The organism is Brevibacillus sp. NRS-1366, assembly GCF_050467985.1.
On the sequence record NZ_JBITPN010000022.1, the window covers coordinates 1 to 230,686 of the forward strand.

At 45.8% G+C, this 230,686-nt stretch carries 217 protein-coding genes, 1 tRNA gene, 14 pseudogenes, 5 riboswitches and 1 other annotated feature (1 of these 238 cut by a window edge); of the genes and pseudogenes, 91 read left to right on the forward strand and 141 right to left on the reverse strand.

The features are described 5' to 3' along the window. Positions 1–302: 302 nt before the first annotated feature. Positions 303–1,937, reverse strand: a complete 1,635-nt coding sequence (locus ACIFQN_RS16605; RefSeq protein ID WP_429834151.1) for a peptide ABC transporter substrate-binding protein — start codon at positions 1,935–1,937, stop codon at positions 303–305. Positions 1,938–2,576: 639 nt separating this feature from the next. On the opposite strand from ACIFQN_RS16605, the pseudogene ACIFQN_RS16610 reads away from it, so the two are divergent. Next, positions 2,577–3,988 (forward strand): annotated as a pseudogene (locus ACIFQN_RS16610) (IS1182 family transposase). 18 nt (positions 3,989–4,006) lie between these two features. Here the strand turns inward: ACIFQN_RS16610 and ACIFQN_RS16615 are convergent. Further along, a complete protein-coding gene (locus ACIFQN_RS16615) occupies positions 4,007–4,195 on the reverse strand; it encodes an IS3 family transposase (RefSeq protein WP_429834152.1) in 189 nt (62 codons plus the stop codon). Between the two features lie 495 nt (positions 4,196–4,690). Between ACIFQN_RS16615 and ACIFQN_RS16620 the strand changes: the two are divergent. The 5 genes and pseudogenes from ACIFQN_RS16620 to ACIFQN_RS16640 all read left to right on the forward strand — a co-directional run bounded on the left by ACIFQN_RS16620 (position 4,691) and on the right by ACIFQN_RS16640 (position 10,857). Continuing rightward, positions 4,691–5,440 (forward strand): annotated as a pseudogene (locus ACIFQN_RS16620) (M20/M25/M40 family metallo-hydrolase). A 1,765-nt stretch (positions 5,441–7,205) separates the two neighbouring features. After that, positions 7,206–8,441 (forward strand): hypothetical protein, encoded by a 1,236-nt coding sequence (locus tag ACIFQN_RS16625; protein WP_429834153.1) that lies wholly within the window; start codon positions 7,206–7,208, stop codon positions 8,439–8,441. A 291-nt stretch (positions 8,442–8,732) separates the two neighbouring features. Further along, a complete protein-coding gene (locus ACIFQN_RS16630; RefSeq protein ID WP_429834154.1) occupies positions 8,733–9,176 on the forward strand; it encodes a hypothetical protein in 444 nt (147 codons plus the stop codon). A 222-nt stretch (positions 9,177–9,398) separates the two neighbouring features. Beyond that, positions 9,399–10,355 carry a sigma-70 family RNA polymerase sigma factor gene (locus tag ACIFQN_RS16635; protein ID WP_429834155.1) on the forward strand — a complete coding sequence of 319 codons (957 nt, stop codon included), beginning with the start codon at positions 9,399–9,401 and terminating at the stop codon, positions 10,353–10,355. Positions 10,356–10,431: 76 nt separating this feature from the next. After that, complete coding sequence (locus tag ACIFQN_RS16640) at positions 10,432–10,857, forward strand: SRPBCC family protein (protein ID WP_429834156.1); 426 nt, start codon at positions 10,432–10,434, stop codon at positions 10,855–10,857. 79 nt (positions 10,858–10,936) lie between these two features. On the opposite strand, the gene ACIFQN_RS16645 is transcribed toward ACIFQN_RS16640, so the two are convergent. Beyond that, the gene (locus tag ACIFQN_RS16645) at positions 10,937–11,353 is read right to left on the reverse strand and encodes a VOC family protein (RefSeq protein ID WP_429834157.1); all 417 of its coding nucleotides are present in this window, start codon (positions 11,351–11,353) and stop codon (positions 10,937–10,939) included. A 445-nt stretch (positions 11,354–11,798) separates the two neighbouring features. Between ACIFQN_RS16645 and ACIFQN_RS16650 the strand changes: the two genes are divergently transcribed. The 4 genes from ACIFQN_RS16650 (at position 11,799) to ACIFQN_RS16665 (ending at position 14,461) form a co-directional block, all read left to right on the forward strand. After that, positions 11,799–12,626 carry a hypothetical protein gene (locus ACIFQN_RS16650; RefSeq protein WP_429834158.1) on the forward strand — a complete coding sequence of 276 codons (828 nt, stop codon included), beginning with the start codon at positions 11,799–11,801 and terminating at the stop codon, positions 12,624–12,626. A gap of 381 nt (positions 12,627–13,007) precedes the next feature. Further along, positions 13,008–13,601, forward strand: a complete 594-nt coding sequence (locus ACIFQN_RS16655; RefSeq protein ID WP_429834159.1) for a pyridoxal-dependent decarboxylase — start codon at positions 13,008–13,010, stop codon at positions 13,599–13,601. Then, a complete protein-coding gene (locus tag ACIFQN_RS16660; RefSeq protein ID WP_429834160.1) occupies positions 13,598–13,813 on the forward strand; it encodes a hypothetical protein in 216 nt (71 codons plus the stop codon). Before ACIFQN_RS16655 ends, ACIFQN_RS16660 begins: the two co-directional genes overlap by 4 nt. Before the next feature lie 435 nt (positions 13,814–14,248). Beyond that, positions 14,249–14,461 carry a hypothetical protein gene (locus ACIFQN_RS16665; protein WP_429834161.1) on the forward strand — a complete coding sequence of 71 codons (213 nt, stop codon included), beginning with the start codon at positions 14,249–14,251 and terminating at the stop codon, positions 14,459–14,461. Positions 14,462–15,297: 836 nt separating this feature from the next. Here ACIFQN_RS16665 and asd read toward each other — a convergent pair. Beyond that, positions 15,298–16,122: an archaetidylserine decarboxylase gene (gene asd / locus ACIFQN_RS16670; RefSeq protein WP_429834162.1), complete on the reverse strand. Its 825-nt coding sequence runs from the start codon at positions 16,120–16,122 to the stop codon at positions 15,298–15,300. Positions 16,123–16,428: 306 nt separating this feature from the next. Here asd and pdxT point away from each other — a divergent pair. The 4 genes and pseudogenes from pdxT to ACIFQN_RS16690 all read left to right on the forward strand — a co-directional run bounded on the left by pdxT (position 16,429) and on the right by ACIFQN_RS16690 (position 19,701). Then, positions 16,429–16,972: pseudogene (gene pdxT, locus ACIFQN_RS16675) on the forward strand (pyridoxal 5'-phosphate synthase glutaminase subunit PdxT). Between the two features lie 303 nt (positions 16,973–17,275). Then, entirely contained in the window at positions 17,276–18,376 is a 1,101-nt protein-coding gene (hisC, locus tag ACIFQN_RS16680; RefSeq protein WP_429834163.1) for a histidinol-phosphate transaminase, read from the forward strand. 43 nt (positions 18,377–18,419) lie between these two features. After that, the gene (locus ACIFQN_RS16685) at positions 18,420–18,824 is read left to right on the forward strand and encodes a GNAT family N-acetyltransferase (protein WP_429834164.1); all 405 of its coding nucleotides are present in this window, start codon (positions 18,420–18,422) and stop codon (positions 18,822–18,824) included. A 316-nt stretch (positions 18,825–19,140) separates the two neighbouring features. Beyond that, the gene (locus tag ACIFQN_RS16690) at positions 19,141–19,701 is read left to right on the forward strand and encodes a peroxiredoxin (RefSeq protein ID WP_429834165.1); all 561 of its coding nucleotides are present in this window, start codon (positions 19,141–19,143) and stop codon (positions 19,699–19,701) included. Positions 19,702–19,743: 42 nt separating this feature from the next. Here ACIFQN_RS16690 and ACIFQN_RS16695 read toward each other — a convergent pair whose 3' ends face one another. Beyond that, a complete protein-coding gene (locus ACIFQN_RS16695) occupies positions 19,744–21,162 on the reverse strand; it encodes a PLP-dependent aminotransferase family protein (RefSeq protein ID WP_429834166.1) in 1,419 nt (472 codons plus the stop codon). A gap of 259 nt (positions 21,163–21,421) precedes the next feature. On the opposite strand from ACIFQN_RS16695, the pseudogene folB reads away from it, so the two are divergent. The 8 genes and pseudogenes from folB (at position 21,422) to ACIFQN_RS16735 (ending at position 29,818) form a co-directional block, all read left to right on the forward strand. Then, a pseudogene (gene folB, locus ACIFQN_RS16700) lies at positions 21,422–21,790 on the forward strand (dihydroneopterin aldolase). Positions 21,791–21,838: 48 nt separating this feature from the next. Further along, entirely contained in the window at positions 21,839–22,522 is a 684-nt protein-coding gene (locus tag ACIFQN_RS16705; RefSeq protein WP_429834167.1) for an MOSC domain-containing protein, read from the forward strand. A 46-nt stretch (positions 22,523–22,568) separates the two neighbouring features. Continuing rightward, the gene (locus ACIFQN_RS16710) at positions 22,569–23,882 is read left to right on the forward strand and encodes a glutamate-1-semialdehyde 2,1-aminomutase (RefSeq protein WP_429834168.1); all 1,314 of its coding nucleotides are present in this window, start codon (positions 22,569–22,571) and stop codon (positions 23,880–23,882) included. Positions 23,883–23,919: 37 nt separating this feature from the next. Continuing rightward, complete coding sequence (locus tag ACIFQN_RS16715; RefSeq protein WP_429834169.1) at positions 23,920–24,624, forward strand: YggS family pyridoxal phosphate-dependent enzyme; 705 nt, start codon at positions 23,920–23,922, stop codon at positions 24,622–24,624. Positions 24,625–24,670: 46 nt separating this feature from the next. Continuing rightward, positions 24,671–25,828, forward strand: a complete 1,158-nt coding sequence (locus tag ACIFQN_RS16720) for a PLP-dependent transferase (RefSeq protein ID WP_429834900.1) — start codon at positions 24,671–24,673, stop codon at positions 25,826–25,828. 399 nt (positions 25,829–26,227) lie between these two features. Further along, entirely contained in the window at positions 26,228–27,850 is a 1,623-nt protein-coding gene (gene serA, locus ACIFQN_RS16725; protein WP_429834170.1) for a phosphoglycerate dehydrogenase, read from the forward strand. Continuing rightward, positions 27,847–28,571 (forward strand): annotated as a pseudogene (locus tag ACIFQN_RS16730) (YggS family pyridoxal phosphate-dependent enzyme). Before serA ends, ACIFQN_RS16730 begins: the two are co-directional and overlap by 4 nt. 20 nt (positions 28,572–28,591) lie before the next feature. Beyond that, a complete protein-coding gene (locus ACIFQN_RS16735) occupies positions 28,592–29,818 on the forward strand; it encodes a benzoate/H(+) symporter BenE family transporter (RefSeq protein WP_429834901.1) in 1,227 nt (408 codons plus the stop codon). A 230-nt stretch (positions 29,819–30,048) separates the two neighbouring features. On the opposite strand, the gene ACIFQN_RS16740 is transcribed toward ACIFQN_RS16735, so the two are convergent. Then, complete coding sequence (locus tag ACIFQN_RS16740) at positions 30,049–31,485, reverse strand: PLP-dependent aminotransferase family protein (protein ID WP_429834171.1); 1,437 nt, start codon at positions 31,483–31,485, stop codon at positions 30,049–30,051. Between the two features lie 142 nt (positions 31,486–31,627). Here ACIFQN_RS16740 and glyA point away from each other — a divergent pair, with 142 nt between their 5' ends. The 9 genes from glyA (at position 31,628) to ACIFQN_RS16785 (ending at position 40,344) form a co-directional block, all read left to right on the forward strand. Beyond that, positions 31,628–32,875: a serine hydroxymethyltransferase gene (glyA, locus tag ACIFQN_RS16745; RefSeq protein WP_429834172.1), complete on the forward strand. Its 1,248-nt coding sequence runs from the start codon at positions 31,628–31,630 to the stop codon at positions 32,873–32,875. A 5-nt stretch (positions 32,876–32,880) separates the two neighbouring features. Further along, entirely contained in the window at positions 32,881–33,966 is a 1,086-nt protein-coding gene (serC, locus tag ACIFQN_RS16750; protein ID WP_429834173.1) for a 3-phosphoserine/phosphohydroxythreonine transaminase, read from the forward strand. A 118-nt stretch (positions 33,967–34,084) separates the two neighbouring features. Then, on the forward strand, positions 34,085–34,321 hold the full coding sequence (locus ACIFQN_RS16755) for a thioredoxin family protein (protein WP_429834175.1): 237 nt from the start codon (positions 34,085–34,087) through the stop codon (positions 34,319–34,321). A 129-nt stretch (positions 34,322–34,450) separates the two neighbouring features. After that, positions 34,451–35,065: a MarR family winged helix-turn-helix transcriptional regulator gene (locus ACIFQN_RS16760; protein WP_429834176.1), complete on the forward strand. Its 615-nt coding sequence runs from the start codon at positions 34,451–34,453 to the stop codon at positions 35,063–35,065. A 173-nt stretch (positions 35,066–35,238) separates the two neighbouring features. Next, complete coding sequence (locus ACIFQN_RS16765; RefSeq protein ID WP_429834177.1) at positions 35,239–36,708, forward strand: aminotransferase class I/II-fold pyridoxal phosphate-dependent enzyme; 1,470 nt, start codon at positions 35,239–35,241, stop codon at positions 36,706–36,708. A 21-nt stretch (positions 36,709–36,729) separates the two neighbouring features. Next, positions 36,730–38,043 carry a glutamate-1-semialdehyde 2,1-aminomutase gene (hemL, locus tag ACIFQN_RS16770; protein ID WP_429834178.1) on the forward strand — a complete coding sequence of 438 codons (1,314 nt, stop codon included), beginning with the start codon at positions 36,730–36,732 and terminating at the stop codon, positions 38,041–38,043. Positions 38,044–38,048: 5 nt separating this feature from the next. Beyond that, complete coding sequence (locus tag ACIFQN_RS16775) at positions 38,049–39,272, forward strand: cysteine desulfurase (RefSeq protein ID WP_429834179.1); 1,224 nt, start codon at positions 38,049–38,051, stop codon at positions 39,270–39,272. Between the two features lie 689 nt (positions 39,273–39,961). After that, entirely contained in the window at positions 39,962–40,087 is a 126-nt protein-coding gene (locus tag ACIFQN_RS16780; protein ID WP_429834180.1) for a hypothetical protein, read from the forward strand. A gap of 20 nt (positions 40,088–40,107) precedes the next feature. Further along, positions 40,108–40,344 carry a redoxin family protein gene (locus ACIFQN_RS16785; protein ID WP_429834181.1) on the forward strand — a complete coding sequence of 79 codons (237 nt, stop codon included), beginning with the start codon at positions 40,108–40,110 and terminating at the stop codon, positions 40,342–40,344. A gap of 50 nt (positions 40,345–40,394) precedes the next feature. Here ACIFQN_RS16785 and ACIFQN_RS16790 read toward each other — a convergent pair whose 3' ends face one another. Beyond that, positions 40,395–41,288, reverse strand: coding sequence for a LysR family transcriptional regulator (locus ACIFQN_RS16790; RefSeq protein ID WP_429834182.1), 894 nt, complete (start codon positions 41,286–41,288; stop codon positions 40,395–40,397). Positions 41,289–41,412: 124 nt separating this feature from the next. On the opposite strand from ACIFQN_RS16790, the gene ACIFQN_RS16795 reads away from it, so the two are divergent. From ACIFQN_RS16795 to ACIFQN_RS16825, 7 genes and pseudogenes are all read left to right on the forward strand, one after another. Continuing rightward, complete coding sequence (locus ACIFQN_RS16795; protein WP_429834183.1) at positions 41,413–42,039, forward strand: HAD family hydrolase; 627 nt, start codon at positions 41,413–41,415, stop codon at positions 42,037–42,039. 227 nt (positions 42,040–42,266) lie between these two features. Then, positions 42,267–42,479: a ThiF family adenylyltransferase gene (locus ACIFQN_RS16800; protein WP_429834184.1), complete on the forward strand. Its 213-nt coding sequence runs from the start codon at positions 42,267–42,269 to the stop codon at positions 42,477–42,479. Positions 42,480–42,662: 183 nt separating this feature from the next. Beyond that, positions 42,663–42,735: transfer RNA gene (locus ACIFQN_RS16805), tRNA-Cys, on the forward strand. Positions 42,736–42,771: 36 nt separating this feature from the next. Beyond that, positions 42,772–43,677, forward strand: coding sequence for a heme o synthase (gene cyoE / locus ACIFQN_RS16810; RefSeq protein WP_429834185.1), 906 nt, complete (start codon positions 42,772–42,774; stop codon positions 43,675–43,677). 77 nt (positions 43,678–43,754) lie between these two features. Further along, positions 43,755–43,839, forward strand: a riboswitch (cyclic di-GMP riboswitch). A 143-nt stretch (positions 43,840–43,982) separates the two neighbouring features. Next, entirely contained in the window at positions 43,983–44,294 is a 312-nt protein-coding gene (locus ACIFQN_RS16815) for a hypothetical protein (protein ID WP_429834186.1), read from the forward strand. 70 nt (positions 44,295–44,364) lie between these two features. After that, complete coding sequence (locus tag ACIFQN_RS16820) at positions 44,365–45,078, forward strand: hypothetical protein (protein WP_429834187.1); 714 nt, start codon at positions 44,365–44,367, stop codon at positions 45,076–45,078. A 196-nt stretch (positions 45,079–45,274) separates the two neighbouring features. Next, positions 45,275–45,703, forward strand: a pseudogene (locus ACIFQN_RS16825) (tyrosine-type recombinase/integrase); the annotation flags it as partial. 299 nt (positions 45,704–46,002) lie between these two features. Here ACIFQN_RS16825 and ACIFQN_RS16830 read toward each other — a convergent pair. The 10 genes from ACIFQN_RS16830 to ACIFQN_RS16875 all read right to left on the reverse strand — a co-directional run bounded on the left by ACIFQN_RS16830 (position 46,003) and on the right by ACIFQN_RS16875 (position 54,919). After that, complete coding sequence (locus ACIFQN_RS16830) at positions 46,003–46,917, reverse strand: tyrosine-type recombinase/integrase (RefSeq protein WP_429834188.1); 915 nt, start codon at positions 46,915–46,917, stop codon at positions 46,003–46,005. 878 nt (positions 46,918–47,795) lie between these two features. Continuing rightward, positions 47,796–48,494 (reverse strand): DUF4241 domain-containing protein, encoded by a 699-nt coding sequence (locus tag ACIFQN_RS16835; protein WP_429834189.1) that lies wholly within the window; start codon positions 48,492–48,494, stop codon positions 47,796–47,798. 72 nt (positions 48,495–48,566) lie between these two features. Beyond that, positions 48,567–49,274 (reverse strand): purine-nucleoside phosphorylase, encoded by a 708-nt coding sequence (gene deoD / locus ACIFQN_RS16840; RefSeq protein WP_429834190.1) that lies wholly within the window; start codon positions 49,272–49,274, stop codon positions 48,567–48,569. Positions 49,275–49,401: 127 nt separating this feature from the next. Then, entirely contained in the window at positions 49,402–50,190 is a 789-nt protein-coding gene (locus ACIFQN_RS16845) for a glycosyltransferase family 2 protein (protein ID WP_429834191.1), read from the reverse strand. Further along, on the reverse strand, positions 50,114–51,001 hold the full coding sequence (locus ACIFQN_RS16850) for a glycosyltransferase family 2 protein (RefSeq protein ID WP_429834192.1): 888 nt from the start codon (positions 50,999–51,001) through the stop codon (positions 50,114–50,116). Before ACIFQN_RS16850 ends, ACIFQN_RS16845 begins: the two co-directional genes overlap by 77 nt. Before the next feature lie 168 nt (positions 51,002–51,169). Next, positions 51,170–52,387: a D-alanyl-D-alanine carboxypeptidase family protein gene (locus tag ACIFQN_RS16855; RefSeq protein ID WP_429834193.1), complete on the reverse strand. Its 1,218-nt coding sequence runs from the start codon at positions 52,385–52,387 to the stop codon at positions 51,170–51,172. Between the two features lie 73 nt (positions 52,388–52,460). Further along, positions 52,461–53,237 (reverse strand): GTP pyrophosphokinase, encoded by a 777-nt coding sequence (locus ACIFQN_RS16860; RefSeq protein WP_429834902.1) that lies wholly within the window; start codon positions 53,235–53,237, stop codon positions 52,461–52,463. Between the two features lie 55 nt (positions 53,238–53,292). Beyond that, on the reverse strand, positions 53,293–54,168 hold the full coding sequence (locus tag ACIFQN_RS16865) for a M23 family metallopeptidase (RefSeq protein WP_429834194.1): 876 nt from the start codon (positions 54,166–54,168) through the stop codon (positions 53,293–53,295). Positions 54,169–54,268: 100 nt separating this feature from the next. Beyond that, the gene (locus ACIFQN_RS16870) at positions 54,269–54,526 is read right to left on the reverse strand and encodes a hypothetical protein (RefSeq protein ID WP_429834195.1); all 258 of its coding nucleotides are present in this window, start codon (positions 54,524–54,526) and stop codon (positions 54,269–54,271) included. Positions 54,527–54,718: 192 nt separating this feature from the next. After that, a complete protein-coding gene (locus tag ACIFQN_RS16875; protein WP_429834196.1) occupies positions 54,719–54,919 on the reverse strand; it encodes a small, acid-soluble spore protein, alpha/beta type in 201 nt (66 codons plus the stop codon). A 240-nt stretch (positions 54,920–55,159) separates the two neighbouring features. Between ACIFQN_RS16875 and ACIFQN_RS16880 the strand changes: the two genes are divergently transcribed. Continuing rightward, entirely contained in the window at positions 55,160–56,038 is an 879-nt protein-coding gene (locus ACIFQN_RS16880) for a 5'-3' exonuclease (RefSeq protein WP_429834197.1), read from the forward strand. Positions 56,039–56,256: 218 nt separating this feature from the next. Here ACIFQN_RS16880 and ACIFQN_RS16885 read toward each other — a convergent pair whose 3' ends face one another. Then, the gene (locus ACIFQN_RS16885; protein WP_429834198.1) at positions 56,257–57,978 is read right to left on the reverse strand and encodes a hypothetical protein; all 1,722 of its coding nucleotides are present in this window, start codon (positions 57,976–57,978) and stop codon (positions 56,257–56,259) included. Between the two features lie 12 nt (positions 57,979–57,990). Next, positions 57,991–59,260 (reverse strand): annotated as a pseudogene (locus ACIFQN_RS16890) (AAA family ATPase). A gap of 273 nt (positions 59,261–59,533) precedes the next feature. On the opposite strand from ACIFQN_RS16890, the gene ACIFQN_RS16895 reads away from it, so the two are divergent. The 3 genes from ACIFQN_RS16895 to ACIFQN_RS16905 all read left to right on the forward strand — a co-directional run bounded on the left by ACIFQN_RS16895 (position 59,534) and on the right by ACIFQN_RS16905 (position 63,466). Continuing rightward, positions 59,534–60,931, forward strand: a complete 1,398-nt coding sequence (locus tag ACIFQN_RS16895) for a hypothetical protein (protein ID WP_429834199.1) — start codon at positions 59,534–59,536, stop codon at positions 60,929–60,931. A 124-nt stretch (positions 60,932–61,055) separates the two neighbouring features. After that, entirely contained in the window at positions 61,056–62,090 is a 1,035-nt protein-coding gene (locus tag ACIFQN_RS16900; RefSeq protein WP_429834200.1) for a YkvI family membrane protein, read from the forward strand. Between the two features lie 50 nt (positions 62,091–62,140). Next, positions 62,141–63,466 carry an FAD-binding oxidoreductase gene (locus ACIFQN_RS16905; protein ID WP_429834201.1) on the forward strand — a complete coding sequence of 442 codons (1,326 nt, stop codon included), beginning with the start codon at positions 62,141–62,143 and terminating at the stop codon, positions 63,464–63,466. Between the two features lie 36 nt (positions 63,467–63,502). Here ACIFQN_RS16905 and ACIFQN_RS16910 read toward each other — a convergent pair whose 3' ends face one another. From ACIFQN_RS16910 to ACIFQN_RS16920, 3 genes are all read right to left on the reverse strand, one after another. After that, complete coding sequence (locus tag ACIFQN_RS16910; protein WP_429834202.1) at positions 63,503–64,735, reverse strand: MFS transporter; 1,233 nt, start codon at positions 64,733–64,735, stop codon at positions 63,503–63,505. Between the two features lie 200 nt (positions 64,736–64,935). Beyond that, on the reverse strand, positions 64,936–65,868 hold the full coding sequence (locus ACIFQN_RS16915; RefSeq protein WP_429834203.1) for a response regulator: 933 nt from the start codon (positions 65,866–65,868) through the stop codon (positions 64,936–64,938). 4 nt (positions 65,869–65,872) lie between these two features. Continuing rightward, entirely contained in the window at positions 65,873–67,174 is a 1,302-nt protein-coding gene (locus ACIFQN_RS16920; RefSeq protein ID WP_429834204.1) for an ATP-binding protein, read from the reverse strand. A gap of 288 nt (positions 67,175–67,462) precedes the next feature. Between ACIFQN_RS16920 and ACIFQN_RS16925 the strand changes: the two genes are divergently transcribed. Together ACIFQN_RS16925 and ACIFQN_RS16930 are read left to right on the forward strand one after the other, a co-directional pair. Continuing rightward, positions 67,463–68,413 (forward strand): glutaminase, encoded by a 951-nt coding sequence (locus tag ACIFQN_RS16925; protein ID WP_429834903.1) that lies wholly within the window; start codon positions 67,463–67,465, stop codon positions 68,411–68,413. A gap of 42 nt (positions 68,414–68,455) precedes the next feature. After that, complete coding sequence (locus ACIFQN_RS16930; protein ID WP_429834205.1) at positions 68,456–69,883, forward strand: alanine/glycine:cation symporter family protein; 1,428 nt, start codon at positions 68,456–68,458, stop codon at positions 69,881–69,883. Between the two features lie 79 nt (positions 69,884–69,962). Here the strand turns inward: ACIFQN_RS16930 and ACIFQN_RS16935 are convergent, their stop codons facing one another. The 9 genes from ACIFQN_RS16935 to ACIFQN_RS16975 form a co-directional block, all read right to left on the reverse strand. After that, entirely contained in the window at positions 69,963–71,039 is a 1,077-nt protein-coding gene (locus tag ACIFQN_RS16935; protein ID WP_429834206.1) for a M42 family metallopeptidase, read from the reverse strand. 24 nt (positions 71,040–71,063) lie between these two features. Next, positions 71,064–72,032, reverse strand: coding sequence for an ABC transporter ATP-binding protein (locus tag ACIFQN_RS16940; protein WP_429834207.1), 969 nt, complete (start codon positions 72,030–72,032; stop codon positions 71,064–71,066). Beyond that, on the reverse strand, positions 72,010–73,023 hold the full coding sequence (locus ACIFQN_RS16945) for an ABC transporter ATP-binding protein (RefSeq protein ID WP_429834208.1): 1,014 nt from the start codon (positions 73,021–73,023) through the stop codon (positions 72,010–72,012). The genes ACIFQN_RS16940 and ACIFQN_RS16945 overlap by 23 nt, the downstream gene beginning before the upstream one ends. Beyond that, the gene (locus tag ACIFQN_RS16950; RefSeq protein ID WP_429834209.1) at positions 72,998–74,266 is read right to left on the reverse strand and encodes a hypothetical protein; all 1,269 of its coding nucleotides are present in this window, start codon (positions 74,264–74,266) and stop codon (positions 72,998–73,000) included. The genes ACIFQN_RS16945 and ACIFQN_RS16950 overlap by 26 nt, the downstream gene beginning before the upstream one ends. Positions 74,267–74,271: 5 nt before the next feature. Further along, a complete protein-coding gene (locus tag ACIFQN_RS16955) occupies positions 74,272–75,363 on the reverse strand; it encodes a response regulator transcription factor (RefSeq protein ID WP_429834210.1) in 1,092 nt (363 codons plus the stop codon). Further along, a complete protein-coding gene (locus ACIFQN_RS16960) occupies positions 75,360–76,148 on the reverse strand; it encodes a sensor histidine kinase (RefSeq protein WP_429834211.1) in 789 nt (262 codons plus the stop codon). Before ACIFQN_RS16960 ends, ACIFQN_RS16955 begins: the two co-directional genes overlap by 4 nt. Positions 76,149–76,172: 24 nt before the next feature. After that, positions 76,173–77,063: an ABC transporter permease gene (locus ACIFQN_RS16965; RefSeq protein WP_429834212.1), complete on the reverse strand. Its 891-nt coding sequence runs from the start codon at positions 77,061–77,063 to the stop codon at positions 76,173–76,175. A gap of 16 nt (positions 77,064–77,079) precedes the next feature. Then, a complete protein-coding gene (locus ACIFQN_RS16970; protein ID WP_429834213.1) occupies positions 77,080–78,006 on the reverse strand; it encodes an ABC transporter permease in 927 nt (308 codons plus the stop codon). A gap of 76 nt (positions 78,007–78,082) precedes the next feature. After that, positions 78,083–79,732 carry an ABC transporter substrate-binding protein gene (locus ACIFQN_RS16975; RefSeq protein WP_429834214.1) on the reverse strand — a complete coding sequence of 550 codons (1,650 nt, stop codon included), beginning with the start codon at positions 79,730–79,732 and terminating at the stop codon, positions 78,083–78,085. A 572-nt stretch (positions 79,733–80,304) separates the two neighbouring features. Here ACIFQN_RS16975 and ACIFQN_RS16980 point away from each other — a divergent pair. Further along, positions 80,305–80,951, forward strand: a pseudogene (locus ACIFQN_RS16980) (LysR family transcriptional regulator substrate-binding protein). A 154-nt stretch (positions 80,952–81,105) separates the two neighbouring features. On the opposite strand, the gene ACIFQN_RS16985 reads toward ACIFQN_RS16980, so the two are convergent. Beyond that, a complete protein-coding gene (locus tag ACIFQN_RS16985; RefSeq protein WP_429834215.1) occupies positions 81,106–82,797 on the reverse strand; it encodes a DUF6138 family protein in 1,692 nt (563 codons plus the stop codon). A 543-nt stretch (positions 82,798–83,340) separates the two neighbouring features. On the opposite strand from ACIFQN_RS16985, the gene ACIFQN_RS16990 reads away from it, so the two are divergent. Next, the gene (locus ACIFQN_RS16990; protein ID WP_429834216.1) at positions 83,341–84,603 is read left to right on the forward strand and encodes a serine hydrolase; all 1,263 of its coding nucleotides are present in this window, start codon (positions 83,341–83,343) and stop codon (positions 84,601–84,603) included. A gap of 160 nt (positions 84,604–84,763) precedes the next feature. Here ACIFQN_RS16990 and ACIFQN_RS16995 read toward each other — a convergent pair whose 3' ends face one another. Continuing rightward, complete coding sequence (locus tag ACIFQN_RS16995) at positions 84,764–85,345, reverse strand: TetR/AcrR family transcriptional regulator (RefSeq protein ID WP_429834217.1); 582 nt, start codon at positions 85,343–85,345, stop codon at positions 84,764–84,766. 337 nt (positions 85,346–85,682) lie between these two features. On the opposite strand from ACIFQN_RS16995, the gene ACIFQN_RS17000 reads away from it, so the two are divergent. After that, a complete protein-coding gene (locus ACIFQN_RS17000; RefSeq protein ID WP_429834218.1) occupies positions 85,683–86,900 on the forward strand; it encodes an MFS transporter in 1,218 nt (405 codons plus the stop codon). Between the two features lie 257 nt (positions 86,901–87,157). Here ACIFQN_RS17000 and ACIFQN_RS17005 read toward each other — a convergent pair whose 3' ends face one another. The 4 genes and pseudogenes from ACIFQN_RS17005 to ACIFQN_RS17020 form a co-directional block, all read right to left on the reverse strand. Next, the gene (locus ACIFQN_RS17005; RefSeq protein WP_429834219.1) at positions 87,158–87,796 is read right to left on the reverse strand and encodes an RNA ligase family protein; all 639 of its coding nucleotides are present in this window, start codon (positions 87,794–87,796) and stop codon (positions 87,158–87,160) included. A 14-nt stretch (positions 87,797–87,810) separates the two neighbouring features. Then, positions 87,811–88,773, reverse strand: coding sequence for an AAA family ATPase (locus ACIFQN_RS17010; protein ID WP_429834220.1), 963 nt, complete (start codon positions 88,771–88,773; stop codon positions 87,811–87,813). Between the two features lie 166 nt (positions 88,774–88,939). Beyond that, positions 88,940–89,005: pseudogene (locus tag ACIFQN_RS17015) on the reverse strand (spore protein); the annotation flags it as partial. A gap of 34 nt (positions 89,006–89,039) precedes the next feature. Beyond that, positions 89,040–89,474, reverse strand: coding sequence for an SRPBCC family protein (locus ACIFQN_RS17020; RefSeq protein WP_429834221.1), 435 nt, complete (start codon positions 89,472–89,474; stop codon positions 89,040–89,042). Between the two features lie 190 nt (positions 89,475–89,664). Here ACIFQN_RS17020 and ACIFQN_RS17025 point away from each other — a divergent pair. Beyond that, positions 89,665–90,095, forward strand: a pseudogene (locus tag ACIFQN_RS17025) (VOC family protein). A 61-nt stretch (positions 90,096–90,156) separates the two neighbouring features. Here the strand turns inward: ACIFQN_RS17025 and fahA are convergent. The 7 genes from fahA to pdhA form a co-directional block, all read right to left on the reverse strand. Continuing rightward, a complete protein-coding gene (fahA, locus tag ACIFQN_RS17030; protein ID WP_429834222.1) occupies positions 90,157–91,419 on the reverse strand; it encodes a fumarylacetoacetase in 1,263 nt (420 codons plus the stop codon). A 29-nt stretch (positions 91,420–91,448) separates the two neighbouring features. Beyond that, positions 91,449–92,396 carry a hypothetical protein gene (locus tag ACIFQN_RS17035; RefSeq protein WP_429834223.1) on the reverse strand — a complete coding sequence of 316 codons (948 nt, stop codon included), beginning with the start codon at positions 92,394–92,396 and terminating at the stop codon, positions 91,449–91,451. Between the two features lie 62 nt (positions 92,397–92,458). Continuing rightward, a complete protein-coding gene (locus ACIFQN_RS17040) occupies positions 92,459–92,683 on the reverse strand; it encodes a DUF1450 domain-containing protein (protein ID WP_429834224.1) in 225 nt (74 codons plus the stop codon). A 227-nt stretch (positions 92,684–92,910) separates the two neighbouring features. Beyond that, positions 92,911–94,341, reverse strand: coding sequence for a dihydrolipoyl dehydrogenase (gene lpdA, locus ACIFQN_RS17045; protein ID WP_429834225.1), 1,431 nt, complete (start codon positions 94,339–94,341; stop codon positions 92,911–92,913). Beyond that, entirely contained in the window at positions 94,342–95,610 is a 1,269-nt protein-coding gene (locus ACIFQN_RS17050; RefSeq protein ID WP_429834226.1) for a dihydrolipoamide acetyltransferase family protein, read from the reverse strand. Between the two features lie 16 nt (positions 95,611–95,626). Continuing rightward, positions 95,627–96,610 (reverse strand): alpha-ketoacid dehydrogenase subunit beta, encoded by a 984-nt coding sequence (locus tag ACIFQN_RS17055; RefSeq protein ID WP_429834227.1) that lies wholly within the window; start codon positions 96,608–96,610, stop codon positions 95,627–95,629. After that, complete coding sequence (gene pdhA, locus ACIFQN_RS17060; RefSeq protein WP_429834228.1) at positions 96,607–97,683, reverse strand: pyruvate dehydrogenase (acetyl-transferring) E1 component subunit alpha; 1,077 nt, start codon at positions 97,681–97,683, stop codon at positions 96,607–96,609. Before pdhA ends, ACIFQN_RS17055 begins: the two co-directional genes overlap by 4 nt. A gap of 257 nt (positions 97,684–97,940) precedes the next feature. Between pdhA and ACIFQN_RS17065 the strand changes: the two genes are divergently transcribed. After that, a complete protein-coding gene (locus ACIFQN_RS17065; protein WP_429834229.1) occupies positions 97,941–99,350 on the forward strand; it encodes a sigma-54 interaction domain-containing protein in 1,410 nt (469 codons plus the stop codon). Between the two features lie 84 nt (positions 99,351–99,434). On the opposite strand, the gene ACIFQN_RS17070 is transcribed toward ACIFQN_RS17065, so the two are convergent. The 4 genes from ACIFQN_RS17070 to ACIFQN_RS17085 all read right to left on the reverse strand — a co-directional run bounded on the left by ACIFQN_RS17070 (position 99,435) and on the right by ACIFQN_RS17085 (position 104,363). Continuing rightward, positions 99,435–100,373, reverse strand: coding sequence for a glycosyl hydrolase family 18 protein (locus ACIFQN_RS17070; RefSeq protein WP_429834230.1), 939 nt, complete (start codon positions 100,371–100,373; stop codon positions 99,435–99,437). Positions 100,374–100,801: 428 nt separating this feature from the next. Next, positions 100,802–101,257 carry a GreA/GreB family elongation factor gene (locus tag ACIFQN_RS17075; RefSeq protein WP_429834231.1) on the reverse strand — a complete coding sequence of 152 codons (456 nt, stop codon included), beginning with the start codon at positions 101,255–101,257 and terminating at the stop codon, positions 100,802–100,804. A gap of 138 nt (positions 101,258–101,395) precedes the next feature. After that, positions 101,396–103,525 (reverse strand): regulator, encoded by a 2,130-nt coding sequence (locus tag ACIFQN_RS17080; protein ID WP_429834232.1) that lies wholly within the window; start codon positions 103,523–103,525, stop codon positions 101,396–101,398. A 91-nt stretch (positions 103,526–103,616) separates the two neighbouring features. Next, positions 103,617–104,363 (reverse strand): 2-phosphosulfolactate phosphatase, encoded by a 747-nt coding sequence (locus ACIFQN_RS17085; RefSeq protein WP_429834233.1) that lies wholly within the window; start codon positions 104,361–104,363, stop codon positions 103,617–103,619. Positions 104,364–104,489: 126 nt separating this feature from the next. Here ACIFQN_RS17085 and ACIFQN_RS17090 point away from each other — a divergent pair, with 126 nt between their 5' ends. Further along, positions 104,490–104,933 (forward strand): hypothetical protein, encoded by a 444-nt coding sequence (locus ACIFQN_RS17090; protein ID WP_429834234.1) that lies wholly within the window; start codon positions 104,490–104,492, stop codon positions 104,931–104,933. Positions 104,934–104,985: 52 nt separating this feature from the next. On the opposite strand, the gene ACIFQN_RS17095 is transcribed toward ACIFQN_RS17090, so the two are convergent. Further along, complete coding sequence (locus ACIFQN_RS17095) at positions 104,986–105,918, reverse strand: phosphotransferase family protein (protein WP_429834235.1); 933 nt, start codon at positions 105,916–105,918, stop codon at positions 104,986–104,988. A gap of 228 nt (positions 105,919–106,146) precedes the next feature. Continuing rightward, the gene (locus ACIFQN_RS17100; protein ID WP_429834236.1) at positions 106,147–106,908 is read right to left on the reverse strand and encodes an SDR family NAD(P)-dependent oxidoreductase; all 762 of its coding nucleotides are present in this window, start codon (positions 106,906–106,908) and stop codon (positions 106,147–106,149) included. Position 106,909: 1 nt separating this feature from the next. Between ACIFQN_RS17100 and ACIFQN_RS17105 the strand changes: the two genes are divergently transcribed. After that, positions 106,910–107,125, forward strand: coding sequence for a TetR-like C-terminal domain-containing protein (locus ACIFQN_RS17105; RefSeq protein WP_429834237.1), 216 nt, complete (start codon positions 106,910–106,912; stop codon positions 107,123–107,125). 134 nt (positions 107,126–107,259) lie between these two features. Here ACIFQN_RS17105 and ACIFQN_RS17110 read toward each other — a convergent pair whose 3' ends face one another. Then, positions 107,260–107,463 carry a cold-shock protein gene (locus tag ACIFQN_RS17110; protein WP_023556900.1) on the reverse strand — a complete coding sequence of 68 codons (204 nt, stop codon included), beginning with the start codon at positions 107,461–107,463 and terminating at the stop codon, positions 107,260–107,262. Between the two features lie 424 nt (positions 107,464–107,887). Between ACIFQN_RS17110 and ACIFQN_RS17115 the strand changes: the two genes are divergently transcribed. Continuing rightward, entirely contained in the window at positions 107,888–108,229 is a 342-nt protein-coding gene (locus ACIFQN_RS17115; protein WP_429834904.1) for a rhodanese-like domain-containing protein, read from the forward strand. Between the two features lie 59 nt (positions 108,230–108,288). Next, positions 108,289–108,438: riboswitch (cyclic di-AMP (ydaO/yuaA leader) on the forward strand. A gap of 7 nt (positions 108,439–108,445) precedes the next feature. Beyond that, positions 108,446–109,210 (forward strand): CAP domain-containing protein, encoded by a 765-nt coding sequence (locus ACIFQN_RS17120; protein WP_429834238.1) that lies wholly within the window; start codon positions 108,446–108,448, stop codon positions 109,208–109,210. Between the two features lie 62 nt (positions 109,211–109,272). Here the strand turns inward: ACIFQN_RS17120 and ACIFQN_RS17125 are convergent, their stop codons facing one another. The 3 genes from ACIFQN_RS17125 to def all read right to left on the reverse strand — a co-directional run bounded on the left by ACIFQN_RS17125 (position 109,273) and on the right by def (position 111,128). Continuing rightward, a complete protein-coding gene (locus ACIFQN_RS17125; protein WP_429834239.1) occupies positions 109,273–109,449 on the reverse strand; it encodes a hypothetical protein in 177 nt (58 codons plus the stop codon). Between the two features lie 118 nt (positions 109,450–109,567). Further along, positions 109,568–110,578, reverse strand: a complete 1,011-nt coding sequence (locus ACIFQN_RS17130; RefSeq protein WP_429834240.1) for a homoserine dehydrogenase — start codon at positions 110,576–110,578, stop codon at positions 109,568–109,570. 25 nt (positions 110,579–110,603) lie between these two features. Next, positions 110,604–111,128, reverse strand: a complete 525-nt coding sequence (def, locus tag ACIFQN_RS17135) for a peptide deformylase (protein WP_429834241.1) — start codon at positions 111,126–111,128, stop codon at positions 110,604–110,606. Positions 111,129–111,310: 182 nt separating this feature from the next. Here def and ACIFQN_RS17140 point away from each other — a divergent pair, with 182 nt between their 5' ends. Continuing rightward, entirely contained in the window at positions 111,311–112,618 is a 1,308-nt protein-coding gene (locus ACIFQN_RS17140) for an aminotransferase class I/II-fold pyridoxal phosphate-dependent enzyme (RefSeq protein WP_429834242.1), read from the forward strand. Between the two features lie 384 nt (positions 112,619–113,002). Here the strand turns inward: ACIFQN_RS17140 and ACIFQN_RS17145 are convergent, their stop codons facing one another. From ACIFQN_RS17145 to dacB, 17 genes are all read right to left on the reverse strand, one after another. Next, positions 113,003–114,178: an acyltransferase gene (locus ACIFQN_RS17145; protein WP_429834243.1), complete on the reverse strand. Its 1,176-nt coding sequence runs from the start codon at positions 114,176–114,178 to the stop codon at positions 113,003–113,005. 136 nt (positions 114,179–114,314) lie between these two features. After that, on the reverse strand, positions 114,315–115,439 hold the full coding sequence (locus tag ACIFQN_RS17150; protein ID WP_429834244.1) for a GerAB/ArcD/ProY family transporter: 1,125 nt from the start codon (positions 115,437–115,439) through the stop codon (positions 114,315–114,317). Positions 115,440–115,458: 19 nt separating this feature from the next. Beyond that, complete coding sequence (locus ACIFQN_RS17155; RefSeq protein WP_429834245.1) at positions 115,459–115,689, reverse strand: hypothetical protein; 231 nt, start codon at positions 115,687–115,689, stop codon at positions 115,459–115,461. Then, complete coding sequence (locus ACIFQN_RS17160; RefSeq protein WP_429834246.1) at positions 115,686–116,861, reverse strand: Ger(x)C family spore germination protein; 1,176 nt, start codon at positions 116,859–116,861, stop codon at positions 115,686–115,688. The genes ACIFQN_RS17155 and ACIFQN_RS17160 overlap by 4 nt, the downstream gene beginning before the upstream one ends. A 21-nt stretch (positions 116,862–116,882) precedes the next feature. Further along, positions 116,883–117,632 carry a YqjF family protein gene (locus tag ACIFQN_RS17165; protein WP_429834247.1) on the reverse strand — a complete coding sequence of 250 codons (750 nt, stop codon included), beginning with the start codon at positions 117,630–117,632 and terminating at the stop codon, positions 116,883–116,885. Positions 117,633–117,650: 18 nt separating this feature from the next. Beyond that, entirely contained in the window at positions 117,651–119,075 is a 1,425-nt protein-coding gene (locus tag ACIFQN_RS17170) for an FMN-binding glutamate synthase family protein (protein WP_429834248.1), read from the reverse strand. Between the two features lie 64 nt (positions 119,076–119,139). After that, positions 119,140–120,324, reverse strand: a complete 1,185-nt coding sequence (locus ACIFQN_RS17175; protein ID WP_429834249.1) for a Ger(x)C family spore germination protein — start codon at positions 120,322–120,324, stop codon at positions 119,140–119,142. Beyond that, entirely contained in the window at positions 120,321–121,427 is a 1,107-nt protein-coding gene (locus ACIFQN_RS17180; RefSeq protein ID WP_429834250.1) for a GerAB/ArcD/ProY family transporter, read from the reverse strand. The genes ACIFQN_RS17175 and ACIFQN_RS17180 overlap by 4 nt, the downstream gene beginning before the upstream one ends. 20 nt (positions 121,428–121,447) lie before the next feature. Next, entirely contained in the window at positions 121,448–122,575 is a 1,128-nt protein-coding gene (locus ACIFQN_RS17185) for a GerAB/ArcD/ProY family transporter (RefSeq protein ID WP_429834251.1), read from the reverse strand. A 22-nt stretch (positions 122,576–122,597) separates the two neighbouring features. After that, positions 122,598–122,816, reverse strand: a complete 219-nt coding sequence (locus ACIFQN_RS17190) for a hypothetical protein (RefSeq protein WP_429834252.1) — start codon at positions 122,814–122,816, stop codon at positions 122,598–122,600. Further along, positions 122,813–124,375, reverse strand: a complete 1,563-nt coding sequence (locus ACIFQN_RS17195; RefSeq protein WP_429834253.1) for a spore germination protein — start codon at positions 124,373–124,375, stop codon at positions 122,813–122,815. Before ACIFQN_RS17195 ends, ACIFQN_RS17190 begins: the two co-directional genes overlap by 4 nt. Positions 124,376–124,598: 223 nt before the next feature. Next, positions 124,599–125,807, reverse strand: coding sequence for a DUF418 domain-containing protein (locus ACIFQN_RS17200; protein WP_429834254.1), 1,209 nt, complete (start codon positions 125,805–125,807; stop codon positions 124,599–124,601). Positions 125,808–125,915: 108 nt separating this feature from the next. Continuing rightward, positions 125,916–127,235 (reverse strand): branched-chain amino acid transport system II carrier protein, encoded by a 1,320-nt coding sequence (brnQ, locus tag ACIFQN_RS17205; protein ID WP_429834255.1) that lies wholly within the window; start codon positions 127,233–127,235, stop codon positions 125,916–125,918. Between the two features lie 163 nt (positions 127,236–127,398). Then, positions 127,399–128,133 carry a YheC/YheD family protein gene (locus tag ACIFQN_RS17210; protein ID WP_429834905.1) on the reverse strand — a complete coding sequence of 245 codons (735 nt, stop codon included), beginning with the start codon at positions 128,131–128,133 and terminating at the stop codon, positions 127,399–127,401. Continuing rightward, positions 128,115–128,522 carry an aspartate 1-decarboxylase gene (panD, locus tag ACIFQN_RS17215; protein ID WP_429834256.1) on the reverse strand — a complete coding sequence of 136 codons (408 nt, stop codon included), beginning with the start codon at positions 128,520–128,522 and terminating at the stop codon, positions 128,115–128,117. The genes ACIFQN_RS17210 and panD overlap by 19 nt, the downstream gene beginning before the upstream one ends. Before the next feature lie 85 nt (positions 128,523–128,607). Next, positions 128,608–129,669 carry an Ldh family oxidoreductase gene (locus ACIFQN_RS17220; protein WP_429834257.1) on the reverse strand — a complete coding sequence of 354 codons (1,062 nt, stop codon included), beginning with the start codon at positions 129,667–129,669 and terminating at the stop codon, positions 128,608–128,610. A 150-nt stretch (positions 129,670–129,819) separates the two neighbouring features. Beyond that, positions 129,820–132,714: a D-alanyl-D-alanine carboxypeptidase/D-alanyl-D-alanine endopeptidase gene (dacB, locus tag ACIFQN_RS17225; RefSeq protein WP_429834258.1), complete on the reverse strand. Its 2,895-nt coding sequence runs from the start codon at positions 132,712–132,714 to the stop codon at positions 129,820–129,822. A gap of 177 nt (positions 132,715–132,891) precedes the next feature. Here dacB and ACIFQN_RS17230 point away from each other — a divergent pair, with 177 nt between their 5' ends. Further along, complete coding sequence (locus ACIFQN_RS17230; protein WP_429834259.1) at positions 132,892–133,437, forward strand: hypothetical protein; 546 nt, start codon at positions 132,892–132,894, stop codon at positions 133,435–133,437. 324 nt (positions 133,438–133,761) lie between these two features. Here ACIFQN_RS17230 and ACIFQN_RS17235 read toward each other — a convergent pair whose 3' ends face one another. The 9 genes from ACIFQN_RS17235 to ACIFQN_RS17275 form a co-directional block, all read right to left on the reverse strand. Beyond that, positions 133,762–134,787 (reverse strand): ABC transporter substrate-binding protein, encoded by a 1,026-nt coding sequence (locus ACIFQN_RS17235; RefSeq protein ID WP_429834260.1) that lies wholly within the window; start codon positions 134,785–134,787, stop codon positions 133,762–133,764. A gap of 11 nt (positions 134,788–134,798) precedes the next feature. Beyond that, positions 134,799–135,575: an ABC transporter permease gene (locus tag ACIFQN_RS17240; protein WP_429834261.1), complete on the reverse strand. Its 777-nt coding sequence runs from the start codon at positions 135,573–135,575 to the stop codon at positions 134,799–134,801. Continuing rightward, positions 135,575–136,351: an ABC transporter ATP-binding protein gene (locus ACIFQN_RS17245; RefSeq protein WP_429834262.1), complete on the reverse strand. Its 777-nt coding sequence runs from the start codon at positions 136,349–136,351 to the stop codon at positions 135,575–135,577. Before ACIFQN_RS17245 ends, ACIFQN_RS17240 begins: the two co-directional genes overlap by 1 nt. Next, positions 136,336–137,016, reverse strand: coding sequence for a thiaminase II (tenA, locus tag ACIFQN_RS17250; protein WP_429834263.1), 681 nt, complete (start codon positions 137,014–137,016; stop codon positions 136,336–136,338). Before tenA ends, ACIFQN_RS17245 begins: the two co-directional genes overlap by 16 nt. A 2-nt stretch (positions 137,017–137,018) precedes the next feature. After that, a complete protein-coding gene (locus tag ACIFQN_RS17255; RefSeq protein WP_429834264.1) occupies positions 137,019–138,320 on the reverse strand; it encodes an acetylornithine deacetylase in 1,302 nt (433 codons plus the stop codon). Continuing rightward, complete coding sequence (locus ACIFQN_RS17260; RefSeq protein WP_429834265.1) at positions 138,313–139,083, reverse strand: thiazole synthase; 771 nt, start codon at positions 139,081–139,083, stop codon at positions 138,313–138,315. Before ACIFQN_RS17260 ends, ACIFQN_RS17255 begins: the two co-directional genes overlap by 8 nt. A gap of 5 nt (positions 139,084–139,088) precedes the next feature. Next, positions 139,089–139,292, reverse strand: coding sequence for a sulfur carrier protein ThiS (gene thiS, locus ACIFQN_RS17265; RefSeq protein ID WP_429834266.1), 204 nt, complete (start codon positions 139,290–139,292; stop codon positions 139,089–139,091). Positions 139,293–139,530: 238 nt separating this feature from the next. Next, positions 139,531–139,641, reverse strand: a riboswitch (TPP riboswitch). Between the two features lie 41 nt (positions 139,642–139,682). Beyond that, positions 139,683–140,069, reverse strand: a complete 387-nt coding sequence (locus tag ACIFQN_RS17270; RefSeq protein WP_429834267.1) for a kinase-associated lipoprotein B — start codon at positions 140,067–140,069, stop codon at positions 139,683–139,685. A gap of 32 nt (positions 140,070–140,101) precedes the next feature. Next, positions 140,102–141,322: an alanyl-tRNA editing protein gene (locus ACIFQN_RS17275; protein WP_429834268.1), complete on the reverse strand. Its 1,221-nt coding sequence runs from the start codon at positions 141,320–141,322 to the stop codon at positions 140,102–140,104. A 94-nt stretch (positions 141,323–141,416) separates the two neighbouring features. Between ACIFQN_RS17275 and ACIFQN_RS17280 the strand changes: the two genes are divergently transcribed. Continuing rightward, positions 141,417–141,812, forward strand: a complete 396-nt coding sequence (locus tag ACIFQN_RS17280) for a DUF2203 domain-containing protein (protein WP_429834269.1) — start codon at positions 141,417–141,419, stop codon at positions 141,810–141,812. A gap of 32 nt (positions 141,813–141,844) precedes the next feature. Here ACIFQN_RS17280 and ACIFQN_RS17285 read toward each other — a convergent pair whose 3' ends face one another. The 5 genes from ACIFQN_RS17285 to ACIFQN_RS17305 form a co-directional block, all read right to left on the reverse strand. After that, on the reverse strand, positions 141,845–142,072 hold the full coding sequence (locus ACIFQN_RS17285; protein WP_429834270.1) for a hypothetical protein: 228 nt from the start codon (positions 142,070–142,072) through the stop codon (positions 141,845–141,847). Between the two features lie 102 nt (positions 142,073–142,174). Continuing rightward, positions 142,175–143,455, reverse strand: coding sequence for a LysM peptidoglycan-binding domain-containing protein (locus tag ACIFQN_RS17290; RefSeq protein ID WP_429834271.1), 1,281 nt, complete (start codon positions 143,453–143,455; stop codon positions 142,175–142,177). A 65-nt stretch (positions 143,456–143,520) separates the two neighbouring features. Then, positions 143,521–143,829 carry a thioredoxin family protein gene (locus ACIFQN_RS17295; RefSeq protein WP_429834272.1) on the reverse strand — a complete coding sequence of 103 codons (309 nt, stop codon included), beginning with the start codon at positions 143,827–143,829 and terminating at the stop codon, positions 143,521–143,523. A 209-nt stretch (positions 143,830–144,038) separates the two neighbouring features. Further along, on the reverse strand, positions 144,039–144,929 hold the full coding sequence (locus ACIFQN_RS17300) for an NAD(P)-dependent oxidoreductase (protein ID WP_429834273.1): 891 nt from the start codon (positions 144,927–144,929) through the stop codon (positions 144,039–144,041). 26 nt (positions 144,930–144,955) lie between these two features. Next, positions 144,956–146,407, reverse strand: a complete 1,452-nt coding sequence (locus ACIFQN_RS17305) for an aldehyde dehydrogenase family protein (RefSeq protein ID WP_429834274.1) — start codon at positions 146,405–146,407, stop codon at positions 144,956–144,958. Between the two features lie 124 nt (positions 146,408–146,531). Here ACIFQN_RS17305 and ACIFQN_RS17310 point away from each other — a divergent pair, with 124 nt between their 5' ends. Then, a complete protein-coding gene (locus ACIFQN_RS17310; RefSeq protein ID WP_429834275.1) occupies positions 146,532–148,664 on the forward strand; it encodes a helix-turn-helix domain-containing protein in 2,133 nt (710 codons plus the stop codon). 112 nt (positions 148,665–148,776) lie between these two features. Here ACIFQN_RS17310 and ACIFQN_RS17315 read toward each other — a convergent pair whose 3' ends face one another. The 4 genes from ACIFQN_RS17315 to ACIFQN_RS17330 form a co-directional block, all read right to left on the reverse strand. Continuing rightward, on the reverse strand, positions 148,777–150,273 hold the full coding sequence (locus ACIFQN_RS17315) for a long-chain-fatty-acid--CoA ligase (protein WP_429834906.1): 1,497 nt from the start codon (positions 150,271–150,273) through the stop codon (positions 148,777–148,779). A gap of 93 nt (positions 150,274–150,366) precedes the next feature. After that, positions 150,367–151,626 (reverse strand): MFS transporter, encoded by a 1,260-nt coding sequence (locus tag ACIFQN_RS17320; protein ID WP_429834276.1) that lies wholly within the window; start codon positions 151,624–151,626, stop codon positions 150,367–150,369. A 63-nt stretch (positions 151,627–151,689) separates the two neighbouring features. Beyond that, entirely contained in the window at positions 151,690–152,988 is a 1,299-nt protein-coding gene (locus ACIFQN_RS17325; protein WP_429834277.1) for a CapA family protein, read from the reverse strand. A gap of 39 nt (positions 152,989–153,027) precedes the next feature. After that, positions 153,028–153,915, reverse strand: a complete 888-nt coding sequence (locus tag ACIFQN_RS17330) for a MurR/RpiR family transcriptional regulator (protein ID WP_429834278.1) — start codon at positions 153,913–153,915, stop codon at positions 153,028–153,030. A gap of 113 nt (positions 153,916–154,028) precedes the next feature. Here ACIFQN_RS17330 and ACIFQN_RS17335 point away from each other — a divergent pair, with 113 nt between their 5' ends. Beyond that, positions 154,029–154,253: a hypothetical protein gene (locus tag ACIFQN_RS17335; protein WP_429834279.1), complete on the forward strand. Its 225-nt coding sequence runs from the start codon at positions 154,029–154,031 to the stop codon at positions 154,251–154,253. Positions 154,254–154,349: 96 nt separating this feature from the next. On the opposite strand, the gene ACIFQN_RS17340 is transcribed toward ACIFQN_RS17335, so the two are convergent. Together ACIFQN_RS17340 and ACIFQN_RS17345 are read right to left on the reverse strand one after the other, a co-directional pair. Further along, complete coding sequence (locus ACIFQN_RS17340; protein ID WP_429834280.1) at positions 154,350–155,522, reverse strand: GNAT family N-acetyltransferase; 1,173 nt, start codon at positions 155,520–155,522, stop codon at positions 154,350–154,352. A 230-nt stretch (positions 155,523–155,752) separates the two neighbouring features. Next, on the reverse strand, positions 155,753–156,316 hold the full coding sequence (locus ACIFQN_RS17345) for a putative glycolipid-binding domain-containing protein (protein ID WP_429834281.1): 564 nt from the start codon (positions 156,314–156,316) through the stop codon (positions 155,753–155,755). 579 nt (positions 156,317–156,895) lie between these two features. On the opposite strand from ACIFQN_RS17345, the gene ACIFQN_RS17350 reads away from it, so the two are divergent. Continuing rightward, the gene (locus tag ACIFQN_RS17350; protein WP_429834282.1) at positions 156,896–157,102 is read left to right on the forward strand and encodes a CDGSH iron-sulfur domain-containing protein; all 207 of its coding nucleotides are present in this window, start codon (positions 156,896–156,898) and stop codon (positions 157,100–157,102) included. A gap of 468 nt (positions 157,103–157,570) precedes the next feature. Continuing rightward, the gene (locus ACIFQN_RS17355; protein ID WP_429834283.1) at positions 157,571–158,071 is read left to right on the forward strand and encodes a DinB family protein; all 501 of its coding nucleotides are present in this window, start codon (positions 157,571–157,573) and stop codon (positions 158,069–158,071) included. Positions 158,072–159,261: 1,190 nt separating this feature from the next. Here ACIFQN_RS17355 and ACIFQN_RS17360 read toward each other — a convergent pair. Continuing rightward, positions 159,262–159,483, reverse strand: a pseudogene (locus ACIFQN_RS17360) (IS110 family transposase); the annotation flags it as partial. 152 nt (positions 159,484–159,635) lie between these two features. Here ACIFQN_RS17360 and ACIFQN_RS17365 point away from each other — a divergent pair. The 3 genes from ACIFQN_RS17365 (at position 159,636) to ACIFQN_RS17375 (ending at position 161,341) form a co-directional block, all read left to right on the forward strand. Then, positions 159,636–160,217, forward strand: coding sequence for a dihydrofolate reductase family protein (locus ACIFQN_RS17365; RefSeq protein ID WP_429834284.1), 582 nt, complete (start codon positions 159,636–159,638; stop codon positions 160,215–160,217). Between the two features lie 638 nt (positions 160,218–160,855). Then, the gene (locus ACIFQN_RS17370; protein ID WP_429834285.1) at positions 160,856–161,011 is read left to right on the forward strand and encodes a hypothetical protein; all 156 of its coding nucleotides are present in this window, start codon (positions 160,856–160,858) and stop codon (positions 161,009–161,011) included. A 75-nt stretch (positions 161,012–161,086) separates the two neighbouring features. Beyond that, positions 161,087–161,341 carry a hypothetical protein gene (locus ACIFQN_RS17375; RefSeq protein WP_429834286.1) on the forward strand — a complete coding sequence of 85 codons (255 nt, stop codon included), beginning with the start codon at positions 161,087–161,089 and terminating at the stop codon, positions 161,339–161,341. A gap of 468 nt (positions 161,342–161,809) precedes the next feature. On the opposite strand, the gene ant(6) is transcribed toward ACIFQN_RS17375, so the two are convergent. Then, positions 161,810–162,664, reverse strand: coding sequence for an aminoglycoside 6-adenylyltransferase (gene ant(6), locus ACIFQN_RS17380; RefSeq protein WP_429834287.1), 855 nt, complete (start codon positions 162,662–162,664; stop codon positions 161,810–161,812). A 180-nt stretch (positions 162,665–162,844) separates the two neighbouring features. Here ant(6) and ACIFQN_RS17385 point away from each other — a divergent pair, with 180 nt between their 5' ends. Continuing rightward, positions 162,845–163,321, forward strand: coding sequence for an SgcJ/EcaC family oxidoreductase (locus tag ACIFQN_RS17385; protein WP_429834288.1), 477 nt, complete (start codon positions 162,845–162,847; stop codon positions 163,319–163,321). An 87-nt stretch (positions 163,322–163,408) separates the two neighbouring features. Here the strand turns inward: ACIFQN_RS17385 and cydS are convergent, their stop codons facing one another. From cydS to tlp, 17 genes and pseudogenes are all read right to left on the reverse strand, one after another. Then, entirely contained in the window at positions 163,409–163,519 is a 111-nt protein-coding gene (gene cydS, locus ACIFQN_RS17390) for a cytochrome bd oxidase small subunit CydS (RefSeq protein WP_429834289.1), read from the reverse strand. A gap of 14 nt (positions 163,520–163,533) precedes the next feature. Further along, positions 163,534–164,559: a cytochrome d ubiquinol oxidase subunit II gene (locus tag ACIFQN_RS17395; RefSeq protein WP_429834290.1), complete on the reverse strand. Its 1,026-nt coding sequence runs from the start codon at positions 164,557–164,559 to the stop codon at positions 163,534–163,536. Beyond that, positions 164,556–165,902, reverse strand: a complete 1,347-nt coding sequence (locus ACIFQN_RS17400; protein WP_429834291.1) for a cytochrome ubiquinol oxidase subunit I — start codon at positions 165,900–165,902, stop codon at positions 164,556–164,558. Before ACIFQN_RS17400 ends, ACIFQN_RS17395 begins: the two co-directional genes overlap by 4 nt. A gap of 187 nt (positions 165,903–166,089) precedes the next feature. Then, positions 166,090–166,704: a DUF2306 domain-containing protein gene (locus ACIFQN_RS17405; protein ID WP_429834292.1), complete on the reverse strand. Its 615-nt coding sequence runs from the start codon at positions 166,702–166,704 to the stop codon at positions 166,090–166,092. 151 nt (positions 166,705–166,855) lie between these two features. Further along, positions 166,856–167,458: a TetR/AcrR family transcriptional regulator gene (locus ACIFQN_RS17410; protein ID WP_429834293.1), complete on the reverse strand. Its 603-nt coding sequence runs from the start codon at positions 167,456–167,458 to the stop codon at positions 166,856–166,858. 495 nt (positions 167,459–167,953) lie between these two features. Beyond that, a pseudogene (locus ACIFQN_RS17415) lies at positions 167,954–168,446 on the reverse strand (acyl-CoA thioesterase). Between the two features lie 23 nt (positions 168,447–168,469). After that, positions 168,470–169,647: pseudogene (locus ACIFQN_RS17420) on the reverse strand (5-methyltetrahydropteroyltriglutamate--homocysteine S-methyltransferase); the annotation flags it as partial. Between the two features lie 108 nt (positions 169,648–169,755). After that, positions 169,756–169,954: riboswitch (cobalamin riboswitch) on the reverse strand. A 98-nt stretch (positions 169,955–170,052) separates the two neighbouring features. Continuing rightward, a complete protein-coding gene (gene nrdF, locus ACIFQN_RS17425) occupies positions 170,053–171,012 on the reverse strand; it encodes a class 1b ribonucleoside-diphosphate reductase subunit beta (protein ID WP_429834294.1) in 960 nt (319 codons plus the stop codon). A gap of 16 nt (positions 171,013–171,028) precedes the next feature. Beyond that, on the reverse strand, positions 171,029–172,060 hold the full coding sequence (locus ACIFQN_RS17430) for a serine hydrolase domain-containing protein (RefSeq protein ID WP_429834295.1): 1,032 nt from the start codon (positions 172,058–172,060) through the stop codon (positions 171,029–171,031). 72 nt (positions 172,061–172,132) lie between these two features. Further along, positions 172,133–174,217 carry a class 1b ribonucleoside-diphosphate reductase subunit alpha gene (gene nrdE / locus ACIFQN_RS17435; RefSeq protein ID WP_429834296.1) on the reverse strand — a complete coding sequence of 695 codons (2,085 nt, stop codon included), beginning with the start codon at positions 174,215–174,217 and terminating at the stop codon, positions 172,133–172,135. Then, a complete protein-coding gene (gene nrdI / locus ACIFQN_RS17440; RefSeq protein WP_429834297.1) occupies positions 174,204–174,563 on the reverse strand; it encodes a class Ib ribonucleoside-diphosphate reductase assembly flavoprotein NrdI in 360 nt (119 codons plus the stop codon). Before nrdI ends, nrdE begins: the two co-directional genes overlap by 14 nt. Positions 174,564–174,718: 155 nt before the next feature. Continuing rightward, a riboswitch (cobalamin riboswitch) is annotated at positions 174,719–174,917 on the reverse strand. A 61-nt stretch (positions 174,918–174,978) separates the two neighbouring features. Then, positions 174,979–175,323, reverse strand: a complete 345-nt coding sequence (locus tag ACIFQN_RS17445) for a DUF2085 domain-containing protein (RefSeq protein WP_429834298.1) — start codon at positions 175,321–175,323, stop codon at positions 174,979–174,981. Beyond that, positions 175,320–175,553: a hypothetical protein gene (locus ACIFQN_RS17450; RefSeq protein ID WP_429834299.1), complete on the reverse strand. Its 234-nt coding sequence runs from the start codon at positions 175,551–175,553 to the stop codon at positions 175,320–175,322. The genes ACIFQN_RS17445 and ACIFQN_RS17450 overlap by 4 nt, the downstream gene beginning before the upstream one ends. A gap of 126 nt (positions 175,554–175,679) precedes the next feature. Then, a complete protein-coding gene (locus ACIFQN_RS17455; RefSeq protein WP_429834300.1) occupies positions 175,680–176,192 on the reverse strand; it encodes an ACT domain-containing protein in 513 nt (170 codons plus the stop codon). Between the two features lie 20 nt (positions 176,193–176,212). Continuing rightward, positions 176,213–176,542 (reverse strand): hypothetical protein, encoded by a 330-nt coding sequence (locus ACIFQN_RS17460; RefSeq protein WP_429834301.1) that lies wholly within the window; start codon positions 176,540–176,542, stop codon positions 176,213–176,215. 21 nt (positions 176,543–176,563) lie between these two features. After that, the gene (gene mnmA, locus ACIFQN_RS17465; protein WP_429834302.1) at positions 176,564–177,676 is read right to left on the reverse strand and encodes a tRNA 2-thiouridine(34) synthase MnmA; all 1,113 of its coding nucleotides are present in this window, start codon (positions 177,674–177,676) and stop codon (positions 176,564–176,566) included. A gap of 164 nt (positions 177,677–177,840) precedes the next feature. Next, complete coding sequence (tlp, locus tag ACIFQN_RS17470) at positions 177,841–178,059, reverse strand: small acid-soluble spore protein Tlp (protein ID WP_429834303.1); 219 nt, start codon at positions 178,057–178,059, stop codon at positions 177,841–177,843. A gap of 131 nt (positions 178,060–178,190) precedes the next feature. Between tlp and ACIFQN_RS17475 the strand changes: the two genes are divergently transcribed. Next, complete coding sequence (locus ACIFQN_RS17475; RefSeq protein ID WP_429834304.1) at positions 178,191–178,406, forward strand: hypothetical protein; 216 nt, start codon at positions 178,191–178,193, stop codon at positions 178,404–178,406. On the opposite strand, the gene ACIFQN_RS17480 is transcribed toward ACIFQN_RS17475, so the two are convergent. Further along, positions 178,396–178,746: a DUF952 domain-containing protein gene (locus ACIFQN_RS17480; RefSeq protein WP_429834305.1), complete on the reverse strand. Its 351-nt coding sequence runs from the start codon at positions 178,744–178,746 to the stop codon at positions 178,396–178,398. The two genes, ACIFQN_RS17475 and ACIFQN_RS17480, sit on opposite strands and share 11 nt — an antisense overlap. Positions 178,747–178,767: 21 nt before the next feature. After that, positions 178,768–179,013, reverse strand: a complete 246-nt coding sequence (locus ACIFQN_RS17485) for a hypothetical protein (protein WP_429834306.1) — start codon at positions 179,011–179,013, stop codon at positions 178,768–178,770. A 194-nt stretch (positions 179,014–179,207) separates the two neighbouring features. On the opposite strand from ACIFQN_RS17485, the gene ACIFQN_RS17490 reads away from it, so the two are divergent. Beyond that, on the forward strand, positions 179,208–180,206 hold the full coding sequence (locus ACIFQN_RS17490) for a glycerophosphodiester phosphodiesterase family protein (RefSeq protein WP_429834307.1): 999 nt from the start codon (positions 179,208–179,210) through the stop codon (positions 180,204–180,206). Positions 180,207–180,280: 74 nt separating this feature from the next. Next, entirely contained in the window at positions 180,281–180,475 is a 195-nt protein-coding gene (locus ACIFQN_RS17495) for a hypothetical protein (protein WP_429834308.1), read from the forward strand. Positions 180,476–180,611: 136 nt separating this feature from the next. Here the strand turns inward: ACIFQN_RS17495 and ACIFQN_RS17500 are convergent, their stop codons facing one another. Continuing rightward, positions 180,612–182,303: a glycerol-3-phosphate dehydrogenase/oxidase gene (locus tag ACIFQN_RS17500; RefSeq protein ID WP_429834309.1), complete on the reverse strand. Its 1,692-nt coding sequence runs from the start codon at positions 182,301–182,303 to the stop codon at positions 180,612–180,614. 124 nt (positions 182,304–182,427) lie between these two features. Between ACIFQN_RS17500 and ACIFQN_RS17505 the strand changes: the two genes are divergently transcribed. Further along, complete coding sequence (locus ACIFQN_RS17505; protein WP_429834310.1) at positions 182,428–182,652, forward strand: hypothetical protein; 225 nt, start codon at positions 182,428–182,430, stop codon at positions 182,650–182,652. Between the two features lie 272 nt (positions 182,653–182,924). On the opposite strand, the gene ACIFQN_RS17510 is transcribed toward ACIFQN_RS17505, so the two are convergent. From ACIFQN_RS17510 to ACIFQN_RS17520, 3 genes are all read right to left on the reverse strand, one after another. Next, on the reverse strand, positions 182,925–183,191 hold the full coding sequence (locus ACIFQN_RS17510; protein ID WP_429834311.1) for a YolD-like family protein: 267 nt from the start codon (positions 183,189–183,191) through the stop codon (positions 182,925–182,927). Continuing rightward, entirely contained in the window at positions 183,175–183,372 is a 198-nt protein-coding gene (locus tag ACIFQN_RS17515) for a hypothetical protein (RefSeq protein ID WP_429834312.1), read from the reverse strand. The genes ACIFQN_RS17510 and ACIFQN_RS17515 overlap by 17 nt, the downstream gene beginning before the upstream one ends. A 110-nt stretch (positions 183,373–183,482) precedes the next feature. After that, entirely contained in the window at positions 183,483–184,469 is a 987-nt protein-coding gene (locus ACIFQN_RS17520) for a bile acid:sodium symporter family protein (protein WP_429834313.1), read from the reverse strand. A 217-nt stretch (positions 184,470–184,686) separates the two neighbouring features. On the opposite strand from ACIFQN_RS17520, the gene ACIFQN_RS17525 reads away from it, so the two are divergent. Further along, entirely contained in the window at positions 184,687–184,953 is a 267-nt protein-coding gene (locus tag ACIFQN_RS17525) for a hypothetical protein (protein WP_429834314.1), read from the forward strand. Between the two features lie 158 nt (positions 184,954–185,111). Here the strand turns inward: ACIFQN_RS17525 and ACIFQN_RS17530 are convergent, their stop codons facing one another. Next, on the reverse strand, positions 185,112–185,561 hold the full coding sequence (locus ACIFQN_RS17530) for a YhcN/YlaJ family sporulation lipoprotein (RefSeq protein ID WP_429834315.1): 450 nt from the start codon (positions 185,559–185,561) through the stop codon (positions 185,112–185,114). Between the two features lie 526 nt (positions 185,562–186,087). Here ACIFQN_RS17530 and ACIFQN_RS17535 point away from each other — a divergent pair. Then, entirely contained in the window at positions 186,088–186,312 is a 225-nt protein-coding gene (locus ACIFQN_RS17535) for a hypothetical protein (protein WP_429834316.1), read from the forward strand. A gap of 409 nt (positions 186,313–186,721) precedes the next feature. Beyond that, positions 186,722–186,980: a binding site (T-box leader), on the forward strand. Between the two features lie 68 nt (positions 186,981–187,048). Further along, on the forward strand, positions 187,049–190,132 hold the full coding sequence (gene ileS, locus ACIFQN_RS17540) for an isoleucine--tRNA ligase (protein WP_429834317.1): 3,084 nt from the start codon (positions 187,049–187,051) through the stop codon (positions 190,130–190,132). 134 nt (positions 190,133–190,266) lie between these two features. Here ileS and ACIFQN_RS17545 read toward each other — a convergent pair whose 3' ends face one another. From ACIFQN_RS17545 to ACIFQN_RS17565, 5 genes are all read right to left on the reverse strand, one after another. After that, positions 190,267–190,941 carry an SOS response-associated peptidase gene (locus ACIFQN_RS17545; RefSeq protein ID WP_429834318.1) on the reverse strand — a complete coding sequence of 225 codons (675 nt, stop codon included), beginning with the start codon at positions 190,939–190,941 and terminating at the stop codon, positions 190,267–190,269. Between the two features lie 240 nt (positions 190,942–191,181). Then, positions 191,182–191,397: a WYL domain-containing protein gene (locus tag ACIFQN_RS17550; protein ID WP_429834319.1), complete on the reverse strand. Its 216-nt coding sequence runs from the start codon at positions 191,395–191,397 to the stop codon at positions 191,182–191,184. Positions 191,398–191,567: 170 nt separating this feature from the next. After that, positions 191,568–191,738, reverse strand: coding sequence for a tryptophan RNA-binding attenuation protein (locus ACIFQN_RS17555; protein ID WP_429834320.1), 171 nt, complete (start codon positions 191,736–191,738; stop codon positions 191,568–191,570). 185 nt (positions 191,739–191,923) lie between these two features. Next, positions 191,924–193,042 carry an alkene reductase gene (locus ACIFQN_RS17560; protein WP_429834321.1) on the reverse strand — a complete coding sequence of 373 codons (1,119 nt, stop codon included), beginning with the start codon at positions 193,040–193,042 and terminating at the stop codon, positions 191,924–191,926. Between the two features lie 77 nt (positions 193,043–193,119). Further along, on the reverse strand, positions 193,120–193,389 hold the full coding sequence (locus ACIFQN_RS17565; RefSeq protein ID WP_429834322.1) for an ArsR/SmtB family transcription factor: 270 nt from the start codon (positions 193,387–193,389) through the stop codon (positions 193,120–193,122). 386 nt (positions 193,390–193,775) lie between these two features. On the opposite strand from ACIFQN_RS17565, the gene ACIFQN_RS17570 reads away from it, so the two are divergent. The 4 genes from ACIFQN_RS17570 to ACIFQN_RS17585 all read left to right on the forward strand — a co-directional run bounded on the left by ACIFQN_RS17570 (position 193,776) and on the right by ACIFQN_RS17585 (position 195,792). After that, positions 193,776–194,141 carry an HsmA family protein gene (locus ACIFQN_RS17570; protein ID WP_429834323.1) on the forward strand — a complete coding sequence of 122 codons (366 nt, stop codon included), beginning with the start codon at positions 193,776–193,778 and terminating at the stop codon, positions 194,139–194,141. A gap of 115 nt (positions 194,142–194,256) precedes the next feature. Beyond that, positions 194,257–194,646, forward strand: a complete 390-nt coding sequence (locus tag ACIFQN_RS17575; RefSeq protein WP_429834324.1) for a RidA family protein — start codon at positions 194,257–194,259, stop codon at positions 194,644–194,646. Positions 194,647–194,932: 286 nt separating this feature from the next. After that, positions 194,933–195,277 (forward strand): YkgJ family cysteine cluster protein, encoded by a 345-nt coding sequence (locus tag ACIFQN_RS17580; protein ID WP_429834325.1) that lies wholly within the window; start codon positions 194,933–194,935, stop codon positions 195,275–195,277. A 44-nt stretch (positions 195,278–195,321) separates the two neighbouring features. Then, positions 195,322–195,792, forward strand: coding sequence for an NUDIX hydrolase (locus ACIFQN_RS17585; protein ID WP_429834907.1), 471 nt, complete (start codon positions 195,322–195,324; stop codon positions 195,790–195,792). Positions 195,793–196,002: 210 nt separating this feature from the next. Here the strand turns inward: ACIFQN_RS17585 and ACIFQN_RS17590 are convergent, their stop codons facing one another. The 3 genes from ACIFQN_RS17590 to ACIFQN_RS17600 form a co-directional block, all read right to left on the reverse strand. After that, complete coding sequence (locus ACIFQN_RS17590; protein WP_429834326.1) at positions 196,003–196,875, reverse strand: pentapeptide repeat-containing protein; 873 nt, start codon at positions 196,873–196,875, stop codon at positions 196,003–196,005. 63 nt (positions 196,876–196,938) lie between these two features. Beyond that, the gene (locus ACIFQN_RS17595) at positions 196,939–197,679 is read right to left on the reverse strand and encodes an APC family permease (protein WP_429834327.1); all 741 of its coding nucleotides are present in this window, start codon (positions 197,677–197,679) and stop codon (positions 196,939–196,941) included. Further along, on the reverse strand, positions 197,618–198,115 hold the full coding sequence (locus ACIFQN_RS17600; RefSeq protein WP_429834328.1) for an amino acid permease: 498 nt from the start codon (positions 198,113–198,115) through the stop codon (positions 197,618–197,620). Before ACIFQN_RS17600 ends, ACIFQN_RS17595 begins: the two co-directional genes overlap by 62 nt. Positions 198,116–198,435: 320 nt before the next feature. Here ACIFQN_RS17600 and ACIFQN_RS17605 point away from each other — a divergent pair, with 320 nt between their 5' ends. After that, complete coding sequence (locus tag ACIFQN_RS17605; RefSeq protein WP_429834329.1) at positions 198,436–198,663, forward strand: DUF7660 family protein; 228 nt, start codon at positions 198,436–198,438, stop codon at positions 198,661–198,663. Between the two features lie 121 nt (positions 198,664–198,784). On the opposite strand, the gene ACIFQN_RS17610 is transcribed toward ACIFQN_RS17605, so the two are convergent. The 7 genes from ACIFQN_RS17610 to ACIFQN_RS17640 all read right to left on the reverse strand — a co-directional run bounded on the left by ACIFQN_RS17610 (position 198,785) and on the right by ACIFQN_RS17640 (position 207,574). Continuing rightward, on the reverse strand, positions 198,785–199,924 hold the full coding sequence (locus ACIFQN_RS17610; protein WP_429834330.1) for a M20 peptidase aminoacylase family protein: 1,140 nt from the start codon (positions 199,922–199,924) through the stop codon (positions 198,785–198,787). Positions 199,925–199,957: 33 nt separating this feature from the next. Continuing rightward, positions 199,958–200,767 carry a GNAT family N-acetyltransferase gene (locus ACIFQN_RS17615; protein WP_429834331.1) on the reverse strand — a complete coding sequence of 270 codons (810 nt, stop codon included), beginning with the start codon at positions 200,765–200,767 and terminating at the stop codon, positions 199,958–199,960. Between the two features lie 11 nt (positions 200,768–200,778). Beyond that, entirely contained in the window at positions 200,779–201,915 is a 1,137-nt protein-coding gene (menC, locus tag ACIFQN_RS17620; RefSeq protein ID WP_429834332.1) for an o-succinylbenzoate synthase, read from the reverse strand. An 84-nt stretch (positions 201,916–201,999) separates the two neighbouring features. Beyond that, entirely contained in the window at positions 202,000–202,875 is an 876-nt protein-coding gene (locus ACIFQN_RS17625) for a serine hydrolase (RefSeq protein WP_429834333.1), read from the reverse strand. A 41-nt stretch (positions 202,876–202,916) separates the two neighbouring features. Further along, positions 202,917–204,998: a S9 family peptidase gene (locus ACIFQN_RS17630; protein ID WP_429834334.1), complete on the reverse strand. Its 2,082-nt coding sequence runs from the start codon at positions 204,996–204,998 to the stop codon at positions 202,917–202,919. Positions 204,999–205,049: 51 nt separating this feature from the next. Further along, positions 205,050–206,486 carry a serine hydrolase domain-containing protein gene (locus tag ACIFQN_RS17635; protein ID WP_429834335.1) on the reverse strand — a complete coding sequence of 479 codons (1,437 nt, stop codon included), beginning with the start codon at positions 206,484–206,486 and terminating at the stop codon, positions 205,050–205,052. Positions 206,487–206,530: 44 nt separating this feature from the next. Next, on the reverse strand, positions 206,531–207,574 hold the full coding sequence (locus ACIFQN_RS17640; protein WP_429834336.1) for a dipeptidase: 1,044 nt from the start codon (positions 207,572–207,574) through the stop codon (positions 206,531–206,533). A 280-nt stretch (positions 207,575–207,854) separates the two neighbouring features. On the opposite strand from ACIFQN_RS17640, the gene ACIFQN_RS17645 reads away from it, so the two are divergent. Further along, positions 207,855–209,075 (forward strand): GNAT family N-acetyltransferase, encoded by a 1,221-nt coding sequence (locus tag ACIFQN_RS17645; protein WP_429834337.1) that lies wholly within the window; start codon positions 207,855–207,857, stop codon positions 209,073–209,075. Between the two features lie 297 nt (positions 209,076–209,372). Here the strand turns inward: ACIFQN_RS17645 and ACIFQN_RS17650 are convergent, their stop codons facing one another. From ACIFQN_RS17650 to ACIFQN_RS17665, 4 genes are all read right to left on the reverse strand, one after another. After that, entirely contained in the window at positions 209,373–209,936 is a 564-nt protein-coding gene (locus tag ACIFQN_RS17650; protein WP_429834338.1) for an NADAR family protein, read from the reverse strand. Positions 209,937–210,145: 209 nt separating this feature from the next. After that, positions 210,146–210,544 (reverse strand): RidA family protein, encoded by a 399-nt coding sequence (locus ACIFQN_RS17655; RefSeq protein WP_429834339.1) that lies wholly within the window; start codon positions 210,542–210,544, stop codon positions 210,146–210,148. 260 nt (positions 210,545–210,804) lie between these two features. Next, the gene (locus ACIFQN_RS17660; RefSeq protein WP_429834340.1) at positions 210,805–211,995 is read right to left on the reverse strand and encodes a hypothetical protein; all 1,191 of its coding nucleotides are present in this window, start codon (positions 211,993–211,995) and stop codon (positions 210,805–210,807) included. A gap of 145 nt (positions 211,996–212,140) precedes the next feature. Beyond that, positions 212,141–213,319, reverse strand: a complete 1,179-nt coding sequence (locus ACIFQN_RS17665; RefSeq protein WP_429834341.1) for a M20 family metallopeptidase — start codon at positions 213,317–213,319, stop codon at positions 212,141–212,143. A 175-nt stretch (positions 213,320–213,494) separates the two neighbouring features. On the opposite strand from ACIFQN_RS17665, the gene ACIFQN_RS17670 reads away from it, so the two are divergent. After that, a complete protein-coding gene (locus tag ACIFQN_RS17670) occupies positions 213,495–215,594 on the forward strand; it encodes a helix-turn-helix domain-containing protein (RefSeq protein WP_429834342.1) in 2,100 nt (699 codons plus the stop codon). A gap of 98 nt (positions 215,595–215,692) precedes the next feature. On the opposite strand, the gene ACIFQN_RS17675 is transcribed toward ACIFQN_RS17670, so the two are convergent. From ACIFQN_RS17675 to ACIFQN_RS17690, 4 genes are all read right to left on the reverse strand, one after another. Further along, positions 215,693–216,193, reverse strand: a complete 501-nt coding sequence (locus ACIFQN_RS17675; RefSeq protein ID WP_429834343.1) for a GrpB family protein — start codon at positions 216,191–216,193, stop codon at positions 215,693–215,695. Positions 216,194–216,312: 119 nt separating this feature from the next. Beyond that, positions 216,313–217,485, reverse strand: a complete 1,173-nt coding sequence (locus tag ACIFQN_RS17680; protein ID WP_429834344.1) for an ABC transporter permease — start codon at positions 217,483–217,485, stop codon at positions 216,313–216,315. Next, positions 217,466–218,650, reverse strand: coding sequence for an HlyD family secretion protein (locus tag ACIFQN_RS17685; RefSeq protein ID WP_429834345.1), 1,185 nt, complete (start codon positions 218,648–218,650; stop codon positions 217,466–217,468). The genes ACIFQN_RS17680 and ACIFQN_RS17685 overlap by 20 nt, the downstream gene beginning before the upstream one ends. A 97-nt stretch (positions 218,651–218,747) precedes the next feature. Beyond that, on the reverse strand, positions 218,748–219,263 hold the full coding sequence (locus ACIFQN_RS17690) for a MarR family winged helix-turn-helix transcriptional regulator (RefSeq protein WP_429834346.1): 516 nt from the start codon (positions 219,261–219,263) through the stop codon (positions 218,748–218,750). 244 nt (positions 219,264–219,507) lie between these two features. Here ACIFQN_RS17690 and ACIFQN_RS17695 point away from each other — a divergent pair, with 244 nt between their 5' ends. The 12 genes and pseudogenes from ACIFQN_RS17695 to ACIFQN_RS17750 form a co-directional block, all read left to right on the forward strand. Next, positions 219,508–220,335 (forward strand): MerR family transcriptional regulator, encoded by an 828-nt coding sequence (locus tag ACIFQN_RS17695; protein ID WP_429834347.1) that lies wholly within the window; start codon positions 219,508–219,510, stop codon positions 220,333–220,335. Beyond that, positions 220,332–221,534, forward strand: a complete 1,203-nt coding sequence (locus ACIFQN_RS17700; protein ID WP_429834348.1) for an MFS transporter — start codon at positions 220,332–220,334, stop codon at positions 221,532–221,534. Before ACIFQN_RS17695 ends, ACIFQN_RS17700 begins: the two co-directional genes overlap by 4 nt. A gap of 381 nt (positions 221,535–221,915) precedes the next feature. Beyond that, a complete protein-coding gene (locus tag ACIFQN_RS17705) occupies positions 221,916–222,092 on the forward strand; it encodes a DUF1272 domain-containing protein (protein WP_429834349.1) in 177 nt (58 codons plus the stop codon). 429 nt (positions 222,093–222,521) lie between these two features. Continuing rightward, positions 222,522–223,940: an APC family permease gene (locus ACIFQN_RS17710; protein WP_429834350.1), complete on the forward strand. Its 1,419-nt coding sequence runs from the start codon at positions 222,522–222,524 to the stop codon at positions 223,938–223,940. A 28-nt stretch (positions 223,941–223,968) separates the two neighbouring features. Continuing rightward, complete coding sequence (locus ACIFQN_RS17715; protein WP_429834351.1) at positions 223,969–224,886, forward strand: NAD-dependent epimerase/dehydratase family protein; 918 nt, start codon at positions 223,969–223,971, stop codon at positions 224,884–224,886. A gap of 58 nt (positions 224,887–224,944) precedes the next feature. Continuing rightward, complete coding sequence (locus ACIFQN_RS17720; protein ID WP_429834908.1) at positions 224,945–225,682, forward strand: creatininase; 738 nt, start codon at positions 224,945–224,947, stop codon at positions 225,680–225,682. 20 nt (positions 225,683–225,702) lie between these two features. After that, positions 225,703–226,797, forward strand: a complete 1,095-nt coding sequence (hisC, locus tag ACIFQN_RS17725; RefSeq protein WP_429834352.1) for a histidinol-phosphate transaminase — start codon at positions 225,703–225,705, stop codon at positions 226,795–226,797. A 100-nt stretch (positions 226,798–226,897) separates the two neighbouring features. Then, positions 226,898–227,695 (forward strand): IclR family transcriptional regulator, encoded by a 798-nt coding sequence (locus tag ACIFQN_RS17730; RefSeq protein WP_429834353.1) that lies wholly within the window; start codon positions 226,898–226,900, stop codon positions 227,693–227,695. A 207-nt stretch (positions 227,696–227,902) separates the two neighbouring features. Continuing rightward, positions 227,903–228,418 (forward strand): hypothetical protein, encoded by a 516-nt coding sequence (locus tag ACIFQN_RS17735; RefSeq protein ID WP_429834354.1) that lies wholly within the window; start codon positions 227,903–227,905, stop codon positions 228,416–228,418. A 248-nt stretch (positions 228,419–228,666) separates the two neighbouring features. Continuing rightward, the gene (locus ACIFQN_RS17740) at positions 228,667–229,044 is read left to right on the forward strand and encodes a DUF5412 domain-containing protein (protein WP_429834355.1); all 378 of its coding nucleotides are present in this window, start codon (positions 228,667–228,669) and stop codon (positions 229,042–229,044) included. A gap of 194 nt (positions 229,045–229,238) precedes the next feature. Continuing rightward, entirely contained in the window at positions 229,239–229,412 is a 174-nt protein-coding gene (locus tag ACIFQN_RS17745; RefSeq protein WP_429834356.1) for a hypothetical protein, read from the forward strand. 118 nt (positions 229,413–229,530) lie between these two features. Next, positions 229,531–229,827 (forward strand): annotated as a pseudogene (locus ACIFQN_RS17750) (GNAT family N-acetyltransferase); the annotation flags it as partial. Positions 229,828–229,953: 126 nt separating this feature from the next. Here the strand turns inward: ACIFQN_RS17750 and ACIFQN_RS17755 are convergent. Further along, positions 229,954–230,100 carry a hypothetical protein gene (locus ACIFQN_RS17755; RefSeq protein ID WP_429834357.1) on the reverse strand — a complete coding sequence of 49 codons (147 nt, stop codon included), beginning with the start codon at positions 230,098–230,100 and terminating at the stop codon, positions 229,954–229,956. A 176-nt stretch (positions 230,101–230,276) separates the two neighbouring features. Between ACIFQN_RS17755 and ACIFQN_RS17760 the strand changes: the two genes are divergently transcribed. After that, positions 230,277–230,686, forward strand: partial view of a lipase family protein gene (locus ACIFQN_RS17760; protein WP_429834358.1) — the start only. Its footprint extends 427 nt past the window's final position; only the first 410 of its 837 coding nucleotides appear in the window; its start codon is at positions 230,277–230,279; its stop codon lies off the right edge, out of view.

A 230,686-nucleotide genomic window follows, 5' to 3' on the forward strand; every position in this document is an offset into this window, starting at 1 on the left:
TACCCGAAAGGGAGCATATCATCGATTTGAGTAAAAGGGCTTTTTTCGATCAAAACAAATCGGACATTTCCACGTCAGGCACTTTTTTCTTTACAGCATCAAATATCAACTTCTTTGTTGATTGTGAGGGAATTAGATTATCTTCTGATAAAGTACACAATCGTGTTAGTGTACTTTTGTTTAACAGCGTATGCTCAATAATAAACGTATAGTATCTCTTCGGCTGTTCGGATTTACACACGCTACTGTATACAAAAACCCCTCCCTCATGAAAATACGAGGCAGGGGGCAGCATATTTTTGCTAACGCTCAATCGTTGTATATTTAAAGTCTTTTCCGCCAAACGAATTAATCAAAAATCCTTTTACCTTGTCATTTTGAATGTATGGCCACGCTCCGTAGAAAATCGGGGCAATCGGCATTTCATCCATAAGAATGCTTTCGGCCTCGAGCATGATCGCCTTGCGTTTTTCCGGGTCCATTTCCAGATAGCTTTGGACGATCAGCTCCCGATAACGGGCATTCTCCCAAGCGGCATCATTGGTTCCAACTGTTTTATCCTTGAACATTTCCAGGAAGTTGATCGGGTCATTGAAATCAGCAGACCAGTTTCGATACGCAAACTGGTAGTTTTTAGAACGCTTGTTTTGCAAAAACACCTTTTCTTCCAGTCCGCTGATATTGACGTCTACGCCCAGATTATGTTTCCATTGATCCTGAAGCACTACTGCCAGCTTTTTCTGACGATCGTCCCCGGAGCCATAAGTATAGTTCATCTCTGGCAAGGCAGTTAAGCCCAGTTCTTTGAGGCCTTCCGCCAGTAATTCCTTTGCTTTTACCAGATCTTCATTGAAGTAATTGTTTCCATTGAACCCCATGGATTGCGGTACCCAGGCATAGGCAGCAGGAACCTCTGTCTGCACAATTCCGTCTATCAATGGCTGGCGCTGGATCGCATACGAAAAGGCTTGTCTGATCTTTTTGTTGGTAAACGGCGGTTTCGTGGTATTAAAAGTAACAGCTACTGTGTTTGGATATGGTGAGATCACCAGCTTTCCTTCCTCCTGTAATGCCGGAATCACGTCTGCTGGAAGCGTGTATGTCGGGTAACCGCCCCAGTCCAAATCGCCTGACTCAAACAAAGCTTGCGCCGTATTCGTATCGGTAATCATGCTCCATACGATCTTGTCCAGCTTGACTGCATCCTTGTCGTGATACTTTTTGTTTTTGACAAGGACGAGCTTGTTTTTATGCTCCCAAAGTTCCATTTTGAAAGGGCCGTTTCCCACGTATTTTTCTGGAGAGGATGCCCAGCCAGGATTTGCCTCCACTGTTTTCTGATGCAGCGGAAACAGTGTCGGGAAGGCCGTCAGCTCATAAAAGAAAGGTGCCGGTGCATTGAGCTTCACTTCGAGGGTAAGGTCATCCACAGCCTTCACACCGACCTGGTCGCGGGTTGCTTTTCCTGTGTTGAACTCTTCAGCTCCTTTAATAAAATACAGCATGTAGGCGTACTCCGCTCCTGTTTCCGGGTTCAGGTTTCGCTTCCATGCATATTCAAAATCGTGCGCAGTAACCGGTTCCCCATTGTTCCAATGCATGTCTTTCTTCAGCTTGAAGGTATAGGTCAGTAAATCTGGTGAAACTGAGTAGCTTTCAGCTGCAGCGTTGGCAACTTTTCCATCGGGACCAAAGCGCGTCAAGCCTTCAAAACAGGCTGTGATAACGTCAAAGGACGTGCCGTCAGAGGCAAGTCCCGGGTCAGCCGTAGGCGGTTCCCCACCGTCTGCGTTCCAATTCAAAACCATTTCTTGCGACTTCTCATTTGTTGGTTGTGTTTCATTTTTGTCTGAAGTAGCAGGTTCATTCGTATTACAGCCAGTCAACACCTGAAAAATCAGAAAACACCCCACAAGAATACTGACTCTTTTTTTCAATCGATTATCCTCCCAACGAAATTAGTACGCATTCAGGCTGACTGATTGATAGGCACGTTGATTCACTACAATGCTAACGCAAGAAAACGAGCAAGAAATCAGACTTGTTGTCGAAAAATGATTTCATTTTTTTGGAATTTATTATACAATTTGTCTATTTTTCCTAAAATGCATCCCCTCATTGAGGCGATGCATTTTGATTAGGCGTTCTCAACGGGGGAGCGTAGCAAGAAAGGGTTTCTTTCCTAGATGAATGTATCCAATTTGTACCAGTGCGTCAATGTGAAGACAACAAGATTAATGAAATTGAATCAAACACAAATACTTAATAGTAGACATAAGAACCACCCAATGAGTAAATGACTGGGTGACCTCATTGGGGATACGAACAAAAAAAGAGGTAGAATCCTCTAAGTCAAATTTATTAATAATAGAATGTATTGCCAATGAAACTTACATCATTATAAGGTTAATACAAGATAAAAGGAGCCTGATTATATTGGAGGCCACTGAAAAAGTCCTTTTGAGTTAGTAAGATAAAGCTTTCTCATTTTTGAGGAAGCTTTACCTTTTTTCTATATAATGGAGCAGGTGAACCAAATGATTCAACAACAACAAACACTAATCGCAAGTCCATAGATAGAGCTCTATAACTTAGTCGTCCCACAGGACAACATGCTGCGCCAAATTAATGAGCTCGTAGGCTTCTCTTTTGTATACGATGAACTGAAAAATCAATACTGCTTGGACAACGGACGAAACGCCATCGACCCAATTTGGATGTTTAAATATTTGTTGTTGAAGACCATCTTCGAACTCTCAGACGTTGACATCGTTGAGCGATCCAATTACGATATGTCATTCAAGTATTTTCTTCACATGGCCCCAGAAGATTCCGTGATTGACCCAAGCTCCTTAACAAAGTTTCGGAAGCTGATGTTAAAGGACCTAAATTTGCTTGATATGCTCATCAACCAAACTGTCAAAATTGCGATAGAAAAGGAATCATCCAAAGCAAAGCGATCATTGTTGATGCAACTCATACGAAAGCTCGTTACAACCAGAAATCCCCGAGAGAAATTTTGCTGGATCGCTCTCTAAAACTGAGGAAAGCCGTCTACAAGGTTAATGAATCCTTAAAAGCGAAGTTCCTGGCAAAGAACGCCTCCGGCGTTCTGAAGGAGGAAATTGGTTACTGCCAAAAACTCATCGCCGTACTTGAAGCTGAAGGAGGCATCTGTCGGCTTCCCAAAATAAGAGAACCACTGAATCTGTTGAAAGAAACAGTCGCAGATGATCTGGAGCAGCTTCGAATCTCGGAAGATCAGGATGCAAGGGTAGGTCACAAGAGCGCGGACTCCTCATTTTTTGGATTCAAAACTCACATGGCCATGACCGAAGAACGGATTATAACGGCAGCCCTTTTCACGACGGGCGAAAAGAATGATAGCAAGCAATTGCAGACGTTGATCGAAAAAAGTAAGACAGCCGGCATAGAAGTCAAAACGGTAATTAGAGATACTACCTTCTCGGAAAGAGACAACATTACGTACAGCAGCAACAATGACATAGAATTGGTCGCCAAATTGAATCCGCTTATTACGCAAGGGACTCGTAAGAAAGAAGACGAATTCCAGTTCAATAAAGATGCAGGAATGTATGTGTGCAAAGCTGGCCATCTGGCGGTCCGGAAAGCGCGTCAAGGAAAGAAAGGAGTCGGCAACAACCAAACAGATACCTACTACTTTGATGTGCAAACATACAAGAGATGTCCCGTGAAGGAAGGTTGCTACACCGAAGGTGCAAAAAGCAAGACCTACTCGGTGAGGATAAAATCCACCGAACATATCGAACAAATGGAGTTTCAGGAAAGTGAGTACTTCAGAGAAAAAGCGAAGGAACGATACAAAATTGAAGCGAAGAACAGCGAACTCAAACACAGACACGGGTATGACGTAGCGTCATCTTCGGGTCTCGTTGGCATGGAGTTACAAGGAGCTATGGCGATCTTTACCGTAAATGTGAAAAAAATATTGAAGCTGATGAAGTAGGAAACTATTTCACCGGCCTCACTTGGGCAGCAAAAAGAAGACCATTACTCCAGGATTGGTCAAGACCCTATTTAGTAGACAGTTAAAAAAACACCTAAGCTGCAAGCTGGCGTCGGTACTGACCGGCGTCAGTTTGTTTAGTTTCCTTTGTGGTCGATCGTTATTGTAAAAATGGATGAATTCAAGAGAGTGGGACGCATGAAGCATTGATGGCTCTCAATGCCCGCTATGCGTCGTTGTATTGCGATCAACTCGAAGCGAAAGGATAGGTACTTCAAGCATAGAAAAAAGAGGGTACTTCAGCTAACATACTTGAGGTTGACACTGTGTGAAGCTTTATAATGTCGCAATAGTACCCACTACCCAACAACGGATGCAGCAGTAACGACAACAACAATTCACTCTCCATCTTGTTAGGGAGGCACGAGGAAAGAGGAGGAGTTCAACATGGGTGAACTATTCGAAAAGCAGGAAGAATCGAGGCTAGGTCTGTTGAGCACGATTGGAATCTCCTTCATATGTTTGTTGCTTATTCTCGCAACGATTTGGTTTGAGCAGCCTTTTACTTCAAAAGATGAGAATGCGTCTACCGATCAATTTTTCGCTGCACGAGCGTTAAAACATATCGAAGCCATGGCTACGCAGCCTCATCCGATCGGCTCAGCAGCAAATGCAGAAGTTCGTACATATGTGCTCAAGCAGATGGAATTGTTAGGGTTGTCACCTAGAGTCGATACTTATCATAGCTCTGGTGACGAAATTGACGGAGAGGTTACATCTTTTGACATTCACAATATAGTGGGAATACGTAAAGGCATGAAACCAGGCAAAGCACTGATGTTGACCGCTCATTATGACTCTGTCTCAGATGGTCCGGGAGCCAATGATGACGTATCTGGGGTAGCGACACTCTTGGAGACGGCTCGAATTCTACAAGCTGGACCTCCGTCGGAACGGGATATTTGGTTCGTCTTTACCGATGGAGAAGAGGCAGGAATGCTTGGAGCTAAGGAATTCTGGCAAGAAAGCAAACATCGCGATGCAATTGGCCTCGTGGTCAACTTTGAGGCGCGAGGATCTAGTGGACCATCTATTATGTTCCAAACAAGCCCAGAAAACGGCATGCTCATTTCTGAGCTTGCTTCTATTGCGAAGTACCCGGTAAGTAATTCCATGCTAGGCAATATGTAACAGAAGATGCCTAATAATACGGATTTAAATGTATCAATCGAAGCAGGTATACCTAGACTTGACTTTGCTTATATAGGTGGGTGGGACAAGTATCATGCCGCCGATGATACGCCGGAAAATGTATCCCTCGCTTCGTTGCAGCATCATGGAGAAAATGCTCTTGCGGTCGCGCAACGATTCGGCAGCATGAGCTTGGATAACCTGAATGAAACCGATCGTGTGTATTTCAATTGGTTAGGTCTTCTCGTACATTATTCATAGACCAGGAGTGTTACTCTTATATTGAGCTGCACACTGGTCTCTTAATATTCAATAATGGATGCGGGAGAGAAAATGGAGTCGAGCATCTAAAAACAACGAAATTGGCAGACCTGACCCAAATGCTAACGCAAATTTAAGGCGTAGCGCTTTACGTTTGCGGTGTATGATGAGAAGGGAGAATGCGTCAATTTTACCGTTGTGAGCGGCAATAACAAAGTAAAACTGCCGAAGAACGGAACGGTTGTATTTGCTGGCGCGCCGAACTCGGAATTTGCAATCACGTTGAAATAGCTACAATTCAAAATGGACTTCAACAAAACCAGTACGACACAGAAAAGGTGTTTTGCTGGTTTTGTTAATGCATTATCTTTACGAAGAGGCTTTCCAAACGACTCCCTGAACCAAAGCCCAGTGTTCATCTAGCTCGCAGACCATTTCACCTCACGGCTGAAAAGCGCAACTAGACTTTATTACTGAGAAAACGGGGTAAATATTAGCTCTATGTTTAGGTGGATTTGGTAATAAGCGTCAAACCGTCACCATCTTCAAACTTGATCAGAACGATGAGAGAAGAGAAGCAACCCGTGAGAAGGAGATTGTGGGTTTAATCCAGGTAGCACGATCGAGTATTCGCTGCATTTCGCGATGCAACCTTTTTTGCTTAAATGGACAACAGTTGGGGTCGAAATAGTAATTTCAATTGAAATCATGTAAATTACGCATAACAACAGTTCAGCGAATAAGGAGCTACCTATAATCATTGTTATCAGACCAAACATGATCAAATCTACTAAACTAAAAAACTGTACATCTACGCCCGATAATGTTTATTATCGAATCTTTTTGGTTTGGTTGTTGGAATCTGATTAGATCACTGTTCAATAAACATATGGACCAATAGTCCTAAGGATACCTTGATTTTAACAGTGGCAATAAAAATGAGATAGACAAAGGCTAATCTAATAATTAATCGAAAGAACGAGAAGAACGGAGAGAGAATGATTGAAAGTAAGTCAAACTAATTACCCAGGACTGTATAAATTTTTTCTGCATTTGAAATAAAAACTAAGGCACCAAATAATCTAGAATTATTTATTGTTCCTGGGAAACTATTAAAACGGGCGTGTGGTTAATTCAAAGAAAATATTCCTGACAGAATCACTTGTCGCGCTATATAATACCAAACCGCATGTTGTTCACTATATGTTGGCACATGAATTTATACATTTAATTAATAAAGAGTACGTAGAATAGAAGAATGCATTTATTAAGCTTGGTTCTTTGGTAAGTAGGCATTTAAAGGGAGTAGTTCTCTTGCAAGAAATAAGACAAGGAATAGATGGTGTTCATTTGGCAAAATTAACACATAAACAAATTCAAGACTCTCAAATATGTCTTCATACAAAAAACAATAATGACCGAAAACAATTATCCTATAAATCAGTAGGATATCCAAGTCGAGTTCAAATAATAAAATTCGCAATGAAAAATATTTTCCGCTAATAATTGCTAGGCGCATCAATGATCTGGATCTTGACTGGGGAGCACGCCTGTAGGGGCGTCCTATAGAATGCGGACCTAGTTGTATTTCTTATGTATCCTACAGGTGCTGCTTGAGAGAGACCCAAAGCGCTATTTATTTGTTCAATTCAATATTCTTTGGATTGGTACTGCTTGTAAGTTTACTTATGGATTACAGAAGATGGTTATTCATTAATATTGTTCATAATTATAAAGTTAGAAGAAAGGTTGGTATTATTAACTAATGTCAAGAATTAAATGTTTCGATTGCTATGAACTTACAAAAACAATTGATGAACTTGATATGACTCCACTAGAAAGTATTGTTGAGTACGCTGATGAACTTCAGCAGTTCTTGGTAAAGTATGATGAATTTGTTTATATGAAATGTAAAGGAAAATTAACGTGTTCAACTTGTAATAACAAAATAGCAGTTGATGACTATTATATTCCAGATACAAAAGAAATGGATTTCACTAGAAAAGTCGGCCAATTGATTGGTGAGGAAATTTCCAGATATGTTGATTATTGTTCCCATTGCGACATCATAAAAGAATTGAATCAAGTTAACGTTGTAAGTTTAAATCATTTCGGTGAAATGGTTTATTCAGAGGGGGAAGATATTACAGATTTCCTAAAACGACATTTTGTGCCATACGATTATATTGAAAATGTGATTCCTTTTATTAGTTGTAAATGTTGTGGTTTTGGATTTGATAATATAAATGAGTCGTGGTCAATAGGCCGTTTTGATCAATCAGATAAGATATTTACTTCCGAAGATATTAGTAGTTATCTAGATATTGATATGGAAGACTGGCATAATTTTGCCGAACAATATCATGTATATTTACATTCCTTTGAGTTACTCGATTTTCTTACATATTTACAAAAAACCCCGATGTTTGCAATTAAGCATTCTGTAGGTGAAAAAATATTTGAATTATTTAAATCAATGTACGACGCTGGAGATTATCGGGTTTTACATAATGTCAATTTATATAGAGGTAGAAAACGAAACATTGGAAGTAAGAAGTATGAACCTGAAGAAATGTGGAATCCTCCATTTGGGGTTTCTAGTCATGGAAGATATAATATTGTAGGAACTTCTGTCTTATACTTAACGAGTAAGAAAAAATACATACCCGACGAGGTTAATTATTCTCACGGAGAGAAATTGGATATTGCTACAGTTCGAATAAAGAATCCATTAAAGATCCTTGATTTAAGTAACTTATTAGGTGGATTTGGAAGGTTTTTATCCCAACCTGCAGATAACAGAAACATATTAAAACTTGAGTATTTACTTACAAATTATATATCTGAATGTTGTAAAATAATAGGATTCCATGGTGTTCAGTATAAGGGAGTAAAAGAAGGTAACTATGATAATTATGCGATCATTAATTTTTCTAAAAATGAAGACGCACAAATAACGTCAGTAGAAGAAGTAGAAGTTAGAATTGTATATAAGTTGTAAGTTTTAAGTTATAATCGTCCCTTAATGATAAAAACAGAAGTTTTTTATGAACCCGATAATTTTTATTATCGGGTATTTTGTCATTCCTACTAATTATTTTGAAATCCAAATCGTTTTTTCTTTGACTTTTTTCATATTCACAACATTAATCTTTCAGTAGGAAACTTGCCCTCTGTAACACTGGCACATTATAAAAATCTAATTCTTGTGTATTCCTTATGATACCGTAGGTTAATACAGAACTCTCCTTTTGGAAAAGATGGATAAGAGAATTCCAAAAGGGGCGAGGTTATGTATTATAGAATAGCAACTATATTAACACCCATCTTTGTTGAAACAATCGGCGAATATACTATAAAGTATGATGATATTTATTCTCACTCAGTATGGTACGAAGAAAATTGCTTAATAGAAAATATACCATTGGTAACTGGGAGAGATTTCTGTAGAGCAAGGCTGGATCTAGATGGTCAAATCGTTTTTGTTCATAACACATATTTTTTAAGTATTATGGGGCAGTCCTTTTCGAAGTACATACACGAAGAACGCTGGGATAGGAGATTTCATGTTCCATGGACCGGTTTTTATCCAATCCCACAAAAAGTACGTAAAGAAACACCAATGTTCAAAAATCTAATCGAAGATTTTGTTGTTGCAGAAAAAACGAAACAGATTAGAAGTGTTTATAAGCCGTTTCTCACCATAAAAGAGAGAAACAGATACAACAGGATTTGAATGTTTATAGTGCAAAGTTCCAAATCTGAGCATCAGCGTGAGGTATTGCGAATTATTTCTAAAGTATAGACAAGGGTTAATTTATTGGTTATTGAATTATTAGTACGATCAATTTTTATCCATGAGTACTAAATCCTGCCTATTTATTCGGATTGAGGCTGTCCGCTTCATTGCATATAATGAAGGTACCACCCTTCGGGGAGATCGTTAAGGGAGGCCGCGATGAACGAGACCGCATTTGACGAACCATTATTTGCAAGCTTGAAGCCGGGCTTAACCTCGTTCTGTTACCGAATGCTAGGCTCCATGGACGATGCGGACGATGCCGTTCAGGAGACGAGTATTCGGGTCTGGCAGAGCTGGAGCACATTCAGACAGGATTCCTCGTTCAAAACTTGGGTCTATCGGATTGCCTCCAACCTGTGCTTGGACAAGCTGAGACAATCCAAACGCCGCGCGCTTCCCGTTGACCTGTTCGACCCGGCCGTCGCCATCGTCGAGCCGCGCGACACGCTGCCGGACTTTGCCTGGATCTGGCCGTCTCCCGACTTTGGGGGCAATCCGGAGGATCGGCTCGTCCGCAGAGATACCCTTCAACTGTGCTTCATCGCTCTCCTGCAGACCTTGCCTCCGCGGCAGCGCGCGGTACTCATTTTGAAGGATGTATTTGAATGGTCCTCCAAGCAGATCGCGGAAACGTTGGCGATGTCGCCGGCAGCGGTGAACAGCGCCTTGCAAAGAGCCCGGGAGACGATGGACCGGGCGCAGCTTCGCTCGGATGAGCTCAGCAGCATGGACGTTCAACCGGAGCAGCAGCTGCTGTCCCGGTATGTGGAGGCCTTCGAGCAATTCGATATTGCTGCGCTCGTCGCGTTGTTCCACGAGGAAGGCTGCATGTCGATGCCGCCCTTCGAGATGTGGATCCGCGGCAAGGAAGATTTGTCCGCCTTCTATTCGCTTACTCGCTGGCATTGCGAAGGTTCGCGATTTGTGCCCATTACGGTGAATGGCGGTTATCCGGCGTTGGCCCAGTATATGCCGGGCAAAGAGGGCTCTGGCCTGGTACCCTGGGGCATCCACGTCATCGAAACCAAAGAAAATCAAATCCTGCACGTTCAAAACTTCATTCATACGCCATTATTTTCGCGATTTGGGCTGCCTGAGCGAATTGACCAATGAATTTCGTCATTGGCTTACGTCTATATCATTGAGAATAACCAAACGACGAATATCATGAGAGAGGTGTCTATTTAAAATGGAAACGAGTCAACCGCCGAAAGTAACCGTGCAAGCCGTCATTCAAGCCCCTGTCGAGAAGGTATGGTGCTATTGGACCGAGCCGGATCACATCACGAAGTGGAATCAAGCGTCCGAGGAGTGGCATGCGCCGAGAGCCGAAAACGATCTGCGGGTCGGCGGCAAGTTTCTGACACGGATGGAAGCGAAGGATGGCAGCATGGGCTTTAATTTTGGCGGCGTCTACGATGTCGTGAATCGGCATGAGGCGATCGGCTACACCATGGAAGACGGAAGAAGAGTGGATATTGCTTTCGTCGATCAAGGGAATGAGACGAAGGTCATTGAAACGTTCGACGCGGAAAGCTCCAATTCCGTCGAGTTCCAGCAAGCAGGCTGGCAAGCGATCATGGACAATTTCAAAGCCTATACCGAACAAAACTAATCATTGCGAAGAAGACGCCGGGGGAGATGCCCGGCGTCTTTCTTTTTGAACCCTAGTACGAGTGTGCTCTCCGTTAGCCTTAACCTTGTGCCGCATCCATGTTCATGTAGTTAATGGCCCACAGATGGCCGTCCAAGTCCACGAAGCCCCAATGATACATGAACCCATGATCTTCAGGTTCAGCGTGCAATTTCCCGCCCAAGGAGACCGCGGTATTCACGATTTCATCGACCTTTTCCCGGCTCTCGAAGGCCAATGCGATCGTCATCTGCGCATACTTGCTCGTATCGACGGATTCCTTCTCCGTGAGCGTATTAAAGAATACTTGATTGATCAGCATGACCTGCAGGTTGTCGCCGATCACGATGGCTACCGAATTCTCGTTCTCGGGGAATTGCGGGTTGAGCTCGAATCCGAGTCCGGTGAAGAACGCTTTCGATTGTTCTACGTTTTTTACAGGCAGGTTGAAGCTCGTGAATGCGGACGTTAATGCCATTTTCAAAACACCTCTTCGTCAAATTAGTTTGTGTTCATTTATGCCTTTGTTTATATAGACGACAGCCGATCCGGGAATTCATCGGTCTCATGGATTCGGAAGCGTAAATTTTGAAAAATAACTTGGTATTGAGTTCGGATACCCGCCATTCCCGTAAGGTTGCTTATTCTTATTATGCAGGGATAAAAATTGAACCTCTCTAAAAAGGAATTCGTCTGAATATATGACAATTAAAGGGTGGGTATCGAGTGACGGAATGAGGGAACGGTATGGAAATTAATGATAAAACCGAAGTACGAAAGAAAAAGTTCGAAACCGTCGCCATTTCAGTATTAGGTTAAATGTCTTTTTCATGCTTACATTTCTCCTGTTCTCTTCACTAATCGTACGTTTTGCTTATGTACAGTTCGTCGAGGGTCCGAGTCTCTAGGAACGCCAGACAAGCATGATCACGAAGGGCGTATCCATCCCGCCCATCCGCGGCAATATTTACGATTCGGCGGGACAGCAGATCGCATATTCGATCTCAACTCAGTCCCTTTACTTTACTTTCAAAACAGGCTTTAAGCAGGAAGCGGCGGAGGCGCTGGCTGCAAAACTCGTGCAGCTGTTTAACGAAAAAGGCGAAGCGAATTCCAAGCCGTCGACGACTGAGGAAGTTATCAAGGCTATGGACATCAAAGGCAGAACGCATCTGCCATTCCAACATCGACGGATCAAATCGGGACTGTCAAAAGAAGAGATCGCCTATCTTAGCGAGCACCGCGACGAGTATCCGGACATGGAGATCGTGGAGGAGCGCATCCGCCAGTACAGTCCCGACCGGGTCGCCGTTCAATTGGTCGGCTATATGAACAAGATGAAGGGAGCCAAGGAGAATCTGGACTTTTACAAAGAAATCAACGCAGATCAATCGGATCCCACGCTTAAGTATTTGGACTCCGAGGAGGTCGGCTACGACGGCATCGAGTTGATGTATCAGAAGGAGATGCGGGGGCTTAACGGTTATAAATCCTATCAAATCGACAGCATGAGCCGGATCGTCGGCGACATGAAGCTGACCAAGCCGGTCAAGGGGCAGAATCTGTATCTAACGATTAATCGCAAGGTGCAGCTCACCGCGCAGCAAGCCATTCTCGATCAGATCGCGACAACCCGGTTAATTACACAGCCTGCCGGCGAGATCCTGCAGGCTGTTCAGCTAACGGAGAACGATAGCTTAGCAAATACATCAGAGGCTGCTGGAGTTTATCCGGCAGCCTCGTTAAGCTAAAGGCAGTAATACGGGGGCAGTCTATTTTCTTCGGACAAAAAATCCAAGAAGTTATTATCAAGGAGCAATTACAGTTTATAAAAAGATATGTCCTTATTGACCAAGACTAAGTGAATATCGGCTTATAGACGCTTGCTCACTTTTCAACAAATTTTATGGCGGATTATTCATTTCGGCTGCCGGTCACTGGTGTGGGCTGCCCAAGCCACCCGAGTGGTAAGAGATTGTTTCAAAAAATTGCGGTTCCATTCGAAAATGCGTACACCCGAGTTCTACGAGTGTATACTCTGAATCAGCAATGAAAGTTCACTAGATGAAGGGAGATGCATTTTCCACATGATCAAGCATAATTCAATTCTTAATCTTGATACGGATGAACGCATGGACATTGGAACCTATCTGTTGGAACAAATCAATGACTATATTACGCACATACGCGGGGTTCGTGTCTCACCTGAACTCAGCGTGGATGCAGTTGCAGAACACGCACGTAGATTATCTTTTAAGCATCCCGTCAGCCCGCGCGAGGCGATTTATCATATCCTGGATGGATTAAGGCAATACCAGGTGCATACGCCACACCCGCGATATTTCGGCCTGTATAATCCGCGGCCCAACTTCATGGGAATTATGGCAGACACGATTACTGCAGCATTCAATCCGCAGCTTGCAGCTTGGAGTCATGCGCCTGTAGCCGTCGAAATGGAGAACTATGTATTGAAAGAAATAGCTTCAAAATTCGGTTACCCAGCAGACACAGCAGATGGAACTTTTACAACGGGGGGAGCGGAAGCAAATCTCACGGCCGTATTGACCGAACTAGTTCATTCTTTTCCATCTTATGCCAAAGAGGGGTTGAGGTCCCCACACATCCCGTCATGTATGCATCTGCTGAGAGCCACCATTCCCTGGCAAAGGCAGCGCGTTCCTGCGGACTGGCCCTGCAGCAAAAGAGCATTCGCCTGCAACCGATGAGAGGTCAATATACCACAAAGCCGACCGCGCGGCAAATCTTTCTTATGCTCTCGGCCATCACGGTGATGAAATGGTACGATCGCGATGACCAGAAGTGGTACCGGGACGTGCAATTGGACGACGAGATGAAAAAAGTGTTCGACCTGCTGGGTTTTCATCCGGATTCGTATATCACTCTCCCTTCGAAATCAACTTTTCGCCGTGCTCCTTAATTCTCGTACTATCACAATAATTCTTTACGCCTCATCCAAGGGTGCGGAATATGGGGTTCAATGAGTCAGTCTAAAACTTTATTATTCAGTTTAAAACCATGGATTGCTTAATTCTAACGTTGAGTATAAAACTAATTTTCAATTACCTGGTGATTTGAAGACCGGGACTCCTGGTACTACAAGGGGTTCTGGTCTAAAACTTTATTATCACTAAACAATATGAAGCAATACGGAAAAATACGGAACGATTGTTCCAATCTATTAAGCCACGGGTCTTCTGCTTAAAGCAATGATCGCCAGGTTCCCCTCTCGAAATGAGAAACAGACATAGCTCGGCGGAGGCTGTGTCTGTTTCTCATTTTTGAAGGATATGAGGTGATAATTGATGAATGCTTTGGTGTCCTATTTCGTTGAGATAGAAAAACCGATCAGCAGATGAATAAGAAGATACAGGTATTACTCGCAGAAAATGATCCCTTTTGGCGGCAGCGTCTTGTTACAATGATTGACGCTGAATCAGATATTAAAGTGTTGGGCATTGCATCTACAAAAGAAGAAGTAATTCGAGCAGGAGCGCAATTGGAGAAAGATGTATTAGTCATGGACGTTATGTTGCTTCTAAATCAGATGGATTGGAGACAGCGATAGAAATTCTTCGTCAAAAACCATTCCCGATTATTAATCTTTCAACACTGTATGATCGTGAGATGATAATTAATCTGTATTTAGAAGGAGCAATCAATTATATTACCAAAACGAACTATGTAGATATACCAAGCATCATTAGGGAAGCGGGTCAGGGGCAATCTTCCCTTCATGCGGACGCTGCGAACATTATACGTAATGAAATCGAGGTGATTAAACGCAAAGAGTTACACTGCATGCTCACACCAGTGGAGAGAGACATTCTAAAATTATTTGGCTGGGGTTATAGTCAACGGATAATCAGAGTGTTATTTAGGCACTACAATGAGTACGATGAATTCTCATGTGCGGAACAACAATCATTAATTCAATGTAACTGCACTTAGTGAGGCAGCTCGAAAAGAAGAACGAAGGGACTTCACGCCATTTCTCGTACCAGATGTTTTTAACGACGAGCGTCCCGGTTTTCGCTCCGCGACGATTATCTCGGAACGTCCGATGAAGCTTTCTCCATATACATAAAAGCAACACAGCATGGCATTGAATTCGCTATTTGCAAGCATAGTAGAGGTAGTATGGCTCTGCATCAGATCGTTCACATTTCGCGTTATTCCCATACAAAAAGCGCCATTCTTTCTGACCCGCTTCCAAAGCGCATACAGAAAGTTGGCGCTATATTCATGCACGACAATATTATGTAGAACAATGCCGATCATAAAGCAACGAGCAATTGCAAACAGCCTTGAATAGTTTTTTTCAAAGTTTTGCATTGTGCAACGGGTGCGAGACGAATTCGGCAGAGTTTATGAACGGTTCTTTTATTTAAGCGTTCTAAGTTGTTAGTTGCCCGCATCCGTTTTCTGTCCGTTCTGAAAGCCTGCTCCCCAATAACCAAGTGGTTCACCAACACGTACCTGGGTTCCTACACATAGCTCTTGGAGAAACTCGAAGGCTCCGTTCTCAACCAAAAGAACTACGGTTGACCCGAACTCAAAATAAGCAAGCTCATCCCCTTTGTTGAGATGAGTAACGAGTGAGTTCGTATACTTGATACTGCTTACGTTCATTGCACCGACTTTGACGAGAGATAAAATACCATATAGATGCCCCATATAAGTAATCAACCGCTCGTTTCGACTTAATACTTTGCTCATATGCTTTAACCCAAACTCGTTTACGGGATATGTTCTGCCTAAAATATGGATCTTCGCTAGGATCGTTCCAGTAACCGGTGAGTGAACGCGGTGATAATCAGATGGACTCAAATAAAGCACAATAAAGAATCCTTCATGATATCTGTTAAAGGTTGAACCGGAACCCAACAACTCGTCCGTAGTATAATTTTGGCCTTTAACATGGATTGTTCTTTTATCGTCTATTCGGCCTATTCCAGTAACGGTAGCATCCACAGGACTGACTAACGCGGCGCTATTTTGATTAATCGGACGAAGGCCGTCCTTCAAACGTCGAATAAAAAATTCATTTAAAGACTGATAAGCTTTCAAAGGTTTTTCAGCATCCTCGATACGAATCCCGTACGCTCTCGAATACAAGGGAAGAAGCCAGCGGCTGGCTCTTGTTTTAGTAAATGAGCCTATCAACTTTGAGGACCATTTATGAGATGTCAGTTCAGTTAACGTATGAAATAAACGTTGAATCGCCATAAATTATCGCCAACTTTTCTTTGATTATAAATGATTTGAAAAATATTATATGATAGGCTTTCAAGCCGCATCAATTATGATTTGCCTATCGTAATGATAGGCTTGCTTGAATCATAGGATAAAACTATCGTTTTTATAATATCAACGGAATAGTCTTATCGTAAATTCGATATTATACTCAATCTATGATCTTGTATCGAATTTTCCAAATTTCGAGTAAATAAATAGCATGCAGGAACGAGGGCTGTTATGGAAACGAAAATAGGCGTTTTAGCACTGCAAGGGGCAGTGGATTAGCATCTAAACATGATTCATGAAGTTGGTGCTATTGGCATCGCCATTAAACGAAAAGAACAATTAACCAGTATAGATGGCATAATTATTCCTGAAGGTGAAAGCACTGCAATAGGAATAATGATGATTATCCAAGAGATTCGATCGTTTGCGATGTCTGGAAAACCTGTATTGGTACCTGCGAAGGACTGATTGTTCTTGCAAGTGAAATAGACAGTGGAGAGGAAGCCCATCTTTCCCTCATGGATATGAGAGTGTCCCGCAATGCCTTTGGACGGCAGAAAGAAAGCTTCGAAACCGTTTTGTCGATAAAAGACATCCCTCAATCTGTTCGGGCCTATTTATTTGAGCTCCTTTAATCCAAGAGGTAGGTATTGGTGTCGAGGTTTTAGCAACCTATCATGATCGAATTGTAGCAGCAAAACAAGGACCTTTACACGCGACCTCCTTTCACCCTGAATTGACCGATGACACTTCATTACATTCCTATTTTCTGCAAATGGTTCTTGAATCAAGAGCTGAAGGCCGGTGCTGCAGCAGAGATAATGCCCTATGAGTACGTATTAATTTTTTGAATCAGCAAGTGAAGGAGGAGCAACCTTACTAAGGCTTGGATTTGTATTGTTGGAAGGTGATCTATTGTGCATCGAGAGCACGCTTTTGAAAGGGTAAAGAATTGTACTTATGGTGAATTAGTTGATTGGGAAAAACATGTATTGTTTTGTTTGAAGTGGCACAGGAAAGATAACAATGCATTTGAAATTGAAGATTGTGAATTCTTGCTTAAACAAATCAAAGATCAAATCTCTGTCTTAAGTAGAACTCCTTGACTTACAAGGCGTGAGAGGATGAGAAACAAATGAAACCGAAAGCGAATGTGCTGCATTTGCCTGTATATCAGCCGGGGAAACCGATTGAAGAAGTGAAGCGTGAATTGGGTTTGACGGAGGTGATCAAGCTAGCCTCTAACGAAAATCCATTTGGTTGCTCGCCAAGAGCGATTGCGGCAATCCGTGTAGAAATGGAAAATATCCATTACTATCCAGACGGCGAAGCTGGTGCATTGCGGCTCAAGCTGGCTGAGCTGCTCGATGTTCAGCTCAATCAGATTATTTTGGGCTCAGGGTCGGATGAGGTGATTCTGATGCTGGCTCGTGCTTATTTGGTTGCGGGGGATGAGACGATGATGTCGACGCACACTTTTCCCCAATACAAACATAATTCAGAGATAGAAAACGCAGTCTGCATTGAGGTCCCGCATAGTAAAGAGGGGAAACATGATCTCCATGGCATGCTGTCAAGAATGAACGAGCGAACTAAAATTGTCTGGATTTGCAATCCCAATAATCCGACGGGAACGATCGTTAGTCATGCAGAATTGGAGCGCTTTCTGCGCCTAGTTCCGCCGCATGTGCTCGTCGTGGTGGACGAAGCCTATTCCGATTATGTCACGCATAAAGATTATCCGGACGGGATTCGTCTATTGAAGGACTATCCTAATCTTGTTCTCCTCCGGACATTTTCGAAAATATATGGGCTGGCCTCCATGCGAATTGGATACGGAGTCGGACACCCTGATGTGATCCGTACAATCAATCAGGTCAGGGAACCGTTTAATACGAGTCGATTTGCACAAGCAGCAGCTCTGGCCGCGCTGGAAGATCAGGCGTTCGTTGAGAGATGCCGTATGCACAATCGGGAAGGGATCATTCAACTCCGTTCAGAATTTGATAATTTGGGATTACTTTATTTCGAACCACATGGCAACTTTATCTTGGTTGATGTACAGCGCCCGTCCAAAATCATGTTTGATGAGTTGCTTAAGAGAGGCGTTATCATACGGGGAGGTCATGCATTGAGTTTTCAAACCCACATCAGGGTAACGGTTGGAAGAACTGAACAGAACGACAAGTTTTTGAGAGCGCTGAGAGAAGTAATGGCTATTGTCGCTCAACGATAGAACATGATTGAAAGTAGAGTTTGTCCATGGCAGGAAGGAGTCGATGATAGTGAATATCACTTACAGGAACAACAAGGATGTGAAGCTTGAAGATGTGATTCGTGTGTTTAGAAATAGCGGGATTACACGTCCGACTGATCAACCTAAACGAATCCAGGACATGATAAGGTATTCAGATATCCTGCTCACCGCCTGGCTCGGGGATAGAATGATCGGCATTGCTCGAGCGCTAACAGATTGGAGTTTTTGTTGTTATCTGTCAGACCTGGCTGTCGACAAAGACGTTCAGAAATCCGGAATAGGAAGGGAGCTTATTGCCAGAGTACGAGAAGAAATTGGGGAAGGTGTCTCCTTGATCTTATTGGCCGCACCAAGTGCAATGGAGTATTATCCTAAAGTCGGGTTTGAGAAAATAGAGAATGGTTTTGTGATTAAACGTAAGAAATAAGGGCAGATGGAACATAGAACCTGGTCTGAAAGTAAAGCCAAATCGAGCAACGACAAACAGCCACAAGTCCAGAGACGGTGGCTATTTTGTTGATTGTTGTGTAAGTAAATGCTGTCGGCATGGTTTTGATGCACGATTTCATGACGATCGTCTATCAATGCGTTTCTTCATGATCATCCCCTATCAAGAGCTACAGTGCTTTGGGCAGGCCAGGACACTGGAATCCGTCGCAAATCCCTATTGTGCGGCGGAGCAAATATCGTAAAACCGAAACAATATTTGGGACTATGTTGTATAGAAGGGAAGAGAAGCTGCGATGGCTGAAAAAGAATTTGGGCCGGGGCATCTGGCCATGCCGGAAGATGACGGGAAGGTCGTGCATCTTAGTGGCCTACAAATCCCCAGCATCGGTCTGACTGCAACTGATGGCTCTACTGTTGACCTTTCTGAAGGCGGTTTAACAGTTGTCTACGCGTATCCGCGTACAAGCCCCGCAATCGGCGGCGCCCCGGAAGGATGGGATGCAATCCCCGGCGCACGCGGCTGCACTTCGCAATCATGCACATTTCGCTATCATTTTGCTGAGATGAAGGGGGTGGGCGTCGAGCGGCTGTTCGGTCTTTCGACGCAATCCACGGATTACCAAAAAGAAGCCGCCGAGCGGCTTCATCTGCCGTTCCCTCTGTTGGCAGACAGTTCGCTCGCCCTTTGTCGCGCTCTGGAACTCCCACTTTTTGAAGTGGAAGGAATGACGCTCATCAAAAGGCTAACCTTGATTATCGATAATGGAAGGATTGAACATGTGTTCTATCCAGTGTTTCCACCAGAGCGAAATGCCACGGATGTAATTGCGTGGCTTTCATCGCGAAAAACCTAAAATCTGTTCCATCACAGGATGATGTGCTATATCCCAGAACATTTACAAGATCGTTTCAGCAAGTCGATACATGCCTTCCACGATAAGCCTTTCGTCTACCTTAGCAAAGCCTAATACCCACCCTTTGCGTCTACTCTCCAAGCAATAGGAATGAAGTTGGTGTACCCGTATTCCGCCCTGAAGCGCTCGGAGGGTCATCAAATCCTCGTCAAACGATTCATCCGCTTCCAGTAGTACATGCAAGCCGGTTTCAATCCCTCGCAACGTGAACTTGTTTCCGAGACCACTGGCTATAATCGCCTTCTGCATGATTTCATGACGGCGTCTATAGATATTTCTGGCTCGTCGCATATGGCGCATAAAATACCCGTGCTCAATGAAATGTGCCAGTGCCACTTGTTCCATGATCGGGAGATGGCGATAGGTGAATGCTTGCACGCGAGCCAGCTGTGCAATGGCTTCGGCAGGTCCGATAATAGCGGATATGCGAATGCACGGCATGGTCAATTTCGAGAAGCTCATTAAATAGAGACAATTTTGTGGAAGTTGGCTAAATAAAGTGAGCATCGGGTCTCCGCAGTACCGGAATTCACTGTCGTAATCATCCTCGACAATCCATGCACGTTGCTGAGCGGCTCTATGCAAAAGCTGTTGCCTGCGTGGTTCTGATAACATTACACCTACGGCACACTGATGAGCAGGGGTCACAAGTATGAGCTTTGCTTCAGAGGGTACCTTCTCTACGACAAGGCCGTGCTCATCAACAGGAACCGGAGCAACCTTCATTTGCCGGTATTTCATCGTCATCCAAGCAACGGGATAGCCTGGGTCCTCGACGGTTACGGTATCACCTTTGGTCAAAAGTGTTTGTGCGATGAGGTCAATACTATGCTGAGCCCCGGATGTTAGCAAGATTTGATTCGTTTGAACATGAATCCCACGTTCTAGTGATAAATAACGTTGGATTTGTCGGCGTAACGGCTCAAAGCCATAAGCATCCCCGTAGAACCAGGAAGAAACATTGAATTGGGAAGAGGCATTCAAATACGATTTGCGCCACGCTTTTAACAACTGCGTATCCACAAAAGGTTGATAGGGACTAAAATCGATGACCGATTCCTGGTTATCCTTACTTCTAAACCATTGTTGCGACTGTTCGACCAGCAAAGGCAGTTCAGGAAGCCGTGGCGGATCAAGTGAGGGAGAGCATTTGTCAGTGATCTGAATCCAATCATTGACACGAGTCCCCCCTCGGCCTGATGTTACCGTATAACCGCGGGTTAGCAGTTCGTCATACACAATTTGGACGGTGGAACGTGACACTCCCAACTGCTGAGCAAGTTCTCGAGTTGGTGATAGAAGTTGTCCTGGCTTCCAAATGCCATTGTTAATATGATCGATGGCCTGATCAAGCAATTGCTGCCATAGGGGTCTTTTATCATCCCGGTTTACTTTCAGCAATTCGATCCCCCCTTTACATATTGAAATGAAAATAGCGCTTTTTGGATTGCTCAAATGAGTGGTTTTTGGATGTATATAACCAATCCATATGTTGTTATACTAGCATAGTGTTCGTCATCCATGCAATGCCGTACAGTCTTTGCAGAGCGGACGGTTGATGTTTAAAGTATTGGAATCGAATCTGCCAATAATTTTGGATCGCAACAATGGCAACCAGAAGAACCTTAAAAGAACGGAGGAGTGAACCATTTTGGATAAAATGATTTTATGTAAAATAGAGTTCTTTGGTCGTCATGGTTTGTTGTCTGAAGAAAACCGTTTGGGTCAAAAATATGTTGTGGATGTAGATTTATATCTTGATTTGTCTCCCGCAGGGGTGGCGGACGATTTGGAGTTGACGATAAATTATGCCGATTTGTATGAGGTGATTTAAAAAATAGTCGAGGGTCCACCGGTTGCCTTGGTAGAAGCTTTGGCCGAAAACATTGCATCTGCCCTTCTGGATTCGTATTCCAGGATCAGTGAGGTAACGATTCGTGTGACCAAGCCGAACCCTCCAGTTGCTATTTATTTTTCAGGGTTTGCTGTTGAGATTCGTCGTGAACGATTACAGAAACGTGGTATATAGTCGCGTCAGCAAACTTGTTGATCAAAATCTTAGAGCGGGGTGATCCGAATGGCATCTATTGAAATTCTTTCATTAAATGTGGGAATGCCCACACAGGTCCAGTTTCAGGAGAAAGACGTTTCTACGGGGATATTCAAAACGGCTACAGGCGAAGCTTTGTATTTATCTTATCTAAACTTTGAAGGAGATGGGCAGGGTGATCTCATTCATCATGGAGGCAGGGAGAAGGCTGTATGCGTCTATCCTTACGAGCACTACCCATTTTGGGAAAATGAGCTGAAAATACCATTAGAGTATGGCGCCTTAGGGGAAAATTTAACGATAAGAGGCTTGGTGGAAACCGATGTCTGCATTGGGGACGTTTTTGAGCTTGGCAAAGCAATCGTTCAAGTTAGTCAGCCGAGACAGCCTTGTTACAAGTTGACGATCAGGTACGGAGTACCGGATATGCTCTTGAAGGTACAACAAACGGGCTACACGGGATTTTACTTCCGCGTTCTGGCAGAGGGGGTTGTCTCTAAAGACGACGGACTATCGCTTCTTCATCGTCATCCTGAGGAAATTACAGTATCATTTGCCAATCGGATTATGCACCGAGAGAAGGATAATATCGAGGGAATCAAACAAATCCTCGAAGTGGAAGAATTGTCCTTGAATTGGAGAAATACGTTTCTAAAACGTTTGGCGGGAACCGAGACGGATTCTCGAGAAAGACTAACAGGCAACACGTAAGGCAATGAATCTGGAATTGTCCATGTAGAAAGGAATTGAATCTATAATGAATCGTTCTCGTTCTGAACAGCTTTACCAGGAAGCACTTCAGCACATCGCTGGTGGCGTCAACAGCCCTTCTCGTTCATTTAAGGCGGTAGGCGGCGGGGCGCCCGTATTTATGAAGAGGGCAAGAGGCGCTTACTTCTGGGATGAAGACGGCAACCGTTACATCGATTATTTGGCGGCCTTTGGCCCGATCATTACTGGACATGCCCATCCTCACATCACGGCGGCGATCACGCGCGTTGCAGAAAACGGCTTGCTATACGGCACGCCTACCGAACTTGAAATCGAAATGGCTCGAATGCTCAAAGAAGCCATCCCTTCCATGGAAAAGGTTCGTTTCGTCAATTCTGGTACCGAATCGGTCATGACGACGATCCGCATCGCACGCGCTTATACGGGCAGGAGTAAAATTATCAAATTTGCTGGCTGTTACCACGGCCATTCGGATCTTGTACTTGTTGCGGCAGGATCCGGGCCTTCTACACTGGGGATGCCTGACAGTGCAGGCGTGCCGCTCAGTATCGCCCAGGAGGTTATTACTGTTCCGTACAACGATTTGGATGGATTACGTAACGCGTTGGATACATGGGGCGAAAACGTCGCCGCCGTTATAGTCGAGCCGATCGTAGGGAATTTTGGCATGGTCATGCCGAAACCTGGCTTTCTTGAGGGGCTCTGCCAAATGGCGCATGATAACGGTTCGCTTGTCATTTACGACGAAATCATCACCGCTTTTCGCTTTCATTACGGCTCTACCCAAACATTTGCTGGTATTGCCAATCATGAGGTTATCAAACCAGACCTGATCGCGATCGGCAAAATCATCGGCGGCGGGCTGCCGATCGGCGCTTACGGTGGCAGCAAGGAAATCATGGAGCAGATCGCGCCGCTTGGTACGACTTATCAAGCGGGTACAATGGCCGGCAATCCGGCTTCAATCGCAGCCGGCATAGCTTGCCTGGAGGTTCTGCAGGGCGAAGGCGTTTATGAGGAAATGGATCGCCTTGCGGCCAAGCTCGAGGAAGGATTGTTGGCTTCGGCATATCGCTATGACGTGCCGTTGACGATCAACCGCATTCGAGGTTCACTGTCCACCCATTTTTGCGATCATCCGGTCACCAATTATGATGAGGCACAGGATACGGATGGCGAAGCATTTGCCGCTTTTTTTCGGCATATGCTCGATCGCAAGGTCTATCTAGCACCATCGAAATACGAAGCTTGGTTCCTGACGACGGCCCATACGGAACAGGATATCGATGACACGCTTGAGGCGGTCGAAGCCTCCTTCCGCGAAATGGGTAAAAAATAGTGACGACGCAGAAACAACACGGAAGAGGAGTGATCCAATGAATCTTCAAGATCGTCTGTCCATGGTCGAACATCACATCCGCGAAGCTTGCGGGCGATGCGGCAGAAGCGAAGAGGAGATCCAGATCATAGCTGTGACGAAATATACGACGATGAAAACAGTGGAGCAAGTATTGTCGTCTGGTATAGGCCATGTCGGCGAAAGCCGTACGCAGGAAGCTCATTCTAAATGGGAGACCTTCCATCCAAGGGGAACGTGGCATTTTATCGGTCATTTGCAAACCAATAAAGTAAAGGATGTTATCGGTAAATTCGATTATATACATTCATTAGACCGCTTATCCTTAATGAAAGAAATAGAGAAGAAGGCTACTGATTTGAATGTCGTCGTAAATTGTTTTATTCAGGTTAACGTTTCTGGGGAGGAGAGTAAACAAGGACTTTCTCCGGAAGCTTTATTTACATTTGCACAGGAAGTTTCACAGATGAAACAGATTCGAGTCGTGGGGCTGATGACGATGGCCCCGTACGAGCTTAATGCTGAAGCGACTAGACCGGTTTTTAGAGAATTGAAAAGATTACGCGATGAACTTAATGCAAGAGATATTTTTTCCTATCCCGTGAAACATCTTTCCATGGGTATGTCCAATGATTTCGAAGTTGCGATCGAAGAAGGAGCTACCTGGTTGAGGCTTGGATCGGTATTAGTTGGAAAGGAATCGATTCAGGGGAAGGAAGCATGACATGATGAAGGATTGGAATTCATCGTTAGGAGGCACATGAATCATGATGAAAATTGAAAGTCGCTTGGCCCAAATCGGATCACAGAACGATCCTCAGACCGGTGCGATAAGTTTCCCGATCTATCCGTCCACCGAAGTTCAGCACCCCCGCCTTGGACAGAGCACGGGCTTCAATTACTCCAGCTCAAAAAGCCCGACGCGCGCCGTGCTGGAAGCGGCGGCAGCCGATCTGGAAAGCGGGGACGCGGGCTTCGCGACTAGCTCGGGCATGGCCGCGCTGCAGATCGTCCTCTCCTTGTTCAGCATCGGAGATCATTTGCTCGTGTCGCTCGATCTGTACGGGGGAACCTATCGTCTGTTGGAGCAGGTGATGTCCAGGTTCGGCATGAGAGCGACCTATGTCGATACGAAAGATTTGGATGCGCTGGAATCGCACCGCAAGCCGAATACAAAAGCGGTACTTGTTGAGACGCCTACGAACCCATTGATGGTGATTACGGATATTGCCAAGGTGGCGGCTTGGGCGAAGCGTAACAACTTGCTTACGATTGTAGACAATACACTGCTGACACCGTTTTTCCAGCGACCGATCGAGCTTGGCGCGGATATCGTCGTCCACAGCGCAACCAAGTATTTGGGCGGCCATAACGACGTGCTGGCGGGTCTCATCGTGACGAAGGGCGAAAAGCTGTCCGCTGATGTGGCGTTCCTGCACAACTCGATCGGTGCGGTGCTCGCTCCCCAGGATTCCTGGCTGCTGATGCGTGGCATGAAAACGCTGGCGCTGCGGATGGAGCGACACCAGAAGAACGCGACGAAGATCGCAAAATGGCTTAAGGATCATCCTTCCGTGGAAGAGGTTTATTATCCGGCGCTACCGGATCACCCCGGACATGAGATTCAGAAGGCCCAGTCGTCCGGCAATACAGGTATTTTCTCCTTCAGAATGAAGGATGTCTGTACGATCGAGCCGATCCTGCGCCACATTAAACTGATCGCTTTTGCGGAAAGCATGGGAGGCACAGAATCCCTTATGACCTACCCGGCGGTACAGACGCACGCGGACATTCCGGAAGAAATTCGCCGTGCGGTCGGCGTAGACGACCGGCTCCTGCGGTTATGCGTCGGGCTCGAGCATGAGCACGATATTTTGGAGGATTTGCGGCAAGCGATCGAGGCTGCAGAACGGGAAATCAGCGGGTAAAACGGATCGGAGGAAAACGCTGAAATACGATTTCGACAAACGCATCGACCGGACGTGGACTGCGTGAATCTGGCATGTGCGCGTGCTTTGCTGCTGAAGGCGCTGGATAAGTTTGCCGGAGCGATTCAGGAGGAGAACGCAACCCGTTCATAATAAAAATAGACCGCAGGAATCCTGGCGATTCTTGTGGTTTTTTTCTACCTTCAAGACAGGGATGATGGGACTTGAGAATCTACATACACTGTTTTATGGATTGCTTAAATACATCGTTTTTGGATATATAGAAACAAACCATACTTTGATAAACTGACGTTGTGTTTCTCAAACACGCGTGGGTATACAGACTACAAGCCCGCATTTACTATCATACAGTCTTCGCATAGAGAGGGAGGGAAAATCATGTTTAAAGTTTTGGTGTCAGATCCAATTAGCGATTTTGGATTGCAGCAGTTGACTCGTGCTGAAGATGTGGAGGTCGCCAAAATAACGGGGCTGAGCGAAGAGGAGCTCATTTCGGTCATTCATTCCTATGATGCGCTGCTTGTCCGTTCTCAAACGACATTGACTAAGCGCATTATAGAGGCAGGCGTTCGTTTGAAAGTCATCGGTCGGGCAGGAGTTGGGGTGGACAACATTGATCTGGATGCTGCGACAAGCCGAGGGATTGTCGTGGTCAATGCACCCGACGGCAATACGGTCACTACGTGCGAGCATACCTTTGCGATGATGATGTCACTCGCCCGGCATATTCCGCAAGCTTATGCCAAAACCGTTGACGGGCAGTGGGATCGCAAATCATTCCTTGGCGTTGAATTGCGAAACAAGACGCTTGGCGTGCTTGGGCTGGGCCGTATCGGGATCGAATTAGCTAAACGCGCAGCGGCGTTTGGCATGACCGTTATCGGCTACGATCCCTTTTTATCGGAAGAAAGGGCGAGCAATCTGGGGATCAAGCTGGCGACCGTAGATACCATCATCCGTACTGCCGATTTTATAACGGTGCATACGCCGCTAACGAATGAAACGCATCATATGATTGCGAAGCCGCAATTCGATGTCATGAAGCGGGGGATGCGGATCATCAACTGCGCGCGCGGGGGAATTATTGACGAGTCGGCGCTTGTTGAAGCGCTCGATGAAGGGATTGTGGCAGGCGCTGCTTTCGATGTATTTGAGCACGAGCCTCCGTCACCGGATCACCCATTCCTAAGGCATCCGAAAATCATCGTTACTCCGCACTTGGGCGCGTCCACTGTGGAAGCGCAAGAGAATGTCGCTGTTGATGTTTCTGAACAAGTGATTCATATCCTGCGACAGGAACCGTTTAAAAATGCAGTCAATATGCCGGCCTTTCCATCCGACCTGCTCAAACAATTACACCCCTGGTTAACCTTGTGTGAACAACTGGGGAAATCGCTTGTCCAGATAACAGAAGGCGCGATACGAGAAGTTACGGTGGAATGCGCAGGCGAACTTGCAGATCTGGACACTTCGCCACTACTTCCGTATGTGCTCAAGGGGATACTTTCGCATCATCTCAGCACGGAACAGGTCAATATCGTCAATGCCATTCACCTGGCGAAGCTTCGCGACATTCATCTTACGGTACGAAAATCGTTGTTCACCGAGAGCGCGTCCAGCGAGATTACTCTTCGACTAAAGACAACCATCGAGGAGAGATGGGTGACAGGGACATCACTGCCCGGCGTTGGCGGACGTATTGTCCGAATTGGCCCCTATCCGATTGAGCTTCCACCTGAAGGACATGTTTTGTTGATTTCACAGCAGGATAAGCCCGGTATCATTGGACGGCTGGGAACATTGCTTGGAGATAGCGGCATAAATATCGCCATGATGCAAGTGGGGCGAAACGAAGTTGGCGGCTCGGCAGTCATGATCTTAAAAATCGATAAAAAAGCATCAAGGAGCATGATGGAGTCCTTACTCGCGATACCGGAAATCAAGCGCGTGCGGGAAATCTCCTTTGACGAGTGCGGTGTAACAGGAGGGGAGGAGACATGAGCAATTTAGTTGAAGAGAATCGCAGAAGCGTAAGACAGCAGATGGAATTAGCTTGCCAAGCATCGGGCGTAAAACCGAGGACGTGAAATTGTTGCTCGCGACCAAAACCGTAACGCTTGAAAAATTGCAAATAGCGATACAGGCAGGGGAGGCTCTGTTTGGGGAAAACAAAGCCCAGGAGCTTCGGGACAAATTCCCGCTTATGCAGCAATATAACCGGGTGGAATAGCATTTTATCGGGCATTTGCAGACGAATAAGGTGAAGGATGTCGTCAAATTTGTGACATTCATTCTGTGGATCGTTTGAAATTGGGCCAGGCTCTACATCAGCAGCTTGTCAAAGAGAACAAGACGATGGATATTTTGGTGCAAATCAATACGTCCTACGAGGAGAGCAAATTCGGGGCTTCTCCCGAATTCCACTGGAGTTGGTAGAACAAGCGTCCCAGTTCGAAACGTTAAACATAAAGGGTCTAATGACGATTGGGAAGCTGAATGCGACCAACGAGATTGCTTCCGACTGTTGAAATCAATTCAAGCCCAAATTCAGGAAAGGAAATTCTCGCGTGTAGAAATGGATGTTCTTTCGATGGGCATGTCCGGCGATTTCAAGGTAGCCATCGAGGAAGGAGCGACCATCATGCGAGTAGGGACAAAAGTATTCAAAGAGCGTTACTTGCCGGACAGCTATTACTGGAACGAAAATATGCGTCAGGACTAGTAAAGGAAGTGAGAATGAATATGATTACATCAACAACCGCGTTGCGTGGCCGCGATTGGATATCACCGACGATTGCTGCTTTAATCTCTGTCATTGTCAACTATGGTGGTACCTTTATTCTTGTGTTTCAGGCGGCAAAAGTCGCGAGGATAAGTCCCGAAATGACCGCTTCATGGATTTGGTCGATCTCTATTGGCGTGGGTATAACCGGGATCTGGCTAAGTTATCGTTACCGGGAACCAATCATTACAGCCTGGTCAACGCCAGGCGTAGCATTTCTCGTATCGGCTTTAGCCGTCACCCCGTATCCGGAAGCGATTGGCGCTTACATGATCTCGGCGGCAGGCTTTATTGTATTAGGTTTATCTGGCATGTTTGAACGTTTCGTCCGGCTTATTCCGCCCGGCATCACTTCTGGGCTATTGGCAGGCATTTTATTGCAGTTTGGGATTTCAGCCTTTGGAGGAGCGAAACTAGATCCGCTGCTTGTCGTTGTGCTGTTTGTCGGTTATATCGTGCTAAAGCGGTTTACTTCCCGTTACGCTATTGTGGGTATTTTAGTGATCGGTCTGCTTTATTTGCTTCTGACGGGAAAAGCAGATTTCAGCAATGTTCAATTGGCGATTGCATCACCGGTATTTGTCGCTCCCGAGTTCTCGTTACAGGCTTTATTAGGCGTTGCCTTGCCGCTATTTATGATTACGTTAACGGGACAGTATATGCCTGGCATGCTCGTATTGCGCAATGATGGGTTCAAGACAAGTGCGAATCCGATTTTGACCGTAACGGGTTTGGGCTCGCTTCTTACAGCGCCGTTTGGCTCACACGCTTTTAATTTATCTGCGATTTCGGCGGCAATTTGCACCGGAAAAGACACGCATGAAGATGCATCAAAGCGTTATATTGCCGGCATAGCTTGCGGTATTTTCTACACGATTGTCGGTATTTTTGGCGTGACATTGGCTGGGCTATTTTTAATTCTTCCTGCGACCTATATTGCCACGTTAGCAGGACTGGCATTACTTGGCACAATTGGCGGCAGTCTCGCAGGTGCATTAGCGGAGCCAAAGGGACGCGAGACAGCATTGATTACCTTTTTAGCAACAGCCGCAAATGTGACCTTGCTTGGCGTTGGCGGCGCATTTTGGGGACTTGTCGCGGGTTTGGCCTCACATCTATTGATTCATGGCAAGTTTCGCAAGAAGCCATACCAGGCGCGAGGCATACAGCAAATCGAACAAAAATAACAGGAGGCAGCCTTCTGTTATTCGCTCGGCAGGCGGAGTAGCTCGCATCGGACATTATGTAGAAGCTAAAGTGCTGTTCTAGCAGGAGGAACCCACGTCATTCGTTTTATGCCAAGCTTATACGTAACCTGCGATGAGATCGATCAAGCGATTCGCATTCTGGGCAAGGTGCTGAAAGAACGGGATGGCAGCGCAGGCGGAGCTGCCATATAGACATACGTCTGGCAGGGCTACTTGTGCAATAGGATCTCTGCCAGACGTTCAATCCCTTCTTCAATGGCGGCTTCATCCACTTTAGCGAAACCGAGTACCCAGCCTTTTCGCTTGCTTTCTAAACCATACTGGCTAAGCGGATAGATACGGATTCCTCTTTCCAGCGCCAGGTTCGTCACGGTAGCCTCGTCAAACGAGGGCTCAGCTTCAAGCAGCATATGCAGCCCTGTTTCTGCGCCGCTTAGCGTGAATCGTTCGCTCAATCCTGTCGCGACGATGGCTTTCGTCATGGCTGCGTGTCTGCGTCGGTATATATTCCGTACTTTTCTCATATGGCGCATGAAGTGACCGTGTTCAAAAAAATGAGTGAGCGTTAGTTGCTCCATAATTGGAAGATGCCGATAGGTTAATTCATGGACGCGAGCGAGCTGACGAATGGCCTCTTTGGGACCAATGAGGGCAGACATTCGAATACCGGGAGCGATCATTTTGGAAAAGCTCAACATATATAACGTGTTCTGAGGTCGCTGACTGAACAAAGTGGGAAGCGGGTCGCCGCGATAACGAAATTCGCTGTCGTAATCATCCTCAACGATCCAAAACCGCTGATCTGCAGCCAAATGTAAGAGTTGTTGCCTACGAGGCTCCGACATAATCACGCCAACCGCACACTGATGCGACGGCGTAACATACACAAGTCTGGATTCAGGGTGAATGCCGTCAACACTTAGCCCATGCTCATCGACCGGGACAGAAATAACGTTCATTTGCCGGTACTTCATCGCCATCCAGGCAGCAGGAAAGCCAGGATCTTCAACCGAAACGGTTGCTCCTTCAGGCAAAAGGGCTTGGGCGATTAAGTCGAGGCTATGTTGTGCGCCTGAGGTCAACAGAATTTGATCGACGCTCACATGAACGCCTCGTTCAAGCGACAAATAGTGTTGAATCTGTTCTCGCAGCGGTAGGAATCCATAAGGGTCACCGTAGGTCCAACTGTCCAGGTCTGTTTCTGTGGAAGCCTGCAAAAAGGATTGCCGCCAATTTTTTAGAAAGTACTCTTCTAAATACGGTTCATGGGGACTGAAATCGATCTCTGGCTTGCCGTGTTCTTTATTTCCAAACCAGCTATGCAAATGGCCGATTGCGCTGTTTAATAACGGCAATTGTGGCAGAGCGGGTCCTTGGGCTGGAACTTCGTCTGCAGAGTGGGGCTTATACGTCCATTCGCTAACTCTTGTTCCGCCGCGGCGAGAGGTTACGGTGTATCCGCGGCTGAATAGTTCCTCATACACCGCTTGTATCGTTGAACGGGAAACCCCAATCAATTGCGCAAGCTCACGGGAGGGGAGCAGCAATTCGCCAGGCGGCCATTTACCAGTCGTAATATTATGGATCGCTTGGTCAAGCAACTGCTGCCAAATGGGACGTTCATCATCTCTGTTCACTTTGAGCATCCGGCTCACCTCCAAAAGTAAGATGGAAATTATGGATTGTTCAAATACACAGTTTATGGATGGGTATTTATAATCCATTGATTGCTATACTATCATGAAAATCTTTGCGATTGCAACGCGATATATGGAAAGGATGATATTTGTGAAATTATTGGAACAACAGGACAAAACCATTGCAAACGCCATTTGGCAAGAAACTGCGCGGCAACGGAATAAAATTGAGCTAATTGCTTCGGAGAATTTTGTAAGCCGAGCTGTTATGGAAGCAACGGGTACGGTATTGACCAATAAGTATGCCGAAGGATACCCGGGAAGAAGGTACTATGGCGGATGTGAATATGTGGATCGGGTCGAGGAACTGGCTATTGAGCGTGCGAAAACCCTTTTTGGTGCAGAACATGTCAATGTACAGCCTCACTCCGGCGCTCAGGCAAATATGGCGGTTTATCTTGCTTCCGTTGAACCAGGGGATACGATTTTAGGTATGAATCTATCTCATGGCGGCCATCTGACACACGGGAGCCCAGTTAATTTTTCCGGAAGAATCTACAATTTTGTACCTTATGGTGTGGATGAAAAATCGGCACGCATTGACTTTGAACTTGTGCGAAAACTTGCGCTTAAGCACCGTCCGCGTATGATCGTTGCTGGCGCCAGCGCTTATCCGCGAACGATAGATTTTGCGCCGTTTGCTCAAATCGCTGCTGAAGTAGGGGCGCTTTTCTTTGTCGATATGGCGCATATTGCAGGAATTATCGCGGCAGGATTCCATCCTAGCCCAATGCCGCACGCTCACTTTGTTACGACGACAACGCATAAAACGCTGCGAGGTCCAAGAGGCGGTATCATTATGTGCGGCAAGTCTTGGGCGCAAGCGATTGATAAAGCGATCTTTCCCGGAGTCCAGGGAGGTCCTCTTATGCATGCCATTGCGGCAAAAGCGGTTGCGTTCGGCGAAGCGTTACAACCAGAATTCAAATCTTATATTGAAGGAGTGCTGGATAACGCAAAAGTATTGGCCGAGGCGTTATTAAATGAAGGGTTGACCGTTGTATCGGGAGGGACCGACAATCATATTCTATTGCTTGACCTGCGCCCGATCGGATTAACCGGGAAAGAAGCTGAAAGGATACTTGATGAAGTCGGGATAACAGCAAATAAAAATGCGATTCCTCATGATACAGCAAGCCCGCTTGTGACGAGCGGCATTCGCTTCGGGACTCCAGCAATGACAACAAGAGGATTGGGACCCCAAGAAATGAAAGAAATTGCTCGGCTGATTGGAATTGCACTTAAAAATCCCGAGAGTTCAGTCGCCAAGGAGCAAATACGAAGAAGTGTGCAGGAAATCACGTCTCAATTCCCTTTATATGAAGGACTACAGGAGTGATAGCTATGGCTAATACCTATAATTTTAATGCCGGTCCGGGAGCTTTGCCGGCGGAAGTATTGCAGGAAGCACGAGAAGAACTGCGAAATTATCAAGGGATTGGCGCATCCATTCTGGAAATTTCCCATCGAAGCAAAGCATACGAAGTCATCCATCATGAAGCGCAACAGTTAATTAAAGAGCTGATGGGTCTCTCTTCAGATTATGAGGTTTTATTTCTTCACGGAGGGGCAAGCCTGCAATTTTCGATGGTGCCGATCAACTTTTTGACAGAAGGAAAAATAGCGGGGTATATACACTGTGGGACATGGTCGGGAAAGGCGTGGCAAGAAGCGCAGAAAATAGGGAAGACCCTCTTGTTGGCAAGCGGGGAGAAAGCAGGCTTTAAACAAATGCCTGATCTAAGTCATTTGAATATTCCGAAGGATATGGCGTATGTCCATCTCATATCTAACGAAACGGTTGACGGCATCCAATGCCAGAGCTTCCCTGATACAGGGCATGTTCCCTTAGTAGTGGATATGTCTAGCGATATTTTTTCCCGTCCCATTGAACCATCTCAATTTTCATTAATATATGCAGGCGCTCAGAAAAATCTGGGACCTGCGGGTGTTACGATTGTCATTGTACGTCGCCCTTTGCTAGAGTGCATTCCTGAAACAATCCCCGATATATTAAGTTATCGCACACATGTCAACCATCATTCGCTCTACAATACACCGCCCGTTTTTTCTGTGTATATGGTGAACCTTGTGCTTAGGTGGATTGTGAATCAGGGCGGCGTAAAAGGGATGTCTGTCCGCAACCAGCAGAAAGCGGATCTGCTTTATCATGTGCTCGACAACAGCGGCGGATTTTATAAAGGATTGGCTTATAAGGACAGCAGATCCATGATGAACGTTACCTTCCGTACTTCCAGTCCGGAAATGGAGAATAAGTTGCTTGTTGAACTGGAGCAGGAAGGGTTCATGGGACTGAAAGGCCATCGGGATGCAGGACATTTGCGTGCTTCTATTTATAATGCGGTTCCTTATGAGCATTGCAAAGCTTTAGCGGATTTTTGGTCTGATTTCCAAAAGAGGAACGGCTGAATAACCATTACATTTACCTATGATAACGAAAGGCAATTTGAAATTGATGATGCCCATATTCACTCCTATAATTAAATTAAGTAGCAAAGCTACATTAAAAATGAAGGAGTGAATTTCAATGGTACAAGCAGTTTTTTATCATGCAGGTTGTCCAGTATGTGTAGATGCAGAGCATGTGGTGGTTGATTATCTTGACAAATTAAAGATTACTACAGAAATTGTGCATCTCGGTACAGCACAAAACCGGATCGAAGAAGCAGAGAAGGCGGGTGTTAAATCCGTTCCAGCCGTGGTGATTGACGGACGAGTGTATCATATCAATTTCGGTGCTAGTCTCGAAGATTTAAAAGGTTAAATCCCGCAAAGAAGGTGCCTATTAGGCACCTTCTTTTGTCAACACATTTCATTGAATCTGCTTTTATCCGAATTGCTTTGCATGTAATATATAAGAGAGCATCTAGCAATATGGAAGGAACGAAATGCAATGATATTTGATCCTCAGCATCGAAAGGATAATCGCTCAGCGCGCATCGGCATGGCTTTGTTCCGAATGTCCCAGGCAATCAAAAAAGTGACGCAAGCCGAGAGCGATACCTTGGGATTATCCCCTGTACAAATCCAAGCACTGCTGTTCGCTGCTCACACACGAAGTGATGTGGCTACGGTAGGCAACTTCGCCAATACAATCGGTACGACTCATGTAACAGCCGTGAAAATACTCAATGGCTTAGTAAGAAGAGGATTGATCAATAAATCACAAAAAGCCGAAGATCGTCGAGTCACCTTACTCTCTTTAACTTCAATGGGAAGGGAGGTCGTTAACAAGCTCGACAATTGGGGGCATCTGCTGGAAGAAGCGCTTCAGCCAATTTCAGAGGAATTGCTGACGCATTTCGAGACAGGGCTTGGCTCTATTATTTCTACCCTGCAAAAGAAGGGGTATCTCGTAGTTTCGGAGCCCTGTATAGGTTGCATTCATTATCTTCCGAATGCTGGCGATAAAGTAGCGCCTCATTATTGCAAGCTGATCCAAAAATATCTTACCCACGAAGCCACACTCCAAGAATGCCCCGAACATACTTCCTCATTCAAAGTCTAGAATCGCTGTGGAGAAACGTCATCCTCGCATCTGACTTTATTTCCTTCTTCTTTTTCATAGGTAAATCCTATCGTTGTTATATAATCAATTGAATTGAACAATGGTCCGGTTCAATTTAAAATCTACAATAAGTTGATCTTGCTATCTCGTTTTGAAAGGAATTGAACAACAATATGGATCATCACCGTACACCAATGTTTACTGCCTTGCTCGAGCATGCGAATCGAAACCCGATTCCATTTCATATACCAGGCCATAAAAAAGGAGAAGGGATGGAAGCCGGGTTTAAAACATTTCTGGGCGAAAATGCCCTGTCCATTGACTTGATCAATATTGCGCCATTGGATGATTTGCACCAGCCTACTGGCGTGATTGACGAAGCCCAACGCATGGCTGCCCATGCTTTTGACGCGGACTATACATTATTTTCCGTGCAAGGAACGAGTAGTGCAATTATAACGATGATTATGTCTGTGTGTGGGCCGGGCGATAAAATTATTGTGCCGCGCAACCTGCATAAGTCGATTTTATCTGCCATCATCTTTGCAGGAGCCAAACCCGTATTCGTCACACCCGAGAGAGACAGACGATGGGGGATCGATCATGGCGTTTCTGTTCGTTCAGTGAAGAAGGCGATTGAAAGACATACGGATGCCAAAGCGGTACTCGTGATCAATCCAACCTATTTCGGTGTATGTACCGATCTGAAAGCCATCGTTGATTTAGCTCATGATTACGGCATACCGGTACTTGTTGACGAGGCGCATGGGGCATTGCTCCACTTTCATAACATGCTTCCGTTATCAGCTATGCAGGCTGGAGCAGATATGGCTGCAACAAGCATGCACAAGCTTGGCGGATCGTTGACACAAAGCTCGCTGCTCCATATTAAAAAAGGGCTCATTCAGCGTGAAAAAGTACAAACCATCTTTAGCATGCTGACAACAACATCGACTTCCTATATTCTTTTGGCCTCCCTGGACGCAGCACGGAAGCATCTTGCCTTGAATGGCTCGAAAGTGGCAGCAAAAGCGATTCAACTAGCAGAATGCGCCAGAGATCAAATCAACCAAATTCCCGGTCTGGCTTCTTTCGGCAGGGAGATTCTGTGGACGGATGCCGCCTTTGATTTCGACCCTACGAAGCTTTCCATACATGTCCGAGAGTTAGGCATTACCGGTTATGCTGCGGAAGAATGGCTGCGGAAGCACTACAATATTGAAGTAGAACTGAGCGATTTGTACAACATCCTTTGCTTAATCACACCTGGTGATTCGACAGAAACGGTAGCTTGCTTGCTGTACGGTTTAGCTGAACTTGCCAAAGCTCATCAAAACTCAAAAGCGGAAGCTGGAGCCATTGATGTCAAATTACCAGAAATTCCGCTGCTTGCTTTGACGCCAAGGGATGCCTTTTATGGGGACGTCGAACTCATACCCTTTGCGCAATCTGCTGGGCGCATCATGGCAGAGTCCGTTTATGTTTATCCCCCAGGTATTCCTATTTTACTGCCTGGGGAAGTCATCGCGGAACAACATATCCGATACATTCATGAGCATCTGGAAGTCGGTTTACCTGTAAGAGGACCACAAGATTTAACTGTAAAAAAAATCAAGGTAGTTATAGAAGCCAGGGCGATTTAGTTAAAAGGGGGGCATCATTCTATGAATCTCAGCGCAAAAAGAATGGATTCCTGTTCCATAGCGGCATTCGAGCAAGCCAAAAAAGTGATACCTGGTGGGGTAAATAGCCCTGTTCGTGCATTTTCAACGGTAGACTTACCGCCTGTTTTTGCGGCAAGAGGTCAAGGGGCGCGCGTCTTCGATATCGACGGCAACGAATTTATCGATTATATCGGATCGTGGGGGCCTTTGATCCTTGGTCATGCTCATCCTGAAGTGGTAGAGGCGATCGGGGAAGCAGCGTTTTACGGAACCAGCTTTGGCTTGTCTACGGAAATTGAAATCAAAATGGCTGAATGGATATGCAGTAGTATGCCGTCTATTGAAATGGTGCGTATGGTTAACTCCGGTACGGAAGCTTCGATGAGCGCATTGCGATTGGCCAGAGGGTTTACAAAGCGGCAAAAAATCGTAAAGTTTCAAGGCGGGTACCATGGACATGCCGATGCGCTATTGATCAAGTCAGGCTCGGGCGCCGCTACCCTGGGATTGCCGGATAGTCCGGGAGTACCCGATAGCGTTGCTGCCTATACACTTACAGCGCCCTATAATAGCATGGACAGCGTCCGCTTCCTATTTGAACAATATGGAGAACAAATTGCTGCTGTTATCGTCGAGCCTGTTGCGGGCAACATGGGGGTTATCCCGCCAGCTCCCGGATTTCTCCAAGGGTTGCGCGAGATTACGAAGCAGTACGGCAGCTTGCTTATTTTTGATGAAGTGATGACGGGATATCGCGTAGGTTTTCATGGGGCGCAAGGGTTGTATGGAATCGATCCGGATCTAACCTGTCTTGGTAAGATCATCGGAGGCGGGTTGCCCGTCGGTGCTTACGGCGGTAAACGCGAGATTATGGAGCAGGTTGCTCCTGTCGGGTCAATCTATCAGGCGGGGACACTATCAGGCAATCCCCTCGCCATGGCGGCAGGATATACAACACTACGACTGCTTGAAGAGCCAGGATTGTATGAGGATTTGGACAGAAAAGCGGCTAGATTGGCAGAAGGTTTTGGACAAAATGCCAAACTGACAGGCATACCGCTTAAAATAAACAGGGTAGGCTCCATGTTTTCTGCCTTTTTTTCGGAGCAGGAGGTTGTTGACTACGATACAGCTAAAGGTTCAAATATGCAGTTATTTAAAGCATATTATGCAACTATGCTGGGGCTTGGCATTTTAACTGCCCCTACACCTTACGAGGTGAGTTTCGTTTCGGCAGCTCATTCCGGAGAGGATATCGAAAGGACGATCAGCGCTCATTATCAAGCACTGACAAAAATCAGCAATAAAGGGTGATGATTTTGGATACTTCTAACATAAGAAAACTTTTCCCTATATTGGGTCAAACAATTAACGGTTATCCGCTTGCCTACCTGGATAGCGCAGCATCAACGCAAAAACCGATTCAGGTGATAGAGACCTTGAAACACTTTTATGAACGAGATAACGCGAACGTCCATCGGGGTGTTCACACGTTAGGCTTTCGCGCAACGGAGGCTTATGAAGGGGCGCGGTCGAAAGTTGCCCGTTTTATCCATGCAGAACGGGTTGAGGAAATTATTTTTACGCGCGGGACAACTTCATCTATTAACCTTGTGGCCAGCAGCTATGCACGAGCGATATGTAAAGAGGGCGATGAGATTGTTGTCTCCGCTATGGAACACCACAGTAATCTTCTTCCTTGGCAGCAAGCAGCAAAGGCGACGGGGGCAGTATTGAAATATATTCCGCTGCAAGCTGACGGAACATTTTCAATCGAAGAAGCGGAGAACACGATTACGGATCGCACGAAAATCGTATCTGTTTCACACATTTCTAATGTACTGGGTGTTGCCAATCCAGTGAAGCAAATCGCAACAATCGCTCATAGGCATGGGGCAGTCGTCATGGTAGATGGAGCCCAGAGCGTTCCGCATATCAAGGTGGATGTTCAAGAGCTGGATTGCGACTTTTATGCCTTTTCGGGACATAAAATGTGCGGGCCAACCGGCATTGGGGTGTTGTATGGAAAAAAAGCTTATCTTGAGCAAATGGAGCCGATCGAATTCGGCGGAGAAATGATCGATTATGTAGGCCTGCATGATGCACTTTGGAAAGAGCTGCCGTGGAAGTTCGAAGGGGGTACCCCGATCATCGCAGGCGCAATTGGCTTAGGCGCGGCCATCGATTTTCTTGAGCAAATCGGATTGGATGTCATAGAGGCGCATGACAAGCAATTGACTAGCTATGCTGTAGAACGAATGAAGCAAATCGAACATTTGACAATGTACGGCCCGGAAGAAGGCCGCTTTGGATTGGTGACGTTTAATTTGGGCACGATTCATCCACATGATCTGGCTACGGTACTGGATATGTATGGCGTAGCAATTCGTGCCGGGCATCATTGCTGTCAACCATTGATGAGACATTTTGGCGCTAGTGCTACGGCGCGTGCCAGCTTCTATTTATACAATACGGAAGAGGATGTAGAGCAACTTCTTCTTGCACTGCACAAAGCGAAAGAATACTTTAAGGAAGTAGAGTAAATATGAGAATTCATTACTTGCAGCATGTTCCGTTCGAATCGCTTGAACGTATCTCGGATTGGGTTATGGAAAAGGCTATAAGCTAACCGGCACTTTATTATATGAAAGCACTCAATTTCCACTTCAGTCGGAGTTCGATATGCTCATCATTTTGGGCGGCCGATAGGGGTGTACGACGTGGAGCGTATTCCGTGGCTTGTCCGTAAGAAGGTGTTTATTAAATTTACGATTCAGCAACAGAAGCTGGTACTCGGCATATGCTTGGGGGAATGACAGCATCCAAAAGCTGATTGAACACTGTGGCGATGAAATTGAATTAGGTACGTATGCCAACTTCCGAGTCAAATGATGGATCAGACGTCTTTCCTGACTCATTCTCGTACACTTTTGATACATTTGCTCGATACCTTGGAAAACAATTATCGAACTTTTCAACAGGGACACGTTATTATTGGCGACTAAGAGAGTTTCGCCGTTAGTTTGTCGGTATAATAGTTTTTGCGATTTTCATTTATTGCAACAGGGATGGGGAAAAGTCGCGATGGCTGAAAAAGGAATTTGGGTCGGGACATCTGACCATGCGGGAAGATGATGGGAAGACCGGCATCTTAGTGACCTACAGATCCCGAGTATCGATCTAGCTGCAACTCAAGGCGCTCCTGTTGATCTTGCTGAAGGTGGCATAACCGTTGTCTACGGAAATCCGGCGTACTAGTCTCGTAATCGGCGGTACTCTGGAAGGCTGGGATATGATCCCTGGTGCACGCAGCTGCACTCCGCAATCCTGTGCATTTCGCGTTCATATCGCGAACTGAAGAGGGTGGGTGTAGAGGGATTGTTCGGTCTTTCTACTCAAGCCACGGACTACCAAAAAGAAGTCGCTGGTCTGCCGTTTCCTTTGTTGTCAGACAGTTCGCTCGCCCTTTCTCGTGTTCTGGAACTCCCACTTTTTGAAGTGGGAGGAATGACGCTCATCAAAAGGCTAACCCTAATCATCGATAATGGAAGGGTTGAGCATGTGTTTTATCCAGTGTTTCCACCGGAGCGAAATGCCTCGGATATGAAGGCGTAGCTTTCATTGCGAAGCACCTAAAATCTGTTACGTTACAGGAATAGAATCACTTATAAGTTTCTGCTTTTAACAGTTGAAACTAATTGTTCAATAAATACACGACTGGCTGCACATAAATGTTTATTTTTACGATATACGATACCAATTTGTGTAGTGAGCACCGGATTTTTAAGCGGAATCGTGCAAATACGTGGATTGTCAATATAATCCAAGTAACCTTTTGGGAGGATAGTAATACCTATTCCTTTGCCAACCATTGTTATGATTGATTCCATTGTTGTCATTTCTAGCACTGGTTGGGGCGTGAATGCCAGTGATCGGCACTGTTCATTAATCGCTTGCCGTAAGAAATAAGTATTTGGTAGTAGAACAGAGGGTGTTTCCTTTAAAATATCAAGCGTCACAAACGCTGCTTGGGCGATGGGATGATCTACAGCTACCGCAAGGGCTAGATTCTCCTTATAAAGCGGGATGGTTTCAAGATCTTCATGCTCCATTGGCAAGAAAACAATTCCCAGATCAAGCTCATTTTGCAACAGCCCGTTATAAATATCTCCGGTTCGCAGACCAAGCACAGAAAGGTTTACATTGGGGTAACTGTTATGGAATCCTATCACCGTTGGAGGAAGCAAGTAATTGACAGCGGTCAGAAGCGCGCCAATTTTCAATGTGCCTTTCTTTAAACCTTGCAGTTCGCTGATTGCTGCTCGTGCCTGTGAGAGTTCATGAAACACATTATAGCCATGATGTAGCAACTCTCGACCTGCTTCGGTAAGCATCGTTTTCTTGCCGACGCGATCAAAGAGAGGCATGCCAATCTCGTGTTCAAGCAAACGAATTTGCTGGCTAAGTGAGGGTTGGGTGATTCCGAGTTTTTCGGCAGCACGGGTAAAGTGTAATTCCTGACTTAAAGTCATGAAGTATTCCAATTGCTTCAGTTCCACTGAACTTCCTCCTTTGATGTTATTGTTATAATGATAGGAATTTTTTATTATTATACGATAAATGATATTGAATTACTAATGGATTATTAGCGGGAATTGTGAGTAAAAAAAGGAGGTTTTTAATATGATTCAAGCCGTTATATTTGATGTCGATGGGACTCTTCTTAATTCAGACCAAGCGATCATTCTGGCTTTGCAGAAAGTTTTAAGAGAAGAAAAGAAAATAGAGTACTCAAGTGAAGAATTAATTCCTGTATTGGGTATGACGAGTGAAAATAGTTTGAACTTCTTGGGGGTTTCGGATGTAAATCGCGTTGCTGAAAAGTTAACGTTTTATGTAAAACAGAATAATCACCTGATGATCCTCTATTCTGGGATTGAAGATATGCTTAAAAAATTGGTGGGAAAAGGTATTCATACGGGTGTTGTTACATCCAAAACACGCGAGGAATTCATAGATGACTTTATGCCTCATAGCATTAGCGAACTCTTCTCACATATTATTTGCGCAGACGACACATTTAGGCATAAGCCTGAACCTGACCCGCTGCTCAAGTATGTAGAACAAACCAAGATCAACCCGACGACGACGCTTTATGTCGGAGATACTGTATTTGATCAGAAATGCGCGAACGGGGCTCAAATCGATTTCGCCTTAGCGATGTGGGGGGCAAAGCAACCAGAACGCACAGTGGCAAAATACAGATTAAATCGACCTGAAGATTTGCTCCATATAGTAGGTTTAGATTGATTTACTAGGAGAATTTCTTAAATAGCAAGTGTGGGAATTCCCCAATTCTTTTCATGCCGATCTGAGCGGATTGTAGGACCGCAACAGTCGATTTCACGAGGAGTGATGAACGAACAGGATGGAGGCGACAGCTAGGTCACATGATCGGTATTGCAGACAGCAAAATTTTCGGCCAATTCGCGCAGCTAGTCAATAAGTCTTGGCGGATGCACATGTGTTGATCGTAAGTGCAGTCGCGCTCCGGTGTCGGCACGATCACGATCATCGATCGCGACTATGTGGAGTGGAGCAATCTGCAGCGGCAGTCGCTGTATGCGGAGAAGGTTGCCATCGATAAACTACCCAAAGCTGTGGCGGGTGCGGCATCCCGTATGCGGGGGGATCAAGAAATTTCCTATGACGCTTTGGCCCTTACCTATATGAAAGAGACAGAGGTATAAAAACACGGGTTTACCATGTTCAAGCTGCTGGAGCAATGCAGTGGTCAACGGACTACTACACCCATTACCAGCTTTTCTAGCACACGAAACCATTTGAAAAGGAGAATCGAAATGATCAGCACCTTTAATTAAGAAAGCTTATCGTGGACCACCTCTGGAATCATCGTTGTTATCATTTCCCATGGAGGTATAGCCAAAAGTAAGGCATGGGTCTGCAAAACCCAGATTTCTGGTTCGAATCCAGATACCTCCTCCAACATCATTTTTTCTGGAAGATATGAGGTGGAACAAAATGGAGAACAGAAGTGGAGCCTCTGGCCATTCGTTAATAGAACCCCAACCCTGGAGGGATTGGATTTCTATTACCAAGCCAGGAATTTTGGTTTCTAATTTATTTTGTGCGTTTGCTGGTTATTGTCTTGCTTCAAGATTGACGTCTGGCGATTTAACATTGATATTCATTTTGTTTGGAACAACATTAGTAGTTGCGGCTGCTTCGATGTTAAATAACTTCTTGGATCGTGTACGAGATTTAAAAATGGAACGGACTCGTGTTCGCCCGTTACCGAGCGGGCGGTTGAAACCTCGGAATGTATTGATAGTTGGGATTATAGCAGGGTTCGCTGGACTGGCTACTTTGTATATTTTCGTTAATCCATTAAGCGCAGCCTTGGGCTTCATTGGACTTTTTGTTTACGTAGTGATCTATACGGCTTGGCTTAAACCGACATCAACCTGGAGTACTTCAATTGGAGGTATTTCCGGATCTATGCCGCCAATGATCGGCTACTGCGGTTTTTCAAATAAGCTGGAACTCGGCGCTTGGCTTTTATTCTTGTTTCTTTTTTTATGGCAACCACCGCACTTTTGGGCACTCGGGATTTTAAAAAAAGAAGAATACCGAGCGGCAGGGTATCCACTACTTCCCGTTATAAAAGGTGTATATCGTACAAAGCTACAGATGCTACCGTATGTTGTGAGCTTATTTTTCGTTAATTATTTGTTATTTGCTTATAATTACGTTGGCGTAGGATATTTGATCGTTTCTGGTGCACTGTTATTAAGTTGGTTGATCTCATGCCTTCATGGGTTGTTTGCCAAAAATGAATCGAGATGGGCTTCAAACAACTTTCGACTTTCTCTTTATTTCCTGACGTTTTCTTTATTGATGATGATGATTGAGATTGCTCTATTTTAGTCAACTGATTGGCATAGGTGCAGCTTACGGCACATTTAAAATGTAAGTGAACTTGCTCTCTATGTTACATCTGCCTTGAAGGATAATGGCAAACCAGATCGAAAGACGGGACGCAAAGCCACTGGTCTTCTTCCTTAGTGCAATGACCGCCGGGTTTCCCCTCTAATCTCAATATTGAAAAATGTGGAGGAATTGAGCGATGGCAATGAGAAAGCAAAATCAATCCCAAGAGCCTCAAGTGAGTGTTGATGTAAAAAAGGTTCTAACTAAATGGGCTATTTAGGTATTGGAGGCTACCCCTGATTTTGATATTGAGGAGGGAGCTAGATTCATTACTGAAGATCACCCTGTATTATCAGCAGCTGGCTGGAGTTGAGATCGTATCTGAAGAGGACATGAACTCTATCAAAAAGCGCTGGTACGAGGAATTTGGTTGGGTAGAAAATGAAGACGATCTTCGTCCAGAACTACTTGATTACGTTGGGGCACTCGTCTTGGATGAACACTACAACGTAAATTGGAAGGAATCCAGCATTCCGAATATGGTTCTAAGTTGGAAAGAAGATGGTCTAGAGGAAACCGAACAAGCAAGAGATATACAACCCCGATCCGAGTAAACCCTTGAGTCCAGTTTATTACGTAACCGTAGATCAAGGGTGCTCTGAAAAAGAACTATACCGGGATATCATGGCTATCCATCAAAAGACGCGAAAAATCATACCTTTCTATTGGACAACCATCGGATTAAATGAGCAAGACAAAGTTACCTTCTGGAATCAGCTCACGTTTATTGTATGTAAGCCTGGCATTTACACTTACCATGACGCGGTATCTTATGTGGAGAATTATCTTGGACAACGAGAAATTCCGGTAAGAGATGAAAGGCCGAGTCAGCAGTTAATTGATAATCTCTATCTTTCCATGACTCCTTCCAGAGCAAGAGCATCTTTGCTTACAAACCCCATACCCCTATCCAATTTATTAAAACAGATTCAGAATCATACAGGCATTGATGAGAAACTATTATGGCTGGCAAGTACCGTTGTCATGAGTAGAGGTTCTGCGGTTTTTGGGCGTACTAGGCTGTCAGAAGCGATCCAGGCATGTTTGGAATATCCGGATACCTGGTTAACGATCTTTCTTGATATGTTTGAAGATAAGAGCGGGGCAGAAGTACGGGACTACCTTATACAAAAAGGGTACCATCCTTCTATCGTACCAGGAGTAATGAAAACGCATGCTGGTGTTACTGATTGGGAATTACTGTGGGGATATAAGCTAGCTAGACATGGTGAGCGAGAGACGATTTTAACTCTTATGCTATTACCTCACCTTCATAATCGTTTACCCATGTTTGTGAGAGAAAAGCTTCAGAAGAATTTAAAGAGGAATGAGGTGTAATAGCCATGGGTAATAAAAAATGGGTTTTTACAAGACTTGGAGAAGCAAAGTGGAAACAAAGTCGCTTACCTGATTATCAAGATGAGGGAAAGAGGTACCCATAACTTGCCTTAGGTATTGTGAGGTATGGGCAAAAAATGGATGGGTGAAAAGTGAGTAAATGTATCTTTTATTTGGCTAATCTGGTCAACCACTTGGTAGTAAAGCACTGAATCGTCTCGCTAACCGGATATCGCTTGATCTGGGTTGGTCGAATGATCAGCGAGTGACTCCCCACGGTTTTAGAGCGACAATTAGCACTGTCCTTAGCGAACGAGGTGTAGAACTGGCAGCCATTAAATTTCTTTTGGGCCATTCTGAACAAGATAATTTACAGTTCTATATTCGACGATACGGAAGGCACATAAGGCTGCTTCACAGGGAACTAGCACGTATAGAAGAGGAATTCTCCCAAGAATCTACTGTCTTTAAAGATTTTCCGATTCCTAACACAACAAGAGACAGTGAATACAAGAAAACGCCAGAAATAACTCGTAAGCTTCCAAAAGAATTACTATTAAAGTTGCTTGATACCGATCCAGAGCTTGCTGTTATTATGATCCAAAAAGGATTAGCACATGTATAAAAGCAAGGGAGCGGGGCAGTATCAGATTGACTTAAAAACTAAATAACAAAAAAGGGTGTAGACCTTAACTCAAGAACAAGTTTCTAATCCTGTACGTTAGAGAAGAGGGGCATTGAAAGAGGACGTTGTTAAATATAGGAAAATATTAGAATTATTTTTTCCCTCACAGATATAACAAATTGAAAATTGAATTTTTTTTCATTACTAAATTCCAGTTCATAAAATAGCAATTTCATGAACTGAAAGCAAAAAAGATAGACCTCCTCTCTACCGGACTATTAGAGGGGAGGTCTATTTCTTTAATAATCAAATCGCAGAGATTCAATCGCTTGTTTCTTTTGTTCCAGGTCAACATGTGTATAGATAGAAGTTGTCGCTAAGCTTTCATGACCAAGAAGTTCCTGCAACGTACGGATATCCACTTTGGAAGTCGCATCTTGGGAGCGTAACAACAGCGTCGCAAATGTATGCCTTAGATGATGCAGCGTAAACCGATGCGGAGGTAAACCTGCAAGTGCAAGGGTTTCTTTAAAGATACGATGCAAGCCCCGCGGATCTAATGAAACGCCAAGATAATTCGTGAAGACCGGTTCTTTTCGGTGCAACCGATAAGGTTCCACCTTCCCACGATACTTCAGGATCAAAGGCAGTACCATCGGGTGAAGAGGGAGGATTCGCTCTTTGTTACCCTTCCCATAGATCCGTAGAGCATTCCATTCCAGATCAATTTGTTCCCAAGTCAAATCAACTAATTCTTGCCGGCGCATACCAGTTGTCGCCAACAGCTTGAAAATCACGTGATTACGCAGCGCGAACTTTCGCTGGTCAGCTTCCAGAAACCGAAAAAGCTGTTGCAGTTCGACTAAATTCATATAGACTGGCAGTTTTTTATCTGTTTTCGGTGCTTGAATGCCTACCATGAACTCATTGGTGATCCAATTTTCCTTTGCACAAAAGCGACAAAAGGATTTTAAGCAAGAAATACGCCTTTGCAGCGTTCTTGGCCGCGTCTGATGCACAATGACCTGGTCTTGCACGAAACGCCGAATCGTCGAGTTATACACGTGCTGCAGCTCAATTATTCCGTGAACTTTCTGTAAGAATGCCTCAAACACGTGTAAATCATACGCGTAACTGCGTATCGTATTGACGGAAACATTCCGCTCAACCTGCATGTAACTCAAAAATTCATCAACCACTTGTCTGACCTGCAAAATGGATCGTCCTCCTGAAAAATCGATTATAAGGACGTAACCGACATTTATGAACCGTCCATGGAGCTTATTGGAACGGGTCCGAAACTTATCCAGACGTTCTTGATAATTATCAGGAACCGTTGCCAATTAGATTCCTGATAATCTACATCATCGGAACCAAGACCATTTAGTTATTGGTACGCTTGGTCTTTTTATCAGTTTACATAATATATATTATCGGACTCAATGTGTAATCGAAAGAACAAGGGAAGAACACCTACCTATTACACCGCATTAGCATCATTCAAGGGAAAACTTCAAACTGCGTTCATGATCAACTATGCAGGCACAATACAATTCATTTAACAAGCCTGCAAGTACCTTGGCTATCATACATACATAAAATCTAACTTTGGCAAATCCGTGCATCTTTCATTTTTAAACACAAACCTTGAGACCATGTTAGATGGCCATCTGTATGCTGCAGTTTAACCCGGGAACCTTGGCTTATTAATCAAATCTAGCCAGTCCATACAGACGTGCAATCAGCACGGACTCTGCATAATCGATTGCCAGTCTAATTCACAAGTAATGTGTCTATAAAAAAATTCAATAATATTAAAATTATGCATTTACAAATATTGTATTTTATCTTATATTATAATTAAGATCACTATAACTAAAATGACCGGAGGCCCTCATGACAAAACAAAACTTGAAATCGAAAACATCCCCTACTACTCCAAAGAAAAGATCTTACGAAGATACCTTAAATAATCTGGCGCTCTACCTGGAGCGAGCCAAGAAAAAATAAAACGAAAAGAGTGCCAAAGGGCGGCACTCTGCTTCGTCGTGTATGGGCCTTCATTACCAAGTAAATAAGATCTGTTTCCTCTTTAGTCCGCTTTTCCCTCGTCGCTTTCCATCCAATCGAACAAGTAAAAATCCGTTACTAAGCGAACAATTTGTCCTTCCTCATCCAACCCAATGTAGCTTGCATAGCTTCCATCTCCCCAACCGGTCGAAAACATCGCGATATTGTTTCCATCTCCGAGATCTTTTACTAGCCAGCTGCGCGTATGTTTATAGGTTTTGTCCATGTCTTTTATAAGTGATTCCAAATACATGTCGTTCTGCTCTATTTCCTGCTCGAGAAGCTGACATGCGCTAGCATCCATGAAAGAACCCGTCCCGGAATCTACTCCATATCCGAAGAATTCGTTAGCCGCTAATTGAGCCACATCCGAATTCTCCCAAACCGCCATCTTCCAGGATGTTACCGGCTTATTAGCGAAAACGATTTGCGCAAACGCGACACGTTCATCCGGCTGCTGTTCGTCTCCTACTTGTGACGCGTCTGCATTTGCTGACACTTTTGCAATGGCCAGCTGAACGGGAAAGACTCCTTTGGGAAACGACAGGGCAAACGGCTCAGTTTCAAACATCACGAGCGGATCATTCGCTACGATCCTGCCTGTTTTTACTTGCAGTTGCCCGATCTCTTGGCAATACAAGCGATATTCGTAATGATCTTGCTGAAAGGTCGTTCCATCTACAAATGCGGTTTCAAAAAGCTTTGGATAAATACTGCTCACAGGTTCATCCTCCTTGAAAAGAAACATCCCACTGATGATGATTAGCCCAGCGGGATGTCAGCTTTCTACGAATTATTTATTTAAAGCTGCTTCGAGAGCCACTTCGATCATTTCATTGAAAGTGGTTTGACGTTCTTCGGAAGATGTTTCTTCACCAGTGATGATGTGGTCACTAACAGTAAGGATTGACAAGGCATTGCGTTTATATTTCGCTGCCAGCGTGTATAGAGCCGACGATTCCATCTCTACAGCCAGCACCTGATAGGCTGCCAATTTTTTGTATAGATCCAGGCTTTCGCGATAGAAACTGTCGCTTGTAAAGATATTTCCTACTTTTACAGACAAGTTTCTTTCAGTAGCTACCTGATAAGCCTTATGTAATAGATTAAAATTAGCCGTAGGCGCGAAGTCGATCTGGTTAAACAACAGGCGGTTTACCTGAGAGTCAGAGGAAGCGCTCATAGCGATAATGACATCCCGTACTTTGATATCTTCCTGGATCGCTCCACAAGTTCCCACGCGAATCAGGTTTTGCACACCATAGGAATCCATCAGTTCGTTGACGTAAATTGAAATAGATGGCACACCCATCCCGGTTCCTTGCACGGAGACACGCTTTCCTTTATATGTACCTGTGAAGCCTAACATGCCACGAACACTGTTATAGCACTCTGCTCCCTCCAGGAATGTTTCTGCAATGTATTTGGCACGAAGCGGATCACCCGGTAACAGGATCGTTTCAGCAATTTGACCTTGCTTTGCTTCAATATGAATACTCATTTAAATCGCTCCTTTCCTTTCAAAAAATTACCTACTAGGATATCCTACTACAAAAACCGAACATTTCAAAATGAAAGTTGCGAAGCCGATGCCCTGTATAGTGACATCGGCTGTTATTACAGCTCCTCTATGGGATTTCACTCACGCATCTCTTGGCCACATACTGAATGGCTTCTATATGATCGCCAAGACTGGTCAAATCTCTCCATGCTTTTTTCCCCTTAAAAAGCCTGCCCCTATGTGCTTGGAGAGCTTCCTTGATACAGTGAGAGCGTTCTATTCGTAAACCTATATCAATGGCCATGGCGTGTGCCAAGGGCGGAATCAGCAAATGCTGAATCCCGATACGGGATGCTGCCGTACGCGTAATGGCAAAGGGTACATCGCACATAGACGACGTTCCAAGTTCATTATGCTCAAGCAAATTGTTTAAATACGTTCGTGCTAGCATTACTGTACTCCTATCAAGCACACCGGGTATCGAGGATGGCTTCGCTCTTTGCAAGGCGATATCAACACCTTTATAGCAAGCGATGGCAAAGGGTTGCAGCTCCTCTGCGTGTATGACCGTATCCGCGTCGAGAAACAACAATACATCACCTGATGCCTCACGAGCGCCAATCGAGCGCCACACATCTTCCCCCAAAGCAAAAGGATAGACATAAACCTTGAGAGTGTATGTGGTATAGGACAAGACAATATCAATCGATTCGTCCCGGCTACCATTTACCACCACGATGATTTCTTTCGGGCAGAGCTTCTCCACTTGTTTGAGCAACTTTCTTACTGTCTTCTCGCTTTGTGAAACACCAAGGATGACGCTTAATCGACTCTGATTCTCATTTTTTTCTCTGACGGTTAAACGGTCGCTCCCCTGTTTTTTTGTGGTTCGAGCGCTTCGTTTTTCGTTTGGCACCCCATCCATCCCCCTCCCTTTCATTGGGTTCCTGATAAAAGACAGAGCGCAAGTGAAGCAGACCCGGAGCCTGCAACAAGATTCTATATCGATCGCCATCGGGCAAGCCGCCACGTGTGCCTTTTTCATGCATAAGGAAGCGGATGGCTTCAGCATGGTCTTGTAAGATAACACGCGTCCTTTTTTTCATAGATGGTACTGTTCCCACATTCCACCGCAAAACAGGAACTGGCAAAATGGAAGTGATGGAAAGATTTAGTTTTACTGCGTAAGCAAGCGCGAGGGGTGGGTTACAGAGTGTATTATGTCCGATTTGTTCAATAGCCCCTCTTTTTATCGCGTAAGGTACGGTGCACATCGATCCTGCACCTAATTCTGCTTTTGCGAGAATATGGTTAAGCAAACGAGCAGCCGTTCGCTGTGCTTGTCGTTTTCGACTGGGAGAAGTAGCTGAATACGACGTTATGACAACATCCCATCCGTTTTTGGCTGTTGTGACGTACTTTTTTAACAACTCAGGAGAAGCGACGACCCTTTCGTCTAAAAATAGGAGGATTTCCCCGCTGGCATGAGTCGCACCGATCGCTCTTCCTTCGTCATACGTAAACGGTACTCCCGTATGAATGATCTTGACACCCGCAGCATGCGCTTTTCGAGGCGTATGAGGTGTCAGACCCGGACAGACCACAATCACTTCCGTAGAAGGAGTAATTTTACGGGCTGATTGAATAAGTCTGCGTATGAATAGTGAATCATCGCTCGCTGGGATGATGACGGACACTTCCGGATGATCGTAGTCTAGACTGTCCATCTCATCCCCCCTTCGCAGGAAAATACGTTCTACCCTACTTTACGCACAATAACGACATTTGGACACGGCACTTATACCCATCTGCGTTGCGGATCGCGATCATTGTCCGTTTTAGACAAAAAACAGGACGTGGATGGGATCCATCGTCCTGTGCTGAACTAGCATCAATTAATAGGCGCGACGCTGTAATGAACGCTGCTTCAATCGTCTACGTCGTTTCGTTCTTCTAAATGTGAAAAAAATCAGAAAGAGATTCAACCCAAGCCAGACAATCATAAGACCATAACGTGCCAAAGGATAGTCTTGTCCACTCGCAGGAGGTACTGCTGATGGTTGCGCCTCGACTGGCGGGGAATTGCGGTGCAGTGGATACGATATGGAGAGGGAACCTGCCTGGATTGATAACTGTCCATCACGTCTTAATTGTACCAGTGGTTCCGTGCCTTTCGGGACTGTGGCAAACAAGGAATCTGTAGTTGTATAGGTGACTACAGAATTGTTGCCGGGAACAGGTGCTTCCGTATAAGCTGTGCCAGGGTCGGCAATCTGTCTCGTCTCATAGCCAGCAAAACCATAGTCTAACATCTTTGTGACGTCTTTATAGGCATAAGGACTCGATGCGGCTTTCATGGTCACCGCAATCAATTCCGTGTCTCCGCGTTTAGCTGATCCGACTAGTGTATGCATAGCCTGATCAGTAAATCCGTTCTTAATTCCGGTTGCTCCTTCATAATCACGTAACAGCTTGTTGTGATTAACCAACTCGGATTTCCATTCTTTTCCATCCCAAAGCAGTCTGTTCGTGCCGACGATTTCGCGGAAAATAGGGTTTCTCATCGCGTACTGTGCGATTTTAGCCATATCAGAAGCAGTCGTATAGTGTTCAGGGTCATGTAAGCCATGTGCATTGGCAAAATGGGTTTCGGTTACACCTACTTTTTCTTGCAAGTAGGCATTCAGTTCTTCTGCAAAGTGTTCTGTTGTCTGACTCAAATGTTCCGCTATAGCCGTGGCTGCGTCGTTTCCGGAATGCATTAACAAACCGTACTCCAATTTTCGCAGCGAAACTCGTTCTCCTTCTGCCAGATAAACACGAGTTCCCTTTTCGTAACGCGCTTTTTTCGAAACAGTGACAATATCGTCAGGGTTGCCCTTTTCGATTGCATAGATGCCAGTAGCGATTTTCGTAATACTGGCGGGGTACAGCTTGACATGGGGGTTCTTTTCAAACAGGACTTGTCCGGTTGTGGCATCAATTAATATAGCTGACTCTCCATATAAAGCTTCTGGCGTGAGCGATGGCTTCTCCTCTGCAAAAGCCGATGGTATGTCAAAGCTCCAAAGAACTGATACTACAACGAGAAGGTACGTAAGAAGAAAACGCATGTTAGTCTATATCCTTTCCTTGCTTGTCGCTATTTTCACGCATGGCTTTTGTTTCTTATGAAGTTATCTTTCCCTACTTTAGACGCTTACCCAAGAGATCATAAATCATCTTAAATTTCGGGTTATCAGCAAATGCCTCTTCAAAACCACTTACATGTTCACGATACAGGGCGGCAGCCGACTCCAAATCCTGCTTAACGTACAAGGAAAAGATCTCTTCCAATTTTTCCTCCAATGTGGAGTCTGCTTCTGCAGGGGTGAGAATCTCTTGCCTCAAATTATTCATTAATACGTCAAGCTGGTGAGTGATAACAGATGCTTCATGCAGCTGCTGCAATACATCCGCTGGAATGTTTCCGTCGTACTTGTAACGTAGCTCGTGCTCATTTGTAGCCCAAAAGTTCATTCCCAGCGTACGGATCTGAATTTCGCAATAAAGCGTTTTCTTTTCACTCCCATGATAAACGGTATAGGAAACAATCATATGGATGCTTCGATAGCCGGAATCTTTGGGAGTGGCGATATAGTCTTTCGTATCATGAATCACGATATCTTCCCGTTCCTGCAGGAGCTGCTGTACTTCACGCACATCATCTACATAACGGCAAACGACACGTAACCCCGCGATATCAGAGACCTCTCTTGCGACTTCATCCTGCCAATCAGGGTTTTGAAAATCAATGCCTTTTTCTTTTGCCTTTTTCATCAGGCTATCTACTTTTTTCACTCGGCCAACAACAAATTCAATTGGAGAGTATCGGCCACTTTTGAGAAAACCGTATTTAATTCCTTTTAGTTTCAACTTTAATTCTTCGACTGCCTGTTCATAGGGTGCCAAAAAATGAACCATATTGTTCAAAACCTTACTCGGCACGTGTGAAGTTTTCAAGGCAGAACACCTCCCATTACTTCCAGAGGAAAGGTGATTCTTCAAAAAACGGCTGGGGGTTCACATACGTATTCCCAATGAGCATACCGTAATGAAGATGAGGACCTGTGGAAAAACCTGTGGTGCCCATTTGCCCAATCACCTGTCCCTGCTTTACTTCTTGCCCGGTTTTCACCTCGAGCTTGGACATATGAGCATAGATTGAAAATACTTGCAAACCGTGGTCGATTATGATTGTATTACCTGTTAAGTACAACGAATCCGCCAGAACTACCTTGCCGTGATTGCTAGCCCAAATGGGAGTACCTGTTTTGTTGGCAATATCAATGGCTGCATGGCGATTGGCTGGCACACCGTTCACAACTCGCTGATAACCGAACGGAGTGGTCAGCTTGCCGATAGCAGGCTGCTTAAAGGGACCTTCAAAATAAGGAGTCTTCGCAGAGGCAGACCTGGCTGCATTTATCTTTTTTTGATCAGCATCAATGCGAGCAGTATCCTGCCGCATCTGATTCATTTGCTTGCTTACCGTTATCGAATCAACTTCAAATTTTTTCGGTGAAATAGTCAGCGGAACGGAAAGCTTCCTATCAGCGGATTGCACCTGATAAGATCCCGGCTTTGCGTTAAATGGAATCGGAATAAAACGGGCATACTCTCCTTGAGTAGGCTGCAAACGATAGCTTTGCGAAAACAGCGTGACGGTTTGGGCTTGGCTGCTACGCACAAAAATAACGTCACCAGGATACGTACTGCCTGGCATCACGTCAAGCGACGGTTGCTGTTTTGCAAATTGAACCTGAGCACCCTCTACCACTTGGCCGTACGTGCTTGTCCCCGAAACGAGAGTCAATGCCGCGACCAACATGAAACTGACCATCGAATGTAACATAGCACGTTCCCTCCCATTTTCCAGTATAACAAAAGACAAACCGAAATGAAAAAGAAAAAGAAGGCTCTATTGAAAGCCTTCTCCAATTCGTATCTTGGCTTTATAGCTTTTTCGTATAGTCTGCCATCATATCCATAATCGACTGCACACCTGTCAGCATTTCACTGGCTCGCTTGGTTTTTTGAGAAATGTGATCAAAATCAAGCTTGCCTTTTTTCCGATCGTTCCACCTCTTAAACATTTCTTCGGCCATCCCAGGATTTTTGCGTACGGCCATGACACGCATAGAGTCCTCTTCCACCCACGCTTCGAATTCAGGGTGCTCTTTTAAAAGTCGTTTCACTTCTTTTCGTTTCATCCGCGAAACGTCACTCCCTTCAGATGTTAAACGTAAACATTTTCTGTACGTTACACCATATGACTAGTCCGCGGATGTGCTTGTGTGTTTGCACCAAGTAGGAAAGAAAGGGCGTGATTAGAAAACAGAAAACAGAAAGGCCCCAGTGGGACCTTTCTTTCATCCAGCTATTTACTTGTGTTAATACCAGGCTTAGCGGCCTGCCATTTGTTGCTCTGCGAAGCTTACCAGACGCTTTGTAATTTCGCCACCAACGGAACCGTTTTGACGGGAAGTAGTGTCTGGTCCGAGATGTACACCGAATTCCGATGCAATCTCATACTTCAGTTGATCCAAAGCTTGGTTCGCTTGAGGAACTAACAGGTTGTTGCTACCAGTGTTGTTGTTCGCCATGATTGATTCCTCCCGACGCGTTTTTTCTTCCGGGACGGCTAGAAACCGTCAACATGGTCGCTTCCCGTATAACGAGACCGGAAGTTGTACAAAAGGTATTTGTTTACCTCTTGTGCTACTATCATCCCACCGCATCTGCCATCCATACATCCAAAGCAAAATGTAATATCTGTCAAAGTTACACACGGGCATTATGCTATAATGATGCGTATAGTTTAGGTTGGAGAGGAGCAACATTTTGTGACGCAATCAGGAAAAGTACTGCTCATTGACGGTATGAGCTTTTTGTTTCGTGCATTTTACGGATCGGCGTGGGCTGGCGGCTACCGACAAACATCCACAGGCGTATACACCAACGCCGTCTATGGATTTACCAAAATGATGCTGGATTACGCTGAGCTGGTCCGCCCTTCTCATTTGGTTGTGGGCTGGGACGTAGCATCGCGCGAGTCTCTTGTCAGAAGCCAGTGGTTTGATGGTTACAAGTCAAATCGCCAAGCTCCTCCAGATGAATTGATTCCTCAGTTTGATTTGGTAAAAGAAGTGACCCAAGCCTTTTCTGTTCCGAATCTGGGTTGTCCCGGATTTGAAGGGGATGACATCTTAGGTACACTTAGTACCCGTCTTGCACTCGACGGGCATCAGGTTGTCATTGCAACTGGTGACTACGACAGTCTGCAATTAGTTTCCGATCAAGTGAGTGTAAAAATACTCAAAAACGGCGGGAAGCATGAACATTACGATCCTGCCAGTCTGTTAGCATTGCGAGGCATCTGTGCTGAGCAGGTCGTTGACGTAAAAGCCTTGATGGGAGATGCTTCAGACTGCATCCCTGGCTGTCCTGGTATTGGCGAAAAAACCGCAACTAAGCTGATCACTGAACACGGCAACCTAGACAGCCTCTACACGAATTTGGATAGCTGTACTCCCAAAATGCGAAGTAAGCTGGAAGAGCACCGTGATCAAGTCTACCTAAGCCAAAAGCTAGCGACGATCATCCGTGATGTTCCTGTAGAATTTTCCTTTGAAGATGCCACATGGGAGTATGATCGTACCGTGGTTCACAGCAAATTTGACGAGCTGGAATTTGGACGCAGCCTAGCAAGCAGAGTCAGCTAGAAAAAGGAACGCCAGGCAAAAGAGGACAAGCCTAATTCCACTTACACAACATACGGACCGTACGGTGGTTGTACCCGATGACCTGCAATTCGAACTGGACAAGCATCGAAACATGTTTAAATAGAATTACAAAAACCATTAATTACTTAAACAAAACCCTGTTCACCAAAAGCTATAAGTCTTTTGGTAAAATCAGGGTTTTTTTATACGCAGATCTTCTATAAAGTAGCCTGCTGAAACACGTCCAACAGAAGACCTGTATTTTGTTCTCCATCCGCTTCCCAGCTTGTAGCAAAACGTACACGGTGAGAAACACCGAGGATATCGTATTGCTGCGCGAGATGCTGACGCGCTGAGCCGACAATCAAGCTGTGCAAACGAATTTGCTTGCTTTGTCCGAGATAGGCTAGCTTTTCCTGAACGTAGGGAGAAATCCCACTCACTCCATCGGTCACCATAACAAAATCGGCCCCTCGCATTGCTTTTTCCCCCTCTGCGATTTCGATCGCTCTTTTCATAGGAGCATCGAAATGAGTCCCTCCGCCGAAAGCCATTTGAGCAAGGTTGTAGAATGATGTCCAGTCCGGCTTTCGATGAGAGAGTATATGTTCACGCAGCTCACCTTTTGCACCAAACAATAAAAGCACAAAATCCCGTTTCTCCAGCATCGCGATAGCAGCGAAGGTCATCACAAAGATTTGGGCAAGTCTAAGCTTTGATCCCCGCATGGAGTGTGAGGTATCCAGCATACAGATCACTGGACCTTTGCGAGGCTCCTCTACCCACCCTGTCGCATCGTAGGTCATGAGCTTTTGTTCCAACCATTTGAGCATGAAATAACTCTCATAATCAGGATCCGCCAAAAGCACCGCCTCTCCAGGAAGCATATGAGCGATATCGCCTGATTGACGCAAGTCGTAGTATTCCTCGGGCAACTGCTTCGAGCGAATTTCTTTTCGTCTGAGACGAAAATGGTGAACATTACGGCCCACTTCTTCCAAAAAAGCAAGTAAGTCTGGATGACGCTTCAGTTTTTCAATCCATTTTAAGTACTGCTCAAAGTTTTGCCGGCGTAGCTTGCCCAAATCATGGCCCCAGGATCGGTTGGCAAATCGTTGACTGGACGTAAACAGCTCATTTACAAATAAGCTATCTATCTCTTCTTTCGATAACGATTCCTTTAACGATTGTTCAAGCCATTGTCCCAGCTCGCTTTCAAAAGCAGCGATCGCCTCTCTTTCTTGTTTTTGCAGACGATCGAGTTGTTTTTCCCTTTGATGCAGCTCTTCTTCGAGCTTTTTTATTTTTTGCATAAGCTTGGTACGTTTTGTAAACTGTATGCTCATCTCTTCGCGCAGTTCAGCAATCCGCTCCTGCAACGCCACCACTTCCGCTTTGACCAGCGGCTTTGTGTCCAGTGCTTCCTGCTTGTCTTCTACCATCCGCTTTCCTTGCTGCAGTGTGTACCCGATGAGCTGGAGCTTCTCTCGCTGCTTTTCCGACAGGAGCTCGGTCATTTGAGCCTGGCTACTCCCTTCCTGACCGAGTTGTTCCTGCAATCCCGCAATGAGTGGGGTCAGCTTATTTTCCTTTTCTCTTTGTTTTACTTCCTTATGAAAGGTTTCGGTTAGCCATAGCAGTGCTTTGATAGCGGTTTTAAAAGCGGCGCTTTCCTGACCCATTGTCCTCGGATGAATCATTTTCGTAAAATACTGCTTCATCAACGTACGAATCATCCAATGATGAAAAGGAGTCGTTTCCTGCGTCTGATCCACTTCCGGTTTTTCTAGATAAAAAACGAGAAAAAAGTCTGCAAGCAGCTCCAGGTCAAACCACGAAGCGTGCGCACGTGCTTCTTCTACCCATTCCTGCGCGGTTCTCGAGGACAAAAGGTAGTTCTCAAAGAGATACCGATCGACGCCGCTGGCACGAATAATCATGACGCGCACCTCCTACAGCGTAAAGTCGTACTCAGTCCCGGCCATTTCCTTGTCAAAAACCGTTCGGTAGGTTCGCTGTAGCTGCTGCAGGATCCGCTCTCCTTCTACCCGCAAATACGCGTACTTGACCGTGTATTTTTCTACATTGTGAATGAGTCGGTTTTTTTCCAGCACAAAGGAATGCAAATCCACCTCACGCTTCTGCCACTGGATCAGTCGATTGCGAAGGTCTCTCGCTGTCTCCTCGACTTCCAAGCGACTTTGCTCGAGAAGCTGTCGACTGCGCTCCATTGCTTCCTTCCCTAGCTTGGCCCCTACTTCTTTTTTAAACTGGAAGGCATGCAGCTCCGATTCTTTTTCCCTCCACTTATCCGCTACCTGCTGAAAACGTCGCAGGGGTAAATCGCTTTCCATTTCTGCCTTGAGCATTTCTGTAAAATGCAGCTCAAACATTTCCTTCATGACCATTAAATCTTCCGGTACATCCCACATCATATGCGGCGTAAAGACAGTATCCCAGATCGTCACCTCGGCTCTACCATGTAAGGCAGCCGATGTTTTCCATACATGAGCGATTTTGCTCCACCGTCGATCCGACAAGACATATTCTTTTGCTTCTAAATCTTGTTTGAGTCGGTAGAGAAAGTAGATGATTGCCTCAGGAATGGTCACCTGTTTGGCCGCGGCTTGAATATCTTTCACATCGTACAAGGAAAAGATGATCGGCAGGGAAGTCGTTGGTAAAGAAAACATTCGCTCGTAGCTTGAGGCCTGCTGTAAATAGTGGACCTCATAGCGAAACAGGAAGCGGTCGTATAGTGCCGTCAGTTGCTCGCCTTCATCGGGCAATTCATTGGAGGCAGCGATTAAAAATTGAAGCGGTACGGCTTCCTTCTCGCGCCCGTTGAAATATATGCGTTCATTCAGGATCGAAAGAAGCGCGTTTAGAATCGCGCTGTTTGCCTTGAATATCTCGTCCAGAAAAGCAAACTGAGCGGCAGGCAAATAGCCATCCGTCTTTCGTACGTATTGATCCAGCTTGAGCTGTTGGAGTGAAACGGGTCAGTAAGTATTCAAACCAGTGCTCCGAGCCAAACAGCTCTGAGACCGATCTTGCCAATTGTGATTTCGCGGTACCCGGAGGACCGATCAACAGGGCATTTTCTCCGCTCATCATTCCGAGCATTAACAAGCGAATCAGTTCGCTCCGCTCCAGAAAACGACGTTCTAAGAGTTCGATTGCCTGGTCCAGTTTTCGTTGAATTGGTGTTGTCGTGTTCATAGCAGAAGGCGTCCTCACTCTCTTGTTTCACGGTAAGAGAGAACGCCGCTTCCCCCCTCTTGCTTGGAGTCCAAGTCATAATAGATCGCTTGTATGAAAAGCTTTTTTTACTTATAGGTTTTCTTATAGTGGCATAATGTGGACAAAAATGCCAGTTTTCGCTCGGGAAATCGCATGTCATGCCTTGTTTCTGTGCTCTCACCCATGACAACCATCACGCATATGGTGTGTCAAAAGGCTGGAAAGCGGAGTACAGAAAAAGGAGGGTTTCGCATGGGGATTGAACTTGCCTTGCTGCACGGTGTTTATGTCTTGTTCGTACTTGGCATTATTTTCATGATGGTTTTACGTAGGGACACCAGTCTGATCAGCATCGTCGGAATAGCAATTCTAGGACTAGTAGCGACAAGTTCGGTTACGACTGCGGTCGGAGGAATATTTGGCAGCTTTATTTACGCGATTACAGAGCTGCTGCCGACGATCCTCGTCATTTGTATTATTGTGGCAATGAGCCATGTACTCACCGATACGGGCGTGAATGAAACGATGATTCGCCCGATGACTCACCTCGTGCGGAATGCCACATTGGCGTATTGGGTTATCGGGATTGTCATGATGGTTATTTCTTGGTTTTTCTGGCCGTCTCCAGCTGTTGCACTGGTAGGAGCTGTCATGCTACCCGTTGCCTTGCGAGCTGGCTTGCCTGCGATCGGGGTAGCAGTTGCCATGAACTTGTTTGGTCACGGAATTGCGTTGTCAGGAGATTATGTCATTCAGGGAGCACCTACATTGACAGCAAAAGCAGCTGGAATCCCTGTGGGGGATGTTATTTCAGCAAGTATTCCCTTAGTTGTTGTCATGGGTCTTGTTACGACAATAACCGCGTTCTGGTATTTACGCAAAGACATGAAGATGGGTATTGTTCCCGCTGCCGGCAGGGACACGTCGGTTCCAGATTCGGTCTTTTCATCGGTTCGCGTGCCTTTACAAGCAGGCATCCGTCGCGTGTTAGCCTTACTTGTTCCCATCCTTTTTGCACTCGATGTGGTAGCAATGTTTCTATTTGATTTGCGCGGCGGCGACGCAACTGCCTTAGTCGGAGGTACAGCGTTATTGATTTTGATCATAGTCACCATGCTGGCACACAAAGAAAAAGGCTTGGAGCAAGTAACCAGTCATTTGATCCAAGGTTTTCAATTCGGATTTAAGGTGTTTGGTCCAGTTATTCCCATTGCAGCGTTCTTCTATATGGGGGACAGCGGATTTGTCAAAGTATTTGGGGAGGTTTTGCCAAGTGGCTCACACGGAATTGTTAATGACCTGGGTGTTGCCTTGGCACAGGCGATCCCGATTAGCAAAGAAGTTGCTGCCTTGACGGTGTCCGCTGTCGGCGTCATTACCGGACTCGATGGTTCTGGTTTCTCCGGAATTACACTCGCGGGATCACTAGCACAACTCTTTGCAACCGCAATGGGCTCGGGAGCGGCGACTTTAACTGCACTTGGTCAGATTTCAGCAATTTGGGTAGGTGGAGGCACCATCATTCCTTGGGCCTTAATCCCGGCAGCAGCCATCTGCGGCGTTGACCCTTTTGAGCTGGCGAGGCGCAATCTCTATCCCGTTGCCATCGGTTTGTTGGTTACTACCATCGTTGCCATGTTCCTGTTATAAGAGTAAGTGAAAAAAGGCGAATAGCCACTCGTGCCGTTCGCCTTTATTTCTGCTATTACATTCTGTTTTTGCCGGGGCCTCATACACTTGTACTAGCATCCTATTTGGAAAGGAACAGACCAGTATGAAGTTGTGGGGAAAAAGTATACAGGTCGCGGCTACATACATTGGAACCGTTGTGGGAGCAGGTTTTGCCAGTGGTCAGGAAATTCTCGCATTTTTCACTTCGTATGGACATGCCGGAACGATTGGCATCCTGATCGCCACAGCGTTTTTCGTCTGGCTGGGCTACAAAATGATGTGGCTCGCGCACACCTTGCGCACACCTTCATACGAGTCGTTTAACCAAAAGCTGTTTGGCACCATGATTGGCCGAACCATGAATGTTCTGGTCTTTCTTACGCTGTTTGGCGTAACGACTGTGATGCTGGCAGGAGCAGGTTCTGTACTTGAGGAACAGTTCCATATTCCTTATTTGGCGGGCACCATTGCAACTGCTTTTTTCGCTCTTTTGCTTCTTCGCAAGGGGCTGGATCAGCTGCTCATCGTGAATGCCATCGTCGTTCCCTCCATGTTTCTGTTTGCACTGCTGATTTTATTGGATGGAAGTGCCGACTCCCCCCTCCCTATCACCACTCCTAGCAGCTATGAGTTTTTATGGAAAACCGTCCTATACGTTTCTTTTAACTTGGCTATGGCTCAATCCGTCCTCATACCGATTGGATATGCGATTCGTGAATCAATCATCCTGCTTCGCGCCGCAGTCATTGGCGGCATCGTCCTCGGATTCATGCTTCTAGTTGTACATACAGCCATGCTTGCCAACTGGAATGATGTTCGCTTCATGGATATTCCGATCTTATTTATCACGGAGAAGTGGAACGAGTGGCTCCAGCTCTTCTTTGTCTTCGTTCTCTACTCGGAGATTTTTACCACATTAATCTCCAATGTCTTCGGGATTGGACAGCAGCTGCGTGAACTCATCAATGTTCCCGAGTCCCGCTTGTACCTTCTGCTGTTTTTATGCGCGTTCATACTCTGCTTGATCGGATACAGTCAGCTCCTTATGTTTTTATATCCCTTGTTTGGTTATTTAGGACTAACAACGCTTTGCAGGATGATCGTACCCCGCGCGCAGCTTTCCCGTCATCGCTATTAAACTGGGGGAATAAACCATGAGACTAGATGATCCTTAGAGGAGGTGTTGTCGTGCCAAGAATAGAAGGATTGACCGGGCGTGTGATCATGGAGGGTGAACCTGGTTATGAAGAAGCAAGACTCGATTTCAACACCCGCTTTTCCAAATTTCCAAAAGTAATTGTTTACTGCATGAATGAGCAGGATGTTGCTAACGCTGTAATCTGGGCACGAAAAAATAAGATGCCTTTTCGTGTGCGTGGCGGCGGTCACAGCTACGAAGCATTTTCTCTCGTTGACGGAGGTCTTGTCATCGATGTCAGCGAATTACTGCATGTAAAAATTGACAAAATCGGCGGTACGGCACACGTTGGTGCTGGGTATCGCATCCTTCCCTTATATGAAGCCCTGTGGAAACAGGGACTAACCATTCCAAGTGGGACCTGCGCGACAACGGGCGTGTCTGGGTTGACTCTAGGGGGAGGATATGGCTATCTATCACGACTTTTTGGCATGACCTGTGACAATTTACTCGAAGTTGAAATGGTAAATCCGTGGGGCAGGATTATTCAGGCCAGTGAAGAGAACCACACTGACCTGTTTTGGGCTTGCCGTGGCGCCGGTGACGGAAATTTCGGTGTCATTACAGCCTTTACCTTCCGAGTTCATCCGATCGGTGATGTCGCGCACTACAACATGACGTGGGACTTTTCCGATCTCCAAAAAGTTGTGGGTTTTTGGCAAGAATGGGCCCCGTATAGTGATGACCGCTTAACCTCCACGCTCCTGCTCCATGCACAAGATCAAGGTGCCATTCTGTCCAGCGGGATATACGTAGGCTGGGAAAAAGAACTTCGCCAGCTATTACGGCCTTTGCAGGAGGCAGTGCCGCCCAAGACGATCTCGATCCGTTCCGCATCCTGGATCACGGCAGCACGCATGTTGGCCGGAACCATGACCCGCCATGCTACGTTTAAAAATACATCTGCCTACGTGTACGAGCCTTTCTCAGACGAAGCTCTTTCCATCCTGACGCATTATTTATCCAACGCCCCCGGCCCCAGCAATTTGGTCATGTTCGACGCTTATGGCGGTGCGATTGGTCGGGTCCCCCCTGATGCAACTGCTTTTGTGCATCGTAGAGCCTTGATTATGATCCAATACCAATCTTATTGGGAGAATAATAGGGAGGAATCACCCAACACTCAATGGATCGAACAATTTCGTTCTGCCATGCTTCCCTTTACCCGGGGAGCATACCGCAACTACTGCGATTTGCTGATTTCCGATTGGCCCACCGCTTATTTTGGTGAGAACATTGCCAAGTTGAAAAAAGTCAAAAAAATGTACGATCCAGAAAATGTCTTCCACTACGAACAGAGCATTCCATTAGAATAACGACCGTTGGCGGTTTTGTTACGCCGAACAAAGAACTTAATTTTCCAATCTGTCTGCCACTACCTGTCTCATCAAAATAGGCATGGAAACGACAATCCCTAGCGCGGCTATTAATAAAAGACATGCTAATACGGGATATCCTGCAGCTGCGCCGGTTGAGTCGATCATTACAGTGAACAGAGCGAGCAGCAATAGTCGCATCAATGTGCCTACCGATCTAAAAAAACTCATTACCCTGCCCATAAAACGGTTAGGCAACAGTTCCATGTAAAGAGTCTGGCGGATAAGCCGGGTAGAAACATTGCACCAACCTAAAAAGGCAGAGAGCAATACAAAAATCCAGCCTTTTGGTATAGCGACTGTCAGTAGTAGAACCAATGCCATTAAAACGTAATTCACCACCATATATGAAAATGAGCCAAATTTCCGACTCATCCAGGTAATCAGTAATCCAGCCACTACCGCGCCTATTGAATACGTCACCTCACCGAGTGAATAGATCTTTACATCTCCACCCAAAGCTTGGCTTACAAAAAGAGGGTTCAGCAGGTTCACCAGCATAACCGCAATAAATGGCATCAGGGCAGAAACACCGAATGTGAGAAAGCCTCTTCTTTCTCTGATATAGCCCCAGCTTTGAGAAAACTGTTCAACCCAGGATATTCGAGGGGAATTTTTTACTTGCTTTTCCAGAGTACAAACATAGTTTATGCCTGACAGCATCCAAAAGGCGATAAAATAGGTCAATGCGTTAAGTAAAAGCACCACATGCAGCCCGAACTTCCCTAAAAGCAGTCCAGCGAATGCTCCGGCTAGAACCAAAGCGGTTTGGTTTTCCATTTCCAACAAAGAGTTAATTGCTTTGTAATGCTTTCTCTCAAATGTTTCCTGCACGAAGGCAGCCTGCGTTGGTTCGTGAATCTGAAACATGAATGTCGACGCTAAAAAAATGAGTACCAGCATCCACTCTTGATAAGGACCCCAAAACCCCCAAACTGCCAGGAGACCGAGAACTGTGAACCCTCCCAGCTGTTCAATCTGTAGAATCGCCTTGCGGGAAAAGCGGTCAATCAAAGTACCCGAATAGGGTCCAACCAGAAGCGTCATGATAGAAGAGATAAGCATCGTGGAGCCAAGTAAGCTGGCTGAGCCTGTTGATTCTACCAGGTACCACGATATCCCGATCATGGTCATCCCCTGACCAAATCCTGAAAACAAATTAGAAAAGAACAGTTTACGAAAATTGCGATCACCAAAAATCTCTCCCACATTCGTCACTCCTTCTGCCATTTTGGGCTTATGCGGATTTCATGTTCTATCCTTCCTTTTTAAGCCCTACTAAAAGCATAAAGGAGCCTGATTATGAATGAGGGGTTCCATCATCCATAATCAGACTCCCAGAGTCGCTGTGGGTTCTCTTTTATTTTATATAGGAAAGCTTATCACTTTTTTCGTTCGATAGCAATATCCTACCCTTCAGCCTGGATTCGTTTCGCCTCAGAATAAAGCACCTGAATAAACTTTTTCATGTTGATACGAATATCCGAGTGGGACGTTGCCGTGCTACTTTTGAGCTCCGCCATTTTTTTCCAAACGTACGTGAAATCAAAAAACTGAGACGCGTAATTCTCAAACTTCCAATTGGATAAATCGGAAAGACCAAGGGACGCCAAATGATTCAACGATTGATAGATCGCTCTACGAACACGCTGCTCAGAAGCTTTGACTGTTTTATTAATTTGCGGGTCCGCCGCTGATGCCCCAAGTCTTGTCACAGCCACATCTACAAAAATCTCCTTCAGGGCAGGAAACCCGTTTTTAAATGTATGCTTTTGCTCATATTCGTACAAGTAATCCAGTATGTCCAGTAAGTCATTACTTCCACTGTCACCGGCGATTCCTAATTCGGTTAATAGAAATTGGCCAGCTTCTCTTCGTTGCTTCACCGTAGACATCTGTTGCTGGCCAGTTGGTAGATGATCGAGTTGGAGTACGCTATTCAACGATTTATGGATATCCTGGATTGATTTTTCCAAGCGGATTTTTTCGATGACTTTCTGGATGATCGTCACCACCTCGATCCTGTTCACGGGCTTGATAATGTAGTATTCACTGCCAAGCGAGTAAGCTTGCGCGATTAACTCCTTGGACTCCACCTGTGAAATCATCACAATCTTTCCTTTGAATGTCGCTTTTAACTGGCGGATGGTTTCGATCCCGTCTCGTGTCGGCATTAACAGATCAATCAGCAAAATATCCACGTTTCGCATCGTTAACATCTGACCATCTACTAGTGAACCGTCCTCAGCCTCGCCCACTACCTCCCCAAGATTCTCGTCTTCGATAATTTCGGTTAACATCATGCGTACCGCCTCATCGTCATCTACCAAAAAAAACAGCATCGTCTCATTCCTTCTCCCTTACTTGTTCAATCGGCAATCGGATGAGAAAAGTAGTTCCTTTGGCTCCGGCCTCATCCTGCAGCATGATTTCCCCTCTCAACTCTTCCACCAGTTCTTTCACATAGGACAATCCGATGCCTGTGGAGGGGTTGCCTGAATCGTCATACTTCGTTGTAAATCCCGGCTTAAAAATCAACTTCTGGCGTCTCGGTGAAATACCAGGTCCGTCATCGTTTATCCTGATTTCCACGAAACCATCCGTCCTCTCCAAATGAATGGAAATAGTACCTGCACTCTGAATGGCTTCTACTGCATTTGCTACGATGTTGTTCATGAGTGATAGCATCGTAAATACGTGGTAATGCGGGTGTGTTCCAATAATCGTACTGTCAAATTGGATGTTTTTCTCCAATAATCTGGCGTACTTTTTGTTGGAACGCATCATGATGTCCACGAGCTGATGGATATCCATATAATCAGACATCTCCTCATCGGAAATGAGCTTTAGCAGTCCCGCAAAAATACGCTGATTATCTTTTTTTATTTCATGGACTTCCCCTGCAATGATCAGGGACTGTCTGACAAATCCCTCAACTGGAACAGTATTTTGTTCGTTTTTTAGTGTTTGCAAGCCTTGATACAGCTCAAAGGATTTCATGGTAATGCTCTCCGCATTTTGGAGTGTTTTTTTCAGATGAATTGATTCCTCATATAAATTAGAAATGAGCATCAGCATATGTTCGTTTTGTTTTCGAGTCTGCTTTTCTCTCGACTGCGCCTCGTACAGCTTGATCATGTTTAGAAAGCTGAGCACGATAAAGCTGTGAGAAAGGGCAATGATGAACATTTCTTGCAGGGCCGCCCACGTGAAAATAGTTTGAAACACCACATATTGCGAGAGGAACTCTACCAAATCAGCCAGGACTTCGATGATCATTCCCATACAGCCAATAATCAACGTCCGATTGTGAAAACGGTCCATTTTGATCAAGGAAAAAAGAACAGAATAAGAAAAATAAAAGAAAAAGCTGGAGTAATGCTCTAGTAAAGAGTACGTCCAGTCAAATTGCTCCTGACTCGTGAAATCAAACAGGATACGAAATCCTACAACCATAATCCCTGTAAAAAAACCAGGCAAGACAGACGGCATTCTCTGAAACAGGAGTAAAAAGAAGAAAAAGGTAGGCGCACCAAAGCTGATCCGAAACGTCTCATTCACCGGATAAAACTTTAACTCCCCTGCCAAAGGGACGGTAATCAGCATAAGGGCTAAAATGTAGAAATCTCTCTTGATTTGCGAATGCATGTGCCGTCCTTCCACTTTCTCTTGATTCTGTAGCTTGATACGAATTTTTCCCTTATCTATTCTTATCCAGAAAACGTATAAAGAACAAGTATAGAAAAAATATTTATAGAATCGAATGAAGTAATTTGTGGGTTTTTGTTTTTTTTTGTAGGTTGGTTTTAAAGTGTTCAATATATATCTTTCACGAGGAGTGGAAGCGCTTTCGTTTTCATTGTCAAAACAATATAGAGGGCTTGGAGGGAAGAAGGATTGGTTCACGAGGTAGTAACGGAAGAGCGTAGTCTCGGCATTGAGCGGGGAGATGAGTTAGATCAATGGGTGTCCCATTATCGGTCTAGGACAGCAGAAGGAAAATGCGCCAGCTACATTCCTGCATTGCGCAGAGCTGACCCGACACAATTGGGGATATGCATCATTGAACCTTCGGGAAAAAGGATGACGGCTGGCGACTGGGAAGTGCCCTTCACCATGCAAAGCATTTCCAAAGTAATCAGTTTTATCGCTGCCTGCTGTCACCATGGCATCTCTTATGTGCTGGATCGTGTCGATGTAGAACCGACAGGTGACGCATTCAACTCCATCATCCGCCTGGAGATGCATAAACCGGGCAAGCCTTTTAACCCGATGATTAATGCGGGAGCCATCACAATCTCCTCACTTCTTCCAGGTGATCATCCGAAACAAAAACTGGATTACTTATACGCAATTTTCCAAAAAATAACAGGGTCGCTTCCCGTTATCAATGAAGAAGTCTTCCTTTCAGAATGGATGAACTCTCACCGAAACCGGGCGTTATCCCACTATTTGAAAGACACCGGTTACCTGGCGTGTGAGGTAGAAGAAGCGTTGGAAGTTTACCTAAAGCAATGCTCGATTCAGGTACACACAGAACAAATCGCCTTGATTGGCTTGGTTCTGGCTCTCGATGGCTACCACCCTACTCGCAAGGAGCAGATTCTTCCAAAACAAATAGTCAGACTGGCAAAAGCTTTGATGCTTACGTGCGGTATGTATGATTCGTCGGGAAAATTCGCTGCTTATGTTGGGCTTCCCGCTAAAAGTGGAGTTTCCGGTGGGATCATGACATTGGTTCCGCCCAACAGCAAGAAGGAATCGCCTTTTCCAGACGGATGCGGGATTGGCATATTTGGTCCTGCGATCGACGATTGCGGAAACAGTGTTGCCGGCGTCAAGTTGTTGAAACAGATCGCACAAACATGGGATGTAAGTATTTTTTAAGGGCATATTTTCAAATCTACTATCATGACAAGAGGTGACACGATGCAACAATTCCTACTAGATGTTACGACCTCCATCAACGACTTTCTTTGGTCTAATGTTCTGATCATTATGCTCGTCGTTTTGGGCTTGTTCTTTACGTATAAAGGCAGATTTTTGCAAATCCGGATGCTGCGGGATATGATAAGTGCGATCCGCGAGGGGAAAACAGGCTCAGCAGACGGTATCTCCCCCTTCCAAGCTTTCTGTATCAGTATGGCCGCTCGTGTCGGCACAGGGAATATTACCGGAATTGCGATCGCGATTGCCTTAGGCGGTCCGGGGTCTGTTTTCTGGATGTGGCTGATCGCCATTATCGGTTCTGCATCCAGCTTCGTGGAGAGCACATTAGCCCAGATCTATAAGGTAAAAGACAAAGATGGCTTTCGCGGTGGTCCAGCCTACTATATGGAAAAAGGATTAAACAAACGGTGGATGGGTGCCCTGTTTGCGGTACTGATCACCCTCTCCTTTGGACTGGTATTCAATGCGGTTCAATCCAATACCATTACGATCGCCTTTGAAAATTCCTTCGGCACAGACCGCTTGATTCTTGGCGTGATTATGACGATTATGTTTGCCGCTATCATCTTTGGCGGAGTAAAACGCATTGCGAAAATGTCTGAATACATCGTCATCGTTTTGGCAGTTCTGTACATTGGCATGGCACTATTTATCGTCCTGATGAACATTACAAAAATGCCGGAAATCATTTCGTTGATTGTGAAAAATGCATTTGGTTTCGATCAAATTGCGGGCGGTTCGCTCGGTGCGGCTCTCATGCATGGGGTAAAACGCGGGTTGTTCTCGAACGAAGCCGGTATGGGTAGTGCCCCGAATGCTGCGGCAACGGCAACGACTAGCCACCCGGTGAAGCAAGGTCTTATTCAAGCGTTTGGAGTATTGACCGACACACTCATTATTTGTACGAGCACGGCTTTCATTATTTTGCTATCTGGCGCGTACCAGCAGTCTGGCCTAAGCGGGATTGAACTTTCCCAGGCTGCGCTTGACTTTCACATTGGTTCCTGGGCTTCGGCTGTCCTTGCCGTTATGGTTTTCCTATTCGCCTTCAGTACGTTGATCGGAAACTATTATTATGGCGAGACGAATATCGAGTTTTTAAAAACAAACAAGGCATGGCTCATGCTTTATCGGATTTTTGTGTTAGGCATGGTCTTGTTTGGAGCGGTGGCAAAGGTTCAGCTCGTCTGGGATTTAGCCGATTTGTTTATGGGCCTGATGGTAATTGTCAATCTGATTGCCATTTTCCTTCTGTCCAAAGTCGCTTTTGCCGCTTTGCATGATTACAGGCAGCAGAAAAAAGCAGGTAAAGATCCAGTGTTCTATAAAGACAGCATCGCGGGTCTCGAAAATATTGAAGCATGGGAAGCCTCTCCTTCTGTGTCTAAAGAAGAAAAGGCGGGGTAGTTCTATCTCAATCGTTCTCGCATACATTATGGACCTTATAAAAGACGACAAGCCTGAAATGGATCAGGTTTGGCCTGAATCATAGCCCCTTTTCCTGAAGTTCCAAGGTAAAGGCTACAATCAATTCAACGGCCTGCTCTAAATCACCCATATGTACGATGCCAGTCGCTGAATGAATATAGCGGGAGGGCAGGGAGATGCATCCGGTTAGGGCTCCCCTGCCTGTCAGACTGATTGCCCAAGCATCCGTTCCACCATTGAGCACGACTTCACGTTGATAGGAAATCTCATGTTTCTCTGCTGTCTGGATCAGCCTGCGTGTCAGCTTCTTGGGGACGTTGTTGCCGTGACCGTTGCTCGGGGTCCAGTCGTACATTTTGATGGCCGGACCACTTCCTAGTTCAATCGGCGAGATTTTCTCATCCATCCCCGGTGTTCCGCCCGCAAATATAACATCGATGGCCAGACCGATGTCAGGCTGGATCGCAAATGCCGCAGGACCGGCACCCCGTAGCCCGACTTCCTCCTGAACCGATGCCACTCCATACACGGTAGGTGCGATTGTTTTTTGGGAAAGCCTCTTCATCACCTCGATCAGCACAGCACAACCGGATCGATTATCGACTGCTTTGCCACTGAACACCATTGTCCCGTTTAGAAACTGACCTTCTCTGTCAAACATTATGTAGTCACCTACCTGAACGCCGAGCGCAAGTGTTTCAGCACGAGTCGACGTCCCCAGATCCAGATGCAGTTTTTCAAGCGGAATCGCCATTTTGGCTTCTTCAGCGGTAACGACGTGAGCGGGTTTGCCGCCTGTTATCCCTTTGACCTGCCCGTGTTCCGTCTGAATCGTCAATACTTGATTCATCACCATGCGGCTATCATGATAACCAACCGGGAGAAAATACACGAAGCCTTTTTCATCGATGTGACTGACGACGAAGCCGATCTCATCCATGTGAGCGGAAAGCATCAGCTTGAAATCAGGCCTGGTACCCTTTTTCACGAAGAATTGGTTTCCGAGTGGATCTGCAAAATGCTCGTCAGCATAAGGCGCGATCTGTTCCTTCATATAGGCAGCGACGCGCTCTTCATCCCCTGAAACGCCGTGAATCCTGTCCAACTCACGAAGGTACTGTGCAAGAGAACTCATGCTTCAAACAACCTCCCTATATGTTCATACGTACAAATGACAGGCGACAAAGTGGCCCTGCGTTACTTCTTTCAACACCGGAGCCTCTTCCCTGCAGGGTGTAAAGCATTGAGAGCAGCGCGAAGCAAACCGGCAGCCATTAGGCGGATCAATTGGACTTGGAATGTCCCCTTCCAGCAAGAACTCCTGTTTTTTCATCGCAGGATCGGGGACTGGGATCGCTGCCATGAGCGCCTGCGTATATGGATGGAGCGTATTTTGAAACAGCTGATCCACATCGCCCAGCTCCACAATCTGTCCGAGATACATGACGCCGACACGGTCGCTGATATGCTCTACCACACTTAAATCATGCGCGACAAACAGCATCGTCAGCCCCAGCTCCTCACGCAAGCGAGACAGCAGATTGAGGATTTGCGCCTGTACCGATACATCCAGGGCGGACACCGGTTCATCCGCAAAGATAAATCGCGGCTCGACCGAAAGCGCTCTAGCGATGCCGATGCGTTGCAGTTGTCCCCCGCTAAACTCATGCGGATAGCGATCAATTACATCCGCCGACAAACCAACCAGCTCCATCAGCTCCGAGATCCGCTCCACAGCTTCCCTGCCTTTTGCGATTTGGTGAACGGCCAAGACTTCTTCCAACGATTGACGAATGGTCATTCGCGGATTTAGGGAAGAGTACGGGTTTTGAAACACCATCTGCATGTCACGCCTGAGTGCTTGCAGTTCCTTTGATGAGCACTGCGTCACTTCCTTGCCGTCGTACATGACACTGCCCTCTGTCGGATCAGTGACGCGTAAAATGCAGCGGCCTGTTGTTGATTTCCCGCATCCACTCTCTCCGACCAGCCCAAAAACTTCTCCGCGCAAAATATCAAAAGACACATTGTCTACTGCCTTTAAAAGCTGTTGATGTTTTCCGAAGAAATTGGTTTTTCCGGCAGGATAATACTTTTTCAGGTGCTTAACCGTGAGTAGTTCTTCCATACTGGATCGCCCTCCCTTTCACTAGCTCTTCAGCATGATGGCAGGCGACATAATGAGCGGGTCGCAGTAGTTCGAGTATTGGCTTTTCCTGCTCACACCTGGCGCTTTTGTAAGGACAGCGCTTTGCAAACGCGCAACCAATAATTTCGTCCGTCAATTTCGGTGGAGATCCTTGGATTGGCAGCAGGCTGCCCTTTCGTTGTCCCAGCCGCGGAATCGACTCGATTAGTCCCCATGTATACGGATGCAGTGGTTCCTCAAACAGAGTAGCAACGTCTGTACTCTCTACGATTTCACCTGCATACATCACAGACACGCGGTCACACACCTGTGCGACTACGCCGAGATCGTGCGTGATCAACAGAATCGACATGTTGTACTGCGTCTGCAATTGCTTCATGAGGCGCAAAATCTGTGCTTGAATCGTCACATCAAGCGCCGTGGTCGGTTCATCGGCGATCAGCAGCTTGGGCTTGCAAGCAAGCGCGATGGCAATCATCAGTCTTTGCAGCATGCCCCCGCTAAACTCGTGCGGATACTGCCCGTAGCGTTTTTCGGCAGACGGAATCGCCATATCCTGCATAATTCGGATCGTCTCTGCCTTCGCTTGCTGCTTGCTGTAGTTCTTATGGTACCGAAGCACCTCAGCTATTTGTTCTCCCACCTTGATCAGCGGGTTCAGAGAGGTCATCGGGTCCTGGAAAATCATCGATATCGTATTCCCGCGGATCTTGCGCATCTGTTTCTCTGACTTTTTAACAAGATCGTCACCTTCCAGCAGGATTTGGCCGGATGTAATTTGTCCACCCTGATTTTCGACAATGCGCATGATCGAGCGTGCCGTGACGCTTTTGCCGCTTCCGCTCTCGCCGACTATACCGATGGTTTCTCCAGGCTTGAGGGAAAGGTTTACTTGTCGCACTGCATAGGAGGTTTTTTCCCCCGTCTTAAATTGTGTTGATAAATTAGTCACTTCCAACAGTTGGTTCAAGGCTTCTCCTCCGTTTCTTCCAGTTTGTCGGAATGGCAAGCAATACAGCTACTGACACAGACACCAATACATCAGCCAAGACACCAATGGTTATCCCTTTCGTTTGCGAATAAAAGAGGCCTGCTGCAAGTCCTGCGATGATAACAATTGCCGCACCTCCCTGCCCTACCTCGTTTTTGAGTAGAACAACCGGCGCCACGGCTGCCCAAATGAGTGCAAAGTAGAGCATCGTGTCCAGGATCGTCAGCTTGGGGAATAAAAACGAAATCGCTCCCGCTGCCACAATAACGGCTCCTCGCATCCACACGGCTCTCTCCTGTTCACTGATAGTGGCGTGTGGTACGGCTGTGATGAGAATGACGATCAAGGTCACAATCAACAAAACAATTCCGATCTGCCCGGCAAAGTAGCCGACGACCATTAAGCTCACTTGATCAGGCAAGGGCGGCCAGATTGCTTCCGCTTTGGAGACGAAAGCAAGGGTACCCATGGAAATCGGCAAAAACGCCCAAATCAACGGCGCCAGACAAAAGCATAAGCCGCGTTTTGACACCTTGATTTGGTGAAAAGTCATCCCCAAACGCGGATGGATCAGACTGCCAGTCATGAACCGAACCAGTAAAGCACCCGCCAAGCTCCAACTCGACGAAATATCCAGCCGAAGCATATCGGTAGCGAGGAATTTCACACCTGAATAGACCGTCGGCACACTGACTTTCAGATAGACAAGCGTCGGAAGCAGCATCGTTGCAGACATGGCGAGAATCACGATGACAAAAGACGCCTGGTACGGTTTTCCAATTTGCACCACCAGCATCAAGAGCAAAAACAGTGTCACGCAGGCTACAGACAATTGTTCATTGATACTGTAAATGAGATTCAGGATCATTTTGCCCGCCAATACTGAGATGAGAATGTCTTCCAGCGCGCACAGCAGGGGTAAAAATCGCAAGGACTGTCGCTGGTTTTTCGTTTTTCGGTTGACCAAAAAGATGAACAACAAGCCGATTATTCCAGCTACACTGTAACCCAACATGCCGATTATTCCGTATTGATAGGACGCCTCTGCTGAAGCCAGAAAACAGGGAATTCCTATCCAGAGTCCAAGCAGCTTGACGATTCCTTTTCCTAAGCCGAGCTTTTCCTCGTCCCTGGCGACCTGATTTCGCTGTGTCCAATACATGGCGAGCAAACAGGCGAGTAAGGAGATGATCGTAAACAGGTGGATGTTATAAACGTTCATAGCCGTCACGCACCTGATGTCAGCCGATACTCTCGCGGTGACTGTCCCTGAAGCTTGCGAAAGGTAACAGCGAAGTAATTCGGACTGCTGAACCCAACACAGTGCGCGATGTACTCGATGGAGAGAGCCGGATTGTCGAGGAGCTCCTTTGCCTTTTCGATCCGAAGCTTTGTTAAAAGATCGACAAACGTCATACCCAGGCGCCTCTTTAATATCCGACTCAAATGAGATGGACTGATATGCACCTCTGCCGCCAGATCATTGATTGTGAGCAAGACGTCATAATGGTTTGACAGAAAGCTGAGACACTGCCCGATGATCGCCTCTTCTTTGTTTTGCGAAGCCTTGATGGCGGAAAAAAAGGATTTACGCAAGACATCCAACGATTCGACCCGCTCTCCCACCCCATACGTCCAGGGCTGCTCGGGATACGTTTTTTCCCATTGCAGCTTGCGATAGGCAAGCTGCTCGCTGAAATGCTGTACCTGCCGATCGTCACCTGCATGGGCAACGTATACCCAGTACCCTTCAATCGGCTGCGGGGCCGCTACCGCGCCTGGAATGGCAACAGGAAGTTGTTCGTCATCTGTTTTTACTACCAGTACGAGATTGGGGGTAAACGATATTTCGGGCCTCCAGGCGGATTCCGGAACCTTCCCTCGCAACGGATGGATCCCGATCCATTGCTCGATAGCAGTTTGCAAAAGCAGTGGCCTCACATTTCGTTTTGCCGCCAGCTCCTGGAGCATTTTTTCATATAATTTGATCAGCTCGAAAGGAACGACTGGCTTTAAGATATAGCCGGAAACCCCGAGCTCCATCGCCGATTTGGCATAGTGAAATTCGCCATAGGCGGAGATCAGCGCGACCTGAACATCCGGCCAGCGTCGCTTGATTTTCTCTAATGTCTCCAGGCCGTTCCATCCTGGCATTTGAATATCCAGGAAAACAATATCAGCCACTTGCTCTTCCATCAGGGATAGTGCTTGCATTCCGTTTGCAGCCGAACGGACCAGGGCATTCCGATCATGCGAAGAGAGTATACTGTTCAGGTTCAACAGCTCCAGTGGTTCGTCGTCTACGATCAGTACCTTCATGCTTCCACCGCCTGATATTCGATCTTGATCTGACTGACTGTCCCTGACATTAGCCTACGGATCGTCAGCCCGCTTTCTCTGCCGAAATGATGCACGAGACGCGAATGAACATTTTTCAATCCGATTCGCAGCTTACCTTCGCTGCTCTGGTAGGTCTTTTTCCACCTGTCAAACTCTTCGAGAACCCGTTCACTTATCCCGGCGCCATTGTCCGTTACCTCAATTTGTAAAATCCCCTGCCAATAGGTCGCGATGAGAGCGATCGTCCCACCCGAAATCTGGGGCTCCACCCCATGAATACAGGCGTTTTCTACAAGTGGCTGAATGGTCAGGAGCGGGATCGGCAATTCCATCGCCTCTTCGTCTGCCCGAATATGCCAGGTCAAACGTGGCCCAAATCGAAGCTCCTGCAAGGTTAAGTAATGCTTGACGTATTCCAGCTCCTCCCGAACGGTCACGAGCGGTCCGGATTCCTTCAAGTGATAGCGCATCAGCGAGGCTATCGCATAAGTGGCTTGTTCAGCCTCCCGTTTTTTGTCAATACGGATGAGTGTGGAGATAATGTTCAGGGCGTTAAACAAAAAGTGTGGCCTTATTTGCGAAGACAACTGCAAAAATTTAGACTCTTTCAAGAGCACTTCCAGCTCTGCCCTTTTTTTCTCAACTTCCAAATAATCAATTTCTTTTTCGGTGATCAAAATCACCACAATCGTAGTCAGACCGATAATCCCGCCCACGATCCCTAGTACGATCACAAACGTAAAAAGATTGAGTGAAAGCAGCATAGACCCTCCCCGAATTTCTTTTGCCTACGCCCTCCGCTGCTTCGGATCGAGATAGTCTCGCAAACAGTCACCAAATAGATTGAAAGCAATGACGGTTATCATGATGGCAAAACCTGAAGCTAACGCTGCATTTACGGAAATCAGCATGTATTCGCGTCCCTCAGAGAGCATGTAGCCCCAGTCCGCTGTTGGCGGCTGCACGCCCAGCCCAAGGAAGCTGAGTGCTGCCAGATCCAGAATCGCGTACGCAAGGTCCAGCATTGCATTGACTAGAATGGCAGAATAACAGTTCGGCAGAATATGACGAAAAATGATCCGTGTGTGGGAGTACCCGAGCGTCCGGGCAGCTTCCACGTACGACTGTGACTTTTCCACCATTGCCACCGATCGTACGATTCTGGAAATCATCGGAATATACACGATCCCCAATGAAATGATGGCGTTTTCAAATCCGCGTCCAAACGTAGCGACAATGATAAATGCCAGCAATAACGACGGAAAAGCAAGCATCACATCCCAAATGCGGTTGATGATGCTGTCCACGCGGCCACCGAAGTAACCGGACACAAGCCCCAGCGGTACTCCAATCAATAGTGAAATCAACACGACGAAAACGGCTCCTAGCAGCGTGGTACGGGCACCATACAGAATTCGGCTGAAAATGTCGCGTCCCTGCTTATCTGTACCAAACCAGTGATCTGCTGACGACGACTGCATGGAGAGAGACAGATCCTGCGCGTCTGGATCATGAGGAGCCAGCAGTGGTGCGAAAAGGGCGATCAATACGATAATTAATATCAGCCCCCCGGAGATGATCGCGGTTTTATTGCGAAAAAAAGGAGAAGCAAGCACTCCTGCTCTCTTTTTGACGGGGACTGCATCTTCCGTTTTTATATGAACCGGCGCGATAGCCATATGGACTCACCCTTCCTTACTGGTAACGAATCCGCGGGTCGATCACGGCATAGAGCAGGTCGACAAGCAGGTTTAAAAGCAGAAAAATGACGACCATAAAAAGAATGGTTCCCTGAACAACAGGATAATCGCTGGTCTGAACGCCATTGATGATCAGACTACCAAGCCCTCCCAGGCCAAACGTATATTCGACCAGTACCGTCCCTACCATTAAAAATCCGATTTGCAAGCCGGTTACGGTGAGGAGAGGAATCAGGGCATTCCGCAATCCATGCTTGAGAATGATAACGGCCCGCGGCAATCCTTTCGCAATCGCCGTCTGCATATAATTCGTGCTGAGTACATCAATCATCCCTGAGCGGGTAATCCGCATGATGAGAGCAATCATATTGACAGCCAGTGCAAACGACGGGAGCAGCAGATGCGTCAGGTTGTCTACAAATCCTTTGCCTGCTCCAAAGGCTGGAAGCCAGTTGAGTTGAAAGGAAAAGAGCAGCACAAGCAAAACACCCGTAAAGAAAACAGGGGACGACATCCCAGCCAAGGCAAACAGCGAGGATAAATAGTCTACCCACGTCTGCTTTCGCATCGCTGCCAGTATCCCGAGCGGTACGGCCATCACCAGAGTCAAGATGATGCTCATAAAAACAAGCTGCAAGGTCATTGGCAGACGCTCTGCGATCATTGCGGAGACCGATTGCTTCATTTTGAAGCTCTCTCCCAAATCGCCAGTCAACGCATTTTTCAACCAGATGGTGTATTGCTCCCATACTGGCTTGTTTAAATGGTATTTTTCCCGGATATTCTCCAGCACCTCTGGCGTAGTTTGATGACCGCCTACCATGATCAGTGCCGGGTCGCCTGGAACCAGCCGCGACATGCCGAAGATAATAACCGAAACGACAAACAAGATCGGTATGAGCAGAAGAAGACGCCTAGCCACATAGTGAACCACTTGTTTCTACCGCCTTTCTAATGGATAGTTTGGCGTAAAAAGCGGGCAGGTTGAAGCCTGCCCGTCACTCTGCAAAATAAACATCCTTCATGATTGGCTGCCAGAAAACCATCGGGGAGATTTCGTACCCTGCGACGTTTTTCGAGGTGATCATAAAATGCTTCTGATGGCTGACGACAATCCATGGTGCATCTTCCGCAATGAGTTTTTCCGCCTGGATCATCATCTCGCTTCGTTTGGCGTCATCGGTCAGTCGTCCTTGTTCGATAAGCAGTTTGTCTACTTCCGGATTCTTATAGTTGGCGAAGTTCGACCCACCGTCTGCAGCATTGGCGGACAGGAACAACGGCTGCAGGCTGCCGGTCGGATCCGGGAAATCGGAGTTCCAGTTTTGAATCAGCATATCGTAATCGCGCGCCCCGCCCCATGAACGGGTGTTGAGCTCTTCCCCTGTCACTTTCTCCACTTCCAGATTAATTCCCATTGGTTTGACGGCTGCCTGCAGAGCAAGAGCGATGTTCATCCGCAAACTGTCTCCGTCGACGAGGATTTTTGCATTGAACCCGTTCGGCACGCTGGACTGCGCCAGCAGCTGTTTCGCTTTTTCCAAATCGTAGCTGTAGTCAGGAATTTCTTTGTAAGCGGCTTCCCACTTCTCATTTTCAAACAACCACAAGGCTGGCGGGACTGGCACCGATTTACCTGCAACACCTGCATCCTTGATTATCTCTTTCACAATTTTCTGCTTATCCAGTGCGTAGTTGATCGCTTGGCGGACTTTTACGTCATCAAATGGCTTGCGCTGTGTGTTCATCGCCACAAAATCGCTGAGAAAGCTGTCTGAACGACTGATTTTTACGCTGTCCATCTTTCCCACCACTTCTTGCAGGTCAATCGGCAGCGTAATCGCCATATTGATTTGGCCCGTCTTGAGTCCCGTCACTCTTGTCATCGCTTCCGGTATCACCTTATAGACAATTTTGTCCAGGTACGGACCACCAGTCTTGTCCCAGTAATTCGTATTCTTTTCCAGAACGATTTCCGACCCGGTTTGCCAATTCACATATTTGAAGGGTCCTGTCCCCATCACTCCGCCATCCGGTTTGCCAAAATTGCTTGCGTGTGCTTCATAATACGCTTTGCTGATGACGTGGCCTGCGGGTGTCGCCATGGCATATCGCCAATTGGAATCGGGCTCTTTCAGTGTCACTTTGACAGTTGAATCATCTACTTTTTCGATCTTGTCCACATTGCCATACATCCAGCCAAGATAAGAGGCCGTCTTGGGATCACGCGTGCGTTCCATGGAAAAAATGACGTCGTCTACGGTCATTGGGGTTCCATCTGAGAATGAGACCCCTTTTCGAATGTGGTAAACATACGTCTTGGAATCTGGATTTTCCCATTTTTCCGCAAGACTTGGTACGAGCTTTGAATTCTCATCAAATTTTAAAAGACCCTCGGTAATCTGATTGACGACGGTAGAGAAGTCGTACGTAAAGGCTGGGTCCAGGGAAACGATGTCCTGATAAAGCGCATACGTAAGCGTTCCACCTGATTTTGGAGCTACTGTTCCAGGTGTTCCCTGCTCCTGTTTTTCACTGCCTGTCCCCGTGCCAGGTGATGAGGATGGTGCGCTGGAACAGCCGGAGACAAGGACCGCAAAGGCCAGACCTACGGAACTTGCAACAGTAAAGATCGTCTTTCTTTTCAAGTTGACTCCCCGTTTCTAATTGTTTTTTATTAATTCAGAATTATAGGTCATGTAAAAAGAAATAGATGCGTAATTCTTGCATGCAACTTGCAAAATTTGATCATCTTCATCATCATGCTCACAGCACCATTCTTGTCCAACTAAAAAAAGACGGATGACAAGCACCCGTCCTCTGTTCCAGTTCCTTTATTTCACGATATCCGCAAGGTCGTGTCGGATGACCTTTACCAAGCTTGAGATCGTCCCGAGATGCATTCCTTCGTGTACGATAGCGAAGTTAACCACCTTCCAACTGTTTCGAATCGCAGGGGTCCCATTTCAATCGGCGATTGCAAGGGCTGTTCCAAAGCACTGGCGGAAATTTTTGTCAGGCTCTCAAGCTGAGCAGTTAAGTACTGTACAAGCTCCATTCTTTCCTCGGGGGTGCAGCAGTCCAGTCAGCCGGCTTCGTTCCCGTATGAAATATTTCCGCATAGGCTTCCGGCAGGTTGGAATGAAACGGCAAACCAATCGAGAGGAAATAATCCAGGCAAAAGACGAGTATTGAATACGCACGCACCGCTATCGATGAAATGAAAAATGCAGGAGGTGGCTCCCTTACGATCGGTGTTCTGCCCGGAGATGCGGATTTGCTATTTGACGCTTTGCTCGTTGAATTTCATCGAGTTTATCCGAAAATATCCTTATCCGTGATTGAATCCACTAAAATCATGGAACAGGTTATCCATGGCGCAATCGATATTGGAGTCACAACAACGCCTATTCCCGACGAACGAATTACGGTTATCCCATTACTTCATGAAGAATTTGCATTGGCCATTCGATCAGACCACTCACTCGCCTTTGTAGAAGTCCCTTTGCCGAGCTTCAGCATTTGAAGATGGTCATGTTTCCACCCGACCATCAAGTCAGACAGTTAATCAGCCAGTATTGCCTGCAAGAAGGCTTCCGCCTGCAACCACATATTGAAACCACTACCTTATCCTCCCTCATTTCTTTGGTAGAACAAGGAATCGGCGCATGTGTCTTGCCCCGTTTGCTTCTCGAAAACCTCAGTAGTGATCAGATCGCCATCGTTTCTCTTTTTGATCCAACACCGAGTCAGGACATATGCCTTGTATACCGCTTAGACAAATATATGGGATATGCGGCTAAAGCATTTATGGATACGTTGGAAACGTACATTCAAACAGCGATAAAGAATGCTCACAGGAAGTAAGTCCGAGCATAACAAAATCAGCTGTTCCCTCCCTTTTTGCCAAACAAAAAAACAAAGGAGGGCCACTTGGCCTCTCCTTTTACTATCTGTCAAGATTGACGGAGAGTGACAGATCATTGGTCTGTAATCGTATACGTATCTTTTATAAGCAAGATCAAACTCCTCTACGACGCTCGCACTTCACTACAATTTCAGACAACACTGCTTCCTTCTCTCCCTTTGCTTTGGCGGCAATAGCCTTGAGCTTCTCGGCTCCACCCCAAATGATAAAAACAATATGTTCCACTTCATGTGGTCGAAGATCCCTGATTCTCTCCAGCAGCAGCCGCAGATTCTCCTCGTCTTCCATCTCTTTTTTGATCTTCAGCTTCATCGAGTCTGACCCGTGTAACAAGCAACCCACAAAAGTGGGCATCGTCACTGCATTCACACCATGCTTTTCAATGAAGGCAGCAGTAAAGTAGTCTTGGACGGATTGGTGCTCTTCATCGACCACTTTCATATAATCCTCGACCAGAGGAAAATAGCACGGGTCGAGAAGGCCGAGGCCAAAGACAGCATAGGTGCCTGGCATGCAGTTCTTTTCCCCTTCGGTATCCCCATACCACTCGAATTCTTCCATCGCCTCGCGGGCATACTCCTCCAGCAGCGGGAGTAGATTCGGGTATTGCATTGCGTTCGCAAAAAAGCGATGGGTAGCAGACTTCGCCAAGCCTTTGATCGGTAAAAACTGCTTTGCACTTGATTTCAGCTTGATTTGATAGCTTTTGGGAAAGCCTTGACGCAATAAATGGCATACAAAACGAATTGCTCGTGCATAGCTCTCCTCGCTTTCCTGCTTGATGGAAATAGTCACCGTAGCAAATATATCATTCGCCTTGCATTCCACGAATTCATCGCTAGTATATACCACTTCCTGGGGGAAGGTTCCACTGCCTTCTTTCATCAAGAGAGGCGCTTTCTTGCTTCCCAGTTCAATCGCCCGCTCCAGAAAGCCAATCCCCCTGTCACTGCTATAAGCTGGCTCGTATTTTATGATGGACACGGCAGTATATAATAGAAGATCCATCGTATTTTGGTCGATGCTTTCCGGATCGACGTCGCTTTTCTTTGTATACTCCTTCTGGTTCCATTTCTTCACGTGGATGTCAAAACAACGCGGAAGAAGCTTTTCCTCTACCCAATCACGCAAAGCATTCACAATATTTGCCCGATGCTCCTTAAGCTTGTCTTTGTTCCCTTTATTCAGTTCCTGAATCTTTTCAAAAACAGTAATGATCTTCCCCGCATCCAATTCGGGAAATAACTCTTCATCCAAAAGATGCCTGGATAGAAAAAATGTCTCCAACGGTTTTGTTGGTCTTTCCTTCGTTTCAAGCTTCGTTGAGAGGTAGTCAGTGATTCGGTTGGAAAGAAATTCCTTTTTCTCTTGATCGACTTGCCTTAAAATCGGCAATTTCACTTCGCCTTCCTGTGTCCGAAACTTTCCGTCAAACGAAAATTTGTAATGGATCAACGCCTTGCTCGGCAGACTGCTCAATTTTTGTTGCATATGTAGAGCAAGCTGGGGTACCAGCTGCTCCCTGACTTGCACTTCTGATAACAACTCCTCACTTCTCGTCTTCCCTTTTGGCGAATCAAGGTCAAAGTCAAGCTCATCAAGCTCTATGTCTGTCACGGTTGCCCGCCCCTTGGCATATTCCAAAAGGGCGCTATCATGAATCCCTACCTGCAGTGAAGTCCGTTTCACAATGGTTTCGGCATCCTTGTCGCCGATATAGACAAACCACTTGTCGATCGCTTGCTTCATATCATCGAGAGTCGATTCGAGATAAGTATGAACCATTATGTTTGCCGCCTCCATACACGTTTTTGCCTGTAAAAATACAACCTTGCCTTGTCATTTCTATGAATCCATCGACTGTGAATGATTTCTATTATAGTGAATTTACGTGGTCAGTCCACCAATGATTGCCATAAAAAAAGACACTAACTTGTGTGTTAGTGTCAGAAACGCTTTGTTCGTTATTGTTTGAAAGACGTTTTTCATAGAATTTTGGTCAAAACAGATCATTCGGATTTACACGAGTGACTTATCATTTCAAAAAGTATAACCCCCGTGATTTTTTTCACTTCGAGAGAAACACATCCCAAAAACACGAATTATATACAAAAAACACAAGTTAATGTACGTGTTTTTCTTTACCATCTAGTTGCTTCTCTTCGCACCCTTTGTTATGACCAGAAGAATGCTAACTAAAGCTAATCTAATTTAGCTATTGGATCTCGCAAAGGAAGTTAACCTTGCTAAAAACAATAAAGTTCCACCTCATTAGAGTACTTCTCCAAAGATGTTATGGTAAAATATCCCTCATGGGAGGCGAAGAAAATGACTGACATTCCCGATCGACTGGAAGAATATTTAGCGGAGTATGAACGCAGCTGGCCCTTAAGCGGAACCGTATTAGTTGCTCAGCATGGAGAGGTATTGTTTAGAAAAGCATACGGTCATGCGAATATCGAGCATCGTCTATCCAACTCCATTGATACCAAATTCAGAATATGGTCCATAACAAAATCGTTTACCGCAATGGCAGTAATGATGTTGTACGAACAGAAACTACTCCATTTCGAAGATCGTTTGAACCGTTTCTTACCTGAATGGAACCATTTACAAGACATTACGCTCGCTCACTTGCTTTCCCATACATCTGGACTAACCAATTACACTTACCTTCCTGAATACAACAAACGTCTGAACAAGCTAAGGCTTTCTCAACAAGACGTTCTAAATTTATTTGTAAATAATCCCCTTGCATTTACCCCGGGCACTTCTTTTGCTTATAATAATTCCGGTTATTTTTTGCTTGGTGTGGTCATTGAAAAAATAACTGGATCGACTTTCGAGAACTATATCACGGACCATATACTTATTCCTCTTGGGATGAAGAATACTGGCATTGACAACAACCAAAAGGTCATCCATAACATGAGTTCCGCTTACAACTCTTCATGGGAGGACTTCATTCCATGTGAGTATATCGATATGAGTTCCATTTTTTCAGCCGGGTCCATGTATTCGACAGTCGATGATCTCTTCATATGGGACCAAGCCTTGTACTCTGAAAAACTGGTTTCGAAACCCACAATGGACATGGCTCTGCAAACCACCTGCTGTAACTACGGTTTTGGGTGGTTTCTTGACAACCATCATAATCGGAGAAGAATCTATCACGGCGGTGCATACCGTGGCTTCCGAAGTGAAATGCATAGATACCCTGACGACCAGGCTACCGTCATCATGTCAACGAATTATGATTTTGTTCCCATTCGCAAGCTAACTGAATCCTTGACAGCCTTACTATTTGGGGGACACGTACCAATGCAACGGCGTCCAAATGAAGTTCCACTTGAAAAAAGGGTGTATGAGACTTATATGGGAACTTATGAAGGATTCGGCTGCACGGCCACTGTAGATCGAAAAGGCGAGCAATTGTATTTTCTCTGGAATGAAGAAGCCGTCATTCCTTTTTATCCGACATCAGAAACTACCTTCCATCATACTTGGTATGATTGGGACTGCACTTTTACACGAAATGATAAAGGTGAAATTTCGTTCCTGGGTATGAAAAAGGGAAAACCGGGTGAGTAATTACTCCCCGGAAATGACTCGGAGCAAGTTTCCATGACTGCTGTGCATCGAATGAATAAAGTTACCCAAAAAGCGCGACTTCTTTCCGGGAAGAAGCGCTTTTCTAATGAAATACCCCTCCGTTATCTTTCGCAGTCTGTACTCAATCTATTAGGCTCGATTATGCAAGCAAAGAAAGAATGGTTGCGACAGTTTGATTCACAAACATTTTATCAGGACGTGATTTCATCATTACAGTCAGTCCGATCAACGACACGACCATCGTGTTTGCAATTGCTTTTGCATTGATTTCAGGCTGGAATTCTCCCGCTTTCTTTCCCCGCTCAATCGCTTCCTGAAAGATGACGGAAAGATACAACTGATGTTCACGTGTCAAAACTTCAAATCTTGGATCGTGGGGAGCCAGCTCCACCATCGTATTGATACAAAAACATCCACGGCTGAGATTATCATCATAGGCCTGTGATACTATCTCTTCAAAAAGGATGCGTATAGCGTCCTTGGCTGAGGAGGTGCTTTGTAGTCGGCCTCGGACAAAGGAGGCGTGCTCCTGTATATATTTTCGCAAGGCCCTCTCAAATAACTCTCTTTTCTCTCCAAATGCTGCATAGATGCTCGGTTTTTGAATTTCCATTCGGGATGTGAGATCACTCATAGACGTTCCTTCATACCCCTTCTCCCAAAACACCTGCATCGCCTTCTCAAGTGCCTTATCCTCCTGAAACTCGCGCGGTCTCACCATCGCTTCTCCCTCTTTTCTATTCGAACCGTTCTATCTACATACGAGGAACTTAATTAAATACCAATCGGTATAATACATAATAACAACCCCTGCCTTTGCTGTCAAATATCATTCATTTGCAAAGATACACAAATTCGCTCCCTTTCCTGAAGAGCTATTGCAATCTTCTCCAAAAACCGATGAGGAATTCACTATTGACAACAGATAAAAAACGAATGTAAAGTAGCTTCACAACAGTTATTTACCATTCGGTATGAAATGACCTACTGTTTTACCGGTCGGTATGAAATGACATGTTGAGAACCCAATCCCTATCCAGTAAGGAGTTGAGAACCATATGTTCCTGCCTCAAAACCAAGAAGGCGCAATAAACGATCCTGCCTCCTCCCCTTCACGCAAGATGGCACTGCTATTTGCAACTGCATGCGGGATGGCGGTTGCCACAATCTACTTTGCCCATCCATTGTTGGATGACATGGCAAGAACGTTTGGAATTACCCATTCCTCAGTAGGTATTGTGATTACCGTAACACAGTTATGTTATGCCTTTGGCCTCTTTCTGCTTGTACCGCTAGGAGACCTATTGAATCGACGCCGGTTAATCATTACCCACATGCTGCTCCTGGTTTTCGCTTTGATTGGTGTTGGCTATTCGCCATCTAGGATGATGCTTTTTGCGAGTTTAGCTGCTGTCGGCCTACTCGCTGTGGTAACACAAACTCTTGTCTCCTATGCTGCGTCCTTGTCCGAATCGCAGCAAAGAGGAAGTGTCGTCGGCATGGTAACGAGTGGCGTTGTCATTGGTATTTTGTTAGCTCGCTCGTTTGCTGGCATATTGACTGATCTGGCGGGCTGGCGCTCCGTTTATCTCGTTTCTGCTGTGCTCATGCTAGCTATGTCAGGAATTTTGTATCTGAAACTGCCACGTGATGAACGCAAAAAAGAGTCGTTGTCTTATGGGCAGCTCCTTCAATCGACACTCTTACTCTTTACCCAAGAACGAATCCTGCGCATCCGCGCTGTGTTAGCATTCCTAATTTTCATGGCGTTTAGTATTTTGTGGACTTCATTGGTCCTGCCACTTCGTGCAGCACCACTTTCCTTATCCCACTTCGCCATTGGAGCGTTTGGTTTTGCAGGAGTTGCTGGAGCATTGGCAGCTGCGCGGGCAGGCAAGTTAGCAGACCGAGGTCTTGGCCAAAAGACGACAGGCATTGCCCTCTTGTTGTTACTATTTTCATGGTGGCCAATCGGTATGATTGAACAATCCTTATGGGGAGTAGTCGCAGGTGTTATCCTTCTCGATCTCGCCGTGCAAGCCGTGCATGTAACGAATCAAAGCCTCATTTTTACTGTTCGACCTGAGGCGCGCAGCAGACTTACTGCCAGTTACATGATCTTCTATTCCATAGGCAGCGCTTCTGGTTCGATTGCTTCGACTAGTATGTATGCATACGCTGGCTGGTACGGTGTTTGCCTGTTGGGTGCTATTGTTAGTGCCGTAGCCCTGATCTTTTGGGGGGTAACCTATCGTGAACCGCAACAAACAGCATAGCCAGATCCATCCATCCTTACGCAGATAAAAAGCATGACGATTCGCTTTTTCCTGGCGAATAATCATGCTTTTCCCCATCATGTAAAGAGCCCTCGGGTCATACCTATCACCCGTGCTGTATACGAAGATAGCTTCTACAATTACCAAACCATTGGTTGGTTATTCTATAAAACCATCTTGTCGAGTAAATATTCGTTTCAAATGAGTCGTTTCACTAGCGAATTACATGATTCTCAATCCCTTCAAAAGTCATTATCTTAGTAGATTGGTTTTATCCCATTCGGTACAACAGGTTCAGATAGCCAGTGTTTGCTCGTTTGAACATGATTCTTCCGTACGAATTTAGCTGCTGACCACTTAAAGTCATCATAATGAAATCCATCCGTAAATCGAACCACGTATCCTTCCTGTTCCCCACCAAATACAGATTTCTTAGTGTAGCAATTCTTGATGGTCTTTTCATCCCAAATCCCTCGATACAGGACAGGGGCTACTTCTAACCCTAAGAGAGCTGCCCACTCGTTTGTTTCATCCCACGGCAGACATTCATTTTTTTCATTCCATATGGAGAAAACGTAGAAGTAACTGGTGAGGTCTTCGTAATAAATGGAATGTTTTGCGTAAACATTTTCACCGCAAATCCTCCAACCCTCTGGAATGTGAAAAGATATCATGCCTTGCAACATTTTCACCCAATGCCTTGATTCATGGTCTTTACTATCAATGGACCTCGCATGAATGTAGTCTCTGTACAACGTCGTGTTTTCCCCATCCAGTTTTTCGGTAACGACCACTTCTCTTCCCTCGAAGTGATGAACGACTCTCAAGATTTTATCATCGTCGGTACGACTTCTGGACCAGGGTAAATGAAACGTCCTTGGGTATTTATTCTTCATTTGATTTCACCTCCTTATTTTGCGTACGAATCCGCCTCCTTAAAGAAGTAAAGCTTCCATAGATTTTCATCACCCAATAAATGGTAAATATCCGATATATCTTGTTGTGTCCCGTAATTGATCTTCATGTGCATTTGAATCAAATTTACTGCTTTGAAGATGAAATCATCATCGAAGCCAAGCTCTTTCAAGAAATGGCAAGCCAATTGTGCTGAAACGTATTCATGTCCGTAGTAGGAATAATGACCTCTCAACGGTTTGTACGTTTTACAAAATGGTTTTCCTGTATCGTGGAACAAGGCCACCACTTGCATCAGAAACTTGTCTTCTTCCGTGTAAAAAGCATTCACATAATCCAAAACATGATAGGTGTGTTTGCATAGCGTATGTCGGTGATGAGGATTCTCTTGATTAAACTGATACATGTCCTTAAAGCAAGGTATTTCGTTCAATTTCTCAAACAATTCTTCATAGGCTGGCTCGTTCATTACCAATTGAACAAATTCATCTTTTTCAATGGAATAGGGCATGCGTTCATGCAGCAAATGGATGTGGTCCCAACCCTCGTTCCTAATCGGGAAATGGAAATTTTTCCTCATTTTCTTCAGGATGTATTCGTCCACCGTTCTTTTTCGAGAACGATTACGCTCCAAACACATCGAATAGGGAACATCTACGTAATAGCATTCTTTTTGCGAATCGGGAAATTTGGATAGAACTTTCGTCCGCTTCTCTCGATCAATATTGGTCGCATCCAATATGACACTCTTTCCGCTCGCAAGCTCGGCCTCTATTCTCGAATATACCTCGTAGAACACTTGGGCAGTTCTCTTTTGCCTGTCTTCATCGCCAAAGAGATTCTGTCTGATTTCATCTGTGGACACGATTGTCGCTCTTTCTTTTTTAGCGATTTCTTTTGCCCACTTACTTTTTCCGCTACCAGCTATGCCTGCCATTACAATGAGTTTGTTCTTCATTTTTCTCACCCCCTTTCAATAGGAGCAGAATACTTGTATGCTCCACGTATATTCATCATACCAAATTTTAGTGATTGTTTCCTATGCAAAAAAAAATATCCCTCCTATGAGGGACCTTCATCCGAAACATTTGCTGTTCAGCGTATTGAACCAACCGCTTTGTCATCTAACCGCCGACAGAACCATTTTCGCGTGATGTCGTGTCAGCTCCCAGATCGACACCAAATTCTGCCCCACGCAAAAACGTTGTCCACTCGTTAACGACATCAAATGAATAGAACGCTTGACTTTAGTTTTTCTGCGATCATCGTCAATGCTTGTTCCCAGCGTTGCTTCATCGCTTCTCTCATTTTCATATCTACCAGCTTTTCCTGGTGGAAACTGATCGTCGTTTTGTCTGGACCAGGAATGAGAAAGCGAACCTGCAAGGTGGACGGCTTGGCCCACTCTGCTTTATTCCATGTCATTCGCACTTGCTCGCACGGCTTCACAACCCTGACCTCTCCCGTAATCCCATCTTGGGTCGCATACGACTGTCCTTTTTGCAATGAAATATGGTCGATGTCTCCCAGCCAAAGGTGCAGGCCTTCTGGCGAAAAAAAGAACTCCCATACTCGCTCCGAATGGACGGGAATCGTTCTTCTCACACCAATCTGATAGCCTGCGGCGGCCGTTAATCCAACCGGTTTTTGCGCAGTCATTCATGATTCCTCCGATCAAGGATGGATGTAAGTTCGACTCATGTTTTACCAACCTTTTCATTCTCCACCATGAACCTAATCCCCTTTTCGAAATCACATTCCGAGGTATATTTCCCTGAAAATCGCTATTAGCTAGAGACGTAATCGCGCCCGATTTCAACAAATTCGAAAAAGAAAGGAATGAACGTGAATGGCTGTAAATGCTTACCTCAATTTTAACGGAAACTGTCGAGAAGACGTCGAGTATTACACGAAGGTTTTTGGTCAAGAAAAACCGCAAATCATGGCCTATGGAGATACGCCCCTCCGACCCTACCTGAGGAAGCAAAGCACCTCGTCATGCACACCCGCCTGATGATCAATGGAAGCCCTTTGATGTTCTCCGATGTCTTTCCCGGAACGCTATTCGTGGCGGGCAACAACTTCAGCCTGGCTATCGTCAGTCCGGATCGGGAAGAAATCGAATCCTACTTCCACCAGTTAAAAGATGGCGGACAAGTAAGGATGGAGCTGCAAGAGACATTCTGGAGCAAATGCTACGGCAGTGTCATCGACAAATTCGACATCGAGTGGCAGTTTAATTACGAGCCCGGCGAATGCGGTACGAAAGACATAACCTGAAGAAGAGGGCATCCCTTTGCGGATACCCTCTTTTCTCTATCTGCTGATTCCGCTCAGGCTGCTATTCAAAAGCAGGCAGCACATGGCCAGTCACTTCTCCAAAACCGATCCGGTAGCCATCCCCCTGGCACCAGCCAGTCAATGTAAGCTGGTCGCCATCCTCTAGCCACACTCTTTTCTCACCATTTCCGAGCTCGATCGGCTCGGTTCCGCGCCACGCCAGCTCTAGCAAACATCCACGGCTTTCTTTTTCGGGACCACTGATCGTTCCCGAAGCCAAGAGGTCACCCGGCCGTAAATTGCATCCGGCCACAGTATGATGAGCAATTTGCTGTGCCATGCTCCAATAAAGATGTTGGAAATTACTCGTAGCGATGCGCTGTGGCTCTGCCATACCCGCTCCTTGCAAGTGCACCTCTAGTCGAATATCAAATGAAGATTTGCCTTGTGCCCGCAGGTAAGGAAGCGGCTCAGGCTCTTGATTGGGGCAAGCCACACGAAATGGCTCCAATGCCTCCAGCGGAACGACCCAAGGCGAGATCGAGGTAGCGAAATTTTTCGCCAAAAACGGTCCAAGCGGTTGGTATTCCCACGACTGAATATCACGAGCACTCCAGTCGTTTACAAGAACGAGACCAAAAATTTGATCCTCGGCATTTTCAACTGCGATCGCTTCCTCTCTATGATTGCCGGGGCCGATGAACCACCCCATTTCTAATTCAAAATCTAATTGCCGACATGCCCCAAAATGGGGTGCGGCCGCATCCGGAGACTTCATTTGCCCTTTTGGCCGACGTACGTCTGTTCCGCTTAGCACGACAGAACTCGCACGTCCGTGATACCCGACAGGCAAATGCAGCCAGTTCGGCATCAAGGCATTTTCTTTGCCCCGGAACATGATCCCAACGTTTGTTGCATGTTCTTTGGACGCGTAAAAGTCGGTGTAGTCACCAATCTGAGCCGGTAACAGCATCTGGACGTCCGATTGTCGCAGCAACGCAGTATTACGCAGGACAGTATGATCGCGCAAGGTTGGTTCGTCAGCCCGGAGCAATCGTTGGACCTGACTGCGTACCTCCCCCCAGGCCTCTTTCCCGAGAGCCATAAACGCATTTAAGGACGACTGATGAAATAGCCTTTTTCCACCAACCGACGTATCAACAAAAAGCCCAGCTTCATCTACCACAGATAAATCAAGAACGTATTCACCAATAGCAACACCGACCCTGCCCTCGCCGCCACTTTTTGGACGAAAGACACCGTACGGAAGATTCTGAATAGGAAAATGGGATTCAGGACTGATCTCTATAAAAGAACGTATCACTATGACTCCTCCTTGTATGCACTTCTTGATTATAAAAGGCCTAATGCCTGTAAATCCTCGCGCGGTTCGTCGAAGCTGCAACTCCCGTATGAGAACAGCATGGATTCGCGGAATTGTTGAATCCGTTCCAGAGAGAGACTGTATTCACGCCACGCCAGCCCTTCTGACGTAAAAGCAAAGCTACGAGCTTCTTCATCTGAGAGGATTTCTGTGATTGTCCCTAGATTTAGAAAATGAGCATGAGCAAGCAACCCTGCAAAAAAGACATTGAGAAACCCGTGCATTTTTGTACCCACTTCCCCGCGGAACATCCGTACAGGATGATGGAGCCCTGCAGTGAACTTCATCGGGATGCCTCGATCTCGGCAGCTTGCGAGGACAGTAGCTACTTGTCCTGGTGTTGGAAAAGCCTCGGGCAGTACACCCCCTGTTCGCAATTTAAGACCGAGAACAGCTTTATTGGAAAGATTGTGTGCAGAAAGCATCTCAAGCGTTCCTAGCATTAGGCGTTCCCAGTCGTTTCCGAGGGGAATCGTCACTTCACAAAAGGCACGGAGGTTATGCTGCACAGCCCCATCCGCAATAGCTGCTAGCAATTCTGCCGTAGGGAGAGCAGACGGTAATGGCAGCTCGAGCACCCCCACTTTTACAAGCCCTGCGTGACGTTCCCGAAACGCTGCGATCTCTTTTAAGTCGGCACGCAATGCTTCCAGGCATTCATCTGCACAAGTACTCTTCCGTCCGATTGCGGATATAACAAGCGGCCTCTCCTTGGAAAATAAGGGGAGATGAGGATCAAGTTCTGTAAGTTTTGTAGCGGGAATCACAAAGCTTCCTAACATCCAGGCATCTTCACCAACCTGGTATGCAGCATGCTGGCGGATGGCTGTTTCGAGAGGCAAGCTCGCGGGCGGAAAAAGTCCAGCATAATCAATCAGGTTCGTCATGAATGGGATAATCCCTGTGTTCATCATCATGTCCACCTATCTTCCACTTGTTAATTTCCATTTTCCCCTCTGATCTTCCTGTTAGAAAAGAATCATTCTCCCAGGTAGTGGCAAATGTTGTTCATCAGTTCATAATCCGTATACCCCTTAATATTCTTTCCGTTCACCAATGCAAAGGGCTCCACCAGACATTGACCACAATAGTTCAAGCACCGATGGTCTTCCACTTCTGTATTTGGCATTTTTCTCAGTTTCTCTTTCATCTCTGACTCACGAGTAAGTTGATTGCAAGGACAAAAACGAATTTTGTTCCCCATTTCGTTCACTCCTGAAAGTGTTATCTTTATTGGAATAATCTGATAGTACTATCCCCGTTTCTTCTGTGCAAATGCATACGGTGACGCGTTTGTCCTTTGATTCGGTTATCCTTTGATTCGTTCATTCTGTACATGACTAAAGTCTACAAAGGAATAGAAAAGAACCCCAGTCGCATCTGCTCGCTTTTTCAAAGATCAAGCCGATACGCTGGGATTTCTACTCTCATTTACTTCTTGTTCACCACGTGAATCGCATGTCCGAGTACGCTCGCCGCAGCCTCCATCCACACTTCGCTTAGCGTAGGATGAGGATGCATGGTCATTGACAAATCTTCCGCGCGAGCTGCCATTTCCAGTGCGAGCACCCCTTCTCCAATCAGATTGGATGCGTCAGAACCGACAATGTGCATGCCCAATAGCAAATGGCTTTCTGCATCTACGATCACCTCTGCGAAGCCATTGCCCTCATCTGTTGCCAACGCTCTGCCGTTCGCTCCGTACGGAAAGGTAGCCGATTTAATGTTGTACCCCTGCTGCATGGCTTCTTCTTTGGTGAGCCCTACACCCGCTACTTGTGGTTCGGTAAAGATCACATAGGGAATCAGTGTGGAATCGTTGGCACTAGACAGTCCAGCGATTACTTCGGCAGCAACTACGCCTTGCTTGGCGGCACGGTGAGCCAATGCCGTACCGGGAGTCACATCCCCAATGGCAAATATATGCGCTTGATTGGTTCGGCACGACTGATCGACGGGAATATAGCCTCGCTCATCTACGATCACCTTCGCTTGCGCCAGCCCAATGGCGTCTGTATTGGGGATTCGCCCGATCGTCACCAGAACCTTGTCGTGGACGAATCGCTCTTCCCCTTGCTTTTCTGAGTAGACACAGAGCTCGACTTGTCCATTTTCTGTAACGGTTGCCGTTTCTACTTTCGTAGACGTTTTAAGCACCATCCCCAGTTTTTTCGCCTCTTTTTGGACTTCCTGAGCGTGATGGACAGCGATCTGCGGCAATACACGATCAGCTGCCTCGATAACGGTAACCTTGGTACCCAGCTTGGAAAATGCCATCCCCATTTCCATCCCGATATAGCCGCCGCCAATGATCGCCAGACTGTCCGGCACTTCTTCCATTTGCAGGATATCCGTAGAGTCGAGTATGTACGTCCCATCTCGTTCCAGAAAGCCTGGGACAAATGGTCTCGACCCGCTAGCTACAATCGCATTTTCGAACTTGAAGGTCTCAAAGTCCCCGCCCGTTTCAACACCAATTCGATCACTCGACAAAAAGGTAGCAGTCCCTCTGACGACCGTTACACCGCTTGCCTCGCATAGATAATGCACTCCCTTGTTCAACTGGGCAATGAGAGACGATTTCCACTTTTGCCATTCGGGCATATGAAACGTCGCCTCCTCCAGCGGTAACCGAATCCCCATTTTGGCAATTCGTGGCAGCTTGTGGAACTCACCTGCCGCATGGATCAAAGCTTTGGATGGGATACATCCTTTGTTCAGACATACCCCGCCCAATTCTTCTTTCTCAATGAGGACAACCGATTTGCCCAGTTGCCCGAGACGAATGGCTGCCGCATATCCTCCTGGTCCGCCACCGATTACGATTACATCTGTTTCTACCGCTACCTCACCAACTACCATCTATATCATCTCCGCAAACAACAGATTCGGATCCTCGATCAGTTCTTTGACCCGGTTTGTAAACTTGACAGCAGTCACCCCGTCGATCAACCGATGATCAAAAGAGAGTGACGTATTCATCATCCAACGTATGACGCCTTCGTCTTCCCGTACGACCCAGCGCTTTTCCATTTTGTGCAGGCTCAGAATAGCAACCTCTGGATGATTGATGATAGGGGTCGCTTGTAATCCGCCAATCGAACCGACGTTGCTGATCGTAAAGGTACCGCTAGTAATCTGCTCCATCGAGAGCTTGCCTTCACGTGCCAATTGTGCCAAGCAGCTGATTTCCTGTGCCAATTCAAAAATGGACTTCCTGTCAACATCCCGAATGACTGGTACAATCAATCCGTTTGGAGTATCGGTGGCAATGCCGATATTGTAGTAATGCTTGAGTACGATTTCATTTGTCTGCTCATCGAGGGATGCATTCAACGTCGGGAATTCTTTCAAGGCAATGACCAGCGCTTTGATGAAAAATGGCAGGAACGTCAGCTTTACGCCCTTTTTCTCTGCACGCTGCCTCAGACGCTCTCGAACCGCTCTTATCTCATCCATTTCAAACTCGTCAACCGAGGTGACATGCGGAATCGTGGAGACTGATTTCATCATGTGCTCAGCGATTTTCTTGCGAATCCCTTTTAGCATGATGCGCTCTTCTCTTTGGTGGCTTGCATCCGAAGTAGCCATCGGCGAGACCGTATTTTTCCGACTCGGCGAAGCAACGGGTTGTTCCGTTACCACGACTTCTTGGATCGGTCTATCTCTTTGTACGAAGCGGCGCAGATCTTCTTCCGTCACCCTGCCGATGGGACCGGTTCCCTGCACTTGTTCGATATCTATTTTCATCTCTCGAGCCATTTGCCGCACAAACGGAGTAGCAAGTACACGCCTCGACCCCTGCGGAAGCGGAGCAGGAACAGCTTCCTTCTCTGTTTTTGCCTCTGATACTTGTGAATCTTCTGCCCAGGGCTGCGTTGATTCTTCCGTTTTGGAACCGTTGTCAATAACCAGAAGGGTGGTACCTACATGAACCGTATCTCCTTCTCCGAAAAAAATCTCCGTAACAACACCTGAAGCCGGAGCAGACAGCTCTGCATTGACCTTATCCGTCTGTACCTCCACAATCGGTTGATCCTGTTGGACGAACTCACCCGCTTTTACCAGTACCCGCAGGATCTCGCCCTCGTGCATGCCCTCTCCAACATCCGGTAGCTTAAACTCCACCATATGACAAGCTCCTCCTCTAGAATTGAATCGTTTCGACGATCCCTTGTTTGATCCGGTCACTCGTCGGCAAATAATCGTCCTCGATCGAAAATTGTGGTACAGGAACGTCAAATCCGGCTATCCGTTTGACCGGGGCTTTCATATAGATCAGCGCCTCTTCGTTGATGATCGAAACAATTTCAGCGCCCATGCCTGCTGTTTTATGTGCCTCATGAACGACGAGCGCTCTGCCCGTCTTTTTCACCGATTTCACGATCGCTTCCCGATCCAATGGATAGATGGTACGCAAATCCACGACCTCGCAAGACCAGCCACGCTCGCGTTTCATTTGCTTCGCCGTTTCCTGTGCGACACGAACCATGGCACCCCATGCAAAGATAGACAAATCGCTGCCTTCCTGTATGACTTTTGCTTCGCCAATAGGTACGCGGTAGATATCTTCCGGCACCTCCTCTTTAAACGCACGATAGATTTTCGTCGGTTCCAAAAAGACTACAGGATCAGGGTCCTCCATTGCAGATATCAATAATCCTTTGGCATCATAAGGCGTACTAGGAACAACAACCTTCAAACCAGGAACGTGTGCAAAAAAAGTTTCGACACTCTCTGAATGCAGCTCAGGTCCGCGGATACCAGCCCCGTACGGTGTGCGAATCACCATCGGCACATGATATTGACCACGCGTACGATATCTCATGCGAGCTGCATGCGAGACGATTTGCTCAAACCCGGGGTAAATAAAGGCGAGAAACTGGATCTCTACGACCGGAATCATTCCATTCATTGCGAGTCCGATTGCGGAGCCGATAATGCCGGCTTCAGCCAATGGTGTATCTACCACACGATTCGGTCCATATTTCGCTAGCAAGCCTTCTGTTGCGCGAAACACTCCACCATTTATCCCAATGTCCTCACCGAGCAACATTACGCGCTGATCTTCGGACATCTTTTGATCCATCGCTTCTGTAATCGCTTGGATGATCGTCAGTTTTCTACTCATGCTGTTTCCCCCCTCTCTCTTTTTGACTGTTGCAGCTCTTGCTCCTGTTCATTGATCATCCACGTCGGCTCAGCGTACACATGCCGAAACATGTCAGTGGGTTTGGACTTCGGATAGCTCTCTGCTTGAATGAGGGCTGCCTCTATTTGCTCCGCCACTTGCTTATTCAGTGCTGCCTCCTTCATTTCGTTCCAAAGACCGCGCTTTTCCAGAAATGTGCGCAGTCGTTCTATGGGATCGCGCTTGGTTCTCCACTCTTCTGTCAACAGCTCCTGTTCGCGATATTTCGTTGGATCGTCAGCAGTTGTGTGTGCTCCATAACGGTAGGTCACCGCCTCGATCAGTGTCGGTCCATGCCCTGCCAATCCACGTTCAATCGCTGCTTTTACTGTCAAATAGACTGCAAATACATCGTTACCATCTACGCACACACCCGGAATGTCATAAGCAGCTCCACGCTGTGAAATCGTTTTCGATGAAGTTTGCTGCGAAAACGGAACACTGATAGCAAAGCCGTTATTTTGACATAAAAAGATGGTCGGTGCCTTAAAAACACCGGCGAAGTTCAATGCTTCATGAAAGTCCCCTTCCGAACTCGCTCCATCCCCAAAATAAGCGAGACTCACATGGTTCTCCTGCTTCAGCCTGCTCGCCCAAGCTGTACCGACCGCATGGACCATCTGCGTGGCAATCGGAACGCAAGGGGGCATGATGTTTTTCCCCTCTGGGCTGATGCTGCCTTCCATGTGGCCCATCCAGTATAAGAAGACGCGTGCCATCGACTGACCATGCACGATCGCTGCTGCATGATCACGGTAAGTCGGAAACAGCCAGTCTCCGGCAGACAGTGCTAAAGCGCTTCCAACTTGTGAAGCTTCTTGCCCTTCAAAAGGAGCATACGTCCCCATTCGCCCTTGGCGCTGTAAATGGATAGACTTGCGGTCAAAGGCACGCACCAGAACCATGTTCTCATACATCTTTACCATCGTTGCTTCCTCAAGCTTGCCACTTACATCTTCAATCAGCTCTCCAGCAGGAGTCAGCACTTGGTACATATTTGTCAAATTACTCATCTCATTCCCTCGCTTTCACATCAATGAAAACCGTATGATAATTGGTTATGATCGTATAAAATGAAAAGAGCAAAAAGTATGCCAATTCCCATTTTGCTGATTACAAAGCAAAATAAGGAGATTACACAATACAGATCGCAATTGTGCATATGCAAAAATGCGCATGGATGCTTAGTTTTGACTACCATATATGTACGCGCTATTTGCCTTTTTTGTGTAATGGATGTAAACTGCGGCTAAATAGGGGGGAGACCATTTTGTACAAAACCCAATACTTCCAAACCAACGAAAAAGACGATCTGCTAGGTCTCATTACCACCATTTTCAATACCTCTCATGACGGCTTAGCGATTTGTGACCGGAATGGGTACGTGCTCTTATACAATCAGGCTTACTTGCATCTCACAGGCATTCCGGCTGATGTCCTGAACAACTACAGCTTTATTCAACAATTGGATATGGAAATCGTCTCGGATTCATCTGCGGTCAAAGCCATTGAGACAAAAAAAATCTATAGCACCGCCATTGATTACGGCAGTGGGCGAAAAACGATGAACACGGCGACTCCTGTACTAGACGAGAACCAGGAATTGTTGTTTGTCGTTGGCAATGTCAGGGATATCACCGAGCTGAATCAGCTGCAACAAGAGCTCGAAGAAACCCGTCAAATCAATTCCCAATTTCAAAAGGCATTGGAGCAGATCCAAAACGACAGTGAATCAAATGAACAGCTTGTGTATCGTAGTGGAGTGATGCATCGGATCGTGGGGCTTGCACAACGCTTTGCCAAGAATGACTCGCCCTTGCTGCTTTTAGGTGAATCGGGCGTTGGAAAGGACGTACTCGCGAATTACATCCACATACAGAGCAGTGTAGATGGTGAATTGATCAAAATAAACTGCGGTGCCATTCCAGATCATTTGCTGGAATCAGAATTGTTTGGATACGAGAAGGGGGCGTTTACCGGGGCTAACAGGTCCAAAGAGGGTTTATTCGAGCTAGCGGACGGAGGAACCATTTTTCTCGATGAAATTGGCGACCTCCCCTATCCGCTTCAAGTAAAGCTGCTGAACGTTCTCCAGGATGGAAAAATCAGAAGACTTGGCGGTAAAAACGTGCGGCGCGTCAATATGCGGATCATTGCTGCCACCAACAGCGATCTGGAACAGATGGTTGAGCAAAAGCGCTTCCGACAAGATCTGTACTATCGGCTGAACGTTCTGTCCATTACGATTCCACCGCTCCGTGAACGACGTGAGGATATTCCCGCTCTGGTCTTCTACTACTTGAAAAAAATGGAGCAGAAATACAATGAGGAAAAACGGATTGACCCAGAGGCCATGGAGACATTGACGAACTACGATTGGCCTGGAAACATTCGCGAATTAAAAAACGTAGTGGAACGGACATACCATATGTGTGAAAACGGCAAAATGATGGTTGACCAGCTTCCCTCGTCGATCCAGGGAACAAAAAAAGCCCCGCTTCCCTTGACCATGGAGAATCCAGATAAACCTTTATCTCTAAAGGAAGCGGTACAGCAATTTGAGACAGAGTATATAAATCGCATGCTCACCCAAACAAAGACGATGCAAGAGTGCGCTGATAAATTGAAAGTGAACATCTCAACCCTCGTGCGAAAAAAACGTAGTACAAAGCGTAATTAATCCCGCTTCAAGAATTCCCATCCCGAAGAGTATCGCCCTTTCCCTAGCATTTTCACTAGGTGTGGCGATACTCTTCGTCGAATATTATGGCCTCGCATGAAAAACTGGCCAAATATCTGGTGTTTCCTGCCCGATAAACCAAGCGGCTGTACCTCTTAACTTGTATTTCGAAACGATGTCTAACCGTTCCTGTAACGACTTTTCATCTTCAATCCAGATCTGATGCTTTTCATCATTTTCTACAAACTCGACATAGTTTTGCCTGGCCTTATCATCCCATTTTTTATGTAACCCTTTGTTTTTCAAGATTTCTTCCACTTCGATCATTGTTCGATCATTACGTGTGGCCTCTTTGGTTTTTAGATTGGTCACCCATTCGCGAGTGTAGAAGGGGACGGCAAGAATGATTTTCGAAGATGGTACGTCTTTCATGAGTAACTGAATTCCTTCTTCAACCCATGACAAGGAAGCTACAGAACCGACTTTCTCTCCTACACCTAAATCCTCGTCGTACCCCATCATAATGACGTAATCCGCAATGTTGCCGAGCTCGGCCCGATCGTAGCTGCCAGACCAAAAAGGATCTGGGTTTTCGCGTGTAACATCAACCGATACAATGATCCCATGCGGAGATAACACTTTTTTCAGTTCACGAACAAATGAAACGAAATCCTGTTTGTTTTCCATTTTCATGTTTTCAAAATCAATATTGATACCGTCCACTTTGTTTTTCACAAGCTTCGTTTCCAGTAAACGCGCGATTTTTTCATGGTTTTTTTTCTCATGTAAAACCTGATCAGTCAATTCCGGATCAAATTTATTTCCAAAAAATGCCCATACCTGTTTTCCCGTATCGTGAGCCCATTCCACATAACGAGGATCCACTTCTCCTGTCACGAATTGTTGCGGTTGTAAGGAAAACCATCGAGGGCAAACCACGTTAAGATTGGGGAACGCACTGTTTTGTTCGATATAGGTATCGGTTGTTCCAAAAGCATTCCAGCCCATCACGATGCGATCCAAGCTTTTCTCCCTTACCGTGGTGGGATCCGGCTGCATTCTATTCTCTGGCTGAATTTGTCTGTACAGTCCCCAGGAAAGGAATATCAATGCGAACAACACGATCCATTTCCTATATTTTTGCATCCTATCCGATCCTTTCACACTGCTGTTATCTTTCTATAGTCTTGCCAGAAATACAGGATTATCATTTCCCTTTCCAACAATTAAAAAAACCTCTTTCGAGGAATTTTCAAGGACGAGCGACCGCGTTTTAGTGGAAGGTTTTACCGAAGAAATGCTGGTTGCGGACGCTGAGGCACTTTGTTATGCGCTCCAGAAAGTTTAAGCAAGATTGCTGTAACACGGTGAAGCACTTAAACTTTCTTACACGTTCAAAAAGACACTAACAAAGTGTTAGCGTCTCCTTGATTGCTTATTCGTTTTTCTTGTTACGCTGTGAAATCGCTCATATATGAAAATCTTATCTCCCTGATTTGGACATTGTTCGTACCGACAGGACTTTCCAAAATAATTGAATCTTCAGGCCCAGCTAGCAGCAGTTGTCTTCCTATAGGGGATAAGAATGAAATTCGATTGTTGTCCGGATCAATATCTGTAGGATAAACCACAGTAAATGATTCCTCAAAACCATCCTCTTCAAAAAGAACTTTTACACTGCTTCCGAGCAAGGTAATCTCTTGCAAGGACTTGAATAATACCTCGTCTTCACAAGATAGAAGCTTTTCCAGCGTCTCTTTGTACCGCTTAACCAAGCCGTCGACGATTTGTTTATCTTTTCCGTAATCACGGACATATTGATCATAAAAGATGGAATATTGCTCATCAAAAAAAACAAGCTGTCTAATCAAATGATTGCGTGTGCCGCTCATAATACTATGGTTCATAATAAATGTCACCTCCCAGTTGCTTTTCATAAACGAGTTTGATCATCGTCTTATCTTTCATGTGAAAGTCCTCCTTAGTAAAATAGCCCCCGCAGGGGCTTTCCATTTATTCTATCAGGAAATCACAGATGATTCCATTCACCTTGGGAAATCTTGGCGAAGAGAACTGACCTTTCCCGGAATCGGTGAACTTTGACCGAATGGGTTATATCCGATGAAAATCAGCTTATTGTTCTTTGTGACCAGCAAATGATAATGCGACCCAGGCCCCTCAATTGCATACTTATAGCTTGAGGATACGAGTCTGACTGGCTCCGGAATTTGTTCCTTCGAGAATGGGCTCCAATCCTGCTCGAAAATCTGACCGTCTTTTGTGATCCGCAATCTGCCACTGATGCGAGCCATTCCCTCTTCTACATTCTGATGCAGCTCAAGGCGTGTCGACGAAAGAGAGGAGCGCTCAAACCCAGGATGGATCAAGATTTCTGAAACACGTCCGTCACGGTCCAATGCCCAAACGGAAGCCGGATCGTGGGTATAGCGAATATAATACTGGGGTGCCAGTTCTTGGATACCCGCAAGGCCAGCGACCTTCGTAAAGCGAAACGGTACCTCCTTTGTACGATCGGTGTGAAACACTTCGCCATTTTTCGTCAGTACCAAGAACGAATAGTGGCTCGCATACAAGTTGGTAACCTGTGACGCTATCGCTGGATCCGCTTCTACCATCTCCATTTTTTCAGGAACAATGCTTCTATCTTCGGATCCACGATAGGGAAAATCAAAACGAATGACTGCAAAGCGGTCGTCTTCGCTTCGAACCAACAGCTCTCCTTCCCCGCTGGACATGTCCTTCGTAGCGAAGGGAAGTTGCAAGGTCTGGCAGCCAGTAAAGTCCTTTGTCCAAAGCTGTACTTGACCTGCTCTATTGAGGGTAACAGGAAACTCATACAGATTGTCTAGTTTTTGAATGTCCACGGGTCCTTTTATTTCATAAGCTGTTCGATCTTCATGCATGCTCCATACGGAACCGTCTTTTCGCACGAAGTAGGGCTTCTCCAATTTGGTTACTACCTGCTCGATTTCTGTGAATTGTCCGAGTTCTGTCCAATGGTCAAAAACAAGCGGAACCCTTCCCAGTTGTCCCGTCATATTGCTGCCCCATGAATACACATTTCCTCTTTTGTCCAGAGCGAGTGCATGATCTGTCCCCGCTTGTACGTCGATGATGTCGGACAAGCCTTGAATCGGTACGGGTTTTTCCACATTTTCCGGCTGATTTTGTCCCAGCATGGAGTCGGTGTTTTTCCCCCAACCCCAGACAGACCCATCCGTCTTAACGATTAAATACGTCTCCTCGCCACCTACAGCCATCCGCACGGCTCCATCTGCCAACGGCATTCGTTTTACTTGTTTTTCATCCCTGGAAAAAAGATAGACTTCCCCTGATTCGAGTTGAATAAGCGCCTGATCTTCATAACCGACTGTAAACTGCTTTACTTTACCCGAGAGCTTTATTGGCTGGATGTTCTCGCTTTTGATCTCTCCCCTGTTACCATCTATATAGCTGAGCTTGCCGGAGTAATCAATAAGAAAAAGGGAAAAGGAGGACGCGTACAGCCGTCGAATATTGGCAATGCCCGAAAGAGGTTCAGGCTTCCCAGCTTCATCTTCCCATTTCCAAACCGTACCGTCTCGTTTGAGCACGTACAAAGTATCAAACATCTCATCCAAATGCTGAATAGAAGCGATGCTTTCAAGACTTTTTCTCTTTTCGGGCAACTCCCCATTCTCTAGCTTCCAAACTTGGCCGTCACTCGTCAGGGCATAGTCACCGGAAATTTGCTGAACGTTTTTTAGCCCTTTCATTTCAATCGGAAAGTCTACACTTCGCTGATCATATCCCCACTTCCAAACTGCACCGTCTTTTGTAAACCCGTACGATATACCCGGTTTCCAGCCATAACCAGCTCCGTCAAAAATATGTCCCGCGGAAATAGCCGTTATCTCTTCCAAAGGTAGTTCCGGCTGAAGGGGACGCCATTTTTTTGCGAATGTTTCTCCGGGTGGATTCGCTTGCTTGCTATCAGAACGGCATGCAGTGAACTGCAGCGGTATGGACGTTTGCCCAGTCGCAGACATGAAGGCTGAGTGTTCTGTATTTGGAGGGGAATCTACTGTATCGTTTGAAGGTACACAACCTGGCACCGCCACACCTATTGCCAACGAACACGTAATGATAAAGAACAAGCTTCTCGTTTTCTTCATTCGCCCATCCTCACAATCGTCTATGGTTATTCTCTGTAAGACGTTCACCGAGCCCTTCTTGTTACAAATATTTGGAAAATAAGAGAAGGCATCAGGCGCCATTCACCACAACAGCTTCATAGGCACATTCATCATTCAATATGGGAACATTCTGACTTACATTGTATTGAGCAGCTATGTAAACATCTTCAGGGTAACCCTTTCGGATCAGTTCTTGACCCGATCCAGACTGCTCCAAGATTGAGGATAGCTCCCTTTTCGCTGAAAGGAACGCAGCTACAGCAATCTGAGCTTCTACAGAAAGCCGATGTCCCTTTAGCTCATGCAGAATCGCTCCAGCAGCTACCATATCCTCAATTGCGGGCCGTAATGCCCCGTTTGACCACCGCTCACCGCAGGCTATTATCGTTACCGTTCCTTTTTGTTGACGAATAAAGCTGGCTACAGCAGAGGCATTGCGAAGACAAGCAGCGATTACCATTGCGTCACATTCCTTTGCCAAAACCGTGCATGTAGAACCGTTAGGCGATGGCAAAACGATCCTGCTGTTTTGAGGAATGGTACGTAAGCAAGCGGGTGATAAAGAGATAGGCTCCCCTCGTTTTCCAGCGAGAATTGCCTTTTTTTCCTCGGCAAAGATACCTGCTGACTCATCTTTCATACGATAAGGAAATACGATTCCACCTCGTCCAACCACCACATCCACGCATGTACTAAAAGAGAGCACATCAATGATTACGACGATAGAAGAGCCTGGTCCAACATGCTGGACGCCTTCATAGCCCCACTCAAATCGTGCAGTATAATCACCCTGGTTGAAAAAATTAGCTTTTGTCAACAAATTCCACGCCTTCCTACTTGAAATGGTTACTTGTCCCCATGCATTCGCCGTTACAAAAAGAGACAAGACGAAATAATGTATTATGTCCCAACAATTAAAAAATCATGAATGGAGTGATCTTGAATGGGAGATGGAAACAAACAAAGTGTAAGAACGACCGGTATTTTGCAAAACAATTTCACCACACAAATCACCGCGCATCTTGAATTGCTCAATTTGAACTCCAATCAGAACAACAACAACAACAACAATAATAACAACCAAACCGACGTCCGTATTCAGGTATTAAACTGGGGAACAGATGTAACACAAACGAATCCTGTAAGCACAATTCTTGACATTACCCAAAGAATTGCGCCGAATACCCGTATGAGCTTCAATGCTCCGATTCCTGCTGCAAACCACTACGAAGTACGTCTGACAGTAGGATGCAATAATAACAACAAAAACGATGAAAGTGTCCTTCTCAACACCTATGCTCGTTCCACAGTCGGCGGAGGAATTTTGAACGGACTTACTGTACTTGATAGCCAATTTCAATCAGTTACGATTGTAAGTTGTTTCTAATCAGCACGATACCCGACAGGAACTATGAGCTTTTGTCATAGTTCCTTTTTTATTACACTGATTCCCCGGGACAAAACCAGTCCGGTATTAGCTGTTCAAATGCCTTGTGCTCCTCTATGATTCGTTCCACACGCTTCAACATATCTATTAATAAGTCCGGGACGACTCGCCCTGTCCAGACGATGGAGGAAAAAATCGCCATCCCCGTGTAAATGCCATACAGGATCCAAAAGGTATCCGGCTCCTTGTTTCGCCCAAAATACCCGGATAGTTGACCGTGGCTAAAGGGAACACTGATTTCCTTGCTGAAAAACGCCAACTTGGTAAACTCATGAAAAGGGTCTCCCCAGTCATATCGGTTGAAATCGATGACCCCGGCATACTGTTGATCATGGACAATCAAGTTGCCAACGTGAAAATCGTCATGCAGGAAGCGATTGGGCCGGCTTTTCACATAATCCAGATGTTCTTCAATGAACGCTATGATGCTGTCGGCATGCGGGATGCGATGCTTCGATGCATGATAAGCCTCGATGTATCTTCGATGCTTTTGGACGCATCGGTCAAACCAAGGTGTGATGATGGAGGGAGCTTCCAGTTGATGCATCTTGGCCAGATCCTGACCGGCTCGGTACCCGATATCGAACTGTAGGTTTTGCGGCAAACCCGGCAGCATATCACGAGCATCCTCCCCCTCCAAATAGGAGAGAACCATGAAACAAAGCCCGCGATCTTCCCACACCCCGAATTCAATTGGTAAAGACGCATTTACTCCATAAGACTCTATGGTCTGCAAGATCTCAAATTCAGCTTTCTTTTGCTCCCGCTGCTCCAGGCTGGAGACGCGAAGCAGGCGTTTTTCTCCATTAACCATGTCGATCCGATACTTCTCATCTGTAGAAAAGCCTTTCAGAATCTTCTCGATCCGCACCGCGTTTTGAAGAGATCGCACTTCCTTTTGCAACTGTTCTAACCAATCCAGCATGATGTCCCCCTCGTATGCAGCATCCAACAGACTGATTATACTAACACCTTACAATAATTGGAATCCGTGAACTCAAACATTTTTTAGAAAACTTGGCTGCGCCAAGCCTCTGGCGCAGGCGAAGCCTTAGTTGCCCTTATACTATTTTCATTAACATTTCTATACTTTCCGATAGTACAAGCAAAAAAAGCGTCGGGATTATCAATCCCAACGCCTTTCCTTCCTATTTCATCGAGCTGTCCATCCACCATCAATGACCATCTCGGTACCAGTCACAAAGCTTGATTCATCAGATGCAAGGAAAAGGACTCCATAAGCAATATCTTCTGGTTTCCCCAACCGCGGCAGTGGTGTTCCCATCTCAAACATTTGCTGAGCACCTTGGTCCAATGCTTCTTGAATCATTGGGGTAACAATAATACCAGGGTGAACAGAATTCACACGGATGTTGTCCGGTGCCAGTTCAACAGCTGAAGCTTTGGCCAGAGCGCGCAAAGCCCCTTTCGAAGCAGTATATGCATTCGTATAGTTTAAAGCCACCAGACCAGCAATAGAAGAAATATGAATGATCGAGCCGCCACCTACTTTTTTCATTTCAGGTACCACATATTTCATTCCCATGATACAACCAGTCAAGTTGATGTTCAGTACTTTGTTCCAATGGTCCACATCGAACTGCTCCAATTTCTTGTCTGTGCTTACTCCTGCATTATTAACCAATACATCTATTTTACCAAAAGCATGAACCGCTTTTTTAACAACATTTTGCCAGTCCGTTTCAGAAGCAACATCATGTTTGACAGTTATAGCCTTGCCGCCAGCATTCGTAATTTCCGAAACAACCTCTTGCAGCTTTGTTTCTTGCATATCAGTGGCTACCACACTCGCGCCTTCCTGCGCAAACATTTTTGCCTCAGCAGCTCCTTGTCCCATCGCTGCTCCGGTAATAATGACCACTTTTCCCCACTTTATTACGAAGTTACAGGACATCTTGAGTGAATTTGTTCAAAATGGATTGTCTAACGTATTAGCAAACGATCATCAGCTGACCGTCCCCAAAGAAATAGTCATCCGCTATACCACATCAGCTTTTTTGGGTGTATTGATCTGGTGGCTGGAAAACGACATGAACTATTCACCCAAATACATGGCCAGCAACTTACTTCTGATCGCAACCAAAGGGCCTTATGTAAACAATCCATTTTAACTAAGTCACCATCAATAAAAAGAAAAAACCAACTAAAGCTTTGTCAAACAAAGCCTTGGTTGGTTTTGGTAAGCATTTATTTGTTATAAGTAAAAAAACTGCCCGTTAACGAACAGTTTTTTTTAAAAGGAGACTTACAGTTTTACTACGTTCTCAGCTTGTGGGCCACGGTTGCCTTGAACGATGTTGAATTGAACGCGTTGACCTTCATCCAAAGTTTTGAAACCGTCGCCTTGGATTGCGCTGAAGTGTACGAATACATCGTCTCCACCTTCTACTTGAATGAAACCGAAACCTTTTTCTGCGTTAAACCATTTTACTGTTCCGTTCGTTTGCATTTAAAAAAACCTCCAAAAAGTCAATTTGAATATGCTAGTCATATTTACCGAAGCAAATAAAGCTCACATATCATGAAGAAATACCCCTTAGTGGTGAAGCGATATTCCTTCATAATATGTGAAAAATACCTACTCCCATAATATGCGATTGTCGTAAGACGGAACTGCAATGTTATAGCTTTTTGAAAACCTAAAACAACGAAAGCCCTTCCTCTCTTCCATCCTTGCGGCTCCGATGACCGCGCCAGTGTGAATCGGGGATTCAAAAACGTAATCCATGAGCATACACCTCGATGAATTTAGGGCTCGATTTTTTCAAGTAGCAACTTTATTCTACCATGGTTGTCCAATTAAATCAATATCTGTCTACCCTCCGGAAGCTATCGTACGTCTGGTACAATAGGTGTAGGAGGGATTAAAATTGATGACCGAAACGCTCAATTGTAAAGCATTAAAACAGATGTTAGACAACGACTTTCCCCTAATTTTACTAGATGTTCGTGACAACGACAAGTTCCTGATGGGCAGTATTCACAGTGAAAAAGCGCCTACTAAGAATGTCCCCTATCTTTCTATGAAGGAACAGGACTATCTATTTGATGAGGAAACTGCAAGACAATTGGAAAATGTGCAGATTGTAACGATTTGCACAACTGGAAACAAAGCACAAAAGGCTGCCGCTCTGCTACGGGAAAAAGGGTATAAAGCCACGGCGCTACTGGGCGGAGTCACTGCCTGGAACGAAGATAGCAGCAGCAAAGTATAACGAGCTACCAAATATTACTCCTTTATTTCGGGTGGGATAGTCTGATATTCTGGGTCATGCCAAATAAAACGCCGAAACTTCCAGTCGCATGGAAGTGCGGGGGACTTTTTTTGCGGATACATCCGCATGGGGTGAATCGCCATTGGCGACGGGTTGTTTCCTCAATCCGAATCCGACAACTAACCTCGTAGGCCAAAAAAAGGAGACGATGTGAAGATGAAACGCATTGGTACCATTACTATGGCCATGACTCTAGGATTGGGCTTGGCCCTAACAGGCTTTTCCACCTCTGCTTCTGCTGCTTCTACGAATTGCCCGGTTCAATCGAACTTTCAATATCAAATGATTCCTTTTATGCAGCAGATGCAAATGCAAAAACAACCATATCAAGCTTCTATGCCGCTGTTTTCGCAATTTGCTGGTCAACAAAAACAGCAATTGAATCCGATTAATTGCGTACAGTTCGCACCGAAGCAAGCTTTTGCCCAACCTGTTCAACAAGCGCCTGTTCAACAAGCACCTGTTCAACAAGCACCCACTAAGGCACAAGCACCTGTAAATAACCAGGCGCAACCAGCACCGGCACCTGCTGAGCAAAACACTCAGGCAAAAGCATCTGATTTTGCTAAACAAGTAGCGGATCTGGTGAATCAAGAACGTGCAAAAGCGGGTCTCAAGCCAGTTCAAATGGACGCTGCATTGTCCAAAGTAGCACTTGCCAAAGCTGCCGATATGTCGAACAATAACTATTTTGACCATACGAGCCCTACCTACGGTTCTCCGTTTGACATGATGAAGCAGTTTGGAATCTCCTTTATGACTGCAGGTGAAAACATCGCAATGGGCCAACGCAGCCCAGAAGAAGTTATGAACCAGTGGATGAATAGTGAAGGCCACCGCCAAAACATTATGAATCCTGCATTCACAAAAATCGGAGTCGGTATCACAAACGGCTACTGGGTACAAGAGTTTATCGGGTAAAACAAAAATGACGAAAGCCGAGCTTCTCTATCATAGAGAGCCCGGCTTTCTTTTTGTTTCCATTACTTTTGTTGTGCTTTGGAAGCCTCATTTTTCTGTGGAGTGCAGCAGCTTGACTGCGGTGTGCAGCAATCATCCTGTTCATCCAGGAGTGCTACCTCTTCCTGACCCACTTCTTGTTTGGTAGGGTAAGCAGATACCTGCTGCATCTCAGCGTTGAAATCAGAATGCTTATTCATTCCGTTCGGCCTCCTCGCACTCGTTTTAACCTTTGTTGCCTTTTTAGTATGGGCGAAAGCAAAACACACATCCACGAAAAACGATGGAAGCTGATCCGAAACGCTCATGAATGAAGCCTTATTTGCAAATAATATGCTCAAAGTCTTTGAGTGCAGCGGCTGCGGCTGCAACCGGGTCTGATTTTCCTCCAATAACCAATAAATCTCCCATTACATCTGTTTCGACGCGGATGGCTTTGGTCGATCCCTTGACATTTGCAAAAGGATGGGAGGAACCTACTGCTTGCAAGATGACCGATGCAACGATTTCATCGCCAATCTTGCGAATGCTTCCAATCAGTTTCGGAATCTTGCCTTCTTTTTTCCACGTACTTATTTGTTCCAAAGTCACATCTTTGACGCTCATCCTCGGGATATCTGTCAATTGCAATTGGGCCCCAAACGCTGCATTAGCGAGAATGGTCACTTTGCATGCCGTATCCCAACCATCTATATCATAGGAAGGATCGGGCTCGGCAATCCCCATTTGCTGCGCCATTTTTATAGCTTCTTCTTGGGAAATCCCTTGCTCTATCATGCTGGTTAGAACAAAATTCGTTGTGCCTGTAAAAATACCCTCGACCGCTTTTATTTCGCACCCTGCCAGGTTGTAGTTTATTAAATCAATGGTAGGTAGGGCAGCAGCCGTAGCTCCACTGATTTTGAGTGACACACCCTGTTTTTTAGCAAGTGCAGATAAGCCTGCATAATCAACGACCAATGCTCCTTTGGATATCGTAATGGCATGCATTCTTTTTTCCAAAGCCTGCTGTATGTAGAGAAGTCCTGGTCCCCCTGTCTGTATGTCAGTAGGACCTGCTTCAATCAGAACATCGGCTTCACATGAGGCAAGAAAGGCTGGGCCATCAAACCATATGTCCTTTTCTTGCTTTTTCTGACAAAATGCTTGCCATTGATCTTCCACCAATCCTTCAGGATGATAACAACCAGAGGTCGACCGAGTAAAACCTACGAGTCTGACGTCTGCCTGATACTTTTCCCGATAATCATTTTGTCGTTGTTCGATGAGACGTGCAACTTGCCTACCTACAGTCCCAAAACCAGTAATCACAATGTTCCATCTTTTCATCTATTTCACCCCGATGCAAGCCCGCCTAGCGAACTACTCTCCTGCGATGTAGCAGAATTGGATTCGCGTCTTGCGGTTTCAGTTTTTTCCCCGATTTTGCTGAATAAAGCTCATCAACATAATCAATAAATAAAATGCCCTCTAAATGATCTAGCTCGTGCTGAATGCAGCGTGCTAGTAAATCATCAGCCTCGATGGTGACAGTTTCCCCCATGCGGTTTAACGTTTCCACCTTTACATACGCTGCCCGCCTCACCATACCTACTACACCTGGAATGGAAAGGCACGCTTCGGGACCCACCTGTTCTCCTGACTTTTCCACGATCTGTGGATTGATCAGCTCGATCAGGCCGCTTCCACAATCCATCACAATCAATCGTTTGGGAATGCCAATCTGAATGGCTGACAATCCAGCCCGACCTTTATCCGCATAAATCGTTTGCGCCATATCCTCTAAAATCTTTTCCGTATGTGCAGTTATGGCGGGGACATTCTTCGATACTTCACGCAATACCGGATCACCCAAGCGGACAATTATTCGTTCTGCCATTACTCTTCCCTCCCGAGTATTGTGCATCGTCGCTTTCAAAGTAGCAAAGCCACAACACGATTGTCAAAGGAAATCCGTTCAAAAATCCGAAAAATCATCCCACGCGAGGGTGACAAATGCACGTAGATACGCTATCTTTATTGGTAAACATACAGATGTTCTAAATGAAGAGGGAGGCTACCATGCATTCACTAGCTTCACAGCTGAACGAGACAATTCAGCGGGAAAATCCACACGTTTTTGACATGCTGTCCAATATCGGAAAAAAGATTTACTTCCCAAAAGAGGGCATTCTCAGCCAATCGGCGGAGGCCAAAGCAAAGGCAAAAAAATACAACGCAACGATCGGGATTGCTCTTGAAAACGGGCAGCCCATGCATCTGAAGGTTATTCAGGATAACCTGTCTGCTTTCCAACCCAAAGATTTGTATGAGTATGCTCCCCCTGCTGGAAAGCCTGAGCTGCGTGCTGCCTGGCGTAAAAAGATGATTGAGGAACAGCCTTCCCTGGCTACTCAATCATTCAGCAACCCTATCGTGACCAATGCTTTGACTCACGGCTTGAGCGTAGTTGCTGACCTGTTTGCTGACAATGGCGACAGCGTGATTATTCCCGATAAAAACTGGGAAAACTATGAACTCACTTTTTCCATCCGACGTGGAGCTGAAATCGTAAACTATCCATTGTATAACGATGAGATGAAGTTCAATGCTGCTGGATTGAAAGAAGCCATTCTTGCCCAAAGGGAAAAAGGAAAAGCAATCGTTGTTCTCAACTTTCCAAATAACCCAACAGGCTATACACCTGGAGCAGAAGAAGGTCGCCAAATCGTAGCTGCACTCAAAGAAGGTGCAGAAGCAGGTATCAACCTCGTAGTCGTGACAGATGATGCCTACTTTGGCTTATTCTTCGAAGATTCGATGCAGGAGTCGCTGTTCGCTAATCTGTGCAATCTGCATCCTCGCGTCCTCCCTGTTAAAGTAGACGGTGCGACGAAGGAAGAATACGTTTGGGGATTCCGCGTCGGATTCGTTACCTATGCTGCTCCATCCAGCGATCTACTCAATGCTCTGGAGCAAAAAACATTGGGTATAATCCGTGCGACCATTTCCAGTGGATCTCACCCATCCCAAACCTTTGTTCTTCACGCTCTTACTTCTCCAGAATTCCATGCCCAAAAGCAAGAGAAGTACGAGATCATGAAGGGGCGCGCTAATCGCGTGAAGCAACTGCTGGATAGCGGTAAATTCGATGACGCCTGGGGTTACTACCCATTCAACTCCGGTTATTTCATGTGCCTCAAGCTGAAAACCGTTGATGCAGAAACACTGCGTAATCACTTGCTCGATCAATACGGTGTCGGGACGATTGCTCTGGGTCAAACGGATCTGCGTATCGCCTTCTCTTGCATCGAGGAAGAGGGTATCGACGAATTGTTCGACCTCATTTACAATGGTGTGAAAGATTTGGAGAATGTACACGTAAAGTAATGAACAGTAGAAAAAAGCGTTTTGGCCAATAAGCCAGAACGCTTTTTTATCTATCTTTGCACGGTGATATCCTTCTGCCGCCTACGCAGAGTTCCAGCGATAATAGATACCAGAACGAATGACATGCCATCACATGCATTCATGTGAACCTAACATGCATAAACAAGATGGCGACGAGCGCTGCACTGATTGTCATCATCCCTGTAAACAATCCAGCCCTGGACGCTTCTACTTTGGCGACCCCTTTTTACCAGAGGAAAAAGGAAAGGACGCTTGCTGTAATCGCATAATACAGGATGAATCCCCAAATGCCAACGGGTACACTCCCCCAATTGAACTGGAAACTTCTCCTACTATTTTCCATACGTTGTCAAATTCTTTTCTTTACCCTACGTTTTGCATCGCCTTTTCAGCTTGACGTGCTGGCACGCGTTTCTTCTCAGTGGCACCTACCAACAGGGAACCAAAGGGAACTTTCCCCAATCCATACGAAATTCCAAAAGAAATAAGCGAGCACAAGATGAATGCGACAAAACTTCCAAGGAGCCCCGTGTTGAATAACCCCAAAAATCTTAACGACTTCATCAGATACGTCAATACCAATGCGTGAATTAAAAACGAGCCATAAGAATACTTGCCAAAAAGAGTAAACCAGTGGATCCATTTTGTTTTCCTTTTGCCGATCCAAAGGGCTACGCCGTAGACACCCAGCAAAGAAGCCACTGTATAGAGAACCATAGACGGTTTCAAGGATGTAGCCACATTCAAGTTAATAACACCTTTACCCGAATCCCGGAACAGCTCATACCAGATATACGCATACATGACGAGAAACAAGGCGACGATCCACAGCCAGTGTCGCTTGATAGACGCACGAAAAGCGGGCAGAGCAACAGCAGCCAGCCCCCCGAAAAGAAAGTAATAAAAGTAATAGAACGCATTGCGATCTCGATACTTGATGAAATACGTATCCAGCAAGGGTATATCAAACCGAAAGCCATGCGCGGGAAGATAACGTGCGGAAAACCACATCAACAGACCGTAAAGAAAACCAAAGACACCGATGGCCATAGCTAAACGGAAGTGGTTTGTCACAAGCCTTTGAATAGAACGAAATATCCACTGCCAAAAAGGATACAAGAGATAAAACTGAAAGATCATAACCACAAACCAGAGATGGTATGATGAACTGCCCGTCAGCAACTTCTTAAGGATATGCCAAATCATTTGTCCATCGCTGCCCAATGACTTCGAGGATAAACTAAGGTACACGGCTGACCATAAAGTGTAAGGTATCAGTATCTCTGTCACTCTTTTGCGTATGAAGGTCGCGTAGTTCACTTTTTCGTAATAGTTGTAAAACAATACCAGTCCAGTAATGAAGATAAAAGCGGGTACGGCAAATTTGAGCAAATGAAACAGCATCCCGTAAACAATCGCAGTTTGCTCATCAACTCCGGGTTTTCTCATATACACCCCGATGACGTGCTGATAGACTACTGCGAGAAACGCAAAGGAACGAACTAGATCTAGTTCGGCGATTCGTTCTTTTCGAGCCATTGTAAAAATACCAAACCTTCCCAGTTATATCAAAAAACACTACCTCCCTATATTACCCGTCACCATGCATCACAGCAACCCTTGAAACAAGAAAGACTGATACTCTTTTATAAGCATCAGTCCCGCTGTCCAAAATCTATTCATTCGAAGGAGAGGATAAGGCTTTCTCGATTCTTGATTTATACTTCGATCTTAGCAGAGCGATAATGAAGAGCAGCAAGGGAATGCCGCTAGATATCCCTGAACTTTGAAAACCGACCATTTTTCCAATGTTGCTGGATAGAGTTGACATGTCGGGAGCTGTCCAAAAACTAAACAAGACGAGCAAAAAACCGATAGGAAAAACAATGGGTCTATAATCGTCTAATCCTAACCACTGAGCTGTCCCTAGTGACAACGCAAAATAAAACATAGTAATTTTGACGAAGGCACCTGCTACCCATATCGCGATGACAATCGCATCGACGTTTTCAAAGAAATCAGCATAACTGATCATTTGAATCGCAGTATAAAAAGGGTACGTCATCGTAGCAACCTCTGGACCTAGTATCAATAAGGCGGACAAGTTTAAGAAAAACAGAGCAAACATCGCACATAGTACCGTAGCCATGCCCGTGCGCATTCCTTTTTGATAGTCCGATACATAGGGCACCAGAAACGAAAAAAGAATCACCTCACTGTACCATCCTTGGGGAGTAAGGGCTCCACGTAGAGCAGGCGTGAAACCGTGTGCCAGCATCGGGAACATATTTTCTACTTTCATAAATGGGATCATCAGACAGAGGATACCCATATAAAAAAACACAATGACGGGCACTAAAACTTGCGCCGTTCTGGCAATCACCTCCACCCCCGTTCGGACCGTTAATGCACAGAGCAGCGTAATGCTTCCAATGACGACTAACAAAGGTGTTTCGGATAAAAAGGAGCCAACAATGAACTCCCCGTACAGTCTCAAAATGTTTCCGTTACTGTAGAGAAAATTGTACAAAATGAGAAAAGCCATTATTTTACCCGGGATGACTCCAACGATATGAGAACTGTATTGGATGATACTTTGTCTAGGGTAAAGAGCATGCAGGCGAAAAATAAGAAAGACAGTCAGTACACCCATCAATGATGCTAGCACTGGTGACAGCCACATGTCTCGCTCCGCATACTTGGTCGTGATGGCCGGAACGATCAGATCCGCCGTCGCCACAATGACCGGGAACAACAGGAAACCCATTTGCATCTCGGAAATATTCGTCTTTTCGGACATATCCTTCACCCTGCTGTTGTTAATTTAGACCGAACATGTTGGTCAGTGGTTTAAAAATAACTAACCACACTTCCGATGGACCTGGCATTGCGGGAAAATGAATGAGAAGGAGCCCTATCACCCATCCTGTAAACGTCAGAACATAAAAGGTCATTCTCGTCCTGCGCGTGCCTTCTTTCAATCTCGAACGATCATAGATCACCATGAACGCTACTACTAGTGAGAGTGCGAGAATTGCGCCCCACTTCACTTTGATTTCACCTCGGATTCAGGAATGCCTCCAGGAATGTTAGTCAAGCCTGGGCGACGAATGTAGGCTTTTACTCTTGTCTCCACCTCAATCCTGGAGAATACTTGCTCCCATCGATCTTTGACAGCCGCAAACTCCCTGGGGTACTTTCGATGAAAATGCTTGGCAAAATGAAAGATATCTGTCTTCAGCTCTTTTTGAGCTAAATGGACAGTACCGTTGATTCTCGTTTCTATGTCTTGGCGTAAAGCCTTTTCCATCACTTTCATCAGTTTGGGCACAGAGAGGTCCAGATTGGTGCCGTTTTGAATCAAATCACCCTCCGTCTCCACTTCAATCAACATTTTCCATTTGCCTTTTTTAATTGTGGGCTTTAGCTTTGTTACTTCCCTGATCGGATTTAACGACACAAATCCACGCACATTTTTCGCTTTTACCGTAACTGTTGTGGCAGAAATCTCGTTTCGTACCCACATCGCTCCTCTTGTATATCGTTCATTTAAATTTCCGATCATCTTTCCTGATTTAAACACGGCCGTTCCGATCAGATATGGATTCGTTTTCAATGGCTGAGAGGGCTCCTCTGGCTTCATAATGGAAATCATCGGGATGACTGCCGCATTCGAGCTGCCATCCAGCATCTTCTGTAGATTCAAGAGAGTCACTTCTATGCCAACATCTAATCCTGTCAATTTCCGCATGACTTCAGCCGAATTTCTTTCTATTCGTGGCATTAATTTCAGTATTTCCTTTGCTTTTCCCTTACTTACATACATGAAGGCTCGATTTCGCGGCTCTGGATGACGTGATAAAAAATCAACAAATTCAATAATCCCGTGCTTAGCCAAATCTTCCCCATAAATGTATATCTTGCAATGTCCCCAGAAGATCGTACGTGGGATATTTGACTGCATTTTAGACATCGCGTCTGCGATATTCACTCCTTTTGACGTTCGCATAATCGTCGTCGGGGCACTTCCTCCCCCCGAAGAGGTACTTCCTCCACTTGACGAGCGTGGATTGAAGACTTGGGCTGAGAGCTCGACTTCTTTTTCTTTTGTCATATCGATTGCTACAGCCGTGATAATGGCAAGATCGTTGATTTCAGTTCGATCCCAGCAGCCGCTTAGAATAAGAATGCATACTGGAATAAGAAAAAGCTTCTTTTTCATCTCCTTATCCCTGCCTCCACCTTACCCCAGTATTGTAATCGGCCATACATAGCTTTGCACGCCACGCGCATAGAAAGATAAGTCTGGCTGCTCGCCGAGCGGGATCGACAACCTCTGTGTCATCGTATTTTCCCTGATTTGTGCTTTTGTTTGTTGCAAAACCCACGGTTCATGATAGACATCCGCATAAAAAATTTGATTTGATCTACCACATTGACAAAAAAGGGTATAGCGCTCCGTCAACCAATGTTCAAGTGTACCTTTCTTTACATGGATTGGCAGTCCTATCGGTTCATAGCTGCCTGAGAAAACGACTGATTGTCCGTTGCCCCGTAGTCGACGTGACTCAAACTCAATCCTGTTCATGGTAGTGGCAAACTGCATGTCCGCAAGAAAATACGGCAAGCGGTACCATCGTTTCGCAATCGACGTTATTAACGGATTGGAAGCATCCAGAGAAAGGAAGTATATCCCAGACTTTTGTTTCGTTTTTACATACGTTCTCACATTGATTTCGGGAAAAGCGGAAGTATAGGGAACAGTGGGCATTCGCCGGATACGCACTCCACTCAATAGAAAGGGAAGGATACCGATCCAAGCCTTACCATCGTATGTATCTATCTCAAGCTCATTCGGAATCAAGCCTCGCAGTGCTTCTGGGGAAACCGCCCAGTGGATAAACAGCAAATGCTCCCAGGTCTGGGTCATAATCCACCCAGGTTTTTGGAATGGCTGTTTTATCCGGATGATCACTTCGCTGATATGAGTCACTCCCTTTCCCCCTCTTCTTTATCCCCCTCCTACGTTTCCAGAGGGTGACTGATACGCGAGCGGTACTCCTGTCACATTACTGGTCGTTTCATCCAAAGCAGCAAGGTCTTTTGCAGAAACCTGTTGTAATGAGGTCTTTCCCATCGCTAGAATAGCAATTTCTATTTCGTCTACAAAAGAAAGAAAAAAGTTAGTCAAATAGTGGGCAGCTTCATCCGTATTAAATTTTTCTTTCAATGTTCCTGGATAATTCGTCAACATCGTTGGTGGCTCCCAAGGAATCGCCTTGGTCACCTGATCATGCGTCATAGCCCACAATATCGCTGTCCCCATAAAAATTCCGTCTGCTCCTAAAGCGATTGCTTTCAAACACTCTCCTGGTGTGTTATACCCACCCCCCGATAAAAGCGTGATCTTTTCTTTCACTCCCCGTTCCTTTAAATAGCGAACAGCACGGGTCAACGCGTAAATGGTAGGCAACCCAAAATCATCTTCGAGAATAGGCGGACCTCCTTTGGTCCCTGCTTGTCCTCCGTCGATGCTGATAAAGTCTACACCTGCCTGAATGGCGATTTCCAAGTCTGCCTCTAAAATGGCACTCGCACATATTTTCACGCCAATCGGCACGCCATCGGTGATGGTCCTTAGCTTTTCCACGAGCTTCAATAAGTCTTCTTGGTTGTTGACCTCTGGCTGTCTGGAAGGAATGACGACCATCTCTTGGCCTTCTACCCCCATTAGTTTGCTAGCTTTCCCTTTAATATACTCGGCCGGGATAAAGCTTGCTGCAGCTGCAGTCGCGCCTTGCCCAAAATGAATTTCAATAGCATCCGCCTGCTTTAATGTTTCCGGTTCTTTCGACCACGTACCGGAGTTATATTGAATCACCAGATACTTGGCAAATTGTCTTTCTTCCGGCAGAAGCGGACCCTCTCCGGTATTTGTTAACGTCCCTACTGCCGCCGTCCCTTTCGCAATCGCGGTTTTCACCCTTTCACTAACGCCGATTCCAAAACCCATAGCCCCTGCCATTATCGGTATATCTAGCTTTAACGGCTTTTTTGCCATTGGTCCAATCGTAATGCTCATGTCTACCTCCTCATCCTCATGAGCAGGCATTACCGCCAATTGTGCAGGTGAAAAGATCAGGCCATCAAAGTTAAGAAATTTCCGTGGACTGCCAAATGGACGTTCTATAGCCTCACCGAAAGTAGCTCGAAGACTATTCTCCAGTACAATCCGTGGACTGACCTTTGTCATGGCGGATACCATTTCAAATATGTTCTCCGGGTAACGATCCGACATCAACCGCTTCATGAAACGACCTAACATCGCCTGACTGAGCGGTCGAAAAAACAGGAAAACAAACAGGCTTAGGCACACTCCTGCCACTACCGAGCCCACGAAGGAACCTATTACAAAGGAAATCCACTTGCCATCCACGTTATTTCACCCCTCTTCATTCCGACTCCCTTCCTTTTTCGTCTGCAATAGCATATAGATAAGATCACTTATTGATGACCTCATCTTGCGGAATCCCTGCAGGCGCTGAGATCAATCCAGGGCGGCGAATCTTTACATTGATTTGGGTTTTGACCTCGATATTCGGGTACATTTTTTCCCAGCGATTCTTCGCTCGCTCCCACTCCTTTGGATATTTCCGATGAAAAGCTCCCGCAAAATTGGCAACATCCACCTTTAATTCTTTCTGAATCGTATGAAGGGAGAATTTGATGCGTGCTTGTATGTCATCGCGAACCGCTTTTTGCACAATAGCGATGAAATCCGGGTTCATCAGGTTTAGCAATGTACCATTTTCAACAACGTCCCCTTCCGTATCAACCTTGACCGTTATTGTCCACTTTCCGTTCCGAATCACGGGTATCAATGTGACTTTTGATCGACTTGGAATGACAGAGACATCCCCTTTTACATGGGGTGGCCGTACCGTAATTGCAGCATGAGTGACCTCATCACGCAGCCACATGATCCCTCTCGTAACCTTTGGGGAAACATGAGCAATCATTTTGTCCTTCTTAAATAAAGCTGAACCGATTAATATGGGTGTGGTTTGTATGGCAGTAGGTGATTGCAATTTCCCTCCCTCTTGAATCATGGGAACGGTAATGACTTCAGATTCACTTTTGAGCATGTTACGAAAATCAACAAGTGTGACGGCCATTCCAATATGCATGCTAGCTAATTCTCTCAACCCTTCAGCGGAGGATCGCTCCAGTACCGTTTTAATGGCAAGCCCTTCTTTTGCCTGGCCTTTGGTTACATACAGATACGCCCGATTTCGCGGTCCAGGATGTCGGATTAGAAAATCAATATGCTCAGCCATTCCTCCTCTCGCGGCTGCTTCCCCAAACAGAAATACTTTGCAATGCCCCCAAAAAATTATACGGGGTAGCTTGGCTTGTACTTTTGACATGGCATCAGATATATTTACTCCTGTCCCTGAATAAACGGCAGTCAATTCACCTCCACCACCCACCGTCCCCCCTTGGCCACTACTAAGCTGCCTTGGATTAAACACTTGAATGCTCAATCTGATTTCATGCTTTTCATCGTCTTCCTCTTTGTCTATGGCTGCAGCCGTAATAATGGCCAAATCATTGATTTCCGTCCGATCCCAGCAACCACCTAACACCAAGCCGCAAAAGACAAGAACGACATACCCGGCCCTCATCCAGATCGCACTCCTTTAGACGCTGAGCTGCTTTTTTTCTTAGTCGAAATAAGCAACAACACAGCGGGGACCAGACAAAAAAACACCACGAGTGACATGGGAATAACAAAAAGGGACAAGTCACCTACTGCAGCAAAGGTAGGTAATCCCCAGAAGCTGAATAGGACGGTTAGAAATCCAACAGGAATAACTAAAGGGCGATAACTGGAGAGATTAAGCGATTGAGCAGCTCCAAGAACGGTGGCGTAATAGAACAAAGAAACTTTGACAAATGCCCCGATGACCCATATGGCCATTACCCCCGACTCCAGGTTTTCAAAGAAATCGGCGATACTGACGTACCTTGCTGTGTCCATGACGGGAAAAAGGATTCGACTTGTCGCATCACCCATCAAAAAATAAATGACGAGATTCACTACTATCATCGTGATCATTACTAGACCAACCGTTATCATACCGGCTCTTCTTCCCTTATTTTTGTCAACAAGAAATGGCAGCAAGTAGGAAATAAGAAAAACTTCACTGAACCACCCTTGAGGGGTAATCGATCCTTTCAACGAAGGCCACACACCATTTCCTAAAATAGGAAAGATATTTTGGGGCTCCATGTCAGGGAAGACAAGCACAATCATGAGTAACAAAGGGATCAGGAAAAATGGAAAAAAAAACTGTGCGGATCTTACTACAACCTCTATCCCCCCGCCTACCGCCAATGCGCAAACAAGGACGAGGACGGCGGAAATTACGCTGAGTGGAGTGTTAACCAAAAAAATAGCAATAAAATCGGCATATTCACGAACAATATATCCATTTATTTGCAACAGGAACCAAAAGTAGAAGAAACCAATCAATTTGCCGATTGTTTTTCCGAGTATGAGTTCACTCTGTTCTATGATGGTTTTTTGGGGAAATCGCTCATGTAATCGGTGCACAATGTATACCGAAAGAAATCCGATCAGCGATGCCCAAATCGGCGAGAGCCACAGGTCGTTACTCGCTTGCTTTGCCATGATACTCGGACCAAAAAGCATCGCAGTCGACATCAGTACAGGATAGACGGCCATTCCCATTTGCAAGGATGATATTTTTCCTGTCTCCACCATGTATCTCTATCCTTCCTTGATTAGGAGTCAGTTCCATTTGTCGATGTGGTAGTCCAAGCTTTCTTCTGCCTCCCTCTTTTTTGCCAAATGGCAAAAGTCAAAAGCGAAAGCGGAAAAAGAGTTTGGACAAGCGGTCCGTAATAAGGAAACGCGAGAACATCAAAACCGCTAGCCTTAAGCTGATTAGGAACAGACCAAAAACCCATAACCATGATCAAAATTCCAAATGGCAGTACGAGCGGTCGATAGTCTTTCAAGCCAAGCCATTGGCTGGTACCGATTACACTCGCGTAATAAAAAACACTTATTTTTTGGAACATCCCGATTATCCATATTCCCATTACCACGGAATCCAGATTTTGAAAAAAATCTGCAACACTGATGTAGCGAAAAGCAATCATCACTGGATATAGGAAGTCACTTGCCTGTCTCCCAAGAACAAAGAGAATAAAGAAGTTTATAGTCGTAAGCAGAATCATGATACCGAATACACTAACCATTCCTGAACGCAAACTTTTTTCCCGATTGGATACAAAGGGAAGAAAAAACGCCATTAAAAAAAACTCACTGAACCAGGCCTGCGGGACGAGTGATCCCAATAATGACGGTGTCAGCCCATGCTCAAACATCGGGAACAGGTACTGAAGCTTCATATCTTGAAACAACAATGGCATTAATGTAACAGGCAACAAGAATATGAGAAAAAACAGCTGGGATGTTCGCCCAATGACTTCGACACCTCCTTTGACAGCCATTGCATTGACCATAACCATGCTGATCATCACCACGCTGATCGGCGTTCGTGTAAGAAAATTGCCGACCACAAATTCGGCATAGCCTCTTACAACCAGACCAGTAAGATGCAGATAGAATAAAATCAAGAGTAAACCAACGAGTTTACCAGGGAACCACCCCAGTATGGTTTGACTATATTGGATGACCGATTGATTTGGATAAAGTTTGTTTAAGGAGAACGCGATATAAACCGTCAAATAGCCGATGATGGATGCCCAAATCGGTGAGAGCCAAAGGTCATTTTGCGCATATTTTCCCGTAATTCCAGGGACGTTCGTTACAGCTGAAGCCGCAACGGCAAAAAACATCATCAAACCCAGTTGGCCAGCGGATATTTTCTCTTGTCGTAGCATCTTCCCACCCTTTTTGTCATCGTTACTCCAACATTTTCGAAAGCGGCTTAAACATCGTTTCTAGCACGGAGGTGGGCCCTGGAAGATTGGGAAGATCGAACATGGAAAGGAACCATCCAATAAACAATAGCGTGAAAAAGCTCACTTTATCTTTCTGGGGAAGAGGCTTTAATTTGGGCCATTCCAACAGAATGATCAACCCAACTAATGCGCTCATTCCTAAGAAAAGCCCCCACTTCATGTTGTATCTCCTCCTTTGGATGGGTCGGGCTTTAACCCCGGTGACTGCCTGTATAGGTTCGATTCTCCAGTCAGGCGAGGACGGGTATTTAACATCCACCATGGTGAACGGACGAGCGTATCTTTAAATTCTTTACTTTTCAGAGGTCCGAATGGAGCCAGATAAGGAACACCGACCGAACGAATGGTGCATAAATGAACCACTGTTGCAATGATCCCTAGCATGATCCCCAATAGACCTAATGTTCCCGCTAGAAACATCATGGGAAAGCGCAAAAGTCTAATCGCAATACCCGCTATGTAATGGGGAATCATGAAGGATGCAATCCCGGTAATCGCCACAACGATAACCATCGGTGCAGAAACCAAGCCAGCCTGAACTGCCGCCTGTCCAATTACCAAAGCCCCTACGATACTGACAGCAGCCCCCACTTGTTTGGGAAGTCGAACACCGGCCTCACGCAATGCTTCAAAAGTAACCTCCATCATCAGCGCTTCCACCAATGCAGGAAAAGGTACCGCTTCACGGGAAGAAGCCATACTGATTAATAAGGAGGTAGGTACCATCTCGTGGTGAAATGTGATTAATGCTACATAAAGGGAGGGCAACAAAAAGGACATGGCGGTAAATAAATAACGTAGTAAACGGATAGCCGTACTGGCGAAAGAGCGTTGGTAATAATCTTCACTGGATTGAAGCAGTGCTAACAAGGTTGTCGGGGCGACCAAGATAAAAGGAGTACCATCCACCAATATCACGATACGGCCCTCTAACAAATTCCCGCAGGCGACGTCCGGTCGTTCGGTACTTAGAATTTGCGGGAAAGGAGACGCTGGATGATCTTCAATCAATTCTTCGATATATCCACTTTCCAGGATCCCATCAATGTCGATTCGGCTTAAACGTGCCTTCACCTCTGTAACCAGGGTCGGGTCGACGATCCCATCAATATAGGCAAGCACGACTTTTGTCTTTGTGTACCCCCCAATTTGCATAAGCTCCATTTTCAACGCTGGACTTTTGATAAGACGCCGCAGCATGGCCGTATTTACATTAATGGACTCGGTAAATCCCTCTCGCGGACCTCGAACGACGCCTTCTGCAACCGGCTCTTCAATCGCACGCTTCTCCCATTTCTCCAATCCAACCGAGACGGCAGTCTCTTGCTGATCAATCAGAAGCACTGGGCAACCGTTCGCAATAGACTCCAAACACGCTTCCAGCGTTTGTAATTCTCGCCATTTTGAAACAGAGATCGTCTTTTCCAACAATTTGCGGGCATTCGTTTCTTTTGAGGTCTTTCCGTGCATCAGAGACGACAAGACACTTCTGTCAAGCTCTTCATTGTTAGAGAGTCCATCAATGTAAATCACGAGCGCTTTAATCGAGCCCCCGATGAAAAAGGAACGATAAACAACATCGGAACAATTGGAGTACAGGTCGCGCAAGGCTGCCTCGTTTTTTTCAAGCTCCTTGTACAGTTGCGTGCTTGATTGAGGTGTCTGCTGGTTCAGCTTATTTTTGTTCATCCTCCACCATTTGCGCGCATTCCGATTCATCTATCTATCCCTCCGCTCTTTACCTATGGACTTAAGATAGGGAAATTTTGCCCATTTGATACCACTTTTATCCTGTAATTTCGGCGGGTTCTGAAATCAATCTTTCCCCCCAACCAGTATAAAAAAACGCCCAGTTCAACTAGACGTTTTCGACCGTATCCATTTCCATAAAAAGCAATAACAGGACGTCAGAATAAGAACGACCATAATCGTCAAAATCGTATCAAATCTCATAATTACCTTCCTTTCTTTTCATTGGGATATATCTCGCATACGTCATACAGCGCCAAAACCATTCCACTGGACCAAATTGATAACGCGTCAACCACCATCTGCTCGCAACTATTTGCAGCGGGAATATCAATAAACATAAGAAAAGCCCCGACGACAGATGCAGGGCACCATACAGTCCAAGCACCCAAACGATGACAACCGTGATGACGGTTTGCGCTAAATAATTAGTCAATGCCATTCTGCCTACTGGTTCCAAATGCTGTAGCCAATTGCGCCAACGTTGGTTGTTGTACAGCAGTAAAAACGAGCAAATATAAAAAGCACACAATGTCAAACCACTCCACCCTACGAATACAAGCATGGCCACATCTTTTGGTGCCGGGAATTGTACAAGGCCGGTTTGTACGAGAGGGATCATGGTAACAAAGACTAGGCTCAAGAGAAGAGTGCTCCACCAAACTCGTTTAATGGCCGGACGGTTAGTGTCCCCAGAGACAAATACACCTCGCTTGGCAGCTGAAAATCCGAATAAAAAGAGGGGGAATACCGAAAAAACAGCTAAAAATTCATTGGCTCCCACGATAGGGAGTTCATAGGCAATTCGAAACTGAAGCCATTCCATCCAGCTGCCTTGTGTATAGACCTCTACCGCTTTGCTTGCGATAGCTTGTGAACTACTGTCTATCGTAGACGGATCGGAAGGTATGAAGAGAACAAGGCCGTACAACAGTTGCAAAACGAGTAGCAACGACCATGCCCATTTGCGAATTGTTTGTTCTTCTCGTTTATAAAATAACAAGAGCATGATTCCCGACAGTGCATATGTGTGCAGGATGTCCCCGTACCAGAGAAAAATGAGATGGACCATTCCCATCAAAAACAAGACGGTTATTCTGCGCAGATACATGGGTTTCACGGGCAAGTTCTTTTTCTCTGCACGGCTCATGAAAAGATGAAATCCGGCTCCAAACAAAAACGAAAAGATCGTATAAAACTTGGTCTGCACAAACATATGAAAGAGGATCCGTATCCATTCATCCAAAATCGAATGATTATAGGGCAGCCCATCTACGGGGAGAAACAGCATGGGATGCAAAAAAGTGGGCATGTTGACTAGAAAAATCCCAAACAAAGCAAAGCCTCGGATCGCATCCAGCTGATGGATTCGCTCTGCGTCTGACACTGGAACAGCTCTCACTGGGCCTCTTCCTCTCTAACGGTCATTTTCAGTACACTGTAAGGACGGTTGTCCCCCGAAAAAGTAACAGAAAAGGGAGCTTCTCTTTCAAGAAAGTCCCTTTTCCCCTTAGCGTATCGAATGAACACGATTTCTGAAATCAAGTACCACGCCTGCACATCCTGCCAGTAAAGCAGGCATCACCCATCCAGCTCCCTCTTTATAAAAAGGGAATTCAAGCATCCACTTGTCCCAATGGTGAGCGAGGAGCGTTATATTAACCAGATCAACGATTCCAAACAAAGCGACGACAACTATTGTTGTTACGTAGGCCAGTGAATGGGAAGGAATTATCCTTTCTACGAGTGCCAAGAGAATAAGAACAATAGCCATTGGATAGATCATCCCTAGAATCGGTACAGATACACCTAGTATTTGCGTTAATCCCATGTTGGCGACTCCCATACTCAAGACGCATAGTATCGTAACCCACCAGGTATAGGACAGTCTGCCGAAAAGTTGATGGAAATACTGACTGCACGAAGTAACCAGACCGATAGAAACACATAAGCAAGCAACCGTAAAGACGATCCCCAAGATGAGGGTACCACTCTCGCCAAAAAGCTTGCTCATGATCATCGTCAAGATCTGCGCTCCATTTTCTGCTTTTTCTGTAGTACTGTTTGATGAACCAAGGACCCCCAGAATCACATAAATGATAGTCAACAACGCTCCTGCGCCAACTCCGGCAATCACCATGTAGGTGGACAAGCTTTTCTTTGTCTCAATCCCCTTGCTTCGAAGAGCGTTGGCAACCACAATGCCAAATACAAGAGCTGCCAATGCATCCATCGTTAAATACCCATCCAGAAACCCTTGAATGGCTGGATGAACGGCATAGTTACCAGTAGGCGCAGAGTAAGTCCCCAACGGAGTTATCCAGCTTTTTACATAAATCAATACGAGTAAGGCTAACAAAATTGGCGTTAGCATTTTTCCGAATCGATCCACTAATTTGGAGGGAGATAAGCTGAACCACCAAACCACAGCGAAAAAAAGAAAGGTGTACAACAAAAGACTAGATCGTGACGCGACCCACTGTTCCGGCAAAAAGGGAGCCATTCCCATTTCAAAGGCGAGACTGCCCGCACGTGGAATAGCTAGAGCAGGTCCAATAGAAACGTAAATCAAAAACGGAAAAATAATAGCAAAAATAGGATGAACCCTGCTAGCCAACACTTGAAAACTCCCTGCTTTTGCGATGGCTACCACCCCGAGAATGGGCAGCCCAACGGCAGATAAAATAAATCCGATTAAAGACAACCACACTTGCTCACCTGCTGATTGCCCTAAAAAAGGGGGAAAAATCAAGTTGCCAGCACCAAAGAACATGGAGAAAAGCATGAAACTCACAAAGATGATTTCTTTTATTGACAGCGCTGTTCTCAAGAAGCATACATCCTCCCATCATAATGAGAGGCATTCTATCAACTTTTTTCATCAATAGCTAGTGGTTCACCTTTAGTCGAAATTGTAAGTTGATTGAAAATAAAAGAAGGGACGCTTCCCATTCAGGCGGCTCCCTTCTCGTTAACTTCCAGCGGATTCTCCCTCACCGTGTCCTCATTGACTTTATCCGCCGATAAAAGGTCTGGTCCTGCAACTGGCGGAAGAGCGACAGTGCTGGCCAAAAGTTGGCCTCGATGATCCAAGGTTTACCATGGATGTCGATCCCTACGTCCAGACCAATCTCTCGAAGTGTCGGATACGCTTTTCCCAAACAATTTGCAGCGGCTAACGATACTTGGCGCATTTCCTGGAGTAAATACGGCGTTGGGGTGATATTAGAGCGGCGGATCGCCGTACGAATCGGTAATACTTTCCCTCTACTCCTCGCTACGTTGGTAACGACAAATCCGCGTCCGGCTCTCTTCGCTACCCACCCAGTAATCGTCCAAGGCGATCGTTTGTTCTTCCGCTGGACCATCACTCTTACGTCAAATGGCTTCCCGTCTATTCTGCCCAAGGGAATCCACGGTTGGAGCAAGTAAGGCTTTGGACGGAAAAGGGACTTTACGTAAAGAACCGTCCTTTCTTTTCCCTCCACGACACGCTTCTCCTTACCTGTGTGTACCAGGTAATGGTCATCACCTTTACTCGAAACCTGGATGATTCCGGCTCCGCCGCCTCCCCCTGAGGGCTTCAGCATCACGCGCTTATATGTCTCTGCATACTCCCACAAACCTTCTGGTGTAAACAGTTGGGTTCTTGGCAGATGATCCAGCAGGAACTCATCTTTTATTAAATGCTGATGTTTGCCCCATTTCCCTATGTTTGGCGCTTTAATGTCGTTGTCTCCCCATTCGTAATGAGATGATGCTCCTCTATTTTTGTTATTTGGTTTTTCTCATCGACAAAAACGACTTTGGGTACCAGTTTTTCTGCTTCACTTTCTTCGTACATGCCCATGCTGAGGATAATCACGAAATCTCCTGGAGAAAAGAGATGCGCAGGTGGCCCATTTAGGCAAATTTTCCCGGTTCCTTCTGGTGCCGGCAAAGCATATGTCTTCCATCGCGTCGCATTCCGCAAGCTCGTAATTTGAACGATCTCATATGGCTTGATATCTGCCGCTTCCATGAGAAGAGCATCAATTGTAATACTCCCCACATAATCCAATTCAGCCTGTGTTACCGTCGCCCGATGAATTTTACCTTTACACATATGTCGCTGCACTGCATTTCACTCCTTTCCAAACCACTGACACCAGTCTATGTGGAAAAGGATGTCCGTGAAACCATACTGAGCAATAGACGCAAGGTCACGTAATACGTGCCTCGTTAAAATCAAGGCGATAGATGGAGCATAACTGTGTCAATTCCTCTACGACATTTGCTGAAAATGGGATGCCAGCAGCCAAACGTTCACTCCTTTTTCTGCTCTCGATCTCGCCTGGAATCAAAATCTCGGATGTCCCTTCCTTTTTGGGACCGCTCTTTACCTGACGGATGTACTCGTCCATGTTTTTCTGGAAAACGGGCAATGGTAAAAAATGCTGAATATCAATGACTAAAAAAATATGTCCTACGTTTTGCGGATGTTCCCAATTATCATACAGGCTTTTAACGCCAGGTCCAAAGGCAGCACCTGTCAAAAGACCACACAACAAATCAATAAACATCGCCAGACCGTATCCTTTGGCTCCTCCAATCGGGAGAAGCGAACCTGATAGCGCTTGTTCCGGTTTTGTTGTAGGATTGCCATTTTTATCAATCGCCCAATCTTCAGGAATGGCTTCCCCCTTTTTGGCCGCCAGCACAATTTTGCCACGGGCAGTTACACTAGTAGCCATATCCAGTAAAAAGGATGGTTCATTCCCAGCCGGAATTCCTACTGCAATCGGATTGGTTCCCAAGAAAGGGCGGATTCCTCCTGACGGGGCCATCGCTTCTGGAGCATTTGTGAGCACGAGTAAAATAAGTCCTTCTGAAATGGCACGTTCTGCGTAAAACGAGCACGTTCCAAAATGGTTGGAGTGACGAACTCCCACAAAGCCGATACCTGTTTGGCGAGAAAGCTTCATCGCCTGTTCTAATGCCGTCAGGCCGACCACGGCTCCTAATTGATTTTTGCCATCAATGAGCGCGGTTGCCCCTTCCTCCATGACAAGCTGTGGCTCCTCTTGCCGCTCAATTAAACCCGCTTCAATTCTTTTGACATAAATCGGCATACGAGACAATCCATGCGATTCAATCCCCCTCAGATCGGCGTGCACAAGAGATTGGGCAACGACCTTGGCTTGTGCGTGGGAGATTCCTGTTCGCGTAAACACTTCCGCAGCGATTTCCTCCAACTTTTTCGGGCAAAATCGTGTTGGATTCACCTTCTTTGTCCCCTCCCTTTTTATCATACATGCCTGCCGTCTCCGTCCTGATCTGAATATAGATATGTTCGCGTCCATAGCACCGACACAGTCATTGACCTAAAAAAGGAACACCCCTTATCGGAGCATTCCTTTTCAAATGAAAAACCTTTATTCAAATGACGCGAGAATCGTAACAATCTGATCCTGAATTTCAGTGAAGAGATCATCATCTTCAGCGTATCCATTGAGGATAATAGAGACAACCAGCTTTTCTCCACTTTTGGTTGTGATATAACCTGATAAACTATTGACCCCAGTCATTGATCCTGTCTTTGCGTGGAGGTTGCCAGCCGCAGCCGTATCCTTCAAACGATTCTTTATGGTTCCATCAACTCCTGCTATCGGCAGGGACTCATCAAATACGCTGAATGTCGCGTGCTTGGTCATCCCTTCCAAAACAAAGAGAATGTGCCGGGCGGAGATGAGATTGTAGCGAGTCAGGCCAGAACCGTCAATCATATCGAAATTAGTGGTTCCGCCCAGTGCAGCCACTGTTTCCATTACTGCTTGTGCTCCCGCTGTTGCGCTTCCTTCCCCTTTCTTCACCGCTCCTACTGTTTTCAGCAGCATTTCCGCGTAAAAGTTATCGCTTTTTTTGTTTAAGTAGGTGACGATTTCCCGGAGAGGCAGGGAATGAAATTCGTTCCACTTTACAGCAGTCGCAGGGGTCGGCTGAACCAAAATTGTACTGTTTCCGCTAAAGCTGACGCCCTGTTTGTGTAATGCTTCCTTGAGCACTGTTCCAACATACTTGGCGGGCTCCTCGACCGGTACCCGTTCATAATCACTGGAATGGTTAACTGGCAAATTTCCGGTCACACGAATGGTATTTGTACCACGATCTCGCAGGATGGCAAATGTATTTTCCTGGCCTTCTTCGACCGTAATGGCTTCATTGATCACCTTGACATAAGAGGTCTTCGGCAACAGATTTATTTGAACGGGCTCGTTCACTTTCCCCGCTGGCTCATATTCGACCATCACAGTCCCTCTGTTCAAGGCAAGTGCACCGAGTGTCGGATTGTAATAGTAACTCTCGTCATCCCAAGCCCAGCCTAAACCTAAGCGCTGCTGATCGAAATAGGTTTCATCCAAGATCAGATGACCATTGATTCGCTTAATCCCTGTTTCTTTGACCCATTTCGCAATCTGTTCAATCGACACCCCATCCTGCACCTTCAAGGCATCCTCTGTATGCAGAGTAGGGTCTCCAAACCCTTTTACATACAAATTGCCTTGTTGAACACCGTTGGTCGCCACAGGGGTATCCCCGTACAATTCGGATTTAAACGTATATTCTGGACCTAATTGACTGAGTGCAGCAGCGGTAGTCAACAGTTTGAGATTGGATGCAGGTGTGAGCAGAGAATCGGCGTCCCGTTCATACCAGACTGCATTTTCCCCTGACGATTCCAAGGATTTGACCAAGACACCTGCAGTTACTCCTGCCGCCCGTGGTTGATCCAGAATCGGATCGATGAGCGCAGAGAGCTTGTAGGCCTTCTCAGGTTCCGCTACATATCCCTCCGGTGCTTTTATGTCTGGATACGTAGACAAAAGCACAGCGACGTAGTCTTGCAGATCTCTTGCGTATTTCGACTTATAGATGCCATTGATCAAAATCGAAAAGGCGAGCTTGTTTCCGTTCTTCGCAGTCACATAGCCCGACATGCTGTTTACTCCACCCATGGAACCAGTCTTGGCAATTACATTTTTCTCTGCTGACGTCCCGATTAAGCGGCTCTGTAAGGTACCGTCTACACCCGCTATAGGCAGCGATCTCTCAAGGGCATCCCGGTATTCCTGCTCCTGGAGGAATGTCAGGAGAGTGACCATTTGCTCGGCGGTGATCAGATCGAACCTGGATAGACCCGACCCATCCACTTGCGTAAATGCTGTCTGGATTCCGGCACGCTGCATCACCTCCGCCACTACTGCACTTCCTCGTTCAAAGCTCCCCTCCCCTTTTTGCGTCACTCCTAACGTTTTCAAAAGCATTTCGGCGTAAAAGTTATCGCTTTCCTTGTTCAGCTCGACCAGAACCTCGCTTAGCGGTTTGGAAAGATGCGTGTGCATCGGAACCCCGCTTGTTACTACCGTCTTTTTCAGCTCTGCTTTCGGGTTGATTTTTATCCCTTGGGCAGCCAACTGCTGCTTCCATACCTCCCCTACAAAAAGAGCCGGGTCTTCCACCGACACATCCTCCTGGTATGGTTTGGCTTTGTTGCCGATCGTTCCGGTTATGATGATTTCGTTCTTACCGCGTGGACGCTCCACCGTTATGTCGCGTTTGTCGCCATCAACGGTTTTCAGTTGGTTATTAAGCTTCACATATGTAGTCGCTGGCTCCATCACTATAATCGAAGGAGTATTCACGGATTTTGCGGGAGTCATGGTCATCGTGATAAAGTTTTTATGTACCGCTAGCGCACTTACTTGAGCGCTATACCCGTACGGTTCATCGTCCCACATCCAGCTTACCCCTAGACGCGTATCGTCGAAGTAGCTTTCATCGAGCAATAGATTTCCGTTGACTTGTTTGATTCCCTTTTCCTTCAATGCAGCTGCTAGCGCTTGTAAATCAGCTGGGGTCAGACTTGGATCACCGTAACCTTTCAAGACCAGATCTCCCTGGAGTACACCTGCTACGGATACTTTTCCATCCACATATACTTCTGTCTTCCATTGATAATCAGGACCCAATTTGTCCAAGCCTGCAATCGTCGTAAACAGCTTCATGTTGGACGCTGGTATATAATTGCGGCCAGAGTTGTGCTGATACAAATAGGCTTTTTCGGTCAGATCATACACGGCGATACCTGCGTACATGCCCATGCTATTTTCGTCCTTTTTTAAATCGGAGAGGTATTTCTCAATACTCGCGGATAGCGGATTTGCTGCTAGTGTCTTGCTTTCGGCAAAGGCAGGCACGACTGTCATGTGGAGGATGAGCGCAAGCATGAGAAGCCATGTACAGATACGTCTGACATTTAGGTGATTCATAAAGACCTCCTTGTCCTATTGTTTTCATTTGAAGAAAAATAAGCAGCACGCCCCCATGATAGCATGTAATTTATATTTTCGAAATATTACCATAATACCAAATGCAAAATCTGATTAATAATCTTTCCTCTGTCCATACTAATTTTCATGTCTATCCAAAAGAGAGGGGAAGCATCCATGTTTTACCGAGTAGTACTCATCCTTTTCCTTCTGACCGGTACCGTTTTATTTCCAGTATCTGCTGCACCAGCTATAGGCGATCTTGAGATAGATGCTACAACAACCACCAACTGGCAGGAACTGGTGAAACGAAGCGAATTGATCGTAGTCGCGTGGGCAGACTCGGCCCAGCACTCTTATCTAACCAGGCATACCATTGACGAGGCAAAACTAGTAAACTACACCCAAACCCTGCAAGTAAAAAAAGTACTGAAGGGATCTCCTCCACGGCTCCTAAATGTGGTAAGCACCGGTGTAGAACCTATGCCCGACGCCTCAAGCCCGCTCAATTACAAATATCCGGGTCCTCTCGGTGAAGGGAATTACGTGCTGTTTCTCCAACCTGTGAAAGGCACCTCCTACTACAGTATTACGGGCCTGTGGCAAGGCGTTTATCCCCTGTATCAAGGGCGAACAATAGCACTTGAGGGTGTCGGTTTTCCGGAATTAAACCAACTGTCATTATCAGAGCTGGAACAAAAGATACAGAGTGTCCGTCCATAGGAACTCCGGTTTTCTTCCAGCAAAAAAGCCGCGTCAGGTTGCTCTGAGCGGCTTTTTTGCGTACACAGCTATGTGTATTCATTTGGACATTGCATACATGAAAATCACCATGGAAACGGCACAAGCAACGATGACACCAACAAAACCAAGAATAACCAGTTTGTTGTTGTTTTTGTTGTTCGGATTCTCGCTCATAGAAACTACTCCTCGTACAAGCATTCACCTCTTATTATAAAGGGAACGACTGCGAAAGGGAAACGAAGGTTGTGAATAAAGGAAGAATCTTCTTAAAAAACTTCTCCAAAAGAATACGCCTGGTCCAATTTACTTTACAAGATCGCGCATAACCTGCTCGGCTTTTACATCGCTCGAAATCAGCTTTTCCTTTTTCATCCAGTCAATCAGGGTCTGCCACGATTCAGCCGTCTGGTAGCCAAATGGCTTGTCAGCCGCATCCATAAGCGGGATCAGGATATCCAGGCTTTTTGTCTCGATGTCTTTTTCCAACGGGAACTCTCCTGACTGTTTTGCCAGCAGCAGATCAAGAGCTTTTTCCTTATTGTTCTTCACATATTCTTGTCCTTTAGCAATGGCACGCATGAACGCTTCAATCGCTGCCTGCTTTTTGCCCAGCGTGTCATCACTCGAGGTCAGAACCAGCTCATAGTAGTCTGGAACGCCAAATTCAAACGGTTTGAAAGCATGAACGGCCACACCATTTTTTTCGAGAATCAGCTGCTCGTGGTTGATGTATCCACCTACTACGGCATCTACTTTCTTACCAGTCAACGCTGGCACGATGTCAAAACCAATGTCCGTGAAGGCTAGAGCTGAATCGTCTCCACCTGCGTGCTTCACCACTGTGCGAACAATGGATTCATCAAGCGGAATGGATGGGTAGCCTATGTTCTTTCCTGCCAGCTTTTGAGGAGTATCTATCCCGCTTTCCTGACGAGTCATGATGACATTAAGCGGGTGGCGAACGAGTGCTCCAACAGAGACGACGGGAATTCCTTCTGAACGTGCTTGAACGACCTGCGGCTGGTAGCTGATTGCCAGATCTACTTTACCAGCGGCTGCCATTTTCAATGGATCGTTGCTATCTGAAGGCATCTGCAGATTCACTTTAAGGTTTTCCGCTTTAAAAAACCCTTGATCTTCCGCTGCATAGAGGAAGGAATGTACCGCATTCGGGTACCAGTCCAGCGCAATCGTCAGCTCCGTAGGTTCTCCTCCCTTCGTTTCCGGTGCCGGTTGAGTAGTGCTGCCCGATTGATTCCCACACGCGGCTAGACCTGTAGCAAGTGCCAAAGCGATGAGTGTCTTGGTCCATTTATGAATCTGTTTCATTGGTGTTCCTCCTAGTTTTTCACCTTGATGCTTTTTTTCCCTTTCCCATGTGGAGTAAAATACCGCTCGATTCTTCCTACCACCCAAAAGAGCAGCATCCCGAGTACCGACAAAAGCAGAACGGATGCAAAGAGCGCGGGGGCTTGGAAATTACCTGATGCGCGCCGCCCGAAATACCCCAGACCTTCACTGGCACCTAGCCACTCCCCGATGGTTGCTCCCGCTACACTATATGTAGCTGCTACCTTCAATCCGCTGAAAAAGTGCGGCAGACTTGATGGCAGCTGCAGCTTCGTAAAGATTTGCGCTCTTGTCGCGCCCATCGTTTTCAGCAAATTCAATGTCTCTTTGTCTGTGGAGCGCAGCCCATCATACGTATTTACCACGATCGGGAAAAAGGTAAACAAAATGGTGACGGCAATTTTCCCTGACAAATCATAGCCAAACCACAAAATGAATAAGGGTGATAATGCTATAATTGGGATTGTTTGGGAAATGACGATATATGGATAGACCAATCGTTCGACTACGCGACTCATGTTCATCGCAAAGGCGAGCGAAATCCCAAATAAAATAGAAATAGAAAGTCCCATCAAAACTTCTTTCAACGTCGCCCACAAATGCAGACCCAGAAGCGACTCACGCAGCTCCCACAGCGAAATAGCTACTGCACTTGGTGGAGGCAGAATGAACGGCGGGATCGCCAGCAACCGGCAAGCAGCTTCCCACGCGATCAAGAACAGCGCGATCGAAATTCCAAACCATACACCTCTCTGCCAATTGCCCATCAAGCCTCCCTCCCCAGCGGCTGCTTGCTGCGCTGTTTGCGCAAAAGGTCCCAAATTTCTTCACGCAAGGCTAAAAATCCAGGCTGATTGCGACTGATAAGGGTGCGCGGACGATTGATCGATACCCGCAATTCTATCGGTTTGGTAATCGGTTTCCCAGTCAAGACGATGACGCGATCCGCCAGCAAAATGGCCTCATCTATATCGTGCGTTATCATCAGCATCGTGCTATTCGTCTCCTGCCATTTGGCCATCAGCCATTCCTGCATATCCATTCTCGTAATCCCATCTAGTGAGCTGAATGGTTCATCCAAGAGCATCATGTCGGAACCGGAAAGCAATGCTCGCAAGAAGGAGACACGCTGGCGCATGCCGCCAGATAGCTGCGAAGGGTAAGCATCTGCCCATTCCTCCAAGCCATACCGTGGCAGCTCTGCTCTCACTTTCGCCTGAGCAGCTTTTTTGGAAAGACCCTGGATCTCGAGAGGCAGCGCTGCGTTTTCGACAATCGTTCGCCATGGCATCAGCAAATCGCGCTGGGGCATATAGCCGACCTGCCCCAGTCGATCTGCCATAGGTTCGCCGCCTAGCAGAATCTCTCCCTGCTCGGGCTGCAAAAGCCCTGCTACCAGTTGAAACAGCGTGCTTTTACCAATCCCGCTAGGTCCGATAAGACTGACGAACTCCCCTTTTGCCACGTTCAAATCAAAGTTGTCGAGAATCGGCTGATCGCCATAGGCAAACCGGACACCGGCGAAGGCTAGTTGATTTCGCACGGCCACATTTCCTTTCTGTATGCCATCTCCCAGAACAAATACTCCATTTTGGACGTGTACAGGAAATGCTCTTCGAGTCTCGCTAGCTCTTGCTCGTTTTTTCCATCAGCCAACTGGTTCATCACATCAATCAGCCATATCGCAAGCTGACCGAATTCATCCGAACTATAGGTGCGCACCCATTCGCCGTACAGCTCATGTTCGAGAGCACCCTCCACTTTGGCGAGCCGCTTGCCGATTTCCCAATAGCTCCACGTGCAAGGCAAGATCGCGCTGACCACTTCAGCCAGCGACCCCTGGTGAGCCACTCGCAGCATATAGCTCGTATAGGCGAGCATGGCAAAGGAAGGCTCTGTCGCTTCTAGCTCTGCGCGGGAAATTCCGAATCGCTCTGCGTATTGACGATGCAGGGCCATTTCGCTAGTGAGCGTTGATTCCTGCAATCCGGCAAACTTGGCGCTGGTGGTCAAATCGTACGCTTTGGCGCTGGCGATCGCGAACATTTTGGCGTAATCGATTAAATAAATATAATCTTGCTTCATGTAAAACTTGAACGAATCAACGGGCAAGTTGCCATCACCCATTCCTGTAACGAACGGATGCTGATGAATACGCTCCCAAAGCGGAGCTACGCTATTTAACAAACGGTCGGTAAATGTTGCCATGATCATCGTCTCTCCTTCGCATTTTTTGCCGTATTGCACCATTCGGCGATAAAGCGCGCCATGATCTGGGCAAATTGGACGAGCTGTTCGGGATGGATGGATTCATCGACGGTGTGAGCATGTTTCAGCTCTCCCGGCCCAAATAGAACAGCGGGTATTCCCGCATGGGCAAACCAGCCCACGTCGGTCACACTCGGAGACATATCTACCATCGGCTCTTGCATGAGCTGCTCTTCATAAGCGGATCGCAGCATCGCGAGCCCGGGATGCTCCAGGTCCAATTCGAGTGACGGGAAGATTTCTCCCCGTTCTTCGATCATCGAGCGGCCACCCCAGCGAAATGTGGGCGGATTATCTCGCAGCCACAGGTCAGCGGCGGCAGCTCGATGGATATGGTCTTCGACTTCTCGAATAATCTCTTCGTAGGTTTCGTTCGGGTAGAAGTGAACCGTAATCCACAATGCGCAACGATCCGCGATGAATGCCGCGTGGCGACCGCCTTCAATCACTGCAGGATTGATTGTATTGCTTCCAGCAGAGAAGCCGGGGTACGACTTCATCACTGCCCAGTCGCGCTCTAAATCCTGCAGGGAAGCGATGATTTTCATCATTTTTTCGATCGCAGAGGCACCACGTACCCCTCCACCCGCATGAATCGTTTTGGACCGCATGCCGTCATGCAGCGTAGTCGGGCTCTCAATCGTAATCCATCCGGTAATGACCCCGCCCTGTCCCTGCATGTGCAAATCGCTGGAATCCACAACCACTGCATAATCGGCCGTGTAGCCGCGTTCTATCGCAACCAGCGTGCCTGCCTCCCCCGCTTCCTCTCCGATGACGGATTGGAAGAGCAAGTCGCCTTTCAGCTCGATCCCGTGTTCCCGAAGCATTTTAATCGCGAATAGAGACGCTGCGAGGGCACCTTTCATATCCGATACACCACGACCGTAGAGTCGACCGTTTGCGCCTTTCGTCAAAGCAAAAGGCGGGTAGGTCCAACCACTGTCATCGCCTACCTCAGCCACGTCCATATGCCCATTGATGATAAGGCTGTTGGCCGCGTTTGATGCGGTGCCCGGAAGACGGCCTACTACATTGTCGTCCCCAGGGTAAACTTCCCAGCGGTCTAACTGAAAGCCCATGGCCTGCAATTCATTTGCCAGAAACGTTTGTGCGCCGTTACTATTACGTGCTGGCGGACTTACGGTTGGGTAAGCGATCAGCTCTTGCAATAACGCGAACATCTCTTCTTTCCGGTTGTCAATGGAGTCAATCGCTTCTTGCAGACGGTCCACGTTACTCAATCATCCCTTCGGTAGGACTGCTTGCTGATGCATAACGTTTTTTAGCAATTCTGCCGGCGAGGAAGCCTTTGCGTCCGGCTTCAACTCCTAGCTTCATCGCTTCGGCCATCAGTACAGGATTTTCTGCGAGAGCGACTGCTGTATTCAGCAAGACCCCGTCAGCGCCCAGTTCCATTGCTTTGGCACAATCAGCAGGGGCACCGATGCCCGCATCGACGATGATTGGGACTTTGGCTTCTTCCATGATGAAGCGCAGGTTGTTTTCATTCACAATTCCTTGTCCAGAACCAATTGGAGAGGCGCCTGGCATAACAGCGTGGACCCCTACTTCCTGAAGACGTCTCGCTAAAATAGGATCATCATTGGTGTAAGTCAGTACAATAAAGCCCTCTTCCACGAGGATCTTCGAAGCTTCCAATGTGCCGATCGGGTCAGGCAACAATGTTTTCGGATCGCCGATCACTTCGACCTTGATCATGTCACACAATCCAGATGCTTTTGCCAGGCGAGCGATGCGCACCGCTTCTTCTGCGGTATAAGCGCCTGCTGTATTGGGCAGCAAGGTAAATTTTTTCAGATCGAGCTGTTCCAAAAAGTTAGGCTCTTGCGGATTTTCCAAATTGAGCCTGCGAATGGCAAAGGTGAGAATTTCCGCTTCTGAGACCTCTACTGCTTTTCCTTGTGTTTCCAAATCAGAAAATTTACCGGTCCCGAGCAGCAAGCGCGACCGAAACTCATAAGGTCCAATTTTTAAAGTATCCATGAAATTTATCCTCCTCCGACAAAATGAACGATTTCTATCCGATCTCCATCTGCAATCGGCGTCGTCTCGTACAGGGAACGGTCGATGATCTCACCATTCTGTTCTACTACGACAATTTTCTCTTGCAGTTGATAAGAAGCCAGCAGCGCACGTAGCGTGGTGATTTCTGCTGCCAGCTCTACTTTCTTTCCATTCAGCTGAACAACCATACTATTCCTCCTTCTGAAGACTCGTTGGGGACTGTTTACCTTCGCCTTTCGGACACGAAAAAACGGCTTCCCCTGCCAGATGGAGTCAATCCAGTCAGACAGAAGAAGCCGAATAACGGTACACCCAAGGACGAATGGCAAGAAAAAAACCATCCGCCTTGGATGGTTGGGGTTCGATCCTCTCAGGAGAAGTCTTGGCTTGAGCTTTTCCCACTCAAATAGAATTCTTCCTGTGATAACGATTCGCTATACCTCTTCCTCCGCTGGCATGACCCAGGTCAGGTTCAACGGTCAGTAACACACTCGTTACAATCTCAGCCAACGCTGCTCGGCTCCCGTTTGGTAGTAAACCTTTTCAATTGTCGTTCGTTCGAGTTCTACAGTACCACTCTATTTTGAGTTTGTAAAGGTTTCCTTGTGCATAGCTTCCAATTCAACGAGACAACGCTGTGCCCAGAGCGACATTTTTTTCAATTTGTCCATTTCACGCTCCATCGCCACACGGACCGATTCCTTGTAATCTGGAATGGCCCCATTATAACGGATTGGACCGCTCGCAGGCGTCATGAACTTTTCTTGATAGGAGAGTGCAGGTCTTTGATGAAACATTGGAACGTCTACTTCAAAGGACGTGTGCAAATCTCCCTGTGTAGGAAATTTGGTTACAGCCAGCACCTTTACCAACAGCTTGCTATCATGGGTTTCCAGCACTTCGGTAATGTATTCTCCGGTCTTTTGCGTTACACGTACGATATCTCCCGGGTTCCAGATCATCATGATCCCCTCCTCAAACATGTTAAACTGATTTTTTAGTTGGTTTTCTGCTGCAACGCTGTTTCTACTAGCTTGCGGGCGTGAGCAAGAACTTCTTCGACAGCGATAACCGGTTGTCCGCCACCTTGGGCCATCGCTGGATTTCCGCCGCCTTTCCCCTGAATGAGCGGCAGTGTTTCTTTTAGCAACTGATTGACAGCTACATCGACTGCTTGCCCGCGTGCAAATACGAGCTGCATTTTTTCACCTGACGTTGCGAGCAGGCACACTGCGTCTGGTGCTTCACTGGTCATCAATTGAGCCAATTGCTGGAGTTCTTGAATGGTACGGTCTGCAGTGGAAAGTTGAATCAAGCGTGCATTTCCGATTGTGACAGCATTCGCAAGCTGCTCGCGAATCTCTACCTCTAGCAGCAGTTTTTCTTTTTCTGCCAGGCTTTGTTTTAATGCCTCTCGTTCCGCTATTATTCTCTCTGCTTGCGAAACCAGCTCAGCCTCGCTCGTAATAAGCTGACGAGCCAGCTCACGAACCGTCGCTTGCTTGCGGGTGTAATCACGCATGGCGCGCCACCCGCAAATAAACTCCAGGCGAATGTTGCCGCGGTGACGTTCCCAACCCAAGATTTTAATCATGCCGACTTCCCCTGTACGTGCAGGGTGTGTCCCTCCACATGGATTGTAGTCAAAATCGGGAATCATCACGACGCGAATGTTTTGGGTAACCGTGGGCTGTTTTTTCAATGGCAATGTTGCCAGCTCTGCTTCCTCTACAAACCGGGCGATGATGGGGTGATTTTCGAGGACCACCTGATTGGCGCTCTGCTCTACCTTCGCCCATAAGTCCTCGTTCAGCTCTTCGAGAACGACGTCAATCGTGACGCGCTCCTTGCCTAAATGAAAGGCAACCGTTTCCGCCTGTGCCACTTCGAGAAAGGCAGCAGAGAGGATATGCTGTCCCGCATGCTGCTGCATGTGATCAAAGCGTCGTTCCCAATCAATCTGACCGGTGACCTTTGTCCAATCTTCTGGCAGTGGGGATTCGAGTCGATGACGTACTTCCCCGTCCACCTCTTCTACATCCATTACTCGAATATCACCTAATACACCATGGTCACAAGGCTGTCCGCCACCTGTTGGGTAAAAAGCCGTCTCCGCAAGTACGGCATAAGGAGTGCCGTCCTCCTCCGTCCCGCGTTTCGTTACTTGGGACGTAAATGATTGAATATAAGCATCTTGGTAATACAATCTATCGTTCATCGTTACTCCTTGCTGCATGGAACAGTTCCGACACTCGTCATGTGCTCCAGCCATTTTCTCCCGGTAGGGGTTGCTAGTATAATAGAGTCAGGAGGTGTTTTCTTTGACCAAAAAGCTGTTTACTCTAGAAGAAGCCAACGAATTATTGCCTTATGTTCGCGAAGAGCTCTCCTTTTTACAGGAGTTCAAATGCTCTTTTTATAACCTTTATCAACAACGTGAGCAGGTAAAAAAACAACAGCCTACAGACGATGAAGAACTGTTTTCACTGGAATGCCGTCTCGAATTTATGGAAATGGAAGCTCAAACGCGTATTACCCGACTGATCTCAAAAGGGATACAGGTCAAAGATGTAGACATTGGCTTGTTCGACTTTCCAGCAATCATGAACGGCGAGGAAGTGTTGTTGTGCTGGCGTGCTGGCGAGACTGCCATTACCCACTATCATGGAATTCACGACGGCTTTGCTGGACGCAAGCGCATCGACTGATGATGGCTCGCAACCTTTACAAATCCCACTGATTAACCTAGCAGCAGATCCATCTGTGTTTCACGATTCAAGCGCTCCTCAGGGCTGGCCAAATCATACTTTTTCAGCAGATGGAACCATGCATTGAGGCTCTCCTGGGACAATTCTGTCTGTAATAATGCTTGCAATTGTGTCACACGTTCACTGGACAGGAATGGCGCTTGTTCTGCCAACTTGTTTTGTACATCCTCTACGCTGTGATCCAGCTTGCATTCACCCATGTACTTTCGTCCTCCCTCATTATGATAGGCTTTTAGCCATCATACCATGATTCTCCTGACGAAAAAAAGGCGTACAAACCTCTGGGATTGTACGCCTCATGCTTATGCTCTTTTGCGAACACGAAAGTTTTCATCAATGAGCAGCCAATTTTGCGGAAATGGCAAACCCAGCTTCCAGTAGCTCACGCCCCGCAATCCAAGCTGTTTAACCAAATTAAACTTCGCTTGGATCGACCGAGCGTCTTCGAACCAAACCTGATGCTTCTTGTCATCCTCTGTGTATTCAAAAAACGGTGCCTGCGCTCGGTAGTCATACCGGATCGGCACATTTTGCCGTGCTGCCAGGGCAATCGCTGCCTGCGGACTAAGTGCCTTTGCGGTTGTACCCGGCTGATAAGGCAGTGTCCAGTCGTACCCATACAAATTTTGCCCCATCATGATTTTCTCAGCCGGCATTTCAGTCAGCGCATACTGCAACACTCTTCGCACCGGACCAATCGGAGATACAGCCATCGGTGGCCCACCACTATATCCCCATTCATAGGTCATGATGACGACGAAATCTGCCAATTCCCCTATTGCCTTGTAATCGTGGGCAGCGTACCATTTTCCAGGCTGCTCCGCACTCGTCTTTGGCGCTACGGCGACAGACATCATTAGTCCCGCTGCATGTGCCCGGTCACGCGCTTTTCGCAGGAAACGGATATAGGCCTCGCGATCTTCTGCCGGGAGTGCCTCCATGTCAAAATGGATATCCCCCATCCCAAGTTCTTGTGCCGTACTGATCATCGTATCCAGCAGCTTGTTTTGCAGTTCTTCGTTATTCAAAATGAGACCGCCCAGCTCCGAGCTGAACTGGTCCTTTTCCAAATTAGTCACTACGAGCATAAGTACGACTTGGTTGTTTTTGGCGATGGATTGGAAATCATTAAGAGCTGGGCGTGCCAGCGTGCCATCCCGTTTGATGCGAAAGCTAAAAGGAGCCAAGTAAGTGAGATGGGGTGCAGCCTGACGCACGTCGGCTTCCAGATCGGGTGAAACAGTTCGCCTCGGTTCTGCATACGCATTGAAGTCGGCTGCACGTCTTGGTCGAGGCGGGATATAGAGCCGCTGTCCGATTTCGAGCGGACGATACTGGGAAATTCCATTGACCCGTGCAAGCTCTGCCGCACTTATCTGATACCGTTGCCCAATTGTATAAAGGGTATCTCCCTGCTTGACCCAATAATAGCTGCCAACAATTGGGATTACCATCGCCTGCCCGATAACAAGATTCTCTGGGTTAGGCAAATCATTTGCCTGTTCTATCGCCGCTGGGGTCGAATCGTACGTTTCGGCGATGCTGGACAAGGTTTGTCCCGTTTCCACCACATGAATTTGCACACGCCTCCTCCTTCACAATACTTCTCTTTTCTTTGTTATTCATTGCGAAGGGATTAGGTGTATGTCTAGACGAATGGTTTTAGTACGTCATACAAAAAAGCGACAGATTGAATGGCATAATGCTGCGCTACGAGCTCTCCTTTTTCAAACAGCAAGAGCGCTGGGACACTGGTAACCTGGCAATGCTCTACGAACGCATGCGCCGTATTGATGTTGAGCTGATAAATGGAGACCGTTGGCAGCGCTTCACTGGTTACATTAAGCATCCGTTCTGCCAGCTTGCATGTGCCGCACATAGGTGTATAAACAAACAGAGCGAATGACTTCTGGTCTTTCAATAACTGATTAAGTATCATCTCGTTTACTTCTTGCAAAATTCGCCTCTCCTTCCTCCCCCAAATAACATGATGCTTAATGCTAGAACCAAGCGCTTATCCTGTCAACCTTTCCATGAAAATGAATGTATCCAAAGCGCCATAACAACAAAAAGTCGATGGCACCTGTGAACAGGAACCGTCGACTTTTTCCCCTTGCTTTGTTCTTCTTTTCCGTTGATCATGATACTGCTGAGAACGTTCGCCGATTAACGAGCGATGGTGGTGTTGGCAAGCTCTTCCGTCACCGTGCAAACAGCGGAAGAATCCCAGCTTCCTTTGCCTTGCGCCTTCGCAGCCTCATACATTTGGGCAACGGTGGCTCCGACGAGAACAGGTACTTGCTGCTCACGGGCCGTTGCAGAGTAGAGTTGTAGATCTTTATGCATGTGATCGAGCGAAAAGATGGACTTTTGGTAGGTGCCGTACAAGATATTGGGACCAAATACAGATAGGACCCGGTTGTGAGCTGAACCCTTATCGATGACTGCCGCTAATTTATGTGGATCTACGCCTGCCTTTGCACCTACTGTTAAGGCTTCACCCAAGGCAGTCGTAATGACCGCCACCACGGAATTGTGGCAAAGCTTGGCTACCTGGCCTGCTCCTGATTCTCCCAGGTAGAAAACCTCTTTTCCGATCGCCTTTAGGTAGGGCATGATCTCCCCGAGTTTGGACTCGTCGCCGCCAACCATGATGGTCAAGGTCCCTGCCGCAGATCCTGCTGGTCCTCCGCTCACCGGACAATCAAAGTAGTAGATTTGTTTTTCAAGCGCCTTTTGGTTTAGTCGCTTGGCAGTAGCCGGATCAATGGTGCTCGTATCGAACACGTAGCTGCCCTCAGTCAGAGATTGATAGAGTCCATCCTCGCCAAGCATCACCTGCTCGACAATCGCAGGTCCCGGCAAAGAAGCAAATACTACGGAAGTGACTGAGCCCACAGCCTGCGGTGACGCGACCACATGAGCCCCTTGCTCCGTTGCCCACTGCTGAGCCGCCGGATTTGGGTCGTATGAATATACCTGATACCCTTTTTTGAGCAAGCTGCTAATCATTCCCTTGCCCATAGCCCCAATGCCAATGACACCTATCGCTTCCATCCCTCTTCCCCCTACTCTCTTACGACTTATGCTCGAATATAGACGGTTTTGGTCTCGACATAAAAATCGAGTGCCGACTCCCCTTGCTCTCTTGGACCCAGACCTGATATCTTTTTGCCGCCAAACGGGAACTGTGATTCAAAGTGCGTAGAAGGCATATTCACATGCGTGACACCAGATTGAATGCCTTTTACGAATTGGAATGCTTTTTGCAAATCATTGGTGAATATCGTAGACGACAAGCCAAATTCCACTTGGTTGGCGATTTCCATGGCATGTTCAAATGATTCCACATCAATGACTGCGATGACGGGAGCAAAGATTTCTTCTTTCGCAATCGTCATCTCTTGTGTGATCCCCGTAAAGACTGTCGGAGCCACAAAGTATCCGTTTGCCAAGTCGCCTTCCACGAGTCGCTTGCCGCCGCATTCGAGCACGCCTCCCTCCTCGATTCCCTTTTGTACATAATGGAGGTATAGGTTTAGCTGATGCTCGTCCACCACAGGACCATTATTGCTCATCGGATCGAAGCCGTCCCCTACTTTCATGCTCTTGGCACGCTCGATCAGCTTTGCTTTTACCTGCTCGGCTACCTCAGGGACAACCAATACACGGCTCGTCCCGGTACAACGCTGTCCGTTGTCAAAAAATCCACTGGTCACGATGCAATCTATCGCCAGATCAATGTCCGCATCTGCCAAAATGATGGCTGGGTTTTTGCCGCCCATCTCCGCCTGAATTTTGCCGCCACGCACTCCTACAGCCTGTCCCAAGGCCATGCCCACATCAGACGAACCTGTAAAGGAAATTCCTTTGACCAGCGGGTTATTCGCAAGCTCGTCCCCAATAACAGATCCCGGCCCTGTCACTAGATTGACGACTCCTGCAGGAACACCGCTTTCGATCAGCAGTTCTACGAGCTTGACACTGATCAATGAGGTGTTGCTGGCTGGCTTAAAGACAACCGTATTTCCTGCGATAATGGCCGGGACGATTTTCCACAAGCCAATTCCCAGAGGAAAGTTCCACGGAGCAATAATCGCAAAGACTCCGATTGGTTCACGCACGGTATAGCCAATGACCCGCTCATCAAAGGATGGAACGGTTTGACCTGTCAATCGTGTCGCCTCTCCCGCCAATTGTTTCATCGAAGTGATCGTCTTGTTCACTTCACCCCGTGCTTCACGAAGCGTTTTCCCCACTTCACGCGTGATCGTTTCCGCTAATTCTTCTTTATGCTTTTCTAGCAGATTGATTAACGAGAACAGGAATTCTCCGCGAACAGGCGCCGGCGTTTTGGACCACTTTCCAAACGCTTCGGCAGCAGCCTCGATTGCCACACGAGCATCCGCTCCATTCGATTTTTGAAAATATCCGAGAACCTCTGCTGTTTGTGCAGGGTTGGTGCTGGCAAATACTTGACCGGTGTGGCTAGTGACCCACTCTCCGTTGATGTAGTTCTGGTAAGTCGCTGTCATTTTATCCCCGCCTAACGTTTTGTCTTGTAAGAGTATTGTATAAATTCGAAATAATACTTACAATGTGTGTACACACATATTTTATTCTATTTAAATGTGTATATCTCCATAAGGAGGCGAAGGGATGGCTGCATTTGCCTATCTGTTGTCCCGAATACATCAATACTATGGTGATACTCCCTTTACGATCTGGTTGAAAGGCTCTCGTGACCGCCATCTCCATCTCTATTATTCAAGCGAATCCAAACAAAAAGCCCCGTTCTCCATAGATAGCAAGCCGAGCGAAGCCTCTTTTGTGGCGGGCGAAGACCGTTATCGCTATGAAGAACAACTAGACTGCTGCTATCTCCGCTTCTTTTTTGCGGAAGAGGGACAAGCCCTCGTCATGATGGAAACAAAAGCTACGTCCTCTCCTCCCCTCACTTCTGAACAGTGGGAGATTCTATGGCTCGGCTTTCAATTATTTATGGCGGAGGAAACCATTCAAACCAAGAACCAAGAATGGGCCAAGCTTTTACAAGGGATTCACTCGATTTCGGCCACCTTGGATGTGGAGGACATCATCCGCGATATTATCGGAAATGCATTGGCTGTTATCCCGGCAGCGGACGCCGGGCTGCTTCACCTTTACGATGCAGACATAGATCGGCTGGTTCCAAAGGCTACGGTCGGTTTTCATGATACGGTCTATCGCAACTTTAAACTGCGTGTCGGCGAATCGATTGCCGGCAAGGTATTTCAGGACGGACAACCACGCATGTACCGCTCCCATCCAGAAACATCCCTAGCGATGATGGACTTGTCCCCTGACAATTTTGACTCGCTGAATGACGCAAAAGCACTGCGTGATTTGACTGGCCTGTTGTGTGTGCCCATCTCGTTGGAGCAAAAACGCATCGGAGTCCTTGTCTTGCATCAGTTTCATCAGGAAAATGTGTTTTCTGCCTACGATCTCGCACTGCTCCAAGGATTTGCTGACCAGACTTCGATCGCCCTGCAAAACGCGCAATTGTATGCAGAAGCTCGTCAGGCCTATCAAAATATGGCCGCGATCAGCGAGCAGCTACGGGTAAAGCATGACGATCTGGTCAAACGAAATAAAATTCACGAGTCCATCAAGCAGCTTTCTCTGCAAAATAAAGGGACTGAAACCATCGTAAAAGCGCTTGGCAGGATGACCACCAAACAGGTATATTTCGCAGATTGGCTCGAACAGCGATACTACCCTGAGGAAAGCCCTATCCTGTTTAGCTGGGATGAACTCTCCTCACTGTTAGCCGGGAAGCGACAGCCCGTTTCTATCCAGTTATTTTCTGACCAAAAGCAAAATGATCAGCTTTGTTATCTCTATCCCCTGTCAAATGGCAGTGTTTTTCTAGGATGTCTTCTGATTCTGATCAAAGAACGCCATCTGTCCGAATTGGAAAGAGTCACGATCGAGCAAGGTAGCGCCGTCCTCACCCTCGATCTGGTGAAAAAACAATCGCTTAGCTCTGTTTTGTACAAGCGTACCCACGACATATTTCAAGAATTGATCACCAGTAAAGGTAGTGAACTCCTCGATCGCGCCAGAGAGTTCGGATTGCAGCCGCAGGGAGACTTTTTAGTCATCTACGCTTTTTTAAGCCGCTGTCATGACTTGTCCTTGCTCGAAGCTAATATCCATAGGCTGGTGACCAGATGGAAATGGGAGTTCTCCAGTTGTCAGGTTCTGACGTATGGGTTTCACAACCACGTCACGATACTGCTTCAGCTCGCAAGCACCCACGAGGTGCAGGAAGTGATCGAACGACTGTCTGATGCGGTAGATGAATGGGAGTTGGCTAAAGAAGTATCGCTTTCGATTGGGGCTGGCAGTGTGGTCTCTGGCGTGGAGCAGATCGGAAAAAGCTTCGAGGAGGCGAAAAAGGCAGCGCATTATTTGACGAATCGAGGTCGCTCGGGCGTCGTGCGCTATGGAGATTTGGGTGTCAACCGCTTGATGCTGAACCAATCCCAGGAAGATATTGATGCCTTTATCCACGATGTCTTTGCACCATTATGGGAAGGACACGAAAAGTATCAGGAGCTGGAACATACGTTGCTCACCTACATGAAATGCAGCCAGTCTCCACAGCAGGCAGCACGTGATCTACACATTCACGTCAATACGTTGTATCAGCGATTGAAGCGTATAGAAGAGCTGCTCCAGATTGATTTGCGACGTCCGGAAGATTTGCTCAAGGTGCAGCTGGCCTGTCATTTGCGCCAAGAATAACGATTTTGTGGTAATGATGGGGAATTTTCCAAACGAAAAAACCAGTTTAAAACGTTCGCGTTGTTTTAAACTGGTTTTATGAAAAAAATCGTAGTTGGATAAACGACAGATACTAGGTTCTCAAGGTGCGACGCAGGATTTTACCTGTGCTGTTTTTAGGCAGCTCTGCTACAATCTCCACCTGTCTGGGTACCTTGTATTTCGCGAGTTTTTCTTTACAAAACGCAACGATCTCTTCTTGTGACACCGCAACTTCCTTTAACGCGACGAATGCTTTGACGGCTTCCCCATGCACCTCATCCGGTATACCGATCACGGCTGCTTCAATGATAGCTGGATGCTGGTAAAGTACCTCCTCAACTTCACGCGGGTACACATTATAGCCATCGACTAGAATCATATCTTTCTTCCGGTCGACGATGTAGACGTAGCCCTCTTCGTCCATGCGAGCTAAATCTCCTGTATAAAGCCAGTCATCTTTGAGCGCTGCACGGGTATCCTCTGGCAAACCGAGGTAGCCTAGCATCACGTTCGGTCCTTTTACGACCAGTTCCCCGACTTCCCCGCGGGGCAATTCGTTACCCTCGGGATCAAAAATTTTGTTGGTCACCCCCGGAATGTCAATTCCAACCGAACCAGGCTTGCGTGTTCCCCGCAGTGGGTTGAATGCCGTAGCTGGCGCGGCTTCAGAGAGACCGTATCCTTCGAGAATTTTCAATTCATACTTGGCTTCAAATTTATGGAGCAGTTCTACTGGCATCGAGGCACCACCCGAGCAGCAGAGACGGATAGAGGAGAAATCATCTTTTGTCGCGTTCGGTAGCTGGAGCATGTAGTTATACATCGTTGGCACACCCGCAAAGCAGGTACCTTGTTGCTCGCGAATGGTATTGACCACTTCAACCGGATGGAATCTCGGCACAATCAACATAGTCGCGCCGTACCGTACCGGGCCATTCAAGCATACAGTCATGCAGAAGACGTGAAACATCGGCAATACCGCGACAACCCGATCTTGTGGCGTGAGCTCGAAAAGAATGCCCATCGCTTCTGCATTCGAAGCCATATTGCGGTGAGAGAGCATGGCACCTTTTGGCTGACCAGTCGTACCTGAGGTGTACAAGATGACAGCCAAATCGTCCTCGCTCATTTCAGGAGATTCAAACCCTGTCTCAGCCTCCGCGATCAGTTGGTCAATCGCAGGTTCACTGCCTACTGGTTCCGTGTAGATGAAAAGCTCCAAATCAGGCAATTGCTCCTTGACCTCTGCCATGACTGGCGCAAGTGCTGCCAAAGCGATTACTGCTTTTGCCTTGCTGTTTGACAAAATAAAGCTGATTTCCCTAGGTGTGTAGATGGGATTCATCGGTACGACTGCCGCTCCTACCCGTAAGATTGCGTAGTAAGCGCTTACAAAATGTGGGCGGTTATCCATCAGTAAAGCAACAGAGTCCCCTTTTCCAATCCCGCGCTTGGCAAGTCCTGCAGCTAAGTAATCTACCTGCAGGTTTAGTTCTGCATAGGTTGTCGATTCCCCCAAAAATATGTAGGCGGGATGGTCTGGGAAGTTTTGAGCGCTTTGCTTCAGATTCTCGTTTAATAGATACATCACACATCTACCCCCTTTGGAAAATTGTAACATTCGAAATAATTCGGTTAAAGCTTTTCTTTTGTATAAAAATGTGGAAATAATAAGTCCCTTTTAAGAAACATTCGTAATCGGGGGGGCAGCCTCATTTTTTTGCTCATTTCGCTTTGCAAAAAGCAGGAATAAGATCCCAAATATAACAAAGATCAGAGCATTGACGATCATGGCATTACTAAAACCTGTACCGACATCACCTGCTGCCTGGACGATCGATCCGGTAACGAGCGGAGATATAATTCCTGCCAGCGTAACAAGGCTGGACAACACTCCTACGAGCAAGCCGGTACGCTCTGGCAAAAGGCTGCTGACAATAACCGACGCAGCTGTTCCGACAGAGAAAGCAAATCCTTTTCCTAGACATAGTGCAATTAATACGAATGCTGTTGATTGCAGGAAGGAAACCGAGTAGAAGCACAGCCCTCCCAAAATAATCGAAGTACCACCGATGAATACATAAGATTTGCGATAGCTGCGATGCTTTTTGTACAAACGATCACCCATCCAGGAAATCAGGATCGTCATCAACCCAGCCAGAAGCCCAGTCCCCGCGATGGCATAAGCCATTTGTTGATTCGTTAATTCCATGACTTTGACCAGATAGACTGGCTCCCAAACCGCCGCAAACGTCGTCCCCCAAATCTGTGCGAAATAGACGAGAAAACAGAGGATAAAAGTAGATGAAAGCAGGACCCCAGAGATGTCCGACCATTTCGCTTTTGGTAGAGTTGGCGTTTCTATTCTAGCAGAAGTCACACTTATTTGCGGTCTTTCCTTGCCGATCCATAGCCATATGAGCAGCCAGATCAGACTGAGCGCCCCCATAAAAGCCCAGGCGAAGCGCCAGCCGTTTGAATCAATTAACGAGACGAGCAACGGCGCTGAGGCTACCGCTCCGACGAATGCACCAAAGTTCACTGTTGAATAGACGAGACCGCGTTTTTCTTCGGGGAACCACTTGTTCAGATGGCTGACAATCGTAGCCCAAAATGGCCCTTCTCCAATACCTAATAGCACCCTCGCCAAAACCAACATCGGCAGTCCTGCGATCGCATAGGCGCCAAACTGGATTACCGTCCAGGAAATAGCCATGATAGCCAGCATCTTCTTGGTGCCGATACGGTCAGATAACGCCGCCCCTAAGATGCCCGCTATCGAAAAGAACCAGAAGAAGCTGCTTCCTACCAGCCCCCATTCCTTTTGTGACAAGGAAAACTCCTCCATGATCGGAACGGCGGAATATCCCGCGATGGTTTTGTCTGCATAGTTAATCATATAAAGCACAAACAGCATCACCATTGTAATTCTCGCCATCATACGTATCACTCCATTGTAATAAGGTAGAAATCAGATTTGGGTAAACATGATAGGGGCAAAGTCTTAGCTGAGTCTGATCCGACCAATCCCTCCTTCGATTTCGATTTCAGTGCCATAAGGGGCACTCAAAGCTTGCAGCTTTTCTAAAATATGTGTAGCTGCGCTTAATCTTGGCCAGCCCATCCGGTGAACAGGGAGCTCGTAACCAAGCTCGATAGGGTGCAGCTCCACCTCCAGCAATTCCCCATCCTGCATTTTCCAGATAGGAATGACCGATTCCCATACTTCCCTGTGCACGCAAAGCCCCCGCGTGTAGTTCGCACTCATGGCGCTTAAGGCATCAGCGACATTGTGGGTATGATCCAAGCCATAGTGTTCGTAAAAATCGGCGGGCTGACTAGTTACGGCTTCTGTTTGGAAAATAAAATCTCCAAGGCTGTAAAAGATCGGCCGATTGTCATAGATTTCGATTCCGCGCAAGAGATGCGGACCGTGTCCAACTACAGCGTGTGCCCCAGCATCAATGCAAGCTTTTGCAAAGGCAGGCAAGAAGTCAGCCGCTACTTCCTTTGCGTCTCCCTTCATCTCATGGGCGTGAATGCTGATAATCACGTAATCCGCTCGTCGCTTGGCTTCTTCGATCGTTTTTACCATTCGCTGCAGATCGCGCGGATGCGGCTGAGTGGTCGTACCCTCTTCCTCCCCCACCTTGAAACGCGCATTTCCGAAGAGGAAAACATCTTTCCCCGGATCATTCATGAAGCCTTCCTCGATCAACAATTTATTGAATGCATTGATATCTGTCGATTCAGCAATCTCCTGCAGCTGCCCAAGCTTCTCTTCCTTTATGTAGTGGGTCATGATGTAGCGCATCGGATTGATCCCGGGGCGACCGATGCTGTCAGAGCGTTGGTCTCCTGCCGCCCACCAAGGGTGGAATGTCGACGTAGCAGCAATCAAAGCCACTCGGGCTGATTCGCATTCGAGGTAACGGGGGGCACTTGCCTCTGCCAGATTCTTGCCTGCTCCCGCGTGAATAAAGCCGTACTCGTTCAAATGGCGCTCGGTAGCTTCTAAGCCACCGTACAAATAGTCCAACGTATGGTTATTGGCCCAGCCAATCAGATTAAAGCCGTAATCCTTCATCACCTGTAGGACAGATGGCGGTGACATCGCCCAGGTTCCGCCACTTTGGGCACTTGGGTAGCCTTCATTGTTGTGAACCGTCGTTTCCAGATTCGCGATTCGCACATCTGCCAGGTGCAATAACCGTGACACCTCTTGGAAAGCTTGATCCTTGTACGAAAGATTTCGAGTGATGAAGCTGTCTCCTGTTGCGGCAAAGAGAATTGGTCTTGTCATGATAACGTTCCTCCTTATAATCCGGTATCGTTTGTTCCTTCAAAAGATCGAAAAATCGTCATCGTCATCGCCGACAAATGAATACAGCTTTGAGCTGATTTCATCATAATGCTGCAGTCGTTTTTGCACATTTTCCGAGTCGTTTACCATCACCCCTTTGATCAGAACATTCAGCAAGGAGAACAGCATAGGCATCCCGCTCGTCGCTACAGGCTGGGGGGTCGTGATTTTTAATAAGAGATCGGCTGCCTGGCTAATGGGCGACAGCTCTCCCTCCGTAATGGCCAAGACCTTTGCTCCCAACGCTTTTGCCGAATGGACCATCGCTACCGTCTCGCTTGGGTGCCTCGGAAACGAAATGGCGATGACGAGCCACTCTTGTTCCCGCTCTGTAAGGAAGTAATCGGCGTTATCAACCGCCCCCGTATATAAATGAGTATTTCCCTTGATCGCATTCAGCGAGGAGAACAGCCATTTGGCGGGGATATGACACCAGCGGAATCCGACGACCACGATGCGGCTTGCCCGGATAATGCTGTCCACCGCCTGTTGCAAGAGATGGTAGTCGATTTGCTGCAAGCTCTGCTGTAAATAGGCAATATCCGTTTCAATGACCTGATGTGCATAATTGTCGCGGCTCAGTGTATCCTCGGTGTCCCGATATTTCTGGAAGGGTCCCTTTTTTTGGTCTCCGATCAAGAGGGATTTCTTGATCTCATCCTGAAGCTCTGTATAGCCGGAATAGCCTAATGCATAGCAAAAACGGATGACGGTTGCTTCACTGGTATTGGTCAGCTCAGCGATCTTTTTGGCCGTATGGATCGCAAGTAAACCTGGTTTTTCTATCGCGATCTTGGAAATGATTTTTTGGCTTGCCGTCAATTGACCATACTGCTTGCGAATTCGTTCCTTCACTTGCTGCTCCATACTGGATGCTCCTTTGCCATCGTTTTATCAAGCAATTTTGAGAATAGTATATCTTTTGAAGTAAAACACTTCAATACATCTCAAAAAATGTAGTTTACACTTCATTTTGGTGTATGTATTATCCTCTGCTCATTCTGCTCGTTGCACTTCCTGCAATACTCGCCTTTATCACTTCATTCGTACGAGTACCCGTCATTTTAATCGCTTTTGTCTGGACGCTGCCGTTTAGCTTGTATCTGTGGGCAGCATCCGGGGTTTACTGGCTGGCTATCGCTTGCTTCGGCTATTTTCTTTCCGCGTACTTGAAATTCCATGGGGTCCAAGGCCGCATTGGTTAATAGCTCATTCAAGCATGTACAAAAAAAGCCGCCCATAGTAGGGCGGCAGGAAAAGCTCATGCTATGGTAACATAACCTTGATGTGAACAAGGCGAACTAGATCGGGCTATCTTCCTGTGAGTCACTAAGAATACGTGCAATCTGCTCGCTGTCTGCTTCTCTGTAAACAAAGTCATGATAATGCGGTTGGTGGATGTCGATCCAGCCCTTTTCTACAGCCTTTTGGTAGTAATCCTTCGCACGCTTTGGCTCGCCGATCAAGTAAAACATGCAGGCTGCGTTCCAATACAGCGCCACATCTCCGTTCCAGTCCCAGCCATTACTCAGTGCTTGATCATAAGACCACGCTGCACGGGCGTAGTCTTTTTCGACCCCAACCTTTCGATCACCATGCATGTAATAGTTCCCGTTGACCAAGAGGTTGTTTAACGGGCGATTCCACCCGAACAGTACTGAATAATCTGCCAGCAGTCTAAAACCTACAGACAAGGCTGTCTTTTGTGACCCTACATTGCTGGACCAGCATTGCCATCCAACTCTTTTCATTCCACGCTGTTTTGCGAGTGAAAGCGCACCCAATGCTGTTTTTCGTGCCCACCCTTTTCCACGGTAGCCTTCTTCGGTTGCAATGCCGAATTCACACTCATCATCAACGACCCAATCGGTCAAGCACCAGCTAATAATGGTTGGGCCCGTGTTTGTGTCTTGAATTGCCGCACACCCAAAGCCTTTTTCTGCGAAGGCGTCTACTGAGGACCAACCTTGATGAATTTCATCTAGCAAATCATCGAGTCCCATTACATCTTGACGATTCAAAAAATCGCCATTCACCGCAACAATACCTTCTTCCATGTATATATCTATTTCATGCAGATCGTGCGTAAACGTCATTCGTCCACTTTTCATTGGTAATAGCGGTTGCAATACTACTTCGAGTGTAGATTCCCATATCCCATCTGAAGGGTAAAAAAGGATGTAATCCAGCTTTCTCTCAGACGCAAGCTTCGGTAACAACTCTTCCTTGAACAGCAATGCCGTCTCTTCCAGAAACAGCTTGTTTTCTGTACTGCCTCCCAGAAAAATGCCTTGTGGACTCGTTAGCAGAGCTGCTGTTCCATCGTTTGCCAGAAACACTCTACCCTGCAGAGACCCCGTTATCACACCTTTGATGGAGATATGATGTGTCAAAGATTCAAAAAGATTGGAAGCTCTATGAAAGCTTTCGCTCGTCAGTTCCTTGCCGTGAACCATGTTCTTTGCAAAAATCATGTCTTTTCCTCCCAAAAGCTATGAGAGGCTGTCCTCCGTTATGAAAACTGGCCCCTCATATGCTTCGCGATTTGTTTGTTCGTGTCCAAAACATCATCACTCCTTTCGTCATTAAAGGGGATTGAATAGCTCAAAGGTGCTAGGATCTTGTTGTGCTTATTTCATTATGGATAAAAAATACTGATTTAACAATCTTTTTAAGCACCTTATGAGTTCAAAATTGAGTGGCCTCAAAGAATCTCCCGATAGAATAGATTTGGATAAACCGATACGATACCGTTTGAGTCAACATTGATGTTCTCCAAAAAATCGCCGCTTTGATATCGAAATACGGATGAATCATTCCCACTTTCAAGCAAGGTATATTTCTGATTAACCTGTTTATAGTTCAAATCAGCAGCAGAGATATAAACCACTTTAATCTCATGCTGTTGCAAAGGATCATAGGACAATCGTTTTATCGGAAGCGTATTCGTAAATGGAGTGCATGAAATATCAATATCCATGCAACCGGACAGTTCCGGAATTACTTGTCCCTTTTCATCTTTCCAAATCCCATTACCGTCGGATGAGAGACACAAACATTGATTTTCTCCCAAGTAGCAAATTTTCACTTCTCTAGTGACCCAACTTTTATCGAGCACGATATCATATTTTATTCGAAATATACGATTGTCATTTAGACTTCCAACGACAATACTATCTACTTGAATCTGATATTTTTCTTCTGTTACTTTAAGGTGTTCATAACCGATCCCTGTGCTTGGCCTCCAAAAGATATCCGTAGGTAACATGTAAAATCCTCCCATCCTTTATTTACAAAAGGAAGTTTACCACGTATTTCATTTAGAACATATCCTTTTGAAGCTCGATATCTGGCTCTATCAGCTTCTTCAAATCAGCTACGGTCTTTCACCATATCCGGCGTTCCCTTTTGTCCGAGCTCGTTGTCGCCCTGCAAGATTCTTGTCCCCTCCAAAAGATATTCTTCTAATAAATGTTCTTCATCCCTATTATTTATTTCTTTGTTGTAGTAAAAATATTGCTAAACCGAAACGGGAGCTTTTTTTATGGCTTTATTCGTAATGGTAAATATTGTATAATCCTTTTTGAAGGGTCAGGTGATGTTAATGAAATATCAACGTTTCGCTGAAGGTTTTTATATAGCTACAGAAATGTTAACCTGGTCGATTTATATACTCACTTTGACTACATATTGTGCTTTCGTGATTAAACTGATTTTCTAACCTTACTCGCTCCCAAACGGGGCTTTCTTTTTTTACTTCCGAAATATTTTGTTAACGAGATTGTTTTCTAATACCCTTCTGGACCTAATAGTATTAGGTAATGATGTTAATAAGGAGGGATTAGTTGTGGAACAAGAAAAAGTAACAATCAAAATTAACGACAACGGTTCGATTCGTGTTAACGGTGAAGTTGAATTGGTGGATGGAGTAGGTGACAAGTATCAAGTTGGGTCAACTTTTTCGCTTTGTCGCTGTGGTCAATCTGAGAAGAAACCCTTCTGTGATGGAACCCATAAAAAAATCAATTTTGAAAGTGCACCACGTGCAAAATGATTAGATTAGAGAGCGTAACTGCTCTCTTTTTCTCTTTTGTTAGATGCCCTGAAGGTTGATACTTCCTTCCCAAACGGAAAAGTTAATGGTTACTTTGAATCACATTTGATGAAGATATTCTGCACCTTAAAAACGAGGTTCGAAATCGCATCTTAGATCTCGGTTGGTATCGTTCCTTTAATCCTAAAGGCAAATACTGTTTATTACTCATAGAGTTGTTTGACGATCCTGACGAACAAACTGAATTTGGGGAGGAAACCCTTAGTACTGTTTGAATCAAGAAATATCGAGGAAATCCAGCGGGTCTGTCAATATTTTTGTGTAAACGCGTTTACTTGCTGAAGCGGGCCTTGCTCGACCGTTACACTATACTTTTACAAACGCATTGTCTTTGATTAAGCTTGTACCGTGGATATATACTGGCGGTGCAGGGCAAGACGACTTGCTCGCACGAGGAGGGACAAGCCGATGTTGAACAAAGCATTGCTGGTCGGGGATGTCATGCACGAGTGGGCGGGGACGCGCCGACTGTTGGCAAGTTTGCCGGACGAGCATCTCGGTTGGAAGCCGCACGCGAAGTCGCACACGCTTGGGGAATTGGCGACGCACGTCGTCAACCTATTGAATTGGCAACTGGGCATTCTTCGTGATCCAGGTATTGACCTGGCGACCACATCTTCTCGGAGGACAGCGTTAACGAGCCGCCAGGCGTTGCTGGACGAATTCGACGCGAACATCCGGGAGCTGGAGCGGACGCTGGACGCCATCGATGAAGCGGCGTTGGTTTCGGACTGGACGCTCCGTCGCGGCGATACGATCATGGCCGTTCAGCCGAAGGCGATTGCGTTCCGTACGATGGGCATGAGCCACATGATTCACCACCGCGCGCAGCTCGGCGTGTACTTACGTCTGCTCGACCAGCCGGTCCCGGGCGTTTACGGCCCGACCGCCGACGAACTCGGCAAGTAGTGCTCCGGATAACCAGGCCCGTCGGACTTGTCCCGCGGGCTTGCAGTTCTCATTCGCCGGTCCCCGATGCGGGGGCTTTTCTTTTGGAACCCGTTCGCCTCAATCGTCCATGAATTTGCCGCGGTAGAAGCTGTGCTTGTACTTCAGCGGCGACGTGCCGACGAAAGACTGGAACACGCGGTTGTTGACCACTTAACAATTGAACATATTTTAAATCAGGTAACCGAGGGGCTTTTATGAGCCCCATTTAACAAATCGTGTGGTTTGTAAAATCGTCGTAACCAATATTCTCCATTTGCGTATTAAAACGTGAAGGAGTGAATTTCGCGTGATCGACTTCGCAACAATAATATTGATAACATTACCCCTCCTAGGTTGGGGTTTTATCGTAAGCTCAAAGTCACCTCGTAAAAAATGGATATATGTGCTGATCACATTCATCATTTGTTGGGGGGTTATCGAATTAATAGACTACCTTGACCCTCAACTCCCTCACTATGAGTAACCAATTAATACGAAGCTATCGTACCCACAATGACCGATTTGTGATTTCAACCACACTTACAACTGCGATGCAAGCAGATATACAAAAGACGATGCCGATTACCATAATCACGAACGGGGAAGATAATTTTGGCAACAGGGGATCTTATTTTCTATATTCTTATGATGGTTCTAACAGGTTTTATTTTTCTGAAGCCGCACGCTCTTTGGGATCGAAATTATGAGCCCTCAGAATTTCGCATCGATATGGCTCGGATAGTTTCCGCTGTGTTGTTTTTCGTTATGATAATCGGGTTTATGATTAATCTCTTATCTTAATTACCGACGTGTAAAGTTCATTCAATTAAAGTATTTGCTATAATCAACGCAAAAAGGAATTTATTGATGATGCTAATGAAAAATCGACCTCTTTGGTTTAAAATCATTTCGATAATTGGCATTGTGATTGCAATAACGAACCTTTGGACACATGCTCCTTTCTTAAGAATATTAACTATGCTGGTCTTAGCTGTTGTCATGTCTTCTTTAGGAACATTTGAGCTGAACAAAAACCGTAAGATGGCCTTTATTCTGTTTGGTGTGGCCGCTTTACAATTTTTTATACGAAAATGAATATCCGGAAAAAGGCACGACAAAGAACCTCTCCTTCTTCGAGAGGATATAATCCAATAATTGGAATAAGTTCTATTCCATACCGGTTTCCAGTATACTCCCGTACTTTCCATAGCGACATCCGTGCAGTTGTATTCTGCTAGCCAGTCTTGCAGTTGCAGAAGTTCTTTTGTTGTTGTACCAAATGTCCGGATTTCCTTTTTGGCCCTTTTATCTAACGATCCAAACATTACACAAGCTACAATGGTTTCCTGATGCACATCCAAACCGGCACAGCGTTCCAAAAAAATCGGAATGGGCAGAATACTTCCATTATGTGTTAATATAAAAATTGATGTTTCCTTGTTCAAATTTTGCTCAATAAACGAATCGTTCATCACCATCTGAATCGGCAGAACAAGCAGGCCTTGGTCACGTTGGAAACTGAAAATTGGAGGGCGTTATTGAAATGGCTAAACTGATCTACCCTATTAACGTATCTTTGGACGGTTACATGGAGGACGAGCGCGGCAATATCGAGTGGACGATCTCAGATGACGAGGTGTTTGCGTTCTGGACTGACTTCCAGCGGCCGATTGGCATCTACCTATACGGGCGTCGAATGTACGAGTCGATGGTGTACTGGGAAACGGCGAGCCCACAGACACCAATCAACTTTGCCAGCGGTGATCAACCGGAGGTAATGCGGGAATTCGCGCAGATCTGGCGAGCTGCTGAGAAGATCGTGTATTCCCGGACGCTTCAGGCGGTTTCAAGCGCCAGGACTAGGATTGAGCGCGAATTCGATCCTGATGCGATCCGGAGACTGAAAGAGTCTTCAGGAGTCGACATTACGATTGGCGGCCCCGAGCTTGCTGGGCAGGCGATGAGCGCGGGACTGATCGACGAGTGTCATCTGCTTCTTAATCCGATCGTCTTGGGTGGAGGTAAGCGAGCATTGCCGGACAACCTCCGCATGCGGCTCGAGCTGCTTGGTGAGCGCCGATTCCGAAGCGGCGTTGTTCATCTTCACTACCGCGTGATCGTCTGACCCGACGCTAGACGCCAACCAACCAAGGGGCGCTGTGAGGCAGCCACAACAAGCTATTGCTGGGCAGATATATAGGCATGGGAGGCCCCCTCCACCCGTCAAGATAAATGAATCAACTGAAACCCTTCTCTATGATTTCGTATCTTACAATAACCATCCTCTACCAAATACTGCATTACAGCTGTTCTGATGACTTCGGTAGAATCTTCCCTCTTTACCAACCTCCCTTGATAATTACTGGACGTTGAAAGCCAATCAAAAAAAGGAAGAAGAGAGTAGAGATAGGATCATGCAGTGCTTTTACTGACCCTCTTAACTTCCTCTAGATAAAACACTGTCAGCGGGCGGAAAGGCTGATCTAATGAATCGAACACAAGTAGAGGAATTTGATTTACTAATCCATGAGGTATTGTCTTAGGTCGAAACGCAAACCAAAATTTCTTCATAAATCCCCCAAAAAGAACTCCTTAAATTCAATTAATTCTACCTCATTTTATATAATGTTGTACATTATACAAAAAAGCTTATTTTAACTGACTTAATAGCAGGTTTGATGAATTTAATTATTCTATTCAATTTGTATATTTACATATTCTGTAATACAATTCTTCCTAACGTTCTAACAAAGGATGATCGTGTTGAAAAAAACATCGTTTAAAAAAATAGGTGCAATTGTATACTGCATGATTGCCTCTTATTTTTTGATAGCAGGACCCGGTCGTTTAGGCGGTGCGATCATGTTGGTTGCTGGAATTTTTGGTACTATCCAGATCTTTGGTGAAAGCAAAGAGTGATTTATCATATTACCGACGTGTTAAGTTCATTCAATTAAAGCATTTGCTACAATCAACGCAAAAAGGAATTTATTGATGATGCTAATGAAAAATCGACCTCTTTGGTTTAAAATCATTTCGATAATTGGCATTGTGATTGCAATAGCGAACCTTTTGACAAATGCTCCTTTCTTTAAAATACTAACGATGCTAGGGCTAGCCGGTGTTTTGGCTTCATATGGAACATTTGAATTGAAGAAAAATCATGCAATGGTTTTTATATTTTTTGGTTTGGCGGTTTTTCAAGTTCTCGTGTTGATAGAGACGCTGTATGCCGCCACAACAAAATAACTACTAAGTAAAGTTGTCAAAGACTTGAAATTTGTGGAAAATTTCGCTATCATTAGCCAAAATCTGTTCAAGCTTAAGGTTGGTGAAGCTCCGTGTCTAGTGTTGGTTATCCTGGTTTAATTTTGATAGCGACTGTCGCTTTTATCGTTGTTGTCGCTGCCTATTTCGTGATTAGAATTTCATCACGCAAACGTTAATTAAATAGTTGATCAATCGAAACCAGTCTTAACGGCTGGTTTTCTAATTACACAATACTGTAATTCTTTCATTCATTTTGCATCACGATTAAGAGACTACATGCTACGCCCTATACCCTACACTTGGGAGTAACGCAGCAGGTGAATATCTTCGAATAGTTATGTTTGTCTGAATGGATACTGATGGCTTTCACATCATAAAATGATGATCTTTTTATAGATTTTGGTCCAATAGAAACCGCCTTAAATAAAGGCAGTCAATTCCTATTATTCACATCAACGAGCCATAAATTTTTTCCGTATACTTGGTGATTGCTTCATCGTAATCTGGATACGTATAGCCGAGACCTTCCGCTACAGCTTTCGAGTATTTTCGAAATAACTCATAACAAGTAAATAAAGACTGCCACATGTTTGGATAGCCATTCTCTGAATACGTTGATAGCAATGCATCCCAATCTTCCTTTGGCAGATACCGATTGATAAATTTGAAGTTTTTCCCCACACTAAACGAATACCCCTGCTCGAATCCAAATTGCCAAGCCATCATTCGAAGCAAATTAGGCCGTGCAATCTCGTTTAAATGGTCAATGGCAAACAGGATTTCTTTTCTAGCTAATCCTTTTACGACATACGTGGAAACATTCCAGAATTCATTACAGCAATCATCAAATTCTCTTGCTGTTGGCTTTTTAATCCAATAATGATGGTCACTTGCAATCACTTCAAAATTGATAAGCGTATCCTTATCGAGCAATACTTCAACTAAACCGTCGCTGTTGGCAAAATAATCTTCGACTTCGTTCACTGGAATAAGTGTCAGGTCTAATTTATTGCCATCCTCAAAAAGAATGATGTAGGAAAACCAGTTTCCTAATTCGGACGGAAATAGCTCCATATCTTCGGGTTTTTGCATTATCACCCGTTTCCCGAAAATAGTAAGCCATTGATCATTTTCCTTGAAAGAATCTATATCGGTCACAAAATAAGAAATATCAAAATCTTGGAAAGGATCCGGGGGAATATGTTTGTTTGTACGTGACCCTTCCAAAGTCACCAATCGGATTCTCTCATCATCCTTGGCAAAATTTACGAGCAGATTCATCATTTCTTGTTCACTTCTCAAGTGATTGTCCCCCATTGATTCCTTTTCTCCATTGATTCCTTTTCTCCATTGTAACCAATATAACCATCTACACGTAATCTGTTTAGGGTGTAGCGACCAAAGCTCTCATCTCTATCGAGTTCACCTGATGATTTATGGTATCCTAGAATGAATACTGATCATAACTTGGGGGATAAAACGATGAAATCCTTTTCTTTTCCATCTCAACACGCATCCTCGGATGAAAGTGCGGTTCTCGCTCTGTACCAGCAAGTAATCGAGGGCTGGAACTTGCGTGATGCGGAGTTTATGACTGCCACGTTCGCTCTTGACGGGGAAATCATCGGCTTTGATGGCACCCAAATCGTAGGGAAATCCGAGATTGCCTCCCATTTACAGGAGATTTTTGCCCATCATCTCACACCTCCCTACTATACCAAGGTAAGGTCTGTGCGGATGCTCGGTCCCGATTTTGGACTTTTGCGTGCTGTAGCTGGCATGATCCCTTCCGGACAAACCGAACTGAAGCCGGAGTTGCATACACATCAAACATTGGTGGCAACGAAAAAAGGCGAGACATGGCAAGTCACACTCTTTCAAAATACGCCTGCTCAATATCATGGCAGACCAGAATTAGTCGAACAACTTACGCAAGAGCTGAAAGAAGCGTTGAACTGATCTTTTTTGCAGCTCCCCTACTTGAGAATCATTAACTTCACATAAGAAAACATCCAAGAGCCTGTCATTAGCCCTTGGATGTTCATTTTATTGTTCATATTTTTTGACAGGTCCATCTTTCAACCCTACATAAAAGGCTGCTGCAATGGAGACCCCTACAACGATGAAAGGCGCATAGAAAATGAGAAAACTCTGCATCCCGATCCTCCCCCTCACACATGGTGATCTTCATTCCCGCGAACATAATCCTTATCAAATAGAAATAGTTTCATCACTAAATAGATGGACGGGATTAACAGGCAAAGTCCTGCTATAAAGGCAATGACTAATGCCACAGCCATCGCTTCGTTTGTAAATGAATCATACAGAGTCAAGTGCGGATACAGTAAGTATGGATAGTGTGACACTCCGTAAGCGTAGAATGCGAACATGAATTGTCCAACTAATAATGCGAGTGCCATCCCATAATTTCTGCGTCTCCAAATCAGCCAAACAGTTGCTGCGAACATCAGAGCGGAGAGGGCAAACAAGTACCAGACATCAATCATGCGGGTATAATGCTCCGGATTATGCCTTTGTGTCTCAACCATAATGCCTATTACCGTAAGTGCTAATGGCCCCGCCCAAATTAAAGCGTATTTTCTAAGCAGTTTCGTCGCTTCCCCATCCTTTGCTTTGTCGGCATACCAGGTTAAGAAGACAGCGGAAATGTACAGGACACCCGCGATTGCCAGGACGACAATGCTCCAGGTTAATGGACTGGTAAACAAACCTAGATAATCCAATACAGGCTCACCGTTTTCTAGGGAGACAAAGCCGCCTTCAGAGATTGTCAATACAACGGACAAGGATGCGGGAATCAGCAAACCTGCTGCCCCATACATAAAAGAATACCCTTTATGTCCGCGTGAACCATACGATTCAAACGCATAATAACTCCCTCGAACAGCCAGCAAAATAATCGAAATACTTGCTGGTACCAGCAGTATGGTACCGTAGTAAAAAGCGGTCTTCGGAAAGAATCCAACCATTCCGACGAAGAAGAATACTAGAAACACATTCGTAATTTCCCATACGGGTGATAAATACCGTTGGATGATGTGTGTCAAAATGTGCTGACGGCCTGTCAGTACACTATACGCATTAAAGAATCCTGCACCAAAGTCAATCGATCCGATCATGACATAACCGAATAGAAAAAACCAGAGTACGGATATCCCGAGAATTTCCAGATTCATGACCAATCCCCTCCCCGTTCAGCTTGACGATCTGCGATTTCTCGCTCGATCGGGTTGCGATGAAACATGCGACGGAGGACGATGACACTTCCAATCCCAAGCACGATATAAACCGCACAGAAGAGGATGAGCATGAGACCGACATGATCGCTTGTTGTTGCGGCTTCCGATACCTTCATATATTTGTACAAAATCCACGGTTGGCGGCCTACTTCTGCAAACCACCACCCTGCTTCCAGCGCGATAAATGATAGCGGTCCACCAGCAACGATAACGGACCGAAACCATCTTGAAGAGATGAATTTCCAGCGCTTGCTTTTGCCGATTACGTACACCGCCGATAGAAGAATCAGGAAGGTACCAATCGTGACCATGATGTCAAAGAGATAGTGGATATACAGCGGCGGTGTTTCATCCTTGGGGAACTCGTTTAACCCTGTTACTTCTGCAAACGGATTGCTATGCGCCAAAATACTTAATGCGTAAGGAACTTTGATCGCGTATTTCACTTCCTTGCCATCCGTCACACCGAATAGTACCAGTGATGCCCCTTTTTCCGTTTCAAAGTGCCATTCAGCAGCAGCCAATTTTTCTGGTTGATATTCTACTAAATATTTTGCGGAGAAATCTCCAATGAGTAAGGTGGCTATTGAGAATAGCAATCCCAATTTCATAAAAAGGTACATGGATTTTTTATGATAAACATGATGGGAGCCTTTCAATCTGCGATATGCCGCTATTGCCGCCAAAACAAAAGCAGATGTCATATAAGCAGATACAAGCACGTGCCCCACTTTTGTTGGCATTGCGGGATTTAGCATGGCGAGTACCGGTTGTATATTGACCAGCTGACCATCAACAACATCAAAGCCTCGTGGCGCGTTCATAAACGCATTCACGATTGTAATGAAAACAGCTGACATGGATGCACCGATTGCGACCGGGATCAGCAAGAGCAGATGCTTTTTCTGATCTTTAAAGCGATCCCATGTATATAAATAGATGCCTAAGAAAATCGCTTCAAAGAAAAACGCGAAGGTCTCCATAAAAAGGGGCAGCGCAATCACATTCCCCGCTAATTGCATAAAGTTTGGCCATAATAACGTCAGCTGCAAACCAATTGCCGTCCCGGTCACAACGCCTACGGCAACAGTAATGACAAAACCCCGGGCAAGTCGCCTGGCAAGCAGAATATAATGCTCGTCGTTCTTCTTAATCCCTACCCACTGTGCGATCATGATCATCAGCGGAACGCCGACGCCAATGGTAGCATAGATGATGTGGAACGTTAATGTAAGTTCTGTTAAAACACGGCTATAAAATACAGAACCCCCGACCTCCATGGCTTTCCCCTCCTCAGCCTCTGAATATACGTCCAATAAGTGACAGGAGCATAATGCCCGCAACGATAAAGCTGATCCATATCAGTTTCTTTTCGTGCGTTCGATACATAACACCACCTCCGTTAACCAGCATGGCACCTCGTGTTCGTCATTCGTTTTCATGAACAAATGTAATGACGCAGATCGTTTATAAGAGTGCTTTTTTTCTAATCACTGCTTCAGCTACAAGCAGGTTCAGCATCCAACATAACCATACCGCTATCGTGTAGGCTGTTCCATAGGAAAAATTGAATCCTTTGTGAGTAATAGCCACAATGATATAAATCGTCATATTCGCAAAGGAAAGAAAGAAGCTCCGGATCATCCACTCACTATGTAAAATCATGTTTCGTTTTTTGATATACCAATAACCGAGTATCGTTGTCCCGAGCCATAGCGTTTCCAGGATGAAAAACCCTGCAGTACTCAGCCATCCACCGGTTGCAAACAACGAGACGTAAATTCCTGGAATGAAATTTAGAATAATCGACAAGACATACAGTCGGCCATTCCACCGGTGAAATGATAATGATTTGACCCGGAATCTCTTTATGGCTCCTAAAGGACCAGTGAGAAGCGAAACAATAGCGAGAGCAATATGAGCACGAATCATAAACACCCATAACGATTGATTTGCCAGAATCTGATCCTTTTTCGAGAGAAATGACTGGAAAGTAGGATCAACCAAAAAATTTTTTGAAAATGTATGCAATACCCACATGATCGAGATGATGAAAAGGGTTATCCCGATGATTTTTTTCATCTTACCTATCCTCCCATTGATTGTTTTGATTTGGACCGAATCGGACCGGACCGTCCGGTTCAATGAATCTATCATATATTCTTGTGAAAGGGATTTCTATGGACAAGTTCTTAAATTCTTGTGACGAAAAAAAGAACCAAAGGAGGGAAGTTTACCTCTGGTTCTCTTCTGAGTAATGCTGCAACAGTGCTTTTACATGCGTAATGCTATGATGGATATGTTCATTATTCAAAGACAAGCGACTCGCCATCACTGCACCTTCCATCGTCGAAAACAAAAAGGAGGCTAATGAATAAGAATCGATGTCCTGTTTCAATTCTTTAGACTTTATACCCTCTTCAATAATCGCTTGAATAAAAAGCAAGGTTTGCTTATAGGCTTCGGCGGCTTTATCATGAAGCTCTGGAAAACCAAAATCGGTTTCGATCGCCGTATTAAGGAGAGGACATCCCCCATCCACAGGAGGATTATGAACAGCATCTTGATAAACATAAAACATCGCGATTATTTTATCTGTCGCTGTCACCTTAGATTTCGTTGCTTCTAAGAAGAATCTCCAAATAATATTCCCCGCATATTCAAATGAGGCAATAGCGATTTCATTCTTATTTTCAAATCGTCGATAGATTGCACCTTTTGGTAGTCCTGTAGCTTCCATAATATCTTGGATAGAAGTTTGACTATAGCCCTTTGTATTAAATAAGGCTAATGAAGTTTGAATAATAAGATCACGCGTCTCGTCTACCTTATTCATTAATTTTCTCCCCCGTATGAGTCATGTACCGTCTATTATAACTAAAAAGATAATCACTTTACATTGCGAATAAAGCTTCGAAACATCTATCAACAAAAGAGTGCTTGAGTTGCACTTGCTTGCATTGGTTAGAATGCCTCATCGTTAAACTGATACTTCCATCCGCTTGATAAGTTTGTAATTGTCCTCTTGGCCGGCTCGACTGTCTACCAATTGTTGGGGTAGGCTGGGAATGACTCTCGGCAGTCTCCCCGTCATGCTGATCGTGCTGTATTTCACCGCGAAAAGATGGAAAGATTCCAGGTTTACAAGAAAAGTTCTTCATCCCCTCGACACTCTTTGTATGTGCTCTTTGTTCGTCATGGGTGTCGTGCTCTTGCTTCGTTCCCTTTGACGTGTTTGGATAGCGACCACCGATCATTTCAATACAGCATCCTCAGGAAACAAAAAAATCGCCTCTGCCCTGTTTTTACACCAGGCATGGCGATCTTTTTTTTACGCTTCCACTTTACGCTTCTTCCTCAGCTCATACCGTTCCTTGGCCTTCTCGTGTTGAAGCTGTTCCTCCTCGGTTTCGGCGATAACGGCCGGGACGAGGGCTGGCTTCCCGTCTTCGTCGAGGGCAATCATCGTCAGGTAAGCTCGTGCAGTCATGCGTTTGGTACCCGTCAACAGATTCTCCGATTCGACCTTGACGAATATTTCCATCGAGGTACGATGTGTCCAGGTCACATAGGCTTCCAGATTGATCGCCTCGCCTGTTTTGATCGGAGCCAGGAAGTCAAATGAATCGCTAGACACTGTTACGACGGGCTTGCGGCAATGCCGCATCGCTGCAATGCCGCATCGCTGCAATGCACGCAATTTTGTCAACATAGGCCATCACTTTTCCACCAAAAATCGTATTGTGATGGTTTGTATCTGGCGGGAATACGAGATCAGTCAAAAAGGTTTGGGACTGCTGAACCGGGCAAGATTGCACAGGCATCTGGTCAACTCCTCTTGCTGTTATCATGATTGCGCAGCCAATCGGTCGCGCACTGCCTGTGTTGCTTTCACCATATTTTTCAAGGAAGCAATCGTTTCCCGATTCCCTCTCGTCTTTAATCCACAATCAGGATTGATCCAAAATTGCGAGGGTGGCAGCACTTGGAGGGCACTCGTCACCATCTTTTCCATTTCTTCGATGGTAGGAACACGAGGACTGTGAATGTCGTACACACCAAGTCCAATCCCTTTGTCGTATGTGCATGTCTCAAATACAGAGACCAGTTCTCCGTGACTGCGCGATGTCTCAATCGAGATCACATCAGCATCCAGTTCGCTGATGACATCCATGAAGTCATGGAATTCGCAATAGCACATATGCGTATGAATTTGTGTTGTCGGCTCGACGCTGGATGTCGCCAGGCGGAATGCCCTGACCGCCCAATCCAGGTAAGCTCTTCTGTCCTTTTGCTTGAGAGGCAGTCCTTCACGCAAAGCTGGCTCATCGACTTGAATCATGTGTATTCCTGCCCGTAAATTACAGGCGGTTTTACACAACGGGAGCCGTACGACTGGACCCAGCCGTTTTTCGTAAAAAGGAATCCTCCCAGCTTTTCCCCAAAAAATTCCACCATGTCGGTTCGTTCAAACTCGCCATGCACAAGCACATCGAGCCCAATCTCTTCTTGAATGCCGATCCATTCCTTAATCTGCTCCTGGATGAAAGTCGCATATTGCTCGGATGACCATTCGCCTTTTTTAAACTGTTGTCTGGCCTGGCGCACTTCTGCCGTCTGCGGGAAGCTGCCGATGGTGGTCGTAGGGAGCAGGGGAAGTTTCCACTTTTCTTGCTGGATTTGCTGCCGTTCCTGAAACGGAACCTGGCGCATAGGTGACTCTGATTCCAACTCTTTGAGCGCTTGCTTTAACTCGGAACGATTTCTTGCTGGTGACAGCTGCAAACGCAGGAGCGCTGTTTCCCCCAATTTTTCGTCTGCAAAGGCCAATGTCTGTTTGATTTCCTCATCCAAATCGCTTTCGCAAAGCGTCGTAACCGGTACGTGCAGCAAACTGCTCGACGCTTGCAGCCACAACCGCTCCTGTGGCACTAGCTCTATGATTTGCTTGACCAGCTCCCATTTTTCTTCGAGAGAGCAGCGCCAAATGTTCCGTCCGTCAATGATGCCCGCTGCCAATACCTTCCTACCTATACAAAAAAGGCATCTCCAACGATCAAAAAGAACGTTAGAAATGCCAAATAAGCACTGAGATCACAGCATCCTAACACCTCCCTATCTCCCGTAGGTTAAGCAGTGTCGTCGAAACAGGCAGGTCTCCTGACTTGAGGATCATCATCAGCAAACGCCTTCCCAATCCATACGGATCAGTGGCTTCTCGTTGTGCCGACTCCCCTCTTACAGTGGCGGGACCGTGTCGGATTCTCACCGACTTCCCTTTTCATCCTTAGTCGTGATTCATTACCAAGGAACCTGTTCCCACTCCTATGAAGTTAAAATTATGAGTGAGGTTGTACCAGTAGACTAGCTGGCAACATCCTTTTCATACAGTAACATGCAAACCATTTTTTGTCATGTCAAACTTTTTCTTCACAAGGATGAAAATTGAAAATCATCATCCGTAAGCGGCTCGACATTCAATGTCCGAACGTAGCCATTGCCTTTTTTCGAGAAGAAATCATGCTGTTTGGTTTGCGTGCGGATACCGTTTAGCACAATCGGATTGACTTCTTCCTCGGGGAAAAAGGGATCGAATCCCAAATTCATCAAAGCCTTGTTCGCATTGTAACGAACGTAAGCCAGAACATCCTCGGCGAGACCAATTTCGGTATACAGAGCTTTTGTATACGCTTCTTCATTCTGATGCAATTCTTGTAGAAGTGCATACAGCTCCTCTTTTACCGCGGTTTGCTCGACTACGCTCAGGCGTTGGTACACTTCCTGGGCAAGAACGCCTACATAGAGTCCGTGAATGCTCTCATCACGTACAATCAGGTCAATAATCTCTCCGCTGCTCGTCATCTTGCCTTGGCCAGCCAAAAAGAGCGGGTAGAAAAAGCCGCTGTAGAACAGATAACTTTCCAAAAAGACAGAAGCCACCATCGCCATGTACAGATCCTTCTCCGAATGGATCTCCTGGTAACGACTTGAAATAAGGCTTGCTTTTGTTTGCAGGTAAGGATTTTGTTCAACCCACGTGAAAATATCATCGATTTCCTCAGTAGCAGCCAAAGTAGTAAAGATACTGCTGTATGATTTGGCGTGGATTTGCTCCATCATTCCCATGAAGGCAAGGACGGCTTTTCTTTGCAGCCCATCTACATGCTCCATGATTTTGGGCATACCTACTCCACCTTGTACCGTATCCAGCAAGGTAAGTCCCCCGAGTACCTTTTTGTATGTATCCCGTTCTGCCGGACCGAGCTCCATCCAGGACATTTTGTCATCTGAGAGCGGGATTTCATCGTCAGTCCAGAACTGCATAATGTTCTGATTCCAAAACGTCATCGTAAAGTCGTCGTCCGGCCTGTTCCAATTGACAGCTTTCATGTGTCGTACCTCTTCTCTATTTGCTTGTTGCGTCCTCTAAACAATGCATGATCCGATCTCCAAAGCCTCGGACATCTGTTAGATAATCGTATCCCGGAGGCGAACCAAAGCTATTAAACATGCGAACGGCCACGAGATCGTGCTTGGGAATAACTAAGAGCGTCACCCCTGTATACCCAAGAATTTGATACGACCCTTTTGGCACTCGATCACCGATCTCTGTTTGTTTCGCAGGCAAATCTTTGACAAACCACAAGAAACCGTTTTGCGGCAAGTCTTTATCGTTTAACGCAGGACTTTGAAGCGATGTTGCTAGGTCTATGATTTCTTTTTCTACTACTTGTTTTCCGGCAATCATCCCCCGCTTCAGGTGAAGATAGCCCCAGTACGCCAATTCCCTTGTTGAAACGTACATGTTCATCTGGTCACCAGCCGTACTTTCACTGGTGCGCCAGCTTGTATCTGTGGACAGTCGGATCACATCAACCAATTTCTCATTCATGTTTCCATACCATCCCGACTGCGTAAAGCCAAGTGGCTGGAAAACTTGCTCAAACAGAATTTGTGCGATGGTTTTGCCAGTCGTCTTTTCCACGATCCGGGCCAGCATCTCAATGCCGACACCACGATAGGACCAGCTGGTTCCAGGCGCGAATTCACGGTAAATCCGATCTTCCCTCATGTGAAGTCCATGTGTATGCGTCAGCAAATGCCGGATGGTGGTGCCGTTCATCAGCAAAGAATCTAGCATGGGCAAATACTTTGTCACTGGGTCGTCAATCGAATCAATATGACCGTGATAGACAGCATAAGCGACTGCAAACCCGATATAGCTTTTTCGAACCGATGCTACATGGAACTGCGTGTCAGGTTGAACGACTCTCGCATTCGCATCGGCTCCCTGCCTGCCCCAATATTGCTCACAGACAATAGCATTGTTCTGGATGACCAGAAAAGCAGCACCTGTGCCTACAACGGTGTGGAATGTTTCGGTTACATGATTGACTGCTGTTTGAAATTGCTTCGACTCTTGCCGTACGAGCTGCATTATACACACCCTACTCCCTACGTTTTTCCATCATTTTACCATTAGATAAAGCCGTAGGGTGTGTTAAAAAGCTTAGACCGCGCAGCTAATGCACTCTTCCACCGTCAAATGCTTGGTACGGGTATAATAAAGCGACTTCAATCCTTTTTTCGCCGCGTAGATATAGTAGCGGGCAAGCTCGCGAGTTGAAATGTTGCTGTTTACATGCAGAACCGTCGAAATGCCTTGGTCGACATGCTCCTGAATCTCGGCAATCAGGTCGATGACTTTGAACTGATCGATGGCATACGCCGATTTATAGTAAAAGTAGTTCTCCCCAGACAAATACGGCATCGGATAGTACGTCGTTGAATTCGCGTAGGTTCTCGTTTCGATGTGTTCCACGATAGGCATCACACTCGAAGTAGCATTTTGAATGTAGGAAATGCTCTGTGTAGGCGCAATCGCCAGACGGTACGCATGGTAGAGACCGTATGTTTGAACTTTTTGCTTAAGGTCAACCCAATCCTCGGTTGTCGGGATATGCATGCCGTCAAAAAGTCGTTTTCCTTTTTCCGTAAGCGGCTGATAATCGTTTGTCACGTATTTTGTGAAATATGTCCCTTTGGCATATTCCGATTGCTCAAAGCCGAGGAAAGTCGTTCCTTTCTCCTTGGCAATCATCATGCTCATCTCTAGCGAATAATAGTTCATCATCATGAAGAACGTCCGGACAAAATCTTTGGCTTCTTCGCTCTCATAGGCTATTTTGTTCTTGGCCAAATAGCCGTTCAGGTTCATCGCACCCAGTCCAACTGAATGCAGCTCGCGATTTGCCTTTTGCACACCTGGAGCATTCTCTACCTTCGTCATGTCGCTGACGGCTGTGATTGCTTCGATCCCTTCGTGGACGGACTCTTTTATCATTTTTCGTTCCATCACGTTAGCAATGTTAAGAGAGGCCAGATTGCAGCTAATGTCACGACGAATGATATCCATTTCACCGTAATTCGCAATCGAGGAAGTTTCCTGCAACTGAAAAATTTCTGTGCACAGGTTGGACATTTTCACAGCCCCAATATCCTTCAGTGCATGATCACGATTCGCATTTGTTTTATTCATAATGTATGGGTAGCCGGATTCCATCTGGATCATCGCGATCTTGGTCAGCATGTCACGCGCACTCATCACCGTCTTTTTCTTGATCCGTTCATTGGCAACCAGCTCGTCGTACATCTCATCCAGATCCAAGTCATCCAGATGCACCCCGTATTCCTTGTACACGGAGTATGGAGCAAACACAGTCAGTGGCTTGTTTTCCTCCGCCAGCTTGTAAAAGACGTTCGGTACAATCAAACCTATGGAAAGGGTCTTAATCCGCGCTTTTTCGTCCGCATTGATTTTTTTGCAATCGAGGAACTCGTTAATATCCCATCCAAAAATGTTGTAATAGGCCGCTCCCGATCCTTTACGTTGTCCCATTTGATCCGCGTAAGAGAATGCATCCTCCAACAGCTTGAGCACGGGCATGACGCCTTTTGCTGCACCCTCGACACCTTTGATCGGCTCTCCGCGACCGCGCAGCTTGGACAGATTGACGGCAACACCTCCACCGATTTTAGAAAGCTGCATGCAGGTTCCCAAGATGTAGTTGATGGAATTTAGGGAATCGTCCATTTCGAGCAGGAAGCAGGAAACCATTTCACCACGGCGGCTTTTGCCTGCATTCAAAAACGTAGGCGTTGCAGGCTGTAGTCGTTGATCCATCATAGAAATGGTCAAGCGTTTGACCAGTTCAAAATTCCCCTGTCCGAGCGAGAGCGCTACAATCGCTACCCGATCGGAATACTGCTCCAGATACATCGATTTATCATTGGTTTTAAGTGCGTAATCTTTATAAAATTTGGAGATAGCCATATACGAAGCAAATTGAAAGGAAGCGTCTTTTGCCAGACGGAAGACTTCTTCCACTTGCTCACTTGTGTAGGTATCATACACGTTTTCGTAATAGTCATTTTCGATCAAGTAGTCCATGCGCTCTTTGACACTTTTAAAGGTCAAGGTCTTGGCCTCTACTTCTTTCATGAAGTCAGCGACGGCCTCTCGATCCTTGTCTAGTTGATAAAATCCGTCTTCTCCACGTTGCATCAGTTGGTTGTTCAATTCAATGTGCCGCAATTGCTGCCACCCCACTCGTAAAATGTTCCACATCCCGGCCGGTACCGGATAGTTCAAATTTGGAAATGACTGGAACGCCGTATGTACTTGCAATGGTATCCGCACTTTTGGCAAAGCTCGAGCCCCAGTTGCGATTACCGCTTGCCGATACACCTCGCAGCAAAGAATGATTTCGTTTCAGGAAAGCTGACACTTTGTCAGGTACTTGTCCAAATCCAGTCGTATACGTAATCAGGATGAACGGTTCATCCATAACCAGATCTGGATCAATTTCAACATGCGGCAGATCAATTTTATGGACGAATCTGCGCACGTTTCCTGTTTTTGAATCATAGGCAATTAGCATGTTTCCCCATCCTTTACTGCGTATGTAGCTTTTCCATCCAAAGGAAAAGCGCATCCGACAATCAAAATGTCGAATGCGCGTAATGATACCTGATCATATCAAGTCGCGAGTAGCGAACCTGAGCGCTCGAACACTTCCCTATCTACCGTAGGTACCACAGTGTCAACGGCTAGGCAGGTCTCCTGGCTTTGGATCAAACGTTCCATTCCGCCTCCCAACCGTCACTTCGATCAGTGGCATAACCTCAAAATGGAACTCTCTCATTACAGTGGCGGGACCGCGTCGGAATCTCACCGACTTCCCTATTAAGTCTGCCAAATCTAGTTGGCAAACACCTCTCCGTATCAATATGTAGTTGGTAAAACTTACTTTACCTCAATATGTCGTAGCAGTCAAGCGAAATGAGCGGGAATCTCTACGAAAGCGAATCTATCAGGAAAGCAACAGCAGAGACAATCACAATACTTTGCCCCACCCCGCCGAGCAGCCCTGTAATGACGCGCAGCAGATTGCTAGACTCTCGCCACTTCGCATACTGCGTCAGACCATCTATAAGCATTGGCAATTGAAAGAGCAAGCCAACAAACAACGGAAACGGAACTGATAACCAAAAGAGTACGGGCAATGAACCATACCCAAGCAAAATAGCCGTACAACGTGCGCAGAGCGGGAGCTGCTTGCCTTTTACATGCAGGGAACGTTCTGGCAGACGGTGACAAGGAATGTAGGACAAAAACGCGAACCATCCTCTCATTCTCATGAATGTCCTCCGCAATCCAGGCAATCAGGGGAATCACATTCCAGGCAAGGAATATCCGGCATGCAGTCACAGCTATTTCGAACCCTGGATCGATATCTTTTGTACATAAACCAAAACAATGCGATACCGGCGAGGATCAAAGCAATACCCCAGATGATCCTTCCACCTGCGAGCAAAATGATTCCGGCAATGATACAAATCAGGATGGCCATAAGCAGAAGATAAAACAAAACAGATCCCCCTTCCGCCATTGCTTTCTTTAGCTTATCCCCCTCGACGTCTTACTACTGTTCGATCGCACAAAAAAACCGCCCACTGGCTTGCGGGCGGTACCCCATTTGTCCATTCAACCCGACTTACTTCAGGGAAACCACTTTATTAATTTGGGGCAATTCTTCGATGGCAGATACGACAACCGGAGTGATTTCCTCATCCGTCACAGAAATAAGCAACGCATTTCTGCCTTTTTGTTCACGGGATACGTTCAGCTTCGAGATATTGATTTCATGATCGGCCAATTTTCTCGAGACATCATAAATAACCCCTGGGTAATCTGTATGATGGACCAAAAGCCCATGCGCTCCTGGAGGAATGCGGCAGAAACAGTAATTGATCTCGCTTATATAAACCTCTCGCCAGTCTTGTGCAATCGTGTACTTATTTCCTCCTGCTTGCAGCACAGCGAGATGGTTGGCGTACTCTCCAGCACTATTTTGTACAGGAATGCGAACTCCCAACCCTTCCAATAACTGAGAAGCAATTTCCTCTCTGTTTTCATGAGCCAGAATACTCAGGGAAGCTCCCGCCATTTCAGGCTCTAATCGTCGAATCAACTCTGCAAGCTCACGCAGTCCAGCAAATTGGGTCATGTCGATAACCTCCCTCTCCCTTATGGAAGAATCCACTCTTCCGGTTCTTTTTTTATTGAGGAATGGTTTTCAGAGCGAAACCATGCCGTCAGATTTTGCCCATCTTTGGTATAGAAGATACGGTAAATGGTATTGCCTTTTCCGCTCTTTTCAAATGGACTTTCATCCACCGGGACAATTGTAATGCCTTTATCCGCAACAACCCCGCCTTTTTCCTTGATCACTTGCTGAATGATCGTGATATGCTCCGTGTTGGTTGAAGACATGCCCAAGAATGCTACAGCCGCCAACAATACAGCTCCCGCTAAAAAAGAAACGATAATGATTTTCGATTTTTTTGTTGCATCCACCACCGAATTCCCCCGTCACATCTATTTCTCTTTATCAATCAGGCGCACCTTGTCAATCGTCGCTCCACCCAGGCAAACTTCCCCATCATAAAAGACGACAGCTTGGCCCGGCGTTACCGCTTTTTGAGGTTGATCGAATATGACTTCTACCTGCCCGTCCTCTAGAATATGAACCGTAACGCCTTGATCAGGCTGGCGGTAGCGGAATTTGGCTGTACAAGTAAAAGTAGCGGCAGGTTGTTTATCGCTCACCCATTTAACATCTGTTCCGAGCAGACTCTTTGAATAGAGGCGAGGGTGATTTGAGCCCTCACCTACAATCAGAGCATTGCGCTCCAAATCTTTATCAACGACAAACCAAGGTTGACCACTGGTTCCATGTCCACCACCAATGCCCAGCCCTTGGCGTTGTCCAAGCGTATAGTACATCAATCCATCATGTTGTCCGATCACTGTCCCGTCAACTGTTTCGATATTACCCGGCTTGGCAGGGAGATAACTTTGCAAAAAGTCACGGAAGTTCCGTTCGCCAATAAAGCAAATACCGGTACTGTCTTTTTTCTTTGCTGTATAAAGACCTGCCTTTTCAGCGATTTCTCTCACTTGTGGTTTCGGCAAATGACCGATTGGAAACATCGTTTTGGACAACTGTTCTTGCCCGAGCACGTTGAGAAAATAGGTCTGATCCTTGTTGCTATCCACGCCGCGAATCAACTTGTACTCCCCGTCCATGTACTTCACTTGGGCATAGTGACCTGTCGCTATATAATCAGCGCCCAGATCCATTACCTTTGAGAGCAGTTCACCGAACTTGATCTCTCGGTTGCACATGACGTCCGGATTAGGTGTACGACCCCTTTTATATTCATCCAAAAAATACTGGAATACTTTATCCATATATTCTTTTTCAAAGTTTACTGTGTAATACGGAATGCCGATTTGTTCACAGACGCGCCGGACATCCTGGAAATCTTCTTCCGCCGTGCAGTGGCCGAATTCATCGGTATCATCCCAGTTTTTCATGAAGATGCCGATGACGTCATATCCCTGCTCCTTGAGCAGGTAAGCCGTCACGGAGGAGTCGACGCCGCCAGACATGCCGACTACGACGCGAGTATCTTCTGGTCGTTTCATGGTCTTTCTCCTCTTTTTTCAAATTGTACCACTAACAGATTACCATGTTTCGCAAAACAAATCATGTATTGTTGCACTTTCCTCTCATCCATCGTGTTTTTCTCCTTTTCGCTTGTAAAAAAAGCGTCTGTCGCTTTTGACGGCAACAGACGCTAGTCACACTTTTAACCTTCCGCGGTTTCGTCCTGAATTTCCGAACGAAATCCTTCGATACTCTCTTCACGGCGTTGATTCTTCGCTTCGATGTTCGCTTTTTCCTCAGCAGACATCTCATTGCCATGAGCAGCGATGTAATCTTCGGACTCGCGAATGCTCTCTTCTGTATTTTGCAGCATCTCTTGCAGCTTTTCTGCGTTATCTGAGCGGTCATCTGGTTTTGGCATGTTGAATACACTCCCTCGCGTCATGATATCTGGTTAACACAAATACCATTGTGCGCTAATCCTGGATGATTTATGTAAGAAGCTGTTATAATGCATGTACACAGAATCAAGATGCAAAGAAGGTATTCTACATGGCTTCCTTAGATTTACTGGAGCGCAAGCTGCTTCGGATTATTTCCGAGACGGAACCCGTCAGATTAAAGCGCCAGTGGATGAGCAGTGAAAAACAGAACGAGTCTGAAGAAGAGCAGCGTGTTCGAATTGGACTGCTTTTGCGAAGACTCGATAAGCTCCCCGCGTCGAAACGCCAAGAAGTGCTAGAGTTATTAAAATGGTTTAACTATTAATGGACGGGCCAATGCTCCAGCTCTCTTCTTTTCGTTGCATCCTTTTTACATCGACAATCGCTTCACGATTCAACGGGCCGTAGATGTGTGGATAAAGAAGTCCATCCTTCGCCTCTTCGTATTTTATCGGCGAGGACGACTTCTTCTCGTCTACAACCAGCACCAGCAATTCTCCTTCGAACGATGCATAGACACGGTTAGCTACTTTCCCCAGCAGCTCGTCTCCCTTGGTTGCGTGAATGAAGCCTTCTTGTTCATAATCACGCGGTAGGTAATGCTCTCGATCCGCCCATCGCTCCCAGTACGTTTTTGGCACTAAACAATAAATCGTATTTTCCATGCTCGCCTCTCCTTTTGTCTCCTACCGTCTCGGCATAGATTTATTAATATGGCGCATCGCTTTGTCATAAAACATTTTATCAAAACGCCCCTGATCATATCGCCATTGAATAAAATTACTCAGGGAGTGCAGATCTACCCAAGCATCCTTGGCTTGCGGATTTTGGTCTGGTACTTCTCCGGTAATTTCCCCTTCAAACACAAGCCTAGCCATTTCTGTAGGATGCATCCCGATCTGATAGGCGATTTGATGTAACGCTATTTTCATGGAACCTCCCAGATTTTCGTCCTCATCATCTGTTATCACGTATATTTTGCCAGTCTTTTGGGACAATGCCAAGACCCGAACCGGCAAAAGCTTTTCCTTTTCGCACTTATTTCTGGTAGAATCACCAAACAAGCTTATGAGATACCTTGCACATTTTGCACGGTTTTAAACCCTTTGTTTGGAGGTTCCTTTCCATGTCAACACGCGAACGCAAACCGAGAAAAGCATGGTTCAAGCGAAAATTCTTTTGGTTTTTCCTTGTTTTTATCCTGTTTCTATTTATCAATAACAGTTCTTATCTGGCAAAAGAAGGCACTGGTGCACCTTCCCTTCTCGCGCATCGAGGATTGGCCCAAACTTTTCATATGGAAGGCATCACCGACGAAACCTGTACAGCAGAACGGATTTACTCACCCGAGCACCCCTATTTAGAAAATACGATTGCTTCTATGCATGCCGCTTTTGATGCAGGTGCCGATGTCGTCGAGCTGGATGTTCAGCCAACAAAAGACGGACAGTTCGTCATTTTTCATGACTGGACGCTCGGCTGCAGAACGAATGGGGAAGGTGTCACCCGCGACTTTTCTCTCGCAGAGCTGCAAAAGCTGGATATTGGCTACAATTACACGGCAGATGGAGGGAAAACGTATCCTTTCCGCGGGAAGGGCATTGGCATGATGCCTTCTCTGCCGGAAGTGCTGCAAACTTTTCCTGATCGCTCCTTGTTGATTCACATAAAAAGCAATGATCCAACCGAAGGCGAACAACTGGCAAATTACCTGTCCACCCTTCCGAAAGAACGCTTGGCAACCCTCACTGTTTATGGTGGGGACAAGCCAATCGAATCCTTGCACCAAATTATGCCAGAGATGCGAGTGATGTCTAAAGCAACATTGAAAAGCTGTCTGATCCCCTATATTGCCGTAGGCTGGTCCGGTTATGTCCCGCAAGCATGTGAAAAGACGCAGCTTCACATTCCAGACCAAATTGCTCCGTGGCTGTGGGGTTGGCCTAATCGCTTTATGGAAAGAATGGAGCAGAATCATACAAACGTGATTCTCGTGGCTGGCAGCGGAGATGTCTCCAGCGGTTTTGACAGTGTAGACGATCTTTCGCGCATCCCTCCTGGCTTTTCCGGGTGGATATGGACAAACAGGATTGATCGGATCGGACCTGTCATACAATCTAAATAGAAAAAGGAAAAATGTGAAACTGTCGCCAAACATATTCGTATATACGAATACACATACGTCAAGGAGTGATTGTAATGTTAAAAAAGCTATTGGGAAATCTACTGGGTAATCACTCATCTACATCCAGCAAGTACCGAAAGTTCAGCAGCAGCGACTACAAACACCGAAAAGGCCATGATCCAAATTACGGACATGGGCAAGGGCATTCTTACTACGGAAGCTCCCATTACAAGAAAAAGCGCTCCAGTCGTAGCTTTTTCAGCAGTTAAACGATCGTTTAAAAATATACTTATCCCGTCTCCAAAGACCGTGACGTTTGGCAAAGCTTTCTCCTATTACGACAAAAAGCACCTTATCAGGGTGCTTTTTTTTGCGTTGCGGATTTCCATGCGAACAGTGATCCACTCAATCAATTGGGTTCTCCAGTTCATTGTCGCTGCGTGGAAGGTGATAAATCGTACCCAGCAGCCGAGCTACCTCCGCTCGCTGTTGTTCCAGCACGGCCTTGCTCCATCCGAGCTTTTCCCCCATCAGGCAAATGACTTTTCCAGCGTTCTCTTCCGCCTTTTTCACCTGAAAATACGTCCACCCTGTTCGAAGTCGAAGAAAATCAACAGCGGTAGCTGTCATCTCCTCCTCCACCGCATACGAGATTTGCGCTTGCAGCAGTTGCTCCCCTGTCAATCCCTCGCCTTTCTTTTTCACTGCACCTAAATGGTTGTAGACGCGAAGTGTATTGGTCCCGAATAAATCTACCCATTCCGAGGCCGTATCCCCATCCACACCACGCGAAATCCCTTGCTTCCAAATGGCTTTTTTGCATGCCTCATAATTATTGTGACCCATGCGTTCTCCACCGCTAATAACGACTCGATCCGTCGTACAAGCTCTGTAATCCATTCCCGTCAGCTGCTTCAATTGACTCGTGACCAGGTTCACCACTTTTTCAGCCATTTTGCGAAAGCCGGTCAGTTTGCCCCCCGCTATCGTAATCAGACCCGAGGGAGAAATAATGATCTCATCCTTGCGTGACAGCTCAGATGGTCCCTTCCCTTCCTGATAAAGGAGAGGTCGCACACCTGCCCAGTGAGAACAAACATCTTGGACCCGCAGGCCCACTCCTGGAAACATGGCATTTACGGCTCGCAGCAAGTAATCTCGATCTTCCTCGGTCGTTCGAAGTTGATCCATTTTCAATTGGTACGCAGTGTCAGTCGTTCCTATGTATGTGACATTCCCACGCGGAATGACAAAAATCATCCGTCCGTCAGGGGTATCGAAATACGCAGATTGGCGAATGGGCAGTCTATCTTTTGCCACAACCAGATGCACCCCTTTGGTTAAAAAAAGGCGCTTTCCCAAAAGAGATCCATCTACTTTTCGTACCTCATCAACCCACGGTCCTGCTGCATTGACAATTTGCTTTGCGTATAAATCAAAGCTTTCATTTGTAATCCGATCGACAACATGGACACCTGCTACTCGCTTTTCCTTGTAAATAAAGCCCGTCAACTGTGCGTAATTTACGATGCTTGCCCCGTGCTGCCACGCTGTTTTCATGATATCTATGGTCGACCTGGCGTCATCGGTACGGTACTCATAGTAATAGCCCGCGCCTTTTAATCCTTCCGACTTTAACAACGGCTCCAATTGGAGGGCTTCCCGTTTATTCATCATTTTACGTCTTTCCGGACGTTCCACCCCAGCCAGCCAATCATAGAGGTACAAGCCAACGGAAGAAGCGAAGTACCCGTATGTTCCCCCGCGATAAATAGGTAAGAGCATGGGGGAAGCCACAACAAGATGCGGTGCGTTTTTATACAAGATCGCTCGTTCACGCCCTACCTCTTGGACTAGTTTCACATCACCTTGCTTGAGATATCGCAAGCCGCCATGGATTAGTTTTGTCGAACGGCTGCTCGTCCCTGAGCCGAAGTCGTTTTGTTCGATCAGGCCAATCCGTAAGCCGCGTAGAGCTGCATCCAGTGCAATCCCAGCCCCTGAAATGCCCCCCCCGATGACTAATAAGTCCAATTCATGCATATCCATCTTTTTGAGGAGCGCCGTCCGATTTGCAGCCGAAAAACGTGTAAGCATTGCTTTCTCCCTCCAAGCAGAAAACCGTTCTCTCGATTAGGTAAAATCCTACATCCTTGCAAACAACTGTTTTTCGAAGAAATGATTTTGTTATGCTACAATATGGGAAAAGGAGTGTGAGCGTATGAATCCTTCGAAATCATTTTATTACACAGTGGACCATACCATGGTAGATGAATATAAAAAGATGCTCGACCTGATGAAAATTCCGTATTCCTTAGAAGCTCCTGTTGCTTTGCTCAAAGATGGAGCCGATCAGTATTCCTTCGTTTTCCCCAACATGCCTGCGCGCCTCTATGCAATGGTTAGCAAGCTGTTTAAAGGTGACGGCAAACCCTACCCCCAATGATCAGTCCATTTTACCAGCTATCGGAAAAAAATCCTATTTACCCTAAAAAGGGAGGTGATTGGGCAAAAAAAGTGACCCATAAAGAGCCAAAGTTAGGAAGTGGAGAGAATGCAAGCTATGTCATATATGCAAACATATAAAAATCGTACGTCTACCGTTTTTTGATCTTTCCAAATATTCGCGTCACATTTCCTGACACCATGACGGGGGAACTACAAAATAATTCATGGATGACGTGGAAAATATCGTTTATGAACATGATCGAAATATCGCTATCCTTGTACGTAAAAGATATTTTCCATGTCGATCCACGTACTTTTCGTTTGGTTGACGAGCTTGATTTTCCGCGATTTCGGATCCAACCATTTTACAACTCCCCACATAGTACATGTATTACCCTTTTCCCCCTCCAGGGACACCCACCAGCTCACCGTTACAGCATAATCCTCCCTCCCCGAATCGCGAAGTATGTAGTAAAAGGATTCTCTCTCCTGCGGTGTTAACACCTTTTCTTCTGCACTCTTAATGCCTGCTGCCACGCGAATTCACCCACCCTAATCTACATAAGTCATTGACCGCTCGTCTCATTTGGCGATCTGCAACAATGGCAACTATTTCTGCACCATTATCCAGCATTCTGAAAACTCGCAAATGCATTTTCGTCAATACAGGAACACGCTTCATTTTCTTGTTTACGGGAACCATTATCGTTTCGATCATGACTTGCCCCCTTGATCTCGAACGTTTGTTTGTATTATATACGAACACGATACGAACGCGCAATAAAAATTGACATCAAAACCCTTTTTCGAGTAAACAAAAAAAGCAGGCTATCCTGCTTTCTGGCTGAGCTGTGCTGTTGAATTGTGAACAGGTCTTTTTTCCACGATCGCAAGGAACTTGCCAAATGTAGAAGCTAGAGTTTGTTGAAAAAGCATGCCCAGTACAACCGGAAGCGCGACGGAAGCCGGGAAATATGAGATCGCCATAACGGCACCTGCACTGATATTTCGCATCCCGCTGTTAAAAGTGAGAGTCACGATCGTTCCTCTGTCCCAGCCGCAGCATTTGGCGATGAACCAACCGACAAGATAACCCGTGACAGCAAGCATCAGAACTACTCCTGCCATGCCGATAAGCCTTCCATCCAACTTAGACAGATACGGAGCAATTACGGAGCTATTAATTGCGACCACCACGCCCATCCCGATCTTGGAGAAAGGAGCCAAGCGTGGAGCCAATGTAGTCTTTACTTTTCCATCAGTCAACTGATTGAGCAGCATACCGATTAATGAAGGCAATACGATCATGAAAAACAGACCTTGCATCATGAGAGCCATGTCCATCTCTACTTTTGCCCCTAAAAACAGCGACATGCCCAATGGAACAACAAAAGGAGAGAGCATCGTATCAATTAAAATAATCGAGAGCGTCAGAGCAATATTTCCCATGTAAATAGACGACCACAAAAAGCTGGAAATACCCGTCGGAATTAATGCTGCCAATACAAACCCTGTGACCAGATGCCTATCATCTGGATAAAACAGGCTTGCCGTTCCCCAAGCGATAAGCGGCATGAGTCCGTGCAGAATCAAAAGATTGGCAATTAACGGCAATGGGCGCGTAAGTACTTTGGCGAATTCTTTGAACCCGGATCCGAGACTCCCGGCAAAAGTCATAAAGGCAAAGATCCAAGGAGACAAATAAGTATATGGTTGCAAATAATTGCTCGCCAATACGCCAATGAAGACACTGCTTGGCGTTAGAATCGGCATTATTTTTTCAAGCATCTTGTTTATTTTGGCTAATGTGTCCATACATCCACCTCAGAAGTCACTTAAGTAAGTGCGTGTTGCTCATAAAAGACCGCAGAATGGCCGCTCTGTGAACAACTGACGTGACGTATGTTATCATGAACCCTTTTCTTTAACAAGACTAACGTTCATTTTTATACTATGTAAATTCATTTCATCCCCCCGTCCTTGCATACTTTCCCAATGGCGTGTAAAGCCTAAAGTGGAAAGGAGGTATTTTATGAACGGAATGGATTGGGTTGAATTTATCCGAAAAACCGAAGATAAGATGTATCACCTCCATCGAGCGATAGATGGAATCATTAATGAACCCGACTATAAGGAGTCCGTCTCTGCCCTTACTGAGGTGGTGAGAGATTATCAAGTGCTCGTTGAAAAAGCAAAAGATGAGCTTCGCACTGTAGACCTGCACCGCCGTCGTCGTGACAACCATGATCTTCATGATCTTCATGTTCATCGTGACCATCGTGACTTCGATCATCACTGACTGACTAAAAAGCACATCAACCTACTGAAAAATACACAAAAGACTCCTACTGAAGGAGTCTTTTTTCATACAGACAAAGAGCTTCGTGAGCAAAAGCAATGAAAAAGGTAACAACTCAAGCCCGCATTCGAATAAGGCAAGGTCATTACCAAGCTGTTTTACCCCTTCATTTGTTTCTCTATCTGTTGGAATTTTTTCTTTTGCTTGCACGCTTCTTTAACGTCTGTCGGCCATGGCTTCTCGCTAATTTTCTGCAGCTCACGGTTTAGTTTTTTGTCTGAAGTGACATGAATGTCCGATTTAGGAAAAGCCGCTTTTAATTGCTCGGCGACCTGTTTTTTAATCGATTCCAATCGAAATCGATTGAAGTTACTCACTTTGACGGCTACATCCAACTCATTATCAATCTGAACAGCAACTGCGCTATCAACGCCTTTGACTTGGCCTGCAATGGATTTCGCTTGTTCCTCCCACTGCATGTAGCGGACTGGTGCAGGAGAACACAACGGTTCTTGTTCCTTCGACTGGATCCCGGCTTTGGAATTCGACTGTGAAGAGCAGCCCGTGATCAATAACGTGAATGCTAAAACTACGAGTGTACTGCGCAAGCAAAAACCTCCCAACCAAAGTCATTCTATCTTTAGAATGACCGCAAATAGCAATAGTATGTGGGTGTGATTATTCCAAAGAAAAACCCGCCTCGGTGCTTGCCAGAGACGGGTCGGGATATGCGAAATAAAAAAACGGTGACTCATCTGCATTATTGAGTCACCGCAGACCCCAAGAACTTTTCGAGTCCTTATATAGGATATATCAAATGATATACAAGCGCGATAGGAGAAAACTGGATCGTTTTCATTTCCACATTTTTTTGAAAAAAAACCCAACCAGTTAAATATGGTTGGGGGCGGACGGGGTAGTACGCTAAGTCATACGTGAATAAGGTAAGCATATCGGTTGGGTGGAGTGCTAACAACAAGTATATATAGGTATAAATACCTATTCTTAGATTGTTGTCTTTTGGTTCTATACGAAAAATATGGAAATTCACCTGTACTTTCAGGTAATGTGATAATAAATAAAGAATAATAAAAAGTGAATGCTGAAGATGGGATCTAGCCTAGGAGGTTTTTTATGGAATCCATAATCATTCTTTTATCGCTTGGAATGGCTGCCCTTGTTTTATACCGCGTCTTCAAGTATAAGTTCACGAAATATAATCGGGAAAATATCGGGTTGTCGATTGCTGGAATTATCGTAGGAAATGAGGTGACTCACCGCCCTTTATCTCAGTTTTTTATTTTATTATTTATTTTACTCCTCACCTTTTTAATAGTAATTTCTATTTTCAGAAAATAACGCTCCTTAATGCGGATAGTTTCCACTATGCTACACTCATATAGGGTGATTAGTAATGACAAGATTTTTTTCTTTTCTATCAGAAATCATTAGAATTTTACTATTGTGGTTTCTTTTCATGTATGCAGTTCATTTTCTAGTCCATGAATTGTTTACGTTTCCACTCTCGGACACCTCTGATTTATTGCTGACTTTCTCTATGTACTTGGCTTTTTTTATCTTATACCGCAACAAGCTGCAATTCGCAGGGTGGTATAAAAGCACGAGGAATACACCTCTGCCTCGGTACGTAACTATTTCGATCACTGCCACTTCAATTTTGTCCTTTTTACTCGCTCTTTGGATTTCTTATATTGATTTGACATTTGCTTGATTCTGTTGTAAAAAAAGAGGTAACCAAATGATCTGAAGAAATTCATTGACGAGAAAGAGTAAGCTAAACCCCTTGTTCCCCAGAGAGTTGGCCTTGTGCTGAAAGCCAACGTTCAAGACTTAGCCGAAAATCCTCTCCGAGAAGGAAGGCTGAAAGCAGTTCAGTAAGCTAACCCGGGATCCCGCCGTTACAAGGGACGCGTATGATGGTACGTAGTATGAGGTGCCGAAAGATCATGTTTAATTGGTCATTTCGGAACAAGGGTGGTATCGCGAGATGGAATCTCGTCCCTTAGGGGGCGGGATTTTTTTGTTTTTCTTGAGTTATACACTCAATTATTTGAATGGCGAAAGGATGAAAAACATGAGAAAAGTGGATGTGAAAGAAAAAGCGAGAACCCGTGAGTTGCGCGTCTTGAATCAGTGGAGACAAAACAATACGTTCCAAAAATCAATGGATGATCGGATCGGAAAACCGAATTTCGTATTTTATGAAGGCCCTCCGACAGCGAATGGAAAGCCTCATATCGGCCACGTACTCGGACGGGTCATCAAAGATTTTATCGGTCGCTACAAAACGATGTCCGGCTATCGAGTCGTCCGCAAGGCAGGCTGGGACACGCACGGACTTCCCGTTGAGCTCGGCGTCGAGAAGCAGCTCGGAATCTCGGGAAAACAAGAGATCGAAAAATACGGGGTAGCCAAGTTTGTTGAACAGTGCAAAAGCAGTGTCTTTGAATACGAGAAGCAGTGGCGGGAACTAACCGAAGCAATCGCTTATTGGACAGACATGGCTAATCCCTACGTCACCTTGACGAATCCGTACATCGAAAGTGTCTGGCACATCTTGTCTACCATTCACAAGAAAGAACTCCTGTACAAAGGTCACCGTGTTAGCCCCTATTGTCCTGACTGCCAAACGACGTTAAGCTCCCATGAAGTGGCACAAGGCTATGAAGACGTAAAAGATTTGAGTGCTACGGTGAAATTTAGAAGCAAAGCGGGTGAGGAGATTTTTCTCGCCTGGACAACTACACCGTGGACTCTCCCCGCGAATGTCGCATTGGCGATTAACAGAGACATGGACTACGTGCGTGCAAGACAGAGGGGCGAAATATACGTCGTAGCCAAAAAGCTTGTGGAAAAAGTGTTAAAGGAAGACTACGAAATCCTATCTACTCACAAAGGTGCAGAATTCGTCGGAACTGCCTATGAGCCACCGTTTGGATACATTGGCGTGAATCGAGGTCACATCGTTGTAGATGCAGAATACGTCAGTGACACAAGCGGAACAGGTATCGTTCATACTGCACCTGCACACGGAGAAGAAGATTACCGTACGTGTCGACAGCATGAGCTTGACTTTGTAAATGTCGTGAATTTGTCTGGACAATACACCGATCAAATAACCGATTATGCCGGACGTTTCGTCAAAGATTGCGACGTCGATATCGTAAAAGACTTGGCTCATCGTGGTTTGCTGTTCTCCAAAGAGCGTTATGAGCACAGCTATCCTTTTTGCTGGCGCTGTAAAACTCCACTGCTCTATTATGCGATGGAGAGCTGGTTTATCAAAACGACCGCGATTAAAGACCAGCTAATCGAAAACAATCAAAACATCGATTGGTACCCTTCTCATTTACGCGATGGACGTTTCGGCAAATTTCTGGAAGAGCTCGTCGATTGGAATATTAGTCGTAATCGCTTTTGGGGTACTCCCCTAAACATCTGGATTTGTACGGATTGTGGAATCGAATATGCGCCAGAGAGCCATAAAGATTTACGTGAAAAATCAGTGGAAGCCATTGACGAGAGCCTCGAACTGCATAAGCCTTTTGTTGACGAGGTCAAACTGCGTTGTTCTTGCGGGGGTACCATGGAAAGAACACCTGAAGTCATTGATGTGTGGTTTGACAGCGGCTCGATGCCATTTGCCCAGTACCACTATCCTTTCAGTGATGAGAAGCTATTCCAGGAACAATATCCTGCTGATATAATCTCCGAAGGTATTGACCAGACACGAGGTTGGTTCTTCAGTTTGCTTGCGGTATCCACCCTTTATAACGAAAAATCACCCTATAAAGCGGTCATTTCAACCGGGCATGTATTGGATGAAAACGGTCTGAAAATGTCAAAGAGTAAAGGCAACGTTATTGATCCGTGGGAAATCATAGATGAATACGGTGCCGACGCATTCCGCTGGGCACTCTTGTCTGATAGCTCGCCATGGAGCAGCAAACGATTCTCGAAACAGATCGTAGCGGAAGCCAAGTATAAAGTGATTGATACGATCAACAACACGCATGCCTTCTATTCGCTGTATGCGACGATTGATCAGTATCAACCTGAAGACCATCTACAACCCGTTCAGAAGAATAAACTGGATCGTTGGATTCTTTCCCGGTTAAACACTACTCTGCAGAATGTATTAAAAGGAGTCGAGTCCTACGATTTTCTCAATCCTGCCAAGCACATCGAAACGTTCATCGACGAATTGAGCAACTGGTACATCCGCCGCTCCCGAGACCGTTATTGGAGTAGTGGAATGACGGAGGATAAGGTGGCAGCTTACCAAACACTGCATAATGTCCTGCTGACACTCGCGCGGATGATCGCGCCCTATGCACCGCTCATCGCCGATGACATCTATTGCAACCTGGATGGCAGCCAAGGAAGTGTCCATTTGACCGATTATCCAAAAGTAGACGAAGACGCTATCGACGAAGCTCTGGAGAACGACATGGAAACAGCACGTCAAATCGTTGAGCTCGCTCGCAATATTCGCAACGAAACAGGAATCAAAACACGCCAGCCATTGTCCGAGCTGATCATTTCCCTTGAGCGCGATTTTAACCTGGACCGCTTTGCAAGCATCATCAAGGATGAGATCAACGTAAAAGAGATCCGTGTGGAGCAAAGTGACAGCAGCTTCGTTCGCTACCAGTTAAAACTAAATCTAAAAGTAGCCGGCAAGAAATTTGGAAAATGGGTCGGGCCCTTGCAAAACCATTTAAAACAGTTGTCAGCATCTGAAGCAAAACAAGTCGTTACGACCGGCTCTTTGGACGTCCCTCTTTCCGGCGAACTGCTTCGTCTTGCGTTAGATGAGCTGCTGGTGGAGAAGCATGGGAAAGAAGGCTTTGCTTCCGCATCTGGCTATCAGATGAACGTCGCTTTAAATACAACGATAACAAAGGAGCTCGAAGAGGAGGGTCTCGTGCGCGAGGTCATACGCGTGATCCAGGATTACCGCAAGAAGCTGGATCTACCTCTTGATAAAAGAGTAAGACTGACACTCGATGTCGATGTTCAATTAAAAGAGGCATTGCTGCATTTTGATCATGTCCTGCGTGAAAATGTGCTCGTTGCCGATGTCACCTATGCGGAAGAAGAAGGCATGGAGACTTTTTCGATTGGAGCTAAGCATTTCCGTTTGCTAATTAAGTAGCTCCTAAAAAATGACCACATACTGATCAACGGTAATGAAAATAAAAAAGCAACGGCAGTTCCGGACAGAAATGAGTAATTTCCGTGGCTGTCGTTGTTCTTTCCTTTGTTTCCCACCCTTAAGTTAAATAGGCGTTACTTGTCCGCAGTGATCTCTCTGATACATTCAGGGACATCATTCTTTGCATTACCTACAAGCGACGAAACCGGATAAGCCCTCATCTCTTCGGCAGGAAAAGGTCGGAGCAGATCCAGCAGCGTCTTCGTATCCTGATTATCCCTGTTTAACCAGTCTGCTTCATCCGCAGGGTGCAAAATCGCAGGCATTCGATCATGGATATCTGCAACAAGTGAATTGGGCGATGTCGTAATAATCGTGCAAGTGCTCAGCTTCCTACCGTCCGGCGACATCCAGGTATCATATAACCCCGCAATGCTGAACAATTTTTGAGATCGCAACAAAATACGTGTAGGTTGCTTCCCTGCGGCTGTCTTCTTCCACTCATAAAAGCTATCCGCTGGGATCAAACACCTTTTTCGCAAGAGTGGGACTCTAAAAGCCGGTTTATGTACCAATGTTTCAGCGCGTGCATTGACCAAATTTATTTTTTCATCTTTTGCCCATGAAGGAACTAGACCCCATCTCAACCTTCCTACCCGATTCCTATCTCCGTCATGGATAACGGCTACGACCATTTGGGTGGGACTGATGTTGAATCTCGGCATGTACTCAAAAGGAATGGTGTCCTCTGCATGATAATGGTCTAATAAATTTTTTAATGAAACGGTTAATGTGAACCTACCGCACATATGCCCTCCAACAAAAAAAGTCCCTCGTATGGACGAGGGTTGAAAAAGGTTGTTAACAGTGTATGAAATTTAGTATGCCCAGACCTTATCCACATTATTCACCGAAACCTTCTTTCTACTCCCATGCTTCCCATACCATCACGATTCCGTCCTGTTTTGGTGCATAATTCTTGCACAGCAGGTGTCATGCGGCGCCTTGCGGAATAGTTCGCAATGACCCGGGGCACTTTTCGCTCGATATCAGACAGCACGGCCGTTCACCATCGGCTCAATAGCAAGTATATTGTTGATGGCAAAAACGCGTGGCCCCCGGCGTGTTAGACAGTATGCTTTTAACCGATTTCCTTCCACCTCTAATGGACGTATGACTCGAATCGTTGTCTGACCGTTGTTGCCGAGATAAATCACACGAATGAGTTGCTGTTGTTTTATTGCACGAAGCATTTCCTTTATCACTTCATTCGCCTCCGAATGGAACGTTTGTTCTGTATTATATGCGAACAACATACGAACATGCAAAGGAAATACTTTCCGAAAAATAAAGCAAAAAAAGAACGCCAGTCTCCTTTTTACAAGTGAGTATCTGACGTCCTCTCGTGATTTAATATCATGCACGCAGCAAGGTTTTATAGATGCTTTTTTATGAAGTGAAGCAAGGTCTGACCTTGGGCTGTTAGTACCGTGCCTTTGCCATCGCATTTAGAGCACGCGATTTTTTCCTTTTCCTCATTTAATAACACGCCTTGACCTTCACACTCCCAGCAAGATAGTTCTAGATCATCCATAGAAATCGACATTGATTTCCTACCCCTTTATTTATGATGATAGTTTGCTCCACAATCTGGTGATCGCTGGTTTCTTTTTTCTGAATTGATTCTATCATGACTGTGGCATGTTCTACCAGCAAGGCAACTGAAACGAACAAAAGGAAGCTCCACAATGAGCTTCCTCCCTTTTTACCTTTCTCGTTAAAGCTCTCCCATCAAACCAAGACAGCGAGATGCTTCTTAGCATCATATTCTTCCAGTTCCTCACCATTTTTCAACCGATGAACAAAGTCGGGATTAGCGATCAACGGGCGCCCGAAAGCTGCCACATCAATCGTGCCTTCTGCCAACGCTTGTTCAGCGTTTCTTGGATCGAGCGTGCCAACCCCTACAATCACGCCATCCCAGTATTTGCGGACCAACTGATGCATGGTTCTTCCGTCTGCCAGCACGCGAGTAAACTGCATGGTGGAAGGATGGATCATGGTAGCTCCGACTTCCTTGAATGCTTCTACAAACGTGCGGATGGCCATTTCCGGATCTTCCCACATGTAGCTCGGATTATCGCTTTTATGAGCAGAAAAGCGAATTAATGTTCTGTCGGTACCAATTGCATCAATAACCGCCTTCAAGACTTCTTTCATTAGTGTCAATCTTTGTGCCAGGTTTCCGCCATATCGATCTGTACGATGATTGGATACATCTGAATTGAATTGATCGATTAAATACCCATGTGCGCCGTGAATTTCCACCCCATCAAAGCCGGCTTCTATTGCGTTCCTCGCTGCCTCCGCAAATTGTCCAATTAATTCCTGAATGTCTGCGATAGTCATTTCTTCTGGAGTATCATAGGGCTTTCGGAAACGAGGAACAGCTCCTTCTGCTTGAATGGCTGAAGGTGCCTGCGGTGGCAAGTTCCCCGCCAGTTCGTGATGGGATAATCGTCCTACATGCCATATTTGCGCAATAATCGTACCGCCTTCTTTATGCACAGCATCCGTTACTTTTTTCCAGCCCTCGATTTGTTCCTGGGTATATAGGCCGGGAACTCCTTGATTGCCTTTACCCCGCTTGCTAACAACGATCCCTTCTGTAATGATCAAACCAATCCCATCTGCGGCCCGTTTCCGGTAGTACTCGACTACATTTTCTCCCACTACACCCGTCTGGTCATCTGCAAAGCAGCGAGTCATAGGAGCCATCGCTGTACGCGTTTGTAGGCTCCAGGCTCCGATCTTTACTGGCTCAAAAATTTTACTTTCTTCTCCATTATCCAGGGCCCCCCAAGCTTTCGTTTCGGTTGCTTGAAAAATTCCTTTCTTTTCTTGACTCATCGGTTGCTCTCCTCCATTTCAGTTCTTTTTTTAGTATTTATATAAATACCGAAATATATGAGAAAAAATATTCCGCTTTAATCTTCAAGCAAAGCGGGAGCATATTGTTCAAGGACTTCGCGTTGCAAGCTGTAGTATCGGTAGGTTCCCTCTTTGCGAACGGCAAGCAGTCCACAGTCAAGCAATGGCTTTAAATGATGTGTCAATGTTGAGTTTGCCGCGATGTTCAATTGATTAGCCATTTCCAGGCAGGCCAACTCCGGTTGCTTGGAGAGCATTTTCACGATTTGAAAACGCGTGGCTTCACCCAGTGCTTTGTAGACTTTTACCGCGCAATCATCAGTCACCCAAGGTAACCTCCCTTCCATGCCAACTATGTATTTCAGTAATTCTAGAAATACTGTATTTCATTAGCTATTTGTTGTCAAGTGATAGCCTATTCTCTGGTGTGTACACGTATACAGTAGGTGATAGCAATAATAAGCCCGTGACTGTCGTTACGTTCAAATCTGAGGACGTTTCCGTACATCTTTCCTTAGATGGTGAAGGATCTCTCAAGCGTTTCTTAAAAGATATTTATCCATCTGAATAATTCTTCTCGTATCTGGATGCCCGAATGCAAAGCTCGGGCATGTTTTTTTCACTTTCCTTCTTTCTTGTTCATCAGACGTTCATATTCCACCGCTACACTAACAGGTGTAAACATAAAAATTAGAAATGGAGATGAACGCAGTTGTTACCATTAGCAGTCATTTTTATCAACCTGGCCCTACTGTCCTATACGATTGGGGTATGGAGTGAAAAACGGTCTGGAGAACTAAAATTAAAGCATTTGGCTTACTTTGGCTTCGGATTATTATTCGATACGATCGGGACAACGTTTATGAAATTACTTGCGGACGGATCAGCCATCAATTTGCATGGAATAACCGGTTTAGTAGCTCTGATCCTGATGTTCTTTCACACGGCATGGGCATGCTTTGTTTTATGGAAAAAGAAGGAGCTACAGATAAAACAATTCCATAAATTTAGCCTGAGTGTGTGGGGGATCTGGCTTGTTCCTTACTTCATCGGTGTAGCACTGAGCTTCATCAACTGAGTCAGGACGACGCTACCCAACTGTTGATTTTAAGCTGTCATTTCTTTTCACAAATATTGCGATTGTTTCTTCGTGATGGTATAATCCTCCAATTAAAACATTAGGAGGTAGACTTATGAAAGTAACACGTAAAAATCATGAAAATGTAGCTCCTCCGATTGCAGCGTACACGCACCTTTCCATTTTGCCGAGAGATGCAGACTTACTTTTTTTGGCTGGGCAAATTGGAGCGGATGTAGATGGAGCTATTCCAGATAGAGTCGAAGATCAATTTCGAAATGCGTTAAACAATGTCATTCGCATTTTAGCTAGTGAAGACGTAACTTTGGACGCGATCGTTAAAATGAATTTCTGGTTTACGGAAACATTTGATCGCAGTGAATACCTAGCCATTTGGAACGAATTCCACGGTGGTAACCCACCACCAACTACTTTTGCTTATGTAAGTGCCTTGGCTCAGCCCGCTATTAAAGTTGAGGTAGAGGCTTGGGCAGCTCGTGGGTGAGGCTTTGGTGTCTCTCTCCCTATAGTGCACAAACGGAATAAAACCCACTAGAAAAATGAACTTCCTCAGTGGGTTTTATTCGTGTTTATATATCCGTTTTCCGGATCGCCCTCGCGCCATTACTCTTGTATTGCCTCTAGTTCTCATACAAATTTCAAGAAAAACTATTGACAAAAATATTTTATTGTGTTATATTAAAAATTCTGTGTATTTACAAATAACTCAAATCCTTCATAATGTTCTTTAGGAAAACGTATTCAAAGAATAGGAAGAGGGGTGTACACAGATGGATACATTACCTTGCCAAGGTTGTAAAGGCTTGTGCTGTGGTCCTGTTCCGATAACGGAGAATGAATATAAAAAAATACATAAAAAGGTTAAAGCTATGCCACGAAAAATCCGTGAAGCGTTAGAAAATCAGCCAAGATTATACGGAACCTGTATTTTTTATGATCTGAATAAAGATCATTGTGGAATTCATGCCGTTCGTCCGGAAATTTGCCGAAACTTTGGTTATCACAAAGATCTGGTCTGTTTCAGAAAACCGGAGTTGGCTACAAAGGAACAAGGAACGATTAAGGAAAAACGAATTGGTTATCTAAGTATTGATATTACTTGGAAGAATTTTTAAAAGGCGTTTACCCCTACCGCTTAGGAGGTATTTCATTGTCCCGGATGATTCGCAAGGAATTTCCCGCAGGTTTGTTTAATCATCGCATCGTTGGTGTGGCAATCCATGAAGGCCAAGTCCTGTTGCATCGAAAGGTAACAGACGATTTTTGGGCGCTCCCAGGAGGTCGGGCTGAGCTGATGGAGCCATCTGCCCAAACGATCCAGCGAGAATTCGCTGAAGAACTTGGTGTGGAGGTCAGCGTTAATCGGCTGCTCTTTGTGGTTGAAAACTTCTTCGATTTCGAAGGCGTCCCTCATCATGAATTATCGTTTTACTATCTTGTCACTATCGAAGGCACACCCTCGCTTTTCGATCAGGAAAGAGAGCACGTCGGTATTGAACAGGATGTAGCGCTGGTTTTCCGCTGGTTCCCAGTAGATTCATTGGAGGAAATTCCGCTTTATCCAACTTTCTTGCGTTCCGCGCTACGTCTACTTCCAACCGCGATCGAGCATATCGTTCATTACGATTAATCGCCCTCAGTGAACACCATTCAATCGATTTCTTGTCCAGCAACCTGATGAGCTGCTCCAGTTTTCGATTACGCTCTTGATCATTTCGAGTTTTTTGCTTGAAAAATGTCAGGATACTGGTTACTGGCTTGTTTGCTGTAATCATGAGTAAAACCCCACCCTATTGATAAAGGTGAGGCTTGCCTTCTTCTCAGATTGGAGGTTCAGGGCTCAAGCTTTAGACCAATGGGCTGGACGAGTAAGAGCCGCTGGCAATTTTGTATGCCTATCTCCTTTTGCCGCATTAATCTGGGCCTGTGTCAGGAAAAGGCTCTCACTGAGGTCAGCACCACTTATATTCGTATCTCGAAGATCCGCTCCGATGAGATCAGCCATCCGCAGATCAGCTCCCCGCAGGTCGGCGGCAATCAGATAGGCCCCTCTTAAATTGACGCCCCTCAGATCAGTACCCTTGAGTTTTGCACCAATCAGGTCTGCTCCTCGACCAAAAGTCTTTTGGGATTTCGGAGAATTTTTCTGCTGGCGAAGGGCTTCTCCTCTTACAAGCTCGCTTGTCCGCAGCAGCAATGTATTAACCTCTGCACGGTGAGACGCTACATCCACTTTTGAAAGAGAGCCCGCACTGAGAAAAGTAAGGCGTTCTGTCTCGTCTAACGCCTTTCGCAGCTCATAATGGATGGGACGGGAGGCAGGAAGCGCCAGCGCTTCACTTACATACCAGAGCAATTCGTGAAGATGCCACATAATGGGGAATACATCGAACATTTGCTTTGCGGATTGCTTGTCTTGCCGCCAATCCTTTCCTGAAAAAGTTACCTGGGAAACCTTTTGCCCTGCACCGAAGCAGTCATAAACGGTACACCCTCGGAAATTTTGTTGCCTCAGACTGTCATGAATGCTGCAACGAGAGTCCGCTCGCAAATGATGACAGGGTTGCCCCCCGTTTTTGTCGAAGGCAAAGTCCGCTGATTTAGCAAAAGGTAATGCTACACAGCATAAACCGAAGCAGTTTTCGCAGTCACCCTGGAGACTGCTGCGGCTCCTGTCTGGGCTTTGGCCTCTGTTTGTGTGGTTCTCAGACATCGCGGCCTCCTATTGGCGTGTTTTCTCGATGAAAATGAACGTTTCTTCTAATTTCTCATATTATTACCTCGGATTTTCATCGTCAATCTTTGTTTGGACCGCTTGAGATCCATTTTTCCCCCTCCAATAGACATACCCTACACAACATACTCCTACAATGATAGGGATTTGAATAAACGTGCCGACAAAAGGATAGGCTGCCAAACAAGTTAAACTTGTCATTCCGGCCATGACTTTCCCAAGCGTTGATTTCAGTAATTTGACACCTGCTAACGCTCCAATAATATAAGTGGCTATACCGAGAGAGTTCGGGATATAGACTAATGTGTTCATCCCGATTTCAAACACATACGTGAGAAGAAGACCAATGGCAGCAAAAGCGCCTACAAACATAATCGCATGGGAAGGAGTCGAATGTTTTTCATTCCTATAATCAAGCCATGAAGGAGCTAATTTCTCATGTGCGAGCGAATACCCAAGACGGCTGATACCCGCCACAAACGCATTCGTTGTTCCCAAACAAATAACAAGAGCAACAAAAGCTGTGGCATATCCGCCGTGAACACCTGTTGCTTTCGTCATGACCTGGACCAAAGACGAACTATTCATCGCTTCATCGACCCTACCAATTCCAGTAGAATAGGAGTGTGTGCCTATCACAGCAATAGCTGATCCAAGATAGACTATCCCTACTATGACAAGAGCCCCCCATGTAGCTCGAACGATATCCTTCTTTGGATTTTTAAACTCCGGGGCTAAACTTGCAATAGCTTCCCAACCAAAAAAAGACCAAAAAATAAGCATCCCTGCTGTTCCAATCAATGATACGTTTTCGCGTGAAAGAGAAGATCGCACTCAATAGGATAATCCCCGCAATGATGAAGGCAAGATCAGGGGACATTTGAAGAGCGTACACCACATACCTCCCTCCCGTTAAAGGGACGATGAATTGTCCAACTGCTGCAGCAATAAAATAGTACCAACCAATGATTGCACCTGAATATCTCCCAAACGCTTTTTCAACAAAGGTGGAGACGCCTCCCGCACTTGGGTATTCCTTTGCTAATAAAGCAAAGGTATAGGCTAATGGAACGCTCAGTAAAATCATCCCACCCCACGAGAATAGAGCATTGGCCCCCGCTACCCCTGCAGTCATTCCAGGGAGTATCAGAATTCCAGACCCTATAACAGCTCCTACATATAAAGCAATCCCTTGCCAAACAGAAATTGATTGTTGCAACAATCCGATCCCCCCAAATTCAACTTTATTCCAGTTGTACCACGAACCTGAAAACAGTACTTTCGGATTCTTGCTATCTCATATTTTGGGGACCGAATAAACATGTTGTCATCTTTTTGGCAACGAACATTTCAAATCGACGATTGATTATTCAGCTATAATTAATATAATTTAATTATATCTAGTTATATTTGGGTATAATTAGATTTTTTGTGTAACATTCACTCGACATTTTTGCTTGCTGCTTACGATATTGCCTTGGTTCGGTAAATGAATCTTGTAAACGATGCAACCTAGTTGACTGTTCTGGAGGTTTCTGTATGGACATAAGTACAAAAAAAGCGCAGACTCTGGCCAAAGAGGATCTCATCTCCTTTATCGAATCTTCAATCATAGAACTGCGGGGACAGCCTGCTGCACAGGAAAACAGAAGCCGCTACGCACTGCTGGAATCGATGGCTGCATGGCTCAAAACCTCGGAAACGACCGATTCGCCTTCTTCAGAGGCATTTGCAAAGATTTTATACGTCTCCAACTATTACAAATAGCATTGGGCAGCATTTGCGCTGCTAGAGGTTTGGGATCATTCAACGAAGGACGAGAGGCTGTGCAGCAATAAAAAAGTCAGAGAACGGACTAAAGATCCGATCACTGACTTTTTTTGCCTGTCTATTGATCTTGTAGTTTGACGACAGCAGCTGCGAGGATTGCCACGCCGCTGGCCAAGGAGGCCAGGTTAAATTTCATTTGCGGGTGGTGCAGACCGGGTGCCAAGTCTGTCCCCAAGCCTACCATCGTGGCCGCAATATGGGTCTTGCGAGTGGCATAGAAGTGAAAATCCTCCCCGCCCGGAGTGACCGGCGGCGCGATCAGGGCGTCATCGCCAAGGACATCCTTTATCGCGACTCCGACCATTTGCTCCATCGCCGGATTCGGAACAGCGGCATTCAACCGCGCTGTGACTTCAATCTCCACGTTCGCTCCGTTCGCGCTTCCCGCTGCTAAAGCTGCCCTCGTCACTTTGTCGACGAGATCGTCCATTGCTTCATTGGTTTGTGCGCGCAGATCGATGCCGAATTCTGCCTCATCGGGAATAATATTGAGATTGTCGCCACCTGCCCGCACTTTTGTCACTTTGGCAGATGTCGGAACGGTCGGATCAGGCTTGACTGCATTGACTGCAGCAATGACAGCAGAAAGTGAATCGACGACGTTAATCCCTAAATTGGGTCTAGCTGCATGAGCTTGCATTCCTGTTATCCGCCCTCTTATCATGGCGACCGCCCCGTGATGAATTCCCGCGGATGCCGTGCCAAAAGAAAGCTCTTGGATGGGTCGTACATGGATGCCGAGTAGGTAGTCAATATCATCGATGACGCCCTTGTCAATCAGTGAGAGTGCTCCTTTGCCCGTCTCCTCTGCAGGCTGAAAAATGATTTTCAGCCGCCCTTTCGGTTGAAATCCGCTTTCCTTCAAGCACCGAACCGCATCCAGAACCATTGTCATATGCGCATCGTGACCGCACGAATGGTTCGCTTTCCAGACCCCGTCGACGTTTTGCCAAAGCGCGTCAATGTCGGCCCGTACACCTATCGTAGGGCCCGCTGATTTCCCTTCCCATACAGCTACTACCCCTGTCTGATCAGCAAAAGTCTGATACCCTACACCGATATCCTCCAACTGTTTGCAGAGATATGCGGTGGTTTCCGTCTCTTTCCAACTAACTTCGGCCAGCTCGTGCAACTGACGATACGTTGCTTCAATAGCCTCTCGGTTGCTCTCTGCCCAGTGCTTGATTTGCTGTATCACGTAAGTCCATCCTCTCCGTCACATTATGTCTGGTCATTTTTCAACTACGTAATAATGAACTGGATCCTCACTGCGCAGCAAACCTGTGATCACATACCCTTTTGCCAGCGCCTCTTGCAATTGCTCCCGCAGCGTATATCGCCACTCTTTGGCCAGCTCCAGTTCGTCTTTCTTCATTTCATGAATATACCGCGGTACTGGGATGAGGTATCCGGCTTCCTCTTCTATCGCATGTCGCTGCACGGGGCGAGCATAGCTGCCTAAAGGCACCCACTCCACGAGCGACCGATAACCACTCCACACCTCACTTGTTAGCAGTGTTCCCGCAGCAGCTTGTAACGTACGGTCTGACATTGCATCCCATTCCAGGAGTAAACGATCAGTCGGCAGCCCTTTATTTACCTCGTCGGCCATCTCTCCATAGTAAGAAGGGATGTATGTTCGGACGATTCCACCTAATTTGCAAAGATTGAGGAACGCATTTCGGGTCTCCAATGGATCGAATGTCCAGGTGATTTTTTGATATCCGTAATCAATCGCCCAGAGCCGCTGCTGTTGTTTTAGCTGATACCCGATATTCAAGTCGCGATACTGCGGAAGAATGCCCATCATGTGAGAGCAGAGTGAGACACTGCCGTGCTTGTATCCGGCAAACCCGTAGCAAAAACCGACCAGTTTGTCCTGATCATACGCGCCAATCACAACACCGCCATTGTGGACGGATGCCACGAGCTGGGGGGTTGGTGATATCGTACTGTTGCCCCAGACGATTGTTTGCAGTTCCTCTACTTCCCTCATGCTAACCGCTTCAGTCACGACCGCGTAATGAATCGTTGGCTTCATAATCCCACTCCTTATTCCACGCTAGCGACTGTCTGTCTGCTGTAGTTTTCTTGGCGAACGAGAAACTTGTTGACACTTTCCGGCTTCAGATTATAACCGATTCCCGGCTCAGTCGGCACAGCCAGAATTCCTGGCTCGAGTAGAACCACTTCAGGATCGACGATGTCTTCTGTCCAGTAGCGGTCGGATGCAGAGGTATCGCCCGGTATTGTGAAGTTAGGTAGTGATGTTATCGCAATATTGTGGGCTCGCCCCACGCCGGTCTCGAACATTCCACCGCACCAGACGGGGATGTTGTGCACTTGACACAAGTCGTGGATTTTTTTCGATTCGGTCAAACCTCCTACGCGGCCAACTTTAATGTTGATAATGCCGCAACTGCCCATTTCAATCGCTTTGCGTGCATCTTCCAGCGAATGAATGCTCTCGTCAAGACAAATCGGCGTTTTCAGTTCTTTTTGCAGTTTGGCGTGGTCGATGATGTCGTCATGTGCCAACGGCTGCTCGATCATGATTAAATCGAACTGATCCAGCTCTTTCAAAATGTCGATCTGATCCATGGTATACGCGGAGTTGGCATCTGCCATCAACGGTACGTCTGACCCAAACTGCTTGCGAATCGCCCTCATCGGTTCGATATCAAAGCCAGGCTTTACTTTTACTTTGATTTTTTTGTAGCCTTGATTGATAAAGCCTTCCACTTTATGGAGAAGCAAATCGACGGTTGGTTCAATCCCGATACTTACACCGACCTCAATCGTTTGCTTCTGCCCACCCAAACCTGCTGCTAGCGAGATGCCTTGTTGCTTGCAGTACAAATCCCACACAGCACCTTCCAACGCGGCCTTTGCCATGTTGTTGCGGCGTATTGGAGCGAACAGCTCAGCCACTTCCGCTGGCGATGTAATCTTTGCCGTAAGCAGCTTGGGGATGAGAAAATGCTCAAGCATATACCATACAGTCTCCGTTGTCTCCTCGTTGTACAAGGGCAATGCCATAGATGTACTCTCTCCGTATCCCACAGTTCCGTCACTGCTATAGACGCTGACCAGCACCAAGTCTCTTTTGGCCAGTCGACCAAAACTTGCTTCAAAAGATGCCTTAAAAGGCATCTGTAATCGCTGCAACTCTACTCGTTCGATATGCATCGATACAACCCCTTCTTCATTTCAATTGAATGAATAACTGCAATCCGTGAAGTGCCCTGATCCACTTTTTATAAAATGGCCCGTCTAGCTGTTCATGAAGTGATCGTATGCAGCTCTGGACAGTCGACCAATCGTTCGCTCGCCCTCTTCCATCGTGGGGTTATCTTTTGACAGGACGGCAATGGAGAATGCCCCTTTGTTGTCCGGCATATAAACAATTCCCACATCATTGACGACACCGCCAAGCGTTCCGGTCTTATGCGCAACCTTCGCTTTGTCGGGGAGCATATAAGGCAGACGGCTGTTAAACTGCTGACGGAATAAAATATCCAGCATTCCACCACAAGCAGACTCCGAGATGACTTGTTTGGTCGCAATCATTTCCACCAGCCTAGCCATATCCGCAGGCGTGGCAGCATTGTTACGCGGATCCGCCTGAAAGACGATGCTGTCCGGATCGAATTCCCAAGCGAGTATTTGTTCTAGCGTTTCCCGCGAGTAAGCTTGTGGCACCATACCTACGCTTAGGCTGAGCAAATCCCAGCAGCTATGGTGAATATGGGTCTGCTCAAGGCCTAGTTCCCGCATGTAGGCTGCTACCCGTTCTGTCCCTACCAGCTTGAGGAGCTGATCCGTCGCCAGATTGTCACTGACAATGATCATCAGCATGGCCAAATCCTTGACGGTTACCTCCATACCCATGTGAAGCTCCTGCAGCACACCTGAACCGGGTACTTGATCTTCCTCATTGATTTTGACCCGCTGCTCAAGTGACAGTCTGCCTGCTTCCACATCCCGGTACAAGGCCGCGAGAATGGGAATTTTGAATGTACTGGCTAATTGGAACAATTGATCCTCGTTCATGCTTGCCGCTTCTCCCGTTTGCAGATGCTTCACTGAGACTCCAAACGTTCCGGATACGTCACGAACAACGTCCTCCAATTTTTGCTGCAAACTCATACACGATCTCCTCCGCTCATCACATTTTTTGTGTTCCAAGGTTAGTCTGTATGCTCAGGCAAATGAGTGTTGACGAAATCAACCATCGCTTCCAAGCGCGCCTGACGCAGTGAAGGAATTCCAATCTGTAAAAGGCCGTGACTGGAGTGAGGTATACGGAGTAGCTCTACCTCTCCTCCCTGCCGCTTGATATGAGTGTAAAACTGCTCAGCCTGCTCGACCGGGCAGCGCAGATCATCTTCTGCATGAAGCAACAGCAGTGGCGTTTTTACATTTTTCACGTAGGCGAGCGGTGAAAACTTCCAAAGCGTTTCCACATCAGTCTTGCCTAGGAATTCCATCTCCAAAAAGTCGGGGCCGACGTCGCTGGTTCCATACATGGATATCCAGTTGGAAATACACCCTTCCGAAACCGCTGCAAAAAACCGATCCGTATGCGTGACAAGCCAGTTTACCATAAAGCCGCCATAGCTAATCCCGTTTACCGCAACCCGTTTATCGTCAATAAAATCGTACCTTCGGGATGCTTCGGCCAGTCCATTCAGGATGTCCGTCATGTCCTTGCCGCCGTAATCTCCGTGCACAGCATGAGTAAACTCCGCTCCATACCCTGAGCTGCCCCGCGGGTTCGAATAGACAACAGCATATCCGTTTGCAGCAAACAACTGCATCTGATGGAAGTACGTAAATCCGAACATGGAGTGTGGCCCGCCATGAATGTCCAACAGTACCGGATATTTTTTCCCTGCCTCGTAGTTTGCCGGCTTCAGCACGAATCCTTGTATTTGCCAGCCGTCTTCTGAATCATATGAAAATGCTTCCGGTTCGACGGTAATCAACTCAGACAGCAGCTCATCATTGCAATCATCAAGGCGAACCTCACTCTCGGGAAAAAGCGCTTCACTTGAGGTTGATAACGGTTCCAAAGGTGTCCGAAGCTTTCGCTCAACCATTGCCTCCTGCGAGACCTTGACCGCTGCTACTTTTCCGGGGTGATGCACGGTAGAGTAGGCCACAGCAACCGTCTCAATTCCATCATAGGAAAAATGAAAAATCGTACGTTCGCCGCCAATCACGGTTACTGCCTGTGAATCGCTATCCGCTAGGGAAAATCGGACAATTTCGTTTTTTCCTTCACGCGTACTTAACGCATAGACGTATTGGCTGTCCTTAGACCACTGTGGGTGCGGTGTATATTTCAAAGAGCGCATATCCGTAAAAGCGAGATCCGTCAATGTATCGGGGAAATTTTTACTCAAGCAGCGTGCCTCTCCACCATCGGCAGGAATGACGAACATCTCTTTGTGGTCAATATTGCTGGCAACAAAGGCCAGCTGTTTTGCGTCCGGTGAGTACGACAAGTACGACGCTTTCAAACCGTTGTAGAGCAATTCCACATCACCGCCACTAGTCGGCACACGGTAAATTTGTCCGCCAAAGTGCTGCTGTTCGCTCTCGTTCTGATTGGCGATAAAGGCGATATGCTGTCCATCCGAAGATACCGTCGGTTCAAAGATGTCATAAAAACCATGTGTAATCTGCGAAATATCGCCTGTTTCGATATCAATGGCAACGATTTGCCGTACCAGTGCCCTTTGCAAACCAGCGCCATCCAGTTTGTAGTACTGGCGATTGTATCGTTTTGGGCGCTTGCGCCATTGCTTGCTTTCCTTTTCTGCATGCTCTTCCGCTTCTTTCGCTGTCAGACCGGGCTCAAAAACCTCAATGGTTTCCCTCTCAGCAACCGGGACAAGGCCATAAACAAATCTTCCGTCAGGTGCCCAAACGATGGAGCTGACCCCATGACGAAATCGGGTTACTTGGCGTGCTTCCCCACCGTCCAGTGAGAGTAGCCAGAGCTGGGTCCCAAAAGCGCGATTGGAGAGAAATGCGATCGTCCTCCCGTCAGGCGACCACACCGGACTCATGTTGCGTGTACCCACAGTGGTTAACACACGCCTGGAATGGCCGTGAACATCTGCCAACCACAGTTGCGTTTCATAATCATCTGTCTTTTGGCGGACAATTGTTCGCTCGTATACGACAAGCTGACCATTCGGTGAGATCGTAGGTTTGCTAGGCCACTGAAAATTATAAATATCCTGAGCGGTTACTGTTCTCATTTCTCATCGCTCCCTTTTACCCTAGGTTTGGTTGAGGAATCATTTGAAGACTTAAACAGTTTGCGGTTTTACAGCTTTAGGAATTTGGCGGAAGCCGAAGCTAATGCGGATGATTTCTCTGTTGCTGTCGCGGATGTAACGGACACAAGCCTCAGAACCTCTGCGTTTGACTAAAAAGAGGTCTTCACCGATTGGCTGCATCGGGAGCGACTGCTGATCCTCATTGACAAGCGTGAACTTTCCGTCTTCCGAGATAATAGTAAGCTTCATACCCTCATTCGAAAGGTATTCTCCGGTGTATTCTTCCACCCGATCAGCAGGAACCTCGTAGTCGATTACGTGCAAATGAGATGCGTCAACCGGTCGATTTGCAAATGCATTGCTAGCCCCTTTCATCAGTGCGGTAGCAGGTGAATCAGCTAGGTTGGTAAGTACGATGCCAGTTACCCCTTGTTCGGGAATCACGTACATTTGCGCTTGCGTTCCTTTGATGCTGCCACCATGTTCGATCAAAACCGTTCCGTGATAATCGGGGGTAATCATTAGGCCGTAGCCGTAGTAGCGGCCAGGTTCACTCTGGATATACGGCGTCACCATCTGCTTGACACTTTCTTCAGTCAGAATTCGTACGCTGCCGGCGAGACCTCCAGTACGGTAAATATCCGCGTATTTCAACATATCCTGTACAGTCGACTTGAGAAAACCGGCTGCACGCATCGCAGGCGCATCCCACCAGTTGTCAGAAAGGAAGACCTCTTTTTCGCCGTCCTTCTCTTTGGCCGCGTAAATGGAGGTAATATCCGCTGAACCCTTCAGCTCGTCGAGGAAAAACACACTGTGATTCATCCCTGCCGGCTCCAAGATATGTTCCTTGAGATATGTTTCATAAGACTTGCCGCTGACGCGTTCGATAATAACGCCAAGAAATGCATAACAATCATTGGAATAGCTGAACTGAGTACCAGGGGAACCGAACAAGTCGAAATCTAATTCAGCTATATAGTCAAACATTTCCGCATACGTATCGACCGGGGGTATTTGGGCCAATTCATTTTTCTGCTGCGGATCGTGCTCCAGTTCAGGATCAAGCTCGATGCTCCGCTTCAACGCTGCATACAAGGTCGACAGTGGCGGCATCCCAGTAGTGTGGGTCATTAAATGGTGAATGGTCATTTGTTCGACCACCTCTCCCACCTTTAATCGAAATTCAGGAAGATACGTGAGTACCGGATCATGGACGGATAGTTTTCCGGCTTCCTGGAGTTGCATAATGGCCATACATGTGAATGACTTCGTGATTGAGCCGATTCCAAAAACAGTATCCAGCGTTACTTCCAGCCGCTCTGCCACGTTGCGGTAGCCTACTCCTTTTCCGTAGACAAGCTGGCCGTCTTTCGCTAGGCCAATAGCAGCACCGGGGACTTTGCCTTCATCCATCATTTTGTTGACATATTCCTCAAAGGTAGAGATCCATTTTTCATTAGCCATGAATTGATTCCTCCATTGTCATTTTTTATAGGAAAGTGATGATATTACTTCCAGACCTCCCGATAGACACGTTCGAAATTTTTTCCCAAAATCGCTTCGATTTGCTCGTCTGTATACCCACGTTCCACTAATCCTGCCGTCAGTTGAGGAACGGAGCGATGCCCGGCTACCACATCAAACGGCTTGCGAGGCATGTGCTGTAAACTTTCCGGAGAAACGTATTTCATGAAGTCGTCGCATAAATCGAGTCCAAGACCGATGTGCTCTACCCCAACCAGTTTCGCAATATAATCAACATGATTAAGTAACGTCCCGACATTTGCCTCTTCATCTCTGTCGGCGGTAAAGAAATTATTGGCGTTCATTCCGATGACACCGTTTCGTACAGCGAGCGCTTTAATCTGCTCGTCGGTGAGATTGCGCATCGAATCCGCGAGACTGCGGCAGTTAGAATGAGAAGCAATCACAGGTTTTTTCGCAATCTCCATCACATCCCAGAAGCCTTCATCGTTGAGGTGGCTCACGTCAATGATCATCCCCATGGCTTCAGCTGCTTCAATCAGACGTACGCCAAAATCGGTAATCCCCCCCTTTTTACCCTCGCGTACGGGAGAAAAAAAGCTGCCATCCCCAACGTAATTGCGTCTGCTCCACACCAGGCCCAATAGCCGTACTCCCAGCTCATAAAAGATTCGAAGCAGACTGAGATCATTTGAAAGCGGTTCCGCACCTTCCAACGACAAAACAAAAGCGACCTTTCCTTGTTCTCTTGCGGTGTTAAGGTCGTCTAGTGTTTTACACAACATCATTTTGTCGGCAGATTCTTCTACTTCTTCATACAGGGCGCTGATCTGGTTAAGAGCTTTTCGCAGCCCCATTTCCGGTAAAAACTCGTTGTCCACAAAGATAGCCGCGACAATCGTTTTGATGCCGCCTTGGTAAAAAGCAGGGAGATAATCCGTCTCAATTACCCGTTTTCGCCCACGGGATCTTTGAATCTCCACGTCCAGCAAAAGATCGAAGTGGCCATCGATGATTTGTGCATGACTTTGTAAATGACTGACCCGTTCTGCGGTTTGTCCACTCATGCCCCTATTCCTCATTCCTTTGTAAAATTACCTCTTCAACAGTTTATGACCGGTTTTTGAAGTTTGAACTTCGAAAATAACCGTTTCAGGAAGTTTTTACTCTATTTTCGCTATTATATTTTTTTACTTCATATTTTTCAAGACGCAAGATTTATAATTTTCACAAAAAATATCTTGAACGAAAGATGTGGTTTCCTACCTTCCGCCTGTTCCACTTTTGTATTCATAAAATGGCTTCGATACATAATAGCGATAAAGACAAAATGTGGAGGAGAACGCAATGAGCCGGCAGAAGCTTCAAGACAGATTAAAGATGAAAAAGGTCGAGCCAAAGCATGGAGAGCAATTCAACGATTTGCTTCGCTATGTTTTCCAGGTGACGAATCATGATCTGCATACGTTCGGATGGGAGAACCGCGAGATTGCGCAGGCGAAGCTTCCCGTACTGAAGCAAGCCGATGTAATGGGCTGGTTCGATGATGATAAGTTGATTTCCCAGTTGGCGGTATATCCGTTCCAGGTTAATATTTTTGGGGAGATCTATGACATGGGCGGCTTGACCGGTGTCGGAACCTACCCGGAATATGCCAATCTCGGCTTGATGAGCCAATTGATGCGTCGAGCGCTCGCAAATATGCGCGAACGGGAGCAGTCGATATCTTATCTGTATCCGTATTCGATCCCGTTCTACCGCCGCAAAGGCTGGGAAATTATTTCCGACAAGATCTCTTTCGAGGTGAAGGACACGCAGTTACCGAAGCTGAAGACAGTACCCGGCAATGTAGAGCGGCTGTCGATCGATCACCCGGATATACGAGATGTGTACCGACGCTTCGCTCTGAGTCATCATGGTGCGATGCTGCGGAGCGAGTTGGCCTGGGAAGAGTATTTGCGCTGGGATCTGGATGATCTGACCGTAGCGGTCTATTATGACGAGGATCAGCAGCCACAAGGCTACTTGCTCTATTGGGTTGCCGAAGAAGTCTTCCATATGAAAGAAATGGTGTTTACCGACGGAGAGGCGCGAGCGGGGTTGTGGAATTTCATCAGCGCCCATTTCTCGATGATAACACGGGTAAAAGGCCATATCTACACGACTGAGCCTCTCGCCTTCCTGCTGGAAGACAGCGATATCAAGGAGACGATCTCGCCCTACTATATGGCACGGATCGTCGACATTCATCGTTTCGTGAAGCAGTATCCGTTCCTGCCTCAGACTACGGAATGCCAACTGACCTTCACACTTCACGATCCGATGCTGGAGTGGAATCAGGGCAAATTCACGTTAAAGGTTGATGAGCAGGGCCGCGGGCAATTGACGGAGGGTGGCGGCAATGCCGAAGCGATCTTCGATATTCAGACGCTCACAACGATGCTGATGGGTTATAAGCGTCCGGCATATTTGGCGAGGGCAGGTCGCTTCCAATCGCGACGAACGACGATTGAGCTGCTGGAGAGGCTGATAGAACGCCAGACACCCTATTTCTCCGATTATTTCTGACGTGTGAAGTGGCGACCGGGTGCGGGGGTTCTAACAGAAAGCAAAAGCAAGTGATTTCTCCACTGAGGATGATCCACTTGCTTTTCTCGTTGGGATTTTTTAAAAATCCAGTTAACCAATGACCTTTACAACGTTTCCCCTCAAAAACAACCCGGATATTAGATCCCACCAGCCTCAAACTGTTCCCCTTCCTAATACGTCCGTGCAGCAGTTTTCCGATACCAGTGTTCTTTCCGGACGAATGGATGGCTTTTCAATGTTGAGCTCGATAGGCACTTCCTCATTGTCCACCTCTCACTATAACGCTGATTGTAAGCGCAGCTCCTCTCTTACTGCCATCAATGCAAAGCCAAGCAGGTTCTCTCCACGCCAGCGTTCAGGCTGTTCTGCATGTGGGTGATCTTGGGCAAGCCCTATTCCCCATACCCGGTCATATGGACTCGCTTCGACTAATATTCGGTCTTTCGAGCTCAGGAGGAACCTCTGCAAATCTGGATGCTGACTGAATTTTAGCAGGTTTGCTCGGCGTACGATCATCGTCTTGTGCTCGTTCCACTCGCTCTCATCAAACGAACGAACCTTGCGTCCCAGTGCCTTTGCTTGTTTTGGATGCCTCATACGAAGTATTTCATCACGAATGACAGGATCATCGAACAACTCTGCCTTTTTGGCCATCATGTAATGTTCTGCGGTATGGTACGTCGTGTTTTCATCTACAAAAGGGGCTGGATACCATTGGCTGAAGCACGACTTATCAATAACATTTGGCTTTTTTTGTGTATTTCCCCAAAAGAACAAGTATTTCAATCGTGTCTGTTGCGATGCTTTGATCAGTGTTTGGACATCTTGGATCTGTTCCACTTCATTATCACCTACTCTCTACAGACTTCCCTTTGGTTTACAGACAATCCCATATATAGGTAACATTCGAAAAAAGATCACCTCAGATTTTTATCATCAGATGGAAAATATATATTTGTATTTTAACGAACCAATCTATCCATCGGCAAACTTGTTTCCTTTCAATTAAAAAAAGTGCCCGAATAGGCACTTTTTTAGGACTATATACATCAACCTGCAGCCCAAACATCCAATTCAATTTTTATTTCCGGTAAGCCTAATGCTTGAATATAGGCTATCGTCATGGAAGGGGGTGTGGAATCGAATACTTTATTCCAAACCTCATAGAAATGATCCCAATCGATTTCCTCTGTAGACCAAATGTTAATTTTAACTACATGATCCGGAGTCAAATTTTGAGAAGATAGAATATCAACAATATTATTCATTGTATTCGTTACTTGTTGATTAAAATCGGCGGGAATATGATTGTTTTGATCGATACCGATTTGACCTGAAAACACATACCATTCCGCATTTCGACTGATCTTTGTTACATGACTATAGTTTCCTACAGGCTTTGCTATGTTATCTGGATTATATCTTTTCACTACATGGTTTACGTTCATATTTGTTACGTCTCCTTTTAAATAGAAAATATAAAACCGGTGGACGTGTTATATATTTTCACTGTTTTTTCATTTCATTAATTTTAGACAGACTTATCCCGTCATCAATCATTCTAGAAAAAAACAGCAGTAGAATACCCAATTCCAAAAGACAAAAATTGAATGGATCTCTTTTTCATCAGGTACCCCTCCTCTATTTAAAAGTAAAATGACTTACAGAAAAATTTTAACACAAACGCAAGCGCGAGTCATTAACATTCTTACAAAAACCCTACGAATATTCCCGCCAAAATGACTGAAACAATGGTAACGGTAATGAAACCGCCAACGAGCATAGGCGGTAGCATGTGGCTCGTCAACATTTCTCTTTCTTTTTCATCCTCTGTCAATGACTTGATGACTTCATCGGTGATGATATAGTCAGCCGGAAATCCATATAAAGCTGTTAAGGAAACGGCAAACGCCATTTCTTTGCTCGTTTTTAATAATTTCCCTGCTACAAAGGAGAACAGATACATACCGATGACACCTAAAACAATACAACCGACTAGCGGGTACATGATTTCAATCATCATAGCCGGTGTCGCCTGTTTCAACCCGTCAAAAATGAACAGCATCAGAGCCATGAGGGCAAATCCGAAACCGTTCGCTCTTTGCAGAACCTGCTTTTCCAGAAAACCGATGCTTTTGGCGATAACCCCGAACAATAAGCAGAGAACAAACGGACTGACTGTCATGACAGGCGCCAGTAGAGTAGAAACAAGGTAGGCAAGATACGCTACTAATGCCAGTCTGAAAAATTTAAAGAAATCGGTGTTGTACTTCTTTGGCATGTTTTTAAATAACGTAGGCTCAGACCCCGCATTCTCTGATGTAGCAGCTATTTCCGAGTCCGCTGTAATCAATTGTCTGCTGCGATATTGCTGAAGAAGTCTCCTTCCTTCTTTTTTCAGCATGATGGACGTTATCGGATATCCTGCAAATCCTTGCATCACATAGATGACGATGGCAAACACGGATAGTGAGACAAGCCCTGCTTCTTTGGCTCCTTCTGACATGATGAGCGCAGAAACGACTCCCCCTACTAAAGGCGGAATGGCAACGACGACGGTTTCAAAGTCGAAAAGAATGGTTCCAATGCCAAATAAAATAGCGATAATTCCTAAAATGCCTGAAAGGGCAATAACAATGGTCTTCCATTGCCTTTTTAATTCCTGAATGGATAACAGCGTCCCCATATTGGTAATTAACAAGTACATCATCATCGTCGCAACAACCGGCGGTACTCCTGCCACCGCTACAATATCTTTGGGAAAGAACGTCCAATACCCGAAGAGGAACAGGACTGCACAGACGAAAATAGACGGCACCCAGGCTTTTGTCCGAACAGCAACCAGATCCCCGACAAATAAAATCAAAACAAGAATAACTAAAGCTAGCATTTGAGACATACGTATCCCTTTCTTTCATCATGCTGTTTTTCATTGCAGGAATAGTAAAAAGTAATGTGAATTCAACGTTTACTTTAGGTGCTTGCTCCCAGTCAATGAAGCATCTAGCTCGGGCTCAAGCACCTTTTTACATGAGAAACCCTGACTATTTGTTTTCGGCCAAATAAGTTAACGTCGCTAGCCCTAATGTTTTTGCCGCAATTAACATCCCTTGTTCATCAATATTAAATTTCGGGTGATGATGAGGATAGACCGCATTCACTTCAGGGTTCTGAGCGCCGGTAAAGAAAAAAGCCCCTTTCACGTGCTGCAAATAGTAAGCGAAGTCTTCCCCGCCCATTTGCGGCTCGCATTCATGTACAGCGGTTACGCCAGGTACTGATTTAGCGAGGTTGGCCACAAATTCCATTTCTTCTTTCGGATTGATCGTTGCCGGGTAGCCTTTTACATATTCAAAGCTGTAGTCTACATCACCCGCAATACACGTACCTTTAATAACTCGTTCGATTTCTTTCTCAACCTCTTCGCGAGTGCTCTCTTTGAAGGTTCTCACTGTGCCCGAAAGCTTGGCTGTATCAGCTATGACGTTTGGCGCATTTTTCGCTTCGAACGATCCGATGGAGAGAACGGCTGAATCTAGCGGATCGACTCTGCGCGAAACGATTTGCTGCAGATTGCTGACCAGTTGAGCTCCGATCACGACACTGTCCTTTGTCTTATGAGGCTGTGCACCGTGTCCACCACGGCCTTGAATTTTCACGTGGAAAAAATCAGCGGCTGCCAAGACAGGGCCTGGTCGATACTCTATCGTTCCAACTGGGCCCGTGGACCAGATATGCTGACCAAAGATCACGTCGACTCCATCTAAACATCCGTCTTCAATCATGGCAATTGCCCCACCCGGTAGCACTTCCTCCGCGTGCTGGTGAATGAATACAACATTGCCTTCGATATCATCTTTCATCCTGTTCAACACTTTTGCCAAAACTAAAAGAGTAGCAGTGTGACTATCATGACCGCAGGCGTGCATCACTCCGTCTACGACAGACTTATAAGGGACATCTGTCTCCTCCTGGATGGGCAGCGCATCAAAGTCGGCGCGAAGAGCGACTGTCTGGCCTGGTTTTCCGCCGCGCAACGTAGCTACGACACCGCGTCCGCCTACTCCTGTGCGGACCTCATGGCCTAATTTCTCATGGTATTTCTCGATGTATTTGGGTGTTTCCACTTCTTCAAAGGAGAGTTCTGGATGCTGGTGCAAATATCGACGCACGTCAACCATTTCACTGTATGCCTGATCCAATAATTCATAGAGCTTTTCCATTTCAAGCCATCTCCCTTTTGAGATTCAATTGCCGAGAAAAATCGCTGGTTCAACGTGAACAAAAATATTTTTCTATGCAGAATATAATAAACTATCTGATAATAACACCTCAATGTTCGATCGCACAATATATACCCTTTTTTATTGTATACTAGTCTTATGAGGGGGTGTTCTCATGAACCAAAATCAACAGCTCTACTTCTTTCTGTGTAAAAAGTTTAACGATCTCCCTTTTCAACTCTTTTTTTCCGATCATTTAAACCAAAAAATCCAGCTCCTTTATGAAAATGGCAAGATGGACACGGATGAACCGATTCCCTCTACCCAAAGCGATGAAAAATTCCGTATTCAATCAGACATAGAAAAGACACTTATTTCCTTTTTTTATTCGGGGAACAGTCAAGTTCTTCTCCTGCTTTCCAGTCCACAAGCGGCTCCCTCCGATGAGGATCTGGAGTACTTGTATGTACTATTTTCTTTCTTGGGCATGGAAAACAAAATGAAAGCAAAAGACGCTGAGCTCGCAAGCATGATCGAAAGTATTCGTTCCATTACCTCTTCGCTTGAGCCGCAAGACGTATTGAATAAAATTATAACCCAGGCTCTCAGTGTTATTCCTGCTGCCGATGCCGGCTACTTGCAGCTATACGATGAAAAAAACGAAGAACTAACGTCTCGAGCAGCGGTCGGTTTTAATTCCAAACTTCACGAGACAAAAGTCAAAAGTGGTGAATCCATTACCGGAAAAGTATTTCGAGATAGCACTCCTGTCATTTATTATTCACGCTCTGAAATCTCTGAAGCGATGGCGGATCTCTCCGAGGAAAATTTAAAGTATATTCATAGCGCGATTGATTATTCAAAATTAAAGTCATTAATTTCGGTTCCTCTTTTATTGGAGAACAAAGCGATAGGCGTAATGAACGTTCAACAATATGAAGCGGAAGGCAAATTAAGTGAGGATGATTTACACTTACTAGAGGGCTTTGCCGCGCAAGCAGCTATCGCGATCCACAATGCAAAGCTTTATCAAAAAGCGAATGAACGACTCGGGGAGATTACTGAATTAACAAGGCAGTTGGAAGAAAAAAACAGGCTTCTTTTAAGAAGAGCAGAAATACATGAAGCCTTAACACAATTTTCGCTGCAAAACAAGAGTATCGAGTTCATGATTCAGGAACTAAATCGCATGATAAACCGTGAAATTTACTTTTTCGACAATCTGGATACAGAGATATTTCCAAAGAAGACATTCGATTCCCTCTGTGTAAGCAATGATGAGTTTTCTCGTATTCTCCTGACAAAAAAGAAGCCCTTTTACATGGATCCGGTAGATCAAAACCAAACGGATTGCTATGTATACCCGATCATATCGGATCGTGTCACGTTAGGATGTTTTATTATTCCTCTCGTCGCTCCGATTTCACCGCATGATCAAATGACAATCGAACAGGCCAGTTACGTTCTGGCTCTGGAACTGACCAAGAGGAAAACGCAGGAAGAAGTCTACTATAAAAAAACACAGGAGCTATTTAATGACTTCCTGCAATATAAAGATCCGCGATTGCTGGAGGAAGCAGGAGAATCACTAGGCCTTCATCCCGATTCCTTTTTTTCTGTACTGTTACTGGAAGTCGTTTCTTATACAGATTTACAAACGTTAGAAGCCTTCATTCACCGATTAATTTCCAGAATGAAACGGCGAATACCCGAAAAAGGAACCCTTATTTTTGGCTTTCACAATAAAGTAACCATTCTTTTCTCAACGAGTGCTCCGAATGAAATCGATGAAGCCATTTGGGTGCTTCATTCACAGTTGCTGGAATGGGGTGAGCGGGAAGAGACGCCGCTCCATGCCGGTTTAAGTACCTCCTACGAAGGAATCCATTCCATTGCCAAGTGCTACGACGAAGCAAGCAAATCACTTTCTTACATGATCAGCCGCAAAAAAACAGGCATCATGAATTATAAAAAAATTGGAATCAACCGCTTATTTCTGACACAACCGTTTTCTGAGATTGAGAGTTTTGCAGATGATATTTTGTCACCCCTGCGCTCCGAAAAAGCCCTGAACAATGATTTGGAAAAAACACTCTTCACGTATATTAAATCAAACAAATCCATCATCGAAACGGCGGAGAAGCTGCATATTCATAAAAACACGCTGTATCATCGGCTTAAAAAGATTGAGGAATTGCTGCAGTTGGAACTTCATAACCCCGATGATTTTTTGCAAATTTTGTTAGCTTGCCATTTACATGAATCTGTTTTATAAATGTCTTTCCTACAGATGTTTGCGTAAAGCGGCAGTCCTGGACGCCTCTGTCCAAGCTGCCGCTGCGCTATTTTCAGCTAAGGAACTAATACCTATCGCTAGCTATTCAAATAGAAATGGCTTTCCATTCTTTCCAGTTCTTTCATAAACGCATTTTTCGCATTCGAGTATGCTTCCGTATTATTGCTGTTTTCTATCACATCTCGATCCAGCACTGTCTCTTTGAAATGTGCTTGGAGGTAGTCTCTTACAACCAAATGACGATTTATATGTTCCTTGTTATCCACTTGAAAGACATGTACTTGAAGGGTTCGCTTTTCTTTGCCTTTTCTGAAATACCTTCTACCTTTCAGACCGAGCTCACCCATACATTCATAACCAATCCCTATCATTTGTTCATTAAATGAATCAATTCTTAAAATATCTTTTACTATTGGCATGATATCAAGGATTGGTTTGGCATTTAGACCAAGAACAGACGTGCTACCAATATGATGGATAGCAATTAGCTCATCAGCAAATATGTCTTTTATTCTTTGCGCTTCTTCTCTGAACATTTGTTTCCATTTCTCGTAATTTTCTATAACCTGGGCTTCCATACAACAACCTCCATAAGCTTACTTTCCACTTTGAGGAAAAGGATATCTGCAGCACGGGTTCTCCTTCATTCAACAAAACTTTTAAGGCACAGCAGTGTGGACAAACGATAAGCTGGTGTTTACACGAGAACATTTCCAGGCAGAGTCTCCTCGTTTTTTTCGCCCTCCTGACGTAGTTTTCTCTGCTCGCGTAGCATGCAGAAAATCAATAGCACTACTAAAATCCCTGCATAGAGAAGAAGCGCACCGATTTCTTTTTGGAAATAAAACAAGTCTCCCCCACGCAAGCCCATCCCACGGATAAAAGAGAACAGCCATGTGAAAGGGATCGCTTTTCCTACAATCTGTAATACAGTAGGCAACATGGCAACAGGTGCCTGCACACCTCCCAGCAGCATCGAGGGCAAGAGAAATAGGGTCACCCGGAAGCTCGCTTTAGCTGGAGTGGGTACATTCCAGGTAATCAGCATGGGCAATAATCCCGCTACAAGAGAGTATAAGAACAGCGGTAGCAAAAACTCCAACGGATTCCCTGTAAAGCGAAAGGAACCCACTACCTTAAGGACACCTAATGAGAAAAAGATGCCAATCGTTCCGACAAGCGCATAAGGAACCACGCGGCTCATCAAGCCAATGGGATTGGCTAGTTCTTCCTGTAATCTCCCTTCCACACGGAGCCGTGGGACAATTTGTAGGCATTGAAAGGTGTAAATTGCCAGGCAGATCAGCATGACATATCCAATTACACTTGAGTTAATCGGATCAGTTGTGGGATTAAACAAGAGTCTCTGCTGCAAGGATACGCTCGAAACTGTTGCATTTACCTGCTCATCATTCATTCCCATCGCTTTCAGGCGTCCCATTGAGGAACCGATATTTTCTGTCGTTATGACTTCAGCAACTCCGTTACGTAACGTGCCAACAGCAGTGGCATTCGCATTGTCAACGAACAAGCCAATAGTGCTTTGAATACCCTTGTAACGATTTTGTTCCAATCCCTGCGGTATGTATATTACACCCATAAACTTTTCGTTATAAAGCAGCTCATCCGGTTTCACTGCGTGCAGGAAAACCGCAGCCACGTTCACGTATTGTGAAGCATCCAGTCTGTCAATCAGTTGCCTGCTATACAAGCTGTTGTCTTGATCGATGACAGCTAGATTACCCTCCGTAATCTGGTTCTTGCTGAAAATAAAACCGAATACCGCTGCGACAATCAGTGGAACCAAGATGGCAAGGGTAATGAATTTTCCTTTAAATAGATGGGAGAATTCATCTCGCAGCGATTTCATTCGCTTTCACCTCCACTGTCATGCCTGGCAATAGATCGGCCACTCGTTTTACATAGACACGAACCTGAAAGGAACTCAGGTCCGCCTGTCCCTTTTCCCTACTCATGCGTAGATTGGCAAACTGTGGTGCAGCGGTAATGAATCGCACATCCCCTGTAAGCTCCTGGTCTAGGGCGAGTACATGGCCTTTTACCTGGGCTCCGACCTTGAACTTAGGCACTTGTGTCTCCGAAACATAAATATCATAGTAGAGATTATCGGTCTCCAACAGTACGACTGTACCGCCTGTGGTCACATTTTCCCCCACTTTGGGCATAACCTTGATTACTTTGCCGTCTTGCGGTGAGGTCAACGTCAATCGCTCGCGTTGTATCTGAAGTGTTTTCAATTGAACCTGGGCAGCTTCTTTTTGCTTTTTCAAAATATCTGCATTCATCGCATTATTGACCAAATCATCGCGCGCTTGATCCACTTGCAAGAGCGCCGTTTTTGCCTTTTCCGCTGCAATACTGGCTTGCTGTCTCTCTTCGGCGGTAGCCCCTGTCTTCAGCTTTTTTAGGACCTCTTCCTGCTGAGCCACAGCATTTTGAAACGTGGACAAGGCTGTCTCCGCACTATCCAGACTTGCTTTTGCCACCGCTCCCTCGTCAAACAGCTTTTTCGTCCGATCATAGGTAAGCTGGGCATTTTCCAAAGATTTGCGCGCGTCTGCCACTACGATTTCCTGGCGACGCAGATCCTCATCCCGTGCCCCTTTATTTACCTGCTGCTGACTGGTTACGGCAGATTCGACCCCCAATTTCGCTTGAAGCTCCTGTGTAGATACTTTCTCTCCGCCATTTCGGACAGAATCCTCTATTTGTTTGATCTTGACGTCCATCTGTTCCAAATCCTTTTGTGCCTTGTCTATTTGCAGATCCAGATCGGTTGGATCGAGGCGGATGAGTACATCTCCCTTTTTCACTTGCTGCTCCTCCTGCACCTCCACTTGGGTGACACGCCCTCCTACTTGTTGAAAAGAAACGTTCACCTGTTCTGCTGTCAAAATACTCTCCTTTTGCGTTGCCGCTACACTGACAGCATCTTTTCCGTAGGTTGCCAGCATCCCCCCACCTCCAACCAGGCTAATGCCTAGAATTCCTGCTAAAACTAGATTTCTTTTCATAACCAAAACCCTCCAAATGGGAACCCGTGTATTGTTGCTAGATTATGATTTGGTGGCATAAAATTGACCACCAAACTACTTTTGCAAAAAAAGAGGATTACTCCAATCGAGTCAATCCTGTCTGTATTTTTCCAAGCAGTTCAATCAACGTTTTTCTTTCTTCCACAGAAATGTCTGCCAATACGGTAGATATGCGTACTAACTGCTCTGGCAAAATGGAAAACAACAGATCCTTACCTTTCTCCGTAAGAAAGATCGTAATTTTCCTGCGATCATGAGGATGATTACGCCTCTGTACGTACCCTTCTCGCTCCAAGCCATCTAAAAGACCCGTAATGGTCCCTCTTGTTACATTCGTACGCTCTGCCAATTCGGAGGGCGTCAATTCTTCCTCTCGAAGCTGCTGGTTGCTATACAGCAGCATCAGAAGATTGAGTTTTGCCTGTGAAAAGTTGTAACGTGCAAGATACTTCCCCATGGACCCATACATGTCGCTAATGGTTTTTAATAGATGGAGCCACGTTTCTGCAGCGGAAAGGTCATTTTCCTTCAGGTCCTGTTGTATTTCTTTTAGAAAGACCTGTGTAGAACTATCACTGAAGATGAACAACAAGGTAGATTTCACCTGCTCTCTATCATTTAGTTTCCAACCGTATAATATGGCACCAAACCACTTTCTGTCAATCCCTTGATTATAAGATCCAGAAGATCAGTAAGCCAACTTTTCAACAATCAACGAATCCGGCTTATCTGCTTGCACAGGATGCCTGTTCCTACGAGAAATAAAGCTCTTGACTTTACACCCAACTGGAGAGTGTACAATCAAAACGACAAAATCAGAAGAGAAGGTGAAATCATTGTTTAAAATCAGCGAATTTTCCAAGCTGAGTCGTATTCCGCTACAAACTCTGCGCTACTACGATCAAATCGGACTCTTAAAGCCGGCCAAGACCGACGAATCGAGCGGTTATCGGTACTACTCTGCGGAACAACTGCTGAAGATCAATCGAATTGTGATTTTTAAGGAATTGGGATTCACGTTGCAGCAAATCTCGCAGCTATTTCATGAGGATGTATCAGCTGAACAGATTCGCGGTATGCTGAAGCTCAAAGAGAGTGAGATCGAGCGCCAGCTAAATATCGAACTCTCCAAGCTTTCCCGGATAAAAGAACGAATGCAGCTTGTGGAACGTGAGGGAAAGATGGATAAAGAACCAGAAATCGTTGTGAAGCGCGTTGAAGAAATGCACATGGTTACTTACACTTCTACGGGCACGGTTGACGATATCCCAAATCTTTTCAATATCTTCGATGGTCTGATTGATAGTCGAGTCCGATCTGCCTTATCCGGCCCGCGAACGGTGTTATGGAACGTATCCGGCAGCAAGGCTCATGTGTTTGAGCTTGAGGCCGGTTATGCCTTGAAATCGGAAGCTCTCAAGCTGCCCGAGCATCTTCATTTCCGTTTCCTGCCCTCGGTGACGATGGCCACGATGTTATTCCGTTCGGATTCGATATATTCAGAGACGGCGTGCTTAGACCTTGCTGAATGGATTGAGCGGCAAGGCTGTCTCATACGGGGCGACCAGCCCGGTAGAGAAACCTATGTGCCACTTTCTGGAAAGCCGGGTGTTAATCTCATCGAAATCCAAATTCCAATTGAAGAAAATGAGGAACAATCATGAACAATAAATGGGTCGTTTATTCGCTTGCACTGGCAGTTTTTCTAATTGGGACGATTGAATACATTATAAGCGGAATTCTTCACATCGCAGCAGCAGATCTCGGGATTACAACATCCGCAGCGGGGACGCTCGTCACGGCGTTCGCCCTTGCCGCAGCGATTGGCTCCCCCGTCGTGATCGCCATAACCATCCGGGTGGACCGAAGAAAAATACTGCTTATCATGCTCGGTATTTTTATTTTAAGCAGCATCCTGGTCTATTTTAGTCCCTCGTTTGAGATGATGCTAATGACTCGAATCATCCAGGGGCTCAGCGGAGGGGCTGCCACGGTCATTGCAATGGCCGTCGCAACGCGTTTGGTTGAGGAGCAGAATCGAGGTCGTGCAATCGGCACTATTTTGATGGGGTTAAGCAGTTCGCTTGTTCTAGGCGTACCTGTCGGCACATTATTAAGCGAAGCGCTAGGGTGGAGAACCTTATTCGTCATCGTTGGGCTGCTGACGGTGATTCCGCTGCTTGCGGTCTACTTCAGAGTCCCTTCCATTACTGAGCAGAGAGCTATTACGCTCGGAATGCAGCTGTCGATTTTGAAGAATAAAAAGATTGTGCTGGCGGTTGCCATTACGCTTTTCTATATAGGAGGATACTCTGCACTGTTTACGTATATATCACCATTCTTGCAATCGAATGCCGAACTGTCTGCGGCGGCGCTTTCCGGTATTCTGCTGCTTTCAGGGATTTGCAGTTTTGCCGGCTCCAAAATCGGAGGGGTCGCAGCGGATACGAAAGGGTCCAAGTTCACAATCTATGCCGGACTGTCGCTCCAAGCTGGAACGCTGCTGCTCTTGACCTGGTCAGACGGTTTGATCTATGTTGTCACCCCGTTGATCATGATATGGATGGCCGCCACATGGATGACCTCCCCGGCACAGCAGTTATATTTGGTTACCTTGGTGCCCCAGTCGCCGGATATTGCTTTAAGCGTCAATACTTCGTTTATCCAATTCGGCTTCGCCATTGGCTCGGGAATAGGGGGATTGGTAATCAGCAGTTCCTCTATAGACAATCTAGGCTGGAGTGGATTTGCATTGGTCTTGCTGGCGCTTCTACTGGCAGCCTGGTTGTTCGCTTACGATAAAAAAACCGGACACGCAGCGAGTAACAAAAACAAAGAAAACCGAAGTGTCTGTACCGATTAAGAATTCTCCAATAACTCTTTCCTTGATGGTGGTATTTGGCGCATACAAGTATTGATAGTAAAAAGGCTGAATACCATTGCCTAGATTGTTGAGTTTTTCAAACGGTGTGTTCATGAAGGCTCTCTAAATTCTCGCTTTCCTTGAATTCGACGGGTTCGATAGTTAAATAGTTGAAGACAAAACAGTGGCAGTCTAGGACTTTATTTACTATTCCTAGACTGCCGTTGTTGTTCTTTGATCGGATTAGTCTAAAACTAATTATTCAGAGGCTGTCAGTTAAATAACTACTGAGATATTTTGTTTACTTCACCGCTCTGAAATGTTATATTTTGCCATAAACACAAGGATTTTTATACATATCATGGAGAGGGGCTTGTCACTATGTTAGAAATGAGAGATCGTTGCGAGAAATGCCAGAAGCAAGTTGAGCCTAATCAAGAAGCATACATCTGTAGTTACGAATGTACTTTTTGCAAAGATTGTACAAATGAAATGAATGCAACCTGTCCAAACTGTACTGGTGAGCTTGTTCGCCGACCAAGAAGAAAAGTGGCATAAGTAAAATCCGAATATCGTTTGGCTTAGAAAAAATAAGTTTTTATTCTATAACCAGTTACAAACACACCGCTATAAAAGTGTTTGACTGGTTTTTGTTTTTCCATTAAGGGACTTTTTTCCCTCACGCGGAATGACCAACTACGAGTCCAATGATTTCCTCACCAGTCTTCCCCCTCTCGATTTCACCTGCCTCGTCAGGTATAAACCCTCCTTTCCAATGTCAACTTTTCTATTACCCAATTACGGTAATCCCTGCTCTTCATTCGACTCACCTCGTGTAAAATAGTAAGCTTCTCTTCCTGAAAAATATCACTCTTCAAAAACATAGTTATGTATGAATCATCTGAAATTTTAGTTGAAGCACCAATTTTTCTATGCTATCATTTCGTTGAAACGCCGTTTCAACATCGAAGGAGGGATCAGAAAAGTATGGAGAACTCAGACCCTAAAATGATTGGGGCCCAAGCCAGACTCGAAGAGCTGGGTTATAGACAGGAGCTCCAGCGAACATTAACGGTTAGCGGCAACGTAACGATGGCAGTAGCCAATGCTTCACCTGTAATGGCGATATTCATCTTCGCTCTTGCTCCCCTAGCTGTTACCGGTACTGCTAGTGCAGCAGCGGCCATTCTGCAAAGTATTTTGGTAATCTTTATCGGAATTGTTCTAGCTGAGCTTGGGGCCCTATATCCAATTTCAGGAGGGCTGTATTCCATAGTTCGGCATCTATTACCGAAGCCTCTTACCTTTATTGCTGTGTTAACCTTTATGTTGCAGGCTTTTATCTTTCCCCCATCTCTGGCATTAGGTGTTGCGACTTACCTTCAGTTGCTCTTTCCTGAATTGCCACAGACTCCATTGGCAACCAGCCTGATTGCCGCGATTGTATTATTGGTAGCGCTCTTAGTGGGAATCAAAGATATTGCTACAAGTAGTACCGTAACGAAAATTTTAATGGTGATTCAGATGGCTATCCTGGGAGTGTTTCTGTTCATTTGCTTTACACATACCCAGAGACCATTAACGGAGCTTATTTTTTCGCCTCAAATGCTGAATGAAACACATACCGGTCTGATGGCAACCGGATTTACAGGTGTCCTTATGTCGATGGGAATATTGTTTGGTGTCATTGATGGTTATGCGGCATCTCTAGGATTTGCTGAGGAAACAAAAGGGACAAGCAGAAATGTTGGGAAGGCAGTCCTCATTTCCGCAATTCTAACCGCTGTGTTAATGTCAATCACATTAATCGGATCGATGATTGCGGCACCAGATCTCAAAGAATACTTATCAGCGGTATCTCCTTTATTGCATATTGTTGAAATTCATGGTGGTCCAGTCATTACCACGCTTATTAATGTAGGTGTCTTGCTCGCATCATTCACCGCACTTGTTGTGCTGATCATCTACATGGCAAGGGTGTTTTATACAGGAGCGAGAGACCGTGTTTGGCCAGATGTGGTGAATGATGCAGTGACGAAAGTATCTGGTAAGGCTCAAATTCCTTGGGTTGCAACTCTTACGATTGCAACCGTTTCCATCGTGATGGTATTTGCTTCATCCTTGATCAATCTTGTTACATTTGGAAGCATTCTGATTGCAACGGTGTATCTTCTTATAGCCATTGGAGCTATCGTCAGCAGAGTCAAAAATCCTGAGATTCCCCGACCATTTAAGATGCCGTTGTATCCCTTGCCACCGATTGTGGTGATCATTGGTTTAGTTGTAGCGATTTCATCGCAATCCTTGAAAGACATGGTAACAGCAGGAATTTTTTACTTGATTGCTTTCGTTTACTATTTCCTTTACATTCGACCGCGTGAGAAAAGAGAATCACGTCATTCGTAATACCCAAAATTCCAGGGAGGTTTTTTACATGAATATCATGGTGACTGGCGGAAAAGGTTATATGGGGCGTTATATCGTAGAAGAACTGTTGAAAGAAGGCCATACAGTCATTAATTACAATAGGGACATGTCATTACCTTTTGAAAATCCTAAAAATATCTTTGTTATTGGTGAACTTAGTGATATTCCACGTCTGATTACGACTATCCAAGAACACAAAGTGGACAGAATTATTCACACAGCCGCACAATCACATCCTGACATTTCTCTTGTCATGCCTGTTGGAACGGTGGAAGCGAACACAATGGGATTATTATCTGTGTTTGAAGCTGCACGCCTTACAGGAATTAAGCGAATTGTTTGCTATAGCTCAGATGCTGCGTATGGACATGCCAAGGTAGACGTTGTAACAGAGGACCAACCCTTGTGTCCAAGAACCCCATATGGTGTAACCAAGGCAACCGCTGAAATGATGGCCCGCGCGTACAACTGGTCCTTTGGGATGGATATTATTTCATTGAGAAGCTGTGCCGTTTATGGTCCCGGCCAAGTCATGCCTGAATTTGCACGTGATGCGATCAAGGCTGCCGTAGCTGGCGAAAAATATTCATTACCACGTGGAAGAGACCAGAAGTTTAATATGGTGTTCATCACTGACGTCGTGAATGCATCTATTAAAGCTTGCTTTAGTGAAAAAAGAAGTGATCTATCAGCCTACAATATTTCAAGTGGCTACCAACCAACTTTCGGAGAAATTCTGGACATCATCAAGGAAATTATCCCGACAGCTGATTTTGAGGTGGGACCTGGGGATATTGAAGGCTGGGATGTTCACGGATTCTTCTCTATTAAAGCCGCTGAGGAAGACCTCGGTTATAAACCTGAGGTAAGTCTCGAAAAAGGGATGAAGCTCTACATCGATTGGCTAAAGGCACATACCTTTTAATTTTACGATCAAGCGAATAGAGGTGTGATTCATTTTGAAAACGAGAAAAATGTGGGAAATGACAAGACTTGACATCGAATCCGCAATCAAAAGCGGAATGGGGATCATTTTGCCTGTTGGGTCTACCGAGCAGCATGGCTATCATCTACCAGTCTCCACTGACACGATTATTGCAGTGGAATCAGCCGTTGCTGTAGCAAATGAGTCCAATATGATTGTAGCTCCCCCCGTCGTATATGGTTGTAAATCAAGACCCTTAAGTGGTGGTGGTGAAGGCTTTGTAGGTACCATTTCTGTCAAAGGAAACGTATTTACAAGCTTGCTGGTTGGTATTTTAGACGAATTGATTGCAGATGGATTCAAAAAAATAGCCATTTTTAATGGACATATGGAAAATGCAGCCTTTGTATATGAAGCAGCTTTTGAAGCTTACCAAAATGAGCGACGTTCCGATACAAAAATCTTAGTTTTCGACATGCTTGTGAATGGTTTCTCATCGCAAACGATGGATGCCGTTTTTGGTGACGATTTTGCTGGTTGGGGTCTCGAACATGCCTCGATCTACGAAACTTCTCTCATGCTTCATCTGAAGCCAGAATTGGTGAATATGGACGCAGCTGTGGATGATTGTCCAGAAGAAGTATGTTGGTATGATATTCTTCCGGCACCCGACAAAATGCTGACGAAAAGCGGAAACCTCTGGAAGGCTACCAAAGCTAGTAAGGAAAAAGGGGAATTGCTTTGGAAGGAACAAGTTGATTCTTTACTTTCTGCCGTACAAAAAGAGTTCAAATAAGAAGGAGGCCATAATTACCCATGAGTAAATTTTACAGCAGATTGGCTTTGAAAGCATTTCCATACACTCCTGGAGAGCAGCCAAGCGATAAAAAGTATATTAAATTAAATAGTAATGAAAATCCTTATCCCCCCTCCCCTTCTGTAGGTAAAGCTATCCAAGAGGAGATTCACAAACTGAATTTGTATTCTGATCCGGAAGCAACCGTTTTGGTAAAAGCTTTGGCTGAATATAATAACGTCAATGAAGAAAATATTTTTGCAGGAAACGGATCAGATGAGGTACTTGCTTTTGCATTTGCAGCTTTTTTTGCCGGAAAGGCAATATTATGCCCAGATATAACGTATAATTTTTATTTCACCTTCGCCAAATACTTTGAATCCGAATTTATTGAAGTTCCATTACAAGAAGATTTGAGCGTCAACCCTAATGATTATAACTGGGATAACTATAAAAAATTTCACCCAAGAAGTCAGTTTGGGGGAATCGTTCTTCCCAATCCGAACGCACCTAGTGGAATTTATATGAATCTGTCCGAGATTGAAAAAATAGTTCGTGCAAACCCGGATGGGGTTGTTTTGATTGATGAAGCCTATATCGATTTTGGGGAAGAAACAGCTGCAAGTTTGATTGATAAATACGATAATTTATTAATTGTTCAAACATTTTCCAAATCGCGTTCTCTAGCCGGTCTTCGAATCGGTTTTGCCATCGGGAACGCAGAGTTAATAAAGGGAATTAAAAGAATGAAGGATTCTTACAACTCGTTTACGGTAGACCGCCTAGCTATGTACGGCGCAGTGGCCGCAATCAAAGATGACGATTACTTCGTAGAAATGAAGAATCGGATTATTACAACACGAGAAATGGTTACAAGAAAGCTGCAAAATCTAGGCTTTACTTTGACAAATTCAAAAGGAAGTTTTATTTTCATGACCCATAGAGATATCCCTGCTATCTATCTTTATGAACAACTGAAACAGGAAGGCGTACTTGTAAGACATTATAAACAACCCCGTATTAACAATTATTTACGTGTTAGTATCGGGAGCGAAGAAGAAATGAATATCTTTTGTGATATAATAGAGAAGCTCATCACAGAGGCTAAGGTATAACCATCCACTATAAGTACGGATACAAGTAGATGGGCAGGAAGGCCAGTTTATGGCTCTCCTGCCTTATTGCCTTCACAGCAAAGTTGAAAGGATGAGGAAAATGGACGATCATACAATCGATAGCGAATCTACTGAGAAACAATATAATGTAGCCATGGTCGATCGAGCCATGAAAATCTTGGACTACATGCTGAAATCAGAGAGTACTGCGGGTATTTCACAACTTGCAAAGTACTTAGATTTACCGAAAGCAAATGTTTTTCGAATAATCAGCACCTTGGAAAAATGGGGAATGGTTGAGCGGGATCCGTTATTTGAAAATGAGTATAGACTTGGAAAAGCTCTCATTGTATATGGACAAAAGGCAAAAAAAGATATAAACCTTCTTTCCGTCGCGAAACCTGTATTAAAGGAAATAGCACAAGATATTGGTGAAACCGCAAATATCGGAGTTTTACATGAAAACCAAATTGTTATCCTGCACAGTGAACAGGGCGAAGCATCCATTCTCGTTTCAATCTTGCCCCCTACTTGTTCTTTGCATAATTCATCCTTAGGAAAAGTTTTTTTAGCAAACATGCCCGACTCTGATATTAAAGGTTATTTTACTCAGACAACATTCGAAAGACAAACCGCAAACACGATCACATCGTATGATGAATTTTCAAAACAGAAGGACCAAATTATCACTGATGGATATTCACTTGAGAAAGAAGAATGGGAGTACGGTTTGTCATGTATTGCTGTTCCTATAAAAGATTCCACTGGTCACCTACTCGCGGCTTTGAGTGTTTCGGGACCGTCTTCACGAATGGAACTTAAAAACTACGATACGATCATTGCTAGATTGAAACAAGGTGCAGATGAAATAATAAATAGACTCTCTACTGAACGATAATTATTACCTATGACGGTATGAGCGAATCACGAAATAATCCCTCCCCATGCAAATACACAAGCAAGACATGTCAGTACGCATGTCTTGTTTGTCTTTCCGTATGAAAATCACCTTTCTACTGTTTAAAAAGTTCTTGCCATTTTAAACAACCACCTCATTTGGAATCTATGATATGATTTCCATATATTTCAAAAGGCGGGGTTTCAAATGAAAAAGCAGCTCATCATAATGATTTCAGCAGTTGTACTTAGCGCTTGTCTAAGTGGAAGTTATTTTTATCAAAAAGGAAAAGCAGCGTCTGTGCAACACTTACTTAGCTTTACGTCTGCTGATTATGGACGTCTGAACCATGTCAAAACGACGGTAGAAGAAATCTTAACGAGCGATGCAAAAGGCGATCGTATCAAGAATTCCTTGTACTTACTCCGCAGTATCGAAAATGCGAACTCTGCTTTGTATAACACAAGTTTCCTTTTTGGCCATGACGACATAGATCTTTCTAACATTACGCATGAGTTTTCGTTAACTGCAGCTGATCTTAGCAACTACATATACCGTGATTCATTAGGCTTTGATACCAAAAAAACGGAAGAGAAATTACGAAAACACGCAGAGGTTATTCAACTCATTACAGAATCGCTTACACGAGATGACTTGCGAAGGATGGACCAAGAAAGAATCAATCATATACTCTCCCGATTACAAAACTCGCTTCCTCAGTGAAAGCGCAAGAGATACTTTATCCTTCCTGTGTCTATGCGATGAACGTGGCCAACTGGAAGGAATAAATAACTAGGTGATGACATGCGTAAGTATTTTGTATTCATTGTAGGTATCCTTTGGATGATCAATGCCCGCTGGAAATTATTCAGAGACAATATCTCGAATCTTGAACTCTTCATTTGGTTTTTCGCAGGTGGCTGTTTTCTTCTTCAAAGCGTGATCATGTTCAAGCAAGAAAGGAAACAAAAATGAAAAGAATAATGAAAAGAATACTAAAAACGCTTCTTATTAGCAGTCTTTTATGTGCTGGTCTCATTGGCTATGGAGTATATTGGGCATTTTTTGATATGAATAGATTGCCAACAGGAGATTATCTTACAGAAGTCACCTCTCCAGATGGAACTTACACGTTAAAAGCATATCTCACGAATGGAGGAGCTACAACTTCATATGCTATACGAGGTGAATTAGTATTCAACAACCGAAATCATAAGACAAAAAATATCTATTGGAATTATCGTGAAGAAACTGCGGATATTCAATGGAAGGATAACAGCACAGTAGTCATAAACGGACATACTCTTCATGTTCCTACTGATACCTTCGACTTTAGAAATCAAAAATGAAATCTTAATTCACCGTGTACGTTGTCCGCACAAAATGGACATTCGTTCTGATAATTTCTGTCATTATTTTGTTTATTTTTGGACTCTTTTGGAACTTGGAAGCACAAACTCATACTATTGGGCATTAAGCAACTTTTTGATTCATTTTGCTTGTACTTCAGAAGGATTACCCAAGAAATGGAGGAGATCTGATTATGGATCTGAAGACTCTTTTATTTTGGCTAATCGTCTTAGTTGTTCTGTTGGTTGTTACTGCATGGATCACCCTTAGTTTGATTCGTCTGATCGCTATTATTGGAATTCTTATCATCGGTTTTGTGATCCAAGGAACGATTATTAGCCCCCCTAAAAAACACAGAAAAAAATGACCGGGCATCGCTGCCAAAGGACGTGAGTCTGCTCGCAGATCAGAGGTGAACATGAAAAGAAAGTTCTCAAAAGTATGTATAATATGTTCCCAAGAGCGCTCTTAAAATGAATGTTTGGCTTGAGGTATGGATGGAAGTGAACGAAAGGAAAGAACCAATTGGATTTATTGGACTTGTGGGAACAAAAATTGAGATGTTGTTCGTTGACCCCTATTACCACGGGAAAGGAACTGGTAGTCGATTGATCAAGCATGCTGAAAAACGGCATGGAAGCAATCTCCAAGTCGATGTCAACGAGCAGAACGAGGGAGCTCACGGTTTCTACAGCCGATATGGCTTTGTGCAAACAGGCCGTTCAGAATTAGACGGATCGGGACGGCCATTTCCATTGATTCATCTCGAACTTAAAAGGTAAGCGAAAGAAATAAAAAGTGAGTAACTTAGCCATGCCAGTCTAACATGGATCATCCTGTTTGACTGGCGCTTTTTATAAAGAAAAACCCTTAGGATTTCTCCTTAAGGGATTCTCTTTAAGTGATTCTTAATGAACGGGGTGAATGACATCATCAGAAGTATTCCCAGCTTCATCTGTCACCATTAAATGTGTAGAAGTATCTGCAAGCAACGGTTCTACGACTATTTTATAGGTAGGGTCGTCCATTCCACCTGAAAATCTTCCATTTCCCACACACCCCGAGTTTCCTCTCCGTTTCTTCTATAAAATCATAGATTCTTGATGAATTTCCTTCATACAAGCACGCACTCAACTGTCTAAGCATAGGCTCAAAATAGGCGTCATCCGAATACACTTTACTGATAGTCCCCACATTTTGCGTAACTTGTTTGGAAAGGAATTGTGTAAACATGGTTCTCTCAGATAAAAGAATGATTTTTAATAGCAAAACTGCAATATTACTTGCAGCAATGAGCTATCAGACATATCCATTATTTTTTGACGGGAGGCTTATCTTACCAAAAGGCTTTAACCTTCGATATACCATCCATGCTTTTGCTGATGTAGAGGAGCCTACCGAACATGTATATGGTTTTATTGCAGAGTCAAAAGATCAAATCATTTTAGCGTTTAGAGGCTACGCTGCATATCCTGCGGACCTTTTAGCAGCCTATGACATCCTTCAAGTGCCCTATCCGTTCGTGAAGGATGCGGGCAAAACCTCGCGTGGATTCACTTGTCTTTATCAATCCGCAAGAGATGGAATCGTCAAGACATTACATGCTTTACGCGCATCAAAAACATTGTTTATTACGGGCCA

Excerpts from the sequence above, each read along its gene's own strand:
- ACIFQN_RS17615 (WP_429834331.1), bottom strand. The coding sequence starts at position 200,767 with ATGAAGCCAACGATTCATTACGCGGTCGTGACTGAAGCGGTTAGCATG.
- ACIFQN_RS16990 (WP_429834216.1), top strand. The coding sequence starts at position 83,341 with ATGACTGACATTCCCGATCGACTGGAAGAATATTTAGCGGAGTATGAA.
- ACIFQN_RS17115 (WP_429834904.1), top strand. The coding sequence starts at position 107,888 with ATGACCGAAACGCTCAATTGTAAAGCATTAAAACAGATGTTAGACAAC.
- pdhA (WP_429834228.1), bottom strand. The coding sequence starts at position 97,683 with ATGAGTAATTTGACAAATATGTACCAAGTGCTGACTCCTGCTGGAGAG.
- ACIFQN_RS17475 (WP_429834304.1), top strand. The coding sequence starts at position 178,191 with ATGGCTTCCTTAGATTTACTGGAGCGCAAGCTGCTTCGGATTATTTCC.
- ACIFQN_RS17680 (WP_429834344.1), bottom strand. The coding sequence starts at position 217,485 with ATGAAATCGCTGCGAGATGAATTCTCCCATCTATTTAAAGGAAAATTC.
- ACIFQN_RS16940 (WP_429834207.1), bottom strand. The coding sequence starts at position 72,032 with ATGGAAGAACTACTCACGGTTAAGCACCTGAAAAAGTATTATCCTGCC.
- ACIFQN_RS16715 (WP_429834169.1), top strand. The coding sequence starts at position 23,920 with ATGAATCTTCAAGATCGTCTGTCCATGGTCGAACATCACATCCGCGAA.
- ACIFQN_RS17335 (WP_429834279.1), top strand. The coding sequence starts at position 154,029 with ATGTATTATCCTCTGCTCATTCTGCTCGTTGCACTTCCTGCAATACTC.
- ACIFQN_RS16915 (WP_429834203.1), bottom strand. The coding sequence starts at position 65,868 with ATGCTGTTTTTTTTGGTAGATGACGATGAGGCGGTACGCATGATGTTA.
- ACIFQN_RS17715 (WP_429834351.1), top strand. The coding sequence starts at position 223,969 with ATGAATATCATGGTGACTGGCGGAAAAGGTTATATGGGGCGTTATATC.
- ACIFQN_RS17160 (WP_429834246.1), bottom strand. The coding sequence starts at position 116,861 with ATGAAAAAGAAGCTTTTTCTTATTCCAGTATGCATTCTTATTCTAAGC.
- ACIFQN_RS17630 (WP_429834334.1), bottom strand. The coding sequence starts at position 204,998 with ATGAGAACAGTAACCGCTCAGGATATTTATAATTTTCAGTGGCCTAGC.
- ACIFQN_RS17305 (WP_429834274.1), bottom strand. The coding sequence starts at position 146,407 with ATGACAGCGACTTACCAGAACTACATCAACGGAGAGTGGGTCACTAGC.
- ACIFQN_RS17190 (WP_429834252.1), bottom strand. The coding sequence starts at position 122,816 with ATGAAGTGGGGGCTTTTCTTAGGAATGAGCGCATTAGTTGGGTTGATC.
- ACIFQN_RS16985 (WP_429834215.1), bottom strand. The coding sequence starts at position 82,797 with ATGGTTCATACTTATCTCGAATCGACTCTCGATGATATGAAGCAAGCG.
- ACIFQN_RS17400 (WP_429834291.1), bottom strand. The coding sequence starts at position 165,902 with ATGGAGGTCGGGGGTTCTGTATTTTATAGCCGTGTTTTAACAGAACTT.
- ACIFQN_RS17150 (WP_429834244.1), bottom strand. The coding sequence starts at position 115,439 with ATGTCCGAAAAGACGAATATTTCCGAGATGCAAATGGGTTTCCTGTTG.
- ACIFQN_RS17730 (WP_429834353.1), top strand. The coding sequence starts at position 226,898 with ATGGACGATCATACAATCGATAGCGAATCTACTGAGAAACAATATAAT.
- ACIFQN_RS17175 (WP_429834249.1), bottom strand. The coding sequence starts at position 120,324 with ATGAGGGCCGGGTATGTCGTTCTTGTCTTTTGCGGCTTGGTGTTAGGT.
- ACIFQN_RS17010 (WP_429834220.1), bottom strand. The coding sequence starts at position 88,773 with ATGAAGAACAAACTCATTGTAATGGCAGGCATAGCTGGTAGCGGAAAA.
- ACIFQN_RS17325 (WP_429834277.1), bottom strand. The coding sequence starts at position 152,988 with ATGACAAGACCAATTCTCTTTGCCGCAACAGGAGACAGCTTCATCACT.
- ACIFQN_RS16665 (WP_429834161.1), top strand. The coding sequence starts at position 14,249 with ATGAATAAGAAGATACAGGTATTACTCGCAGAAAATGATCCCTTTTGG.
- ACIFQN_RS17665 (WP_429834341.1), bottom strand. The coding sequence starts at position 213,319 with ATGGAAAAGCTCTATGAATTATTGGATCAGGCATACAGTGAAATGGTT.
- ACIFQN_RS17585 (WP_429834907.1), top strand. The coding sequence starts at position 195,322 with ATGATTCGCAAGGAATTTCCCGCAGGTTTGTTTAATCATCGCATCGTT.
- ACIFQN_RS16705 (WP_429834167.1), top strand. The coding sequence starts at position 21,839 with ATGGCATCTATTGAAATTCTTTCATTAAATGTGGGAATGCCCACACAG.
- ACIFQN_RS16935 (WP_429834206.1), bottom strand. The coding sequence starts at position 71,039 with ATGAGTTCTCTTGCACAGTACCTTCGTGAGTTGGACAGGATTCACGGC.
- ACIFQN_RS16950 (WP_429834209.1), bottom strand. The coding sequence starts at position 74,266 with ATGAACGTTTATAACATCCACCTGTTTACGATCATCTCCTTACTCGCC.
- ACIFQN_RS17285 (WP_429834270.1), bottom strand. The coding sequence starts at position 142,072 with ATGGGTGAATGCAAGCTGGATCACAGCGTAGAGGATGTACAAAACAAG.
- ACIFQN_RS16755 (WP_429834175.1), top strand. The coding sequence starts at position 34,085 with ATGGTACAAGCAGTTTTTTATCATGCAGGTTGTCCAGTATGTGTAGAT.
- tlp (WP_429834303.1), bottom strand. The coding sequence starts at position 178,059 with ATGCCAAAACCAGATGACCGCTCAGATAACGCAGAAAAGCTGCAAGAG.
- ACIFQN_RS17495 (WP_429834308.1), top strand. The coding sequence starts at position 180,281 with ATGTTAAAAAAGCTATTGGGAAATCTACTGGGTAATCACTCATCTACA.
- ACIFQN_RS17260 (WP_429834265.1), bottom strand. The coding sequence starts at position 139,083 with ATGGATACTTTAAAAATTGGACCTTATGAGTTTCGGTCGCGCTTGCTG.
- ACIFQN_RS17095 (WP_429834235.1), bottom strand. The coding sequence starts at position 105,918 with ATGCTGGATTGGTTAGAACAGTTGCAAAAGGAAGTGCGATCTCTTCAA.
- ACIFQN_RS17710 (WP_429834350.1), top strand. The coding sequence starts at position 222,522 with ATGGAGAACTCAGACCCTAAAATGATTGGGGCCCAAGCCAGACTCGAA.
- ACIFQN_RS17315 (WP_429834906.1), bottom strand. The coding sequence starts at position 150,273 with ATGTATCTATTAAACGAGAATCTGAAGCAAAGCGCTCAAAACTTCCCA.
- ACIFQN_RS16865 (WP_429834194.1), bottom strand. The coding sequence starts at position 54,168 with ATGTTACATTCGATGGTCAGTTTCATGTTGGTCGCGGCATTGACTCTC.
- lpdA (WP_429834225.1), bottom strand. The coding sequence starts at position 94,341 with ATGGTAGTTGGTGAGGTAGCGGTAGAAACAGATGTAATCGTAATCGGT.
- ACIFQN_RS17090 (WP_429834234.1), top strand. The coding sequence starts at position 104,490 with ATGGGAGATGGAAACAAACAAAGTGTAAGAACGACCGGTATTTTGCAA.
- ACIFQN_RS16710 (WP_429834168.1), top strand. The coding sequence starts at position 22,569 with ATGAATCGTTCTCGTTCTGAACAGCTTTACCAGGAAGCACTTCAGCAC.
- ACIFQN_RS17020 (WP_429834221.1), bottom strand. The coding sequence starts at position 89,474 with ATGACTGCGCAAAAACCGGTTGGATTAACGGCCGCCGCAGGCTATCAG.
- def (WP_429834241.1), bottom strand. The coding sequence starts at position 111,128 with ATGGCAGAACGAATAATTGTCCGCTTGGGTGATCCGGTATTGCGTGAA.
- ACIFQN_RS16900 (WP_429834200.1), top strand. The coding sequence starts at position 61,056 with ATGAAGTTGTGGGGAAAAAGTATACAGGTCGCGGCTACATACATTGGA.
- ACIFQN_RS17515 (WP_429834312.1), bottom strand. The coding sequence starts at position 183,372 with ATGATCGAAACGATAATGGTTCCCGTAAACAAGAAAATGAAGCGTGTT.
- ACIFQN_RS17735 (WP_429834354.1), top strand. The coding sequence starts at position 227,903 with ATGAAAAAGCAGCTCATCATAATGATTTCAGCAGTTGTACTTAGCGCT.
- ACIFQN_RS17145 (WP_429834243.1), bottom strand. The coding sequence starts at position 114,178 with ATGGCTCGAAAAGAACGAATCGCCGAACTAGATCTAGTTCGTTCCTTT.
- ACIFQN_RS17705 (WP_429834349.1), top strand. The coding sequence starts at position 221,916 with ATGTTAGAAATGAGAGATCGTTGCGAGAAATGCCAGAAGCAAGTTGAG.
- ACIFQN_RS17130 (WP_429834240.1), bottom strand. The coding sequence starts at position 110,578 with ATGAAAAGATGGAACATTGTGATTACTGGTTTTGGGACTGTAGGTAGG.
- cydS (WP_429834289.1), bottom strand. The coding sequence starts at position 163,519 with ATGCAGAGTTTTCTCATTTTCTATGCGCCTTTCATCGTTGTAGGGGTC.
- ACIFQN_RS17490 (WP_429834307.1), top strand. The coding sequence starts at position 179,208 with ATGTCAACACGCGAACGCAAACCGAGAAAAGCATGGTTCAAGCGAAAA.
- ACIFQN_RS17270 (WP_429834267.1), bottom strand. The coding sequence starts at position 140,069 with ATGATGATCTGGAACCCGGGAGATATCGTACGTGTAACGCAAAAGACC.
- ACIFQN_RS16795 (WP_429834183.1), top strand. The coding sequence starts at position 41,413 with ATGATTCAAGCCGTTATATTTGATGTCGATGGGACTCTTCTTAATTCA.
- hemL (WP_429834178.1), top strand. The coding sequence starts at position 36,730 with ATGAATCTCAGCGCAAAAAGAATGGATTCCTGTTCCATAGCGGCATTC.
- thiS (WP_429834266.1), bottom strand. The coding sequence starts at position 139,292 with ATGGTTGTTCAGCTGAATGGAAAGAAAGTAGAGCTGGCAGCAGAAATC.
- hisC (WP_429834163.1), top strand. The coding sequence starts at position 17,276 with ATGAAACCGAAAGCGAATGTGCTGCATTTGCCTGTATATCAGCCGGGG.
- ACIFQN_RS17185 (WP_429834251.1), bottom strand. The coding sequence starts at position 122,575 with ATGCTACGACAAGAGAAAATATCCGCTGGCCAACTGGGTTTGATGATG.
- ACIFQN_RS17110 (WP_023556900.1), bottom strand. The coding sequence starts at position 107,463 with ATGCAAACGAACGGAACAGTAAAATGGTTTAACGCAGAAAAAGGTTTC.
- ACIFQN_RS17700 (WP_429834348.1), top strand. The coding sequence starts at position 220,332 with ATGAACAATAAATGGGTCGTTTATTCGCTTGCACTGGCAGTTTTTCTA.
- ACIFQN_RS16895 (WP_429834199.1), top strand. The coding sequence starts at position 59,534 with ATGGGGATTGAACTTGCCTTGCTGCACGGTGTTTATGTCTTGTTCGTA.
- ACIFQN_RS16740 (WP_429834171.1), bottom strand. The coding sequence starts at position 31,485 with ATGCTCAAAGTGAACAGAGATGATGAACGTCCCATTTGGCAGCAGTTG.
- ACIFQN_RS17345 (WP_429834281.1), bottom strand. The coding sequence starts at position 156,316 with ATGTTACCTACGGATATCTTTTGGAGGCCAAGCACAGGGATCGGTTAT.
- mnmA (WP_429834302.1), bottom strand. The coding sequence starts at position 177,676 with ATGAAACGACCAGAAGATACTCGCGTCGTAGTCGGCATGTCTGGCGGC.
- ACIFQN_RS17590 (WP_429834326.1), bottom strand. The coding sequence starts at position 196,875 with ATGTCTGAGAACCACACAAACAGAGGCCAAAGCCCAGACAGGAGCCGC.
- ACIFQN_RS16615 (WP_429834152.1), bottom strand. The coding sequence starts at position 4,195 with ATGCTTCATGCGTCCCACTCTCTTGAATTCATCCATTTTTACAATAAC.
- ACIFQN_RS16930 (WP_429834205.1), top strand. The coding sequence starts at position 68,456 with ATGCAACAATTCCTACTAGATGTTACGACCTCCATCAACGACTTTCTT.
- ACIFQN_RS16860 (WP_429834902.1), bottom strand. The coding sequence starts at position 53,237 with ATGGTTCATTTTTTGGCACCCTATGAACAGGCAGTCGAAGAATTAAAG.
- ACIFQN_RS17660 (WP_429834340.1), bottom strand. The coding sequence starts at position 211,995 with ATGTCTCAAATGCTAGCTTTAGTTATTCTTGTTTTGATTTTATTTGTC.
- ACIFQN_RS16690 (WP_429834165.1), top strand. The coding sequence starts at position 19,141 with ATGGCTGAAAAAGAATTTGGGCCGGGGCATCTGGCCATGCCGGAAGAT.
- ACIFQN_RS17635 (WP_429834335.1), bottom strand. The coding sequence starts at position 206,486 with ATGGCTAATGAAAAATGGATCTCTACCTTTGAGGAATATGTCAACAAA.
- ACIFQN_RS17740 (WP_429834355.1), top strand. The coding sequence starts at position 228,667 with ATGAAAAGAATAATGAAAAGAATACTAAAAACGCTTCTTATTAGCAGT.
- ACIFQN_RS17455 (WP_429834300.1), bottom strand. The coding sequence starts at position 176,192 with ATGACCCAATTTGCTGGACTGCGTGAGCTTGCAGAGTTGATTCGACGA.
- ACIFQN_RS17230 (WP_429834259.1), top strand. The coding sequence starts at position 132,892 with ATGTTTTACCGAGTAGTACTCATCCTTTTCCTTCTGACCGGTACCGTT.
- ACIFQN_RS17310 (WP_429834275.1), top strand. The coding sequence starts at position 146,532 with ATGGCTGCATTTGCCTATCTGTTGTCCCGAATACATCAATACTATGGT.
- ACIFQN_RS16645 (WP_429834157.1), bottom strand. The coding sequence starts at position 11,353 with ATGGCATTAACGTCCGCATTCACGAGCTTCAACCTGCCTGTAAAAAAC.
- ACIFQN_RS17575 (WP_429834324.1), top strand. The coding sequence starts at position 194,257 with ATGAAAGTAACACGTAAAAATCATGAAAATGTAGCTCCTCCGATTGCA.
- ACIFQN_RS17125 (WP_429834239.1), bottom strand. The coding sequence starts at position 109,449 with ATGAATAAGCATTCTGATTTCAACGCTGAGATGCAGCAGGTATCTGCT.
- asd (WP_429834162.1), bottom strand. The coding sequence starts at position 16,122 with ATGGCGATTCAACGTTTATTTCATACGTTAACTGAACTGACATCTCAT.
- ACIFQN_RS17275 (WP_429834268.1), bottom strand. The coding sequence starts at position 141,322 with ATGAACGATAGATTGTATTACCAAGATGCTTATATTCAATCATTTACG.
- menC (WP_429834332.1), bottom strand. The coding sequence starts at position 201,915 with ATGCATATCGAACGAGTAGAGTTGCAGCGATTACAGATGCCTTTTAAG.
- ACIFQN_RS17720 (WP_429834908.1), top strand. The coding sequence starts at position 224,945 with ATGACAAGACTTGACATCGAATCCGCAATCAAAAGCGGAATGGGGATC.
- ACIFQN_RS17035 (WP_429834223.1), bottom strand. The coding sequence starts at position 92,396 with ATGATGATGAACACAGGGATTATCCCATTCATGACGAACCTGATTGAT.
- ACIFQN_RS16870 (WP_429834195.1), bottom strand. The coding sequence starts at position 54,526 with ATGAAACGAAAAGAAGTGAAACGACTTTTAAAAGAGCACCCTGAATTC.
- ACIFQN_RS17545 (WP_429834318.1), bottom strand. The coding sequence starts at position 190,941 with ATGTGCGGTAGGTTCACATTAACCGTTTCATTAAAAAATTTATTAGAC.
- ACIFQN_RS17050 (WP_429834226.1), bottom strand. The coding sequence starts at position 95,610 with ATGGTGGAGTTTAAGCTACCGGATGTTGGAGAGGGCATGCACGAGGGC.
- ACIFQN_RS17235 (WP_429834260.1), bottom strand. The coding sequence starts at position 134,787 with ATGAAACAGATTCATAAATGGACCAAGACACTCATCGCTTTGGCACTT.
- dacB (WP_429834258.1), bottom strand. The coding sequence starts at position 132,714 with ATGAATCACCTAAATGTCAGACGTATCTGTACATGGCTTCTCATGCTT.
- ACIFQN_RS16820 (WP_429834187.1), top strand. The coding sequence starts at position 44,365 with ATGGCTATCCATCAAAAGACGCGAAAAATCATACCTTTCTATTGGACA.
- cyoE (WP_429834185.1), top strand. The coding sequence starts at position 42,772 with ATGGAGAACAGAAGTGGAGCCTCTGGCCATTCGTTAATAGAACCCCAA.
- ACIFQN_RS17355 (WP_429834283.1), top strand. The coding sequence starts at position 157,571 with ATGTTGAACAAAGCATTGCTGGTCGGGGATGTCATGCACGAGTGGGCG.
- ACIFQN_RS17555 (WP_429834320.1), bottom strand. The coding sequence starts at position 191,738 with ATGTCGATTTCTATGGATGATCTAGAACTATCTTGCTGGGAGTGTGAA.
- ACIFQN_RS16850 (WP_429834192.1), bottom strand. The coding sequence starts at position 51,001 with ATGGACAGTCTAGACTACGATCATCCGGAAGTGTCCGTCATCATCCCA.
- hisC (WP_429834352.1), top strand. The coding sequence starts at position 225,703 with ATGAGTAAATTTTACAGCAGATTGGCTTTGAAAGCATTTCCATACACT.
- ACIFQN_RS17120 (WP_429834238.1), top strand. The coding sequence starts at position 108,446 with ATGAAACGCATTGGTACCATTACTATGGCCATGACTCTAGGATTGGGC.
- ACIFQN_RS17100 (WP_429834236.1), bottom strand. The coding sequence starts at position 106,908 with ATGTCCTGTAACTTCGTAATAAAGTGGGGAAAAGTGGTCATTATTACC.
- ACIFQN_RS17240 (WP_429834261.1), bottom strand. The coding sequence starts at position 135,575 with ATGGGCAATTGGCAGAGAGGTGTATGGTTTGGAATTTCGATCGCGCTG.
- ACIFQN_RS16685 (WP_429834164.1), top strand. The coding sequence starts at position 18,420 with ATGATAGTGAATATCACTTACAGGAACAACAAGGATGTGAAGCTTGAA.
- ACIFQN_RS16720 (WP_429834900.1), top strand. The coding sequence starts at position 24,671 with ATGAAAATTGAAAGTCGCTTGGCCCAAATCGGATCACAGAACGATCCT.
- ACIFQN_RS16885 (WP_429834198.1), bottom strand. The coding sequence starts at position 57,978 with ATGATTATTCGTGCCAGCGGCGTCGATCGGTATCTCTTTGAGAACTAC.
- ACIFQN_RS17670 (WP_429834342.1), top strand. The coding sequence starts at position 213,495 with ATGAACCAAAATCAACAGCTCTACTTCTTTCTGTGTAAAAAGTTTAAC.
- ACIFQN_RS17595 (WP_429834327.1), bottom strand. The coding sequence starts at position 197,679 with ATGCTTATTTTTTGGTCTTTTTTTGGTTGGGAAGCTATTGCAAGTTTA.
- ACIFQN_RS16875 (WP_429834196.1), bottom strand. The coding sequence starts at position 54,919 with ATGGCGAACAACAACACTGGTAGCAACAACCTGTTAGTTCCTCAAGCG.
- ACIFQN_RS17320 (WP_429834276.1), bottom strand. The coding sequence starts at position 151,626 with ATGATGGCGAGAATTACAATGGTGATGCTGTTTGTGCTTTATATGATT.
- ACIFQN_RS17300 (WP_429834273.1), bottom strand. The coding sequence starts at position 144,929 with ATGGAAGCGATAGGTGTCATTGGCATTGGGGCTATGGGCAAGGGAATG.
- ACIFQN_RS17395 (WP_429834290.1), bottom strand. The coding sequence starts at position 164,559 with ATGAATCTGGAAATTCTCGGGATATCCGTACTCTGGTTTTTTCTATTC.
- serA (WP_429834170.1), top strand. The coding sequence starts at position 26,228 with ATGTTTAAAGTTTTGGTGTCAGATCCAATTAGCGATTTTGGATTGCAG.
- nrdF (WP_429834294.1), bottom strand. The coding sequence starts at position 171,012 with ATGAAAGCTGTCAATTGGAACAGGCCGGACGACGACTTTACGATGACG.
- ACIFQN_RS17385 (WP_429834288.1), top strand. The coding sequence starts at position 162,845 with ATGAAATCCTTTTCTTTTCCATCTCAACACGCATCCTCGGATGAAAGT.
- ACIFQN_RS16640 (WP_429834156.1), top strand. The coding sequence starts at position 10,432 with ATGGAAACGAGTCAACCGCCGAAAGTAACCGTGCAAGCCGTCATTCAA.
- ACIFQN_RS17000 (WP_429834218.1), top strand. The coding sequence starts at position 85,683 with ATGTTCCTGCCTCAAAACCAAGAAGGCGCAATAAACGATCCTGCCTCC.
- ACIFQN_RS16995 (WP_429834217.1), bottom strand. The coding sequence starts at position 85,345 with ATGGTGAGACCGCGCGAGTTTCAGGAGGATAAGGCACTTGAGAAGGCG.
- ACIFQN_RS17080 (WP_429834232.1), bottom strand. The coding sequence starts at position 103,525 with ATGAAGAAAACGAGAAGCTTGTTCTTTATCATTACGTGTTCGTTGGCA.
- ACIFQN_RS16955 (WP_429834210.1), bottom strand. The coding sequence starts at position 75,363 with ATGAAGGTACTGATCGTAGACGACGAACCACTGGAGCTGTTGAACCTG.
- ACIFQN_RS16655 (WP_429834159.1), top strand. The coding sequence starts at position 13,008 with ATGGACATTGGAACCTATCTGTTGGAACAAATCAATGACTATATTACG.
- ACIFQN_RS16650 (WP_429834158.1), top strand. The coding sequence starts at position 11,799 with ATGATCACGAAGGGCGTATCCATCCCGCCCATCCGCGGCAATATTTAC.
- ACIFQN_RS16920 (WP_429834204.1), bottom strand. The coding sequence starts at position 67,174 with ATGCATTCGCAAATCAAGAGAGATTTCTACATTTTAGCCCTTATGCTG.
- tenA (WP_429834263.1), bottom strand. The coding sequence starts at position 137,016 with ATGGCAACATTTACCGACCGTTTGTTAAATAGCGTAGCTCCGCTTTGG.
- ACIFQN_RS17520 (WP_429834313.1), bottom strand. The coding sequence starts at position 184,469 with ATGGACACATTAGCCAAAATAAACAAGATGCTTGAAAAAATAATGCCG.
- ACIFQN_RS17505 (WP_429834310.1), top strand. The coding sequence starts at position 182,428 with ATGAATCCTTCGAAATCATTTTATTACACAGTGGACCATACCATGGTA.
- ACIFQN_RS17040 (WP_429834224.1), bottom strand. The coding sequence starts at position 92,683 with ATGGGGAACAAAATTCGTTTTTGTCCTTGCAATCAACTTACTCGTGAG.
- ACIFQN_RS17605 (WP_429834329.1), top strand. The coding sequence starts at position 198,436 with ATGGACATAAGTACAAAAAAAGCGCAGACTCTGGCCAAAGAGGATCTC.
- ACIFQN_RS17640 (WP_429834336.1), bottom strand. The coding sequence starts at position 207,574 with ATGAGTGGACAAACCGCAGAACGGGTCAGTCATTTACAAAGTCATGCA.
- ACIFQN_RS17560 (WP_429834321.1), bottom strand. The coding sequence starts at position 193,042 with ATGAGTCAAGAAAAGAAAGGAATTTTTCAAGCAACCGAAACGAAAGCT.
- ACIFQN_RS17445 (WP_429834298.1), bottom strand. The coding sequence starts at position 175,323 with ATGAGAATGAGAGGATGGTTCGCGTTTTTGTCCTACATTCCTTGTCAC.
- ACIFQN_RS16960 (WP_429834211.1), bottom strand. The coding sequence starts at position 76,148 with ATGCTGCTTTCACTCAATCTTTTTACGTTTGTGATCGTACTAGGGATC.
- ACIFQN_RS16735 (WP_429834901.1), top strand. The coding sequence starts at position 28,592 with ATGATTACATCAACAACCGCGTTGCGTGGCCGCGATTGGATATCACCG.
- ACIFQN_RS16660 (WP_429834160.1), top strand. The coding sequence starts at position 13,598 with ATGAGAGGTCAATATACCACAAAGCCGACCGCGCGGCAAATCTTTCTT.
- ACIFQN_RS16765 (WP_429834177.1), top strand. The coding sequence starts at position 35,239 with ATGGATCATCACCGTACACCAATGTTTACTGCCTTGCTCGAGCATGCG.
- ACIFQN_RS17525 (WP_429834314.1), top strand. The coding sequence starts at position 184,687 with ATGAACGGAATGGATTGGGTTGAATTTATCCGAAAAACCGAAGATAAG.
- ACIFQN_RS17075 (WP_429834231.1), bottom strand. The coding sequence starts at position 101,257 with ATGAACCATAGTATTATGAGCGGCACACGCAATCATTTGATTAGACAG.
- ACIFQN_RS17340 (WP_429834280.1), bottom strand. The coding sequence starts at position 155,522 with ATGATTTTTGCAAAGAACATGGTTCACGGCAAGGAACTGACGAGCGAA.
- ACIFQN_RS17005 (WP_429834219.1), bottom strand. The coding sequence starts at position 87,796 with ATGAAGAATAAATACCCAAGGACGTTTCATTTACCCTGGTCCAGAAGT.
- ACIFQN_RS17675 (WP_429834343.1), bottom strand. The coding sequence starts at position 216,193 with ATGGAAGCCCAGGTTATAGAAAATTACGAGAAATGGAAACAAATGTTC.
- ACIFQN_RS17405 (WP_429834292.1), bottom strand. The coding sequence starts at position 166,704 with ATGAAAAAAATCATCGGGATAACCCTTTTCATCATCTCGATCATGTGG.
- ACIFQN_RS17330 (WP_429834278.1), bottom strand. The coding sequence starts at position 153,915 with ATGGAGCAGCAAGTGAAGGAACGAATTCGCAAGCAGTATGGTCAATTG.
- ileS (WP_429834317.1), top strand. The coding sequence starts at position 187,049 with ATGAGAAAAGTGGATGTGAAAGAAAAAGCGAGAACCCGTGAGTTGCGC.
- ACIFQN_RS17365 (WP_429834284.1), top strand. The coding sequence starts at position 159,636 with ATGGCTAAACTGATCTACCCTATTAACGTATCTTTGGACGGTTACATG.
- ACIFQN_RS17645 (WP_429834337.1), top strand. The coding sequence starts at position 207,855 with ATGAGCCGGCAGAAGCTTCAAGACAGATTAAAGATGAAAAAGGTCGAG.
- ACIFQN_RS17500 (WP_429834309.1), bottom strand. The coding sequence starts at position 182,303 with ATGCTTACACGTTTTTCGGCTGCAAATCGGACGGCGCTCCTCAAAAAG.
- ACIFQN_RS17485 (WP_429834306.1), bottom strand. The coding sequence starts at position 179,013 with ATGAAAATAGCGTTACATCAAATCGCCTATCAGATCGGGATGCATCCT.
- ACIFQN_RS16965 (WP_429834212.1), bottom strand. The coding sequence starts at position 77,063 with ATGGCTATCGCGCCGGTTCATATAAAAACGGAAGATGCAGTCCCCGTC.
- ACIFQN_RS17195 (WP_429834253.1), bottom strand. The coding sequence starts at position 124,375 with ATGAATCGGAATGCGCGCAAATGGTGGAGGATGAACAAAAATAAGCTG.
- ACIFQN_RS17655 (WP_429834339.1), bottom strand. The coding sequence starts at position 210,544 with ATGAACGTAAACCATGTAGTGAAAAGATATAATCCAGATAACATAGCA.
- ACIFQN_RS17180 (WP_429834250.1), bottom strand. The coding sequence starts at position 121,427 with ATGGTGGAGACAGGAAAAATATCATCCTTGCAAATGGGAATGGCCGTC.
- serC (WP_429834173.1), top strand. The coding sequence starts at position 32,881 with ATGGCTAATACCTATAATTTTAATGCCGGTCCGGGAGCTTTGCCGGCG.
- ACIFQN_RS17410 (WP_429834293.1), bottom strand. The coding sequence starts at position 167,458 with ATGAATAAGGTAGACGAGACGCGTGATCTTATTATTCAAACTTCATTA.
- ACIFQN_RS17055 (WP_429834227.1), bottom strand. The coding sequence starts at position 96,610 with ATGAGTAGAAAACTGACGATCATCCAAGCGATTACAGAAGCGATGGAT.
- ACIFQN_RS17625 (WP_429834333.1), bottom strand. The coding sequence starts at position 202,875 with ATGAGTTTGCAGCAAAAATTGGAGGACGTTGTTCGTGACGTATCCGGA.
- ACIFQN_RS17480 (WP_429834305.1), bottom strand. The coding sequence starts at position 178,746 with ATGGAAAATACGATTTATTGTTTAGTGCCAAAAACGTACTGGGAGCGA.
- ACIFQN_RS17580 (WP_429834325.1), top strand. The coding sequence starts at position 194,933 with ATGGATACATTACCTTGCCAAGGTTGTAAAGGCTTGTGCTGTGGTCCT.
- ACIFQN_RS16855 (WP_429834193.1), bottom strand. The coding sequence starts at position 52,387 with ATGCGTTTTCTTCTTACGTACCTTCTCGTTGTAGTATCAGTTCTTTGG.
- nrdI (WP_429834297.1), bottom strand. The coding sequence starts at position 174,563 with ATGCTAATTGCCTATGATTCAAAAACAGGAAACGTGCGCAGATTCGTC.
- ACIFQN_RS16635 (WP_429834155.1), top strand. The coding sequence starts at position 9,399 with ATGAACGAGACCGCATTTGACGAACCATTATTTGCAAGCTTGAAGCCG.
- ACIFQN_RS17430 (WP_429834295.1), bottom strand. The coding sequence starts at position 172,060 with ATGCAGCTCGTACGGCAAGAGTCGAAGCAATTTCAAACAGCAGTCAAT.
- ACIFQN_RS16630 (WP_429834154.1), top strand. The coding sequence starts at position 8,733 with ATGTATTATAGAATAGCAACTATATTAACACCCATCTTTGTTGAAACA.
- ACIFQN_RS16625 (WP_429834153.1), top strand. The coding sequence starts at position 7,206 with ATGTCAAGAATTAAATGTTTCGATTGCTATGAACTTACAAAAACAATT.
- ACIFQN_RS17375 (WP_429834286.1), top strand. The coding sequence starts at position 161,087 with ATGATGCTAATGAAAAATCGACCTCTTTGGTTTAAAATCATTTCGATA.
- ACIFQN_RS17685 (WP_429834345.1), bottom strand. The coding sequence starts at position 218,650 with ATGAAAAGAAATCTAGTTTTAGCAGGAATTCTAGGCATTAGCCTGGTT.
- ACIFQN_RS17140 (WP_429834242.1), top strand. The coding sequence starts at position 111,311 with ATGCATTCACTAGCTTCACAGCTGAACGAGACAATTCAGCGGGAAAAT.
- ACIFQN_RS17535 (WP_429834316.1), top strand. The coding sequence starts at position 186,088 with ATGGAATCCATAATCATTCTTTTATCGCTTGGAATGGCTGCCCTTGTT.
- ACIFQN_RS17745 (WP_429834356.1), top strand. The coding sequence starts at position 229,239 with ATGGATCTGAAGACTCTTTTATTTTGGCTAATCGTCTTAGTTGTTCTG.
- ACIFQN_RS16760 (WP_429834176.1), top strand. The coding sequence starts at position 34,451 with ATGATATTTGATCCTCAGCATCGAAAGGATAATCGCTCAGCGCGCATC.
- deoD (WP_429834190.1), bottom strand. The coding sequence starts at position 49,274 with ATGAGTATTCATATTGAAGCAAAGCAAGGTCAAATTGCTGAAACGATC.